This window comes from Roseateles sp. So40a, assembly GCF_048081605.1.
GTDB lineage: Bacteria > Pseudomonadota > Gammaproteobacteria > Burkholderiales > Burkholderiaceae_C > Roseateles.
Map to the genome: position 1 here is coordinate 114,052 of NZ_CP182288.1, position 227,888 is coordinate 341,939.

Below are 227,888 nucleotides of genomic sequence, written 5' to 3' on the forward strand. Positions count from 1 at the left end.
AGGGGCCCTTCGGGTGCCTTCGGGCACGAGGCCGGGAAGGGGGAAGGGCGGGCTCTTCTTACGCCGGTACGAACCGGATCAAGTTCAGCGGGTCCACGGCTTCATCGCCATGTCTCAGCCCGTGCGACCCGACACGCCTCGCGCGTCGAGCCGCCCAGGGCACCCCGGAGCAGGCGCGCAGTATAGGCCCGGGCCCGGGCCCGTGGCGGTCGATCCCGTTCGTGAATTCGTCGACGCAACCCCGATGTCCAGGCACATCGCGGGTACTGTTACAGCTCGATTCCGGGGAAACACCGAGTAAGGGGCCACCCGATGACTTCTTACACTGCGGCGCTCATGCCGGGGCGCGAAAACCAACAGCAACATCAGCAGACAAGACCGGCGTTGTCTCCAAAAGAGAGCAACCAGCGCAATCGAGAGAGGGTGGAGTGATGAGCAGCCGTAGTCTCCTGAGCGTCCGACGCCGTGGCCTGGCCCTGTGCCAGGTCTTGAGCCTGTCCCTGGTCGCGATGGCCGCGCAGGCGCAGACGACGACGTCCGCCGCGCCGGCCGATCCCAAGGCGGCCGCGATGAGCGACGTCGACCGCGCCAAGCGCGATGCCGACAAGGTGTTCCAGTGGATCCGCTTCCACGCCGAGAAGGGCGAGAAGAAGGCGCCCGAGAAGGCCCCCGAGAAACACGAGGCCAAGGTCGAGCCCAAGCCCGCGCTGAAGCAGGTGTCCGCGCCGGCGCCGGCAACGCGCCGGCCGGAACTCGATCCCGCCGCCGAACGAGCGATGGCCGCGCGCAACGCCGCGCAGGACGCGCCCGTGGTGGCCGCCGCGCCGACGACCTCGCCCGCGCCGATCGGCCAGGGCGGTCAAGGCGGTGTCGGCGCGGGCGGCACGCCCTCGACCATCGCCCCGACCGTGGCGCCGCCCACGACGCAGCCCGCTCCGATGTCCGACACCGTGTCGCCGCAGGCGATGGCCGCGCCCGCGACCACCGCGTCCGCCGGCAAGACCCCGCCGCCCGAGCCCGATGACGAGCCCGCGCAACTGCAGCTGCTGCGCAAGGTCGATCCCGAATACCCGCGCGCGCTGCTGCAGCAGCAGCGCGCAGGCTCGGTGCTCGTGCAGTTCATCGTGCAGCCCGACGGCCGCACCGACGCCGTGCAGGCGCTGCGCTCGCCGGACCGCAAGCTCAGCGCCGCGGCCGTGAAGGCCGTCCAGCAATGGAAGTTCGCGCCCATCACCACGGCGCGTCAGGTCAGCGTGGAGATCGGCTTCCAGGTCGATTGACCGAGCGCGCCGGCGACGTGTCGTCCCCGGCGCCTCACATCCCGTACATCGCCGCCTGATCGAAGGGCGAGAGCTCCGCGGCCATCGCGTCCAGGAAGAGCCGCGTGCGCAGCGGCATCAGCCGGCGCTGCGGGAACACCGCCCAGCAGGTCGAGGGCTCCGCGCACCACGCGGGCAGCACCCGCACCAGCTCGCCCCGGTCCACGAAGGCCTGCGCGTACTGGTTGCCGACCCAGGTGATGCCCAGACCCGCGCGCGCCATCTGCAGCAGCATGTCCGGCGCGTTGACCAGCGTGCGGCTCTCCGGCACGCCCACCCATTCCTGACGCTGGTCGGCCTGGCCGTCGACGATGCCGAACAGCCGCCACGGCAGCGGCTCGCCCGCCCGGCTCAGGATCATCAGCCCGTGCATGCTCAGCAGCCCCTCGGGGAGTTGCGGCTCGCCATGGCGCTCCAGATAGGCCGGCGACGCGTACAGGCCGCTGCTGAACATCGCCATGCGCCGCGCCGCGAGCTGGCTGTCCGGCGGCAGCTGGCCCATGCGCACCGCGATGTCGAAACCCTCGGCGATCAGATCCACCCGGCGCGGTGAGAGGTCCAGCTCCAGTTGCACCTCGGGGTAGTCGCCGACGAAGCGGCTCAGCATCGGCGTCAGCATCTGGTGCGCGAAGTCCGCCGGCATGGATACCCGCAAGCGGCCCGTCGGCCGCTGCTGCCGGTGCAGCGCCAGCGCGAGCGCGCCGTCCACTTCGCCCGCCAGCACCCGCGCGTGTTCCAGCACGCCCTGGCCGAACTCGGTCAGCGTCAGCCGCCGCGTGCTGCGCTGGAGCAGCTTCTCGCCCAGACGTTCCTCCAGCGCCGCGATCCGGCGCGACACCGTGGATTTGGGCAACTGCAGGCGCTCCGCGGCGCGGCTGAAGCTGCCGCTTTCGATCACGCGGGCAAAGACCAGCAGGTCGTCGGCGTCAAGACTCATGGCGGGCTCAGCGATTGTTCTTTGAATGGAACAATCTTATCCATTCTTGGGTATTCCGGTGCGCAGGGGCGATCAATACAGTTCATCCCATGCCCTCACACCCCGGCTGATGCAGCCGAACTGTCCCGGAGAAACGCACCATGAACATCCTGCAAATCAACTCCAGCGCCCGCCGTCTGCATGAAGGCCAGGGTTCGGTCTCGACGCTGCTGGCCAACGAGGTCGTGCAGCAACTCGTCGAGCGCAACCCCGGCGCCAAGACCGTGGTCCATGACCTGGCCGTGCGCCCGCTGCCCCCGATGGACGAAGCGACGCTGGGCGCGCTGTTCACGCCGGCCGACAACCGCAACCAGGCGCAAGCCGACCGCGTGGCCTTCAACGACCAGCTGATCGCCGAGCTGCAGGCCGCCGACGTGATCGTGCTGACCGCCCCGATGATCAATTTCGGCGTGCCCTCGCAGCTGAAGAACTGGATCGACGCGGTCGCCCGCGCCGGCGTGACCTTCAGCTACGGCGCCAACGGCCCGGTCGGCCTGGTCACCGGCAAGCAGGTGATCGTGGTGAGCTCGCGCGGTGGCGTGCATCGCGGCCAGCCGACCGACAACATCGTGCCCTACCTGCAGGTGACGCTGGGCTTCCTCGGCATGACCGATGTGAAGTTCGTGCTGGCCGAGGGCCTGAACATGGGCGAGGAAGCCGCGGCCAAGGGCCTGGCCGGCGCCCGTGAGGAAATCGCCGCGCTGTTCGGCGAAACCCAGACTGTCTGAGCAATCAAGAAAGGATCCATCATGACCGCCGCCACCCCTGCCACCCTTCTTCGGACGCCCCGCCAGGTCGAGCGCCTGGTGCAGGGCAGGGCCACCAGCGACGGCGCGGGCGTCAAGTTGACGCGCGTGCTGACGCAGGACCTGCAGCGGCGCCTGGATCCCTTCCTGATGCTGGACGCCTTCGGCACCGACCAGGCCGAGGACTACATCGCCGGTTTCCCCGACCATCCGCACCGCGGTTTCGAGACCGTGACCTACATGCTCGACGGTCAGATGCGCCATCGCGACTCGGCCGGCAATGAAGGCCTGCTCGGTCCCGGCGGCGTGCAGTGGATGACCGCGGGCCGCGGGGTGATCCACTCCGAGCTGCCCGAGCAGCAGGAGGGCCGGATGGAAGGCTTCCAGCTGTGGCTGAACCTGCCGGGCCGCGACAAGATGCGCGACCCCTGGTACCGCGACATCGCCAGCGCCGAGATCCCGGAGCTGACCCTGCCCGGCGCCACGGTGCGTGTCATCGCCGGCGAGAGCCATGGCGTGGCCGGCGCGGTGCAGCGCGAGGCCACGGTGCCGACCTACCTGGACGTGCATCTCGAGCCCGGTGCGAGCTTCGAGCAGGCGCTGCCCGAATCGCACAACGCGTTCGTGTACGTCTATCGCGGCGCGTTGCGCTTCGACACCGGTTGCCTGGTGCCGACCGGCCGCATGGCGATCCTGGCCAACACGGCGGGATCGGATGGCGTGCGGCTGACCGCGTCGGAGGACGGCGCCCGCGTGATCCTGATCGCCGGGCAACCGCTGGGCGAGCCGATCGCGCAGTACGGACCGTTCGTGATGAACACGGAAGGTGAGCTGCTCCAGGCGGTGCGCGACTTCCAGGCCGGCAAGTTCGCTTGAGGCCGGCGGCTGGCTGAAGTCCGCCAGCGTTTCCCCGGGGAGCGCTGGCGGCGCCCCCGCAGGGCACGGAAATGCGCCATGCCGCGCGCACGGGCGCGGCGCAACCAAGCGGACTTCGCTCCCGGGTCCGCCGCATGCCGTCCTTCCGCCCTGCTCCCGCACCCCTCGCCCCGGGCGGTGACCCCGGCTTCGATCCGCATTTCGGCTTCTCGCCGGGGGCGGATCCGATCGGGCGCTCCCCCGACGGCGAGGCGTTCACGCAGGCGGCCGCGAACGGCGGCGCGGCGGGGCTCGCGGACACCTGCGCGGCGCTGGCCCGGGCGATCGGCACGCTGGGCGTGCCGGAGGCGCGGATCCTCGGCGAACTCGCGTCGCGAACGCGGGATGCGAATGACCCGCTCTCGGACGTCGATCGCCGGACCTTCCTGGGCGGCGAGGGCGCGACCTTGCTGGACCAACTGGTGCGGCTCGTGTCCGGTGAAGGCATCGACGCCCGTCTGCGTCGCGACGCGCTGAGACAGGCCGCGCAGGCCATGGACCTGTGCGTCACAGGCTGCCGCGCGGGTCTGCGCGAGGCGGTGCATGTGCTGTGCTGCTCGAACGGTGGCGCGACGCGGTCCGCCACGCGACGACGCGCCGAGCTGACCCGTCAGGTGCTGCAGGACGTGGCGCGGGCCACGATCGGCCGAGACCCGGCGGAGGACGGCCGCCGGCTGGTGTCCTTCGAGGCGCATTACGTCACCGCGCTCGAGCAGCGACTGGGACTGCCGGCCGCGCAGGCCTCGCCGCCCGATCGATTCTTCGACGCTGGCCGACTGGAGGCGCCCATCGTGGCCCGTGCCGAGGCGGACTTGCGCGCTCACGTGACGCCAGCCGCGGTGGCGCTCTCGCTCGCCGAGGAAGCCCTGGAGCGCCTGCGTGATTGGCTGTCGGCGCAGGGCGTGGACCCCGCGCGCTTGTCGCGGATGACGCCGGACCAGCGAAGCGCCATGGACACGGAGATCGAGTCCATCGAGCGATCGCTGGGTCCGGTGGATCGCTGGACGCTTTTCGAGACCCAGGACGACGGGGCCGCGCTCGATGACTTCGGCTTGATCGCGCATCCGATGCGCCTGGCCGTGCAGGTGATGCTGAACCTGATGCGCGACGGCGCGGTGCCGTCGGGCGAGATCGGCGTGCTGATGCGCTGGCCCGGCGTGGTGGGCGAACGGGACGCGTGCCGGCTCTGCCACCTGACGGAGGGGCTCTGGTGGCTCCAGACCGGGGACCGCCCCGGGTTCGATGCCGGCGAGATGACGCCGGTCGGCGCGCGCCAGTTGCGGGACCTGGACCAGCTTGCCTCCCGCGTGCCGCTCAACGGGGCGCAGCGCGCGGGACTGGCGCGGATGGCCCTCCTGCAGGGCGACGACTCGGCCCTGTTCTGGGTGACGCCGCGCTGGCTGGAGACGCCGGAGCTGACCCGCTGCTGGTGGCGGCGCATGGGATCGGATCGTTGCCACGCGTGGCTCGGCGCCCATCGGGTCAGCCGGTTGCCGGATGCGCTACGACATCGGCTGATCGACGCCGCCGACGAGGCGGATGACTCGCACGCGTTCGCCCGCCTGCTGCCGACGTCCGACGGCGCGGCGGCCTCGGCGTGGATCGCCTGCGACGGCACCGAGGCCGTCATGGCCGCGGCGCGCGGCGGCGATCTCCGTCGGTTGCGCCGATGGGGCAGCCTGCTGATCGTGGCCGCGCCCGCGATGACGGCCCGCCAGCGCGGGCAAGCGCTGATGGCGCGCGACGACGACGGGTGCGCGGCGATGACCGCGGCCATGGGCGCGCCCGGCGGCGCGGAGGTCGTGCGAGAGCTCCTGTCGACGGCGCTCGTCGTGCACCGCCAGGGCGGACCGGTGCATCCGCCGCTGGTGAAGATCCTCGCCAAGGGTCGGAACGCCGCGTTCAGCGCGATCGGCAGCGCGCTCGCCCATGGACGGAGCGATGCCTTGATGGCCTTTTTCTCGCTCGTCAAGGACGCCCATCAGCGTGGGGCGTTGGACGCGCGGGACCTGCGCGAGCTGCTCCTGAACGCCAATGGCGAAGAAGGAGACCGGGCGGACGACGGGTTCACCCTGGCCATGCGCGACGACCTGCACGAGGTGGTGCGGGTCTGGACGGGCGCGCTCCTCGAGATGGCGCGCAGGCAGGTGCTGACCGCCGACGAACTGATCGATGGCCTGAAGGTGCATCGCCAGGACGGGTCCGGCGTCTATCACGAGGCGATGCGACAGGGTTCAGCGCAGGCGGCCGCGGTCTATCGGGGGGCCCTACGCGATGCGCGGCGAGCCCGCCTGTTGTCTCGCGAGCAGGTCGGCCTGCTCCTGCTCGGGCGTGGGGGCGAGCCGCATGCGCTCTCGCTGGCGGCGGCCGCCGGCCACACCCGCTGCGTCCGGGAGCACCTCGAGGAGGAGCTGGACATGCTGGATCCCGCTGGCGCCCGCGACGCCGAGGCCGAGGAACTCCGGCTGTGGTGCCGGCGCGGCGGTCATGCCGCGATCGGCGCGGCGATGCGCGCGGGGCAGATCGAAGCGGTGCGCGTCCTGACCTTGGAGGCGCTCGACCTGCAGCGCCTGGGCTGGAAGAAGGCCCTGTTCCCGTCGTTCGAGGGTCTGCTGGCCGAGGAGCCTGCGATCCGCGCCGCGGTGACGGCCGGTCATCGCGAGGCCGCGGGGATCTGGATGGCCGCGCTGGCGACCGCGGTGAGGGAAGGCCTGGTGAATCGGCGGGACATGCTGTCCCTGCTCGCCGCGAAACTCGGCGGGGGCGCGCGCCTGCTCGACACCGCGGTGTTGACGGTGGATCCGGAGGCATTGGGCCCGTTGCTCGCCGGCATCGGCGGCGCGGTCCGGCACGCCGGCCTGGGTTCGGCCGACCTCATGCGGCTTCTGGGGCCGCGCCGGCGTTGGTGCTCGCCGCTGGTCGCGGCGCTGCGAGCCGACAGGGCCGAGGCGGTGCGCCACTTCGGAACGGGCCTGCTGCGCCTGCATGACGACGGCACGCTGGCCGCAGCTGATCTGCACCGGCTGCTGGCCTTGCGCGGCGGGACCCGATGGCCCTGGTCCAGCGGTCCTCGCCTGACGCCCGAGGCCGGAGCGCCGCGACCCGAGGCCGCGATCACCGCCTACCTCGAGCTGCTCGAGGAGGCGGTCCGCCGGGGCGCGGTGCCAGCCGCCGAGTCCCGCCGCTGGGCGCAGGCGTGGGAAGGGGCGAGGCCTAACGGGGCGTCTTGAGCGGCGGCACCACCGGTGCCAGCAGGCGCGGCCCATCGAACCCCGACACCGCGCCGAATCGTCCGCCGTCCTCGCGGCTGTTCCACTCCTCGGCGTAGGTCTGCATCTCCTCGCGGTTGCGGCCCACGAAGTTCCAGAACAGCAGCACCGGCTCGCCGAAGGGCGGGCCGCCCAGCAGCAGCGCGCGGCTCTTGCCGCCGCCCGAGAGCAGCTTCAGCGACTGCGCGCCCGGCGCGATGTAGAGCAGCTCGCCGGGCTGGCTCGCGCCGGTGGACTCGCCGTCCAGCGTCACCGACAACTCGCCCTCCAGGACCATCAGCCCGTACTCGTGATCGGGATGCAGTGCCAGCGTCGCCTCGGCCGCGCGCGCGGCGCTGAGGTCCACGCCCAGCAGCGGCGTGTGGCTGGGCACGGGCGAGCGATGTCCGTTGAACTCGCCGACCAGCAGCGTGGTGTCGAAGCCGCCGGTGGTGAAGGTCGGCAGGTCCGGGAAGTGCTCGAAGGCCGGCTCGCGATGGCGCACCGCATCGGGCAACGCGATCCACAGCTGCGCGAGCTGGATCCGGTCGGACTGCGATTCCTCGGTGTGGCTGATGCCGCGGCCCGCGGTCATGAGGTTGACCTGGCCGGGACGCAGCATCTGCACCGAGCCCAGGCTGTCGCGGTGCAGCACCTCGCCCTCGATCATCCAGCTGAAGGTCTGCAGCCCGGTGTGCGGATGCGGGCCGACGCGCATGGCGGTCTGGGGCGTCAGGTCGGCCGGGCCGGCGTGGTCGAGGAAGCACCACGCGCCGATCATGCGGCGCTTGGGGGTCGGCACCGCGCGACGGATCGTCAGACCGCCGACGTCACCGAGGTGCGCCGCGATGCGCTCCCAGCGGGCGGGAACGGGATCGGTGTGAAGGCCATTGGCGCCGTTCGGGCCGGCGGGATCGTGGGGAAGGCTCATGGCGTGGCTCCTTGCGAGAGGTCGTCGAGGATGGGGCAGTCGGGCCGATCATCGCCGTGGCAGCAGCGGGCGAGCTCGGCCAGCGCGCGGCGCATGGCCTGCATCTCGGCCATGCGGCGGTCGAGGTCGGCGATGTGGGACTCGGCGATGCGCTTGACCTGGCCGCTGGCCCGGCGGCGGTTCTGCCAGAGCTTGAGCAGCTCGGCGATCTCCGCCATCGAGAAGCCCAGGTCGCGCGCGCGGCGGATGAAGCGCAGCGTGTGCACCTCCTTCTCGCCGTAGAGCCGGTAGCCGGACTCGGTGCGCGGCACCGGCGGCAGCAGGCCCAGCGATTCGTAATGGCGCAGCATCTTGGGCGACACGCCCGAGCGCTCGGCCGCCTGGCCGATGGTCAGCGGCGCCGCGGCCACGGCGCTGTCGTTCATCGCGGTCATCGCGGTCCCTTCCAGCGTTTGAGCAGCAGCGCGTTGCCCAGCACCGAGACGCTGGACAGCGCCATCGCCGCGCCCGCGATCACCGGGCTGAGCAGCCCCATCGCCGCGAGCGGCACGCCCAGCAGGTTGTAGATGAAGGCCCAGAACAGGTTCTGACGGATCTTGGCGACCGTCGCGCGCGACAGCGCGATCGCCTGCGCGACCAGCCGCGGATCGCCGCGCATCAGCGTGATGCCGGCGGCCTCCATCGCCACGTCCGTGCCGCCGCCCATGGCCAGGCCGACGTCGGCGGCGGCGAGCGCGGGCGCGTCGTTGATGCCGTCGCCGACCATCGCCACGTGCGTGCCCGCGGCGCGGAGCTCGGCGACGATGCGCGCCTTGTCCTCGGGCAGCAGCTCGGCGCGGACCTCGTCCAGGCCGAGCGCGTCAGCGGCCGCGCGCGCGGCCGCGGCGTTGTCGCCGCTGAGCATCAGCGTGCGCAGTCCCAGCGCCTTCAGCTCGGCGATGGCCGCCGCCGAGGTCGCCTTCGCGCGATCGCCGAAGGCCAGCATCGCCAGCAGCACGGGCGGGGCGGTGCCTGGGGCATCGTCGGCGACGAGCCACGACAACGTGCGGCCTTGGGCCATCGCGGCCTCCGCGTCAGCGCGCAGCGGCGTGAGGTCCACGCCGAGTTCTTCCATCCATCGCTGACTGCCGAGCCGCAGCGAGCGGGCCTGGACCTGGCCCTCGATGCCTCGGCCCGCCACGGCGCGCACGCCGGTGGCTGCCACCGAGGGGCGCCACGAGCCCTCACCCCCCGCCCTCTTCCGCTCCGCGGGCGAGGGGGCTTCCTGGCGCTTCAGTTCGTGCTGGGTGGCGGCGTCGCGCACGGCGCGCGCCAGCGGGTGTTCGCTGTTCTGCTGCAGCGCGGCCGCGAGTGCCAGCCCCTCGGCCTCGTCCTGTCCCGGCGCGGCGATGAAATCGGTCAGCCGCGGCTTGCCCTCGGTCAGCGTGCCGGTCTTGTCGAAGACGACGAGCTCGACGCGCCGCGCCTGTTCCAGCGCCTGCGCGTCCTTGATCAGCAGCCCGTGGCGCGCGGCCACGCCGGTGCCCACCATGATCGCGGCCGGTGTCGCCAGGCCCAGCGCACAGGGGCAGGCGATGACGAGCACCGCCACCGCGTGGATCACCGCGCGTTCCCAGTCGCCCGAGGACAGGCCCCAGCCCAGCAGCGTGATCGCCGCGATCACCAGCACCGCCGGCACGAACACCGCGCTGACCTGATCGACCAGGCGCTGGATCGGCGCCTTGTGCGCCTGCGCGGACTCGACCAGCCGCACGATGCGCGACAGCGTGGATTCCGCGCCGAGCGCGGTGACCTCCACCAGCAGCAGGCCGTCCCCGTTGACCGCGCCGCCGATGACGCGGTCGCCCGCAGCCTTGTCGACGGGCAGGCTCTCGCCGCTGATCAGCGATTCATCGACCTGGCTGCGGCCCTCGCGGATGCGGCCGTCGGCGGGCACGCGCTCACCGGGGCTAATGACCATCAGGTCGCGCAGCCGCAGCTGGGCCAGCGGCAGCTCGAGCTCCGCCTGCTGCCCGGGCGGGCCGCGGCGCACGCGCGCCCGTTCGGGCCGCAGCTCCTTGAGCGCCGCGATCGCGCTCAGCGTCTGGCGCTTGGCGCGGCCTTCGAGCCACTTGCCCAGCAGCACCAGCGTGATCACCGCGGCGGAGGACTCGAAGTAGAGCGCGTGGCTCATCGGCCCCTGGCGCCAGAGCTCGTAGACGCTCAAGCCGTAGGCGGCGCTGGTGCCCAGCGCGACGAGCAGGTCCATGTTGCCGGCCCGGTCGCGCAGCGCGGCCCAGCCGGCCCGATAGAAGCGCGCGCCCAGCCAGAACTGGACCGGCGTGGCCAACGCGAGCTGCCACCACCCCGACAACATCCCGTGCGCGCCCCAGAGCAGGCCGATCATCGGCGCGACCAGCGGCAAGGTCAGCAACGCGGCGGTCAGCACGGGCCAGCCGGTGGCGGACCAGGGCGGTGGCGGGGGCGGCGTGTCGTCCTCGGCCACCAGCGCGCGGGCCTCGTAGCCGGCCTTGGTGATCGCGGCGATCAGCGCCTGCGCGTCAACGCCGGGTTGCATCCGCACGGTCGCCGTTTCCAGCGCGAGGTTGACCTCGGCCTCGTCGACGCCGGGCACCTTGCGCAAGGCGCGCTCGACGCGGTTGACGCAGCTCGCGCAGGTCATGCCGGTGACGGCGAGTTGCAGCTCATCGGACGCGGAGGCGGACGCGAGCGCGGACGGGGAGGCTGGAGCGGTGGTGGTGTTCATGGCCGAAGTCTCAAGCTTGCCATGATGGGAAGGTCAAGGCCATGCCCCTGATGGGAGAAGTCCGATCCCCGCGCTTGACCCTGCCACCGTGGGAAGGTTTACGCTCGCGGCCATTGATTGTTCGATCAGGAGCCCGAGATGCATGAATTCAAGCTGCCCGACATGAGCTGCGGCCATTGCCTGGCCGCCGTCACCGAAGCGGTCAAGGAGGCCGACGCGAAGGCCGAGGTCAATGTCGACCTGCCGGAGAAGACGGTCAGGGTCGAGAGCGCGCTGAGCCGCGAGCAGCTCGCCAGCGTGCTCAGCGAGGCGGGCTACCCGCCCGCCGCCTGAGCCCTCGCGTACTCCCTCTCCCGCTTGCGGGAGAGCAACCGTGGCAATTGGTGCGCATTGGGCCCCCTCGCCCGCGAAGCGGGAGAGGGCGGGGGGTGAGGGCTCGGGGCAGGGCTCGCTGTCGATCACGAGCCCTCACCCCTCCCTCTCCCGCTTCGCGGGCGAGGGTGATCGGTCGGCGCCCTGCGCGCTCAAGCCTGCTTGAGCGCCTCGCCGTCAAAGGGCAGCGCGCGCAGCCGCTTGCCGGTGGCCGCGAAGATCGCGTTGGCCACGGCCGGCGCGATCGGCGGCGTGCCCGGCTCGCCGATGCCGCCAGGCGCTTCCGCGCTCTGCACGATGTGCACGTCGACCTTGGGCATCTCGCTCAGGCGCAACACCGGGTAGTCGTGGAAGTTGCCCTGCTCGACCTTCCCGTCCTTGAACGTGATGCGGCCGTACAGCGCGGCTGACAGCCCGTACACGATGGCGCCCTCGATCTGGCGCGAGATGGTCTGCGGATTGACCGTCTGGCCGCAGTCGACCGCCGCCGTGACCCGGTGCACGCGGATCGCGCCGTCCTTGCCGACCGAGACCTCCGCCACTTCCGCGACCCAGGTGCCGAAGCTCTCGGCCACCGCGATGCCGCGATGCCGGCCCTTGGGCAGCGGCCGGCTCCAGCCCGCCTTCTCCGCGGCCAGCAGCAGCACGCCGCGGGCGCGCGGGTGTTTCTCCAGCAGCGCCAGGCGGTACTTCAACGGATCCGTCTTGGCCGCGTGCGCGAGTTCGTCGATGAAGCTCTCGATGAAGAACGCGTTCTGCGAATGCCCCACCGAGCGCCAGAACCAGACCTGCGGCCCGGGTTCCGCGCGGCCGTAGGCGATGCGCTGGTGCGGGATCTCGTAGGGATGGTCGGCCAGGCCCTCGACGGCCATCGCGTCGACGCCGTTCTCGGGGATCTTCATGAAGCCCGAGGCCGCCATGATCGACGGGCTGGCCACGTCCGCGCGCAGCATCAGCGGGCGGCCCTGATCATCGAGACCGGCGTCGAAGCGCACGCGCGAGGTGGGCCGGTAGAACCCGGCGGCCATGTCGTCCTCCCGCGCGTAGATCAGCTTGACCGGGCTGCCGCTCAGCTTGGAGAGCAGCGTCGCGTCGATGGTGAAGTCCGGCGCGAAGCGGCGCCCGAATCCGCCGCCCAGCAGCAGCGTGTTCACCTTCACCTTGGCCGGCGTGACCTGCGCGACCTGCGACAGGATGCCCTGCGCGGGCCCCTGGCTCTGCGTGCCGGCCCAGATGGTGACCTCGTCGCCGCGCACCCAGGCCAGGCAGTTCAAGGGCTCCATGCAGGCATGGGCGAGATAGGGCACGTCGTACTGCGCGCTGAGCGAGCGGGCCGAGTTGGCGCTGCCGTCCTTGACGTTGCCCGTCTCCAGCGCGATCGCCGTGGCGTTCTGCAAGCCCTCGTCCAGCGTCGACGAGACCTTGTCCGAGGACAGGTCCGCATGCGCGCCCAGGTCCCATTCGATGCCCAGCGCGTCGCGGCCCTGCCGGGCCGCCCAATAGCCATCGGCCAGCACGGCCACGCCCGAAGGCAGCGCGATGACCTTGCGCACGCCCTTGATCGCCTTGGCCTTGCCTTCGTCGAAGGCCTTGGGCTTGGCGCCCGCGATCGGCGCGCGCGCCATCACCGCGACCAGCATGCCGTCGACGCGCGCGTCGATGCCGAACTTGGCCGTGCCGTTGATCTTGGCCGCGCTGTCCAGCCGCCGCGTGGGCTTGCCCATGATGCGGAAGTCCTTGCGGTCCTTGAGCGCGGGCTTGTCGGGCACGGGCTGCTTCGCGGCGGCGGCGACCAGCGAGCCGTAACTCGCCTTGCGGCCGTTGGGGCCGATCACCTGGCCGCGCTCGGTGCGCAGCGACGCGGCGTCGAGCTGCCACTGCTGCGCCGCGGCGGCCACCAGCATCTGGCGCGCGGCGGCGCCGGCCTGGCGGACCGGCGTCCAGTGCGCGCGCACCGTCGTGCTGCCGCCGGTGGCCTGCATGCCGAACATCGGGTTGTTGTAGGCCGCGTCCACCGGGGCCTGCTCGACCGAGACCAGCGCCCAGTCGGCGTCCAGTTCCTCGGCCACCATCATCGGGATGGCGGTCAGCACGCCCTGGCCCATCTCGGCCGAGCCGCAGACGACGGTGACCTTGTTGTCGGGCGTGATGCGCAGCCAGGCGTTGGGAGCGAAGGTGTTGCTGGGGCCGCCGGACGCGCCCGGCTCGGCGGCCTGCGCCAGCGCCGCGCGCGTGCCGGCCAGCGGCAGCGCGAAGGACACGGTCAGCGCCGCGCCGGTCTTGAGCAGGCCGCGCCGGCTCGGGGATTCAATCGCGATGCCCATGATCAGCCTCCCTTCACCAGCGTGGCCGAGGCGTCGTGGATCGCCGCCCGGATCTGGTTGTAGGTGCCGCAGCGGCAGATGTTGCCGCTCATGGCGCCGTCGATGTCGGCGTCCGTGGGCTTCTTCTTGCCGGCCAGCAGCGCGCACGCGCTCATGATCTGGCCGCTCTGGCAGTAACCGCACTGCGGCACGTCGAGCTTGAGCCAGGCCCGCTGCACCGCGCGCCCCGTGGCGGAGGCGCCCACGCCCTCGATCGTCGTGATCTTCTTGCCCGCGGCCGCCTCCAGCGGCGTCTGGCAGGACCGGATCGGCTGGCCGTCCAGGTGCACGGTGCAGGCGCCGCACAGCGCCATGCCGCATCCGAACTTGGTGCCGGTCAGCTGGAGTTCCTCGCGCAGCGCCCACAGCAGGGGCATCTGCGGATCGGCGTCGAGCGTCACCGCCCGACCGTTCACGGTCATCGATAGGGACATGGGGGATTCCTCCTGGGGGACGCCTGGGCGGATCCGCCGCGCCTGGTCCTTCCTGCAGGGGCCGGGTCTTGCGGCGGGGGTGCGCAAGCGTAGCGCTTTCATCCCCGCGAGGTGCGGGGTCAGGGCTTGTCCCGACCCCCGATGCGCACCGGCCGGAGGCGGCGCAATCGCCCCTTCGGGTTGTGCCTGAGCGGGTTATCACCAACGAAAGGGCGAATGACGCACCGTCGTGGTGCCAATTTGCATCGAAAGGGTTTTCCCTCGATTTGGGTGAAGCAACGACCCGGAATCGGGGCTGTTCTGCTGCATTTGCGCGCATTCGGGCGATTGCCGCCCGTCATTGCGAGGGGCGGCTTCTGCGTCGTGAAGCAATGTTGCTGATTTGCAATGGGTGACGACGGACAGGGGGTGGTGGGCTGCCCAGAATCCGCCCCCTCGCGCCCTCCGGGTGACCCTCGATGGTGCGTGACCCGGTTGCCGATCCTGGCCGCCGGTCCCTCGGCCGGTGCGATCCATTCGGCCCTTCATCAAATCGCAAGTGGAAGTATGAGAAAGAACACCCAGCTCTCCCTGTCCCTGAGCGCCGCCGCCGCGCTGCTGTGCTGCGCGCAGATCGCGCAGGCCCAGGCTCAGGACACGACCCAGCTCCAGCGCGTCGAGGTGACCGGCTCCAACATCAAGCGCCTGGCGTCCGAGACCGCCTCGCCGGTGCAGGTCTACAACCGCGACGAGATCCGTCGCACCGGTGCCAACACGGTCCGTCAGGTGCTGGACACGCTGACCTCGACCTCGAGCTCCGAACTCCGTGATGACGGCAACACCTCGAGCTTCGCCTCGGGCGCCTCGGGCGTGTCGATGCGCGGTCTGGGCAAGGGCGCGACGCTGGTGCTGCTGAACGGCCGCCGCGTGGCCAACTTCGGCCTGGCCGACGGCGCCAAGGACACCTTCGTCAACGTCGACGCGATCCCCGCTGACGCGGTCGAGCGCGTGGAAATCCTGAAGGACGGCGCGTCCGCCATCTACGGTTCCGACGCGATGGCCGGCGTGATCAACATCATCACGCGCCGCAGCTACAACGGCGTGGGCGCCTCGGCGAGCTACACCTTCAACGAGAACCCCAGCGTCGGCGCGCAGCGCCAGGCCAGCATCGTGGCCGGCTTCGGCGACCTGGAGAAGGACCGCTTCAACGTCTTCGCCAACATCGAGGCGTACCGCCGCGAGGGCTACACCGTGGCCGACGTGAAGGACGACTACCCGTCGTGGCACAAGTCCTACTTCCTGGGCACCTTCGGTGATCCCAGCCTGAGCTCCTTCCCGGGCAACCTGCGCGTGGGCACCAACCGCGTGCCGGTGGCGGGCTGCACGACGCTGAACGCGGCGGGCCAGTGCGTGACCGACATCAACTCGCTCAACGCGGTGTCCGACCCGGCCAAGCGCGTGAACCTGTTCAGCGCCGCTCGCATGAAGGTCACCGAGGACATCCAGGCCTTCGCCGAGGTGTCGTATTCCAAGACGACCACCGAGTACAAGGTGGTGCCGATGACCATCGCCGCTGGCGGCACCTCGCGCTGGTACGACGGCTACAACAAGGTCGCCCAGTCGGTGCCGCACCCGGTGCTGTCCGCCACGAACCCGGCCAATCCGACCGGCGCGGCGCGCGGCATCGACTACCGGTTCATGGACGACCCCAACCTGTTCAACTACGACGGTACCGGCAAGCAGTACCGCGTGCTGACCGGCCTGCAGGGCACGTTCCGCGACATGGATTGGGAAGTCTCGGTTGGCCGCAACGCCGCCGAGGCCGACAAGCTGGCCCGTTGGGGCTCGCGTGATCTGTACGCCGCCGTGGAATCGGGCGAGTACAAGATCGGTGGCGGCAATAGCCAGGAGCTGCTGGAGCGCCTGTTCCCGATCAACGGCTCGCAGGGCAAGAACCACCAGACGTGGGTCGATGCCAAGCTGAGCGGCGAGCTGATGCAGCTGCCGGGCGGCCCGCTGGCCTTCGCCATCGGTGCTGAACACCGTCAGGAAGGCGTGCGCATCAAGTCGACCGACAACGTGCTGAAGGCGCAGATCGTCGGCCGCGGCTCGGTGCTGATCGACGGCCAACGCGACCTCGAGGCCGCCTTCCTGGAGCTGAACGCGCCGGTGTGGAAGGGGCTGGAGCTCAACGGCGCGCTGCGTTTCGACAAGGCCTCGGGCTTTGACGGCCGCGTGTCGCCGAAGTTCGGCGTCCGCTACGAGGTGTCGCCGCAGCTGCTGCTGCGCGGCACGGTCGCCGGCGGTTTCCGCGCGCCCAACATCCCCGAGACGCTGGGCCAGGTCGGCGTGACCGGCTTCTACAACCAGATGGTCGACCCGCGCCGCTGCGCGACCGCCACGGCGATCAACGACGTCCTGAAGAACGGCACCGCCGCGGACAAGGCGGACGGCACGCTGGCGCTGAACAGCGGCTGCCGCGCCTCGCTGCCGGTGATGATCTCGGCCAACCCCAACCTGAAGCCGGAAACGTCCAAGAGCGTGACGCTGGGCTTCGTGTTCGAGCCGACCAAGAACGCGTCGATCGCCGTCGACTACTTCAAGATCGAGCGCAAGAACGAGATCTCCTCGCGTGATCCGGACTACGTGCTGGCCCGTGAAGGCACGGCGGGTTACGAGTCGGTGATCAGCCGCGGCGCGCTGACGGCGCAGGAACTCGCCTGGGCGGCTCGCGCCAACCAGCTGTCGGGTCAGTCGATCTCGTGGACGGCCGGTCAGGTCACGTCGCTGCTGCTGCAGTACGAGAACTTCGGCAAGACCGAGACCTCGGGTGTGGACATCGACCTGAAGGGCCGCGTCGCTTCGGGTTCGTTCGGCACGCTGAACCTGGGCCTGGCCGCGACCTACGCGCTGAGCTACAAGCAGTGGGACATCGGGTCCAACCAGTGGCGTCCCAACCAGGTCGGCATGTACGAGAACCCGCGCCTGAAGTCGGTGCTGTCGGCCTACTGGAACAAGGGCGACTGGACCACCGGCCTGCGCTTCAACTACACGTCGCGCACCTCGCTGAACCGCAGCGAGGCCGACCAGGCCACCTGGGGCGAGGCCGCCTGCCAGTCCAGCCTGAAGCCGGGCTCGCTGCCGTGCTTCATCGACGAGGACCTGCGCACGGACTTCAGCCTGGGCTACACCGGCATCAAGAACCTGCGCCTGTCGCTGAACATCATCAACCTGATGGGTGACGAGCGTCCGGTCAACCTGCGTGACGGCTACAAGCTGCGTCCGCGCAGCTACAAGGTCGGCGCTTCGTACGACTTCTGATCGCTCTCTGATCGATCTCCTTGATCGATCATGCAGCCCGGCTTCGGCCGGGCTTTTTCTTTTCCGAAGCCCGGGAGGGCTTGGCGATCACGGGCGCGCGCACCCGGGCCTGATCGGCGGAGTTCTGGAACTTCGCGACCAGCGCCTCGATGAACAGCCGCGTGCGCGCCGGCAGCTGGCGCCGCGACGGGAACACAAGCTGCAGCGGCCCGAGTTCGCCGGCCCATTCGGGCAGCACCTCCACGAGCCGGCCGTCGTCGAGCTCGGCCACCACGTCCCACACCGAGCGCCGCGCCAGGCCCAGGCCCGCGAGCGTCCAGTCATGGGCCTGCTCGCCGTTGTCGGTGACCAGGCGGCCGTGGACGATGACGGCGCGCGGTGACGCGCTGACCGACGGATCGGCGGGCATGAAGACCCACTCGGACTGCCGCGTGGCGACGCGCTCCTGCAGGATGCAGTCGTGGCCAGCGAGGTCCTCCAGCGTGCGTGGCGTGCCGTGGCGGCGCAGGTAGTCAGGCGTGGCGCACAGCACGCGCCGGTTGGGACCGAGGCGGCGCGCGACGAGTCGCGAGTCGGGCGAACCGCCGATGCGCACGCCGCAGTCGAAACCTTCCTCGATCAGGTCGACGATGGTGTCCGACAGCGAGACCTGCACGGTGACCTCCGGATGGGCCTGCATGAACTCGGCGGCCAGCGGTCCGATGCAGCGCCGTCCCAGCGCGACGGTCGACGTGATGCGCAGCAGGCCGCGAGCGTGCTGGCGGCCCTGGGCGAGTTCGGCCTCGGCGTCGTCGATGTCGGTCAGGATGGACTGGCAGCGTTCGAGGTAGATGGCGCCCTCGTCGGTCAGCGACAGCCGGCGCGAGCTGCGCTGCAGCAGGCGCACGCCCAGGCGGGCTTCCAGCCGCGCCAGTCGCTTGCTGCCGACGGCGGGCGACACGCCCAGCTCGCGTCCGGCGGCGGAGAGGCTGCCGGCGGCCACGGCGCGCACGAACAGGCGCATGTCGTCGAGTTCATTCATCGGGGCGCTCCAGGTCGATCACGCAGGACAAGTCGATCACGCAGGACAGGTTGATCAGGTGGGCCGCATCTTGCGGCGGTCATCTTTTCCATTCTGGAACAGATGCATATGTCTTTCGATGGATTCTCAATCAGGAAGGCAAAGATCACAGTGCGGGTCATCGAATCAACCAGGAGTCAGCTCGTGAGCTCCGTGCCTTCCTCGATCGGCGCCTCAGGCGCCACACCTGCCGGCGGTGCCGTGGCCTCGCGCGGTTTCCCGTTGCCCATCCTGGCGCTGGCGCTGGCCGCCTTCGCCATCGGCACGACGGAGTTCGTGATCATGGGTCTGCTGCCGGCGATGGCGCAGGACCTGGCGGTGAGCCTGCCGAGCGCGGGTCTGCTGGTGACTGGCTACGCGCTGGGCGTGGCGCTGGGCGCGCCGCCGCTCGCGGCGCTGAGCGCGGGATGGCCGCGCAAGCGCGCGCTGCTGGTGCTGATCGCGCTGTTCATCGTGGGCAATGCGATGTCGGCGATGGGTGAGGGGTACTGGACAGTGATGGCGGGCCGCATCGTGGCGGCGCTGGCGCACGGGTCGTTCTTCGGCATCGGGGCTGTGCTGGCGAGCGAGCTGGTCGCGCCGGACCGCAAGGCCGGTGCGATCGCGCTGATGTTCACCGGGCTGACGCTGGCCAATGTGCTGGGGGTGCCGCTGGGCAACCTGATCGGTCAGCAATGGGGATGGCGCGCGAGCTTCGCGGCGGTCGCCGGGCTCGGCGTGGTGGCGGCGGTGGCGCTGGTGGTCTTGTTGCCCAAGGCGCGGTCGGCGTCGGAAGAGGGCGGTCAGGGCAATGAGTGGTCGGTGCTGCGGCGTCCGCAGGTGCTGATCGCGCTGGCGCTGACGGCGGTCGGTTTCGGCGGCGTCTTCACGGCGTTCACCTTCATCGCGCCGATGCTGGAGGATGTGACGGGCTTGTCGCCGAGCGCGGTGACCGGCGTGCTGTTCCTGTTCGGGCTGGGCCTGACGATCGGCAACACGGTGGGCGGGAAGCTCGCGGACTGGAAGCTGATGCCATCGCTGATGGGCGTGCTGGTGGCGCTGGCGGTGGTGCAGGCGCTGCTGGCGGTGGTGCTGGACTGGCAGTGGCTGACGATCGTGTCGGTCTTCCTGTGGGGCGTGGCCGCGTTCGCGACGGTGCCGGGTCTGCAGATGCGGATGATGCAGCAGGCGCCGGATGCCCCGGCGCTGGTGTCGACGCTCAACATCGCGGCGTTCAACCTGGGCAACGCGGGTGGCGCGTGGCTGGGCGGCTGGATGCTGACGCACGGCGCGTCGCTGCGCGCGCTGCCGGTGGCCGGCGCGGCGCTGGCAGTGGTCGGCCTGGGCCTGGCAGCGCTGAGCGTGGCGATGGAAAAGCGCTCGCGCTGATCAATAGACGCGCTCTTCGAGCGCGTGGAGTGTGGAAGGGCGACCGCTTGGGTTCAATGAGCGGACATTCAAGCGTCGCTGGAATGAGTCTGGCAGTGCTTCATTTCTCGGAGCTTGCGATCGATCCACTCCATGACAACCTCGTGCGGGATGTTGGGCCGCGGGTCCTCGATCGACAGGCGGATCTGCTCTCGATACCAATCGTCCCAAGCGTCCTGATCGAAGTTGTCCTCGCTGATGTGGGGCACGTACTCGCCCGGCGCGGGTGTGGGGATCTGCACCGGCATCGGCACGGTGCCCAGCAGTTCTTCGTGATCAAGGGTCGGCATGTTCAGCTCCAGGAAGTGACTCGAACGTCGGAGCCGCCATCGTTCTCGAACGCAGGCGATCGCGCCATGACCTCAACTGCTGCGCTTTTGACTTGTCCGAGTCGTGCGCGTCGGCGTGTCGCATCACGAATGAAGAAGGGCGACCGCTTGCGGTCGCCCTGGTCGTCGGCCGGCGCTCCGCGGCGGTTCAGTGAATGGGCTCCGGAGGGTTGGGCCAGTTTCGCCGCGCGTGCACGATGTCCAGAACCTCCACGGCGGTCTCCGTGATGCGATAGGGCACCAGATAGTTGGCCGTGACGACGAGTTCACGGATGCCCTCGACGCGCTGAGATGCACGGTAGAGCATTGGATTCCTCATGGCCAAACGAAGGCTCTGGAAGATCTTCCGTCCGAGCTCCTCGGCTGCAAGGATGTTGTGCCTGCGGATCTCCGCCATGATCGCGTCGTAGCGAAGTGAGGCGCGAGGTCGCCATTCAAGAGCCGTTCGAGCATCCATGCGTGCTCCTGTAGGCGCGACAGGTTGCCCAGAAGTTCCTCTCAATCTCCTCATGAGGAATGTTGGGGCGCGGGTCCTCGATGGAAAGACGAATCTGCTCTCGATACCAGGCGTCCCAAGCTTCTTGATTGAAGTTGTCCTCGGAGATCAGAGGCGGGTGTTCCTCAGGGCGGTGCGACGGAAATCGGGGTGATGTGAGCGGCTCGTCGGGAGGTGCAAGCGCGTTGGACTGAAGGTCGTGATCCACGATGTTGGGCTCCAGGAAGTGACTCGAAAGTCGGAGCCGCCATCGTTCTCGAACGCAGTCGAACGCGCCATGACCTCAACTGCTGCGCTTTTGACTTTCCCAAGTCTTGCGCTCACGTGCGGAATGCGCTGAGGGTCAGGGCTTGCCGTCGTCCTCGAGCGCCTGCGCCATGCGCGCCTTCAGCCGCCGCAGCGCCTTGAGCTCCTGGTCCGGCGCTTGCAGCGCCGGCCACAGCAGCGCCACCAGGTCGCGCGCCGCGGCATCCACCTGGATCTGCCGGCCCGCGATGATCACTTCCCAGAGCATGTGCTCCATCGGCCCGAACACCAGCGACCTCAGCAGCCGCAGCGGAATGTCCTGCCGCACCTCACCCTGCGCCTGCCCGCGCGCCAGCAGGTCCATCAGCGGCGCCGTGTAGCGCCGCTGCAGATCGACGAACGCCGCGCCGAAGTCCTGGCCCTCGCCGCGCGTCACCGGCGCCTCGCGCTTGCGGCCCTCCGACAGCACCAGCTCGCACAGCCCCGTGCCCTGGATCAGGAACAGCCGCAGATGCGTGTGCACGACGAATTCCAGCTGGTCCCGGATCGGCCGCCCGCGCGGCAGCCCCGTCTCGATCGCCTCGATGATCTCGTCGTACCAGTCCCCGATCACCCGCATGCACAGCTCACGCTTGCCACGGAAATACGTGAAGACCGTCGCCTCGGAGATCCCCAGCCGCTGCGCGATCTCGGTCGTCGTCGCGCGCTCGTAACCGCGTTCGGCGAACACCGCGCGGCTCACGCGCAGGATGTCGCGCACGCGCTGCTCCGCCTTCGCGCCCACCGGCGAGCGGCGCTGCGCGGGCAGCGCGGCGGCGGACGTCGGCACGGGACCGGCGTCGGGGCGGGCGGGGGGCAGGGCGCTCATGAGGGGCGGATTCTCCCGATTTCTTGAGCCGGGCTCAAGTGCTCGGTCCCCGCATCCGGACATCTGGAAAAACCGGTGCCTTCTCGCGTATGCTTCGCGCCTTGCGCCGGCCCGGCGATCCCGGGCCGCAGCGCCCCACCTCGCGCTCAGCATCGAATTGAGCGCGGCTCATGTGGTCGGTCCAGCCGTTTCATCGACGATGGCCGCCGTTGAGCGCAGAAGCCCGGAGACACCAGACCATGCCCCAGTTGCCCACCAAGCTCAACGCCCGCTCGGCCGAGTTCAAGGCCAACGCGGACGCGATGCGCGGCCTGCTTGACGACCTGAACGCCCGGCTGGCGAAGATCGCCGAGGGCGGCGGCGAGGCCGCGCGCGCCAAGCACGTCGCCCGCGGCAAGCTGCTGCCGCGCGACCGCGTCGAGATGCTGCTCGATCCGGGCACGCCCTTCCTGGAACTGGCGCCGCTGGCGGGCCTGGACATGTATGACAACGCCGCCCCGGGCGGCGGCGTGATCGCGGGCATCGGCCGGGTGTCCGGCGTCGAGTGCGTGATCGTCTGCAACGACGCCACCGTCAAGGGCGGCACCTACTACCCGATCACCGTCAAGAAGCACCTGCGCGCGCAGGAGATCGCCGATCAGAACCGCCTGCCCTGCATCTACCTCGTGGACAGCGGCGGCGCCAACCTGCCCAACCAGGACGAGGTCTTCCCGGACCGCGACCACTTCGGCCGCATCTTCTTCAACCAGGCCAATCTCTCCGCCCAGGGCATCCCGCAGATCGCGGTGGTGATGGGCTCGTGCACCGCCGGCGGCGCCTACGTGCCGGCGATGAGCGACGAGACGGTCATCGTCAAGAACCAGGGCACGATCTTCCTGGGCGGCCCGCCGCTGGTGAAGGCCGCGACCGGCGAGGTCGTCAGCGCCGAGGACCTGGGCGGCGGCGACGTCCACACCCGGCTGTCCGGCGTGGCCGACCACCTGGCCGAGAACGACACCCACGCGCTGGCGATCGCGCGCCAGTCGGTCGCGCGGCTGAACTGGCGCAAGCGCGGCGAGCTGCTGACGCAGACGCCCAAGCCGCCCGCCTTCGATCCCGCCGAGCTGCACGGCGTGATCCCGACCGACACGCGCAAGCCCTTCGACGTGCGCGAGGTCATCGCCCGCATCGTCGACGACAGCGCCTTCGACGAGTTCAAGGCCCGCTACGGCAACACGCTGGTCTGCGGCTTCGCCCACATCGAGGGCATGCCCGTGGGCATCGTCGCCAACAACGGCATCCTCTTCGCGGAAAGCGCCAACAAGGGCGCGCACTTCATCGAGCTGTGCTGCCAGCGCAAGATCCCGCTGGTCTTCCTGCAGAACATCACCGGCTTCATGGTCGGCCGCAAGTACGAGAACGAGGGCATCGCCCGCGCCGGCGCCAAGATGGTGACCGCGGTCGCGTGCGCGCAGGTGCCCAAGTTCACCGTGATCATCGGCGGCAGCTTCGGCGCGGGGAACTATGGCATGTGCGGCCGCGCCTACTCGCCGCGTTTCCTGTGGATGTGGCCCAACGCCCGCATCTCGGTGATGGGCGGCGAGCAGGCCGCGTCGGTGCTGGCCACGGTCAAGCGCGACGGCATCGAGGGCAAGGGCGGCCAGTGGTCCGCGCAGGAGGAAGAAGCCTTCAAGGCCCCGATCCGCCAGCAGTACGAGGACCAGGGCCATCCGTACTACGCCAGCGCCCGCTTGTGGGACGACGGCGTGATCGACCCCGCCGACACGCGCCGCGTGCTGGCGCTGGGCCTGTCCGCCGCGCTCAACGCCGAGATCCCCGAGACGAAGTTCGGCGTGTTCCGGATGTAAGGTCCGGCCCTCCCGTCCGTCCGTTCGCCCGCTCCTCCGCCCCACGATGACCGCCATCACCCTGCGACCGCTCGCCACCGACGATTCCATCGAGGCGCTGACCGCGCTGCTGCACGCGTCCTACGCGTCGCTGGCGGCGCAGGGCTGGAACTTCACGGCCGTCGACCAGAGCGTGCAGACGACGCGCGAGCGCGTGGAGAGCGGTCAGGCCTTCGTCGCGCTGACCGCGACTGGCGAGCTCGTGGGCACGGTCACCGTCGCGCCGCCGAAGCGGCCCGACGGCCGCTACCTCGGCGACCCGGTGCCCGATTGCTACACGCAGGCCGATACGGCCATCCTGGCCCAGCTCGCCGTGCATCCGTCGTGCCGCGGGCAGGGCGTCGGCGAGCTGCTGATGGACACCGCCGAGGCCTGGGCGCTGGCGCAGGGCTACGCCCATGTCGCGCTGGACACGGCCGTGCCCGCCGAGGCGTTGCGGCGTCGTTATGAGCGCCGCGGTTACGCGCTGATCGGCGACGTGCAATGGGCTGGCAAGACCTATCGCAGCGTGTTGATGCGCAAGGCGCTTGGCGAGGCGCTCGGCAGCGCGTCGGCGGAGACGCGCGCATGACGTCGCGCCTTCTCGGAGCACTGGGCATCGCCGCGGCATTGGCAGGCGCGATGCTCGCCGGCGCGGCCCACGCGCAGGACACGACGGTGGGCGAGACCGTGAACGCCGCGCCCGCGCGCCTGGCCCTGGACATCCGCGAGGCCATCGTGCGGGTGCCGGTGTCCGTCGAGAACCACATCGGCCGCACGCTGCAGGCCGAGCTGATCGTCACCACCTTCCGCCCGGCGGGCTCGGGTCCGTTCCCGCTGGTCGTGCTGAATCACGGCCGCCCCGTCGACGAGCACGCCCGCGCCGCGATGCCGCGTCAGCGGCTCGAGGGCGCGGCGCGTTTCTTCGTGCGCAAGGGATTCGCCGTCGCGGTGCCGACGCGCCTCGGTTACGGCGAGCTGGCCGCGGTGGGCGACCCCGAGGCCAGCGTGCGTTGCGACGCGCCGCGCTACGAGACCGCCGGCGCGGCGGCCGCGGCGCAGGTCGCGGCGGTTGTGCGTTTCATGCAGTCCGCCGCGGACATCGACGCCCAGCGCGTCGTGCTCGCCGGACAGTCGCTGGGTGGCTTCGCGACGATCGCCGCGACCGGCGAGCGGCTGCCCGGTGTCGTTGCCGCGATCGACTTCGCCGGCGGCCACGGCGGCAATCCCGACACGCACACCGGCGAGCCCTGCCGTCCCGACGAGCTGGCCCGCCGCTTCGCCGATTTCGGCCGGCGCGCCGCGCAGGACGGCCATCCGGTGCCCACGCTGTGGGTCTACACCGAGAACGATCGCTTCATCGCGCCGCGTCATCAGGAGCGCTGGTCCGCGGCCTACCGCGAGGCGGGCGGCCTGGCGCAGGTCCATCCGATGCCGGCCTTCGGCAGCGACGGCCACCAGCTCTTCGCCAAGGGCAATGACGTCTGGCAGCCGATCGTCGACGACTTCCTGCGCCCGCTGGGCTTCCCGATTCCGGGCGCCTTGCTGGTCGCGCGCGGCGGGGCCGTCGCGGTGGAGGACACCCGCTCGCTGCCGGCCGACGGCCGCGTCGTCAATGGCTATCGGCAGTTCCTCGCGGCCCGGGAGCCGCGCGCCTTCGCCACCAACGGCAACCACTGGGGCCTGGCCGTCGGCGACGACGCCGCCTCGCGCGCGCTGGCCCTGTGTGATCGCCACACCGAGGGCGAGGAGCGCTGCCGCCTCTACGCCATCAACCGGACCGTCGTCTGGAGCACCCCATGACTTCTCTTCAACCGACCACGCTGCGCGTCGAGCGCAGCGGCCCGAACGGCGCCGTGGCCCGCGTCACGCTGAACCGCCCCGACGTGCGCAACGCCTTCAACGACACCGTCATCGGCGAGCTGACCGCGGTCTTCGAGGCGCTGGGCCGCGACGACGCGCTGCGCGCGATCGTGCTGGCCGCCGAGGGCAAGGCCTTCTGCGCCGGCGCCGACCTGAACTGGATGAAGGCGATGGCCGGCTACAGCTGGGACGAGAACCACGCCGACGCCGGCCGCCTCGCCCACATGCTGTGGACGCTCTACCGCTGCCCGGTGCCCGTCATCGCGCGCGTGCAGGGCGACGTCTACGCCGGTGGCGTCGGGCTGGTGTCGGTGTGCGACATCGTCGTGGCCACCGAGGCCGCCGGCTTCTGCCTGTCCGAGGCCAAGCTCGGTCTGCTGCCCGCGACCATCGGTCCCTACGTCGTGCGCGCGCTGGGCGAGCAGGCCTCGCGCCGCTACTTCGTGACGGCCGAGCGCTTCGCCGCCGCCGAGGCGCATCGCCTGGGACTGGTCCATGAACTGGCGGCCGATGCCGAGGCGCTCGACGCGAAGGTCGACGCGCTGGTGGCCTCGCTGCTGGCCAACGGCCCGGCGGCCGTGCGCGCGTGCAAGCGCCTCGTGCAGGACGTGGCCCACGCGCCGATCACCGAGACGCTGCGCGACGACACCGCGCGGCGCATCGCCGACATCCGCGCCAGCGCCGAGGGGCGCGACGGCGTGCAGAGTTTCCTGTCCAAGGCCAAGCCCTCGTGGCTGGCTTGAAAGTTCCTTCCTGAATGTCTGAAGCAGTACGACAAGACTGGCAGCGCCGCAGCCTCGCGGCGGTCTGGCACCCGTGCACGCAGATGGCGCGCGCGCAGGACGCGCCGCCGCTGCCCATCGCCCGCGGCGAGGGCCCCTGGCTGATCGACCACGAGGGCCGGCGCTATTTCGACGCCAACAGCTCGTGGTGGGTCAACCTGTTCGGCCATGCCGACCGGGGCCTGAACGACGCGATCAAGCATCAGCTCGACACCTTGCCGCACGTGATGCTGGCCGGCTGCACGCACGAACCCGCGGTGCGCCTGGCCGAGCGCCTGTCCGCGCGCACCGGCGGCGCGCTGGGCCATCTGTTCTTCGGCAGCGACGGCGCGTCGGCCGTGGAGATCGCGCTCAAGCAGAGCTTCCATTCGTGGCGCAACCGCGGCCTCACCGACAAGCGCGAGTTCGTCTGCCTGCGCAACGGCTATCACGGCGAGACGATCGGCGCGCTGGCCGTCACCGACGTGGCGATCTTCCGCGATGCCTACGACCCGCTGCTGATGCGCAGCCATATCGTGGCTTCGCCCGATCAACGCCTGGGCAACGAGGTGCAGGCGATCGACGAGATGCGCTCGCTGCTGGCGGATCGCCACGATCACATCGCCGCCGTCATCGTCGAGCCGCTGGTGCAGGGCGCGGCCGGCATGTCGATGTATGCGCCGAGCTACCTGCAGGCGCTGCGCGCGCTGTGCACCGAGTTCAACGTGCACCTGATCGCCGACGAGATCGCCGTGGGCTGCGGCCGCACCGGCACCTTCTTCGCGTGGGAGCAGACCGCGCCGGCGTCCCGGGCGGACTGGCCCGACTTCCTGCTGCTGTCCAAGGGCATCACCGGCGGCACGATGGCGCTGTCGCTGGTGCTGACCACCGACGCCGTCTACGAGGCCTTCTGGTCGCAGGACGTGACGCGGGGGTTCCTGCACTCGCACAGCTACACCGGCAACGCGCTGGCCTGCGCCGCGGCCAACGCCGTGCTGGACCGCTTCGACGCGGGCCAGCTCGCGCGCAACCAGCAGCAGGCGGCGTGGCTGACCGAGGCCTTCGCGCCGCTGGCGGCGGATCCGCGCGTGATGCACCTGCGCCAGCGCGGGATGATCCTCGCGTTCGACATCAACCCTGCCACGACCGCGCCGGTCGAGCGCTTCGCCGAGACCTTCCACCTCGCCGCGCGCCGGCATGAATTGCTGATCCGCCCGATCGGCCAGACCGTGTACCTGATGCCGCCCTATCTGATCGATGAAGCCACCGCGAAGTTCCTGGCGGCGGCCGTGACGGCGACGCTCGAGGAGGTGGTCCATGCTGCTTGAGCATCTGAAGACCAAGCTGGACGCGATCCGCGCCCAGGACCTGACGCGCTTCACGCGCATCGCCGAGACCGGCACCGCGCCGCACCAGACGGTGCGTGGCGCCGACGGCATCGCGCGCGAGCTGACGATGTTCTGCAGCAACGACTACCTCGGCTTGGCCGCGCACCCGGCGGTGACCGCCGCGCTGGTCGAGGGCGCGCAGGTCTATGGCGGCGGCTCGGGCGCATCGCCGCTGGTCAGCGGCCATTCGCGCGCGCACCACGATGTCGAGGCGCTGCTGGGCCGCTGGTTCGAACCGCACATCCCCAGCGCCAAGGCGATCGGCTTCTGCACCGGCTACATGGCCAACCTCGCGGTGGTGACCGCGCTGGGCGACGCCGACGCGGAGATCTTCAGCGAGACGCTGAACCACGCGTCGCTGATCGACGGCACCCGGCTGGCGAAGGCCAAGGTCTCGCGCTACGCGCATTGCGATGTCGAGGACCTGCGCGCGCAACTGGCCGCGAGCACGGCCAAGGTCAAGCTGATCGTCACCGACGCGGTGTTCAGCATGGACGGCGACATCGCCCCGCTGCCCGGCCTGCTGGCCGCGGCGGAGGAGTTCGATGCCTGGCTGATCGTCGACGATGCCCATGGCCTGGGCGTGCTCGGCGAGACCGGCGTGGGCACGCTGGAGCACTTCGACCTGCGCAGCGAGCGCCTGATCCTCGTGGGCACGCTGGGCAAGGCGGCGGGACTGGCGGGCGCCTTCGTCGTCGCCCACGCCACCGTCACCGACTACCTGCTGCAGGCCGCGCGCAACTACATCTTCTCGACGGCCTCGCCGCCGGCGGTGGAGCATGCGCTGCTCACGAGCCTCGAGCTGATCCGTGGCCCGGTGGGCGAGTCGCGCCGCGAGTCGCTGCGCGCGCTGCAGGCGCGGCTGCGCGCGGGCATCGCCGCGCTGCTGGACCGGCATCCGACGCTGAACTGGAAGCTCGCCGAGTCGCAGACCCCGATCCAGCCGCTGATCGTCGGCGGCAACGCCGAGGTGATGGCGCTGGCCGCCGCGCTCGAACGCGAGGGCCTGCGCGTGCCCGGCATCCGTCCGCCGACGGTGCCCAAGGGCGAGGCGCGGCTGCGCATCACGCTGTGCGCGACGCACACCGAGGCCGATGTCGACCGGCTGGTCGCCGCGCTGGAGGCCTGCGCATGAACGTTCTCAAGAACAGCGCGCCGAATCCGGCGACCACGCCGCGACCCTTGCACGGCTTCTTCATCACGGGCACCGACACCGAGATCGGCAAGACCTGCATCACCGCCGGCCTGACGCGCGCGTTCGATGACCTGGGCCGCTACGTCACGCCGATCAAGTCGCTGGCCGCGGGTCAGGCGCGGGATGCCGATGGCGTCTGGGTCAACGAGGACGTCGCGCTGCTGCATGCTGCGCAGCGCCAGGGCATGACGATGGACGAGGTCGGCCCGCTGCAGTTCCGCGAGCCCTGCGCGCCGCACATCGCCGCCAAGCTCGAGGGCCGCGGCATCGACCGCCTGGCCCTGCTGACGTCGATCCGGCGCGCCGCCTCCAAGGGCGATTTCGCGCTGATCGAGGGCGTGGGCGGCTTCCGCGTCCCGCTGACCGACGACTGGGACACGGCCGACCTGGCCGTCGACCTGGCGATGCCGGTGGTACTGGTCGTCGGACTGCGGCTGGGCTGCATCAACCATGCGCTGCTGACCGCCGAGGCCGTGCTGGCGCGCGGGCTGCGGCTCGCGGGTTGGGTGGCCAACACCGCCGACCCCCATCAACCCCATGTGGCGGACAATCTGGCCGCCTTGCACGCCCGTCTCGACCAGGGCCTGAGCGTGCCGTGCTGGGGCCATGTGCCCCGACTCCAAGATCCCTCTCCCGCGGCCGTGGCCGCGCACCTGCAGCAGCCGCTGCTGCTGAACGCCTTGAAAGCATGACGATGAAGCAGACCGTCAACCAGATCCAGACGCTGACGCCCACCACCGACGAGCAGCGCCGCAACGCCACCCCGTGGACCGTCAACGAGATCGCTGCGCTGTTCGAGCTGCCCTTCAACGACCTGCTGTTCCGGGCGCAGCAGGTGCACCGCGAGCATTTCGATCCGAACGCGGTGCAGCTCTCGACGCTGCTGTCGATCAAGACCGGCGGCTGCGAGGAGGACTGCAAGTACTGCCCGCAGTCGGCGCACTTCGACACCGGCCTCAAGGCCGAGAAGCTGATCCCGCTCGAGGAAGTGATGGAGGCCGCCCGCGCCGCCAAGGCCAACGGCGCCACGCGCTTCTGCATGGGCGCGGCGTGGCGCTCGCCCAAGGAGCGTCACCTGGAGGCCATCGGCGAGATGATCACCGAGGTCAAGGCGATGGGCCTGGAGACCTGCCTGACCGCCGGCATGCTGGGCGACGGCCAGGCCGAGCAGCTGCGCGACGCGGGGCTGGACTACTACAACCACAACCTGGACACCTCACCGGAGTTCTACGGCCAGATCATCACGACGCGCACCTACCAGGACCGCCTGGACACGCTGGAGCGCGTGCGCGGCGTGGGCCTGAAGGTGTGCTCGGGCGGCATCGTCGGCATGGGTGAGACGCGCCGTCAGCGCGCCGGCCTGATCGCGCAGCTGGCCAACCTGGATCCGTATCCGGAGTCGGTGCCCATCAACAACCTGGTGCAGGTCGAGGGCACGCCGCTGGCGGGCACGCAGGCGCTGGACCCGTTCGAGTTCATCCGCACGATCGCGGTGGCCCGCATCACGATGCCGCGCGCGATGGTGCGTCTGTCCGCGGGCCGCGAGGAGATGCCCGAGACCATGCAGTCGCTGTGCTTCCTGGCCGGCGCCAACAGCATGTTCTACGGCGACAAGCTGCTCACGACGAGCAACCCGCAGGCCGAGAAGGACCGCAACCTGATCGCGCGCCTGGGCATGCACTGCGCGACCGAGGCCGAGCTGAGCGCCGACGCCGAGAGTGGCTGCGCGCCGGCCGGCGAGGGCGCGTCCTGCGGCCATCGTCATTGATCGGCGCCTGAGGCGCATCTGATCTGCGCCTGATCCGCGCCTGAAGAGCGCACCCGGCGCGCGGCGGTCACGAGCTGCCCCGCGCCGAGGACCTGAAGCATGAGGAGACACCCGTGTTCAAGAAGATCCTGATCGCCAACCGAGGCGAAATCGCCTGCCGCGTCGCGGCCACCGCGCGCCGCCTCGGCGTGAAGACCGTCGCCGTCTATTCGGACGCGGATGCGCGCTCGCGTCACGTCCACGCCTGCGACGAGGCCGTGCGCATCGGCGGCCCCGCGCCGCGCGACAGCTACCTGCAATGGCAGCGCATCCTCGAGGCGGCCAAGGCCACCGGCGCGGAAGCGGTGCATCCTGGCTACGGCTTCCTCAGCGAGAACGAGGAGTTCGCGCAGGCCTGCGCCGACGCGGGCCTCGTGTTCATCGGACCGCCGCCCTCGGCCATCCAGGCGATGGGTCTGAAGGCCGAATCCAAGCGGCTGATGGAGCAGGCCGGCGTGCCGCTGGTGCCGGGTTATCACGGCGCCGATCAGGATCCCGTGCTGCTGCGCCGCGAGGCCCAGCGCATCGGGTATCCGGTGCTGATCAAGGCCAGCGCCGGCGGTGGCGGCAAGGGCATGCGGGCGGTGCTCGCGGATGAGGACTTCGATGCCGCGCTCGCGTCGTGCAAGCGCGAGGCGATCAACAGCTTCGGCGATGACGCGGTGCTGATCGAGCGCTACGTGCAGCGTCCGCGTCACATCGAGATCCAGGTCTTCGGCGACAGCCACGGCGAGTGCGTCTATCTCTTCGAGCGCGACTGCTCGGTGCAGCGTCGCCATCAGAAGGTCCTCGAGGAAGCGCCCGCGCCGGGCATGAGCGCGGAGCGTCGCGCCGAGATGGGGGCTGCCGCGGTGGCCGCGGCCAAGGCGGTCGGCTACCAGGGCGCCGGCACGGTGGAGTTCATCGCCGAGCAGGACGGGCGTTTCTACTTCATGGAGATGAACACGCGGCTGCAGGTCGAGCATCCGGTGACCGAGGCGATCACCGGGCAGGACCTGGTCGAGTGGCAGCTGCGCGTGGCCGCCGGCGAGCCGCTGCCGCTGAAGCAGCACGAGCTGCGCATGCACGGGCATGCGATCGAGGCGCGCATCTGCGCCGAGAACCCTGAGGGTGGCTTCCTGCCCGCGACGGGCACGTTGTCAGTGGCGCGGTGGCCCGCGCATGAAGCTTTCGAGCGTGCGGCCGTGCGCATCGATTCGGGCGTGGGCGAGGGCGATGCGATCAGCCCGTTCTACGACTCGATGATTGCCAAGCTGATCGTCTGGGGCGAGACCCGCGAGCAGGCGCTGGCGCTGCTGGACGCCTCGCTGCGCGACACGCACATCGTGGGGCTGCACACCAACGTCGCGTTCCTGCGCCGGTGCGCCGCGACGGCCTCGTTCGCCAACGCCGATCTGGACACCGCGCTGATCGAGCGCGAGAAGGACGCGCTGTTCGGTCAACCGGGCCTGCCGCTGGCGGACGCCGCCGCGGCGGTGGTCGCGCACACGCTGGCCGAGGAATCGGCGACCGAGTCGACCGATCCCTGGAGCCGACGCGACGGCTGGCGCCTGTTCGGCGCGGCGCAGCGCCGTTTCGAGCTGGACATCGATGGCACGCATCACCAGGTGCTGCTGGCGCGTCACCACCACGGCAGCCTGTCGCTGACGGTGGGCGGTGAAGCGATCGCGCTGGCGCTGCGGTCGGCGGGGCCTGAGCGGCATGAGCTGTACCTGGGCGAGCGCCGCGTGGCGGTCTCGACCTACAAGGTCGGCGAGCAGGTCGCGGTGTTTGGCGCGTCGGGCTCGGCGCTGGTGACGGAGGTCGATGTCATCGCCCATGCCGGCGAGGGGGGATCGGAAGCCGGCCGGCTGACCGCGCCGATGCCCGGCAAACTGGTGGCGTTCCTGGCGCAGGCCGGCGACACGGTCAGCAAGGGCCAGCCGCTGGCGGTGATGGAGGCGATGAAGATGGAGCACACGATCACCGCCCCGCGCGACGGTGTCGTGGCCGAGCTGCTCTTCGCGATCGGCGATCAGGTCGGTGACGGCGCCGAGCTGCTGCGCCTGCAAGCGAGCTGACGCTCTCCTTCCCCCTCTCCCGCTTGCGGGAGAGGGAGGGGTGAGGGCCAGCAGCGTTGGAAGTACCACAAAGAGGATTCCCCATGACCACCTTGCCCACCCGAGTGACGCTCGTTGACGTCGGCCCGCGCGACGGCCTGCAGAACGAGAAGGAGACGGTCAGCACCGCCGACAAGGCGCGGCTCGTGAGCTTGCTGCAGGACGCCGGCCTGAAGGAAATCGAGGTCACGAGTTTCGTCTCGCCGAAGTGGGTGCCGCAGATGGCGGACAACACGGCGGTGATGGCGGCGATCGAGCGCCGGCCTGGCGTGCGGCACAGCGTGCTGGTGCCCAACATGAAGGGGCTGGAGGGCGCGCTCCCGACGAAGCCTGACGAGGTGGTTGTCTTCGCCGCGGCGTCGGAAGCCTTCTCGAAGAAGAACATCAACTGCTCGATCGCCGAGAGCATCGAGCGTTTCGCGCCGGTGGTGGCGGCGGCGCACGAGGCCGGCATGAAGGTGCGCGGCGCGTTGTCCTGCGCGGTGGGCTGCCCGTACCAGGGCGAGGTCTCGCCCGACGAGGTCGAGCGCGTGGTGAAGTTGATGAAGGCGATCGGCGTCGATCACCTGGGCGTGGCGGACACGATCGGCGTGGGCACGCCGCGCCAGGTGCAGGCGGCGATGGAACGGGCGCTGCGGCATTACCCGCTGGTCGAGGTCAGCGGGCATTTCCACGACACCTACGGTCAGGCGCTGACCAACATCTACGCGTGCCTGGAGATGGGCGTGCACACCTTCGACGCGAGCGTGGCGGGCCTGGGCGGCTGCCCGTACGCCAAGGGCGCGACGGGCAATGTCGCGACCGAGGACGTGGTGTTCCTGCTCAACGGGCTGGGCATCGAGACCGGCATCGACCTGGTCAAGCTGGTGGATGCGGGCGCGTTCATCTCCGGCGTGCTGGGCCGCCCGCCGGTGTCGCGCGTCGGACGGGCGATCCTGGCCAAGCGCAAGGGGTGAGGCCCTCGCGGGGCGGGCCCGATCAGCTCAACCCCGCACCCGCTCCACAAACCACCACAGGTGCCCGTCGAGGTCGAGCACGCCGTAGCTCTTGTCGGCCCAGTACTGCGGGCCGTAGTCCTCGACCTTGGGTTCGTACACGATCGTCGCGCCGGCCTGACGCGCGCGCTCGCAGTGCGCGACCGCATCGTCCACGTAGACCATCAGGCTCTGCGTGTTGGCGCCACCCACCCCCTTGGGGCTGCGCAGCGGAATGCCGAAACGCTGAGAGCGTTCCCCCTCGCCGCCCTCGCTGACCATGATCAGCGCCTCCCCGTAGATCAACTGGCTGTGGACGACCGATCCGTCGTCTCCATCCACCCGCAGCTGCACCTCGAACCCGAAGGCCTCGCACAGCCACGGGATCGCCTTCGCGGCGCTTTCGTAGAACACGGCACTGGACAGACGCGGCCATCCGGCAGGCGTGGGTTTCATGGCGACTCCCTGATCGTGGAGCAGCCAGCATAACCAGTGCACCTCGAACTGTTCGTTCGACCCTCCAACCAAGACGCCTTTCCACCCGCGAAAGGCGTTCCCATGAAGGTGTCCCTGCGACAGATCGACGGCCCCTGGACGACCGGTTTCGTGCTCGACAAGCACATGCTGCGCAGCGTCTATCTCGGTGACGACGCCGACGGCCATCCCCAGTTCGAGAACACGCGCACCGAGGTCGGCGAGGCCGTCTTCCGGCTCAAGTACCGCGAGGACAAGCTCCAGGCCGAGCCGCTCGCCCGCGCGCTGCGCACGCACATCGTCCCGCGACTCGGGCCGCTCGGTTTCATCGTGCCGATGCCCGCCTCGCGCCTGCGCGCCGTCCAGCCGGTGTCGCTCGTCGCGCGCGAACTCGCGCTGCAACTGCGCGTGCCGGTCTTCGAGCGGCTGCTGCTGAAGACGCCGCTGACCCGCGCCCTCAAGGACCTGCCCTCGCGCGAGGAGAAAATGCTGGCCCTCGCGGGCAGCTTCTCGCTGCATGACGAGATCCGCAACCAGGGCCTGTGGAACGCACTGCTCATCGACGACCTGTACGACAGCGGCGCCACCATGGAGACGGCCAGCCTGCTGCTGCGCAAGTACCGCAAGATCAACCACCTCTACGTGGCCGCCCTGACCTGGAAGTGAGACCCCCGACCCGATGACCACCGTCTTCATCGCCGGATCGATCGGCATCAAGCGCCTGGACCTGCGCGTCAAGGCGCGCATCGAGCGCATGGTCGAGCAGTCGCTCGACATCGTCGTGGGCGACGCCGACGGCGTGGACACCGCCGCGCAGCACCACCTGCACACGCTGGGCGCCACGCGCGTCACCGTCTACTGCGCCGGCGAGACGCCGCGCAACAACCTCGGCGACTGGCCCGTCGGGCCGGTCGAGTCGCCCCACGCGCCGGGCACGCGTGCCTTCTTCGCCGCCAAGGACCGGCGCATGGCCGAGCTCGCCGACTACGGGCTGATGGTGTGGGACTCGCGCAGCACCGGCACCTTGTCCAACGTGCTGGAACTGCTGGGCCGCCGCAAGAAGACCGTCGTCTTCGTGCACAAGCTCAAGGCCTTCCGGACCGTGGGCGATGTCGACCAGCTCGAGGCGCTCGTCGCGTCCATGTCCGAGGCCGCGCGGCGCCAGGCGCAGGACAAGATCAAGCTGACCGAGCGGCTGCTGGGCCTGCGCCATGAGCAGCAGCGGATGTTCCCGTGAGCGGGGAGGCGGTCGCCGCGCGGCGCTCCGCCTCCCCAGCTTGTGCATTGCGGTGTCGCGCGGCGCTGCCTACGATCAAGGATTGCCCGGCATCCGGTCCGGGCTCTCGGCGAAATGAAGGGGAGGGCGCTCACATGGACAAGCTGGTCATCACGCACCGCGCGGCGTTGCGCGCGAAGTACGGCGCCGCGGCGCTCGTCAAGATCGACGCGGCGCTCAAGGCGCTGATCACCGCCGACAAGCGACGCGGCGTGGACACGCAGGTCCTCGCCGTCGATCTCGCCTCGGCGATGAAACCCTTCAGCGCGGCGGCCGTGCCGGCGCGACCCGATGCGAAATCGCTGAAGACGGCCATCGACGCGATCGCCCGTGCCCGCCAGCCCCATTACTTCGTCCTGCTGGGCGGTCCGGACCTGCTGCCGATGGTCCCGCTGAAGAACCCGGCGCACGGCGGGGAGCTGGGAGATGCGGACGCTGTCGTGCCCAGCGATCTGCCCTATGCCTGCGAGGGTGCTTATTCCACCGACCCCAACCGCTTCCTCGGCCCGACGCGCGTGGTCGGGCGGCTGCCGGACCTGCCCGGGGCCACCAAACCCGACCTGCTGCTGCAGCTGATCCGCGCCGCGGCGCGTCACCAGGGGTTGCCGCGCGATGCCTTCGCCGACAGCTTCGGGTTGTCCGCCGAGGTCTGGCAGGCCTCCACGCGGCTGAGCCTCACCAACACCTTCGGCCACGCGGACCGCATGCACCTGTCCCCGCCAGAGGGCCCCCGCTGGACCAAGGCCGACCTGGCGCCGCGCATGCACTTCATCAACTGCCACGGCGCCGAGGACATGCCCGAGTACTACGGCCAGCGCGGCGAGGACTATCCGGTGTCGCTGCGCTCGACGCTGCTGCGCGACCGGGTCACCGCGGGCACCGTGGTCGCGGCGGAATGCTGCTACGGCGCCCAGCTCTTCGATCCTGACCAGGCCGACGGCGCCTGGCCGATGGCGCTGCGCTACCTGGCCGACGGCGCCTGCGCCTTCCTGGGCAGCACCACCATCGCCTACGGTCCCAGCGAGGGCAACGGCTCGGCGGACCTGCTCTGCCAGTACTTCCTGCAGCGCGTGCTGGCGGGCGCGTCGCTGGGCCGGGCGCTGCTCGAGGCCCGGCAGAAATTCGCCGGAGAACGCACCCACCTCGACCCGATGGACCTCAAGACCCTGGCCCAGTTCTACCTGCTGGGCGATCCGTCGCTGCAGCCGGTGGCGGGCGCGGCGCATGCGCTGGCCCGGACCAAGGCGTTCAAGAAGGCGTTCGCGAGCATCGAGGACCGCGGCGTGCGCGGCCTGCGCCGCGAGCGCCTGGAACGCGAGGGGCGCAACCTGGCGCGGTCCTTGCCTCGCCTCTTGCCCACCGAGGAGGCACCGGCCAAGGCGGTCGTCGACGCGGTGAAGCCGATGCTCAAGGACTCGGGCATCGACCCGGCCCGCTGCGAACCGATCAGCTACCGCATCGCCGGTGCGCCGGGCCACCGCACGATCCATCTGTACAAGGGCTGGGTCGAGCGCAAGCTGCTGGCGCTGATCGCCACCGAGCAGGACGGCCGCCTGCTTCATGTGAGACGCATGCATGCCCGATGAATCCTCTCCCGAACGCCTGCGCGGCCGCCTCTGCCGCGAACGGGTTGACGTCGGCAGCAAGAGCGAGCGCGTGGCGCTGCTGCTGGCGCTGGACGGCGAGGAGGCGGACCTCGTCGGCAGCGCGCGCGTCGTCCTGCGCCGCGCCGGCGCCAATCCCTTCAGCGATCCGACGCTGGAAGCGCTGGAGGGTCAGGTGTTGATCGTCGAAGGAGAGCAGCGCACCAGCTATTTCCTGGTGCGTCGCTACACCGTTTGCGGCGAGGATGACGAGGCCTCGCACTGAGCCGCGCCGCGTCGCTGCCTGGGCCGGGAGCGCCACATGCCCGTCAGGCGCTCATGGCTCGTGCATCGGTAAACCCGCGCGCCGCGGTCGGACACCCGTCGGGGCGACTTGCCCCAGGCTGCTCGACAGACGTACAACCGAGCTTCGTTCGGCGCCGATGCGCATTTTGTTGAATCCCACAATCCGACCAAAAGGAGTTCCGCTCATGGCCAAGACCTCTCCCTCCGATCGCCTGCTGACCGACCTGCATCAGGTCGTGACCGACGCGGAATCGCTGCTGCGCGCCACCGCCGACCAGACCAGCGCCGGAGCCTCCGAGCTGCGCGCCCGGGTGCAGTCGACGCTGGATCGCGCCAAGACCAGCCTGGGCGAGTTCCAGACCGCCGCGGTCGATCGCGCCAAGGCCGCCGGCAAGGCGACCGACGACTACGTGCACGACAACCCCTGGCAATCGATCGGCGTCGCCGCCGGTGTGGGCCTGCTGCTGGGCCTGCTGCTGACCCGCCGTTGATCTTCCGCCCGGCCTGTCGATCAGGCCGGTGGCCCCGGTCTTCGGACTGGGGCTTTGGATCTAACGGCCGCCGCTCACCGGGGTGGCAGCCGGGGCCTGGGCCGGAGGCACCGCCGTGGCGGTGGTCTCCCAGGGCTTGGGCGCCGCCAGCCAGCGCTCGAGCTCGTCGGCCGGCATCGGCCGCGCGAAGAGCCAGCCCTGGCCCTCGTGACAGCCCAGCGCCAGCAGGTGCTGGCGTTGTTCCTCGGTCTCGATGCCCTCGGCGACGACGCGCATCCCGAGGCTGCATCCGAGATTCACCACCATCTGCGCGATCGTCGCGCCGGCAGCCGAGCTCTGCGCCTCGCGCACGAACGCGCGGTCGATCTTGAGCCGCTCCACGTCCAGCCGGCGCAGCTGGCTCAGCGACGAGAACCCGGTGCCGAAGTCGTCGATCGCGACCGACGCGCCCGTGCCGCGGATCTCCGCCAGCACGCGCAGCACCGCCGACACCTCCTCCATCGCCATCGACTCGGTGATCTCCAGCTCCAGCGCGTCGCCCGGCACGTCGGCATCGGCCAGCGCGCGGCGCACCGTGTCGATGAAGGACGGATGTCGGAACTGCGCCAGCGAGATGTTCACGGCGATGCGGAACTCGGTGTAGCCGGCGTCGCGCAACTGGCGCACCTGCCGGCAGGCGGTCCTGAGCACGAATTCGCCGATCGGGACGATCAGCCCGGACTGCTCGGCCAGCGGGATGAACTGGTCGGGCGGCACGTACTTGCCCTCGTCGGTGCGCCAGCGCAGCAGCGCCTCGGCGGCGACCACGCGCTGCGTGGTGAGCTCGACCTGCGGCTGGTAGACGACGAACAGGCGCCGTTCCTCGAAGCTCGCCCGCAGACCCTTGAGCAGCTTGAAGCGCTCGCGCGCGTCGATGCCCATCTCGGGCGAGAAGTACTGCGACGCGCCGCGGTTGCCCGCCTTGGCGCGCTTGAGCGCGATCTGCGCGTCCAGCAGCAGCTCCGAGCCCAGCGCCCGCGACTGCGCGAGCCGCACCAGCCCGGTCGTGGCCGAGAGCTGCAGGCGCTCGCCCGCGACGGTGAACGGGTCGTCGAAGACGGTGCCGATGCGATGGCCGTTGACCATCTCGTCGGGGCCGAGCAGCCCGAACGCATTGGACGAGATCCGCGCCATCGCGGTGTTGAAGCCCAGCCGCTGCGCCAGGCGCTGCGAGACGGCCTGCAGCACCTGGTCGCCGAAGCGGTGACCGAAGGCGTCGTTGACGTCGGCGAAGTCGTCCAGGTCGATCAGCGCGAGCGTGATGCCCTCGGGCGACTTGAGGTTGTGCTCCAGCAGCTCGATGAACCGCGTGCGGTTGGGCAGCTGCAGCAGCGGGTCGTTGTAGGCCTGGTCCGTCAGCTGCGTGTAGAGCATGACGTTCTCGAAGCCGACCGCGATGTTGGAGCAGAACGCGCGCAGCAGCTGGCGGTCGAGCTCGTCGAGCTCGCGCTGGACTTCCACCAGCGCCGCCATCGCGCGCCCGCTGGGCAGCCCGAAGAACAGCACGGTGCAGCCCGCTTCATACAGGTTGTGGCCGACGCTCAGGCAACGCGCGAGCAGGTCGCGGATCTTGCCCACCGGCACCGCGTGCAGCGGCCGGTTGATCAGCGAGCTGTACTGGCCGGCGGCGGCGATCACGCGGGCGTCGCCGCTCGGATCTCCCTGCGCGTAGCCGGGCGCCTGCACGCACACGAGGCCCTCGGGCAGCGTGCCCAGCAGCGCGCACAGCTGCGTCACCACGCCCTCGGCGAAACGGTGCAGTCCGTGCTGGCGGCCAAGCTCGGTGCTGGCCTCCACGATCATCTCCAGGCCCTGCCGGTTGGCTTCCAGTGCGCGGATCTGCCGGTACGAGCGGATCGCCGCCGTCAGCACCGTGTAGAGCCGCGTGCGGGTCAGCTCCGACTTGGTCTTGTAGTCGTTGATGTCGTAGGCCTGGACGGTCTCGATCTCCGGCGCGTAGCCGGGCTGACCGGTGCGCAGCACGATGCGCACGGCGCGCTGGCGCAGCTCCTCGCGGATGTGGCGCACCAGCTGCAGGCCGGCGTCGTCGGACTCCATGACGACGTCCAGCAGCACGACGGCGATGTCGGACTCGTGACCGAGCAGCGAGCGCGCCTCGGCGGCGGATTTGGCGTGCAGGAAGGCCAGCGGCTGGCCTTCGACCAGCAAGCCCTGCATGGCGAGCTCGGTGGCCTTGTGGACGTCGGTGTCGTCGTCGACGATCAGCACCCGCCAGGGCTTGCGCGGGGGATGTTCCTCGACGTCGGCATGCTCGTGGTCGTCCAGGAACTGCAGCAGGTCGTCGTCGTCGTCGACGGCAGAGTGCGGCGTGGGCTGGCGATCAGGCATTGAATGGACCTTGAAAGGCCGGCAGCGCGGGGGGCGCGCAACCAAGCGTTACCGCACTGTAGCCCAATGACTTGGGGCCCAATGGACAAAGAACGCCCTCGTTTCCCCCGATTCAGTGATAGCTTCCGCAGTTCGGAGGGAAGGACACAGAGGAGCGACATTCGATGGAATCACGCGATCCGGGGCTGACGGAGCGGCTGCGGCGCATGGCCGAGCGGACGCTGGAACTGGCCCGTGTACGCCTGGAGCTGCTGGGCGTGGAATTGCAGGCGGAGCTGCTCCGGCTGTTCGGCGCGCTGACGGCCTTGCTGCTGGCGCTGCTGCTGGGCGTGGCGGCGCTGCTGATGATGGTGTTCTCGCTGCTGCTGTGGGTGCCCGATCCGTGGCGGGCCCCCCTGGGTGCGGGGATGGGCGCGGCCTTCCTGATCGGCGCGCTGGGCGCCTGGTACTGGGCGAAGCGGCAGCTGAGCCTGGGCCGCCCGTTCTCGGCGAGCGTCGCGGAACTCGCGCGCGATCAGCGTGCGGTGTCCGACGAGGACGGCCCCGACGCCGCGCGCGGAGCCCGGCCATGATGTGGCGCGACGCGCGTCAGCGGCTCAAGCTCCGCCAGCTGGAGCTGCAGTTGCGCAGCGCGGAGCTGCGCCTGGGTCTCGTGCATGACGCGCAGGGCCTGGCCGGTCCGATGCAGTGGGCGGAGCGCGGGCATGCGCTCTATCGCCTGGCGGGCAGCGTCCCGCGCCTGTGGCGCACGGTCGTCGCGATGGCCGCGGCCGGCGGGCTCGCCGGGCTGATGCGCATGTTTCGAAAGCGCGACCCCGACGCGGCGGACAGCCCGCCGGGCCGGCTGGCCCGGCTGTGGGCCTGGGTCAGCCTGGGATGGAAGGTCTGGCAGTGGGTGAAGCCGGCGCCGGCTTCACCGCCCGACGATCAGCGCTGACCGCGCTTGGGCGCTGGTTTGCCGCGCGGAGCGGGCTTCGCGCCCGTGGCGCGCGGAGGCAGCCCGGTGTGCTGCGTCAGGATCTGGCCGGCGCGCGGCTTGTTCGGCGCGACCTTCTGACCCGCGTTCGTCGAGTTCTTCCGGCGCGCCGATTCATACCCGCCGTCCGTGCCCGTGGGCTGGAAGGTCGGGATCAGGTGGTGCTTGCCGTTGCCGATCAGGTCGGCGCGACCCATGTCCTTGAGCGCCTCGCGCAGCAGCGGCCAGTTGTTGGGGTCGTGGTAGCGCAGGAAGGCCTTGTGCAGGCGCCGGCGGCGCTCGCCCTTCACGATGTCCACCGGCTCGCTGTCGCGGGTGACCTTCTTCAGCGGGTTCTTGCCCGAGTGGTACATCGCCGTGGCCGTGGCCATCGGGCTCGGATAGAAGGTCTGCACCTGGTCGGCGCGGAAGCCGTTGCGCTTGAGCCAGAGCGCGAGGTTCATCATGTCCTCGTCCGCCGTGCCCGGATGCGCCGCGATGAAGTAGGGGATCAGGAACTGTTTCTTGCCCGCGGCCGCGCTGGCCTGCTCGAACAGCTGCTTGAAGCGGTCGTACGTGCCGATGCCGGGCTTCATCATCTTGGACAGCGGGCCGCCCTCGGTGTGCTCCGGCGCGATCTTCAGATAGCCGCCGACGTGATGCGTCACCAGCTCCTGGATGTACTCGGGCGACTCGATCGCAAGGTCGTAACGCAGGCCCGAGCCGATCAGGATTTTCTTGACGCCGCGCAGCGCGCGGGCGCGCCGGTACAGCTTGATCAGCGGACCGTGGTCGGTGTGCAGGTTCGGGCAGATGCCCGGATAGACGCAGCTGGGCTTGCGGCAGGCCGCCTCGATCTCGGGGCTCTTGCAGCCGATGTGCCACATGTTGGCGGTCGGGCCGCCGAGGTCCGAGATGATCCCGGTGAAGCCCTTCACCTTGTCGCGGATGTCCTCGATCTCGCGAATGATCGAGTCCTCGCTGCGGCTCTGGATCACGCGGCCCTCGTGCTCGGTGATCGAGCAGAAGGTGCAGCCGCCGAAGCAACCGCGCATGATGTTCACGCTGAAGCGGATCATCTCCCACGCGGGGATCTTGGTGCCGTGGTCGTGGCTGCCGTCCTGGTCGGCGTAGACCGGATGCGGGCTGCGCGCGTAGGGCAGGTCGAAGACGTGGTCCATCTCCACCGTCGTCAGCGGGATCGGCGGCGGGTTGAGCCAGACATCGCGATCGACGCCGCCCGACGAATGCCGCTGCACCAGCGCGCGCGCGTTGCCCGGGTTGGTCTCCAGGTGCAGCACGCGGTTGGCGTGGGCGTAGAGGACCGGGTCGCTCTTGACCTGCTCGTAGGCGGGCAGGCGGATGACGGTGCGGTCGCGCGGCGTGACCAGCGCGCGGCCGTCGCTGCCGTGGCGGGCTAGCGTCTGGCGCACGATCTTGATCGGCTTGATCTCGGGCATGCCCGGCTGCGCCGCCGCGCTCGTCGAAGGCGATCCCGGCGCGCCGGCGGCCTGCGCCTGTTCCTGCTGCTTCGAGCAATCGGTGCCCTGATCGGCGGCCGCTTCCTCGGTGGTCATGTAGGGGCTGAGCAGCGCGTCGATCTTGCCCGGCGCGTCGACCTCGGTGGAGTCGATCTCGAACCAGCCGTCCAGCGACGCGTCGTCGGGCTTGCGCATGAACGCGGTGCCGCGCACGTCGGTGATCGATTCGATCGGCTTCTTCTGCGACAGGCGGTGCGCGATCTCGATGATGGCGCGCTCGGCATTGCCGTAGACGAGCAGGTCGGCCTTGGAGTCGACCAGCACCGAGCGGCGTACCTTGTCCTGCCAGTAGTCGTAATGCGCGATGCGGCGCAGCGAGGCCTCGATGCCGCCGATCACGACCGGCACGTCCTTGAAGGCTTCCTTGCAGCGCTGCGTGTACACGAGCGTGGCGCGGTCCGGCCGCTTGCCCGACGCGCCGCCCGGCGTGTAGGCGTCGTCCGAACGGATCTTCCGATCCGCCGTGTAATGGTTGATCATCGAGTCCATGTTGCCGGCCGCCACGCCGAAGAACAGGTTGGGCTTGCCCAGCGCCCGGAACGCGTCCGCGGAGTTCCAGTCCGGCTGCGCGATGATCCCCACCCGGAAGCCCTGCGCCTCCAGCGTCCGCCCGATCACAGCCATGCCGAAGCTCGGGTGGTCCACGTACGCGTCCCCGCTGACGATGATGATGTCGCAGCTGTCCCAGCCCAGTTGCGTCATCTCCTCCCGCGACATGGGCAGGAAGGGCGCGGGGCCGAAACGTTTCGCCCAGAACGGGCGGTACGAGGTCAGCGCCTTCTGGCCGGTCTTCTTCAGATCGGACAGCGGACGGGTGGGCGGGGGTGCGATGGACACGGCGGCGGCTCGGGCTTGGGCAACCGGGTATTGTCGCCGCACCCTGGGGTTTCCCTCAGGGGACCCTGCACAAATGCGGGGCTTTCCAACGGAAAAGCGATTATTCCTGGGGATCGGCTGGTCGATCGCATACCGGCTGGCGGCCCAGCGCGGCGCGCTCCGCGGCGTTCAGCGGCGGGAAACGGTTGGGGACATCGACCGTCAGGCTGGACAGGTAATGCTCCAGCCGCGCCTGCCCGACGGCGATCAGGTCGAAGGCCTCGGGATCCAGGATCCAGTGGTGCAGCAGGCCGCCCACCAGCGCCATCAGCCCGATCGCGGCCTGCTGGGTGTCGACGTCCTTGGGCAACTGGCCCAGCTCGATGGCACGGTCGAAGGCGGCGCGGTTGTGGCCCGTCCACTCCCGGTGCGCGGCCACCTTGCGGCCCCGGATCGAGGCCATTTCCCCGACGAACTCCACCCGCAGGTTGGCGATCTCGAAGGCGCGACGCGTGCGAGCGTTGAACACGGCGCAGTGCATGACGTTCATCAAACGCAGCCGCAGGTCGTCCAATGGCCGCTCCGGACCGGGCGACACGGACGCCTGGAAGTCCTCCTCCAGCGGCATGGTGGCGCGTTCCATCATCGCGTTGAAGAGCTGGACCTTGTCCTCGAAATGCCAGTAGACGGCGCCGCGCGTCACGCCGGCGGCCTGGGCGATGTCCTGCAGCGAGGTGCGCGACACGCCCCGCTCATGGAAGAGCTGCTCCGCGGCGTCGAGCAGACGGGCGCGGGTCTCCTGGGCTTCTTGTTTGGTTCTGCGGGCCATGGGCGCGATTGTAGAAGCACGGAACGGAAACATACATGCATGAATGTATGTATATACTGCGCGACTTTGGTCGAACCGCGCCGGCGCTGGGCGTCGTGGCGGGGAGAACCGCGGCTTGCCGGACCGGGCGGCCGATCCAGCGCCCCGCCGACCTGGCCGGGCCGCCCATTCGAACTGTGATCTGTACTGCGAGAGGAATCCCATCGTGATGTCTACCCCTCTGACAAAAGCAACGCCGGGGTCGGAGCGCCCGGGCCTGAAGGCCGGCGCGCGCATGCTTTACCTGGTGCCGCTGGTGATCGCCATCGCGTCGGTGCTGACCGCCTGCGGCAAGGACGAGGCGAAGGGCCAGGGCCAGGGCGGCGGCATGCCGCCGGCCAACGTCGGCGTCGTCACGGTGGGCCAGCAGGCGGTGGCGCTGCAGACGGAATTGCCGGGCCGCGTCGAGGCGCTGCGCACCGCGCAGGTCCGCGCCCGCGTCAACGGCGTGATCCTCAAGCGCCTGTTCACCGAAGGCTCCGAGGTCAAGGCCGGCCAGGCGCTGTTCCTGATCGATCCGGCCCCGTACCAGGCGGCGCTGGACAGCGCCAACGCCAACGTCGCCAAGGCGCAGGCCAATGAGGCGCAGGCCGCCGCGCAGGCCGCGCGCAACAAGCCGCTGGCTGACGCCAAGGCGATCAGCCAGCAGGAATACATCACCTCGGTGGCCACGGCCAAGGCCGCCGCCGCCGACGTGGCCGCCGCCAAGGCCGCCGCGGTGCAGGCCAAGCTGAGCCTGGACTACGCCCATGTCTACGCGCCGATCTCGGGCCGCATCGGCCGCGCGCTGGTGACCGAGGGCGCGCTGGTGGGCGCTTCCGACGCCACCCAGCTCGCGCTGATCCAGCAGGTCAGCAGCGTGTACGTGAACTTCACGCAGTCGGCCAATGAAGTGCAGGCGATGCGCCGCGCGCTGGCCGCCGGCCAGCTGCGCAGCGCCGGCAGCAACGCCGCGGCGGTGGAGATCGTCGGCGACGACGGCGCCGTGCTGCCCCGCACCGGCAAGCTGCTGTTCACGGACCTGACCGTGGACCCGACCTCCGGCCAGGTCACGCTGCGCGCCGAGGTGCCCAACCCCGACAACGCGCTGCTGCCCGGCCAGTACGTGCGCGTGCGTGTCGCGCAGGCGGAACTGCCCTCGGCGGTGCTGCTGCCGCAGCAGGCCGTGACCCGCGGCTCCAACGGCGACACCGTGCTGGTGGTCGGCCCGGACAACAAGCCCGCCCCGCGCAAGGTGAAGATCGGCAATGCGATCGGCAACCAGTGGGTGGTGCTCGACGGCCTGAAGGCCGGCGAGAAGGTCATCGCCGACGGCTTCCAGAAGATGTTCGTGCCGGGCGCGCCGGTCAATCCGGTGCCGTTCAACCCGGCGAGTGCCGCATCCGGCGCGGCCTCCGGCGCCGCGCCTGCCGCCTCGGCGGCCAGCCACTGAGCGCCTGACGCTCAGGAAGGACCCAAGACATGGCACGTTTCTTCATTGATCGCCCCATCTTCGCGTGGGTGATCGCCTTGTTCATCCTGGTCTTCGGCGGCGTCGCGGTCACGCAGCTGCCGGTGGCCCAGTACCCGACCGTGGCGCCCCCGTCGCTGTCGATCAACGTCGCCTACCCGGGCGCATCCGCCAAGACCCTGGACGAGGCGGTGATCTCCGTCATCGAGCAGGAGCTCAACGGCGCGCCGGGGCTGGCCTACATGGAGTCGGTCAGCCAGGCCAACGGCACGGGCGCGATCACGGTGACCTTCGAGTCGGGCACCAACATCGACCTGGCCCAGGTGGAAGTCCAGAACCGGCTCTCGCGCGCCACGCCCCGGCTGCCCGCCGCGGTGACGCAGCAGGGCGTGCGCGTCGACAAGGCGCGCTCCAACTTCCTGCTGTTCGTGACGCTGTCGTCCAAGGACGGCTCGATGGACCCGATCGCGCTGGGCGACTACGCCGCCCGCAACGTCGTGCCTGAGATCCAGCGGATCGCCGGCGTCGGCCAGGCGCAGCTGTTCGGTTCGGAGCAGGCGATGCGCATCTGGCTGGATCCGGCCAAGATGGAGTCGTTCAAGCTCAGCCCCGCCGAGGTCAACGCCGCCATCACCGCGCAGAACGCGCTGGTGCCGGCCGGCGTGCTGGGCGACCGCCCCAACACGAGCTCGCAGACAATGTCCGCGACGATCGTGGTCAAGGGCCAGCTCGAGAACAAGGAGCAGTTCGGCAACATCGTGCTGCGCGCCAACACCGACGGCTCCACCGTGAAGCTCAAGGACGTCGCGCGCATCGAGATGGGCGGCCAGAGCTACAGCACCTACGCCCGCCTGAACGGCCAGCCGTCCACCGGCGTGGGCGTGCAGCTCTCGCCGTCGGGCAACGCGCTGGGCACCGCCAAGGCGGTCAAGGCGCGCATGGAGGAACTCAAGAAGTACTTCCCCGCGGGCGTCGAATACAAGGTGCCGTACGACTCGTCCAAGTTCGTGCAGATCTCCATCGCGCAGGTGGTGGAGACGCTGATCGAGGCGATCGTGCTGGTGTTCCTGGTGATGTACCTGTTCCTGCAGGACTGGCGCTACACGCTGATCCCCACGCTGGTGGTGCCGGTGGCGCTGCTGGGCACCTTCGGGATCATGCTGGCGATGGGTTTCTCGATCAACGTGCTGACGCTGTTCGGCATGGTGCTCGCGATCGGCATCCTGGTCGACGATGCGATCGTCGTCGTCGAGAACGTCGAGCGCATCATGAGCGAGGAGGGCCTGTCCCCCCGCGAGGCGACCAAGAAGGCCATGGGCCAGATCTCGGGCGCCATCATCGGCATCACCACGGTGCTGATCGCTGTGTTCATCCCGATGGCGTTCTTCGCGGGCTCGGTGGGCAACATCTATCGCCAGTTCTCGCTGGCGATGGTGGCGTCCATGGCGCTGTCGGCGCTGATGGCGCTGTCGCTGACGCCCGCGCTCTGCGCGACGCTGCTCAAGCCGGTCGACGCCGGTCACCACCACGAGAAGCGCGGCTTCTTCGGCTGGTTCAACCGCGGCTTCTCGCGCACCGCCAAGGGCTACGAGGGCTGGGTCGCCAAGCTGCTCAAGCGCGCCGGTCCGATGATGGTCGCGTTCGTCGCCGTGGTCGCGCTGGTGGGCTGGCTGTACCGCTCGCTGCCGACGTCCTTCCTGCCCAATGAGGACCAGGGTTACCTGATCGTCAACGTGCAGCTGCCCCCGGGCGCGACGTCCAATCGGACGGAAGCCGCCGTGGCCGCCGTCGAGCAGTTCCTGCACAAGCAGCCGGAAGTGGCCGACACCATCGGCGTGATCGGCTTCTCGTTCTCGGGCCAGGGCCAGAACGCGGCGCTGGTGTTCGTGCCGCTCAAGCCCTGGGACGAGCGCAAGGGCGCGGAGCACTCGGCCTCGGCGCTGGCCGGCCGGGTGATGGGCGCGATGATGGTGGGCGTGCGTGACGCGTTCATCTTCCCGCTGTCGCCGCCTCCGATCCAGGAACTGGGCAACGCGACCGGCTTCGCGCTGCGCCTGCAGGATCGCGCCGGCCTGGGCCATGAGGCCCTGCTCAACGCGCGCAACCAGCTGATGGGCATGGCGCAGAAGAGCAAGCTGATCGGCACCATCCGTCCGGACGGCCTGGAGGACGCGCCGCAGCTGCAGATCGACATCGACCGCGCCAAGGCGCAGGCGCTGGGCGTCTCGTTCGACACCATCACCCGCGTGCTCGGCACGCAGCTGGGCTCGGCCTACATCAACGACTTCCCGAGCGCCGGCCGCATGCAGCGCGTCGTGGTGCAGGCCGACGCGGCGCGCCGCTCGACCCCGGAAGACGTGCTCAAGCTCAACGTGACGAACGCGTCGGGCGGGAACGTGCCGGTCTCGGCCTTCGCGACCAGCCGCTGGATCACGGGCCAGATGCAGGCCGCGCGCTACAACGGCTATCCGGCGATGCGCCTGGCCGGCGATCCGGCCGCGGGCGTGTCCTCGGGCGAGGCGATGAAGGAACTGGAGAACATGGTCGCCCAGCTGCCCGCGGGCATCGGCTTCGAGTGGACCGGCCTGTCCCGCGAGGAACAGCTGTCGGGCTCGCAGGCAAGCATCCTGCTGGCGTTCTCGCTGCTGGCGGTGTTCCTCTGCCTGGCCGCGCTGTATGAGAGCTGGTCGATTCCGCTGTCGGTGATGCTGGTGGTGCCGCTGGGCCTGTTCGGCGCGCTGCTGGGCGCGACGCTGCGCGGCATGCCCAACGACGTGTACTTCAAGGTGGGCCTGATCACGATCATCGGCCTGTCGGCGAAGAACGCGATCCTGATCATCGAGTTCGCCAAGGACCTGCAGGCGCAGGGCAAGGGGCTCGTGGAGTCGATCCTGGAGGCGGCGCACCTGCGCTTCCGTCCGATCATCATGACCTCGATGGCCTTCATCCTGGGCGTGACGCCGCTGTTCTTCGCGAGCGGCGCCGGCTCGGCGAGCCAGCGCGCGATCGGCACCGGTGTGCTGTCGGGCATGGTGAGCGCGACGGTGCTGGCGGTGGTGTTCGTGCCGGTGTTCTTCCTGGTGGTGCGCCGCTTCTTCAAGGGCAGCGAGCGCCAGCGCAAGATGTACGCGCATGAGCTCGATGGCCCCAATGCCGCGACTGCCGCAGCGACGGCCCGCAACGCGGACGGAGTCTGACGATGATGACGAGAAAACTTTCTGTGATGGCCGCCGCGGCCGCGACCGTGGCGCTGCTGGCGGGTTGCGTGAACCTGGCCCCCGAGCACCAGCGCCCCGAGGCGCCGGTGTCGCCGCAGTGGCCGCAGGGCCCGGGCGCGGAGGCGTCGGACGCCAAGGCGGCCACCGAGCTGCAATGGCAGCAGTTCTTCCGCGATGAGCGGCTGAAGCAGCTGATCGAGCTGGCGCTGAAGAACAACCGCGACCTGCGGGTCGCGCTGCTCAACGTCGACGTGGCGCAGGCGCAGGCCAACGTCACGGCGGCCAGCCGCTGGCCGACGGTCAACGTGGGGCTGTCGGCCTCGCGCGGGCCGCAGACGACGTCCAACGGCGACAGCAAGGTCGTCAGCGCCTATCAGGCGGGTCTGCAGATCACCTCGTATGAGATCGACCTGTTCAGCCGCGTGAAGAACCAGAGCGCCGCGGCGTTCGCGCAGTACCTGGCCACCGGCGAGGCGGCGCGCACGGCGCAGATCAGCCTGATCGCGGGTGTGGCGCAGGCCTATCTCGCGGTGCAGGCCGACGAGGAGCTGCTCGCGCTGACCCGCCAGACGCTGACCACGCGCGAGGACAGCCTGAAGCTGATGCAGCTGAAGTTCGACAACGGCGCGGCGTCCAACCTGGACCTGAGCACGTCGAAGTCCTCGTATGAATCGGCGCGCGCGACGCTGGCGCAGGCCGAGCGCACGCGCCAGCAGGACGTGAACGCGCTGACGCTGCTGGTGGGGCAGCCGCTGCCGGAGTCGCTGACGGCCGCGCAGCCGCTGAGCGATCAGACGATGGGCGCGCTGCTGGCGGGCTTGCCGTCGCAGGTGCTGGTGACCCGTCCGGACGTGCGTCAGGCCGAGCAGCAGCTGGTGGCGGCGGAAGCCAACATCGGCGTGGCGCGGGCCGCGTACTTCCCGAGCATCTCGCTGACGAGCAGCGTGGGCACGGCGAGCAGCGCGTTGAAGGACCTGTTCAGCCAGACGGCGTGGAACATCGCGGGGTCGGCGCTGATGCCGATCTTCGATGCGGGCCGGGTGCGCAACAACGTGGCGGCGGCGCGGGCCAACCGCGAGATCGCGGTCGCCCAGTACGAGAAGACCGTGCAGACGGCCTTCAAGGAAGTGGCGGACGCGTTGGCGGGCCGGGCGACGCTGGATGAGCAGCTGCGCGCGCAGGAAGCGCAGGCCACGGCCGAGGCCACGCGGCTGGAGCTGGTGGATCTGAGCTATCGCAATGGCGCGGCGTCCAGCCTGGACCTGCTGGATGCGCAGCGCGCGAGCTTCGCCGCGCGCCAGGCCGCGCTGCAGGTGCGGCTGGCGCAGCTGCAGAACCAGGTGCAGCTCTACAAGGTGCTGGGCGGCGGTCAGCCGGGTTGATCGGCTTCTCCCCAACGACAAACGGCGCCTCCCTCGCGGGTGGCGCCGTTTTTCTTTAGCCCCTCGCCCGCGGAGCGGGAGAGGGGTTGGGGTGAGGGCTCGTGTGCGGGCACGGTGCCCTTCGCCGAGCCCTCACCCCTCCCTCTCCCGCTTCGCGGGCGAGGGCGATCGATTGGCGGTCTGCGTACTTCCAGACCTCAGTTCTTCAGCGCAGGCGCTTGATCAGGCTCGACGTGTCGAAGCGATTGCCGCCCATCTCCTGCACGTCCGCGTAGAACTGATCCACCAGCGCCGTCAGCGGCAGCCGGGCGCCATTGCGCCGCGCTTCATCGAGCACCAGCCCCAGGTCCTTGCGCATCCAGTCCACGGCGAAGCCGAAGTCGAACTTGTCCTCGACCATGGTCTTGCCGCGGTTGTCCATCTGCCAGCTCTGCGCGGCGCCCTTGCCGATGACGTCGAGCACCAGCGGCATCGGCAGGCCGCTCTTCTGACCGAAAGCGATGGCCTCGGACAGTCCCTGGACGATGCCCGCGATGCAGATCTGGTTGACCATCTTGGCGAGCTGGCCCGCGCCGGCCTCGCCCACCCGCGTCACGGCCTTGGCCATGTGCATCGCCACCGGCTGGACACGGGCGAAGACCGCCTCGTCGCCGCCGCACATCACGGTGAGCGCGCCATTGACCGCGCCGGCCTGTCCGCCGGACACCGGCGCGTCGATGAAATGCAACCCGCGCTTCGCCGCCTCGGCGGCCAACTCGCGCGCGACCTCGGCGGACGCGGTCGTGTGATCGACGAAGACCGCACCCGGCTTCATCCCGGCGAAGGCGCCGTCGTCGCCCAGCACGACCGAGCGCAGGTCGGCGTCATTGCCGACGCAGCAGAAGACGATGTCGGCGCCCTGGGCCGCTTCACGCGGCGTCGGGGCGGAGGCGCCGCCGAACTCGGCGGTCCAGGCCTGCGCCTTGGCGGCGGAGCGGTTGTAGACGGTGACCTGCTGCCCGGCCTTGGCCAGGTGGCCGGCCATCGGGAATCCCATCACGCCCAGTCCCAGGAAGGACACGCGCTGGGAAGGGGTCGATTCGTAGGAACGCTGGCCGATGCTGCTCATGGAGGGACCTGTCGGAGGGTATTGAATACCCACCAATTGTGGCCCTATCGCAGCCCCGATTTGGGATGCACCGCTAGGCGTGAACCACAGCCATAGCAGCGCTATGGCGAGGATTCACAACGACGCGGAGCGCCCAAAGCGGGGTTGTGATCAGACGATCGTGAGGTGTTCCGTCCCCGACGACAGATCGCCGCTGCGCGCCCGCTCGCTGTTGAGCTTGATCTGCAGGCGCAGGTCGTTCACCGAGTCGGCGTTGCGCAGCGCGTCCTCGTAGGTCACCTTGCCGAACTCGTAGAGGTCGAACAGCGCCTGGTCGAAGGTCTGCATGCCGAGCTCGCGCGAGCGCTTCATGATTTCCTTGATCTCGCCCACCTCGCCCTTGAAGATCAGGTCGCTGATCAGCGGCGTGTTCAGCAGGATCTCCACCGCGGCGATCCGGCCCTTGCCCTCCTGGCGCGGCAGCAGCCGCTGCGACACCAGCGCCTTCAGGTTCAGCGACAGGTCCATCAGCAGCTGCGCGCGGCGTTCTTCCGGGAAGAAGTTGATGATCCGGTCCAGCGCCTGGTTGGCGCTGTTGGCGTGCAGCGTGGCCATGCACAGGTGACCCGTCTCGGCGAAGGCCACCGCGTGCTCCATCGTCTCGCGATCGCGGATCTCACCCATCAGGATCACGTCCGGCGCCTGACGCAGCGTGTTCTTCAGCGCCTGCTCCCAGCCTTCGGTGTCGAGGCCGACTTCGCGCTGGCTGACGATGCAGTTCTTGTGCGGGTGCACGAACTCGACCGGATCCTCGATCGTGATGATGTGGCCGTAGGTCGTCTCGTTGCGGTGGTCCACCATCGCCGCCAGCGAGGTGCTCTTGCCCGAGCCCGTCGCGCCGACCAGGATCACCAGGCCGCGCTTGGTCTGCACCACGTCCTTCAGGATCGGCGGCAGCTCCAGCGACTCCACCGTGGGCAGCGTCTGCGGAATCGTCCGCAGCACCAGCGCCACGTGGCCCTGCTGGATGTAGGCGTTGACGCGGAAGCGGCCGATGCCCTGCGGCGAGATCGCGAAGTTGCATTCCTTCGTGCGCTCGAAGTCCGCGGCCTGCTTGTCGTTCATGATCGCCCGCGCCAGCTGCAGCGTGTGCTGGCCGGTCAGCGGCTGAGGCGACACCTTGGTCACCTTGCCGTCGACCTTCACCGCGGGCGGGAACTCGGCCGTCAGGAACAGGTCGGAGCCCTTGCGCGACACCATCAGGCGAAGCAGATCGTTGATGAACTTGGTGGCCTGATCGCGCTCCATGGCGGGGTCCCTTCCTGGTCGCCGGCCGCCCGGCGCTCAGCCGTCCGGACTCCGGTCGATGTTGTCGTTGTGGTGGTGGTCCGGCCGCGCGCGTTCAGCCGGGGAAGTTCTCGGGCATCTTCGCCTTGGCGCGCGCCTCGGCGGGGCTGATGACGTTGCGGCGGACCAGGTCGGTCAGGCACTGGTCCAGCGTCTGCATGCCCAGGTTGTTGCCCGTCTGGATCGACGAGTACATCTGCGCGATCTTGTTCTCGCGGATCAGGTTCCGGATCGCCGCGGTGCCCAGCATGATCTCGTGCGCCGCCACGCGGCCGCTGCCGTCCTTGGTCTTGCACAGCGTCTGCGAGATCACCGCCTGCAGCGATTCCGACAGCATCGCGCGGACCATGTCCTTCTCGGCCGCGGGGAACACGTCGACGATCCGGTCCACCGTCTTGGCGGCCGAGGACGTGTGCAGCGTGCCGAAGACCAGGTGACCCGTTTCCGCCGCGGTCAGCGCCAGGCGGATGGTCTCCAGGTCCCGCATTTCACCGACCAGGATGCAGTCAGGGTCCTCGCGCAGCGCCGAGCGCAGCGCGTTGGCGAAGCTCATCGTGTGCGGGCCGACCTCGCGCTGGTTGACCAGGCACTTCTTGGACTCGTGCACGAACTCGATCGGGTCCTCGACGGTCAGAATGTGGCCGTACTCGTTCTCGTTGAGGTGGTTGACCATCGCCGCCAGCGTGGTCGACTTGCCCGAGCCCGTCGGCCCCGTGACCAGCACGATGCCGCGCGGCTTCATCGCCAGCTCGGTGAACACCTTGGGGCAGTTCAGCTGCTCCAGCGTCAGGATCTTGCTCGGAATGGTCCGGAACACGGCGCCCGCGCCGCGGTTCTGGTTGTAGGCGTTGACGCGGAAGCGCGCCAGGCCCTGGATCTCGAACGAGAAGTCGACTTCCAGCGTCTCCTCGTAGGTCTTGCGCTGGGCGTCGCTCATGATGTCGTAGACCATGTCGTGCACCTGGCGGTGCTCGAGGGCCTCGACGTTGATGCGCCGCACGTCGCCATGGACGCGGATCATGGGGGGCAGTCCCGCGGACAAGTGAAGGTCGGAGGCCTTGTTCTTGACCGAGAATGCCAGCAGTTGGGTGATGTCCATGGGATGAAGAAAAGCGTTGGCGATTATGGCGACGATCTCCGAGAACATACAACAGCTCCATGGCCGCATTGAGAGGGCTTGCCTGCAGGCGTCGCGGTCTGTGGACACCGTCACGCTGCTGGTGGTAACAAAGACTTTCCCGGCCGCGGATGTGAGAGAAGCCTTCCTCGCGGGCGAGCGCCGCTTCGGGGAGAACTACGTCCAGGAGGGCGTGGACAAGATCGAGGCGCTGGCCGACCTGCGCGATCAGGTCGAATGGCACCTGATCGGGCCCCTGCAGAGCAACAAGACCCGGGTCGTCGCGGAGCGCTTCGACTGGGTGCACAGCGTCGACCGCCTCAAGATCGCGCAGCGCCTGGCCGAGCAGCGTCCGCCCGGGCTGGCCCCGCTCAACGTCTGCCTGCAGGTCAACATCAGCGGCGAGGACTCCAAGAGCGGCCTGGCCCCGGCCGAGGTGGCCGAGGTCGCGCGGGCCGTGGCCGCGCTGACGGGCCTGCGCCTGCGCGGGCTGATGGCCATTCCCGAGCCCGCCGACACGCTGGACGCCCAGCGCGTGCCGCACCGGGCGCTGGCGGCGCTGCTGGCCGAGCTCAACACCGCGCTGGGCCTGGCCATGGACACGCTCAGCATGGGCATGAGCGCCGACATGGACGCCGCCATCCTGGAAGGCGCGACGATGGTGCGCGTGGGGTCGGCGATCTTCGGCTCGCGGCCCCGTCCTGCGGCGCAAACGCCCCCTCCCACGGTGACCTGATGGACCCGCTCCAACGCCCAGGCGACCTGGTGCCCGAGACCCCGGGCGACCTGTCGATCCGGGCGTTGTGGCGCCACGGCCGGCCCGCGGAGCGGGCCTGGGTACTGGGCGGATGGCTGGCGACGATCCTGGCCTGCATCGGGCTGGGGCTGGCCACCGTGCGCGAGGGCTGGTCGGGCATTCCGGTGGACCTGGGCGGCGCCAACGCCTTCCTGACCTTCTACCCGCCCATCCCGCTGTGCCTGTGGTGGACGCTGACGATGGGCTGGCGCTGGGGCGCCGTGCCGGCCTGGCTGGCGACCTTCGTCCTGGCGCTGGACGCGCACCTGGCGCCGCTGTGGGCGGCGGTCTTCGCCTGCGCCAATCCGCTGGGGCTGGGCGTGCTGGCGCTGGGTTACCGCGCCGTCGGCGCGCCGCGCGGGCTGCGCAGCCTGCGCGCCTGGCTCTTCTTCGTGCCGCTGTGTTTCGTCGCGGCGGTGTTCAGCTCCGCCGGCGCGCTGATCTGGAACTTCAGCCATGACCTCGCCGCCGAGCGCCAGCTCCCGATCTGGCAGGGCTGGTGGCTGGGCGCCTTCCTGCAGAGCGCGCTGCTGGGCGGACCGCTGATGGCGCTGACCTGGCCGCGGCTGTCGCGCTGGATCCTGGCCCGGCCCGCGCTCTTCACGCCGCCGCCCAGCGGGCGCCGCGCGATGGGCCTGGGCCTGCTGTTCGTGATCGTGCTGGCGGTGCTGGGCTATGGGCTGGTCAGCCTGGGCCTGGGCTCGCTGCAGCTGCGCGCGGCGCTGGCCAGTCAGGACTGGAGCCGGCTGGAAGAGGCCTCCCGCCTGATGCTCAGCACGGCGTGGGTGTTCTTCTGGGTCTTCACGCTCATCGTGCTGTTCGTGGCGCAGTTCGGTTACCAGGCGCTGTCGCGCTGGCTGCGCTCGACCGAGGCCCTGGTCGCGCAGCTGGCCCGGGTCAACGCGGAACTGGAACAACGCTCGCGCACCGACGGTCTGACCGGCCTGGCCAACCGCATGGCCACGGAGGAGGGTCTGCGTGCGCTGCTGCGCACGGTGCGCCGCTACCGGACGCCGTCCGCCTTGCTGATGCTGGACATCGACCACTTCAAGCAGGTCAACGACCGCCACGGCCACGCCGCCGGCGACGCCGTGATCCGCGCGCTGGCCGAGGTGCTCAAGTCGTCCTCGCGCGACGTGGACCTGCCCGGGCGTGTCGGCGGCGAGGAGTTCGTCGTCGGACTGGCCCACACCGACCTGCCCGGCGCGCGGCGTTTCACCGAGCGGCTGCGCGAGCGCGTCGCCGCCTCGCCGGTGACCGTGGACGGCAACGCGATCGCGTACACCGTCAGCATCGGCGTGACGCTGCTGCGCCAGGACGACGCGGCCATCGAGGACCCGCTGCGCCGCGCCGATGCGGCGATGTACCGCGCCAAGCAGGGTGGGCGCAATCGCGTCGAACTGGACGCCGGGGACGCGGGCAAGGCCTGACCCCTCGCGGGACGCCGTCGCGACGGGCTGCGCGGTTACGGTGCGGGTACGCGCCGCATGCACGCGGAACGCGCACGAATGTGCAGGAATGGTGAAACCGCGACGAGCGGCTTATTAGGGCTTCTACCAAGAGGGCCACACGCCCGTTTTCATTCAGTTGCAAGTGCCGCGTCAGAATTCACGGGCCCTTGGAACCGGCATGAATTACCCGAATCAAGTGCAACGATGATCGCGCCGAAGCCGATGGTCGGATCCGCCCCACAAGCGTCAACAGCGCTTGCGAGGAGAGGGCGGACCGGCCATTCAACAACTCATCCGTTGCGAGGGAATCGATGTCGTTTCTGTCCCGCCTGCGTATCGGCCAGCGCCTGACGCTGAGCTACGCGCTGCTGATCCTGCTGCTGGTCGTGATCGGTGCCTTCGGCGCCCACAACGCCAGCCGCCTGTCCCATGACCTGAGCACGACGGCCGATTCCAGCCTGGTGAAGATCAAGCTCGCCAACGCCCTGGAGAGCGACGTCAACGTCATCGCCCGCGCGTCCCGCGACCTGCTGCTGCTCGACACCGCCAACGCGATCAAGCGCCAGAAGGCCGACATCGCGCAAGCGCTGGAAGACGGCCAGAAGCAGCTGACCGAGCTCGAGGGCAAGGTCGGCGACGTCAAGGAAGACAAGGACGCCGTGGCCAAGGTCCGCGAGCAGCAGTCCAGGTTCGCCGCGTCCGTCGCCAAGTTCCTGACCGTGCAGCAGGACGGCAGCCCGGACGAGGCCCGTGAGACCCTGATCAAGGAAGTGCGCCCGGTCCAGAAGGACTACCAGGACGCGCTCAAGAGCCTGGTGGACCTGCAGTTCACCGCCGGCCGTGACCTGGCCGAAGGCGGCGCCAAGCTGGCCAACCAGTCGATCCTGATCACCGGCGTGCTGGTCGTGATCGCCGTGATCATCGGCGGCGTGGGCGGCCTGACGATCGCGCGCTCGATCATCGTGCCGGCCCGCAAGGCCAAGGACGCCGCCCAGGCGATCAGCTCGGGCGACCTGTCGCAGCACATCGACGTGCAGGGCTCCGACGAGCTGGCGCAGATGCTGGGCGCGATGCGCGACATGCAGACCGCGCTGTCGGGCGTGGTGGCCAGCGTGAGCGCCGCTGCGGGCGAGGTCGCGCAGAACTCCAACGAGATCGCCGGCTCCAACGTGGATCTGTCGGACCGCACCGCGCGTTCCGCCGAGAGCCTGCAGAACACGGCCGCATCGGTCGAGCAGATCGCCTCCAACCTGAACGGTGCCAGCGAGCTGACCCGCAAGGCCGCGGGCATCGCCACCAAGGCGCGCCAGTCGGCCTCGGCCGGCGGCACGGTGGTGAGCCAGGTCGTGTCGACGATGGAAGAGATCAGCGCGAGCTCGCGCAAGATCGGCGACATCATCGGCGTGATCGACGGCATCGCCTTCCAGACCAACATCCTGGCGCTGAACGCCGCCGTGGAAGCCGCGCGTGCCGGCGAGCACGGCAAGGGCTTCGCGGTGGTGGCGTCGGAAGTGCGCGCGCTGGCCTCGCGCTCGGCGCAGGCCGCCAAGGAGATCAAGGTGCTGATCCAGGAATCGTCCGTGAAGGTCGAGAACGGCACGGCCCTGGTCAACAACGCCGGCGCGACGATCCGTTCCGTCGTGGACGAGGTCAACAACATGGGCCAGCTGATCGAGGAGATCTCGCACTCGGCCCAGGAGCAGGCGGCTGGTGTCGGCGTCGTGAACAACGCGATGAACGAGCTGGACCGCGCGACGCAGCAGAACACCACGCTGGTCGACGAGCTGACCCGTTCCACCGATTCGCTGCGTGACAGCAGCTCCCGCCTGGTCGAAGCCGTCGGCTTCTTCAACACCGCGCGGGCCGCGAGCTGATCGCGTCCCCAGTTCCTACCGGAAACCCGATTTCCTCACCCCAAGACGTACGAGGTCCCAAAGATGAGCAAGCAACTGACCAAGACTGTTTCCCGCACCCTGCTGGGCCTGGCCGCCGCGCTGACCCTGGCCGCCGGCGCCGCCCACGCCACCCCGAAGATCGTCAAGAAGGTGCCGCCGGAGTTCCCGGCCGAAGCCGCCCGCCAGTCGATCTCGCAAGGCTCCGTGCGCGCCAAGATGAACATCGAGCCCGATGGCAAGGTGTCCGGCGTGGAGATCCTGGAAGCCGAGCCGCGCAAGGTCTTCGACAAGGCCGTCACCCGCGCGCTGATGGACTGGAAGTTCGAGCCGAGCGGCCAGAAGGAAACGCACGAGGTCAAGCTCGTGTTCAAGAACGAGGACTGAGCGCGCAGGCGTTCACCTCCGCGATCCGCGAGGATCGTCTTGCCAGAAGAGGGCCGCGCGAGCGGCCCTTTCTCATGGTGCGTCCGCGCGCGCTTCAGGGTGACCTAAGACGGGCGGGGCGGGCTCGCCTACACTCGGCGCCCATGTCGCATCCGCAGCACCTCGGCCCGCGCCGGCTCCTCTGGAGCCGCTGGCTGGTGCTCGCCGTGCTGGCGCTGACCTTGCCACTGCAAGGCGCGCTGGCCGCGACGATGGGCATCGGCATGGCGCTGATGGGCGCATCCGGCGGGCAGGGCGGCGATGTCGTCACGACAATGCCGACCGATTGCCACGAGATGGCCGCCATGGACATGAGCGCCATCGGCCACGACATGACCGGGATGGATCACGCCGTCGCGCAGGATGCCCACGATGGTCATGACGCTCCATCCGACGCGTCGATGGACCACGCTTCCGATCACCACTGCGGCATCTGCCTGCAGTGCTGCGTCGGCGCCGCGATGCTGATCGCGCCGCTGTCGCTGGCCGCGCAGGACCTGCGCGACGCCGCCCCCACGCTCCGCGCGCTCGACGCGCCCGAGCCCGCGCCGCAGCCCTTCGAGCGGCCGCCCAAATCCTTCCTCGCCTGAACGCCGGCGCTCGTCTTCGACGAGCCGCCGCTTGCGTTGCCGCCGGGCCCCGACCGCAGCCCTCACCCCTCCCTCTCCCGCAAGCGGGAGAGGGGGCGCATGCCACCACTCGTTGACCCCCTCTCCCGCTTGCGGGAGAGGGCAGGGGTGAGGGCCAGAGGCGGTGGCACTGCTCCGAATTCTTGCGAGGAAGCCATGTCTTCTCGATTGCCTTGCCTGCTGGCGCTGACGCTGACCTTGGGGTCGGCCCTGGCTGCGCCCCCTGATCCCGCTGACGCACGGATCACTTCACCCGCGCCGCGCGTCCAGGCACCTATCGCGGCCTCCGCGGCCGCAGTCACCGACCCTGGCGTTGGCGACTGGCGTCAAGCCAACCGTCGTGTCGCCGAAGCCGGCGGCTGGCGCGCGCTGCTGCGCGAGAGCCAAGCCGCGAACGCGCCGCCCAAGCCCGCGAGCGCCGCGTCCGCGCCCGCCCGCGGCCATCACCACCATTGAGGAGCCCGAGATGTCCTCGACGACTCCTTCCTTCGGCCTGACCCGGACGCCGTGGCTGGCGCTGCTCGCGCTGAGCCTCACTGGCTGCGCCTCGCTCGCGCCGGAACAGGCCGCCGCGCCGATCCAGCAGCACAGCCGCGACTGGCTGCAGGCCGACCTGCCGCTGCAGCGCACCGATGACCAGCGCGCCGCCGCCCGGGCACGCACCGAGGCGCTGCTCGCGCGTCCGCTCGACGCGCCGGGCGCGGTGCAGCTCGCGTTGCTCAATCACCGCGGCCTGCAGGCCAGCCTGTACGGCCTGGGCATCGCCGACGCGGAACGCGTGCAGACGCTGCTCTGGCCCAACCCGGTGCTCAACATCGGCCGCATGGTCCGCGGCGACGAACGCGAGATCGAACGCGGACTCGAGTTCAACCTGCTGAGCCTGCTCGGCCGCGGCGCGCGACAGGACGCCAGCGCTCGCGCCCTGGCCGCCGAGCAGGCCCGCGTCGCGCAGCAGCTGCTGGACGTGGCCTCGCAGGCGCGTCGCGCGTGGGTGCAGGCAGTCGCCTCGCAGGAGCAACTCCAACACGCGCACACCGTGCTCGACTCCGCCTCGGCCGGTGCCGAGCTCGCGCTGCGCATGCGCCAGGCCGGCAACGTGAGCGCGCTGCGGCTGGCGCGCGAACGCGCCGTGCTGGCCGAATCGCAACTCGCGCTGGAGCAGGCGCAGCTCCAGGCCGCGCGCGACCGCGAGTCGCTGGTGCGCGCGATCGGCCTCTGGGGCAACGACCTCGCCGTGCTGACGCTGCCCGAGCGCCTGCCCGAGGTGCCGGCCGACTTCCGCGCCGCGGACGACCTCGAGCGGCAGGCGGTCGCGCAGCGGCTGGACATCCTCGCGGCGAAACGCGCGTCCGAGCAGCTCGCCGCGCAGCTCGGCCTGACGCGCCAGACCGGCCGCGTGAACGTGCTGCAGCTCGGTGTGCAGCGCAACAGCAGCAACGAGGCCCCGACGCAACGCGGCATCGACCTCACCGTCGAGCTGCCGCTGTTCGACTTCGGCCAGGCCCGCGTGGCCGGCGCGCGCGAAGCCTATGGACAATCGCTCGAACGCACCGCGCAGGTCGCGATCGACGCGCGCTCCGAGGTCCGCGTCGCCCGCGCGCAGGCCGAGACCGCGTGGCGCATCGCGCGGCGTCATCGCGAGGAGCTGCTGCCGCTGGCGCGCCAGGTCTCGGACGAGACGCTGCTGCGCTACAACGGCATGCTGGTGGGCGTGATGGACCTGCTCGCCGATGCGCGCGCGCAGGCTCGCGCCGTCTCCGCCGCGCTCAACGCGCAACGCGATTTCTGGCTGGCCGAGTCCGAGCTCTCGCAAAGCCTGCTGGGCCCGGTGCGCGACACCGGCACCAGCGGCACCGGCACCGCTTCCGCTGCTTCCTCCGCTTCCCCCGCCGCCGCGCCCCAGGCCGGCGGCGCCGCGCATTGAGCGCGGCCCGCAAGGAGTCCCCATGATTTCCCGACGAAACCTGTTCGCCGCCGGTGCCGCGCTCGGCGCCGCCGGCGCGGTGAACGCGCAAGGCGTCTCTCGCGTGGCACTGGCCGCGCTGCCCGAGCCCGCGCAGCGCGACACGCCCGACACCGCCCCGCCGCTCACACCGCCCGATGGCCGGCCCTACAACCCCGTGGTCACGCTCAACGGCTGGACGCTGCCCTGGCGCATGCGCGACGGCGTCAAGGAGTTCCACCTCGTCGCCGAGCCCGTGCTGCGCGAACTCGCCCCGGGCTGCACCGCGCACCTGTGGGGTTACAACGGGCAGTCGCCGGGCCCCACGATCGAGGTCGTCGAGGGCGACCGCGTGCGCATCTACGTCACCAACAAGCTGCCCGAGCACACCAGCGTGCATTGGCACGGCCAGCGCCTGCCCAACGGCATGGACGGCGTGTCCGGCCTGACGCAGCCGGCCATCCGGCCGGGCCAGACCTTCGTCTACGAGTTCGTCGCGCGCCGGCCCGGCACCTTCATGTATCACCCGCATGCCGATGAGATGACGCAGATGGCCATGGGCATGATGGGCTTCTGGGTCACGCATCCGAAGACGCGGCATCCGCAGATCGCCGAGGTGCAGCGCGATTTCTGCTTCCTGCTGTCGAGCTACGACATCGATCCCGGCAGCTACACGCCGCGCACGATGACGATGACCGACTTCAACCTGTGGACCTGGAACAGCCGCGTGTTCCCCGGCATCGACACGCTCAACGTGCGCCAGGGCGACCGTGTGCGGATCCGCGTGGGCAACCTCACGATGACCAATCACCCGATCCACCTGCACGGCCACGAGTTCGAGGTCACCGGCACCGACGGCGGCCCCGTGCCCAGGTCGGCGCGCTGGCCCGAGGTTACGACCGATGTCGCGGTGGGGCAGATGCGGCAGATCGAGTTCCTCGCCGACGAGCCCGGCGACTGGGCGATCCATTGCCACAAGAGCCATCACACGATGAACGCGATGGGCCATGAGGTCGACACGCTGATCGGCGTCGATCACCGCGGACTCGCCGCGCGCATCAACAAGGTGATCCCGGACTACATGGCGATGGGCGAGCGCGGCATGGCCGACATGGCCGAGATGGAGATGCCGCTGCCCGAGAACACCGTGCCCATGATGGCCGGCCGCGGCCCGCATGGCTCGCTGGAGATGGGCGGCATGTTCAGCGTGATCAAGGTGCGCAAGGACCAGAAGCCCGGCGACTACCGCGATCCGGGCTGGTACGCCGCGCCTCGGGGCAGCGTCGCCCACGCGGTCGATGCGCCGACCTCCGCTCCCCAGGCGCCCGCCGCGCCCGTCGCTCCCGCTTCATCCTCGCCCGCCGCCGAGCCGCTGCGCGTGCGCAAGCCCGATGGGCACGGCCATCAAGGGCATTGAGCCCATCCGCGCCCACCAGGCCATCGACATCATTCAGACGATCAACAGGAATCCACCATGAACCGCATCCTCTTCACCGCCGCGCTCAGCCTCGCCCTCGCCGCCACCCTGAGCGCACCCGAAGCCCGCGCGCAGGCCCATGACCACTCGGGTCACGAGCAGCATGCGCAGGCTGGTGCGTCCGCCGACGCGGCCGCGCCGTCCTCGCAGGACTGGATCCCCGCCGAGGTCCGCCGCGTGGACGCCGCGCAGCAGAAACTCACGCTCAAGCACGGCGACATCCGCCATCTCGACATGCCCGGCATGACCATGCCCTTCAAGCTCGCGCCCGGCTTGCTCAGCGCCGCGCAGCTCTCCGACATGAAGGCCGGCGACAGGATCGAGGTCCGCATCGAGTCGCGCGACGGCGCGCCCACCATCGTCGAATGGCGCCCGGCGCCGGCCTCGAACTGAGGTCGCGAGCAGATCGGGGACAATCGCGCCCCATGGCGATTCAATGGTTTCCCGGGCACATGCACAAGACCCGGGGCGCGATCCGCGAGCGCATGAAAAGCGGGATCGACGTGGTCATCGAGATGCTCGATGCCCGCGTGCCCGCGAGCAGTGCCAATCCGCTGATCGCGCAACTCACTGCCGGCCGGCCGGCGCTCAAGCTGATCAACAAGCAGGATCTGGCGGATCCCGCGCGCACGGCGCAATGGCTGGCGTTCTATCGCGCCCAGCCCAACACGCACGCCGTGGCGATCCACCAGGGCCAGCCCGGCCTGGCCAAGCTGATGGCCGCGGAATGCCGCGCCCTGGCACCCAACCGCGGCGGGCTCGACAAGCCGCTGCGCGTGCTGATCTGCGGCATCCCCAACGTGGGCAAATCCACGCTGATCAACACGATCGTGGGCAAGCGCGCCGCCGCCACCGGCGATGAGCCCGGCATCACCAAGATCGAGCAGAAGATCCTGCTCGACAAGGGCGTCTACCTCTTCGACACGCCCGGCATGCTCTGGCCGAAGATCCGTGTCCCCGAAGCCGGCATCAACCTCGCCGCCAGCGGCGCCGTCGGCCGCAACGCCTTCGAGGAAGAAGTCGTCGCGCTGGACCTGCTCGGCTACCTGCGCCGCCACTATCCGCAAGCGCTCAAGACCCGCTATCAGCTCGAGCCCGACGCCTCGCTGCTCGACGGCGAAGTCCTCGCCATGATCGGCAAGCGCCGCGGCGCCGTGCTCTCCGGCGGCCGGATCAACACGCAGAAAGCCGCCGAGATCCTCCTCTACGACCTCCGCCAGGGACAGCTCGGCCGCATCACCCTCGAGACCCCCGAGGAATTCGACGAGTGGACCGCCGCCGCCGAGGCCGCCGAAGCCGCCAAGCTCGCCGAGAAGGAAGCCCGCGCCGCCGAGGCCAAGCGCGGCACGCGCGATGTCGATGGATTCGCGCTCGCCGAGGATGACGACGAAGACGAAGACGAAGACGAGGAAGAAGAAGGTCAGTGAACCTGCAACATGCCCAGCGCCGGTAGTTGCCAACCGAAGTACAGCGCCGCCAGGCGCAAGGTCGCCACGCTGACCATGCCCAGCACGAAGGCCCACCGCATCGGCATGCCCATCGCCTTCAACACAAAGTAGATCGCGATGCCGCCGATCGCGGCCGTCGCATAGATGTCCTTGCGCAGCAGCAGGGGCGCCTGGCCGCTCAGCACATCCCGCAACACGCCCCCGCCGCAGGCCGTCAACATGCCCATCAGCAGCGCGGGCATCGGCTTCACGCCATGCTCCTCGGCGATCTCGGTGCCGCACAGCGCGAACAGCGCCAGCCCCAACGCGTCCGCCACCTTGAGGATCGCGATCGCATGCTCCGGGAACGGGCCGACCATCAACGCCGCCAGGGCGCTGGCGATGATCACCAGCAGGTAGCGCGTGTCCTTCATCCAGAACACCGGATGACGGTTCAGCAGCACGTCGCGCAAGGTGCCACCCCCCACCGCCGTCATCGCCGCGATGACCAGCAACCCGAACAGGTCCAGCCCCGCCTGCATCGCGGCCAGCGCCCCGCTGACGGCAAACACCGCCACACCCAGCAAATCGAACCAATAGATCATCGGCATAGGGCGGGGAGTGTAGAGGTCCCTTGAAATCGGTCCGGACCGGGCCCATCTGCCGCCGCGATAATCCAGCCCCCATCGGGGCTCTCCCGTTGCTCTCACTTGATTCAAGAACGATGGACAAGCAAACCCACTCCTTCCAGGCCGAAGTCAAGCAGATCCTGCATCTGGTGACGCACTCGCTCTACTCCAACAAGGAGATCTTCCTGCGCGAGCTGGTCAGCAACGCCTCCGACGCCTGCGACAAGCTGCGTTTCGAGGCGCTGGACCATCCCCAGTTCCTGGAGGACCAGCCCGACCTGGAAGTCCGCGTGTCCTTCGACACCGAGGCCCGCACCGTCACCATCAGCGACAACGGCATCGGCCTGTCCGCGGAAGAGGCCATCGCCCACCTCGGCACCATCGCCAAGAGCGGCACCCGCGAGTTCATGGCCAAGCTCGAGGGCGACCAGAAGAAGGACGCCCACCTGATCGGCCAGTTCGGCGTGGGCTTCTACTCGGGCTTCATCGTCGCCGACCGCATCACCGTCGAATCGCGCCGCGCCGGACTGCCCGCCGACCAGGGCGTGCGCTGGACCTCCGAGGGCACCGGCGACTTCGAGGTCGAGACCATCACCAAGCCCGGCCGCGGCACCGACGTGATCCTCCACCTGCGCGAGGGCGAGGAGGAGTTCCTCAAGACCTGGCGCCTGAAGTCGACGATCGCCAAGTACTCCGACCACATCTCGCTGCCCATCCTGATGCGCAAGGAAGAGTGGGACGCGGACAACGCCACGCAAGTCCTCAAGGACGAGTGGGAGCCGGTGAACAAGGCCTCCGCGCTGTGGACCCGCGCCAAGAGCGACATCACGCAGGCCGAGTACGACGCCTTCTACCAGCAGATCAGCTACGACACCGAAGCCCCGCTGGCCTTCACGCACAACCGCGTCGAGGGCCGCAGCGAGTACACGCAGCTGCTCTACATCCCCGCCAAGGCACCCTTCGACCTGTGGAACCGCGACAAGCGCGGCGGCGTGAAGCTGTACGTCAAGCGCGTGTTCATCATGGATGACGCCGAGGCGCTGATGCCGGTCTACCTGCGCTTCGTGAAGGGCGTGATCGACTCGGCCGACCTGCCGCTGAACGTCAGCCGCGAGCTGCTGCAGGAAAGCCGCGACGTGAAGGCGATCCGCGAAGGCTCGACCAAGCGCGTGCTGTCGATGCTGGAGTCGCTGGCCAACAGCGAGGACGCCGGCGAGCGCGACAAGTACGCCCGCTTCTGGACCGACTTCGGCCAGGTGCTCAAGGAAGGCGTCGGCGAGGACCACACCAACCAGGAACGCCTGGTGAAGCTGCTGCGCTTCGCGTCGACCCACGCCGAGACCGGCGTGTCCTTCGCCGACTACGTGTCGCGCATGAAGGAAGGCCAGGAGGTCATCTACTACATCACCGCCGACAACCTGTCCGCCGCGAAGAACAGCCCGCAGCTCGAGATCTTCCGCAAGAAGGGTATCGAGGTGCTGCTGCTGACCGAGCGCGTGGACGAGTGGATGCTGTCCCACCTGTACGAGTTCGAGGGCAAGTCGCTGCAGTCCGTCGCCAAGGGCGCGGTCGATCTGGGCCAGCTCCAGGACGAGGAAGAGAAGAAGCAGGCCGAGGCCGCCGCCGAGCAGTTCAAGCCGGTACTGGAGCGCCTGAAGGCCGCGCTGGAAGGCCGCGCCAAGGACGTGCGCGTGACCACGCGCCTGGTGGACTCGCCGGCCTGCGTGGTCGTCGAGGAAGGCGACATCAGCGGCCACCTGGCCCGCATGCTCAAGCAGGCCGGCCAGGCCGCGCCGGTGTCGCTGCCCACGCTGGAGATCAACCCCGAGCACGCGCTCGTGCGCAAGCTCGGTTCGATCGACGCCGATGACGCCGGCCAGGCCCGCTTCGGCGACCTCGCCCAGGTGCTCTTCGACCAGGCCCTGCTCGCCGAGGGCGGCGTGCTCGAGGACCCGGCCGCCTACGTGAAGCGCGTGAACGCGCTGTTGCTGGGCTGAGGGCTGGGCGGAGGACCGGCGCTGCCGTGCTCAGGTCGGCAGCGTCGCCTCGGGGCGGGACACGTCCCACCCGCTGATCGGCGTGTTCGTCGGGAACACGCCGGTCGCGGGCGCCCAGCGCGGCGACAAGTCGAGTTGCCCCGCCGGGACGATCGATGCCATCGCTTCGGACAGCTTCGCGCTGGCCAAGGCCCACCGCTGTCGGGGCGCCTCGGCCTCTCCCGGCGACAAGCTCGTCGAGTGCTCAGGCTGGAGATCACCCAGCCGTCCGTCGCCGCCCGGCACCAGTCGCCAGCGCTGCGGCGTGCTCGCGCCGGCGGCCATCGCCGAGATGAGTGGTGCCGACAGGCGCGCCAGCTGCCATCGTCCGTCCGGCCTCTGGAGGCGCAACAGGGCTTCGTCGTCGCCGGTCGGCGTGGTGCCGATGACGCCGTTCTCGAACGCGAAGACGTCCGGGACACGCATCTGGGACCAGCCATCGGCGTCGCCGATCCGCAGGTCCGTACCGTCGCGGGCGACGTCGAGCAGGGCACCGTACAGCGTGAGCATCGGCAGACGCAGCGAGCGGTCCATGCCCGGCCACGCCAGGCGGCGCGCGCCCCCCCGGTCCGTCACCTTCACGCTCGTCGTCCATTCGTCGTCGAAGGGCAGGTCCGTGGCCGGCTCGAGCGCGCGGCGGATGCGGATCAGCTGGCCGGTGCCGGCGCGATGGATCACCAGATCACGGCCTTCATAGAACGCTTCGTCGCCCTGCGTGGCCTCGTCGTCCAGATCGATGGCCCGGGGCGAGCCGTCGACTTCGTCGAGGATCACGACTTCCGGGAAGCCCAGCGCCGCGGCCCCGTCCAGGTCCACGCTCCGGCCATTGCCCTGGATCAGCAGCCATCTCGGCGCTTCGCGGCCGGCCAGGAACTGGACGCTGCAAGGCCTTGAACTCGGGGTCGTCGCCGAGCCGGAAGACGGTCGCGTCGTTGTCGTCGAGCTCGACGCACAGGCTGCCGTCCGCTCGCAGCCGGAAGAGGGTGCCGCCCCAGGTCGTCGCCTGGAAGGAGTCGGGCTCCATGCGGAAATTGCGATAGCTGCTGCCGCCCGGGATCAGGCGGTCGGCCCACCATTCCAGCAGGCCGAGCGAGAAGGCCTCCGGCGCGAGCGCTGATGGGCGATTCGCCAGCTCCCCGAGTTCCGCCTCGTTCAGCGACTCGGTGTTGCCGAGGTAGAACCAGTCGGCGTTGCTGGCGCCGTCCGTGGGGAAGTAGCCGTAGGCGCCCGCCTTGGCGCGGCGCCGTTCGTCCAGGCGGCGCAGACGGAAGAGTTCCTCATGGCCGTTGAACGGGTTCTGATAGAGGTACACCCCGCCGAGCACGGGCGCCTTGTCGTTCCAGCTCCACGCGTGGTAGGCGCCGGGATCGAGGACAGGCGGGCCGTCCGGCTCGGATGACAGGCGCGGCCGCAGGTCCTGGCCCAGGTCGTCCACGCTCCCGAGGTAGGCCCAGTACGGGTTGCCCGCCATCGCGCCCGGATCCCGCGGCAGGTGCAGGAGATTGGTGTCGACCTGCCGCATCAACGCATAGTGGCCAGCGCCCTGGCCGTCGACGAAGCGCAGGACGTCGCCCGGGCGGACCGTGTCCCGGCCCGCGACCTTGACAACGCCTGCCGGCGGCAGCAGCCGCTGCAGGACGGCGAACAGCTGCCGGTTCAAGGTGGCATCCGCATGCAGGGCCAGCGCCGACACCCCGGACTGATCGCCGTGCTCCCGCAGACGGATCAGCCGGTCGCGCAGCGCCTCCGCGGCGGCTTCCCGCAGGCTGACTTCCATCGGCGTGTCCAGCACGGCGTGGCGCGCATACCAGGCGTCCAGCCGCAATCCCTGGGTGGCGGCCTGATCCCGCCACAAGCGCAAGGTCGCATCATCGATGGTGCCGCCCTCCGGTGTGAGCTGGACGCTGCCCAGCGTGGCAGGGGGCCGCCAGACCGTGGGCAGCGCGCCCGCTCCAACTCCCGCACCTGAGCCTGAGCCTGAATCGATCGACGGAGTCGGCGGAATCACGGGCGGACGCGAGAACGTCAGACCGGCTCGGCGCACCTGCTCCAGCAGACGCGGCGGAACGGGCGGCACCGGCCGGTTGAGCTTGCGGGCTTCGTCGCGCGCGTCGGCCAGCCGGGTCAGCGCCTCCTGCAGGGGAATGTCCGACGGCTCGACCGGTCTCACCTGTCGAAGTCGCTTGAAGACCGCTGCATCGCGATCCAGATGGTCGCTGAGGTCGTGCATGAACAGGCGCAGGGACGGCACCTGCACGTCGTAGAAGTCGGTCGGTCCCCATCGGTCGGTCGCGCGCGAGGTCGGCGACAAGTCGGAGGCGTCGATGCGGATGTCCACCCCGGCGTCCCGCAGTTCGTGCGCGAAGGTCACCGAGGCCTCGGGCGTGTCCCCCAGCTTGATCCAACTCGATCCGCCGGACGCGGACAGATGCTTGTCCAGCAGCTGCTGGAGCCGCTGCAGCAGCCCGGCCTTGCGGGTGCGTTCGTTCAGGGTGAGCGGCTGCAGTTCCGGGAGCAGATCCGACCAGTGGCCATAGGCGTTGGTGGCCTGCGCATGCCGCAGCATCAACCATTGCCGGGCCCGCGCGACCTCGGCGGCGGGAATCTCCCGGGCCTGCAGGGGCTGCTGGCCCGGAACGCCCTGGGCCGCGTCGCCCAGCACCGTTTCGTACTGGCGGAAACCGGCGAGACCCGCCAGGACGAGGTCGTGCGCCAGGTGGGGGTCGCTCTCCACCTGGACGTGCGAACTGCCCGGCGCGTTCTGTGCCAGCCGGTCCAGCCGTGCCCAGAGCGCCAGCCACAAGGTGCCCTCGGTCGGGCGGTTGCTCTCGGCGCCGCGATAGTAGAAGTCGACCTCGTCCACGGGTTTGGGCGGCCCGCCCTCGGGCCCCGCGAGTTCGACGCCGGCCGCCAGGACGTCCGTCATGAAGCGGAACAGCTCCGCGGAGGTCCAGGCCGGGTGATCGCGCAGCCATCCCATCAGCGCCCGCTCGCCCGCACCGGACATCGCCAGGCGGTCGCGCACGAGGCGCCGCTCCTCCTCCGAGTAGGTGAAGCTGATGGGGCCGAAATGGTGGCCGCCGTCGTAACGGACGGTCGGCCGCCGCTGCTCGTCGAGACTGACCTCACCGCTTTTGAGCTCGTAGCGCTTCCACGTGGGCGGGGGTTCGCCCGCACGGGGGCTCTCCAGCAGGAACAGGTACTTGGCACCGTAGAGCATCGACGCTCCGGTGGCGGGATCGAGCAGCCCGGACAGGAGTTCGCCGCTGTCCAGCGCGCTCGACAGTTGCACCGGTTCCTGGTGCTGCCCGGAGGGCTGCGGCCGGAAGGTCGCGTCCATGAGCTCGAGGACGGCCTCGGAGGACGGCGAGAGCAGGTTCACGGCCTCGGACCACGCGCGGCCGGGCCGCAGCGATTCGGTCCAGTTCGGCAAGGTCAGGACCAGCGAGGCGCCTTGCCGCGCCATGTTCAGCACCAGCCGGACGCCGGGAACCAGCGGGTCCGCGATCTGCACGACCGCGTCATGCAGCGCCTCGAAGCGGATTTCCTGACCGGCGATGCGCACGCCCGCCACGCTGCGATCGAGAAAGACCACCGGCTTTCCTCCGTTGATGAGGCCGCCCTTGAGCATCAGGGTCCAGGTCTCCCGCACGGTGCCCGAAGGCAGGATGTACACCGGATTGCGCACCATGCCGTCGGGTGGGATCGCGAGCGTGTAGGCGCCGCCGCCGCCCAGGAGCCGGATCCACACCTTCGATTGATCCAGCGGCATGAAGCCGCGGCTGGCGACCGGCCGTTCGTCCATGAAGAGGAAGCTGTCGGTGTCGGTCTTCGAGCGGACCGGCAAGGCCAGGGTCCTGGGCTGATCGTCCAGCACCACCTCGAGCCAGGTCGTCTTCTGGTCGACATGCCAGTGGTCCGCGGACTTGGCGAAGCTGCTGGAGGTCACGTAGTCGGCGGCGAAGTCGGCGGCGCTGTTCCGCTGCATCCGTTCGATCAGGGCGTTGTGCAGCAGCGAGAAGTCCCCGCCGATCCGCGATGTCGAGTAGGCCTCGAAGTGCAGGGCCAGGTTCGGCGCGGTCATCAGGCCCAGGACCAGCGCGGGGTCGCGCAGCGGCGTCGGCAGCGTTACCTGCGGGATCGCCGCACGGCCCTTGTGGCGCATGAGGGTCCAGAGATCCAGCTTCTTGTCGTTGCGGCTGTGGCTGAACTGCTTGTCCGAATCGTCGTTGACCCAGTAGTCGTGCAGTCGGTTGCTGCCGACCTGCCAGTACAGCTGGTTCTTGTGCAGGACCGAATCGCCGACGGTGGCGTCCGCGAAGGTCACCGTGTTGGTCACGAAATCGATGCGCTTCATGGGCGCCCATCCGTTGACCAGGAGCGCCCGGTGCTCCGGCTGCGCGGGGTCCATGCTCACCCGCTTCAGGGGCTCGTCGTAGCCGAGATTGATCTGCCGCAGCGGATCGACGTTGTGTTCGATCCGGTCGATCTCGTTGCTCACCTCTCTCGCCAGGGCCGCGATGCCGATGGACAGGCCCGCCAGCGGGACCGCGAGCCCTTCCGCCGCCGCGGCGAGCATCGCCGCGCCGGCCAGGTCGGCGACGGCGGCCAGACCCACCAGCACCAACCCGGCCGCGTCCAGCCCGACCTGCACCGCGGCCTGGGACACCGCGCCGCGGTCTTCACGGCGCAGCGCGTCGACAAGCCGCGCCACGTCGATCGCGATCGATCCCGCCTGGGCCATCCGGCTCACCGTCGACAGGCCGCTGGACAGCATGCTGGTGGTGCGCACCAGGGTGGCCATCGACCCGGCCCCCTCCCGGGTCGTCGCGCTGCGCAGGACGGCGGCCATCGCCGCGGCGTCCGCGCCCGCCTGGAATCCGCCTTGGGTGAGGCCCATGTACCAGAGCGCCTCCTGGTACTTGTCGCCACCGGGCACGTCGCCGGCGAGATCCGACAGCATGAGGGCCATCAGACCGAGGTTGAGCAGGTCCATGCGCGCCGCGGGCGTGCCGGGGTCGAGGAGCCCGTCCCGGAAATTGTCGAGCCCCTCCCGGATCGCGGTCATCCCCGCGCGCAGGACCCGCACGTCCGCGGAAGCGACGACGTCCCGCGTCTGCACCGCGCCCGTGTTCAGTCGCAGGTAGGTCAGCGTGGCCAGTCCGTCGTCCCGCAGGCCCAGATGGGGGAGCAGATGCGCGCCGGGCGGGCGATGCAGGTTGACCACCTCGCGGAAGCGCTGGCGCAGGCGGTCGCGATCCCAGGCGTCCGCGAGGGCCAGGGCCTGCGAGCGCGTCGACGGTGCGCCGCCCTCGCCCAGGATGGCGCAGCACGCAACGGGCAGGTCGACCCCTTCGTTGCCGTTGGGGAACTTGTCGCGGACGGTCGTGACGCCGGTGACGGGGTCGGAGCGAAAGACCCAGGTCGTCCCGGCGGCGCCCTGGCGCACCGGTGCCCCCTCGTGCAGTTGCGTGGCCTTGCGCAGGTGGCTCGAATGCGAATCGACGACCAGTGTCTGTCCGTAGACGGTGGTCTCCATGTCCGCTGCCCCCAGGTCGCGTGCGGCGATCGCGAACTCCCGGCCGAAGCTGCGTTGCACGACGGGGGTTTCAAGCGCGCAGCCCAACAGGCTGATGCGATCCATCCTCGGCAGCGGCTGCGCCCGCAGGCGGGGGATCAGCGCTTTCAGTTCCTCGGCCAGCCCCCGGGCCGTCCGGCCGCTGAGCAGGCGCTCCCGCGTCAGCAGGCTGGTGTGACCGTGACCGGAGGCGATCAGCTTGATCCGGGCATCGGCGGGCGCGTTGTCCAGCAGGGACTGCCCACGGAGCACGCGGAACGGTCCGTTCTTCTCGGCCTGCACCCAGACGACTTCGTCCGGATGGTTCCGGGTCAGCGCCAGTCCGACGCCATGCATGACCTCGTCGTCCTCCAGCTGGACGTAGAGGCGCAGATGCTCGCTGCGAGCGCCCGCGGCGGTATCACGCAGTCGGCCCGCGCGCGGTGTCTCCCAGTCGGACAGCGGGTCGTCGCTGGGACGCATGGTGCCGTCGGCGCCGTGGATCTCGCGCACGAGCGCGACAGCACCCGCATCGAAGGTCCATCTGCCGTCGGGCTGACGTTCCACCACGGGGCGCTTCCCGACCAGCAGCTGGTCGTCCGTCAACGTGATCCGCGGCGGCAGCAGCTGGCGCGACATCGGGGCCGTGTCCATCAGGACCGCCACCGTGAAGATGTCCAGGATCGACAGGTCGGCGTCCTGCCGACGGGCCTGCTCCGCATTCGATGGCGACGCGAGCGCGGGCACGCTCAGCACGAGGGGCAGCAGCGCGGTGCTGGACGTCAGGGTGACCACGCCGGTCTCTCGGTCGATCTGCTGCCTCACCTCCGGCATCAACGAGTGGAGCACGGGCAGCGGCGTCGCCGGATCCTGGACGGCCACCGTTGCCGTTGCCGTTGCCGGGAGCGCGGCGCCCGGCGGGTCGGATGTCGCCGGCGCCGGCACGAACCCGATCAGCTGGACGAAGGGAGCCGGGTCGTCGGTGCGCAGCGGCCGGCCGCCGGTCGGATGCCAGTTCGCGTTCTCACGCGCCTTGCTTGACAGGAAGTTCGGCGGCCCGGCGATGCCCAGGGCGGCCAGGCGCGACTGTGTCGTCCAGAGGTCGCGCGTCGCGGCGAGATGTCCTTGCGCCGAGGCGTCGGAGCGCGCCGCGAGACGATCCAGGCGGTCGAGGTCGAACAGCAGCGGCCGGCCCGCCAGTCCGGACTCCAGCGTGTAGGCGGCCTGGCGCGCCACGCCGACATGGTGCGCGAGCGGCCGGGGCGTCGGCGACTGGTCGAGCAGGCGCTCGGCGTGATAGGCCGCGGCCAGCAGGCCTTCCACGAGCAGCGCGCTGCCGCGATGGACGGCCACCTTCTTTCCGCGGAGCAAGGGTGGCGCCGCCTCGACGCCGTTGTCGCTGAGATCGCCGATGCCCCAGGGGCGCAGCAGCACGGCCTCGTGCAGGCGCTGCGGGTCCAGGATGACTTGCCGGATCGTGTCCCGGCGGCCGCCGTCGCCCGCCAGGCCCGCGTAATCGCCGTCGAGCACGGCCGACACCAGTCGCCCCGCGAATCGATCCAGGAAGACCTCGTCGGCGGGGTCGAGAAAGGCATCTGTCAGCTGTCGCTCGAGGTGCTCGAGCACGGCCCGCCGCAGCTGGACGCGTTGCTCGGGCGACACCTGCACGGGCGCGGCCTTCAAGGAGGCCATGGTCGTGTGCATCGCGTAGAGGATCACCCGCAGCCGGCCCTCCTCGGGGTGGACAGGTCCGAGGTCGAGGCTGCGGCGGAGCTGGAGGAAGGACCCGATGCGCGAGGGCGTCGACGTGGGCGCGTGCTGCGAGGGGCCGGTCGCGGTAGAGGTCGAGGTCGAGGTCGCAGCACCGTCTTGCGTGGCATCCGGCGGTGTGGGCGCCGGCAACTCGACGTGCAGGACGTGGCCGGGGTCGGGGTCGGGATCGGTGTCGGGCATGGTGCGTCTCCAGTGCGAGAGGAGCCGCATCAGTCGCACCGATGGAGAGGCCGGGCCGCGGGGAGCTGCCTGCCCGAGACGACGCAACGCCGGGCCGCGTCTGGCTCGGATGCGAGGTCCGGGCCCTGAAGACGGTCAGCGCTGCGCTGCGCGTCCGACACCGCGCAGTGATCGCACGGCTCAGGCGTGCCAGCCGTGTCAGCCGTCGACCGGTCGCGCCTGGGTCTGCATCGCGTCGAGCTGGTCGTGCAGCTTGACCACCTGGTCGCTCCAGTAGTTGGGCGTGCCGAACCAGGGGAAGGCCAGCGGGAAGGCCGGATCGTCCCAGCGGCGCGCCAGCCACGCGCTGTGGTGGATCATGCGTTGCGTGCGCAGCGCCTCCACGAGCCGCCACTCGCGCCAGTCAAACTCGCGCACGCTCTCATAGCCGTCCATCAGCGCGTCGCGCTGACGCCGTGCCGCTTCCGGATCGCCCGACAGCAGCATCCACAGGTCCTGCACCGCCGGGCCCTGCATCGCGTCGTCCAGGTCGACGAAGTGCGGGCCCTTGTCGGGCGTCCACAGGATGTTGCCGGGATGGCAGTCGCCGTGCAGGCGCAGCGTGACGCGGTCGGGCAGCGCGTCGAAGGCAGCGTCGATCTCGTCGATGCAGCGCGCGGCCGCGTCGTGCCACTTGGCGGACAGCTCCGGGGGCAGCGTGTCGTGCGCGCGCAGCCAGTCGCGCGCGTCGCGCGCCGGCGCGGCGCTGTTCCAGCCGAGCCGCTCACGGAACGGCGCGCGCTGGCCGACCTCATGCATCCGCGCGAGGAACCGCCCGATCCAGCGCAGCACCTCGGGGTCCTCGAGCTCGGGCGCGCGGCCGCCCTGGCGCGGCGTGACCGCGAAGCGCTGGCCTTGGAAATGGCCCAGCGTGCTCGCGCCGCCGTCCAGGTCCAGCGTCAGCGGCGCGACCACGGGCACCTCGGCCTCGGCCAGGTCCCGCGCGAACGCGTGTTCCTCCAGGATCTGCGCGTCGCTCCAGCGCCCCGGCCGGTAGAACTTCGCCACCACCGCGCTGCCGTCCTCCAGGTGGGCGAGCAACACGCGGTTCTCGTAGGAATTCAGCTGCAGCAGGCGGCCGTCGGGGCGCAGGCCGGCGTGCTCGAGCGCGTCGAGCATCAGTTCGGGGGTGAGGAGGCCGAAACCGGCCGGCGCGTCATTCATGGGGGCAGCGACAACAAAAACGGCGCCGAGGCGCCGTCGTGTCGTCGAGGAAGCGGATCAGGGCCGTAGCTTAGCGCCGTGATCAGGCGCGGCCATCAACGCTGGCCATCAACGACGTCCGTAGCGCGGGGAGTCGACCACCACGCCCCCGATGTCGGGCTCGCCGATCTCGCCGGGCAGGGTCGGGAAGTCGCGGCTGAACTGGGAATCGCGGAACGCGGTGTCGCGTGGTTCGCGCGGGTCGCGCGGATCGCGCAGTTGCGAGTCCCGGAAGCCCGCCGGCGCCTCGGCGGCGCCGGCGCGGGGCCGGTAGCCGCGGGCGCGGGGCTCAGCGGAGGATGAGGCGGCCGGCGACAGCGGCGCGAGCCCCGCCTGCATCGTCTCGCCGCTGAAGGCATCGAAACGACTGTCCGGCGCGAAGAAGGAATCGCTGAAGACCGGCGAGTCGTTCCACAGCGTGTTGCGCGAGGACGCGGTGGCCGGCGCGGCGCGGCGCGGTGCGGGCGCGGGCACCGGCGGCTGCGCTGCGCGCGGCATCGGCGCCATGCTGGCGCGGCTGCCCTGGTTGCTGTAGGGCACAAGCAGTTGCAATTCGGTCGCGCTGGGGAGGTTGTCCACCGAGCTGCGCAGGTAGCGGATGCGGCACGCGGCCAGCACCGCCTGCTTGATCTGCAGGCTGCGGCTGGAGCCGGGGCGCTCGGTCTCGATGTCAATGGCGGCCAGCACGCGGCCGTTGGGGCTGCAGATGGCGAAGTTGACGCTGATGCCGCCCAGCAGCTCATACCAGTAGCGGACGTCGCGGGCCTCGCTCGGCTGGCAGAAACGCACCACCGGCAGCTTGCACATGACGACGTGATGCGGGAGCGCCTCGCGCAGCAGGCGGAACACGCGGCGCTCGTCGGCGCTGAACACGGGGCGCGGGTTCAGCGACCACTCGGTGGGCAGCGGCTTGCGCTCGCGCCGGGGCCGGCGCAGCAGCAACGCGGCCGCCAGCCCGATGACGGCCAACGCCGACAGGCCCGCGATGATCCACGGAAGCAGGTTCTGCATATCCCAACGATGCGGACGAGGCCAGCGAGCTGACGGACCGGACAATGGCGCGCGACGGCACCAGGCGGACGCGCGGGATCGGAAGACAACAGGCACCGTACCGGGCGATCCGCGCGAATGTAGCGGAAAGCCGTTACAAAATGCATCCGGAGTCCCCCCTGGAATCGGGTGGGGCCCGGGCGAATAAGGCCGGGAAGTTCGCTCAGCGGGCGGGTGGATCCTGGTCGGACGCGCGTTCGCGGACCTTGCGGATGCGCGATTTCACCTCGGCCACGCCGTCAAGGAAGTCGCCGACGGTGCGCATGTGGCGCTTGAACTGGAAGTCCCATTCGGCCATGTGGCGCTCCAGGGCCTCGTCCACGTGGGAGGAGACCGAGTCGGGCGGCAGGCGCAGCCAGGCTTCGGATTCCCCGCCGTCGCGCTCCACCGTGGCGCCGGCGTTGCGCGCGATCTTGAGCATCGGGGCGTTCTCGCTGAGCGCGTGGATGAAGAGCGTGTCGATGCCGCGGTTGCGCGCGTGCAGCGCCGCGCGTTCAAACAGGCGCCCGCCGAAGCCCTTGCCGCGCGCGGTGGTGGCCACCGAGACGCCGAACTCGGCCATCGCCGGCCGGCCCTTGATCTGCGGCGCCGGCGCGTAGGCCAGGTGGGCCACCGCGATCAGCTGCAGCCGGCGGTTGAAGATGCCCAGGACCTCGTCCCGGGCGAAGTCCAGGCCGGTGACGTATTTCTCGATCTGCGGGTCGCGGGCCGGATAGCCGAAGCGCAGGTAGCGGTCGCGCTCGCCCAGTGCCAGCAGGTGGGCCAGGATGCGCTTGCGGTGGCGCTTGCCCAGCGAGCGGATCGGCACCCAGCCCGTCCAGCGCGCCAGCATCGCCTTGGGGTTCCAGCGCGAGCGGGCGCGGTCCTCCGTCCCGGGCTGCGGAGCGCCGGTGGCGGGGGTGTCCGGGGTGGAGCTGGGATCGGGCGAGGTGGACATGGCGGGGCGGCTGATGGGCGTGGATGCTAGCGGCGTTCAGAGGGAAAGCGGCGTCGGTTCGGTCGCGCGAGGGCCTGGATTTGGCCTTTCCAGGGGTTTCTGCTAGACTCGCCGGCTTTCCCGTTCCCAAGGCAGCGGGAGGAACGTCCGTGAGAGGCCGCGCGATTTCGATCGCCTACAAGCGTGCACCGAGCGTACGGGGGCAGATCGCCCGAAGTTCAGCCTTTTGAAAGAATCTCATGAAGACCTTCAGCGCCAAGCCGGCCGAAGTGACGCACGAGTGGTTTGTGATTGACGCCACCGACAAGGTGCTCGGACGTGTTGCCAGCGAAGTGGCACTCCGTTTGCGCGGCAAGCACAAGGCCATCTACACGCCTCACGTCGACACCGGTGACTTCATCGTCATCATCAACGCCGAGAAGCTGCGTGTCACGGGCAACAAGGCCACGGACAAGGTGTATTACCGTCACTCGGGCTTCCCGGGCGGCATCTACGCCACGAAGTTCAAGGACATGCAAGCCAAGCATCCGGGCCGTGCCCTGGAAAAGGCCGTCAAGGGCATGCTGCCCAAGGGTCCGCTGGGCTACGCGATGATCAAGAAGCTGAAGGTGTACGCGGGCGACACGCATCCGCACACCGCCCAGCAGCCCAAGGCGCTGGAAATCTAAGGAGCGGTGATGATCGGAAACTGGAATTACGGTACCGGCCGTCGCAAGTCGTCGGTGGCGCGCGTCTTCATCAAGAAGGGCACGGGCCAGATCACGGTGAATGGCCGCTCGATCGAGCAGTACTTCGGCCGTCAGACCTCCATCATGATTTCGCGTCAGCCCCTGCTGCTCACGAACAATGGTGAGGCCTTCGACATCAAGATCAACGTGCACGGTGGCGGCGAGTCCGGCCAGGCCGGCGCGGTGCGCCTGGGTATCACCCGCGCGCTGATCGACTACGACGCGGCCCTGAAGCCCGAACTGAGCCGCGCCGGCTTCGTCACGCGTGACGCGCGTGAAGTCGAGCGTAAGAAGGTCGGTCTGCACGGCGCCCGTCGCCGGAAGCAGTTCAGCAAGCGCTGATCGACTTCCGTTCGCTGGTGGAATTCCTCTGGGGATTCTGCTGGCGACGCAAGCTCAAGAACAAGGCCGCTGTTTCAGCGGCCTTGTTTTTTGGGCGTCCGCCCTGCAAGTGGCGAACACGCGCATGGGCGTAGGGGATTTGTCCGAGTGGTTCGGCACTGCCGGCGAAGGCTTTGAGATAATCCCGACATTCCTCCGATACAACAGGATCCACGATGAGCGCAGTCCTCGAAACCCAAAGCACCGACCTGGGCGGCATGCCGGCTCCGCTGGTCTTCACCGACAGCGCGGCGGAGAAGGTGCGCGAGCTGGTGCTCGAAGAAGGCAATCCTGAACTGAAGCTGCGCGTGTTCGTGCAGGGTGGCGGATGCTCCGGCTTCCAGTACGGCTTCACCTTTGACGAGGCCGTCAACGACGACGACACGCAGATGGCCAAGAACGGCGTCACGCTGCTGATCGACGCGATGAGCCTGCAATACCTGGTCGGCGCCGAGATCGACTACAAGGAAGACCTGCAAGGCGCCCAGTTCGTCATCAAGAACCCGAACGCGCAAACCACCTGCGGCTGCGGCTCGAGCTTCTCGGTCTGATCGACCAGCGTCTCCGCGCCAATGCAAAGACCGCCCTCGGGCGGTCTTGTCGTTTGTGCCGTCGATTTCAGGCGGGCGTGTAGCTGCCCAGCACACGGAGGCCGGAGGCGCCCGTCGCCGCGGGCAGGTTGCCCGGCAGCCCGCGCACATGCCGCATCGCGAGCCATGCAAAGGCGGCGCCCTCGACCTGCATCGGCGGCAGGCCCTGCGTGTCGGTGGTGGAGACGATCACGCCCGGCAGCAAGGCGCGCAGGCGGTCCAGCAGCGTGTCGTTGAACGCGCCGCCGCCGCAGACCAGCAGCTCCTGCCACGCGCCGGGCGCGAAGGCGCTCAGGCTGTCGGCGACACAGCGGGCGCTGAGCTCCAGCAGCGTGGCCTGCACGTCGACCGGAGAGACGCCTGGCGCGGACGCGGCGATCTGCTCGTCCAGCCAGCCAAGATGGAAGAGGTCGCGGCCAGTGCTGCGCGGAGGCGTCTGGCGGAAGTAGGGCGTGGACACCAGGCGCTCAAGCAGGACGGCATGCGCCTGACCCTGTGCCGCCCAGGCACCGCCGGCGTCATAGGCCGTGCCTTGATGTCGATGGATCCAGCCGTCCATCAGGCAGTTGCCCGGGCCGCAGTCGAAGCCGCCGCTGCGGCCATTGGCCCAGAGCAGGCTCACATTGCTGATGCCGCCGACGTTGAGCACGACCACATCCGCGCTGCCGCGCGCCAGCACCGCGCGGTGGAAGGCCGGCACCAGCGGCGCGCCCTGGCCGCCCACGGCCAGATCGCGGCTGCGCAGGTCGTGGACGACGGCGATGCCGGTGAGTTCCGCCAGCAGCGGCGCATTCAGCAGCTGCAGCGTGAAGCCGGTGCCGTCGAACTCGCCGGGGCGATGGCGCACGGTCTGGCCGTGCGCGCCGAGCGCGCGGATCTGCTGCGGGACCAGGCGTTGCTCGCGCAGCAGGGCCTGGCAGGCCGAGGCGTACACCCGCGCGATCGCGTTGCCGGCGAGCGCGGCGCGCTGGAGTTCGTTGTCACCCGGGCTGTTCAGCGCCAGCAGTTCGGCGCGCAGCGTGTCGTCGAAGGCCTCGTAGGCGTGGGCGAGGGCACGCACGCGCCCGTCCTGGTCGGCGCGCATCAACACCGCGTCGACGCCGTCCAGCGAGGTGCCGGACATCAATCCGAGGTAGAGCTCCGAGCCGGTCATGGGCGGGGCCGGCCTGGGGTGCCGGCGGGTGTCGAATTACTCGCCGACGACGCCGTCGTGGATCGACGACGCGGCGTCGAGCGCGCTCTTGGCGCTGGCGACCTGTGCCTTGAACGCCGCCTTGGCGGTCGCGGGCAGCGTGACGGCTTCCGAGGCGCGCGCGATGACGCGCGGATCCTGCTGCTTGCCGTTGACGCGGAACTCGAAATGCAGGTGCGGGCCGGTGGCCCAGCCGGTCGAGCCGACGGCGCCGATCTTCTGGCCCTGGTCGATCTTCTGGCCCTTCTTGACGTCGATGCGGCTCAGGTGCGCGTAGACCGTCATGCGGTTGCCGCTGTGCTTGAGCTGGATGACGTTGCCGAAGCCGTTTTGCCAGCCGGCGAACTCGACGTTGCCGTCACCGACGCTGCGCACCGCCGTGCCCGTGGGCGCGCCCAGGTCCACGCCCTGGTGTTGACGCCAGGTCTGCAGGATCGGGTGGAAGCGCATCGCGAAACCGGAGGTCACGCGGGAGAACTCCAGCGGGCTGGCCAGGAACGAGCGGCGCTTGGATTCGCCGTCAAAGCCGTAGTAGTTGCTCTTGCCGCTGGCCGGGTCGCGGAAAAAGACCGATTGGTAGCTCTTGCCGGCGTTGACGAACTCGGCGGCCAGCAGGCGGCCCGAGCGGTTGCCCCAGGTGATGGGTTCGCCGTCGGCGGTCAGGGTTTCGTAGACCAGCGAGAAGCGGTCGCCCTTGCGCAGTTCGCGATGGAAATCGATGTCGCCGGAGAACATGTCCGCCAGCTGCGTGGCGATCGCGTCGGGCACGTTGGCCTCGTCGGTCGCGGCGAACAGCGAGGACTGGATCGTGCCGCTGCCCAGACGGGTCTGGGTCTCGTACGGGACGGTCTCGATCCTGGACACGAACTTGTCGCCGTCGCGGGTGATGCTCAGGCGGGTGAAATGGGTGTCGAGCTGGTCGTTGGACTCGGCGGCGTAGCGGGCCACGACGCTCTGGACCTGGCCGCTGGCGGTGGCCACGACCTGCACGCGCTTGCCGACCCGGCCGGTCAGCAGCTTCTTGGCGGTGTCGTCGGCGCGCAGGAAGGCGGCGGCGGTGGCGTCGAAGGCGCCCATGCGCTTGAGCAGCGAATCGGCGGTGTCGGCCGCGCGGGTCACGTCGCTGCGCGACAGGCCCGGGTCGTAGGCGGCCAGCGCGGCGAGCTGCTCATCGAGCGACTGCAGCGGGATGGATTCGGAGACGACGCGTTGGGGCAGGTCGGCCGCGTCAGGGGCCAGGGGGGCGACGCCGAAGGCGGTCACGGCGAAGCAGCTCAACACACCGACCACGGTGCCGGTGAGGGCGCGGGGGTGTTTGGCCGCGAAGGATTCGGCGCGAGCGAGGGTGCGCTGCACGCGCTGCCATTCGTCAGTCCAATTCATCACGCGCCAAAGACCTTCTTTCCGGAGCCAGGGGAGGTGCGGTCCGGGAGCCGGGAGTACCGGGCGTCCTGACCGCTGCGAGAGCGTCCACTAGAATCGCCGTCTTGCGTTGCAGCGTCCGGTCAGGCATGTGAATTGCCCTCTTGGCGCCCCGCAAAAACAGCCGGCAGTATACCGGCGTGACCGGGTTACGAATGCTAGAAAACCCGACAAATCAAGACTTTACGTAAGCCCGTGCGGGCACCGAAGCACCATGTCTGACATCCGAACCCCGGCCACGTCGGCCCCCGAATTTCCGATCACCGACCGGGTCCGTCATGCGATGCAGCAATCGCTGCGAGGCTGCGAGGAGCTGCTGCCTCAGGACGAGTGGCTGAGGAAGCTGGCGCGGTCGGAGGCCACCGGCACGCCGTTGCGCATCAAGCTGGGCCTGGATCCGACGGCGCCGGACATCCACGTCGGCCACACGGTGGTGCTCAACAAGATGCGCCAGCTGCAGGACCTGGGCCACCAGGTGATCTTCCTGATCGGCGACTTCACCTCGATGATCGGCGACCCGTCGGGCCGCAACGCGACGCGTCCGCCGCTGACGCCCGAGCAGATCAAGCACAACGCCGAGACCTATTACAAGCAGGCCAGCCTGGTGCTGGACCCGGCGCGTACCGAGATCCGCTACAACAGCGAGTGGTCGGACCCGCTGGGCGCCCGCGGCCTGATCCAGCTGGCGGCCAAGTACACGGTGGCGCGCATGATGGAGCGCGACGACTTCACCAAGCGCTACGCGGCGGGCACGCCGATCTCGGTGCACGAGTTCCTGTATCCGCTGATGCAGGGGTACGACTCGGTGGCGCTGAAGGCCGACATCGAGCTCGGCGGCACGGACCAGAAGTTCAACCTGCTGATGGGCCGCCACCTGCAGGCCGAGTACGGCCAGGAGCCGCAGTGCATCCTGACGATGCCGCTGCTGGAGGGCCTGGACGGCGTGGACAAGATGTCCAAGTCGAAGAACAACTACGTCGGCATCACCGAGCCGGCCAACAGCATGTTCGCCAAGATCCTGTCGATCAGCGACGTGCAGATGTGGAAGTGGTTCGACCTGCTGAGCTTCAAGTCCATCGAGGAGATCGCGGCGCTCAAGCGCGAGATCGAGGGCGGGCGCAATCCGAAGGAAGTGAAGGTGATGCTCGCCAAGGAGATCACCGCGCGTTTCCACAGCGCGCAGGCGGCCGAGGAGGCCGAGGCCGACTTCAACAACCGCGCCAAGGGCGGCATCCCGGACGACATCCCCGAGCTGACGCTGAGCGGCGCGCCCATGGGCATCGCCGCGCTGCTGAAGGCGGCCAACCTGGTGCCGTCGACCAGCGAGGGCAACCGCAAGATCGAGCAGAACGGCGTCAAGATCGACGGCGTCACGATCAGCGACAAGGGCCTGAAGGTCGAGGCCGGCACGATGGTGCTGCAGGTCGGCAAGCGCCAGTTCGCGCGCGTGACCTTGAGCTGACACCCCACGCTCAATGAAGAACGGGAGGCCGAGGCCTCCCGTTTTCATTGGTCCGAAGACTTGGCTTACTGCTTGATGGGCCGCAGGTACGGACCGGGCTTGGGCGCCTTGATCGGATCCTTGGCGATCGCGTCCTTGAGCCAGGAGATCGCCGCGTCCAGCTGCGCGTCCTGGCCGTTGGCGGTGGCGCGCGGCGGGTTGTCCACGGTGATGTCGGGTGTCACGCCCTTGCCCTCGACGAGGAACTGGCCGTCGACGGTGATCTGGCCGTTCTCGGCGGCGCGCATCAGGCCGTTGTCCATCAGCCGGTTCTGGTCGGACAGCCACACGCCGGCGCCGGAGGTCGTCACGCCGATGACCGGACCCAGGCCCAGGCGCTTGAAGCCTTCGGAGAAGGTCTCGCCGTCGGAGTAGGTTTCCTCGTTGGCCAGCACGACGACCTTGCCGCGGAACACCTGCTGCATGTTCGGATAGGCCTTGGAGCCATGCGGCGAGCGCGGTTGCCAGAAGGCCCAGGCGCGGCGCAGCAGCGTCTGCAGGATCCAGCTGTCGATGTTGCCGCCGTTGTTGTGGCGGACGTCGATGATCAGGCCCTCGCGCTCGCTCTGCGCGTAGAACTCGCGGACGAAGTCGCCGATGTCGTCGCGGGTCATCGCGCGCAGGTGCAGGTAGCCGATCTTGCCGCTGCTGGCGGTGTCGACGATCTTCGCGCGGCCGTAGCGCCAGTCGTTGACGCGCAGCTGGCCTTCGCGGCGCAGGTCGACCGGGGTGACGACGACGGGGCGTTCCTTGCCCGAGGGCTCGCGCACCTGCAGCAGCACCTGCTTGCCGGCCTGACCGCGCATCAGCTCGCTGGGGTCGGGCGCCTGGGCGGCGTCGCGGCCGTTGATCTGCGTGATGACGGCGCCCACCGGGATGTTGAGTCCCGGTGCGGCCAGCGGGCCGGCCTCGGACGGCAGTTCCGGATCGCCGCTGAAGATGCGGGTGACCTTCCAGCCCTTGGCGTCGCGCTCGAGCTGCGCGCCCAGGCCGGCGAAGCCCGGTTCCTCGACGCCCTTGCGGATGTCGCCCGGTGCGACCTGGCTGTGCAGCAGGCTCAGCTCGCCGACCATCTGCGCCATCACCTCGGCGAGTTCATTGCGCTCGGTGACGCGCTCGACCAGCGGGGCGTACTTGGCGCGCATGGCGTTCCAGTCCACGCCGTGCATGTCCTTGTCGTAGAAGAAATCGCGCTGCATGCGCCAGGCGTCGCTGAACATCTGACGCCATTCGGCCTTGGGATCGACGGCGATCTGCCAGTCGGTCCAGCGCACGCGGGCCTTGTCGAGGTCGCCCGGGATGCGCGGGCCGGCGTCGACGATCAGGATGTCGGGCGCGGCGCCGGGGGCGGCCGGGCGGCGGATCATGAGCTTCTTGCCGTCGGCGCTGAGGTCGAAGCCGGCGACCTGCTCGGCGAAGGTCTCGACCTTGGTCTCGCCCGGGCCGATCGGCAGCTGGCGCAGCGTGCCGGCCTCATGCAGGTACAGGCGTTTGGAGTCGACAGCCAGGCCGTTGTAGTTGGCCGCGGCGATGGGCACCTCGTACAGGCGCAGCGACAGCCCCGGGATCTGGATGTCCGGTTTTCCCTTGGCGGCGGGCTTCTCTTCCTTGACCGCGGCGGCCTTGGCCTGATCGACCTTCTGCTTCGATTCCTTGTTGTCGGGCTTGTCCTTCTCCTGCTCGCGGACCTCGGCCTCTTCCTTGGCCTTCAGGCCTTGCAGCTCGTCGGGTTGCGCGAACGGGAAACGCAGACCCGGCTGCAGCGCCAGCGCGTAGACCTTCCATCCCTTGTCGAAGAACGGGCCCATGTTGCGGTCGCCCCAGGGGCCGGGGTTGCCGGTCACGTTGAAGGTGCGGCGCGAGAGGAAGTACAGCCACTGGCCATCGGGGCTGAAGGCGGGCGCGGTGGCGGCGTAGCGGTCGCTGCCGAGCTGGTGGACCTTGCCGTCGGCGACGGTCAGCAGCATCAGTTGCTCGCGATACGGGTTGCTGGTCGAGCGCGTGAACGCGAGCGACTTGCCGTCGGAGGACCAGGTGATGGCCGAGGCGCCGTCGCCGGAGGGATCGTGGTCGACCTCGCGGGTGGCGGCGGCGCGGCTGGGATTCTTCAGATCGGTGAGGTAGAGCTTGCCTTCCTTGTCCGTGTGCGCGATCCAGCGGCCATCGGGCGAAGGCACCAGCGAGCGCCGCATCGCGGTGGCGCCCTCGGTGATCTGCTTGGGCTGACCGGACCCGTTGGCGGCGAAGCGCCAGATCTCGATCTCGCCGCTGTAGTCGCACAGCGCGAAGACGTCGCGGCTGTCGGCGCTGAAGGCGGCGTCGCGGCAGCGGCCGGCGTCGCCGAGCGCGGCGGGAACGGGCAGCTCGGCGCGGCGCAGCGGGCCCACGCCCTGCGTGGCGAGGCGGCCGCGGGCGGTCAGCACGACCTGCTCGCCGTTGGGCGACAGCGAGACGCCGGTCAGGAAGTCCTGCGGGCGGCTGATCCAGCGCTTGCGCTGCTGGTCGAAGTCACCGCCCAGCGCGATGGTGAGCTTCTGCTCGGGCGCGTTGGCGGCGAGGTCCAGGCGATAGAGGTCGGCGCCGATGGCCAGGACCGCTTGCGTGCCGCCAGCACCATCCATGCTGGCGTGGCGCACGTCCCAACCCTTGAGGCGGGTGTGCTGGCGCAGGTCGGAGCCGTCGGCCTTCACGGACCAGACGTTGAAGGTGCCGTCGCGGTCGGAGAGGAAGGCGACGCGGGCCGAGCCGGATGCGTCGGTGTAGGGCATCGGGCGGCGGTCGTTGGCGCCTTCGGCGACGAGGGGCTTGGCCTCGGCGGTGCCCGCGAGGTCCATCACCCAGAGCCGGGCGAGGGCGCCGCCGCGGTACTGGCGGGCGTTGTCGCCGCGCAGGCCGTTGCGGGTGAAGTAGAGGGTCTTGCCATCGGCGCTGAGCGCGCCATCGCTGGCCTGGCCGACGGGCAGCGCGCGGTGCGTGCCGGTGGCGATGTCGACGAGGTGGAGCTGGGTGCCGGGTTCGCCGCGCTCGGTGTTGCCGCTGTAGAGGATCTCGTTGCGGGCGGTGATGCCCCAGACGCGCACGGCGCCGGTGTCCCAGGTCAGGCGGCGGGGCACGCCGCCGGCGGCGGGCATGACGTAGACGTCGCTGGCGCCTTCCTGCTGGCCGGTGAAGGCGATCCAGCGGCCGTCGGGCGAGACGGCGGGGAAGGTCTCGGTGCCGCCGTGGGTGGTCAGGCGTTGGGCGGCGCCGCCGGCGAGCGAGGTCGACCAGAGATCGCCCTCGGCGACGAAGACGACGCGGTCACCGCGCAGCGCGGGCAGGCGGTAGAAGCCCAGCGAGGGGTCGACGGCGGCGGGCTTGGCGGCGGCGGTGCGGGCGGCAGCGTCGGCGGTACCGGCGGCACCGGAGATGGCGACCGAGGTCGAGACGCTGGAGGAGGCCTCGGCGGCGATGGCGAGGGTGGCCATCGAGCAGGCCGTGGCGATGGCCAGGCGGCGGAACGAGATGCGCATTGCGGGTCTTCCTTGTGGGGAGTCCGGGACCGGAGCGGGTGGAGAAAGAGGACCGGCGATACGGCTGCCGGAAGTCATGCGGCGGGGATTCTGGCGCCGCGGGAGACGTCAGCGGTTCGTCACCCCCATGGCCACGTGACCGGCGGGCACGTGGGGGACGGCGTTCTGGATGTGGCCGTGCTGGTCGTCGAAGAAGAAGTCGGGTTCGAACTCGCGGAGGAACTCGCCCTTGGGGAGTCCGCCGAGGAACATTGCCTCGTCGACCTCGACGTCCCAGTCCATGAGGGTGCGGATGGCGCGTTCGTGGGCGGGGGCGGAGCGGGCGGTGACGAGAGCGGTGCGCAGGCGCATCGGCACGGCGGGCGCGTCCTGCAGGCGCTGGAGCTCATGGAGGACCTGCTTGAACGGGCCTGCGGGCAGGGGAGTCAGCTTGCGGGCGATCTCGTGTTCCTGGAAGGCGTCGAGGCCGTCGCGCTGGTAGATCTGCTCGGCCTCGTCGGAGAAGAGGACGGCGTCGCCGTCGAAGGCGATGCGGAGCTCGTCGGGATAGGCGGCGGAGGCGCGGGCGGACTGCGGGAAAACACGGGCCGCGGCCACGCCCGCGACGAGCGCGGATCGCACATCGTCCTCGTTGGTGGAGAGGAAGAGCTGGGCCTTGAGCGGTTTGAGATAGCGCCAGGGGGAGTGGCCGCGGGTGAAGACGCCGCGCTCGATGGTGAGGCCGTAATGCTGCGCGGAGCGGAAGACGCGCATGCCGGAGATGGGGTCGTTGCGGGAGAGGACGACGACCTCGACGCGCGGGGTCTGGCCGGGGGTGTTGAAGGCGAGGAGCTTGCGCGCGAGGGAGAAGGCGGTGCCGGGCTTGGCGGGCTCGTCCAGGCGCTGCTGCTGGAGCCGCATGTAGGCGCGGTCGTCGCTGTTCTCGAAGAGCTGGTTCTCCTCTTCGAAGTCGAAGAGCGCGCGGGAGGAAAGGGCCACCACCAGGCGGCCGTCGAGTGAGGCGGGCATGGGTGGGGATGATAGGCGCGCGAGCTGGCGGATAGGCGCGGGAGCCCGCGACAGGCTCGGTCGGACACCCTCGCCCGCGAAGCGGGAGAGGGAGGGGTGAGGGCTGGGGGAGGTGGCAGGGCGGAGGGGTCTCGCGGGATTCCTCGCAAGGAAGAGTTGCGCCGGGCCTTTAGCATCCGGCGCTGGGGAGTGAGAACAGAAGATGAATGAGATATCGGAACAAGCCAAGCTGCTTGCGAAGGCGGTCTATGAGATCCGGTTGCTATTGAGCGGCTACGTCGGGTCTCAGGCCTCGGGGGATCCTGAGGTTCGCGCAGCCGCAGCCATTGCATACGCACTTCACAACTTCGCGCTGTCGACCATCGAGGGTCAGTCGTTCGACGTGTCCGAGGCCATGGGTCGTATCCAGGCGACCCATGAGGCTTTCGGAATCGAGCTCAGCGCGGCGTTCAAGAGCTGAATGCGGGTGCCATGTCAACGTCACCCCTCACGACACTGCTCATTGCCTTTCTGGCCATTGCGATCAACACCTGGACGAGCTTTCGATTCAAGCGTTTGAGTCGCGACATCGCGATCCATCTGGGTCGGGAGCGACAGCTCGACGATCCCGGCGACGAGGGGTTGAGCCCGTTCGAGGAAAACCTCCGCCAGCAAATGAAATCGGGCGTCGGCTTGCCTGTGCTCGACGGCGAGCTCGCGCGTCGCGCGCAAGCGATGGGTAGGCAGATCCGAATCACCTTCCGGGTGACTGCGGCGCTGGCGGCGCTTGTGATGATCGAGGCGGTTGTGTGGTGGTTCTCGCTGCTGTAGGACTCGAGATGAAGAAGGCCCTGAACCCATGAGCCAGATGCGCGCCACGGTTTGGTCTGCGATGACAGGGCTGCTCGTCGCAGTCGCGGCGTTGCTGCTTGTCTGGGGCGTGGACACCCTCGCGCATGGCGCCGGATGGGCCGACTGGTTGATGCTTCTCAGCGGCGCGCTGACACCGTCTTGGGTGCTCGGCTGGTACTTCGTGAGTGAAGCTCCGGCGCCCCTGTTCAAACAGATCCTGGAGGTGTCGAGCATCCTGGTGGCCAACGCATCGGTTTACGCCCCGCTCGGTCTGGTCGTCCACGCGACCGCATCACGGGCGACGATGGTTCGCTGGATGTGGCGCTTGGCCGCAGGCATCGTGTGGATCGGGCTGGTGCATCTCGCCATCTGGCGAGGCCATGCGTTCATCTGAGCGCATCAGACGATGGAAAAGAAGCACCGATGCTGATCTCACCCAAAGGCGTGTTCCTGCTCGTGACCGTGCTGGCCTTCGCCATCAATGGCTGGACGATGGTGCGGTTCAGACGTCTCAGCCGGGACATCGCATTCCACCTCGGGAGAGAGCGAGAGCTCGACGAGCCAGGAGCCGAGGGCTTGAGCGTCTTCGAGGAGAAGCTCTTCAAGCAGCTCCGGTCGGGCGTCGGATTGCCCTCGCTCGACGACGAACTCGCGCATCGGGCACGAGTGGTCGGCAAGGAGATCCGCTTCACATACTGGGCGACTGCCACCCTCGTGTTGATCGCGGCGGTCGTGGGGTGGGTCGCCGAATCGTCCAAGCTGTGATGAACGCCATGCGCTTGACTCTTCAACCACAGCGAGCATTCATCGCGTGGATGATCGAACGGCGCATCTCCTGCGCGATGTCATCGCTCGCCTGCGCTCACAGGTGAATCGATGAACTTTGTCACCGAGTACGAAGCGTGGCTGAGGCCGGGACGTGTGGTGTCCCGCGATCACGGCAAGGAGATCCAGGCCGACGTGTGGGCCTGCGGTATTCCTCGGGATGTCTTCATCGGGACCAGCAACATCCCGGATGAATCTGATGTGGTCACCTTGGCGAGGCTTCTGGAGAAAGCACCAGAGCGCCTGGCCGAATTCAACTCGTTCTGCGAGCAACAGGGCCTTGTGCCGGACATTGCGGACGAGCGCGCCGCATGCCAGTTTCTCGAGTACCTCAACGGCGCCTGCGTGGCCTGGATCCATCTGCCTGTAGGGCCCGACCAGGATGCGCTGTTGGCACGCATCCGAGAGGTCGCGGATCAACTCGAACTCGATGTGCGAGGTCCGGTATGAGCTCCTCGGGCGGATGTGAGCTCATGAACAAGTCGACCATCGACCATGGCTATGGTGAAGCGTTTGAAGGGGTGCTCGCCGAAGCCGAGTCCTTCGAAAGTTCCGGTGATTACGGGCAAGCGGAGGGCATCTACGCATCCATCATCGATCGCAACCCCAGCTTGCCCTATGCATTCGCGAGGAGAGGCTATGCGCGCGAGAAGCAGCGGAACTTCCAAGGTGCGGCGGAGGATTACTCGGTCGCCATTGCGATGAAGCCGATGTCGCCCGTCACCACGTGGCGTCGCGCCATCGTCTTCGAGCACCTCGACATGCTTGAAGAAGCGAAGGCGGACTACTTAAGGTACCTCGACATGAAGGGCCCTGATGCCGACACGTTCTTCAATCTCAGCATGATCTATTCCTATCAAGGAGAAGCGGCCCTCGCGTTCGAGTACTGCCAACGCGCTGTCGCGGCTTCGCCAGACAACGAGCAGTTCTCCGGACGCCTTGAGGTGCTGCTGGCACGCGACTGACGATGAGCAAACCGCTGTGATGAACTTCGGCCCCCCTGAACACGTCTACGTCGAGAACGATTGGCATGACGGGCCATTGACCGGTGTTGCGGATGTGGCTGGCGTCCCGCATCGATTCGCGCGTCGCTGGGTCGAAGCGGACGATGACTACGCGACGGACTTTCTCATCTGGCCGATCTCGCCCGAGGAGCTCCTGTTGGAGCAAGAGCGCTGGCGCATCTTCGTCGCGTGGCATAGAAGGTACGACGCTAGGGAAGTCGACACGTCGACGCACCCTGGACGAGGCGGCATCGACGCGCGTTGGGATTACCTGGACACCAGCTTGCACAACCGCTACTTGCCCCCGCCGGAGGGCGCGCGGCGCGCCGCGTTGGCGTTGGTGCGATTCGATCGAGTCGAGCGCTTCGCCGATTCGGGCCCTGACTACGCTTTGCGATGGTCGATCAACCAACAGGAAGACTGAGCATGTTGATCGTCCAACTGCAGATGCGACACGACGATGCGAATGAGCGCGTTGCTGCGTTCTTGCGTGAAGCGCTTGAGCGCGTGTTTCCTGCTTTCGCGGAGCAATCCGATGAACAAGCGCAATGGATCAACTTCGAGATCGCGACCGAAGACATCGATCCTGTATGGACCGCGCTCCTCGTTGATTTGAGAGGTGATGCCGCGAGTTTCGCGAAGCTTCAGCAGCGCTGGGTCGTCGTGGCTGAAGGCGATCACGGATGGGATGACTATCGGATGCTTGCGCATTTCGACCCGAGCGTTCGGGTCGATTAGCGAGAGCCTCGGGGAGGGGATGAATGGCCAAGAGTCAACACAAGGAATTCGTGCGCGCGCTGGCTCAGCGCTTGCCGGGAGCGCGTGTCGCCAAGCGCAACACGGTGGTTTTCCCCATCCAGGGCGACCTGCTCTTCGGCTTCCTGCTGGAGCACACGTCTGTGAAGAACCAGGCCTATCTGTGGAAGCTCTGTCTCCCACTCTGCGTGCCTCATCCCAACGTCAACCTGACGTTCTCGGATCGGCTCGATCGGTTGCAGGGATCCGTGGATCTCGCGCAGGAAGGTCTCGTCGAGAACGTCCTCTCGCAGCCCGATGTGAAGCGGTGGTGTGAGGTTCACGGCACCGGTGCCGGAGATTGGCCTCAGCTCTTCGTTGAGCATCGCATCCAGGGCGCATTCCGTCGGCCATGGATCCGGATGACCGCAGGCGTGATGTTCTATCTCGAGGGAGACCAGGCTCGAGGATTGAAATGCATCGAGATCGCGGCAGAGGAGATTCCACCCACGAATCCGCACATGGCGTACCAAGCGCAGATGTGCTCCCAACTCCTGGCGCAGCATGCGGCGGGGACGATGCGGCAATTCGCGGATGAGGCAAAGGTGCTGAATCTCAAGGAGCTATTCGGGTTGGATGTCCCGCCTCGTCTCGACAGCGGGGGAGTCTCCGCGCTCTCCCGGGAATTTTCGTGAGATCGAATCCAAGAAGGGTGGTCAGCCGTCTTCGATCTGGCGTGGCGCGCTCGCTGGCTACAGCCTTGCTGGGAGGGCTCGTCGCCACTGTCGGATTGGCCGGCGACAGCCATGTCGATCATGCGGCAGCAGCCAGGCACTCGCTGTCGCTGCCGCCGGAGCAATGCGTCGCGGCAGGCGGACGGATGCTGCCTGTCTGCATTCAAATGAGGCCGGCTTGCGTCGTCGCCTTCCCGGACGCCGGGAAGCCGTGTGCCAATACCGCCGACTGCAAAGGCGGTTGCTATATCGACTTCGAGAAGTTCTGCGCAGGCAAGGAGAAGTGCTTCAGCCCGAACGGACCACCGAGCGTGGGTGATCAGGCGGTCGGACACTGCCGCGCCAGCAACAACCCCTGCGGAAGCTTCTGGCAAGTCGATGGCGGCAAGGTGATCGAGGCGTACATGGCTGACTAGCAGCAAGATGCTTGAGGAAGGAAGACATGGATCAGCGGGATACCAATGACTCGGCGCGGTGGCGTCCCATATCCAACAAGGAGTTGGAGGACCTCATCAAGGAGCAGTTGAGCGAGTGCACGCCTGAAATGAAGCGGGTATTTGCCACCTGCTGCGAGCCTCTAAGACGAGTTCCCATTGAACGAGGCTGTGGCGTCGAGGAAGTCTTCGTTGTGGCGACGCTGCCGAACGGTGCGATGTATTACGACGACGTCGAAGAAGGCTTCGAGGTCTCGCCATTGCGCCCGGACGGCGGCATCGCAACGCCAGGTTGCAGCCAGTTGAGGCTGATGCATGTGCTGCATGGCATGACCCACGAGAAGAGCGGTACGCCGAGTCAGGACCGGATTACGCAATCCGGTGGCTGATCATTGGCTGATTGAGTAGGAGCCTCGCACAGGCGACCAGCCCTCACCCCCCGCCCTCTCCCGCTTCGCGGGCGAGGGGGCCAGGAGCGACCGAGCATTCCTGCTATGCGGGCGGGGGGCAGGAGCGACCGAGCGCTCAAACGCCCGACAGCTTCAACTCCATCGCCGGTTTCGCCTCCAGATCCAGCGGCCCATACATGCGCTGAATCGGCATGCCGAACTGCGTCATCACGCCAAGGTAATGGCAGCTCCGCGAAGCATCGGCGTCGCAAGGCACCGTGTAGATCAGGTAGTTGTTCGCGATCGCCGCGCGGCCCTCGGTCGGATAGACGACCAGCGTGATCTTCCTGCTCGCCGATACGCGCTCGGCCACACCGCCCGTCACTTCGGCGAAGGGGATGGCGCCAAAGCCGTTGAGCTTGCCCAGGTCCGGGAAGCGCTCGACGAAAAGCGCCGACAGCTCCAATCCCGCCGCCTGCGGCGACGCTTGAGCGCTCATCGCCACCGCGGCGATCGCCACGACCGCGAGGCCCATTCGCTTCATCCGACTTCCGCTCATCCCGCTTCTCCCTCGTGATGACCCGGTGCTCGCGGCCGCCTTACTGCGCCGCCAACTTGTTCATATCAATGATCGGCAGCAGCACCGACAGCACGATCAGCATGACCACGCCGCCCATCGCCACGATCAACAGCGGCTCCAGCAAGGTCGCCAGCGTCATCGCGCGGCGCTTGACCTCGTTGCCCAGCTGACGCGCGGCCCGCTGCAGCATGTCGGGCAACTGACCCGTCTGCTCGCCCAGTCGCGCGAACATCGACAGCAGCCCCGGGAAGCGCTTCTTGCCCGCCAGCGCCGCGCCCAGCGGCGCGCCCTCGCGCACCTGCGCCAGCGCATCCAGCGCATCCGCGCGCATTGCCCGGTTCGACAGCGTCTCCGCCGCCGCCTGCAGCGCCTTCAGGATCGGCACTCCCGCGCCCGCCAGCATCGCCAGCGTCCCCGAGAACCGCGCCGCGTTATAGCCGCGCGAGAGCCGGCCCAGCAGCGGCAGGTTCAGCCACGCCGCGTCAAAACGCTGCCGAGGCCCCTCGCGCTTGAGGACCTGACGCGCGCCGAAGAATGCGCCCACCCCCAGCACGATGATCACCAGGCCCCACTGCCGGAGCACGTCCGACAGCCCCATCATGATCCGCGTCAGCAAGGGCAGCGTCTGCCGCGTCTGCGTGAACACCGCCGCGATCTGCGGCACCACGTACGTCAGCAGGAACCCCACCGCCAGCACCGCGATGATGCAGACGATCACCGGATACGCCAGCGCGCCGAACAGCTCCGCCCGCAGCCGCTGCTGCTCCTCCAGGTCGTCCGCCAGGCTCTCCAGCACCGGCCCCAGCGCGCCGCTCTGCTCGCCCGCGGCCACCACCGCGCGGTACACCTCGTCGAACTCGCGCGGCGCCGTCGCCAGCGCCCGCGCGAACGACGAGCCCGCGTTGACCTCCGCCTTCAGCTGCGACATCAGCTCGCGCTGCTTCGGATCCTCGGCCTCATCGGCCAACGCGGCCAGCGAGCGCTCCAGCGGCAGACCCGCCGACACCAGACCCGCCAGCTGTCGCGTCCACACCGTCAGCGTCGCCGGCTTGAACGCGCGCCGCGCGAAGCGCGACTGCTTGCCCGCAGGCGCGGCCACCGGCTTCACCTCCATCGGCACCAGCCCCTGCGCCCGCAACTGCGTGCGCGCGGCTTTCGCGGAGTCCGCCTCCAGCAGCCCCTGCTGGGCTTTGCCGGACGCGTCGAGGGCGTCGTACTTGAAGGCGGGCATCGCTCGGAACCTTGTCGTCTACTGCTTGTGCGTGCGTGTCTGCGAGGTCGCCGCGATCACTCGCGCGTCACCCGCAGCACTTCCTCTTCGGACGTCACGCCCGAGGCCACCAGCCGGTCGCCGTCCTCGCGCATCGAGCGCAACCCGTTCGCGCGCGCCGCCGCGAGCAGCTCCGACTCCGCCGCCTGGTTGTGGATCAGGCCGCGGATCGTGTCGTCGCACACCATCAGCTCGTACACCCCCGTGCGGCCCTTGTAGCCGGTGCTCGAGCACGCCGGGCAGCCCACCGGGTGATACCGCTTGTGCCCATCGGGCAGCGGTTCCTCCGACTTGCACACCGGGCACAGCTTGCGCACCAGCCGCTGCGCCAGCACGCCCAGCAGCGACGAGCTCAGCAGGAAGGGCTCCACGCCCATGTCCGTCAGACGCGTCACCGCGCTCACCGCGTCGTTCGTGTGCAGCGTCGCCAGCACCAGGTGACCCGTCAGCGACGCCTGGATCGCGATCTGCGCCGTCTCGTAATCGCGGATCTCGCCGATCATGATCACGTCCGGGTCCTGCCGCAGGATCGCCCGCAACGCCTTCGCGAAGGTCAGGTCGATCCGCGCGTTCACCTGCGTCTGCCCGATGCCCGGCAGCTCGTATTCGATCGGATCCTCGACGGTCAGCACGTTCGTCGTCGACGTGTCCACCGTCTGCAGCGCCGCGTACAGCGTCGTCGTCTTGCCCGAACCCGTCGGCCCCGTCACCAGCACGATGCCGTGCGGCTGCTGCGCCAGGCGCTGGAATCGCTCCAGCCGCTCGCCGTCCATGCCCAGCGCCGACAGCGTGAAGCGCGATTCCGACTTGTCCAGCAGACGCAGCACCGCGCGCTCGCCGTGCGCCGACGGCAGCGTGCTCACCCGCACGTCGATCGCGCGGCCGCCGATGCGCAGCGAGATCCGGCCGTCCTGCGGCAGCCGCTTCTCGGCGATGTCCAGTTCCGCCATGATCTTCAGCCGCGAGATCAGCGCCGCATGCAGCGCCCGATTCGGCCGCACCACCTCGCGCAGCGTGCCGTCCACGCGGAAGCGCACCGAGCTCTCGCGCTCGTAGGGCTCGATGTGGATGTCGCTCGCGCCGTTGTTGGCGGCCTGCGTCAGCAGCGCGTTGAGCATGCGGATGATCGGCGCGTCATCGGCCGCTTCCAGCAGGTCCTCGACCGCCGGCAGGTCCTGCATCAGGCGCGACAGGTCCACGGCGCTCTCGACCTCGCCGACCACCAGCGCCGCGCTGTCCTCGCCGCCCGCATAGGCGGCCTGGATGCGCTGCGACAGCTCGGCCACGCTCAGGCATTCGATCCGCGTGGGCGCGTACACGCGCTGCAGCTCCGACAGCACCGGCAGCGACAGCGCCGGCGAGGCCCACAGCGTGCGCTGCTGACCGTCGTCCTCCAGCAGCAGCTGCTGCGACCTGGCGACGGCGTAGGGAAGGGGATGACGGCTGCCCATGATCGTCCCTCTCGCGCTCAGCGGCCCTGCGGCGCGCTGGCCGGGGAGGCCGGACCCGGCACCGGCGACGACGCCGGATACACCGGCAGCGGCAGCTGGCTCGGATTGCGCGTGCCCGGCGCCGACGCCGGCTTCTCCGGCAGCAGCGGCGCGCCCGTGTCCGGCAGCACCAGCGTGGACTTCGGCTGCACCTCCTGCTGATACGCGCGGATCGCGTCGTACCGGTCCGAGGTGATCGCGTTGCCGCTCTCCGGCGTGCGCAGCACCACCGGGCGCAGGAAGATCATCAGGTTGGACTTCACCCGCTTGCGGCTCTGGCTCTTGAACAGGTTGCCCAGCAGCGGGATGTCCCCCAGGCCCGGCACCTTGTCCTCGCCGTCGGTGTACTCGTCCTTCATCATCCCGCCGAGCACCAGCACCTGGCCGTCCTCCAGCGTCACGCTCGTCTCCACGGCGCTCTTGTCGAAGGTCGGGCCCTGCGTCGACGAGTTCGCCGACGACACCACGCTCGAGTTCTCCTGATAGACCTTCATCCGCACCGTGCCGTTCTCACCGACCGTCGTGCGGACCTTCAGCCGCAGACCGACGTCGCGGCGGTCAAAGGTCTGGAACGGGCTCGTCGTCGTGCCCGAGGTCGTCGTCGAGTTGCCAGTGATCACCGGCACGTTGGAGCCGATCAGCAGGTCGGCCTCCTCGTTGTCCTGCACGACCAGCGACGGCGTGGACAGCACGTTCGTGCCGCTGATCGAGCCCAGCGCGCTGGCCACCGCGCCCAGCGTGTAGAAGTCGCCGACCTTCTTCAGGAAGCCCAGGTTCAGACCCGCCGGGATGTCGCCCGAGGCCAGCGCCGTCGCCGCGGTCGTCTTGCCGCCGGCGATCGCGCCGCTCAGGTTCAGGATGTTGCTGTAGCCGGTGCCGAAGTTGGTGCCGAAGCCCGACACCGTGGAATCGCCCTTGTTGCCGAACAGCTGCGTGAACTGCACGCCGAACTCGCCGAGCTTGCTGGCGTCGACCTTCACGATCAGCGCCTCGACATAGACCTGCGCGCGACGCGTGTCGAGCTGCTCGACCACCGCGCGGATCTGGCGGTACATCGGCTCGGGCGCCGTGATGATCAGCGAGTTCGTCGCCGGATCGGCCTGCACGAAACCGCCGGTGTTGACCTGCGCGGTCTGGCTGACCTGCGTCGACGCGCCGCCGCTGCTGGAGCCGCTGCTGCCGCTGGAGCTCGACGAGCCGCTGCCGAACGAATTGCTGTTGCCCGCGAAGCCGCCGCTGGTGCCCGCGCTGCCCGTCTGCGCGCTGGCGAAGTTGCCGGTGCCGCCCGAGCTGCTGTTGCCGCTGCCGCCCGCGCCAGGGCCGGCGTTGCTGGTGTACGCCGCGCGCAGCACCGTGGCCAGGCGCACCGCGTCGGCGTTCTTCAGGTAGATCACGCGGATGCTGCCGCCGGTGTCGCTGCTCGGTTGATCGAGCTTGGCGATCATCGCGCGCAGCTGCATCAGCTTGGCCGGGTTGGACGCGCGCACGATCAGCGCGTTGCTGCGCGGATCGGCCATCACGCTGCCGCTGCCGCCCGCCGCACCGCCCTGCGCGGTCACCACGCCCGGCGTGCCCGAGCCGCCCTCGGACAGGCGCTGCACCAGCTGCACGATGTCCGAGGCCACCGCGTTGCGCAGCGGGATCACCTCGATGTCGGTGTTGGAGGGCTGATCCAGCGCCGACACGATGCGGCTGATGCGCTGCAGGTTGTCGGCGTAATCGGTGATCACCAGGCTGTTGTTGCCCGGGTTGGCGTTGATCGTGTTGTTGGGCGTGATCAGCGGACGCAGCACCGCCACCAGGTTGTTGGCGTTCTCGTGGTTGAGCTTGAAGATCTGCGTCACGACCTGGTCGCCGCGCGCGCGCGTCTCGCCGGCGATCGTCACCGCGCCGGTCTGCAGCTTGGCTTCCGCCTCGGGCACCAGCTTGAGCAGGCCGCCCGTCTCGACCATCGCGAAGCCCATGCCGCGCAGCGCGGCCAGGTAGCTGAGATACGCCTCCTGCACCGGCACCGGCTGCTCGGCGGTCAGCGTCATCGTGCCCTTGACCCGCGGGTCGACGAGGATGGGCTTGCCCAGCGCCGCGGACATCGCGCGCGACACCGCCTCGATGTCGGTGTTGACGAAGTTCAGCGTGACCGGCGTGCTCGCGCGCACGGCCGGTTGTCGGCGGGGCTGATTGTTCTGCGCGCCGGCCTGCAGCGGCAGGCTGCCCGCGATCAGGCTGATCGCCAGGGCCAGCGCCGTCGGACGCGTCGTGTGCTTGTTCATGCTCATCCCACCGAGATGATCGAGCGCGCACCGTCGCGCCGCCCGATGATGTTCAACAAATTGGCCAGTGCGGCCTCGCTGCCCGGCGCCGGCGATGCCTCGCCCCGGAACTGCGGCCGCGCGCCCAGGTTGCCCTGGCCGCTCAATTGCAAGGGACCCTGCATCGTCGACAGCACCAGCTGCGGCTCCTTGCCGCCGCCGATCAGCGCCATCCGATAGCTGCCCAGCGGCGCCACCTGCGCCAGCCGCGACGAGAAGTCACGCAGCTCCAGCTGCGCCAGGCCCGTGACCGTCACCGTCTTGCCACGGCCCTCGAAGACGAAGCCCTGCGCGCTCACCGCCAGCAAGCCGTCCGGCGCCAGCGTGTTCCACGGCGTGCCCAGGCCGCTCAACCAGCCCGCGGGCCAGCGGATCCACGGCTGATCGGGCGAGGCGTCGGGCAGTCGCACTGTCAGGCGGTCCATGCCGAAGCTCGCCGTCACCGGCGCGGCCGGCTTGATGCAGCAGGCCTGGTCCAGCGTCAGGCGCACGCCCAGGCCGCCGTCGATCCAGGTCGGACGCAGCGTCCAGCCCAGGCGCTGCGGCAGCTCGCTCGCGTCGCGGCTGCCCGCGCCGGGGCTCAGGATCACACGCGCGCTGCCATTCCAGATGCTGCCGCGTGTGTCGGCCAGGATCAGACGCTGGTTGGACATGTTCGCCACCGCGGACGCCACCCACGCGGCCGGCGCCCAGACGACGACCGCCGTCACCAGGCCCAGCACCGCGCCGAGCTCGGCCCAGCGGAAGGACCGGACGAAGCCGGTCGTGGCGGTGGCGCTCGCGGAGGAGGTCGCCAGGACGGTACGCGCGCGGCGGACCATCGCTCAGTTCCCCGCCGCGGCGGGCAGCAGCAGCGTCATGCGCCCGCTGTAGCCCTGCGGACCCGATTGCAGCTCGGCCTCTTGCGGACGCGCGCGCGCGCCCTGGCGCGCCTCGCCGATCCACATCGCCAGCGCCGAGCCCGGCACCCCGCGCAGCCGCAACTGCGCCTGCGTGCCGGCGATCGTCAATTCGGCGGCCGGGCCCAGCCGGGCGGTGGCCGCGCGCAGCGCGCTCACCGACTGCTCGGCCGACACCGGCACCGCCTGGCGCAAGGCCTGCGTCTGCTGCGCCATCGCGCGCATCTGCTGGAGCTCGCGGTCCAGCCGGTCGATCTCGCCCGGCGCCTTGCGCAGCGTGCCCCAGGCCGGCGCCAGCGCGATCAGCCACAGCAGCAGCAGGCCGATGAAGGCGGCGGTCACGCGCGCGATCAGGCGCTCGCGCGGCGCCGCGGCCAGCCAGCGGGCCTCGAGGTCCCGGCGCATCGTCGTGAAGCTGTTCATCGGTTGTCCGGTCGCAGGCTGAGTTGAAGCGCCTCGCCGTCCTCGGCGACGCGCAGCGCGGGATCCTGGCCCAGGCGCTGGCGCAATTGGTCGCGCTGCGGCGCCGCGAGGCCCGAGACCAGCAGCCGGCCCTGCTCGAAGCGCAGGCCCGACAGCGGCGGCTGGTCCGGCGGCAGCGCGCGCGCCACCGCGGTCAGCAGGTCCTCCAGGTCACCCGGACCGACCTGGCCCGCGCCACCGCGCAGCGCCTCGGTCTCGCGCACCATCTGCGCGCGGGCATCGCGGATCACGCGGACCTGCGGGAAGCTCTGACGCAGCAGCGCCTCCTGCTCGGCCTTGCGCGCGTCGATCGCGCGGTTCTGCTGCCAGGCCATCGCGTTCAGGCCGATCACCTGCACCACGACCAGCCCCACCACGCCCCAGCGGAACGGGCGCCAGGCCGGCGTCTGCAGCGTCTGCCACGCCTGATGGATGCGCTGCCAGCCGCGCTGACGCGGCGTCAGGTCGAACTGCAGCAGGTTGACCGGCGCCTGGCGCGCGGCCCAGGCCCGGTCGGTGTCGTTGATCACGCGCACCGTGCGGCCCAGCCATTGCTCGGCCTCCGCGGCGGCGCCGGGGCTGGCCGTGACCGGGGCGTTCGCCCACCAGTCCTCGCCCAGCCAGCCGCGCAGCCCGGTGCTGTCCAGCGGGAAGGTCGCCACGCCATCGGCGCGCGCCACGCGCAGCCGCGCGCGGTCGTCCGGACCGGTGTCGACATGGCCCTGGTCGGTCTCGCCCGAGACCGCCTGCGGCCACGACAGCGGCAGCAGCGACTCGACCAGCAGCCCGGCGGCCTCGATGGCCTGCAGGTGCGCGCGCAGCGGTTCGCGCGACATCACCGCGACCCAGTGCGTGCGGCCTTCCGCGTCGGGACTGTCCAGCACGGCGAAGTGCAGCCGGTCGGGATCCTCGAGCAGCTGATCCTCCATCACGCCGACGACGGCGCCACGCAGCTTGGCGCCCTTGACCTTGGGCAACTGCGCGGGCAACCAGCTGATCTGGCCGTCGCCGATCAGCGCCATCACGCGGTCCGCGCGCGGCATCGCCGCCAGCGTGCCGCGCTGGCCATGCCCGCGCGCATGCGCCGGCGCCTGCGCGTCGTGGCTGAACCAGTATTCGTATTCGTGCGCGGGGCCGCTCTGGGGCGGAGTCGCCGGCAACAGGATGAGCAAGGTACTCATGAGATCGCGGATTCTAGGAGCGCTTGCATGACGGAACGGCGCCGCGCGCCCCCGAAGAAGCCCGTAGTCGCGCCTTTACAAGTCCGTGCATCCCGTCCCTCTTGTTTCCAGTCGTGTCATTGTCGTCACCCGCGCGGTGATCGCGTGGGTGTCGAGGGTCAACGCGTGGCCCCATCGCCGCCGTAGCCCGCCGTGCCGGGGATAACCGCCTGCTTCTGCAGGCGCTGCCGATCCAGCACGATCATCTCCAGCGCCTTGCGCTGCACCAGCGAGCGCTGCGCCAGCACGCGGTCGTCCATGCGCAACTGGCCCTCGACGAAGAAGTAGTCGCTCGTGAAGGCGCCGCGTTCGATGGTGGCCTCCACGCCCTGCGGCAGGTAGGCCTTGAGTTCGTCGATCGTGCGGAAGGGCTTGGTCTGGCGCGCGCGCACGATGCGATCGGCGCTGCCGGTGTCCATGCCGTCGTACAGCGCGGCGAGGACCTCGCGCGGCGCGGTGTTCACGTTCACCGGTGTGGCCACCGGCAGGATCACCACCAGCGTGGACAGCCGCGCGATCTGCTCATCGTTGATGCCCAGCCAGCGCAGCTGGTCCAGCCGCGTGGGCAGCAGCGGCACCTCGCCCTGCGGCGCGCTGGCCGGCACGGCGGCGTAGTTGAGCTTGTCGCGCAGCTGCTCGGCCAGCGACCCGCTCAGCCCGGCGGCCTGGAACAGGCGCGCCGCGGTGCGCAGGTCCTCGGCCTTGTAGTTGATCAGGTTGCGCAGGTTGAAGCGCGATTGCGCGTCCTCGATGCGGCCCGACAGGAAGGCGTCGGGCCCGGCGTCGGCCGAGTTGTTCTCGTCCGCGGACAGGAAGCTCGACAGCCGCGCCTCGGCCAGCGGCACGGCCCAGACCTCGCCGAGGTGATCGACGTTGTCCTTGCTGTTGTTGCGCTTGTCCTCGCGCAGGATCAGCCGCGCCCAGTCCAGCGCGCCCTGCAGCACCCAGTCGGCCTGGGCACGGCCGCGGTCGGCGGCCTCGATCTGGATGCTGCGCGCCTGGCGCCACAGCATCGCCGCGGCCAGCGTGGTGACCAGCACCACGATCAGCAGCGCGGTCAGCAGCGCGGCGCCGACGCTGCGAGCGCGTGGGGAGCGGGTAGGGCGGAAAGCCGGATGCCGGATCGCGCTCATGAGGTTGGGGCCTCCACGGCGACCTCGCGCACGAGCTCGCCGGAGTACCCGCTGCCCTCGCCGAACTGCAGCTGCATGCGCACGCCCGAGGGCACCGCGATGCGTTGCTTGGCGCTGCCGGTGGTCTGACCGGGGCTCGAGGCCGCGGCGTCCGACGAGTCCACGACATCGCCGCTGGACTGCGCGTTGCTCCAGCTGTTGCCGCGGAAGAAGAACATCTGCCAGCCGGTGACGCCCTCCAGGCCGGGCATCGCGCGCAGCTCCTCCGCGCTGAGCTGCTGGCTGCGGAACCATGCGTCCTGCAGCGCGTCGCGCTGCGTCACCGGGCCCGATTCCCAGCGGCTGAGCCGGCCATCGCGCAGCTGCCACATCACGAGCTGCAGGCCCGACTCGCGCCGGCGCGTGAGCCGCAGCGCGTTGCCGTCGAAGGACAGCGCCGCGGGCAGCACCGCGCTGTCCTGCACCTCGCGCAGGTCCAGCTCCCATTGACGCATCAGCGTCTGCAGCGTCTCGGCGCGTTCCATCGCGGCCTCGTTGCGCTCACGGCTGGTGCTCAGCGCCGACACCGCGCGCCACGCCATCACCGACATCACCGCCATCACGACCAGCGCGACGACGACCTCGATCAGCGTGAACCCGCGCGCCGCGCGCCGGGAGGGAAGGGCCGCGCGCCGCATCAGTAGCGCCCCACGATCGTGGTGATGGTCAGCAGCGGGCGCTCGCGGTCGTCGAAGACCTGGGCCTCGACGCGTCTGAAATTGGGGTTCGGCGTGTTGCGCACGGCCAGCTTGCCGGTGAACGCGCGGCCCAGCTGCGTGCAGCTGAAGCTGTTGTCGCCGGTGCCGGGGAAGACCTTGGTCAGGCGCATCTCGGTGAGCTGGTTCTCGGCGCACCACTGCGCCAGCGCGTTGACCCCGAGCCGGTCGGCGTTGGAGGTCATCGCGCCGGCCGCGCGCAGACCGGCGGCGAGGCACAGCGCGACGATGGTCAGCGCCACCAGCACCTCCACCAGCGTGAAGCCGCCGTCGCGCGCCTGCAGGCGCGGCGTCATGCATCGTGTGGTGAATCGTGTCGAGTGCCGTGTGGGGAGCCGCTTCATGCGCCGTCCTTCGCGATCGCGAACGGCCGCAGGCCGTCGGTGACCAGGCTGATGCGGTGCTCGCCGCGGACGAGCGTCACCCGTTGCGCGCCGATCAGCGGTTCGGGGCCCAGCCGCAGGGTGCGGCCATTGGCGCTGGCGCCCTGGATCTCGACGACCGGCGCGTCGCCCAGCCAGGGGCGGTCCAGCGCGAGCCGGCTGACCAATGCCGGCGGCAGGCCGGTGAACCGGTAACGCCCGTCGGCGCCGTCGGGCAGCCAGCGCACGTCCAGCGACGCGGCGCGGGCCTCGGCGCGCGCGGTCTCCAGCACGGAGGCGAGGTGCAGCGCCTCACGTTCGAGCTGCACATCCGCGCGGTCACGCATCGCCACGGCGACGGTCGCGCTGGCGATCGCCACGATGGTGATCGCCACGATCAGCTCGATCAGCGTGAAGCCGCGCTGGAGCGAGCGGCGGAACGGACGCGCGCGCACGGCTCGCTGCGATCGGTGGGGCGGGGGACGCGAGACGCGCGGCGGACCGCGCGCTTATTCCCAGGACCCGATGTCGGCGTCGTTGCCTTCGCCGCCGGGCTTGCCGTCGGCGCCCAGGCTGTACACATCGACCTCGCCCTTCAGGCCGGGGTTGTCGTATTGGTACGGATTGCCCCACGGATCCTTGGGCAGCTTCTCGATGTAGACCTTCCAGTTCGGCGCGGCCGGACCGCTGGCCGGCTTGTTCACCAGCGCGGCCAGGCCCTGCTCGCCGTTGGGATAACGGCCGTTGTCCATCTTGTAGAGCTTGAGCGCCTGCATCAGCGTGGCGACGTCGGACTTGGCCGCGGTGCGGCGGGCCTCGGACACGTGGTTCATCACCGCGGGCACGACCACCGCGCCCATGACGGCGACGATGGTGATGGCGACGATCAGTTCGATCAGCGTGAAGCCGCGCGCGCGGCGCGGGAAGTCAGGTCGGCGCATGGTGTTGCAATCCTCGCGGAGCCACCAGCGGCGGCCCATCGCGCTGCATCATAATCGTCGGATGCATGCACGATGGTTAAGCTTCGTGGTCTGGTCGCTGCTCGCGGCCAGCCTCGCGTACTGGGCGCTGGTGCTCATGGTCAAGGGCCCTCAAGCCCCGGCGATGACGCGTCCCGCGACCGCCGATGGCGCCCCGGCTGACTGGACTCGGCTACTCGCCGCCGCGAAAGCGGCAGAGATGCCGGTCGAAGCTGCATCTTCTCGTTACCAGTTGCTGGGCGTCGTGGCGCCCACGGCGGCCGGTCGTCATCCCGGCGAAGGCGTCGCGCTGATCGCCGTGTCCGGCATGCCGCCCAAGCCGGTGCGCGTCGGGCAGGTCGTCGACGGTGACCTGAGATTGATCGAGATCAATCGCCGTGACGTCGGACTGGGGACCGGCGATGCCGTCAGCGTGCGTCTGAGCCTCGCGCCGGGTGCCGGCGGTGTGGATCCGATGCCGGGTCAGCCGCAGCTCGCGCCGGGTGGCGGTGTCGCGCCGCCGAACTTCGTTCCTGGCCAGGGCATGCCACCCCCGGGCATGGCGCCCGGACAGGACGGCATCGTGCCGCCGACCGCCGTGGGCGGTTCGCTGCCGCAACCCACGGGCGACGGCAGCGCCCATCCGATCAAGTAATCCGGCTTCGAGCTTGACGTCGGCGTCGGCGCCGGCGCCGGCGTCGGTGCCGATCCCGGCATCGGCGCGGGGGTCAGTACTTGCTGCCCAGCGTCGACCGCCCGGATCCGGACGGCAGACCGCCGTCCTGCGGTGAACCGGTCTCGCGCAGATCGGACGGCCGGCTGTGGATGGGCCCATCGGGCAGATCCTGGACTTCCGTCAGCAGCGCAGCGGCGCAGCGCACCAGCGGCCAGGCCAGCGTCGCGCCCGTGCCGTCGCCGCATTCCATGCCGAGTTCCAGCAGCGCCGCCGCGTGGAAGAGCTGCAAGGCCTCGTCCAGGCCGCGGTGCGTGGTGCTGCGGCAGAACACGGCGTAATCGGTGACCGGTGGCGCGATCATCGACGCCACCTTCAGCGCCGCGCAGGCCGGCATGCCGTCCACCAGGATCAGCTGACGCTTGGACGCGGCCACCAGCATCGCGCCGACCATCACGGCCAGCTCGAACCCGCCGAACGCGGCAAGCACCGCCATCGGCTCATGCACGTCGCGGTGCCGCGACTGCGCGCCCTGCAGCACCAGCATCAGGTGCGACAGCTCGTCATGCGGCATGTCGGGGCCCGAGGTGATGAAGTCCTGCACCGGCATGTCCATCAGCCGCGACAGCACCAGGGCCGACGACTCCAGCGAGCCCTGACCCAGTCCGGCGCAGGCGATCACGTTGCCCGCCAGGTTGTCGGAGATCTCCATGCCGACGCGCACCCCGGCGTGCGCCTGGTCCAGGGTCATCGCCGGACCGGCGCGCGAGTTGCGCGTGCCGTGCGCGATCTTGCGCGCCAGCAGGCGCTGCTGCGGGCTGAGCGGCTCGGCGATGCCGCAGTCCACGACCGTCACATGCATGCCCTGGCTGCGCGCGAACACGGTCGACGGCAGCCGGTGCTGAAGCGCGAGCAAGGCCTGTTCGCGCGTGCTGCGTCCGTTGGGCAGCGCGATGCCGTCCACCGCCAGCCCGTGGTCGGCGGCGAACAGCACCAGCGTCGGATCGCGGAACCGGGGCGTCTGCGTCGCCTGGATCAGGCCCAGCCGGACCGCCAGCGGCTCCAGTTCACCCAGGCGACCGGCGAGCGTGCAGCGACGCTCCAGGCGCTGGCGCAGGGCGCGCTCCAGCTCCGGATTGGCGGTCGGCGAGATGAGGGACTGATGGATGGACATGGGGATCGCCATTCTCGGTCCGCGCCGCGCCGCCACCATTGGCAATTGCCCCCTCGCCCGATCACTGCCCCATGTCCCGGGGGCAGCCGTTGGTGTCAAGGCGTAACGGTGCCGGCGGACCGGCTCGTGAGGCTCAGCGCAGGAAGAGCCGGTACACCGGGTTCTCGGTCTCTTCGGTGTACGGATAGTTCAGCTGGTCGAGGAAGGTCTTGAACGCCTTGCCATCGCCCTTGGGCACCTGCAGCCCGACAAGGATGCGGCCGTAGTCCGCGCCCTGGTTGCGGTAATGGAACAGGCTGATGTTCCAGTCGGGGCTCATGCTCGAGAGGAAGCGCATCAGCGCGCCGGGCCGCTCGGGGAAGATGAATCGGAACAGCCGTTCGTTCTCGGCCAGCTCCGTGCGTCCGCCCACCATGTGCCGCACGTGCTGCTTGGCGAGTTCGTCGTCGGTCAGGTCGACGGTCGGGAAGCGATGCTTCTCGAAGCCGCGGGCGAGCTTGTCGGCTTCCTCGCGCTTGCTGATCGACACGCCGACGAAGACGTGCGCCTCGTTGCGGTCGGAGATGCGGTAGTTGAACTCCGTCACGCTGCGGCCGCCGACCAGCTCGCAGAAGCGGCGGAAGCTGCCGCGCTCCTCGGGGATGGTCACGGCGTAGAGCGCCTCGCGTTCCTCGCCGACCTCGGCGCGCTCGGCCACGAAGCGCAGCCGGTCGAAGTTCATGTTGGCGCCGCAGGTGATGGCGATGTAGGTCTGGCCCTTGGTCCCGTGCTGCGCGGCGTACTGCTTGATCGCGGCCACGCCCAGCCCGCCGGCGGGTTCCAGGATGCTGCGCGTGTCGACGAACACGTCCTTGATCGCGGCGCAGACGGCGTCCGTGTCCACGAGGATGTAGTCGTCGACCAGTTCGCGGCAGATGCGGAAGGTCTCCTCGCCGACCAGCTTGACCGCGGTGCCGTCGGAGAACAGCCCCACGTCGCTGAGCGCGACGCGCTTGCCCGCGCGCACCGAACGCACCATCGCGTCGGAGTCCCGGGTCTGCACGCCGATGATCTTGATCTCCGGCCGCACGGCCTTGATGTAGGCCGCCACGCCCGAGATCAGCCCCCCGCCGCCGATGGCCACGAAGATGGCGTCGATGGAGCCGGGGTGCTGCCGCAGGAGTTCCATGGCGATCGTGCCCTGGCCGGCGATGACGTCGGGGTCGTCGAACGGATGGACAAAGCTCAGGCCGTGCTCGCGTTCGAGCGTCAGCGCGTGTTCGTAGGCGTCGGTGAACGATTCGCCCGACAGCACGACCTCGCCGCCCAGGGCCTGGACGGCGTCGATCTTGACCTTGGGCGTGGTCACCGGCATCACGATGACGGCCCGGCATCCCAGTTTCTTCGCCGATAGCGCCACGCCTTGGGCGTGATTACCCGCTGACGCGCAAATCACCCCCCGCGCCAATTGCTCGGGCGCGAGATTTGCCATCTTGTTATAGGCACCCCGCAGTTTGAAGCTGAATACCGGCTGCTGATCCTCGCGTTTCAGCCAGACTTTGTTGCCGATGCGCTTGGAGAGATTGCGGGCCGCATCCAGCGAGGTTTCCTGTGCGACCTCATACACCTTCGCGTTAAGAATCCGTTGGAGATAACTCTGATCTGCCGGGAGTAACGCGGGATGGGGCGCCGGCCCTTGGGAGGATTTGGCTGGCCTCGCCGATGCGGTCGATCGGGCCGATCTGGCCGATTTGGCTGGCGGTCTCGCCTGATTGGCCGCCGAACCCGGCGAGGTGGTCTTGCGCGCTGCGCGGCGGGTGCCGGCCATGGAAATCCCTCCAGTTCCCCCTGCCACGCGGGACGCGTCGGAAGTCGGGCGGATGATGATAGCCAGGGACAGCCATGGCGCGGGTCGGCGCCGGACGCCTTGCGGTCACGGGCTTTCGCCGTTGGAGGAGCGAGGCTTGCGTCGGGCGCTCTCGCGCGGACGAAAAAAAGCCCGAGGCTTGTGGCCTCGGGCTGAATCCACCATGGAGGCGGTGGAGGAGACAATCGGTGCGAGGCTGACCCCACAAGCTGGGGTAGCGCTATCGCATGCCTAGAATTCTAGGGCGATGCATGTTGCGCTGCAATATTTTTCAGGGTGTCCGGCTGTGGAGTCGGGTCTCTAAATGCGCAAAATCACCGCCAGAGTCGGCCATCGTGCCGAACTGCGGGATGAAAAATGGGGACAGGATGGTCCCGCCGAGGCCGATGGCCGCTCGATTGGAAGGAACGACGATGGAATGCACGATCAACTGGATGGGCGCGGACGGCATGAGCTTCGTCGCCGAGACCGGCAGCGGTCACATGATCAACATGGACGGCGCGCCGGGCGGCGGCGGCCGCAACCTGGCGCCGCGGCCGATGGAGACGGTGCTGGCCGGCACCGGTGGTTGCACCGCGTACGACGTGGTGCTGATCCTGCAGCGCGGCCGGCACGACGTCCGTGGCTGCCAGGTCAAGATGAATGCCGAACGCGCGGAGACCGATCCGAAGGTCTTCACCAAGATCCACATGCATTTCGTGGTGACCGGCAAGGGCCTCCCCCAGGTGGCCGTCGAGCGGGCGGTGCAGCTGTCCCACGAGAAGTACTGCTCGGCCAGCATCATGCTGGCGAAGACGGCGGAGATCACCACCTCCGTGGAGATCGTCGAGGCCTGAGCCCTGGCGCGGTGACTGGGCGGCCCGGGATCTCGTGCCGGGCTCCCGGGCGTTCTCCGCTTTCTATATACGGTGGGCCGTCCGGGTCATGACCTTGGCGGCCATCCGCATCAGGCCGCGGACCGGCGCCGGCAGCTCGATGCCGCCCAGCGCGCGGGCCTCGCCGGCGTGGCGGGCTTCCTCTTCCTTCATCTGGGCCACGATCGCCCGCGAGCTCCGGTCGCCCTCGGGCAGCCGCTCGAGGTGGCTGGCCAGATGGGCCTCCACCTGGTGTTCCGTCTCGATGACGAAACCCAGGCTGACCTTGTCGCCGATCAATCCGGCCACCGTCCCGATGGCGAAGGCGCCGCCGTACCACAACGGATTGAGCAGGCTGGGGCGGTCGTTGAGCTCGCGCAGCCGTCCTGCGCACCAGGCGAGATGGTCGATCTCTTCCTGCGCCGCGTGTTCCAGGTGTTGTCGCAGCCCGTCATCCCGGGTGCTGAGCGCCTGCGCGCGATAGAGCGCCTGGGCGCAGATCTCCCCGACGTGGTTCACGCGCATCAGCGCGGCGGCCTCGCGGCGCTGCGATTCGTCCAGCGTGTCGTCGGGGGTGGGGGGCTCCGGGGCAGGGCGTGCCATCGGCGCCACACCGGCCAGCGTCTTCAGGCTGTGGTCGATCGTGGAAATCCACGCGTCCGTTCGGGAGAGTATTCGCGCGGGGCTCGTGGACTTGAATTGCATCGTGATCGCTGCTTGACGGGGACTTGACGCCGGAGTTTAGGAGCCGCGCGTCAAGCGGATCGGGCTCTACGGTCGGTCCTTTGTGCGAATGCCTGATGACACATTTCTTTAACCTCATACGCGTTGCTTTGATCCAACGAAATCAGGACTTTTACGGGGTGGCTGCTGGTCAGGCGTGATCGGACCTGTTGCAATACACCACAGCTTCATTGCAGGAGCTTGGTTTGCGGGCGATCTACCGACCGCAGCCTCATTGAAGATCTAGGAGTCTCTAATGAAGAAATCTCTCGTCGCGCTGGCTGTGCTGGCTGGTTTCGCCGGTGCCGCTTCCGCTCAATCGTCCGTCACCCTGTTCGGCGTGATCGACGTGGCCGCCCGTTACACGAAGGCCAACGGCAACGACACGAAGCAACTGACGAACGACGGCAGCTCCTCGAGCCGCATCGGCGTCCGTGGCGTTGAAGACCTGGGTGGCGGCCTGAAGGCTGGCTTCTGGCTGGAAGGCGCCCTGGCTGCCGACACCGGCACGGCTGACGCCACCCGCTTCTGGGGCCGTCGCGCTTCCGTGAGCCTGATGGGCGACTTCGGTGAAGTCCGCCTGGGCCGTGGCAAGACCTCGACCCGCCTGGTCGTTGACGACTTCGACGTGTACAGCACGACCGGTCTGGGCGACGTGACCCGCACCTACAGCCTGCTGGGTTCGAACATCGACACGATCAACCGTGCCGACAACCTGGTCCAGTACTTCCTGCCGGCCGACCTGGGCGGTGTGTACGGCTCGTTCGACATCGCCGCTGGCGAAGGCACCGACGGCAAGAAGTCGTACGGCGGCCGTCTGGGCTACAAGGCTGGCGACCTGAACGTCGCTGGTGGCTACCAGACCACGGACTCGCTGGGCTCGAAGTTCAAGCAGTTCTCGCTGGGCGGCAGCTACGACTTCAAGGTTGTGAAGGTCAGCGGCCTGTACAGCCAACTGAAGTTCGGTTCGCGCAAGCAGAACCTGTACACGATCGGCGCCGTGGTGCCGGTGACGGCCGCCGGTTCGGTGACCGCTCAGTACACCAAGGCTGAGACCAACGGTTCCGCTGACGCGGGCCCGCAGGCAGCTCGTGGCGACGCGCAAGCGTTCTCGATCGGCTACCAGCACAACCTGTCGAAGCGCACCGCGCTGTACACGACGGCTTCGATCATCGACAACGACAACTCCAACTTCCGCGTGCAGAACAACGCCGTGGCGTCGGCTGTTGGCGGCAAGTCGGGTGGTATCGACGTCGGCATCAAGCACAGCTTCTGATTCCCTTCGGGATCAGCGCTACGAAAGCCGCCCCTCGGGGCGGCTTTTTTTCGTCTGTGCGATGCCGCTGGCGTGGGCGGCGAAGGCGCGTGCGAACACCGGTTTCGTGTCCGTAACGGCCCGACGCACCGCTGGGGTGCCGGGTCTTGCCTGGCGGATCAAGCAGTGTCGCCGCAACGCACTCTTGTGGATTTTGTAGAGAGTGATCGCGGGTTTTCCCTCTGTGGCGTCGTCACAAACTTGACAGGGTTTGTGCGCGTGGGCGATGTGCAACACAACGCGTCTCCATCTGGGGCGTTCGCTGAGAATCGATCACGGCGACCAAACCAATCTAAGGAGACACCACATGAAGAAAGCCGCCTTGGCGCTGACCATCCTGGCAGGCAGCACCACCGCCGCCTGGGCCCAATCGAGCGTCACGCTCTACGGCATCGTTGATGCCGCCGTGCGCTACACCAGCAACGCCAGCGTCGGCTCGTCGAAGAAGACGGTCGCCCCCGGCGGCATGTCGCAGAGCCGCCTCGGCGTGAACGTGACTGAGGACATGGGTGGTGGCCTGAAGGCGATCGCCAACCTCGAGCACCGTCTGAACTCCGACACCGGCACCGTGGCGGCCGCGGACTTCTGGCGTCAGTCGTGGGTCGGCATCCAGTCGGCCGACTTCGGTCGCATCACGATCGGTCGTCAGTACAACATCCTGTTCGACATCTACACCTCGACCTACGCGTCGTTCAAGTACTCGCCCTACATCGAGGCTTACAAGCCCGAGATCGGCCTGTCCATGGGCGCTCGCCAGGACAACATGGTGAAGTACCTGTTCGAGACCGGCCCCGTGCGCGGTGAGCTGCAGGTCTCGGCTGGCGAAGGCAACTCGCAGAACAAGTCCTTCGGCGGTCTGCTGCGTTACTCGCAAGGACCGATCGCCTTCGGCGGTGCCTACCTGCAGGTCGAGGACACCCTGGGCAAGAAGGTCAAGGGCTACACCCTCGGTGGTGCCTACACCGACGGCCCGTGGTACCTGAACCTGTCCTGGGCGCAGAACAAGTTCGACCAGGGCGGCCTGCTGGGCGCGGCCTACACGGCCGGCCTGCTGGGCAACGTGCTGAACGCCGCGGCCAACGACGTGAAGAAGCGCGACATGATCTCGACTGGCGTCGCCTATCAGCTCACGCCGCAGCTGAACCTGGGCGCGCACTACTGGTACGCCACGCAGACGCACTACAGCGCCGCGCTGGCCAACACCAAGAGCAAGGGTCACTACTTCGCGGTCGTGGCGGACTACGCCTTCTCCAAGCGCACCGACGCCTACGTGGAACTGGACTACACCAAGCACAACGGCGCGGTCCTCTTCTCCAACGGCGCCGAGAAGCGCGGCGGCGCGATGGTCGGTCTGCGTCACCGCTTCTGATCCCGCGCAGCGTCGGATCCCTCGTGGATCCGATCGACCGGCTTCCCTGCCAAACCGCCTTCGGGCGGTTTTTTCGTTGGTGGGCGTCGGCGCGGGCGACGTCTCGTTCATGCCGCGTTAAGGAGTAACCCACTTGCCGGGGGGCGAACGCTCCTTGATGATGGGTCCCTTCTGAAGCGTCTTCGCCTCCGGGGTCAGGTCGTGCCAGGGCAGGCCACGAGCCGTGCGCCCAAGCCGTCGCCGGAGGCCCTCGTCCATGCTGGTTTTCATTCTTCGCCGTCTGGCGCAGGCCATCGTCGTCATGCTGACGGTGGCTTTCATCGCTTTCATGCTGTTCCAGTACGTCGGGGACCCGGTGAACAACCTGCTCGGACAGGACGCGACCCCGGAGCAGCGCGAGCAGCTGCGCAAGGACCTGGGGCTGGACCAATCCTTCATCGTGCAGTTCGCGCACTTCGCCGGCAATGCGGCGCAGGGCGAGTTCGGCGTGAGCCTGAAGCAGGGCCGCAAGGTCTCCGCGCTGATCGCCGAGCGCTTCCCCGCCACGCTGGAGCTGTCCGCCACGGCGGCCGTCATCGCGCTGGTGTTCGGCATCCCGCTGGGCGTCTATGCCGCGCTCAGACGCGGCACCTTCGGCTCCCAGCTGCTGATGACGCTGTCGCTGCTCGGTGTGGCGCTGCCGACCTTCCTGATCGGCATCCTGCTGATCCTGATCTTCGCGGTGCAACTCGCGTGGCTGCCGAGCTACGGCCGGGGCGAGGTGGTGATGATCGGGGCGTGGAGCACGGGCCTGCTGACTGGCGACGGCCTGCGTCATCTGCTGCTGCCGGGCATCACGCTGGCCGTGTTCCAGCTGACGCTGATCATGCGCATCGTGCGCGCCGAGATGCTCGAGGTGCTGCGTGCCGACTACATCAAGTTCGCCCGGGCCCGCGGGCTGAGCGACCGGACGATCTACTTCGGCCACGCGCTCAAGAACACGCTGGTGCCGGTGATCACGATCACCGGATTGCAGCTGGGATCGCTGATTGCCTTTGCGATCATCACCGAGACCGTGTTTCAATGGCCCGGCATGGGGCTGCTGTTCATCCAGGCGGTGCAGTTCGCCGATATTCCGGTGATGGCGGCCTACTTGTGCTTGATCTCGCTGATCTTCGTCGTGATCAACCTCGTCGTCGATCTGCTGTACTTCGCCGTCGATCCGCGCTTGCGCGTGAGCGGCGGCGCGCATTGACATGAACGCTCCGGAGCACCTGACCGCCCCCGCGGCGGGCACCTACCAGCGGCTGTTCGAGGCACGCGGGGAGCTCGTCGCGCTGCGGCGTGAGCTGCACACGATGCCGGAACTCGGCTTCGAGGAACACCGCACGGGCGCCCGGATCGTCCAGGCGCTCAAGGCCTGCGGCGTCGACGAGATCCACCAGGGGCTGGGCCGCACCGGCATCGTGGCGACCATCCACGGCCAGCGCCTGCCGGGCGAGGATCCGAACGCCAAGCCGCGGCTCATCGGCCTGCGCGCGGACATGGACGCGCTGCCGCTGCGCGAGCAGAACGATGTGCCGTGGCGCTCGTCGACGCCCGGCCTCATGCATGCGTGCGGGCACGATGGCCACTGCGCGATGCTGGTGGGAACGGCCCGTCATCTGGCGCAGACCCGGCGCTTCGCGGGCACCGCGGTGCTCGTTTTTCAGCCTGGCGAGGAAGGGTATGGCGGCGCGCGCGAGATGATCGCCGACGGCCTGTTCGACCGATTCCCGGTCGAATCGATCTACGCGATGCACAACTGGCCGCACCTGCCGCCGGGCAAGATCGGGCTGAACCGCGGCGCGATGATGGCCGCGGCGGATCGCGTGAACATCACGATCCAGGGACGCGGCGGCCACGGCGCGCATCCGCACCTGAGCGTCGATCCGGTGCTGATCGCGGGTCACATCATCACGGCGGTTCAGAGCCTGGTCTCGCGCAACATCGCGCCGATCGATCAGGCGGTGGTGAGCCTGTGCTCGATGCAGGCCGGCGAACCCAGCGCTTTCAGCGTGATCCCGGAGATGGCCCAGCTGACCGGCACCGTGCGCAGCTTCAAGCCCGAGGTGCAGCAGCTGCTCGAGGAGCGCATGAGCCGCCTGGTCGAATCGGTCGCGCTGGGCTTCGGCGCGAGCGCCAAGGTCGATTACCAACGCCTGTACCCGGCCACGGTCAACAGCGCGCGCGAGGCCGACTTCGCGGTGCGCGTCGCGCAGTCGCTGGTCGGCGTCGAGAACGTCGACGACAAGCTCGTGCCCAGCATGGGCTCCGAGGACTTCGCCTTCATGCTGCAGGCCCGGCCCGGCGCCTATCTGCGGCTCGGGCAGGGCGGCCCGTGCGGACTGCACCAGCCGCGCTACGACTTCAATGACGAGATCCTGCCGCTCGGCTCCGCGCTGTTCGCGGCGATCGTCGAGCAGGGCCTGCCGCTTCCTGCTTCCACCGCTTCTCCCGCCCCCATCCCCGCATGACCGCTTCCCTCCCGCCGTCGCCGGCCGCGACTCCCGTGGCCAAGGCGCCCAACGCGCTGCGCCGCTTCCTGGATGGCGACGTCTGGCACTCGTTCACCCGATCGCCCACCGCGATGGTGGCGGCCTTCGTCGCGCTGGTCTGCCTCGTGTGCGCGCTCTTCGCGAACTGGATCGCGCCGCATGACCCGTTCGATCTCTCCGCGCTGGAGCTGATGGACTCGCGGCTGCCGCCGGCGTGGATCGAAGGTGGCTCCACCAAGTACCTGCTCGGCACCGACGACCAGGGCCGCGACCTGCTGTCGGCCATCATGTACGGCGCGCGCATCTCGCTGCTGGTGGGCGTGGCGTCGGTGATCCTGTCGATGATCATCGGCGTGGGGCTGGGCCTGATGGCGGGTTTCCTCGGCGGCAAGGTTGACGCCTTCATCATGCGCATCTGCGATGTGATGCTGTCCTTCCCGTCCATCCTGATCGCGCTGCTGATCGACGGCATCGGGCGGGTGGTGTTCAAGGATGCGCACGACACGCTGGCCTTCGCCGTCCTGATCCTCGCCATCGCGCTGACCGGCTGGGTGCAGTACGCGCGCACGGTGCGCGGCTCCACGCTGGTGGAGCGCAACAAGGAATACGTGCAGGCGGCGCGCGTGATCGGCGTGAAGCCGCTGGCGATCATGTGGCGCCATGTGCTGCCCAATGTCACCGGGCCGGTGCTGGTGCTGGCGACGCTGCAGGTGGCCTCGGCCATCCTGACCGAGGCCACCTTGTCCTTCCTGGGCGTGGGCGTGCCGCCGACGAGTCCGTCGCTGGGCACGCTGATCCGCATCGGCAACGACTTCCTGTTCTCCGGCGAGTGGTGGATCACGATCTGGCCGAGCGCGATGCTCGTGCTCATCGCGCTGTCCGTGAACCTGCTGGGCGATTGGTTGCGCGACGCGCTCAATCCCCGTCTGCGCTGATGTCTTCGATGGACGGCCTCATGACCGCACCGCTGCTTCAAGTCCGCCACCTTCGCGTGGAATTCCCCACCCGCCGCGGCACGCTGCTCGCGCTGGACGATGTGTCCTTCGACATTGCCCCGGGCGAGGTGCTCGGTGTGGTCGGCGAATCCGGCGCCGGCAAGTCGCTGACCGGCGCGGCCATCATCGGCCTGCTGGAGCCGCCCGGGCGCATCGCCGGCGGCGAGATCCTGCTCGACGGCAAGCGCATCGACAACCTGCCGGCAGACCAGATGCGCCGCATCCGCGGCCGCCAGATCGGCGCGATCTTCCAGGACCCGCTGACCTCGCTGAATCCGCTCTACACGGTGGGCCGTCAGTTGATGGAGACCATCACGACGCACCTGGGCCTGAGCGCGAAGCAGGCCCGGGCGCGCGCGATCGAGCTGCTGGCCGCGACCGGCATCCCGGCGCCCGAGGCGCGCGTGGACCAGTACCCGCACCAGTTCTCCGGCGGCATGCGGCAGCGCGTGGTCATCGCGCTGGCGCTCGCCGCCGACCCCAAGCTGATCGTCGCGGACGAGCCGACGACCGCGCTGGACGTGTCGATCCAGGCGCAGATCATTGCCTTGCTCAAGCGCGTGTGCCGCGAGCAGGGCGCCGCGGTGATGCTGGTCACGCACGACATGGGCGTGATCGCCGAGACCTGCGATCGCGTGGCGGTGATGTACGCGGGGCGGGTCGCCGAGATCGGTCCGGTGCAGGAGGTCATCCACCGCCCCGGGCATCCCTACACCTCCGGCCTGATGGGCTCGATCCCCGCGATGGACGAGGATCGCGAGCGTCTCGTGCAGATCGACGGTGCGATGCCGCGCCTGAACGCGATCCCGACCGGCTGCGCGTTCCATCCGCGCTGCCCCAAGGCGTTCGACCGTTGCCACGAGCAGCGTCCTGAATTGATGCGAGCGCCCGCCACCGATGCGGCGTGCTGGCTGCATGCGGCCGATGTCGCCGCCGTGCACGGAGGTGTGGCATGACAGTGGCGAGCGACGTGATCCATCCGGCGACCTCGACGATGACGTCGTCCGCGCCGGGCGAGGTGTTGGTCGAGGTGCGCGACCTGGCCAAGACCTTCGATGTCTCGGCCCCCTGGCTCAACCGGGTGGTGGAGCGCAAGCCCAAGCAGTTCGTCCATGCGGTGGATGGCGTCAGCTTCTCGATCGAGAAGGGCAAGACGCTGGCGCTGGTGGGGGAATCGGGTTGCGGCAAGAGCACGGTGGCGCGCCTGCTGGTGGGCCTCTACACGCCGACCCACGGCGAGGTGCGTTTCGATGACGAGGACATCGCCACGACGCTGAAGGGTCCGAAGGCGCTGGCCTTGCGCCGACGCATGCAGATGATCTTCCAGGACCCCTATGCCAGCCTGAATCCGCGCTGGAAGGTCCAGGACATCGTCGCCGAGCCCTTGCGCGAGCACGGCCTGGTGCGCGATGCCGAGGGGCTCAAGCGCCGGGTCGGCGAGCTGCTGCAATCGGTGGGGCTCTCGCCGGCGGACGCGGAGAAGTTCCCGCATCAGTTCTCCGGCGGACAGCGGCAGCGGATCTCGATCGCGCGCGCGCTGGCCACGCAACCCGAGTTCCTCGTCTGCGACGAGCCGACCTCCGCGTTGGATGTGTCGGTGCAGGCGCAGGTCCTGAACATCATGAAGGACCTGCAACGCAAGCAGGGCCTGACGTATCTGTTCATCTCCCACAACCTGGCGGTGGTCCGCCATGTCGCGGATCAGGTGGGCGTGATGTATCTGGGGCGGCTCGTCGAGCAGGCGGACAAGCGCACGCTGTTCGCCACGCCGAGGCATCCGTACACCCGCATGCTGCTGGATGCGATTCCGGACATCCACATGACGGGCCGTTCAAGAACCCCCGTTCAGGGTGAGGTGCCCAATCCGCTGAATCCCCCGAGCGGGTGCAGCTTCCACCCGCGTTGCCCGCATGCGAACGCGCGTTGCAGCGCTGAGCGACCGCAGCTGCTGGAGCTCAAGGGGGTGCGTGTGGCGTGCCACGCGGTGGAGGAGGGACGGATCTGAGGATCCGACCTGAGGATCCCACCTGAGGATTCGCCCTGAGGATTTGTCGGGCTCAGTTGGGAACGCTGGCGGCGGACGCCGCGGGCTGGGCGGCGGCGGGGCGCTTGGTGTGCTCGGGGAGTTGGAGCGGGCGTTTCTGACCGCAGGCGGCGAGGGCGAGGGTGGCGGCGCACAACATCAGGGTCGTCATGGCCTTGGCGCTGGGGCGGCGGGTGGGGGTGGAGGCAAGGCCTACACTTCGCGTCTTCGTGTTCTTCATGGGCTCGCAGTCTAGCGAGTCCGCTTTCCACTGCCCATGACTCCGACCCCGCTGACCGATGCCGATTACGACGCCCGCACTGATGCCGTGCTGGCGAGTATTGAATCGACGATCGATGCCTGGCTGGATGACGACACCATCGACATCGACCAGCATCGCACGGGCGGCTTGCTGGAGCTGGCCTTCCCGGACCGCAGCAAGATCGTGGTGAACACGCAGCCGCCGCTGCATGAGCTGTGGCTGGCGTCGCGTCGAGGAGGCTACCACTTCAAGTTCGTGGATGGCCGATGGCTGGACACGAAGGATGGAAAGGAGTTCTTCGCCCGGCTGTCTGAAGAGGCATCGCATCACGGTGGCAAGCCGTTGACGCTGTCCGCTGCCTGACGGGCGGACCTCGGTCGTCCGGGACGGACCCGACCGGGCCCCCTCTTCGGAAGTATTGGGGGGAATTGGGTACCCGGGGAGGGTACCCAAGGAGGACATGACGAGGAGGGGGCCCGGTTGGGTCCGTCCGCGCTCTGCCCGCCAAGAACGACAGTCAGCGCTTGAAGAGATCGAGGATGCTCTTCTTCTCTTCCTCGGTGCCATTGGCTGGCACGTGTTCCTCGTTGCCGAGCGCCTTCACGCCGTTGTTGTTGGCGAACTCGTCGTAGTACCACTCGCCGTTGATGTTGACGACGCCCTCGGGTGGCTGGATTTCCTGCACGGGCGTGTTTCTCAACGCGTATTGCATGAACTCGATCCAGACGGGGAGGGCGAGGCCGCCGCCGGTTTCGCGGTCGCCGAGTTTGCGCGGCTGGTCATAGCCGATCCACACCACGGAGACGAGCTCGGGCTGGAACCCGGCGAACCAGGCGTCCATGGAGTCGTTGGTGGTGCCGGTCTTGCCGTAGATGTCGGGTCGTTTGAGGGTGGCCTGGGTGCGGGCGGCGGTGCCGCTGCGGGCGACTTCCTGAAGGAGGCTGTCCATGAGGAAGGCGTTGCGCGGTTCGATGGCGCGCTGCGAGTCCTCGAAGGGTTTGGGTTGCTGTTGGTAGAGCAGGCGGCCCGAGTGGTCCGTGATGCGCTGAACGAGCTGGGGGGCGATCCGGTAGCCGCCGTTGGCGAAGACCGAGTAGGCCTGAGCCATCTGCATCGGAGTGACGGATCCGGCGCCCAGGGCCATGGTCAGGTAGGCGGGGTGCTTGTCGGCGTCGAAGCCGAAGCGGGTGATCCAGTCTTGCGCGTACTTCACGCCGACGGATTGCAGCACGCGGATGGAGACCATGTTCTTGGACTTGGCCAGCGCGCGGCGCAGGGGCATGGGGCCTTCGAACTGGCCGTCGTAGTTCTTGGGTTCCCAGGGCTGGCTGCCGGTGGTGGTCGCGTCGAAGAACAGGGGCCCGTCGTTGACGACGGTGGCGCCGTTGAAGCCCTTTTCCAGTGCGGATGAATAGATGAAGGGCTTGAAGCTGGAGCCGGGTTGGCGCCATGCCTGGGTGACGTGGTTGAACTTGTTCTTGTTGTAGTCGAAGCCGCCGACGAGCGCCCGCACGCTGCCGTCCTTCGGGTTGATGGCCACCATCGCGCCCTCGACCTCGGGCAACTGGGTGATGGTCCACTCGTCCTTGGTGTTCTTGACCAACTTGATGACGCGGATCACCGCACCGCGGCGGATGCGCGTTTTCGGGTTGCCTTTTTCAGACAGGCCTGAGGTGGCCGGTTTCAGTCCGTCGCCGGTGATCGTCACCGATTCGCCGCTCTGCAGCGCCGCGACGACTTGCTTGGGGCTGGCCTCCAGCACCACGGCGGCCAGCAGCTCGTCGTTGGCGGGGTGGTCGGAGAGCGCTTCCGCGATGCGGGTATCCAGTTCCTTGGGATCGGCGGGCAGGTCCACGTAGGCCTCGGGCCCCCGGTACACCTGACGGCGCTCGTAATCCATGATGCCGCGGCGCAACGCCCGATAGGCGCGCTCCTGCTCATCGGCGTGCAGCGTCAGATAGACGTTCAGGCCGCGCGTGTAGGCCTCGTCGCCGTACTGGCTGAAGATCAGCTGGCGGGCCAGTTCGGCCACGTACTCGGCGTGGCTGGCCGCTTCCTGGGGTGGTCGGATGCGCAGCTTCTCGGCCTTGGCCTGGGCGTGCTGCTCGGGCGTGATGAAGCCCATCTCGAGCATCCGGTCGATGATGTATTGCTGACGCAACACTGCCCGGCGCGGATTGTTGATCGGGTTGTAAGCAGATGGTGCTTTCGGCAACCCGGCCAGCATCGCGGCCTCGGCGACGCTCAGATCCTTGAGCGGCTTGCCGAAGTAGACCTCGCTCGCGGCCGCGAAGCCGTAGGCGCGGTGCCCCAGGAAGATCTGGTTCATGTAGATCTCGAGGATCTTCTCCTTGGGCAGCGCGCTCTCGATCTTCAGCGCCAGCAGGATCTCGTAGATCTTGCGGGTGAAGGTCTTCTCGGTGGACAGGTAGAAGTTGCGCGCCACCTGCATGGTGATCGTCGACGCGCCCTGGCTCTTGGACTCGCTGACGTTGGCCATGCCGGCGCGGATCACGCCCAGGTAGTCCACGCCGCCATGCTGATAGAAGCGGGCGTCCTCGATGGCGAGGATGGCGTCCTGCATCAGCTTGGGAATCTCGCGGATGTCGGAGTAGCTGCGGCGCTCCTCGCCGTACTCGGCCAGCAGCTGGCCCTCGCTGGACATCACGCGCAGCGGCAGCTTGGGCCGGTAATCGGTGAGCCCGCTGATGTCGGGCAGCTGCGGATAGGCGATCGCCAGGGCCATGCCCACCAGCAGCACGACGCCGGCCACGCCCGCCAGGATCAGGCCGAAGAACCAGCCCAACAGCCGGACGAACCAGGGGCGGCGCGGACCGTCGCCCCGGCCGGCCTTCCCGGACTTGCCGGCCTTGGCCGACTTGCGCGGCGTGTCGCCGTCGTCGTTCTTGGATCGGCCGCCCTTGCCCGAGTCGGACGGGGCGTCGAAGGAGGGTTCGCTGGGCTCAGGGGTTTTCTTCGAGGGCATGGGCCGGAGTGTGCAATCTTGCGTGCCTGGCCGTCCCCTATCAGGGCCTGTACGGGTGCCGACGTGGGCCGCGAGCGGCGATTATAGGAAGGGCCCCGCTCATGGGCCCTGGCCAGCCGGATCGACGTCCGAGGCTGTTACAGGAGTTGACGAGGCTTTCGTGGACACTCCGCGGCGGCCATTTCCTCACAACGAGACATCCCTCACGAAGGTGTCCGATGGGGGATTCGGGATTGCGTGAATCTGACGCGAAACCGTCGGGAAAGGGGCATCGGAGGGATGTTTTTCGCTGCATTAGCACCCTCCGGTGGCGTGTATGTTACGCAACGCAGCGTTACTTGCAGTGACCTCTTTGCCTTGGGCTGACAAAGGCTTTGCTGATAGCATTCAAGTAACTTATTAACAAACCGGCGCATGAGCGGCGCGTTGGGGGAACGCATCATGGGGCTGTTGGACCTACTGCGCGGACGTGCGCATCCACCCATGATTGGCCTGGACATTTCATCGTCCAGCGTCAAGCTTGTGGAATTGAGTCAAAACTCGTCTGGCGAATACGTTCTTGAACGTTTCGCGACCGAGCCATTTGAAAAGGGTTGGATCACCGACGGCCAGATCGAGAAATTCGATGAGGTCGCCGATGCCGTGCGCCGGGTCGTGACCCGCAGCGGCAGCCGGACCCGGCAGGCCTCGCTGGCCATGCCGCAGAGCTCGGTGATCACCAAGAAGATCATGTTGCCGGCGGGCCTGCGCGAGGAAGAACTCGAGCTGCAGGTCGAGGCGGAAGCCAACCAGTACATCCCGTTCTCGCTGGACGAGGTGTCGCTGGACTTCTGCGTCATCGGCCCGAGCCCGACCTCGGTCGGCGACGTCGAGGTGCTGATCGCCGCATCCCGCAAGGATCGCGTGCAGGATCGCCAGGCGCTGGCCGAAGCCGCGGGTCTGAAGCCCGTCGTGCTCGACATCGAATCGCATGCCTCGCGGATGGCCGTCGGCCGTCTGGTCGAGACCCTGCCCAATGAGGGCAAGGATGCGCTGGTCGCGCTGTTCGAGATCGGCGCCGACACCACCTCGCTGAAGGTGCTGCGCGACGACGAGATGCTCTACGACCGCGATCAGGCCTTCGGCGGCTCGCAGCTGACACAGCTGATCTCGCGACAGTACGGGTTCTCGTTCGAGGAAGCCGAGCTCAAGAAGCTCAGCGGCGAACTGCCCGACGACTACGAGACCCAGGTGCTGAATCCGTTCGTGGACTCGCTCTCCCAGGAGATCGGCCGGGCGCTGCAGTATTTCTTCACCAGCACCCCGCACCACAAGGTCCATTACGTGATGCTGGCGGGCGGCACGGCCACCCTGCCGGGCCTCAAGGAACGTGTGACGGAGCTCACCGGCTTCGCCTGCATGGTGGTGAATCCGTTCGAGAACATGGTGCTCGGCTCGGCGGTGCGCGAATCCAAGCTGCGCCGTGAAGCCCCTGCGTATCTGACGGCGTGCGGCCTCGCCATGCGGAGGTTCTTTCAGTGATTCTGATCAACCTGCTCCCGCACCGCGAGGAGAAACGCAAGCGCCGCAAGGCCGCGTTCTTCGTCGGGCTGGGAATGTCCTTCGCCGTCGGCGTGCTGATCGCCGGCTTCATCTACCTGCTGCTGCAGCAGCTGACCGCCGCGCAAGCGGAGCGCAACGATTACCTGAAGGCGGAGATCACCAAGCTCGACGCCCAGATCAAGGACATCGCCACGCTGCGCGCCGAGATCGACGCGCTGCGCGCCCGTCAGCGCGCGGTCGAGAACCTGCAGAGCGACCGCAACACGCCGGTGCACCTGCTCAACGAGCTGACCAAGTTCACGCCTGAAGGCGTGTACCTGGCGGGCGTGAAGCAGTCCGGCAAGTCCGTGATGATCACGGGCGTGGCGGCGTCCAACGAGCGGGTGTCGGAGCTGCTGCGCAATCTCAGCCGCGCCGAATGGATCGAGGTCCCGGACCTCGTGGAAATCAAGGCGGCCGCCGTCAACCCGCGCGATCCGCGCCGGCTGTTCGATTTCGCCCTGCGTGTCGGCATCAAGAGCCCGACCCCGGAAGCCGGTGCCGATGGCGCCAGCGCTCCGGCGAAGAAGTCGTGAGGACCCCATGGCATCGCTGAAAAACCTGGACCTCAACGCCTGGTTCGCTGACTTCTCTGGCCAGTTCCAGAACCTGAACATGCAGGAGCCCGGCCAATGGCCGCCGGCGCCCCGCTACGCGACCTTCATCATCGTGGCGCTGATCACGGTCGGACTGGGCTGGTTCGCCGTGCTCTCGGACGAGCAATCGGTGCTCGACGCCGAGCACGAGAAGGAACCGCGGCTGAAGGAAGACTTCAACAACAAGCTGACGCAGGCCGTCAACCTGCCCGAGCTGCGCAAGCAGAAGAGCCAGGTCGAGGAATACGTGCTGCAGCTCGAGAAGCAGCTCCCCGGCAAGGCCGAGATGGACGCGCTGCTGTCGGACATCAACCAGGCGGGCCTGGGTCGCGGTCTGCAGTTCGAGCTGTTCCGTCCGGGGCAGATCGTCATGCGTGACTACTACGCCGAGCAGCCGATCTCGATCCGGGTGACCGGTCGATATCACGAGATCGGCGCCTTCACGGCGGACGTGTCCAACCTCTCGCGCATCGTGACGCTGCACGACCTGTCGATCGCCGCGCCGGTGGTGAACACCGCGACCGGGACCCGCGTCGACGGCACGCAGCCGCTGGTGATGGAAGCGGTGGCTCGCACCTACCGCTACCTGGATCCGGCCGAGGTCGAGGAACAGAAGAAGGCCGCCGCGGCCGCGGAGAAGAAGAAATGAGGCAACTCCTTCGCTCCCGCGCGGTGGCGCCGCGCAAGGCCCTGGGATGGCTGGGGCTGGCGCTGGTGGGCGTCACGCTGACCGGCTGCACCGGTGGCACCGACGAGCTCCAGCAATGGATGGAAGAGCAGCGTCAGCAGACGCGCCCGACGGTCAAGCCGCTCACGCCGCCCAAGTCCTTCGAGCCGCAGCCGTATGACACGCAGGCGCTGGTCGATCCGTTCAGCGTCCAGAAGCTGACGGTGGCGTTGCGGCGCGAGGCGTCGCAACCCAGTTCGTTGCTGGCCGCGGAGATGAAGCGCAAGCGCGAGCCGCTGGAAGCTTTCCCGTTGGACACCATGACGATGGTGGGCAGCGTGTCCCGGGACAACCGTCCCTACGCGCTGCTGAGGGTGGACAACCTGTTGTACCAGGCTCGGGTGGGGGACTACCTGGGTCAGAACTTCGGCCGCATCACCAAGATCAGCGAAACCGAGATCACGTTGCGAGAAGTCGTCCAGGATGCTGCGGGCGAATGGATCGAGCGCACCAGTACTCTCCAGCTTCAGGAGCAGGGACGATGAAGAACACTGTTGTGGAGAACGCCGCGATGAGCGTCCGTCAGAGGGAACAACGCACGCACCGCGCCCGGCACTGGAAGGTGCTGGCCTGCGCGATCGGTGCGGCCGTGCTCATGCCTGTGCAGGCCTGGGCGCAGAACATGATCCGTTCGATCAATGCGACGCAGCAGGCCGGCGCGGACATCGTCCGCATCGAGCTGGCTCAGCCGCTGACCGAAGTGCCGCGCGGCTTCGCCGTGCAGGCGCCGCCGCGCATCGCGCTGGACCTGCCGGGCGTGTCCAACGGCATGGGCCGCAACGCGATCGAGGTCAACTCGGGCAACATGCGCTCGGCCAATGTCGCGCAAGCCGGTGACCGGACGCGCGTGGTGCTGAACCTGCGCCAGGCGAGCACCTATCGCGCGCAGCTGCAGGGCAACGCGCTGCTGATCTTCCTGGACTCGGCGGCCTCGTCCGCGACGGCGGCGGCTGCCGCGTCGCCGGCGGCCTCCGAGCCGCTGCACTTCGCGCCGAGCCAGAACGCCGCTCCGCAAGGTCTGCAGGACATCGACTTCCGCCGCGGCAGCGATGGCGCGGGCCGCGTCGTCGTGAACCTGCCGAGCAGCCAGGTGGGCGTGGACATCCAGCAGCAGGGTCAGAACCTGGTGGTGGAGTTCCTGCGCAGCACGCTGCCGGAGCGCCTGCGCCGCCGCCTGGACGTGACCGACTTCGGCACGCCGGTGCAGTCGGTGACCGCGACCCAGCAGGGTGATCGCGTGCGCATGGTCGTCACGCCCAAGGGCGCGTGGGAGCACAGCGCCTACCAGAGCGACAACCAGTTCGTGCTGGAAGTGCGTCCGCAGAAGGTCGACCCGAACAAGCTGACGCAAGGTCCGGGCTTCGCCGGCGACAAGCTCAGCCTGAACTTCCAGAACATCGATGTCCGCGCGCTGCTGCAGGTCATCGCCGACTTCACCAACTTCAACGTCGTCACCAGCGACACCGTCACCGGCAACGTGACGCTGCGCCTGAAGGACGTGCCTTGGGATCAGGCGCTGGACATCATCCTGCAGGCCAAGGGCCTGGGGCTGCGCAAGTCCGGCAACGTGCTGTGGATCGCGCCCAAGGAAGAGCTGGCCAACAAGGAAAAGGCCGACCTGGAAGCCAAGGCTGCCGTGGCCCAGCTGGAGCCGCTGCGCACGCAGTCGTTCCAGATGAACTACACGAAGGCGGAGGAAGTGGCCAAGGGCCTGACGGGTCAGAACAACTCGCAGGGCGGCGCGCCGGGTCAGAACAACTCGCGCATCCTGACGCCGCGCGGCAGCGTGATCTGGGAGACGCGCACGAACCAGCTGTTCGTGAGCGACATCCCGTCCAAGCTGGAAGAGATCCAGGCGCTGATCGCCAAGATCGACGTGCCGGTGCGTCAGGTGCTGATCGAGGCCCGCATCGTCGAGGCTGACGACAAGTTCGGCCGCGCGCTGGGCGTGAAGCTCGGTGCGACGGACCTGCGCGGCCGTCAGGGCGGCATCCCGGGCTACAACGTCGGTGGCAGCAACTACGTGACGGTCGGCGGCAACTACGCCGCGGTGGGTGGCCAGACGAATCAGACGGGCACGCTGAACTACAGCGACTCGCAGTTCGTGAGCCTGCCGGCCAACGTGTCGGGCGACGCCTTCGGCGGCGCGACGGCGGCCAACTTCGCGCTGTCGCTGTTCAGCGCCACGGCCAACCGCTTCCTGAACCTGGAGATCTCCGCGCTGGAGGCCGATGGTCGAGGCAAGGTGGTGTCGAGCCCGCGCGTCGTGACGGCGGATCAGACGAAGGCGCTGATCGAGCAGGGCGAGGAAATCCCGTATCAGCAGGCGAGCTCGAGCGGCGCGACGTCGATCCAGTTCAAGAAGGCTGTGCTGAAGCTGGAAGTGACGCCGCAGATCACGCCGGAAGGCAACGTGATCCTGACCGTGGACGTCAACAAGGACAGCCGCGGCACGCTGACGCCGCAGGGTTACGCGATCAACAACAAGCACGTGCAGACGCTGGTGCTGGTGGACAACGGCGGCACGGTGGTGATCGGCGGCATCTACACGCAGGAAGACCTGGAGACGGAGAACAAGGTGCCGTACCTGGGCGACATTCCGCTGCTGGGCAACCTGTTCAAGAACAAGTCGCGGAGCTCGGCCAAGACGGAGCTGTTGATCTTCATCACCCCGAAGGTGGTGAGCGACCGAGTGAGCGCCACGCGCTGAACGCGCCGCGGCATCCATAGGGAGTAACCGCTCGGGACATAGGGCGGAGCAGGAGTTGAGTACATGACGTTCCTTCAGAAATGGGCGCGGCTGCTTCAGGCAGCGACGCTGACGGCCTTCGTGGCCGGTGGCCTGGCCGCTTGCGGCGGTGGTGGCGGCACATCCGGCACGCCAGTCAATGGCGGTAGCGGCGGCTCGGGCAGCGGCCCGGCCGTGGCGGACATCTCCGTCGTGCTGAGCAAGACCACGATGGCCAATGACGGCTCCGAGACGCTGACGCTGACCGCGACGGCGCTGGACGCCAATCGTGGCGGCATCGAGGCCGCCAAGCTGACGGTTGGCATCACCGACCCGAACAACTCGGTGTTCTCGTCCGCCTCGACGCTGACGACCGACAGCAGTGGCAAGGGCACGGCGACCATCTCGCTGGGTTCGGACCGCTCGATCCGCACGGTGACCGTCAACGTCGCCAATGGCTCGATCACGAAGAGCGCGACGTTCAACGTGGTTCAGACGACGCAGCCCACGACCGAAGCGGCGGAGATCACGCTGGCGCTGGACAAGTACACGGCGTCCAACTCCGGCACCGACACTGTTGTTGCCACGGTGACCGCTGTCGATGCCAATCGCAACGTGCTCGCGGGCGTGCCGGTTGCGTTCTCGATCAACAACAATGCGACCGTCGCGGTCGTCAACGGCACGACGAACTCTGCCGGCAAGGCGATCGCCAACGCGCAGATCGGCTCCGACAAGGCCAACCGCATCGTCACCATCACCGCATCGAGCGGCACGCTGACCAAGACGGCCAGCTTCCAGGTGAGCGGTGCGAAGCTGACTGCCTCCGCGGTGCCGTCGATCCCGGCTGCGGGATCAACCGGCAATGCCGTGCAGTACCGTCTTTCGGACACCAACGACAACGCGATCCCCGGCCAGACGATCACCGTCAGCGCCCCGGGACTGGCTGCCGTGACCGGCACGACCGACAACAGCGGTGCCTACACCTACACCTACACGGCCCCCACGACGCCCGGTGCCTATGCGATCACGGCTGTCGGTGGCGGTGTGACGACGGTGACGACGGTGACGATCCCGACGGGGTCCTCCACGATTCCCGCAGTGACCACGACGGTCTCGTCGGCAACCTTCACGGCCAACCCGTCTGTCGTGACCGTCAACACTTCCGGCTCGACCGCCAATCGCGCTGAACTGCGCGCCCTGTTCCAGGCGGCCGACAACTCGCCGATCAAGAACATCCGCGTGCGCTTCGACATGAATGGCGACACGACCACCGGTGGCACGATCGGCTCGGGCACCTCGCTGGTGTACAGCGACGAGTCGGGCTACGCCACGACCAGTTACTACCCTGGCACCCGCTCCACCGGTACCAACGGTCTGGTGCTGCGTGCATGCTGGGATTACGCGGACTTCGCCTCCACCGCATGCCCGAACTCCAAGACCGTGGCGTTGACGCTGGTGTCGAATCCGCTGGCCATCTCGATCGGCACGGACGCCACGCTGAGCGAAGGTCCCGACCTGTTGACCTACATCAAGCGTTTCGTGGTGCTGGTGGTGGATGCCTCGGGCGCTCCGGTGTCGGGCGTGGACATCGTCCCGTCGATCGACCTGGTCAACTACTACAAGGGCTTCTATAGCGCCGGCACGTCCGCCTGGACCTCCTTCCACTACGTGAACACGACCAACACGACCGCCGCTGGTCGCGTCGCCTGCCTGAACGAGGACCTGGACCGCGATGGCTTGCTGGACACCGGCGAGGACCGCAACGGCAACGGCACGCTGGAGCCGCGCAAGTCTGATGTGGCCATCAAGATCACGTCGAGCTCTTCGAAGACGGATGCTTCCGGTCAGGTGGTTCTGCAGATCGAGTACGCGAAGAGTTTCTCCACGTGGCTCGACTACCGCATCAGCGTGTCCGCCACCGGCGTTGTCAGTCCGCCCGCGACGTACTTCGGCAACCTGACCGCGTTCGCAACGGACTTCTCGACGGTGTCGACGTCGCCTGCGTTCCAGTTCAGCCCGTACGGCCGGGTCCAGTTGTCGACCGACACGGTGGGTGGCTTCTGCACGAGCCCGAACTGATCGTGCGAATCACGTCGTGAGCGGGACCCTGTCCCTGGTCGGCATGCCTGGCGGTGGCAAATCCACCGTCGGGAAGTTGCTGGCCAGACAGCTGAACGTTCCCTTCGTCGACTCCGACGCCGAGATCGAAAAGGATCTCGGCGGCGAGTCGATCAAGGACTACTTCGCCCGTCAGGGCGAAGCGTCGTTTCGGGACCTCGAATCCCGCGTCATCGCGCGACTGCTCGACGGCGCGCGCACCGGCCATGAGATGGTCCTGGCCACCGGCGGTGGCGCCGTCCTCCGCGAGATCAACCGCGACCGCCTCAAGGCGGATTCGACAGTCGTGTACCTTCGCTCGTCGCCTGAAGAACTCTTCCGCCGACTGCGCCACGACACCCAACGCCCCCTGCTGCAGGTCAGCAACCCGCTGGCCAAGCTGCGCGAGCTCTACGGCCAGCGCGATCCCCTGTATCGACGCTGCGCGCACTTCGTGCTCGAGTCCAGCCGCCCCTCGGTCCACGGCCTCGCCAACATGATCCTGATGCAGCTCGAACTGGCCGGTCTCATCGACCCCGCCCGGGTCGCGGCCACCGTGGGGGCGAGCGAGGCCCCGTACACTTCCGGGAATGACCGCTCCGGCTCCTGACTCCACGTCCACCGTCGCCATCGACCTCGGCGACCGCCGCTACGACATCCTCATCGGCCCCGGCCTGTTTGACGCCGCGTCGACCTGGTCCGGCCTGCCGCGCGCCGCGGCCGCGTTGATCGTCACCAATGACGTCGTCGCCCCCATCTACCTCGACCGCCTGAAGCGCCAGCTCGCGCCACATTACGCGCGCGTCGAGGCCGTGGTGCTGCCCGACGGCGAGCAGCACAAGTCCTGGGAATCGCTGGACGTCGTCATCGACCACCTGCTCGCCGGCGCCGCCGACCGCAAGACGGTCCTGTTCGCGCTCGGCGGCGGCGTCATCGGCGACCTGACCGGCTTCGCCGCGGCGATCTACATGCGCGGCGTGCCCTTCGTGCAGGTGCCCACCACGCTGCTGGCGCAGGTCGATTCGTCGGTCGGCGGCAAGACCGCCATCAACCACCCGCGCGGCAAGAACATGGTCGGCGCGTTCTACCAGCCGGTGCGCGTCATCGCCGACCTCGACACGCTGGACACGCTGCCCGAACGCGAGCTCTCCGCCGGCCTGGCCGAGATCATCAAGTACGGCCCGATCGCCGACGCCGACTTCCTCGACTGGATCGAGGCCAACCTGGACGCACTGCTCGCCCGCGACAAGTCAGCGCTGGCTTACGCGGTCAAGCGCAGCTGCGAGATCAAGGCCTGGGTCGTGAGCCAGGATGAGCGCGAGTCCGGCCTGCGCGCGATCCTCAACTACGGCCACACCTTCGGCCATGCGATCGAGACCGGCCTGGGTTACGGCGCGTGGCTGCATGGCGAGGGCGTCGGCTGCGGCATGGTGCTCGCGTCGGAACTGTCCGCGCGGCTGGGCCTGATGCCCGCCAGCTTCGTGGACCGGATGACCCGTCTGATCGAACGCGCCCGACTGCCCATCCAGGCGCCGCCGATGCCGCTGGAGCGCTGGCTCGAGCTGATGCGGGTCGACAAGAAGAACGAGGGCGGCGAGATCCGGTTCGTCGTCATCGAGGGCCTCGGCAAGGCCGGCATGCGGGGCGCTCCCGATGCGCTGGTGGCCGAGGTGATCGCGGCGCACACCGCCGCCCAGCCCGATCCCGCCGGACAACGCTGAAGGCCTCCCCCGACGATGACCATGCTGCGCGCGCCCTATGCCTCCGATCCCGCGCGCAGCCGCGGTCGCCGTCATCCCGAGGCGCCGGCGCCCACGCGCAGCGAGTTCCAGCGCGATCGCGACCGCATCGTCCACAGCACCGCCTTCCGGCGCCTGGTCTACAAGACGCAGGTCTTCCTCAACCATGAGGGTGATCTCTTCCGTACCCGGCTCACGCACTCGCTGGAGGTCGCGCAGCTGGGGCGCTCCATCGGCCGCAGCCTCGGCCTGGACGAGGACCTGATCGAGACCATCGCGCTCGCCCACGACCTGGGCCACACGCCCTTCGGTCACGCGGGGCAGGACGTGCTGGACGATTGCATGAAGGCGCATGGCGGCTTCGAGCACAACCTGCAGTCGCTGCGCGTGGTGGACAAGCTCGAGCAGCGATATCCCGCCTTCGACGGCCTGAACCTGAGCTTCGAAAGCCGTGAGGGCATCCTCAAGCACTGCAGCCGGCGCGACGCGCAACGGATCGAGGATCGCGAGCCGGGCGGCGTCGCCACGCGTTTCCTGGCGGGCGGCCAGCCCAGCCTGGAGGCGCAGCTGTGCAACCTGGCCGATGAGGTCGCCTACAACGCCCATGACGTCGATGACGGCGTGCGCTCCGGACTGGTGACGCTGGAGCAACTCGAGCAGGTGCCGCTGGTCGACCGTTTCCTGCGCGAGACGCTCGCGGCCTACCCGCGCCTGACCGGCAAGCGGCTGCTGGCGGAGACCATCCGCCGCATGCTGTCGCAGCAGGTCTACGACATCATCGATGCGACCCGTGCCGCGCTCGCCGACGCCGCGCCCGCCGACGCTGACGAGGCGCGCGGGAAGGGGCCGCTGGTGCGTTTCAGCCCCGACATGCGCCAGGCGAGCACCGCGCTCAAGCGTTTCCTGTTCGCCAACCTGTACCGCCACCCGGTCGTGCAGCAGCAGCGCGACCGCGCCGAGGTGGTCCTGCGCGAGTTGTTCCAGCTCTACATGACCGAGCCGGGTCAGTTGCCGGCCGACTTCCCCGGCGACGAGGACCATGCCCGCGCCTGCGCGGACTACATCGCCGGCATGACCGATCGCTACGCGCTCCGCGAGCATGAGCGTCTGACCGGCCAGCGACTCTTTGCGATATAGCAAGCATCCCCGCAATATAGGGGTGCAACGGGTCAAACCTACTTGACCTTGTTATTGCCCATCAAAACTCGATCGACACAATGGTCAGCTTTTGCTGCCATATATAGGTCGTTCCATGAGTTTGATTCTGAAAAGCGGGGTGTCAGCCCTGTTCGTTGCCGCCGCCCTGTCACTGTCCGCTTGTGGCGGGAGTGATGCCGACAGCAACTCCAACGGCGCCGACGGCGCCAATCAACCCGACAAACCGGCGGGTGTCGATGACAGCGTGCGAGAGGATCTCGCGTATTCCTCCTTCGAAATAGATCTCCCGGAGAATCTCCGCCCCTTGGCCTCGGATGCCTACGCCATCTACGCGGTCAAGCCGAGTATTCGGTTCTCGGTCAGCGAGGACAACATGCTGGATACCTACTGGGAGGGTGAGTTGTCTCCCAGCGCCGATGGGCATCGGCATCTGAGCCGAATCTCCCTCGCCAGCAAATCCATCGTGTCCGACATTCCCATTCCGCAGCAGGTCAATCTGGGTAACACCTCATTCCTGGGTTACGAATATCTAGGGAATGGCCGTTACATCATGGGGGTTTCCGATGTCAATGCCAGCGACATCGACCGCAAGCATCCCGTCTATTACGCGTTCGATCGCACGGGCAAGCTCAACTATGCGCTCGATCTCTGGAAGGACACGCCGGACGCCTACGCGGCGGCGCGATCCGGCCAGGGTCTGATCGTCTACAACAAGCAGATCGACAACTTCGGCATCTACCTCGCCCGCCGTGGCGATGGCGGCCATCAGGCGGCCTGGTTGAGTTTCCATGAGGCCGCGACGGGCCGCCAGACCTTCTCGCGGCCCTGGTACATCTCCCACAACTTCGACCACCGCCTCCTTCCTCTGAAGGATGGCCGTTATCTGGCGTCTGCGCATGCGGACTCGCTCCCCGCACGCGGCCTGCTGATTGAAGCCTGGAAGTTCAATGACGACCCGTTTGCCCGTACCTGGTCCAGCGCCTTTCAGTTTCCACCTTCGGCCACGGGCAATTACAACATCACGAACTCGGCCACCGGTGACGTCCTCGAACTTTCCGACGGCAAGGTCGCGGTTCTCTTCACGACACAACATCAATTCGGTGCCAATGACCTGACGCGGGATATTCGACTGTCCACCTTCTCCAATGTCGGGGCCTCGAAGAATTCCGCAGTCCTTGCCAAGGATGCTTGGCTGAGCAGTTACACGCCAACGTCGACCGCGGGGTGGGGTGCGCAGATGGCTCATTATTCGCCGGGCAAGATCTTCGCCGTATGGAACGTTTTCGACGCAGGGAACCCGTCCAATCTCTTGAAAGCCACGATGGCGATCGTCGACGAGAATGGCGCCGTGTCCTCGCAGAAGGATATTGTGCTGCCCACTGGCAAACGAGCAACCGCCGGGGCCGTGCAGCCCAGTCAAACCATCCGAACCACAGCGGATGGCAAGTATCTGGTGTTCATGTCGGAGGGCTCGGCGCCAAACAAGCTTCGTGTAAACTTGGTGGCTATTAATAAATAATATGAGGTAGCCGATCCCTTGTCGGGGAAGCTGCCCTCATGGCCGAGCGCTCATGGCACGACTTCCTCGACTCGCCTTGGGTGGTCATCTGCACCACCTGATCCACCGCGGCCACAACCTGCAGCCCATCGTCGTCGACGACGAGGACCGCAAGACGCTTCTCGCCGCGCTGCAGGACAGCGCGGCCACCCACAAGGTCGCGATCCACGCCTACGTGGTGATGCCCAACCACCTGCACCTGCTCGCCACGCCCGCCGCGGACGATGGCCTGAGCCGCATGATGCAGGCACTGGGCCGCCGCTATGTCAGCGCCTTCAACCTCCGCCATGGCCGCGTGGGCACCTTGTGGGAGGGCCGCTTCCGGGCAGCGCCGCTGGAAGCCGAGTCGCACCTCCTGACCGTCATGCGCAGCATCGAGCTCAACCCGCAGCGCGCGGGCCTGAGCGCCGAACCCGGCGACTTTCCCTGGTCGTCCGCCGCGCACCACCTTGGCCGCCGGCGTGACCCGCTGGTCAGCGATCCGCCCGGATTCTGGGCGCTGGGCAACACGCCTTTCGAACGGGAACTCGCCTGGCGCCGCTGGCTGGAGGAGGGCGAGTCCGAGTCAGAGCGGCAGCGGCTGATCGATTCGGCGCTCAAGGGCTGGCCCTTGGGATCGGCACGTTTCCTGCAGCTGTTGGGCGAGCTCAGCGAGCGCCCCCTGGTGCCCCGCCCACGAGGCCGTCCTCGCAAGCCCAAACCGCCAAAGCCGGACGTCTCCTGATCTGTCCCCATTTAATTGAGATCGCCCGGCCACACCTGCATTAATTCGATACTGACCCCATTTAGTTGTGCTTGTGCCGTCGCGGCACGGGGCTTAACCTGCGCGGGTTTCGTTTTCGAGAGTCCAGGAGGCCACCGATGTCGGCAGCTCAAGATCCGCGCCAAGCGCAATCGTCGTCCCCCGCCGTGGCCGAGGCCACGATGCCGGCTGGCCCGTCCACGACCGAGATCCGCGAGCTCGCCGCCCACGGCCTGTACAACGGCGCCAATGAGAAGGACGCCTGCGGCCTGGGCTTCGTCGCCCACATCAAGGGCCAGAAGGCGCATCACATCGTCCAGCAGGGTCTGAAGATCCTGGAGAACCTGGACCACCGCGGCGCGGTCGGCGCGGACAAGCTGATGGGCGACGGCGCCGGCATCCTGATCCAGATCCCCGACGAGTTTTATCGCGCCGAGATGGCGCGGCAGGGCGTCACGCTGCCCCCGCCCGGCGAATACGGCGTGGGCATGATCTTCCTGCCCAAGGAACACGCGTCCCGCCTGGCCTGCGAGCAGGAACTCGCCCGGGCCATCAAGGCCGAGGGCCAGGTGCTGCTGGGCTGGCGCGACGTGCCGGTGGACCGCGACATGCCGATGTCGCCGACGGTGCGCGAGAAGGAGCCGATCATCCGGCAGATCTTCATCGGCCGCGGCCCGGACATCATCGTCCCCGACGCGCTCGAGCGGAAGCTGTACGTGATCCGCAAGACCGCCTCCAGCGCCATCCAGGCGCTCAAGCTGACGCACAGCCGCGAGTACTACGTGCCCTCGATGAGCTGCCGGACCGTCATCTACAAGGGCCTGCTGCTGGCCGACCAGGTCGGCAAGTACTACAAGGACCTCGGCGATCCGAGCGTGGTCAGCGCCATCGCGCTGGTGCACCAGCGCTTCTCGACCAACACCTTCCCCGAGTGGCCGCTGGCCCACCCGTACCGGATGGTCGCGCACAACGGCGAGATCAACACCGTCAAGGGCAACTTCAACTGGATGCGCGCCCGCGAGGGCGTCATGAAGTCCCCGGTGCTGGGCGACGACCTGAAGAAGCTGTATCCGATCAGCTTCGAGCACCAGTCCGACACGGCCACCTTCGACAACGCCATCGAGCTGCTGACGATGTCGGGTTATCCGCTCGCGCACGCTGCGATGATGATGATCCCCGAGGCCTGGGAACAGCACGAGTGGATGGACGAACGCCGCCGTGCGTTCTACGAGTATCACGCCGCGATGATGGAGCCGTGGGACGGCCCCGCCGCGATGGTCTTCACCGACGGCCGCCAGGTCTGCGCGGCGCTGGACCGCAACGGCCTGCGTCCCGCCCGCTACTGGGTCACCGATGACGACCTCGTCGTGCTGGCCTCGGAGTCCGGCGTGCTGCCGATCCCCGAGTCGCGCGTGGTCCAGAAGTGGCGCCTGCAGCCCGGCAAGATGTTCCTGATCGACCTCGAGCAGGGCCGCATCATCGACGACGAGGAACTCAAGACCCAGTACGCCAACGCCCGGCCGTACCGCCAGTGGATCGAGAACGTGCGGGTCAAGCTCGACGAGATCCCCGCGCCGGAGCTGGTCGCGCCCGTGTTCCCGGCCTCGCTGCTGGACCGCCAGCAGGCCTTCGGCTTCACGCAGGAGGACATCAAGTTCCTGCTCGCGCCGATGGCCGCCAATGGCGAGGAAGGCATCGGCTCGATGGGCAACGACAGCCCGCTGGCCGTGCTGTCCGACAAGAACAAGCCGCTCTACAACTACTTCAAGCAGCTGTTCGCGCAGGTCACCAACCCGCCGATCGACCCGATCCGCGAGGCCATCGTGATGTCGCTCAACAGCTTCATCGGGCCCAAGCCCAACCTGCTGGACATCAACGCGATCAACCCGCCGATGCGTCTCGAGGTCAACCAGCCCGTGCTGGACTTCGAGTCGATGGCGCGCCTGCGCGCGATCGAGCATCACACCAACGGCAAGTTCAAGCCGTACGAGCTCGACATCACCTACCCGCTGGACTGGGGCCGCGAGGGCGTCGAGGCGCAACTCGCCTCGCTGTGCGCGGAGACCGTGGACGCGATCAAGAGCGGTCACAACATCCTGATCATCTCGGACCGCCACCTGAGCGCGCAACGCGTGGCCATCCCGGCGCTGCTGGCGCTGTCGGCGGTCCACCACCACCTGGTGCGCGAGGGCCTGCGCACGACCTGCGGCCTGGTCGTCGAGACCGGCACCGCGCGCGAGGTCCATCACTTCGCCGTGCTGGCCGGTTACGGCGCGGAGGCGGTCCACCCGTACCTCGCGCTCGAGACGCTGCAGGCGATGAACGCCGAGCTGCCCGATGCGCTGTCGGCCGACAAGGCGGTCTACAACTACATCAAGGCCGTGGGCAAGGGCCTGTCGAAGATCATGTCCAAGATGGGCATCTCGACCTACATGTCCTACTGCGGCGCGCAGATCTTCGAGGCCATCGGCCTGAAGTCCGACTTCGTCGCCAAGTACTTCCGCGGCACCGCCACGCAGGTCGGCGGCATCGGCGTGTTCGAGGTCGCCGAGGAAGCGCTGCGCCTGCATCGCGCCGCCTTCGGTGACGACCCGGTGCTGGAGCACATGCTGGACGCCGGTGGCGAATACGCGTGGCGCACCCGCGGCGAGGAACACATGTGGACCCCGGACGCGATCGCCAAGCTGCAGCACAGCACGCGCTCGGGCAAGTTCGACACGTACAAGGAATACGCCCAGCTGATCAACGACCAGAGCCGCCGTCACATGACGCTGCGCGGTCTGTTCGAGTTCAAGTTCGATCCCAGCAAGGCCATCCCGGTCGAGGAAGTCGAGCCGGCCGCGGACATCGTCAAGCGCTTCGCCACGGGCGCGATGTCGCTGGGCTCGATCTCCACCGAGGCCCATGCCACGCTGGCCGTCGCGATGAATCGCATCGGCGGCAAGAGCAACACCGGCGAGGGCGGTGAGGATCCCGCGCGTTATCGCAACGAGCTCAAGGGCATCAAGATCACCGCCGGCACGACGATGGCGGATGTCGTCGGCCGCAAGGTCGTCGAGGTCGACTACGAGCTGAAGGACGGCGACTCGATGCGCTCGCGCATCAAGCAGGTTGCGTCGGGCCGCTTCGGCGTGACGACCGAGTACCTGGTCAGCGCCGACCAGATCCAGATCAAGATGGCGCAGGGCGCCAAGCCGGGCGAGGGCGGTCAGCTGCCGGGCGGCAAGGTCACCGACTACATCGGCTTCCTGCGTCACTCCGTGCCGGGCGTGGGCCTGATCTCGCCGCCGCCGCACCACGACATCTACTCGATCGAGGATCTGGCGCAGCTGATCCATGACCTGAAGAACGTCAACCAGCGTGCCGACATCTCGGTCAAGCTGGTGTCGGAAGTGGGCGTGGGCACGATCGCCACCGGTGTCGCGAAGGCCAAGGCCGACCACATCGTCATCGCCGGCCATGACGGCGGCACGGGCGCCTCGCCGTGGAGCTCGATCAAGCACTGCGGCACGCCGTGGGAGCTGGGCCTGGCCGAGACGCAGCAGACGCTGGTGCTGAACCGCCTGCGCGGTCGCGTGCGGGTGCAGGCTGACGGTCAGATGAAGACCGGCCGCGACGTCGTCATCGGCGCGCTGCTGGGCGCCGACGAGTTCGGCTTCGCGACCGCGCCGCTGGTTGTCGAGGGCTGCATCATGATGCGCAAGTGCCATCTGAACACCTGCCCGGTCGGCGTCGCGACGCAGGATCCGGTGCTGCGCAAGAAGTTCAGCGGCAAGCCCGAGCACGTCGTCAACTACTTCTTCTTCGTCGCCGAGGAAGCGCGCCAGATCATGGCGCAGCTGGGCATCCGCAAGTTCGACGAGCTGATCGGCCGCGCCGACCTGCTCGACACCCGCAAGGGCATCAGCCACTGGAAGGCCAAGGGACTGGACTTCACCCGCGTCTTCCATCGCCCCGAGCTGGCCGCCGACGTGGCGCGCCTGCACAACGACCATCAGGACCACGGCCTGGACCGCGCGCTGGACGTCAAGCTGATCGAGAAGTGCCTGCCCGCCTTCGACAAGGGCGAGAAGGTCCGCTTCATGCAGGAAGTGACCAACGTGCGCCGCACGGTGGGCGCGATGCTGTCGGGCGAGCTGATCCGTCGCCATCCGGAAGGGCTGGAGGACCAGACCATCTTCATCCAGATGGAGGGCACGGGCGGTCAGAGCTTCGGTGCCTTCCTGGCCCCGGGCATCACCTTCTATTTGATCGGCGATGCCAACGACTACACCGGCAAGGGCCTGTCGGGCGGCCGCGTGGTGGTGCGTCCGTCGATCGATTTCCGCGGCGACGCGACGCGGAACATCATCGTCGGCAACACCGTGCTGTACGGCGCGACCAAGGGCGAGGCCTTCTTCCGTGGTGTCGCTGGCGAGCGATTCGCGGTGCGCCTCTCCGGCGCGACGGCGGTCGTCGAGGGCACCGGCGACCACGGCTGCGAGTACATGACCGGCGGGACCGCCGTCGTGCTGGGCAAGACGGGTCGCAACTTCGCGGCCGGCATGAGCGGCGGCATCGCGTACGTCTTCGACGAGGACGGCCAGTTCGCCAAGCGCTGCAACACCAGCATGGTGTCGCTGGACAGGCTGCTGCCCGCGCACGAGCAGGAAGCCACGATGGACAAGGCCATCTGGCACAAGCTCGGCGACGGCGAGGCGCGCACCGACGAGGCGCTGCTGCGCAAGCTGATCGAGGACCACCATCGCTGGACCGGCAGCCAACGCGCGCGGGACATCCTGGACCACTGGGCCGAGTCGCGCGCCAAGTTCGTCAAGGTCTTCCCCAACGAGTACCGCCGCGCGCTGAGCGAGATGGGTGCCGCCAAGGAAACCGCCGCCACGATCGCCCAGGCCAAGGCGCCCGCCGCCAAGGCCAAGGTCTGATCCGTCCGCATCGAAGAATCAGGAATTCAGGAGCAAGCCGCCATGGGAAAAGTCACCGGCTTCATGGAGTACGAACGACTGGAAGAGGGCTATCAACCCGTCGAGTCGCGTCTCAAGAACTACAAGGAATTCGTCATCGGCCTGAACGTCGAGCAGGCGAAGCAGCAGGGCGCCAGATGCATGGACTGCGGCACGCCGTTCTGCAACAGCGGCTGCCCGGTCAACAACATCATTCCGGACTTCAACGACCTTGTGTACCGAGGCGGCGACACGGACTGGAAGAGCGCCATCGCGGTGCTGCACTCGACCAACAACTTCCCCGAGTTCACCGGCCGCATCTGCCCCGCTCCCTGCGAGGCGGCCTGCACGCTCAACGTCAATGACGACGCGGTGGGCATCAAGTCCATCGAGCACGCCATCATCGACCGCGCCTGGGAAGAAGGCTGGGTGACGCCGCGTCCGGCGCACGTGAAGACCGGCAAGACCGTCGCGATCGTCGGCTCCGGTCCGGCCGGCCTGGCGGCGGCGCAGCAGCTCGCACGCGCGGGCCATGCGGTCACGGTGTTCGAGAAGAACGATCGCGTCGGCGGCCTGCTCAGATATGGCATCCCCGACTTCAAGATGGAGAAGAGCCACATCGATCGGCGCGTCCAGCAGATGGAAGCCGAAGGCGTGATCTTCCGCACCGGCGTGATGGTGGCGCATCTGCCGGAAGGCTCCAAGGTCACCAACTGGGCCAAGGACGTCGTCACCGCCGAGGAGCTGACCACGAAGTTCGACGCCGTGCTGCTGGCCGGCGGCGCGGAGCAGTCGCGGGACCTGCCGGTGCCGGGTCGTGACCTGGCGGGCGTGCACTTCGCGATGGAGTTCCTGCCCCAGCAGAACAAGATCAATGCCGGCGACAAGCTCAAGAGCCAGCTGCGCGCCGACGGCAAGCATGTGATCGTGATCGGCGGCGGTGACACCGGCAGCGACTGCGTCGGCACCAGCAACCGCCACGGCGCCAAGAGCGTCGTGCAGTTCGAGCTGATGCCGCAGCCGCCGGAGGTCGAGGACCGCCCGATGACCTGGCCCTACTGGCCGATCAAGCTGCGCACCTCGTCCAGCCACGAGGAAGGCTGCGAGCGCGAATTCGCGATCGCGACCAAGGAGTTCATCGGCGAGAAGGGCAAGGTCACCGGCGTGAAGACGGTGCGCGTCGAGTGGGCCAACGGCAAGATGGTCGAGGTCCCGGGCAGCGAGCAGGTCCTCAAGGCTGACCTCGTGCTGCTGGCGATGGGCTTCACGGCGCCCGTCGCGTCCATCGTCGAGGCGTTCGGCGTGATCAAGGACGCGCGCGGCAACGCCAAGGCGACGACCGAGTTCAATGGCGGTTATCAGACCAGCGCGGCCAAGGTCTTCGCCGCCGGCGACATGCGCCGCGGTCAGTCGCTGGTCGTGTGGGCCATCCGCGAAGGCCGTCAGGCCGCTCGCTCGATCGACGAGTTCCTGATGGGCGACAGCGCGCTGCCGCGCTGATCGCCAGGCCTGGCCGCGCGCCAGGCACTGCAAGAAGACAAGGCCCGCCGGTGCGAATCGGCGGGCCTTGTTGTTTGTCGTTCGTCGCTTGTCGTTGGTCGTTGGTCGTTGATGGCTCCCGCGGCCATGAAAAAACCCGCCGTCTCGCGAGGGCGGGTTTTGCGTGGGGCCGAGGCCGCGTCAGTTGCGCAGCGGGATCTCGCGCCAGTTGATCAGCTTCTTGTTCGTCGTGCCCGAACCGCCCATGTTGCCGGTGTAGTCACCGTCCTTGGTGCCGCCGCCCGGCGTCGAGGTCGAGGGCTTGCCGGACACGAGGTAGGTCAGGCCCGTGCCCGTGCTGGGGCCGATGAAGCGGACGTTGTCGACCGCGAACAGCGGACGGTCGATCGACATCGCGCCGCTGTTCAGATCCATCAGGAACACCAGGCTCGTGCCGCCCGGGCTGCAGGCGTTGGTCGAGGACGGCTTGGTGGCCGAGATGATCACGCTGCTGTCGATGGCATCGCCCTCGTTGACGACCTCGTAGCCGATGCCCCCGCCGACCGTGGGCAGGTCGATGAAGTAGCCGATCTTGTTGCTGGCCAGCGGGGTGGAGCTCGTGGTCGTCACTTCCTGGAAGTCATGGCGCGACGCGTTTTCCGAATAGGGCATCGAGATGCCGGCGGGCAGGTCCGTCGAGATGGCGGGACGGGCCTGGAAGCCGTCCAGCATCGCGTAGATGCGGTTGGCGCGGGTGCTGACCAGGTCATCGGTGCTCAACAGCTGACCGGTGCCCACCACGATCCAGCGGCGGTTGCCGCTGGAGTTGATGACCGGGGTCGGCGTCGAGGTGATCGGCAGTCCCACGCCCGCGGCGTTGGTCAGTTTGGCCAGCTTGGTCGGCGCGGGATAGGCGCCGGTCGTCGCGGTCAGGTCCAGGCGCCACAGGTTGCCCTTGAGGTCGCCGGCATAGATCGATTCGACGGTGTAGTCGCTGGTGTCGGTGTAGTAGGTCTGCAGGTAGGTCAGGCCGGTCGGGCTGGACGGTGAGCCTTCGCTGCTCGCATTGGGCAGCGCGATCTTCTGCAGGAGCGCGCCGGTGCGGGCGTTGAGGATGCTGAAGAAGCCGGTGCCGGTGCCGTTGTTGTAGCCCGAGCCGATGACCACCACCCAGCCGTACTGGGCCGTCTTGGTGATGACCGGTGTGCCGAAGGTGTAGCCCTGGTCGGTCTCGGTGTACTCCCACATGACGCGGGAGGCGGCGCTGTTCTCGGACGCCGTCGTGCCGGCGGTCGTCAGCGCGTCGGCGTTGGTCAGGTCCAGTGCGTAGATGCTCTTGCCACCCTTGCCCAGGCCGCCAACCACGATGGTGCGCCAGTCCGGCGCGCCGGAGGCGCCGGCGGTGCGGTTGAAGTCGATGTCGGCGGTGTTGGGCCGCGCGTCGACCATGTAGCGGTGCGTGAAGTCGGGGTTGCCGGTGGCAGCGATGCCGTCGACGCTGGGCGTGGAGCCCGCGCCGGTGATGACGGCGTTGGGGATGAAGGCGAAGAGCTCGCGTCCGCCGTTGGTCGCGTCGGTCGTGGAGCCGTTGATCACGTGCACCAGGCCGCTGTTGGCGCCGGCCACCAGGATGTTGGGACGGGTGCTCTTGGCGGTGACGTAGGCGGCGTAGCCGGGGTTGGACGCCTCGCTCAGGATGCCCGCGATGGGCGGGCCCACCACGACGACCTGGCTGTTGATGATGTCGGCCACCAGACCGCCGCGCACGCGGTAGGCCTTCGTGCTGCCGCTGGTCAACGAGTTTTCCTCGTTGCTGCGATCGCCTCGCACGTAGTTGAGGAAGTTCTGCGAGTCGTCGCCGGACACGTAGGTCGTGTTCAGCGCGTTCTTCTGCGTGGTGGTCAGGTTGTTCAGGCGGAACGCGACGCCGGTGCCGGTGTTGGCGCCGGTGGGCTTGTAGGTCACGATGTTGCGGGCGGTGTCCCAGCCGGTGCCAGATGTGCCCAGTTGCGCGTTGAGCTTGTCGGTGAAGCGCCAGGCCAGCGTGTAGCCGACCGGGACCGACAGCAGGTTGATCGTGTTGGCCTCGATCTGGCCGGTCCATGCCGCGGAGTCATACGATGAGCCGTAGGCCTCGGTGCCCACGCCCACGATGTTGGACGCGGTGTTGGCCGACGAGGTGTAGGCCTGGATGCTCGAGGCGATGCTGGCGAAGGCGCTCGCCAGGCCGCTGACCATCAGGTCGGCCTTGGAGGCGGTGTAGTAGGTGTCCGGACGCAACTGACCGCCGCCGGCGATCGTGGTGTCGGTATTGGGGCCGGTGTGCCACCAGCTCTGCGTGAGGTCCGTCGTGCCCGACGCATCCCAGTTGGCCGGCAGGTTGGCACCGCCGTAGCGGGTAGCCAGGAAGAACTGGTTGTTGTTCTTGTAGACCTGGCCTTCCTGCACGTCCAGCCAGTAGGTCTTGACCGTCTGCTTGCCGTCCATCGTCGGGCGGATGTCCTGGCTGTTGGCCCAGTAGGCCATGCCTGCCATCAGCGCGCCGTTGTTGGAGCAGCAGCCGCCGTAGCCCTGCGTGTTGCCGATGTTGGCGCCGGCGCCGCTCAACGCACCGACCTTGTTGGTCCAGGCGACGGCATCGAAGGCGGTGTCGTTGGCGACCAGGGCCGGCATCGTCGGCTCGGAGTTGCCACCGCCGCCCGGGACGTTGCGGTCCGCGTGGGTGTTGACGTCGCCGATGCCCAGGATGAAGTTCTTCTGGCAGGAATACAGGATGGGGTCACCCCAGTTCGTGATCACCGGGAAGCCGTCAGCCAGCGTCTTGCGCGTGGGCACGTCGGCGGTGTTGGGGTTGGTCCACTCCGGCACGTTGCCGAGGTTGCGGTAGTAGCGCAGCGCCGCGTAGTACAGCTCGCCCACCGGGTCATAGGTCTTGTACGAACCGGACGCGCCGAACTTGTTCAGGTAGTTCATGACCCCGCTGTTGTCGACGAGGAACCCGTACTCGGTGTTCATGTCGAGCACGTCCTGCGGATTCGGGCTGACGTTCATGATGCCCGTGGTGCCGCTCCACTCCGCCAGGGGGTTGGCGGTGGGGTCGGAGCCCGGAACCGGCTGGGTCGGGCCGATGAACTTCTGGCGCGCGCGCAGCACGCCGCCGTCCCGGCTCAGCGCGCCGTCGTTGAGGTAGCCGAACGCGCTGAAGCGGATCTTCTGCGAGTACTTCTGCATCAGCCCTTCGGGCTTGTAGTTGTCGCCGTAGGCGGTGCAGTTGGACTCCAGGCCCCCCGCGGCGGTGCTCGGGTCGCAGACCTTCACCCGCACGCTGACTTCCCAGACCTTGGAGTCGTCCCACGGGTCCTGGTTGTTGCGGAAGGCGCTTGGTGTCCCGGAGTTGTAGTTGCCGGAGTTCGTGAAGCGCATCTTGTTGCCCAGGCCCTGGACGCGCATGTTCATGTTGGACCAGCCCAGCGGGGTTGCGCGGCTGATGGTGTTGTTGTCGCCCAGCGACCGATTGGGGAAGTTGCTGGTGCCACCCTGGCCGCTGGCCCAGGCCTTCTCGATGATGGTCGAGGTGGTGGTGTCGATGACGCGCTGGCCGCCGGTCAGCGCCCATCGGAACGGGTCGACGGTCTGCATCGTCGCCCAGTTCATGAAATTGCCGCTCCATTTCCCGTTGCAGGTGCGCGTGGTCGTCGCGCCGGCGGGCTGGAAGTAGCGGTCCGCTTCCGTGTTCGAGTAGACGTAGTCGTAGCACTTGCCCGGGTCGAAGTAGCCCAGGTAGGTGTTGGCCGCCGAGTACGTGTTGCCCAGGTGGGCCGTGCTGACCGCGGTCGGGAATTCCACCGACAGCGCCAGCGCCAGGTTGCCCGGCACGGCGACCGACGAGAAGATCGGCTGGTTGGCCAGCGTGGTCTGGGCCTGCGACGTCAGCGCCGGTGCCAGCGCGCCCATCGCGAGCGCGACCGCGGCGCACAGCCGGCGGTTCGGGAAGAGGGACTTGTTCATCGGAAACCTCAATTGCTGAACGTCGCCTGGTAGAAGGACTGCGAGTCGCGGGGGCCGTCGACACGCACCGTCACGCGGAACAGCGGCTTGGGCGGGACCTTCGGATCCCTGTTGCCCTTGCCGCCCTGCACCTGGGCCGAGGCCGTCTGGCAGGTGTCGCTGCTGACCGCGCCGGTATAGAGGCACATGCGGTCGATGACGTAATAGATCTTGAGCTGCGGAATGTTGGTGGTGCTCTCGCCGCTCTGCGCGCTGGTCAGGTCGATGACGTTGCCCGCGGTGCCGTAGCCGCCGACGGCGGCCGGGTTGCTCGTGTCGAGCAGCACGGTGGGGATGCCTTCGGCCGTGGAGGTGAGCATCGTGGCGCTGTAGTTGAGCGCCGTGTTGTTGGTGTCCAGGGCGTTGGTGCCGCTCAGCGCGTCCAGCGCCCTGCGCATCGCGCGGTCGGCCTGGTTGGTCATGTCGCGCTTGAAACCGAAGTTGCCGACGCTGGTCAGCGAGGCATTCATCGACCGGATCGTCGCGATGGCGCCGATCATCAGGATCACCAGCGTGATCAACGCGATCACCATGATCACGCCGCGTTGGCGGTGGATGGGTGAGGGGCTCATGCGGGGGCGGAGGTGGGAGCGGTGACTCATGGGTATTCCCGGCTCAGCGGACGTTGGCCAGCGTGTTGCGCAGCGGGATGGTGAACTCGAGGACGCGATGGCGGCGCGAGCGGTCGGTCACCGTGTAATTGACCTGCAGCGAGGTCGGCAGGCTGGGGAACATCGTCATCGTGGCCGGCGCGACCGTGACGTCCGTGGCGTCCTTGGTCTCGCGGAACTCCGATCGCAGCACCAGGCTGACCTTGACCGCGAGGATGCGGCCCATGGTCGCCGTCGCTGCGGTCGTGCCGGCATTCAGCGCGGCGCTGCCGTAGGTGCCGCCGGTGGGCGCGACCCACGCGTCGAGAATGCCGTCGGGCGTGCCAGTGGTGTCCACGCCGTAACGCACGCGCATGTCGACCACGCCGTCGCTCAGCGGCACCGGGGCCTCGCTGTCGCCGTTGGTGAAGCGCAGCAGGTCGTAGCGCACCAGCTGGTTCGCGTCGCTCACGCCCAGCAGCATCAGCTTGGGCGGGTTGCCGTTGGTGGCGTTGCCCAGCACGGCCGCGTTGGCGGTGGCGCCGGTGGAGCGGTCGGTGATCGACTCCGTGCCGATGGCGCTTGCGTAATACGACCCGGCCAGGTCGACCTGCTGCGAGAGGCCGCCGGTGTAGGTCGAGGTGACCTGCTCGAGCATGCAGGGCCGGCCGTTCTCGGTGACGAGCAGCAGGTCGTCGCCGCGGATGCCCACGGTGGTGGTCAGGCGGAAGTTGGCGGCGGTGGCGCTGCGCAGGCGCATCTGCGAGGACGTCTCGCCGACGCCGCCGGTGCCCGTCATGACCTGCAGGACGTCGGAGCCGCCGCTGCCCGCGCCGGCGAAGGCCAGCACCGGCAGCATGCGCACCGTGGTGTCCACGGTGGCGAAGGGCGCGGGGAAGGCGCTCGGGGCGGGCAGGATGCGCGCGTTGGCCTTGGAGGCGTACAGCGCGCAGCCGAAGATCTCGGCGCGGTTCACCGCGGTGAAGCCCGAGCCCGCGCTGCGCAGCTGACGGTCGAAGTCGTAGGCCAGGTAGCCGGAGTTGGTCGCCAGGTCGGACGTCGTCGCGTCCTGGCGCTTGCTGGTCTCGAAACGGGCCGAGACCATGGTCATCGCGACGATCACCGTCAAGGCGATGACCATCGAGACCATCAGCTCGATCAGCGAGAAGCCGCGTGCGGCGACCCGGGCGGGGGTGGGGTGCAGCGTCATGTCAGTAGGTCAGCCGGACGTCGGTGAAGTAGCGGTGCGGCGTGCCGTCAGGCGGCGTCCAGGTGATGGTGATGCGCGCGACGTTGTTGGCGGTGGTGATCGCACCGACGCCCCCGGGCAGGCCCATGCCGGTCGGATCGGCCACGCGGGCGTTCCAGGCGGTGACCGTGGCCGAGGGCAGCGATACCGTGCGCTGCAGCCACATCTCGCTGGCGATCTCGTTGGCGAGCGTGGCCGCGCGCTGGTTGTCGTCGGTGGAGCCGGTGGCCTGCGAGGCGCGGGCCATCAGCGTCATCAGGCCCAGCAGGCCAACGGTCATGATGACGATGGCGCACAGCACCTCGATCAGCGTCATGCCGCGCGCGCGGCGCCGCCCGAGGCGGCGTTCGGAAGTCGTGGTCATGAGGTGGGCGCCAGGTTGATTTCGGGGCAGCCGTCGAGCACGGTGTCCGACAGCTGGCGGGTCTTCTCGCAGGTGCGGACCGAGCCGCCCAGCGTCAGCCACACCTGCAGCTGCTTGAGGTTGGCGGTCGTCACGGTCGGCGCCAGGCCGTAGATGATCCGGCCGTTGGTGCCGCTGGAGCAGGCCGCGCCGACGCCGGTCTGGCTCGTCGTGAGCTGCAGCGGGCGGCCGTTGGCGCCGAAGCACACGGCGGTGGGGCCGGTGACGGTGAAGTTCTCGGCGTTGTCCAGCATCACGCCGCATTGCGTGGCCAAGGCCGTGCCGCCGGTCGTCAGCGGCAGGACCTTGACGATCCAGCGCGCGCCGGCCGCGTCTGCCGTGGCGTTGGGGGAGCAGGTCGTGTCCGACGTCCGGAAGAAGACGACCTGGCGGAAGCTGCGCACCGCCTCGGACTGCGCCAGCTTGAGCGAGGCCTGCAGCGCCGTCGCGCTGGAACGCATCTGCGCGTTGGCGGTCCAGGTGCGCAGGCCCGGCAGCGCCAGGGCGGTGCCCAGCGCGATGACCGCCACGACGATCATCAGCTCGATCAGCGTCAGGCCGCGCGTGCCTGGCCGGAGGTGGGTCAGCATGTGTCGCCCTTGCGCGTGATCCACTTCGTCGTGCAGGTCCAGCCGGTGCCGGGACCCACGGTGGACTTCGCGTCGGCCTGGTTCACGGTGAACGTGAAGCCGGCCGTGTTGCCGGAGCCCGTCGCCGTGACCACGTAGGTATTGGCGGTCAGCGTCGTGCACGACAGCGTGAACGTGCCCACGGGGCTGAGCGAGCTGCAGGGGCTGGTGCCCACGCCCGTCACCGTCTGGTAGGTGCGGAAGTCCTGGTAGTAGCGCTCCAGGTTGGCCCGCGTGAGGGTCAGGCCGGAGACCGCGTCGGTCAGCTGACCCCGGATCACGTAGCTGCGGTAGGCCGGCAGCGCGATCGCCGCGAGGATGCCGATGATGGCCACGACCACCATCACCTCGATCAGCGTGAAGCCGCGGCGGGCGGCGGAGAAGGTGGTCCGAGAAGTCCCAAGGTTCCCAAGCATGTAGCGCTCCTTTTTGCGGAAATTATCGATATCAGGCGCCAAAACGCGAGGCCGCTCGTCGTGCCTCGCATTCCGCCCGTCTCTCGGCGAACCTGGGTCGTGACGTGTGTCACGGTCGGGATGTCGACCACTTGTCACATTTACAACCCCCGCCCCAGGTGTCCTCCGGCATCAATTCGGGCTTTACCCTATGATCCCGGCTCCCGGACGCCTGCCGCCCGGCATCGTCCGGATCGATCCCTAGGAAATGGCATTCACTGATCCCAATTCATCCAATAACGTCCGCCCACTGATTGAAGTGAAGGGTGTGACCGTCGGTTATGGCGACCGGGTCATCCTCAAGGACGTGAACGTCAGCCTGCCGCGCGGCAAGGTCTTGGCGCTGATCGGTTCGTCGGGCGGCGGCAAGACCACGCTGCTACGGCTGCTGACCCGGCAACTGCGCCCGCAGACCGGTCAGGTGCTGTTCGACGGACAGGACCTGGCGCCGATGGACCAGACCGCGTTGTACGCGCAACGTCGCCGCATGGGCATGCTGTTCCAGTTCGGCGCGCTGTTCACCGACCTGAGCGTCTTCGAGAACGTCGCCTTCCCGCTGCGCGAGCACACCCGGCTGTCCGAACCGATGATCCGCGACCTGGTCCTGATGAAGCTCAATGCCGTCGGCCTGCGCGGCGCCCGCGACCTGATGCCCAACGAGGTGTCGGGCGGCATGGCGCGCCGCGTGGCGCTGGCGCGCGCCATCGCGCTGGACCCCGACCTGGTGCTCTACGACGAGCCCTTCGCGGGCCTGGACCCGATCTCGCTGGGCGTGACGGCCCGGCTGATCCGCGACCTCAACGACGCGCTCGGCCTGACCAGCGTGATCGTCTCTCACGACATCCATGAAACCTTCGGCATCGCCGACCACGTCGTGATGGTGGCCAACGGCGGCGTCGTGGCCCAGGGCACGCCCGACGAGCTGCGCAACAGTCAGGATCCGCTGGTGCACCAGTTCGTCAACGCGCAGTCCGACGGTCCGGTGCGTTTCCACCAGCCCGCCAAGCCGGTCCGCGAGGACTTCGGCCTGCCGCAGGAGACCGCCGCATGATCGGCCTGGCGACTTCCATCGGCCGCGGCCTGCGCGGCAAGCTCGGCGACTGGGGCTGGTCGGCGCGGCTGCTCGGCGCGCTGCTGCTGCACCTGGGCGCCTGCCTGCGCCGCTTCGTGCTGGTGCGCGAGCAGATCTTCTTCCTGGGCAACCGCTCGCTGTCGCTGATCGGCGTGTCGGGCCTGTTCGTGGGCTTCGTGCTGGCGCTGCAGGGCTATTACACGCTGCAGCGCTACGGCTCGGCCGAGGCGGTGGGCCTGCTGGTCGCGCTGAGCCTGGTGCGGGAGCTGGGCCCGGTCGTCGCGGCGCTGCTGTTCGCCGGACGCGCCGGCACCTCGCTGACCGCCGAGATCGGCCTGATGAAGGCCGGCGAGCAGCTCAGCGCCATGGAGATGATGGCCGTCGACCCGGTGCAGCGCGTGCTCGCGCCGCGCTTCTGGGCCGGCGTGATCGCGATGCCGCTGCTGGCGGCGGTGTTCTCGGCGGTGGGCATCATCGGCGGATGGCTGGTGGCCGTGCCGCTGATCGGCATCGACGCCGGCTCGTTCTGGTCGCAGATGCAAGGCGGCGTGGACGTGTTCAAGGACGTCGGCAACGGTTTCGTGAAGAGCGTGGTGTTCGGCATCACCGTCAGCTTCGTCGCGCTGCTGCAGGGGTATGCCTGCAAACCCACGCCCGAAGGCGTGTCGCAGGCGACGACGCGCACCGTGGTGTTGTCCTCGCTGGCCGTGCTGGGCCTGGACTTCATCCTCACCGCCATGATGTTCTCGATCTGACCCGCGCTCTCGCGATCGATCGCTCCCATCCGGATTCAAGAATTCAAGAGATCTTTGGAGTTGCCTGATGCAATCCTCTCGTTATGACGCGCTGGTCGGCTTCTTCGTGCTGCTCGGTGGCGCCGCCCTGCTGTTCCTGGCCCTGAAGGCCGGCAACCTGCTCACGCTGAACTTCCAGGACACCTACACCGTCACCGCCAAGTTCGACAACATCGGCGGTCTGAAACCCGGCGCGGCGGTCAAGAGCGCCGGCGTCGTGGTGGGTCGGGTCGGAGCGATCAGCTTCGACGACAAGACCTTCCAGGCCCGCGTGATCCTGAACATGACGCAGGGACCGGTGTTCCCCAAGGACAGCTCGGCCAAGATCCTGACCTCGGGTCTGCTGGGCGAGCAATACATCGGACTGGAACCGGGCGCGGCCGAGAAGAACCTCGCCGCGGGCGACATCATCACGCAGACGCAGTCGGCGGTGGTGCTGGAGAACCTGATCGGCCAGTTCCTCTATAACAAGGCGGCCGATGCCTCCGCGGCACCGGCCTCGGGAGAGAAACAATGACCACCACCCCCATGGCCGCACGCGCGCGCGGCGCCGCACGGACCGAGCTCGCCGCGGCGCTGCTGAGCGCGGCCCTGCTGGGCGCGGCCGCGCCCGCGATGGCGCAGTCCGCCGCCGATCCCCTGATCGCACCGCCGCTGGATCTCGCGCTGGCCGCACCGATCGGGCTGGCCGCCCAGGACGCGCTGCGCGCCGCGGTGCCGACCGGCGCCGACCAAGCCGCCGAGGACGCGAAGGACGCGCCCGAGGCGAAGGAATCCAAGGACGCCTCGGCCGATGCCGAGGACCAGGCCACGCCGCCGGCCAATGCCGCCTCGGCGGCTGACACCGCGGCCGCGGGTCAGGCCGGGGCCGCTGCTGCCGCGTCCGCCTCGGACGCCGCGCCCGGACCGCGCGTGCGCAACCGCTACGACCCGTGGGAGAACTGGAACCGCAAGGTCTTCAACTTCAACGAGAAGCTCGACGAGAACGTGCTGCGTCCGGTCGCCACGGCGTATTCGGACCTCGTGCCGCAGCCCGCGCGCCAGGCCGTGGACAACTTCTTCGGCAACTTCTCGGACGCCTGGTCGGCGGTCAACCTGTTCCTGCAGGGCCGCTTCAAGAACGGCGCGACGCAGACCATGCGCGTGGCGGTCAACTCGGTGTTCGGCCTGGCCGGCCTGATCGACATCGCCACGCCCGCCGGCCTGGAGAAGACCTCCGAGGACCTGGGCCGCACGCTGGGCTACTGGGGCGTGAAGACCGGACCGTACATCGTGTGGCCGCTGCTGGGTCCGTCGTCGCTGCGCGACTCGGTGACGCTGCCGGTCAACATCTATTACTCGCCGGCCTACCTGGTCGACGACGGCGAATACAAGTTCGCGATCTCCGCGCTGCAGATCATCAACACGCGGGCCAACCTGCTGCGTGTGACCGACATGCTCGACGGCATCGCGCTGGACAAGTACACCTTCGTGCGCGACGCCTACATGCAGCGCCGCAACATCAAGACGCGCAAGGAACAGGAAGAGGATGACGACGATTACGAAGTCATCTCGCCGGACGAGAAGCCGGTCAACCCGCAGAGCGATCGCTGAGCTCGAATTCAGCGTCGCAACAACCGGTAACGCCCGCGGGGGCGGCCGGTGAACCGGTATGGGACTTGCCACGTTGTGGCCGGGTCCCTGTCATGAAGAGAGAGAAAGGACACCCATGATTGCCACCAAACGACTGCTGCTGAACGCGATCGTGTCGATCGCCGCGCTGAGCCCGCTGGCCTCGTTCGCCGCGGATGCCTCCGCGCCGGACCAACTGATCCGTCAGCTGTCGATCGAGACGCTGGACGCGGTCAAGAGCGACAAGGCCATCCAGGGCGGTGACGTCAACAAGGTCATGGAGCTGGTCAACCAGAAGGTGATGCCGCATGTGGACTTCCAGCGCATCACGTCGTCGGCCGTGGGCCGCTTCTGGCGCCAGGCCACGCCCGAGCAGAAGCAGCGCCTGCAGGACGAGTTCAAGACCCTGCTGGTGCGCACCTATGCCGGCGCGCTGACGCAGGTGAAGGACCAGACCATCGCGATGAAGCCGATGCGCGCCGCGCCCGAGGACACCGAAGTCGTCGTGCGCACCGAGATCCGCGGCAAGGGCGACCCGATCCAGCTCGACTACCGCGTCGAGAAGACGGATGCCGGCTGGAAGATCTACGACGTGAACGTGCTGGGCATCTGGCTGGCGGACCAGTACCGCAACAGCTTCGCGCAGGAGATCAACGCCAAGGGCATCGACGGCCTGATCAAGTCGCTGGCCGAGCGCAACGCGCGTCCGGCGCCGGCTCCGGCCAAGAAGGGCTGAGCTCATGTTGAAGCTGCCGTCGCGGCTGCGCCTGGACAACGCGCCTGACGAATGGGCGCGTCTGGAGGCCGCGCTGCGGGCCGAGCTGGCGCAGGTCGGCAATGCCGCCGGGCGCGGCATCAGCCTGGATGCGAGCGGGTTGAATGACTTCGACTCCGCGGCGCTGAGCCTGCTGCTGAGCGCGCTGCGGCTGTGCGGCCAGGATGGCTGGCAGCTGACGCTGCTCAACGCGCCGCGTGAGCTGCGCGAGCTGGCCCGCGTGTACGCGCTGGAACACCTGTTCTGGGCGGACGCGGCGGTGCCGGCGGAGACGGTCGACGCCAAGGCGGCCTGAGCGTTCTTCCGCGCTCTCCACAAGCAACGACGGGCCGCATCAGCGGCCCGTTGGTCTTTCCGGCCGCGAGCGCGCTACTGCGCGTAGCGCTTCGTGCGCAGGTTGCGCTTGATCTCCTGCAGCATCGGGCGCAGGTTCTCGCCCAGGCGCAGCGCCACGCCGGTCGTGAGCACGTCCACGACGATCAGGTGCAGCAGGCGCGACACCATCGGGCTGTAGCGGTCGTAGTCCTCGGGGTGGTCAACGGCGAGCAGCACCTGGCCGGGCAGTTGCCCCAGCTGTGCCAGCGGTGAGCCGCTGGCGGTGATGATGATCGTCGTCGCGCCCTTCTTGCGGGCGATCTCGGCGGCGTCCATCAGGTCGCGGCTGCGGCCCGAGTTGGAGATGATCACCGCGCAGTCGCCCGGGCCCAGCATGGTGGCACTCATCAGCTGCACATGGCCGTCGGCGCAGGCGAAGGTGTTGGCGCCGAGCCGGAAGAACTTGTGCTGCGCGTCCTGCGCGACGATGCCCGAGTTGCCCACGCCGTAGAACTCGATGCGCTGGCGTTGCCGCGCGGTCTCGGACAACGCGGCGATGGCGCGCTCGAACGCATGGCTCGCGGCGTCGTTGCGGTAATGGAGCAGCGCGGCGACCGCGTTGTCGACCACCTTGACGATCAGGTCGCCCGGCTTGTCGTCCTCGTCCACGGCGCGGTGCACGAAGGGCACGCCCTCGTTGACGCTGCCGGCCAGCTTCAGCTTGAAGTCGGCGAGTCCGTCGTAACCGACGCTGCGGCAGAAGCGCACGACCGTGGGCTTGCTGACATGGGAGCGATCCGCGAGCTCGCTCACGGGCAGGCTCGCGAACGAGCGGGGATCGGCGAGCAGCAGCTTGGCCACACGCTGCTCGGCGGGCGGCAGCGCGGGCAGCGCGGCCTTGACGCGTTCCAGCATGCTCACGTCAGCATTCCTCGATCCAGGAGTGCCCGTCGCGCGCCACCAGCGCGCTGGACGCCGGCGGACCCCAGCTGCCCGCGACATAGGTGCGCGGGCCGGTGCTGTCCTGCTTCCAGAAATTCAGGATGGGCTCGACCCAGCGCCAGGCCTGTTCTTGCTCGTCGCTGCGCACGAACAGGTTCAGGCGTCCGGCGATGGCGTCCAGCAGCAGGCGCTCGTAGGCGCCCACGCGGGTGTGGGCGAAGGCCTTGTCGAAGTCCAGGTCCAGCGACACGGGGCTCAGCGCCTCGGTGCTGGAGCCGCCCTTGTTGGCCATCAGCTGCAGCTCCAGGCCGTCCTCGGGCTGCAGCTTGATGATCAGCCGGTTGGGGCAGCTGCTGCCCGGGAAGATCGGGTGCGGTACCGGACGGAAGTTGATGACGATCTGCGCGTCGCGCGCGGCCAGGCGCTTGCCGGTGCGCAGGTAGAAGGGCACGCCGGCCCAGCGCCAGTTCTGGATCTCGGTCTTGAGCGCGACGAAGGTCTCGGTGTGGCTGTCCGCGGGGATCTTGCCCTCGTCGAGATAGCCCGGCACCGGCTTGCCGTCGACATTTCCGGCGCGGTACTGGCCGCGCACCACGTCGCGCGCGACGCTCTCGGCGGTGAAGGGCTTGAGCGCGCGCAGCACCTTGAGCTTCTCGTCGCGGATCGCGTCGGCGTCGTTGGACGAGGGCGCTTCCATCGCGATCATCGTCAGCAGCTGCAGCGCGTGGTTCTGGATCATGTCGCGCAGCGCGCCGGTGCCGTCGTAGAACGGACCGCGCGTGCCCACGCCCAGGCCCTCGGCCAGCGTGATCTGGATGTTGGCGATGCTCTCGCGGCGCCACAGCGGCTCGAACAGCGCGTTGCCGAAGCGCAGCGCCATCAGGTTCTGCACCGAGGGCTTGCCCAGGTAATGGTCGATGCGGAAGGCCTGCGTCTCGGCGAACACCGAGCGCACGACACGGTTGATCTCCTGCGCGCTGGCCAGGTCGTGGCCCAGCGGTTTCTCCAGCACCACGCGCACGTTGTCACCGTTCAGGCCGGCGGCGCCGAGCTGCTGGCAGATCTGCGTGAACAGGTGAGGGCTGGTGGCCAGGTAGAACACGACCGTGTCGGCGTTGCGCTCGCCCAGCCATTCCTTGAGCCGCGCGTAATGGTCGGGCTGCGACAGGTCCATCCGGCGGTAATGCACCAGCTCGGAGAAACGCGCGAACTCCTCGTCGTTGGGCCGCTTGCCGGCCTCGACTTCCTGGAAGCGCTCCTTGAGCCACTCGCGATAACGCTCGTCGGTCTGCTCGTCGCGGGCGACGGCCAGGATGCGGCCGCCCTCGGGCAGCTTGCCGTGGCGGAAGGCCTGGAAGAGCGCGGGCATCAGCTTGCGCCAGGTCAGGTCACCAGTGCCACCAAAGAAGACGAGATCGAAGGACATGGGCGCGGCGCCCGCATCCGGGCGTAAGAGTTGTTGGCGATGTCTTGATGTAACGGAGTTACCGGAATTATGATGCCCCAGTTTCTTGGGCCGGTCAACGTGCGGCGCACCAGCGAGGGGAGTCCCCGCGAGCAGTTCTAATACGGGGTTTCCCCGTCCGCGTCGAGGGCTCCTGCACGGGCAAGGCCCGTTCCCCGATGCGTTCCGTCCGTTCCCGACCGCCCCTGGCGCCCACGCTCATGAACCAGCTCGAACAACTCAAGGCCTTCACCACCGTCGTCGCCGACACCGGCAACTTCAAGCAGCTGGCGCAGTTCACGCCGCGCGATGCGACGACCAACCCGTCGCTGATCCTCAAGGCCGTGCAGTCGCCCGACTACGCCCACCTGCTCGAGGACACCGTCGCGGCCAACAAGACCGACGCGCTGGACCTGATCGTGGACAAGGTGCTGGTGGCCTTCGGCCTGGAGATCCTGAAGGTCGTGCCGGGCCGCGTGTCCACCGAGGTCGACGCGCGTCTGAGCTTCGACACCGTCGCCACGCTGGCGCGCGCGCGCCGCCTGATCCAGATGTACGAAGCCGCCGGCATCGGCCGCGAGCGCGTGCTGATCAAGATCGCCTCGACCTGGGAGGGCATCCAGGCCGCGCGCGAGCTGGAGCTCGAGGGCATCCACACCAACCTGACGCTGCTGTTCTCGTTCTGCCAGGCGGTGGCCTGCGGCGAGAACGGCATCCAGCTGATCTCGCCCTTCGTCGGCCGGATCTACGACTGGTACAAGAAGTCCGCCGGCGCGAACTGGGACGAGGCCGCCAACGCTGGCGTCAACGACCCGGGCGTGAAGTCGGTGACGGCGATCTTCAACTACTTCAAGAAGCAGGGCATCAAGACCGAGGTCATGGGCGCGAGCTTCCGCAACATCGGCCAGATCCAGGCCCTGGCCGGCAGCGACCTGCTGACGATCAGCCCCGACCTGCTGGCCCAGCTGCAGGCCAGCGAGGCCCCGCTGACGCTGGCGCTCGATGCCGATGCCGCCAAGGCCCTGGACTTGCCCAAGGTCTCCTTCAACGAGGCGGCCTTCCGCTTCGCCCTCAACCAGGACGCCATGGCCACCGAGAAGCTGGCCGAAGGCATCCGCCTGTTTGCCGCCGATGCCGGCAAGCTGGATCAGATGATCGAAAGCCTGCGATGACCGAGTTCCCGCGTTGCGACCGCAGCCCGACCTGGGCGGCCCTGCAAAGCCATTTCCAGCAATCCGGCCGCGCGTTCGACGTGCGCCAGGCCTTCGCGGCTGACGCGGACCGCTTCGCGGCCTGGTCGCTGCAGGCGCCGGAGGTGTTCGCGGATCTGTCGAAGAACCGCATCGACACCCGCACGCTGGAGCTGCTGCTGCAGCTGGCCCGGGACGTGCAGCTCGAGTCGCAACGCGAGGCGCTCTTCGACGGCGATCCGATCAACGCGACCGAAGGCCGCGCGGTGCTGCACACGGCGCTGCGCGCGCCGGCCGGGCAGGGGCCGTTCTCGGACGAGGTGCAGGCCTCGCTGGACCGCATGCTGGCCTTCGCGGACGGCGTGCGCGATCGGGCCGCGAGCGGCATCACCGACGTCGTGCACATCGGCATCGGCGGCTCGGATCTGGGCCCCGCGATGGTCGTGCAGGCGCTGCAGTCCTACGTGCCGGCCGGTCTGAAGCTGCACTTCGTGTCCAACGTCGACGGGCACGACCTGGCCCCGGTGCTGCGCGACCTGAACCCGGCGACGACGCAGTTCATCGTCGCCTCCAAGACCTTCACGACGCAGGAGACTCTGGCCAACGCGCGCGCCGCCAAGGCCTGGTTCCTGCAGAACGGCGGCACCGACATCGCCCGCCACTTCGCCGCCACCACGAGCAACGCGGCCGCGGCGGCCGAGTTCGGCATCGACACCACCTTCGGCTTCTGGGACTGGGTCGGCGGTCGCTATTCGTTGTGGTCGGTGATCGGGCTGCCCATCGCGATCGCGATCGGCTCGGCGCAGTTCCGCGCGCTGCTGGCCGGCGCGCATGCGATGGACCAGCACTTCCGCACCGCGCCGCTGAACCGGAACCTGCCGGTCCTGCTGGGTCTGCTGGACGTCTGGTACCGCAACTTCCACGGCTTCACCAGCCGTTCGGTGGCGCCGTATCACCAGGGCCTGCGCCGGCTGCCGGCCTACCTGCAGCAGCTGGAGATGGAAAGCAACGGCAAGGGCGTGGACCGCGCCGGCGACCCGTTGAGCTTCGCCACCAGCCCGGTGGTCTGGGGCGAGGCCGGGACGAACGGCCAGCACGCCTATTTCCAGATGCTGCACCAGGGCACCGATGTGATCCCGGTGGAGTTCATCGCGGTGAAGACGCCCAACTTCGGCGCGCACATCGGCGGTGAGTTGCTGGACAAGCTCCAGGACCAGCACGTGAAGCTGCTCGCCAACTGCCTGGCGCAGTCGCAGGCGCTGATGCAGGGCAAGACGGCCGAGGCCGCGCGAGCGGAGTCCGCTCCGACCGCGTCCAAGGACCTCGATCCCGACGTGCTCGCGCGCCATCGCAGCTTCACCGGCAACCGGCCCAGCACCACGCTGCTGCTGGACGCGCTGACCCCGTCGTCGCTGGGCGCGCTGATCGCGCTCTATGAGCACCGCGTGTTCGTCAGCGGCGCCGTGTGGAACATCAACAGCTTCGACCAGTGGGGCGTGGAGCTCGGCAAGGCCCTGTGCAACAGCCTGCTGCCCCGTCTGGGCAGCGGCGACGCCTCGGGCCTGGACGGCTCCACCGCCGGCCTGCTGGCCAAGGTGCGGGGCTGAAGCTCTCCGGTCGCCCGATGATCGCCTTCTCCCTGATCGCCTTCTCCGATTCCAAGCAGTAGAGAACCTCACCGATGAAAATCGTGTTCGACTTCGGCGCCGTGCTGTTCCGCTGGCACCCGCCCAGCTTCCTCGCCCGCGTCTGGGGCCATCGCGCCGCCGATGAGATCCAGGGCGCCGCCCTCGCCAAGGACCTGTTCCAGGACTACAGCGGCGACTGGGGCGCCTTCGATCAGGGCCTGATCGACGCCGCCACCACTGCCGATCGCATCCACGCCCGCACGGGCTGGCCCCGCGAGGAGATCGTCGCCGTCATGGACGCCGTGCCTACGGAGCTCCAGCTCATCGAGGGCACCGCGACGCTGATCCAGGAATTGAAGGCGCAGGGCCACACGCTGCACTTCCTGTCCAACATGCCGGAGCCCTACGCGGACTACCTCGAGCAGACCTTCCCGCTCAAGGACTGGTTCGTGTCGGGCGTGTTCTCGGGACGCGTCAAGCAGTCCAAGCCCTCGCAGGCGATCTTCGACCTCGCGCTTGCGCAGTTCGACGCGAAGGCCGAGGACGTGCTCTTCCTCGACGACCATCCGGCCAACATCGCCGCCGCCAAGGCACTCGGCTGGCAGGCGCACCTGTTCACCACGCCGGAACTGGCGCGTCAGGATCTCGTGCGTCGGGAACTGCTGCCGGCCTGATTACTTCGAGGCGTCGTCTTCGTCGACCGTTGTCGGCGGAGCGGCCATCCGGAACGATTCGTCGGACCAGTGGCCCAGGTCGATCTGCCTGCAGCGCTCGCTGCAGAACGGACGCCAGACGTTGCTCGGCGAGAACAGGCTGTCACCCCCGCAGGTGGGGCAGGGAACGATGCGCGGCGCCGGCGTGGCGGGAATGAATCTCTCGGTCATGACCTACAGCTGTCAGGAACACAAAGTCAGTTCGAACGTGGCGTCCACCGGCGCCGGTTTCAAGCGCCCGTCCTCGTCCTGTCTCATCAATCGGATCGACACCATCAGCCGGTGTCCGCTGATCTCGGGCACCAGGCCCAGGCTCGGATCGATCCGCATGCGCAGCAACTGGAAACTCCGCCCCGGCGGCAGGCTCTGCTGATACTGCCCGCCATGCGCCGCCACCTTGTGCGGCGAACCGCTGTCGCGCAGCAGGCCCAGCAGCACGTTCAGCGCCTCGGCCATCGGCATCAGGGTCTGCGCCCACTGCATCAGGTCATTGCGACGCCGCACCGGCAGCAGCTGCTGCCACGCGTAATACGCCGGCAGGTCGAATTCGCAGGTGCCGCCCGGGATGGAGATCCGGCTGCGGATGCTCATCAGCCATTCATTGGTCGTGAGCGTGTGCCCGGCCTTGCCCGGCAACTGGTTGAGCTTGTCGAAGGCCGCATCGATCCGCCCCACGACCTCGTCCAGCACCGCCTCGGACACCGCCGGATTGCCGCGGTAGCCGTTGAACTGCGTGCGATGACGCTCGAGGTCCTTCAGCAGGTCCGCCTTGAGGTCCGCCCGCGACGCGACATCCATCACCTCGAAGATGGTGGCCAGCGCGTAGTGGTGATCCAGCGCGGTGTCCCGCGCCATCAGCTGTCCCAGCCGATCGAACAGGTGTTCCAGCCTGAGCATCGTGCGGATGCTCTCGTTGAACGGGTATTCGTAGAGGACCAAGTCGACATCCCTTTGCGGCAAGGGGCCATTGTTCCACAGTGCGTCGCCGCATCACCCCGACCGGGTGAGGGGTGGTCAGAACATGGGACGGGTCAGCAGTTGCCGGACCTCTTCGCGCAGTTGCGCCAGGCTCAATCCTTCGTTGTGGATCACCGCGTCCGCCGTGGCCCGCCGCTGAGCCCGCGTCGCCTGCTGTGCCACGATCGCGCGCACCGCCGCCTCCTCCAGGCCCGATCGCGCCATCACGCGCGCCACCTGCGTGTCTTCCGGACAGTCCACTACCAGCACGCGGTCCACCTGCTGTCGCCAGCGGCCGGATTCCACCAGCAGCGGGACATCGAACACGATCCGCTGTCCCGCCGCGGCGAGCCCCGCCTGACGCGCGGTCTCCGCGCCGATCATCGGATGGAGGATGGCTTCCAGCGCCCGCTTGGCCTGTGGATCGCGGAACGCCAGCTCGCGCATCGCCGCGCGATCCAGCGCGCCCTCCGCCGTCACGAATGCCGGACCGAAGCGCGCTTCGATCGTCGGCATCGCCGCGCCGCCGGGCAAGGTCAGCGCGCGCGAGATGGCGTCGGTGTCCACGAGCAACGCGCCGCCGAACTCCACCAGCGCCGCTGCGACCGTGCTCTTGCCGCTGCCGATGCCGCCGGTCAGACCGATGCGCATGGAAACCGCTCCCGCCCGCTCAGAGGGCGGTCAGCCCCAGCCAGCGCGAGACCTCGCCGGTCCCGATCAGCAGCACCGTCAGGCCGCCGCCCGCGAGGAAGGGACCGAAGGGCACATAGCGGCCTTCGCGCAGTCCGCCGCTGAACTTCAGGCCCAGCCCGACGATCGCGCCGATGACCGAGGCGATCAGCGCCACCGGGATCAGCATCTGCCAGCCCAGCCACACGCCCAGCGCGGCTAGCAGCTTGAAGTCGCCGTAACCCATGCCCTCCTTGTTGAAGAGCAGCTTGTAGGCCCAGTAGATCGTCCACAGCGACAGGTAACCTGCCACCGCGCCCAGCATCGCGCTGGACAGGCTCACCGGGATCCAGCCCATCCACGCGGCGACCAGGCCGAACCACAGCAGCGGTCCGTTGAGCTGATCGGGCAGCAGCGTGGTGTCCCAGTCGATGCCCGCGAGCGCGACCAGCGTCGCCGCGAAACCGCAGTACAGCAGCACCGCCGGCTGCGGACCCAGTCGCCAGGCGATGCCCGCGAACAGCAGGCCGGTCAGCAGCTCGACGAAGGGATAACGCGGCGAGATCGGCGCCTGGCACGACGCGCACTTGCCGCGCAGCCGCAGCCAGCCGATCAGCGGCAGGTTCTCATGCCAACGCAGCTGATGGCCGCAGTGCGGGCAGCGCGAACGCGGCCGCACGAGAGAGAAGGGGCCCTGGCGCTCGAGTGCCTCGCCCATCGGCTTCGCGGCTTGCGCCAGACGCTCGGTCGCCGCGGCATCCAGGCCGGTGTACTGGCGCACCTCGTCCTGACGCCCCAGTTGCTCGGCGCATTCGCCCAGCCACTCGTGGTGCAGGATCACCGGCGTCCGGTAGATCACGACGTTGAGGAAGCTGCCCACGCACAGGCCGATCAGGCCCAGGTACAGCGGCGACAGGACCAGACCCAGCACCGCTGGGTCCGTCAGGAACTCCCACATCGTTCAGACCACCGCGCCGAGCTTGAAGATCGGCAGGTACATCGACACGACGATGCCCCCGATCAATCCGCCCAGGAACACGATGATCAGCGGTTCCATCAGGCTGGACAGCGCCTTCACGGCGTCATCCACCTCTTCTTCGTAGAAGTCGGCGGCCTTGCCCAGCATGTGGTCCAGCGAGCCCGATTCCTCGCCGATCGACGCCATCTGCAGCACCATCACCGGGAAGATGCCGGTCGTCTGCATCGAGGTCGTCAGCGACGCGCCAGTCGACACGTCACGCTGGATCTTCTCCGTCGCCTCGACGAAGACGGCGTTGCCCGAGGCACCGCCGACCGAGTCCAGCGCTTCCACCAGCGGCACGCCCGCGGCGAACATCGTCGCCAGCGTGCGCGTCCAGCGCGCGACGGCGGACTTGTAGATCAGCTGGCCGAAGATGGGCACCTTCAGCAGCAGGCGGTCCATGAACTTCTGCATCTTCTCGGAGCGTTTCCAGCTCTGAAAGAAGAAGTACAGCCCGCCGAAGATGGCGCCGAAGATGATGTACCAGTAGGAGACGAAGATCTCCGACATCGCCATCACGAACAGCGTGGGGGCCGGCAGGTCGGCGCCGAAGGACTTGAACACGTCCTTGAAGGCCGGGATCACGAAGATCATGATCACCGCGGTCACGACGAAGGCCACGACCATCACCGCGATCGGGTAGGTCATCGCCGACTTGATCTTGCCCTTCAGCGCGACGGTCTTTTCCTGGTAGATCGCCAGCCGGTCCAGCAGCGCTTCCAGGATACCGCCCTGCTCGCCGGCCTCGACCAGGTTGCAGTACAGCGCGTCGAAGTAGAGCGGATGCTTGCGGAACGCCGTCGACAGCGACGTGCCGGTCTCGACGTCCTGGCGGATGTCGTTCAGCAGCTTGGTCAGGCGGGGGTTCGGACTGCCTCGCGCCACGATGTCGAAGGCCTGCAGCAGCGGGACGCCCGCGCGCATCATCGTCGCCAGCTGGCGCGTGAACACGGCGATGTCCTTCTGCTTGATGCTCTTGCCGCCGGAGCTGCGGCGCTTCTTGACCTTGGTGACCAGGATGCCCTGGCGGCGCAGCGACGCGCTGATCACCGCCTCGCCGCCGGCGCGCATCTCCCCGCGAACGATCTTGCCGTTGCGGTCCTTGCCTTCCCATTCGAAGACGAATTCCTTGATGCCCTTGTTGGCCGCGCTTTTCGCGCCCGCGGTGGTCGTTGCCATATCACCTCCTGCCGTCGCGCCAGCGGGCTGGCGCTCCCAATCTTTGAATCGTTCGAACCGATCCGGTGGCCGGACGCCAGACGCGCGAACGCGGCGCCTTCAAGCGCCGCGCTGTGCTCCCGGTGTCACTCGTTCGTGGCCGCCAGCACCTCTTCCAGTGTCGTGACGCCCGCCCGGACCTTCACCAGCCCCGACTGCCGCAGGTCACGCACGTTGTCCGCGCGCGCCTGCTCGGCGATGTCCATGGCCGTTCCCTCGGACAGGATGATCCGCTGGATTGCCTCGCTGATGGGCATCACTTGGTAAAGACCGACACGTCCACGATAACCATTGTTGCAATTCGAGCAGCCCACGGCCTTGTACGGCTTCCAGCTGCCATCCAGGTCCGCCTCCACGAAACCCGCGCGCAGCAGTGCGTCGCGAGGATATTCCGCCGGCGCCTTGCAGTTCTCGCACAGGCGCCGCGCCAGACGCTGCGCGGTGATCAGCAGCACGCTGGAGGCGATGTTGAACGGCGCCACGCCCATGTTCAGCAGACGCGTCAGCGTCGTCGGCGCGTCGTTGGTGTGCAGCGTCGACATCACCATGTGGCCGGTCTGCGCGGCCTTGATGGCGATGTCGGCGGTCTCCAGGTCCCGGATCTCACCGACCATGATGATGTCCGGATCCTGACGGAGGAAGGCCTTCAGCGCGGCGGAGAAGGTCAGCCCCGCCTTGTCGTTGACGTTGACCTGGTTGATGCCGGGCAGGTTGATTTCCGCGGGGTCCTCGACCGTCGAGATGTTCGTGCCGGGCTGGTTCAGGATGTTCAGGCAGGTGTACAGCGACACCGTCTTGCCCGAGCCCGTCGGTCCCGTGACCAGGATCATCCCGTAGGGGCGGTGGATGCAGTGCAGCAGCCGTTCCTTCTCGATCTTCTCGTAACCCAGCGCCTCGATCCCCAGCTTGGCCGAGGACGGGTCCAGGATCCGGATCACGATCTTCTCGCCGAAGAGCGTCGGCAGCGTCGAGACCCGGAAGTCGATCGCCTTGGAGCCGAACTTCAGCTTCATGCGGCCGTCCTGCGGCACGCGGCGCTCGGAGATGTCCAGCCGCGAGATCACCTTGATCCGCGAGGACAGCTTGTCCTTGATCGCGATGGGCGGCTGCGTGATCTCGCGCAACTCGCCGTCGACGCGGAAGCGGACGCGGTAGTGGTACTCGAAGGGCTCGAAGTGGAGGTCGGACGCCCGCATGTTGATCGCGTCCACCAGCATCTTCTGCAGGAAGCGCACGACCGGCGCGTCCTCGACGTCGGTGACCTCCTGCGTCTCTTCCTGTGGCGCCGACTCTTCCTCGGCGATGTCGAAGTCGAAGTCCTCGCCGGCGATCGCCTCGAGCGCCTCCGCGGCCGAGGCCGCCGTGATGCCCAGCAGCTTCGCGAGCTTGTCGTGCTCGACGATGATCCATTCCGGCGTCAGCTGGGTCGCGAACTTGATGCGCTCGACGACTTCCTGCTCGGTCGGGTCCGCCCCGCCGATGAACAGCCGGTTGCCGCGGCGCGCCAGCACCACGACCTGGTACTGCGCGGCCAGCTTGGCGTCGATGATGTTCTGCGGGAGCTTGTGCGCGTCGACCGCGTTGAGGTCCATCAGCGGCAGCGCGAGCGCGTGCGACAGCGTGTGCGCCAGGTCCGTGGGCGTGACCGTGCCGGAGGCCATCACCGCGTTGACGAAGCTGGTCTTCTTCTCCCGCGCGAGCTTGACCAGATCCTCGGCCGCCTGCGGCTTCAGCTTGCCCGCGTGCACGAGCACGCGCGCCACGCCGGAGAGCGCGGACTGAGGAGGTTCGGCCAATGTGGTGTCCACGGGTATCGCCATCGGTTGGGTCTTGCCGGATGCCGGCGCGGGCGCCGGAACTGCCCCTCACTTTACCCCCATGAACGCAGGGCCGGCGCCAGGGGTGCTCCCGGCATTCGCCGAAGTCAGACGCTTCGTGCAACTTCCTGCAATATCGGCCTTGGTCACTGGAAATTGAGACCGAAATGTGCGAGACCCCACGTTGGCGCCTCGAGCGCTGCCGCAAGTCCTGACCCCGCGTCACGCGCTCCTGCTGGCTGCGTGTTTGCAGCGCGCAATGAAAAACGCCGCGAACCTTACGATTCGCGGCGTTTGTCGATGTCCTGGTCGGGGTGAGAGGATTCGAACCTCCGGCCTCTACGTCCCGAACGTAGCGCTCTACCAGGCTAAGCTACACCCCGTTTTGGTCACTCGATCGAGGGTTGTTCTTAAGAACTTCTCTCCACCGACTGAGCCGCAAATTCTAGCAGGCTTTCTTTCCACTTGGAAAGAGGGAGCGACGACAAATGTTGTATCGCCTGTGCGACCTCCGCGCGGGCGGCCTCACGCGTTGCCTCCAGCGCGCCGGTGCGTCGCACGATCTGCACGATGTCCTGCAGGCGCTCGACCTCGCCGTGCTCGATCGCGTGACGGATCAGCGCGCGGTCCTCGTCGGTGCCGCGCTCCATCGCGATCAGCAGCGGCAGCGTGGGCTTGCCCTCGCGCAGGTCGTCGCCGACGTTCTTGCCCAGCGATTCGCTGGTGCCTTCGTAGTCGAGCGCGTCGTCGATCAGCTGGAAGGCCGTGCCCAGCGCGCGGCCGTAGCCGGCGCACGCGTCTTCCAGGTCCTGTGGCGCGTCGGCCAGCACCGCGCCCAGGCGGGCGCTGGCCTCGAAGAGCTTGGCGGTCTTGTAGCGGATCACGCGCAGGTAGCTGTCCACCGCGACATCCGGGTCGTGCATGTTCATCAACTGCAGGACCTCGCCCTCGGCGATCACGTTGGTCGCGTCGGCCAGCACTTCCAGCACGCGCATCCGGTTGACCGACACCATCATCTGGAAGGCGCGCGAATACAGGAAGTCGCCGACCAGCACGCTGGCCGCGTTGCCGAACAGTGCATTGGCCGTCTGCTTGCCGCGGCGCAGCGCCGACTCGTCGACGACGTCGTCGTGCAGCAGCGTGGCGGTGTGGATGAATTCGACCACCGCCGCGAGCTCGCGGCTGGCGGGGGAGTCCGCGCCCAGCGCGTTGGCGAACATCAGCACCAGCTTCGGGCGCATCCGCTTGCCGCCGGCATGAATGATGTACGCGGAAATCTGATTGATCAGCGCCACGTCCGAGCGAAGCCGCTGCGCGATCACGGCGTCGACTTCGTTCATCTGCGCATTCAGCGCCTCGAGGACCTCGGCAACTGGGGTAGAGGCCATGGGCTGCACTCTGAACTCACGGTGAGGGGAAGCGCGGATTATAGGAAGGCCCGCGCGAGGGTCGGACCGCGCCGTGACCTCCTGCGCACGCCGATGCTCGGGAAGCCCGTGGCTGCGGGCTTCGCGGCCTCTCAGGGTTTGCATGAATGCGGGTGGCTGTGCTACATTATCGGGCTCCGCATCTTTATGCGGTGTTTTTTCTTGGGCGATCAACGGGCCCTCTCGTGGGTCGCTCGCATGTGAAAGGGCTGATATGTACGCGGTCATAAAAACCGGTGGCAAGCAATACAAGGTTGCTGCTGGCGAAAAGATCAAGGTAGAACAGATTGCTGCGGAAGTTGGCCAAGAGATCGTGATCGAAGAGGTGCTGGCAGTCGGAAACGGCGCTGACCTCAAGATCGGGACTCCCTTGGTTGCTGGCGCCAGCGTCAAGGCCACCGTGGTGGCTCATGGCAAGCACGACAAGGTGCGCATCTTCAAGCTGCGTCGTCGCAAGCACTACAAGAAGAGCCAAGGCCATCGCCAGACGTTCACCGAGCTGGAAATCAGCGCGGTCAACGGCTGATCCGGTCTCTCTCGTAATCTGATCAAGGAGTAATCCATGGCACAGAAAAAGGGCGGCGGCTCAACGCGAAACGGCCGCGACTCGAAGCCGAAGATGCTGGGCGTCAAGGTGTTCGGCGGCCAGACCATCTCGGCTGGCTCGATCATCGTGCGTCAACGCGGCACGAAGTTCCACGCTGGTACCAACGTGGGCATGGGCAAGGACCACACGCTGTTCGCACTGGTCGACGGCACGGTGTCCTTCACCGTCAAGGGCGAGAACAGCCGCTCCACGGTCGTCGTCACGGCGATCTGAGCGACTTGATGTCCTGACGCCGCGACGCGGAGGCCCCGGCTTCCGCGTTCGGCGGACCCAGAGCCCCGGCTTCGTCCGGGGCTTTGCTTTTTCGGCGTTCGACACCTCGAGCGCCGCGCCGACCGCGAGTTCCGGCGAACCCTGACTCGCTCCGATTCAAAGCATGTCCATGCGCGGGAGCGCCGGGGCGTGAATTACGATAGCCCCGCTCCGGGACTGAAGGCCATCCATGAAGTTCGTTGACGAAGCCACCATCGATATCGCCGCCGGCAACGGCGGTGCGGGTTGCGCCAGCTTCCGCCGGGAGAAGTTCATCCCCTTCGGCGGACCGGATGGCGGCGACGGCGGCAAGGGCGGCAGCGTCTTCGCGATGGCCGACCGCAACCTCAATACGCTGATCGACTATCGCTACGCCCGCCGCCACGAGGCGCGCAACGGCGAGGCCGGCCGCGGTTCGGACCAGTTCGGCGCCGCTGCCGAGGACATCACGCTGAAGGTGCCCATCGGCACCATCGTGCGCGACCTGGAGACCGACGAGATCATCGCCGAGCTGCTCGAGCCCGATGTGCCGGTGCTGCTGGCCAAGGGCGGCGACGGCGGCTTCGGCAACCTGCACTTCAAGACCTCCACGAACCGCGCGCCGCGTCAGAAGACGCCCGGCTGGCCCGGCGAGGTCAAGAAGGTCAAGATGGAACTGCGCGTACTGGCCGACGTGGGCCTGCTCGGCCAGCCCAACGCGGGCAAGTCCACGCTGATCGCGGCCGTGTCCAACGCGCGTCCGAAGATCGCCGACTACCCGTTCACGACGCTGTATCCGAACCTGGGCGTCGTGCGCGTGGGTCCGGAGAAAAGCTTCGTCATCGCCGATATCCCCGGTCTGATCGAGGGCGCCGCCGAGGGCGCGGGCCTGGGTCATCAGTTCCTGCGCCATCTGCAGCGCACGCGCGTGCTGCTGCACGTGGTCGACCTCGCGCCGTTCAATCCGGATGTCGATCCGGTCGCCGAGGCCAAGGCCATCGTCAAGGAACTGAAGAAGTACGACCAGGACCTGCACGACAAGCCCCGGTGGCTGGTGCTCAACAAGCTGGACATGGTGCCGGCCGAGGAGCGCGCCGCCCGCGTCAAGGACTTCGTGAAGCGCTACAAGTGGAAGGGTCCGGTGTTCGAGATCTCCGCGCTGACGCGCGAGGGCTGCGAGCCGCTGATCCGCGCGATCTACGACCACGTGGCCGCGCTGCAGGCGCCGCCGGTGGAAGACCCGGACGCGCGTTTCGACGAGCCGACCATCGATCCGCCCAAGGCCTTCCAGGAAACGCGCAAGACGCGCGCCACCAAGGCCAAGGCGATCAAGGCGGCCAAGTCCGCCAAGGAAGACAAGGCGGAGAAGCCGCCCGAACGCGATCCGCGTTTCGATCCGCTGCCCTGACTTCCGGCAGCAGCCCTCGACTCCCTGATCCTCTGCACGCATGAGCAACGGCACGCTGAACGACGGTATGGATGGTGTCCTGAAGGACGCGCGACGCATCGTCGTGAAGGTGGGCTCGAGCCTGGTCACCAACGAGGGGCGCGGCGTGGACGCCGAGGCCATCGGCAACTGGTGCCGGCAACTGGCGGAACTCGCGCGGCAGGGTCGGGAGCTCGTGATGGTGTCCAGCGGCGCGATCGCCGAGGGCATGAAGCGGCTGGGCTGGGCCTCGCGTCCCAAGGAGCTGCATGAGCTGCAGGCCGCGGCGGCCGTCGGGCAGATGGGCCTGGCGCAGATGTACGAGACCAAGCTGCGCGAGCAGGGCCTGACCAGCGCGCAGGTGCTGCTGACCCATGCCGACCTCGCCGATCGTGAGCGCTACCTGAATGCGCGCTCCACGCTGCTGGCGCTGCTGCAGCACCGCGTGCTGCCCGTCATCAACGAAAACGACACCGTCGTCAACGACGAGATCAAGTTCGGCGACAACGACACGCTCGGTGCGCTGGTGGCCAACCTGGTCGAGGCGGACGCGCTGGTGATCCTGACCGATCAGAAGGGGCTGTACTCGGCCGATCCTCGCAAGGATCCCGAGGCGCGCTTCATCGATCGCGCCACGGCGGGCAAGCCTGAGCTCGAGGAAATGGCCGGTGGCGCCGGCACGAGCATCGGCCGCGGCGGCATGATCACCAAGATCCTGGCGGCCAAGCGCGCCGCCAGCAGCGGCGCCAACACCGTCATCGCCTGGGGCCGCGAGCCCGACGTGCTGCTGCGGCTCGCGCAAGGCGAGGCGATCGGCACGGCGCTGCTGGCCTCGACGGCCAAGCTCGCGGCGCGCAAGCAATGGATGGTCGACCACCTGCAGCTGCGGGGTCGGGTCGTCGTGGACGCGGGCGCGGCGATCAAGTTGCGCGACGAGGGCAAGAGCCTGCTGCCGATCGGCGTGCAGGAGGTCACCGGGGAATTCCATCGCGGCGACGTGATCGCGGTGATGGACCTCGCTGGCAAGGAGCTCGCTCGCGGGCTGACCAACTATGGCAGCGCGGAAGCGCGGCTGATCGCGCGCAAGCCGTCGTTCGACATCGAGCGCGTGCTCGGCTATGCCGCCGAGCCGGAGCTGATCCACCGCGACAACCTCGTGCTGCGCTGAGCGCGGCACGTCGCGGCGGGCGGATCAGTCCTTGGCGGGTTCCGCCGGGAGCTCCCCTTCGGCATCGTGATGCGGACGATGATCGCCATGGTCATGCCGATGATGATCGTCGCCCGGGCCGCCATGGCGGTCGCCGCGCGGAGGCGGGCGCATGCCCGCGCGCAGGTAGCGGTTGTGATGGTTCAGCCGCGGCAGGAAACGGGCGAGCTCCGTCAGCGCCATCTGGTAGACACCGCGCTTGAACTCGATGACGGCCTCCAGCGGCACCCAGTACTCGTTCCAACGCCAGGCGTCGAACTCGGGGTGATCGGTGGCGCGCAGGTTCATGTCGCTGTCGCGACCCATCATCTGCAACAGGAACCAGATCTGCTTCTGACCACGGTAATGGCCACGCGCGTCGCGCCGGATGAAGTGATCCGGGACTTCATAGCGCAGCCAGTCCCGCGTGCGCGCGATGATGCGCACATGGTCTGCGGTGAGGCCCACTTCCTCATGCAGCTCTCGAAACATCGCCTGCTCGGGCGTCTCTCCATGCTTGATGCCCCCTTGGGGGAACTGCCAAGAATGGGTGCGTATGCGCTTGCCCCAGAACACCTCGTTCTTGTGGTTGAGCAGGATGATGCCGACGTTGGGCCGGAAGCCTTCACGGTCGAGCATAATCAACCTCAAATCATTCGTTGGATTGATTATTGCACCGGGCCCGACGCCCGACGCGATCATCGCTAACCCTCGGTGATGTACGGTTTCTCCGCGGCGGCCCGGCTGACCGCGGACTTTTATTTTTTGCGCCCATGAAAGCCTCCCAGTTCTTCATCTCCACGCTCAAGGAAGCCCCTGCCGACGCGGAAGTCGTCAGTCACAAGCTCATGATGCGCGCCGGCATGATCAAGCGCCTGGGCGCCGGCATCTACAACTACATGCCGATGGGCCTGCGCGTGATCCGCAAGGTCGAGCACATCATTCGCACGGAGATGAACCGCGCCGGTGCGGTCGAGCTGCTGATGCCGGTCGTGCAGCCGGCCGAGCTGTGGCAGGAGACCGGCCGCTTCGACAAGATGGGCCCGGAGCTGCTGCGCGTGAAGGATCGCCATGGCCGCGACTTCATCATCCAGCCGACGTCCGAGGAGGTCGTGACCGACATCGCGCGCCAGGAGCTGCGCAGCTACAAGCAGCTGCCCAAGAACTTCTTCCACATCCAGACGAAGTTCCGCGACGAGCGCCGCCCCCGCTTCGGCATCATGCGCGGCCGCGAGTTCACGATGAAGGACGCGTACTCGTTCGACCGTGACAAGGACGCGGCCGGCCGCAGCTACGACGCGATGTACGCCGCCTACGGCCGCATCTTCGATCGCCTGGGTCTGCAGTACCGCGCGGTGGCCGCGGACACCGGCGCCATCGGCGGCGACCGCTCGCATGAGTTCCAGGTCATCGCCGACACCGGCGAGGACGCGATCATCTATTGCCCGACCAGCGACTACGCCGCCAATATCGAGCTGGCGGAAGCGCTGTCGCTGATCGCCACGCGCGGCGCGGCCACGCAGTCGCTGACCAAGACCGCCACGCCCGGCAAGGCGACCTGCGCCGACGTGGCCGAGCTGCTGAAGCTGCCGCTGTCGCAGACGGTCAAGTCGCTGGTGCTGGCCACCGACGAGCTCGACGACCACGGCACCATCGTCAAGTCGCAGGTCTGGCTGCTGCTGGTGCGCGGCGATCACGACCTGAACGAGGTCAAGGCCGGCAAGATCGAAGGCCTGAAGGGCGGTTTCCGCTTCGCGACGGCCGCCGAGATCGACGCGCACTTCGGCTGCAAGCCCGGCTACCTCGGTCCGATCGGCTTGAAGCAACCCGTGAAGGTCATCGCCGACCGCACGGTGGCGAACATGGCCGACTTCGTCTGCGGCGCCAACGAGGCGGACTTCCACTTCACCGGTGCCAACTGGGGCCGTGACCTGCCCGAACCCGATCTGGTCGCCGACATCCGCAACGTCGTCGAGGGCGATCCCTCGCCCGACGGCAAGGGCGTGCTGGCGATCCAGCGCGGCATCGAAGTCGGTCACGTCTTCTATCTCGGCACGAAGTACTCGGCCGCGATGAACGCGACCTACCTCGACGAGACCGGCAAGCCGCAGCTGATGGAGATGGGCTGCTACGGCATCGGCGTGACCCGCATCCTGGGCGCGGCGATCGAGCAGAACCACGACGAGCGCGGCATCATCTGGCCGGATTCGATCGCACCGTTCACGGTCGTGATCTGCCCGATCGGCATGGACCGCAACGAGGACGTCAAGGCCGCCGCGACGAAGCTCCATGACGAGCTGCTGGACCTGGGCGTGGACGTGCTGCTGGACGACCGCGGCGAGCGCCCCGGCGCGATGTTCGCCGACTGGGAACTGGTCGGTGTGCCGCACCGCGTGGTGATCTCCGATCGCGGGCTGAAGGAAGGCCAGGTCGAGTACCAGGGCCGTCGCGACGCCGCGGCGACCAAGCTGGCGCTGGCCGATGTGGTCGCGCATCTGAAGCAACGCCTGGTGTGAGCCCGGCTCGTCCGCCGCAGCGCGTCGCGGCGGTGGACGCGCTCCGCGCGCTGGCGCTGCTGCCGGTCGTCGCGGTCAACTGGGTCGGTTATCCGTCGCTGCCGGCCGGCGGGCCGATGAGTCCGCCGTCGCCGGCCGACAGCCTGTTCGCGCAAGTCCTGTCCTGGGCATTGCACGCGCTGATCGCGGGCAAGGGCATCACGCTGCTCGCGTTCCTGTTCGGCTACAGCCAGGGCCTGTCGCAGTCCCGTGGCGCGGAGGCGCTGGTCAAGCGCCGGCGCCGTCTGGGCAAGATGCTGGTGCTGGGGCTGTTGCACGGCACCTTGCTCTACATGGGCGACATCCTCACGATCTACGCGGTAGCGGGCTCGATCCTGGCGATCTGGGGCGGCCACACGATGGCTCGCCTGCGCGTGCGATTGCGCGTGCTGGTCGCGCTGGACCTGGCCGTGATCGCGCTGACCGTCGTGCTGTCGACCGTGGCGCTGGATCAGGAGGCCGCCGTGCCGCTCACCGCGAGCGCGGACTGGGTGACCTGGACCGCGCGCAACGGGGCCAACTTCCTCGTCACGACCTTCTTCTTCGTGCTGCTCGGGCTGCCGGGGCCGCTGTTCCTGATGACCACGGGCCTGATGGCGGCGCGGCTGCGGCTGTTCTCGCATCCGAGGTGGGACGGCGCGCTGGCGCGCTGGTCCCGGCGCTGGTGGTGGCCGGCGCTCGCGCTGAACCTCGTGTTCACCACGGCGCTGTGGCCGGGGCTGAGCACCGGCGATGGCGCGGCCGCGAGCCGCTTCGCGATCTTCTATCTCTATCCGACGATGCTGCTGCTGAGCGCGGCCGTGCCCGCCGTGGTGCTGCGTCTGAAGCGCGACGAGCGCCTGCTGGGCTGGCTGGCGCCGCTCGGCCGGCACACGCTGACGCTCTACCTGTTGAGCTCGGTGGTGAGCTTCCTGCTGTTCAGCGGTTTCGGGCTGGGGTGGATGCCCGGCACGGTGACGGTCGCGGCGCTGGCGCTGGCCTATTGGGTGGGCGGGCTCGTTGTCGCCCGGGGGCTCGGGGCGCGACGCCTGCCGCTCGAGCGCTGGTTGTCCAGCTGAAGATCCGCCTGATACGCTGCCTGCCCACGCCGCTGGCCCTCACCCCTCCCTCTCCCGCAAGCGGGCGAGGGGGAATTCCTGGCGCCAGGGGTGGCGGTGGCCTTGACTTGATTCTGACTTCTGCTGTGTCCGTGACTGTTCCCGCTTCCAAGACGATCTCCCCGACCTCGCGCCGTGCGCTGCTGCTGGCCGGCGCGGCCGCCTGCCTGCCGCGTCCCGCGCTCGCCGGCGCCCAGGTGGAGGAGCCGCTGGCGGATCAGGTGCGGTCGGCGCTGTCGGCGGCGATCGCGTCGGATGCGCCGCCCAAGCCGAACTTCGCGTCGATCGAGCCGCGGCTGGCCTATCTGCGCTGGCTGGGCGAGATGAGCGAGCGCATGAAGCGCAAGAAGAGCGAGGCGCAGACCCGCATCGAGTTCCTCGAGACGATCTGGTACGAGAGCGCGCGCGCCGGCCTGGAGACCTCGCTGGTGCTGGGGCTGGTGCAGGTGGAGAGCGGCTTCCGCAAGTACGCGATCAGCGTGGCGGGCGCGCGGGGCTACATGCAGGTGATGCCGTTCTGGACGCGCTCGATCGGCGATGGGCAGGTCTCGCGGCTGTTCCACATGCAGACCAACCTGCGCTTCGGCTGCGTGATCCTGCGCCACTACCTCGACATCGAAAAGGGCAACCTGTTCCTCGCGCTGGGCCGCTACAACGGCAGCCGCGGCCGGGCGGAGTATCCGAACCTCGTGATGGGCGCGCGCAAGGCCTGGCTGATGCCCGGTCAGACCTGAGCGAGTACGCCAAGGCCAGGGCCCAGGCCCTGGCGCGTGTTCAGGCCCGGAAGTTCAGGCCCGGAAGGTCAGGCCCGGAAGTTCAGGCCCGGAAGGTCAGAATCAAGTCGACGCGGGAGCGTTCGGCCGCAATCCCATCCACGCCTGCGGCGTGGCGCCGGGCAGCTGCGCGAGCTCGAGCACACGCTCGACGGTCTCGGCGACCATCTCGTCGATGGTCTTGGGCTTGAGGTACAGCGCGGGCAGCGGCGGGAAGACGATGCCGCCCATCTCGGTCACCGCGGTCATGTTGCGCAGGTGGGCGAGGTTGAGCGGCGTCTCGCGCACCATCAGGATCAGCCGGCGACGCTCCTTGAGCGTGACATCGGCGGCGCGCGACATCAGGTTGTCCGACAGGCCGTGCGCCACCGCGGCGAGCGTGCGCATCGAGCAGGGCGCGATGATCATCGCCGCGGTCGGGAAGCTGCCGCTGGCCACGCAGGCGCCGATGTCGCCAGGGGCGTAGGCGACGTCGGCCTCGCGCTCGAGCGCGTCGCGCGCCAGGCCGAGTTCATGGTGGGCGTTCAGCACGCCCGCGGGGCTGAGCACCAGGTGGGTCTCGGCGCCGAGCGCGCGGGCGCGGCGCAGCAGTTGCAGCCCGTAGGCGGCGCCGGTCGCGCCGGTGATGCCGACGATCAGGCGCGGACGCTGCGCCGCCGGGGCCGTCATCAGGCCTTGGCCAGCAACTGCTGCAGCTCGCCGCTCTCGTACATCTCCATCATGATGTCGGAGCCGCCGACGAACTCGCCGTCGATGTAGAGCTGCGGGATGGTCGGCCAGTTGGCGTATTCCTTGATGCCCTGGCGGACCGCCTCGTCCTCGAGGACGTTGAAGGTCTTGAGCTCGCTGGCGCCGCTGGCCTTCAGGATCTGGATGGCACGGCCGGAGAAGCCGCACATCGGGAACTGGGCGGTGCCCTTCATGAAAAGGACGATGCGGTTGCCTTTGACCAGGTCGTCGATGCGTTGCTGAACGTCGCTCATGGCGGAATCCTCTGAAAGCTGATGCGGGGGTGGCGTAGCAATAGCGCGGCAAACGGCAGACCGGCCGCGCGATCCGGCGATTATCGGCCAGCGCGCAAGCCCTCGCTCGGACGAGCCCAAGGGCCAGGCGGGAGGGGAGCCGGGTAGCGCTGCACCCGGCGCACCCGGCGCACCCGGCGCGTCCGGCGAGCCCGACACAAGCGATGCGCCGGGCTCGGGGCGCTTATTGATCGTCAGAAGGTCAGAAGCTGTAGCTGACGCCCAGCTGCACGACCGGCTTGTAGCGGAGGTCGGGCGCGAGGTCTGCCTGCGGGGCGCTGTTGCCCAGGCGCAGGCCGGAGTAGCCGCCGCCGATCACGCCCACGTCGGCGCTGAAACCCCAGCCGCCGCGCAGCGAGTAGCTCGTATAGCCGACGCCGACGTAGGACACCGACAGGTTGGGCTCGCGCTCCGGACCCGTCAGCAGGCTCAGGCTGCGCCGCCCGGCCGACAGCGACGGCGTGATCGTCGACGCGCGGCCCAGCGCCAGGCCGGAGCTGCTCTGCAGCAGCGACATCGGACCGAGCATCAGCCCGCCGGTGGCCCGCAGGCCGCCGCGCGTGCCGGCGCCCAGGCCGGATCCGGTGAGGTAATAGTCCGCCAGCAGGTTCGCGCTCAGCACGCGGCTGCCGCGGCGGGCGTCGAAGGAGAGGCTGTCGTCGTCCTGGCTCTGGCTGACCTGCAGCCGCGCCTGCCAGCTGGTGAAGGCGTGGCGATCGGTCTTCAGTTGCAGGCCCTGCTGGGCCCACGCCGCGCCGGCCATGCAGACACTGCCGGCCAGGACCACGGCAAGGCGCAGGAGCGAGGGGGCGGCGCGCATGACAGGTCTCCCAGACTGACGACAACACCCGTTTCGAAATGGATCAAAACGGGCACCAAGTCAGACCATGCTACGCCCCGGCGAGTTACGGCGCCAGATCGAGTTGAGGGGGATTTTGGTCACTGTTGCGGATTCCCGGCGCGGGTTCTCGCAGTGTGGAAACAGCGTGTGACCCAGCGCTCAAAAGGTTGGCCAGCGCCCACCCGTGGTGCGCGGCTGGCCGCCCAAGTCCCGCCGGGTCTCGATGTCGACGAAGCCGCGCGCCCGCAACATCGCCGACACCGCGCCCGCCTGGTCGTAACCGTGTTCCAGCAGCAGCCACCCGTTCGGGCGCAGCCAGTCGGGCGCCCCCTCGACCAGGTGGTGGAGGTCCGCGAGCCCGTCCCCCTCCGGGGTGAGCGCGCTGCGCGGTTCATGCGTCAGGGCATCCAGATGGTGGTCGTCGCCCGCCACGTAAGGGGGGTTGCTGACGATCAGGTCGAACGCTGCCTGACCGGCCAGCGCCTGGTACCAGCTGCCCAGATGCCCCTCGACCGGCAGGCCCAGCCGAGCCGCGTTGTCACGGGCGACGGCAAGCGCGCCCGGGCTGAAGTCGACCATGTGCACGTCCGCGTCCGGCCGCCGGGAGCGGATCGCCAGCGCGATCGCGCCGGTGCCGGTGCCCAGGTCGACGACGCGCGGCGCAGGAAGGGCCGCCAGCCGCTCGAGCGCCCACTCGACGAGCACCTCGGTGTCCGGGCGCGGGATCAGCGTGTCGGGTGTGACGCGCAGCGTCAGGCCGAAGAATTCCTTGTGGCCGACCAGGTAGGCGAGCGGCTCCCCGGCCAGCCGGCGCGCGAGCCAGTCGTGGAAGCGCGCGCTGATCTCGGGACCGTTGGCGGGATCGGCCGCCAGCGCGTCCGTGTCGTGCGTGATCAGCCAGGCCCGCGATACCCCCAGCAGCGCCTGCAGCAGGTACTGCGCCTCGGCGCGCGGCAGGCCGGCGGCGATCGCGGCGCGCTGGGCGCCGGCCACGGTCAGCACGGCGTCCTGATTCCCGCCGGCGCTCATGCGATGCCGCCTTCCAGCGCGGCGAGCTGCTCCGCGGCCTGGGCCTGTTGCAGACCCTGCAGCACGTCGTCGAGATCGCCATCCATGATCGCGCCCAGCTTGTACAGCGTCAGGTTGATCCGGTGGTCGGTCAGGCGGCCCTGCGGGAAGTTGTAGGTGCGGATGCGATCGCTGCGGTCGCCGCTGCCGATCAGGCTCTTGCGCTGCGCCGCTTCCTTGGCGGCGCGCTCGCTGCGGTCCTTCTCGCGCAGCCGGGCCGCGAGCACCGCCAGCGCCTTGGCCTTGTTGCGGTGCTGGCTGCGGTCGTCCTGGCATTCGGCGACCAGTCCCGTGGGCAGGTGGGTGATGCGGATCGCGCTGTCGGTCTTGTTGACGTGCTGGCCGCCCGCGCCGCTGGCGCGGAAGGTGTCGATGCGCAGCTCGGCGGGATTGAGCTGGATCTCCTCGGCCTCGTCGGGCTCGGGCATCACGGCGACGGTGCAGGCGCTGGTGTGGATGCGTCCCTGCGACTCGGTCGCCGGCACGCGCTGCACGCGGTGGCCGCCCGACTCGAACTTCATCTGCCCGTAGACGCTGTCGCCATCGAGCCGCAGCACGATCTCCTTGTAGCCGCCCAGGTCCGATTCATTGGCTGACAGCACCTCGCAGCGCCAGCCGCGGGCTTCCGCGAAGCGGGTGTACATGCGGGTGAGGTCGCCGGCGAAGAGCGCCGATTCGTCGCCGCCGGTGCCGGCGCGGATCTCGAGGAAGGCGGGCCGCTCGTCGTCCGGATCCTTGGGGATCAGCGCGAGCTGCAGGTCCTGGTCCAGCTGGGCCAGGTCCGCCTGCGCCGAGGCGATCTCCTCGCGCGCCATGTCGATCATGTCGGCGTCGCCGCTGTCGAGCAGCTCGCGCGCGGCGAGCAGGTCCTGCTCGCGCTGCAGGTAGCGCCGGTAGCGCTCGACCAGCGAGGACACCTCGGCCTGCTCGCGCGTGAGCGCCCGATAGCGCTTCATGTCCGCGGCGACGCTGCCGTCGGCGAGGATGGTGTCGAGTTCCGTCAGCCGATAGCCGAGGCGGTCGAACTGCTGGCGCAGGGCGTCTTTCATGGGGAATCCGGGAACGGGGAGGGCCGCGCCACCCCCAAGGGGTGGGCCGAGGGCGCGGCGCATCGCACCGCGGAGGGATCGCCGCTAGGAGTCGGCGGCCTCGCCGTGGGAGTGATCCGGGGCCGGCGACTTCGCGCTGCCGCGCAGGAAGAGCCGCGACACCGTCTGCGCCATCTGCAGGCGCTGTTCGCCATCGCTGCCGTTGAGCTCGGCCATCGCGCCGTGCAGCATCTTCTGCGTCAGGCCGCGCGAGAGCGCGTCCAGCACGCTGTCGATGTCCTCGCCCCGGGCCAGCAGCTTGCGGGCGCGCTGGATCTCGGCCTGGCGCCAGCTGTCGGCCTGCTGGTGCAGCGCCTGGATCAGCGGCACCGTGTGGCGTTGGCCCAGCCAGTGCACGAAGCTCTGGACGCCGGTCTCGATGATGGCCTCGGCCTGCTGGACCGCCGCCTGGCGCTTCTCGCCGGCGGTCTGCACCAGCTGCGAGAGGTCGTCCACCGTGTACAGGTAGACGTCGTCGAGCTGGGCGACTTCCTGCTCGATGTCGCGCGGCACGGCCAGGTCGACCATGAACATCGGCTTGTGGCGGCGCTTCTTCAACGCGCGCTCGACGGCGCCCAGGCCGATCAGCGGCAGGCTGGACGCGGTGCAGGAGATCACCGCGTCGAATTCATGCAGGCGGTCGGGCAGGTCGGCCAGCCGGAAGGCCTCGGCGCCGAGATGGGTGGCGAGCTTCTCGCCGCGCTCGAGCGTGCGGTTGGCCACCGCGATCGAGCGCGGGCCCTTGGCGGCGAAATGCGTGCCGACCAGCTCGATCATCTCGCCCGCGCCGACCAGCAGCACGCGGATGTCGGCCAGGTTCTCGAACAGCTGCGAGGCCAGCCGGACCGACGCCGCGGCCATGCTGATCGAGTGGCTGCCGATCTCGGTGGAGCTGCGGACTTCCTTGGCCACCGAGAAGCTGCGCTGGAACAGCTGGTGCAGCGTGGTGCCAAGCGTGCCGGCGGCATCGGCCTCGCGCACCGCCTGCTTGAGCTGGCCCAGGATCTGAGGCTCGCCCAGCACCATCGAATCCAGCCCGCTGGCCACCCGGAACGCGTGACGCGCGGCCGCGCCGCCCTCGACGACGTAGGCGTGGTCCATCAGCGTGGCGCTGCCGACGCCGCCGACCTGCGCCAGCCAGTCCACAGCGGGGCGGACCATCTCGGGCTCGCCAGCCACGTACAGCTCGGTGCGGTTGCAGGTGGACAAGATGGCCGCTTCGGCGGCCGCCGCGGTCGAGGTGCTCGGACGGCGTCGCGTCGTGCCCATCTGGTCCTGGAAACGCAGCAGCGTCGGGGCCAGTTGCTCGAGCGTGAACGCGAAACGTCCGCGCAGATCGAGCGGCGCGGACGTGTGGTTCAGACCGAGGGTGAAGACGGACATGCGGCGATTATAAAATTCCGCCCCGATCCGTGCGCCGCACGGGTCTTGCCGGCGCGCTCATCGCCCGGGGATGCGTCAAGAAAGATGCATTCGACACCGACACTACCTCCAAATATCCTCGCCTGGAGCGAACCGACTCGTGGATCCACTCGACGCCGTCTGGCATCTCGGCAACCTTTTCCTGCCCGCCTGGGGCGTGGCCGCGCTCATGGCGGTGGCGCTCAAGATGATCTTCCGCGAGACCGTCGCCGGCATGCGCTGGCGCACGCTGGCCATCTGGGGCGGCATCGGCGGGACGATGGGCATCGCCGCCGCGCTGATGCTGCTGGGCGCGGACGGCACCATGGCCGGGTACGGCCTGATGCTGCTGGGCATCACCGCGGCGCAGTGGGGTGTGAGCTACAAGCGCTGAGGCGACAGGCGCCCCAAAGGGGCGCCGCCGCTCAGGCCGGCAGGTCCTCGGTGACCGGCACCTCGCCGCGCAGCGAGTGCGCGTAGGCCTCGGTGATGCGGATCGGGACGATCTGGTGCATCAGCCGCTCGTGGCCCTTGAAGTTGACGATGCGGTTGCACTCGGTGCGGCCCATCAGCTCGGTGCTGTCGCGCCGCGCGTGGCCGGAGACCAGCACCGGCACCGTCTTGCCGACCAGGCTGTGGTTGTGGCGGATCGACGTGGCCTCGATCTCGGCCTGCAGCTCCTGCAGCCGGCGGACCTTCTCCTCATGCGAGGTGTCGTCGGCGAGCGTGGCCGCGGGCGTGCCGGGGCGCGGGCTGAAGATGAAGCTGAACGAGGCGTCGAAGCCGATGTCGCGCACCAGCTGCATCGTCTTGGCGTGGTCCTCGGCGGTCTCGCCGGGGAAACCGACGATGAAGTCCGACGCGATGCGGATGTCGGGCCGCACGGCGCGCAGCTTGCGCACGATGCTCTTGAACTGCAGCGTCGTGTAGCCGCGCTTCATCGCCATCAGGATGCGGTCCGAGCCGTGCTGCACCGGCAGGTGCACATGGTCCACCAGCTGCGGGATCTTGGCGTAGGCGTCGATCAGGCGCTGGCTGAACTCGTTGGGATGGCTGGTCGTGTAGCGGATGCGCTCGATGCCGGGAATCTCCGCGACGTACTCGAGCAGCAGCGCGAAGTCGGCGATCTCGTCGGTGCCGCCCATCGTGCCGCGATAGGCGTTCACGTTCTGCCCCAGCAGCGTCACTTCCTTGACGCCCTGGTCGGCCAGTCCGGCGACTTCCTCGAGCACGTCCTCGAAGGGGCGGCTGACTTCCTCGCCGCGGGTGTAGGGCACCACGCAGTAGGAGCAGTACTTGGAGCAGCCCTCCATGATGGAGACGAACGCCGACGCGCCCTCGACCTTGGCCGGCGGCAGGTTGTCGAACTTCTCGATCTCGGGGAAGGAGATGTCCACCTGCGGCTTGAGCAGTTGCTGGCGCTGGGCGAGCATCTGGGGCAGGCGGTGCAGCGTCTGCGGGCCGAAGACGACGTCCACGTAGGGCGCGCGCTCGATGATGGCCGCGCCTTCCTGGCTGGCGACGCAGCCGCCGACGCCGATCATGACGCCCTTGGCCTTGAGGTGCTTGATGCGGCCCAGGTCGGAGAACACCTTCTCCTGGGCCTTCTCGCGGACCGAGCAGGTGTTGAACAGCACCAGGTCGGCCTCGTCGACATCGGTCGTGGGCTCGTAGCCCTCGGCGGCGCGCAGCACGTCGGCCATCTTGTCCGAGTCGTACTCGTTCATCTGGCAGCCGAAGGTCTTGATGAAGACTTTCTTGCTCATCGCATCACCCGCCTCAAGGCTTGCGCCAGACCTGGCTGGGCTGGTCGAAGACGAGCTTGGCGGCCTGCTCGGCGCTGGTCGGCCAGGTCTTGTTGGCGAGCTCGACGTCGTTGAGCACCCAGACATCCATGATCAGACCGTGCATGTCGGTCGTGTAGAGCACGGTGAGCTTCTGGTTGAACACCTCGCCGGGCGTGGTGAGCATGTCCACGGCGTTGCGGATCCGCGATCCGGGGGCGAGGCGTGCGTCCTTGCCGTTGAGCTTGACGTCGGGCGCGACGCCCACGATCAGTTCGCCGCGCAGCGCGCGCTGCGGGAAATAGCGATGGCCGGGGACGATCTGGGCCTGGGCGTCCAGCGGGGTCGCGATCGTGGCGACGAGTCCCAGCAGCGGGGCGCTGAGGGCGAGGCTGGCGGCCAGGGCCATCAACGGACGGCGGGGCAGGGCGGGCTGGGCACAGCGGTACATGGTGTAGATCCAGTGGCTGCGGAAGTTTCGCAAGGGCGCGAGTTTACCGGGACACCCCCAGCGCCAGCGGCGCGGGCGCCGGTTCAGGCAGCACGTACACCACACCGGCACCGTGTCCCAGCACCGGCGCGACGACCCGATCGAAGAACTCGCCCGTCACGACCACGCAGCCCAGCGAGATGCGGTTGTCGTCCGGGGACGGCGACGCCAGGCGCTCGGCGCGGCGCTCGTGCGCGGGGCTGGGGCGCAGCCGATGGATCGCGAAGGCGGCGTCGTAGTCGACCCAGATGACGGTCTCGCCCTTGAGGTTGGGACCGGGCTGGCTGTCGTAACGGCCCGCCGGCGTGGTGCGCAGCGCGGCCGGGATGCCGGTGGCGACCATCTCGCCGACGCCGGCCGCGACGCGGTCGCCCCGCGCCAGGCCCAGCAGTGCCGGGGCGGCGCCGGCCAGGCGGCCGTCGGCGGTGAAGATGTAGAGCTTGGCGTCCTTCTTGTCGACGACGGCGAAGGGCAGTCCCTTCGCGTCGGCGCGCTCGAAGGCGTTGCGCGCCATGGCGCGGGCTTCGGGTGAGGCGGGCTCACCCCGGAAATCCACCAGCGGGGAGGTCGTCCCGGTCGCCACGGTCGCGCCGGCGACAACGCGAGGCACGGCTGCCTCGGGGCTCTGGAACCCCGGTTCCGCGTGCGCCATCGAGGCGCCCAGCGCGAGCGCACCCATCCACCATCCCAACGACCCGATCGACTTCATGAACTGCCCGATGTCTTTCTGGCGGACTGTTTCCGGGCGCCGGCCGCGGGGCCGGGCTGTCCGCTGGGGCCGCATATTACGGAGCAACGGGACGTTTCAAGTGTTGAGCAATCGCCGGAAACGCCCGGACTTTCCCGAGAATTTGTAAACCGGGCGGATAGCGGCAGGAGTTGGCGAACCGACTTGGCGCGGGCGGGCCCGGCGCCTACCATGCTGCGGCGCAACAAACGCGGGGGGACGTGCATGGGGCTGCTCGGCATCCTGGTGGGACTGGCCTTGCTGGTCGGGTTCTCGTACCGCGGCTGGACGGTGCTGCTGCTGGCGCCACTGGCGGCGCTCGTGGCGGCGGCGCTGTCGGGCCAGCCGCTGCTGGCGCACTGGACGCAGGTCTTCATGCCGGCCGCGGCGGGTTTCCTCGCGCAGTTCTTCCCGCTGTTCCTGATGGGGGCCATCTTCGGCAAGCTGATGGAGGACAGCGGCTCGGTCCGGGCGATCGCCGCGTTCATGACCGGCTGGCTGGGACCGCGCCGGGCGCTGCTGGCAGTGGTGCTGGCCGGCGCGGCGGTGACGTATGGCGGGGTGAGCCTGTTCGTCGCGTTCTTCGTGCTGGCGCCGATGGCGCATGCGATGTTCCGCGCGGCGGACCTGCCGCCCCGGCTGATGCCCGCGGCGATCGCGCTCGGGACCTCGACCTTCACGATGTCCGCGCTTCCCGGCTCTCCGGCGATCCAGAACGCGATCCCGATGCCCTTCTTCGGCACGACGGCCTTCGCCGCGCCGGGGCTGGGCGCGATCGCCGCGGCGATCATGCTGGGCTTCGGCCTGTGGTGGCTGTCCGTGATCGAAGGGCGCGCCCGCCGGGCCGGCGAGGGTTACCGCGCGGCCGGTGCCGCGCGCGACGCCTCCACCGATCCGCTGCTGCGCGAGCGCGGCAACATGGCCGGGCATTTCGATCCGGCGGAGCTGACGCCGCGCGAAGCGGCCCGGACGGCCACGTCAGCCGCGTCGTCGGCATCGGCCGGATCTCCGTCCTCTCCATCGGCCCCCGGCATCGTGGCGGCGGCGCTGCCGTTGGGCGTGGTCGTCCTGGTGAACCTGGTGGCCAGCCTCGTCGTGCTGCCCCGGCTGGACACGTCCTATCTGGCGCAGGCGCGATTCGGCGCCACCTCGCTGACGGCGGTCGCGGGCGTGTGGGCGGTGCTGATCGCGCTGTTCGCTGCCAACGTGGTGCTGGTGGTCTTGCACCGCGCGCGGCTGCCGGACCTGAAGCGCAGCATCGACGCCGGCGCCAACGCGGCGGTGCTGCCGGTGCTGTCGGTGGCGAGCCTGGTGGGTTTCGGCGCGGTAGTGGCCTCGCTGCCAGCCTTCGCGGACGTGCAGGCCTGGGTGCTGGGCCTGGAGGGCGGGCCGCTGGTGTCGCTGGCGGTGTCGACCAACCTGCTGGCGGCGCTGACGGGGTCGGCCTCGGGCGGTCTGACGATCGCGCTGGAGGCGCTCGGGCCGTCCTACCTGCAACTGGCGCAGGCAACCGGGATGGACCCCGCGCTGCTGCACCGGGTGGCGGTCATCGGCGCCGGGACGCTGGACAGCCTCCCGCACAACGGGGCGGTGGTGTCGCTGCTGGCGGTGTGCGGCTGCACGCACCGCGAGAGCTACCGCGACATCGTGATGGTGGGCATCGTCGGGGCGCTGCTCGCGCTGGTGGCGGTGATCGCGCTGGGCGGGATGTTCGGGAGCTTCTGAGCGGCGCCTTGCGCGCGAAGCCTAATCGCCCGTACGCGTACGGTCATTACCGGCCAGCAATACAGCGTCGCGCGCCGACACACAAAATCCGCGCATTACAGGACCGGGCGCGGCTCGGCAAGCAGAGAGCGACGATGACAACGATCGTGGGAACCTCGCCATGTTGATGGCTGCCGTGCGCGTCGCGCTGCGACGCCCTTACACCTTCTTCGTGCTGGCGCTGCTGCTGCTGATCATCGGCCCGCTCGCGGCGATGCGCACCCCCACCGACATCTTCCCGGAGATCAAGGTCCCCGTGATCGCGGTCGCCTGGCAGTACACCGGGCTGCCGCCGGACCAGATGGCCGGGCGGATCTCGACGCTGTTCCAGCGCACGCTGACCACCACCGTCAACGACATCGAGCACATCGAGGCCAACACCTATCCCGGCGTCTCGGTGGTGAAGATCTTCTTCCAGCCGGGCGTGAACATCTCGGTGGCCAACGCGCAGGTGACCGCCATCGCGCAGGTCGCCGTGCGGCAGATGCCTGCAGGCACGACCCCGCCGCTGATCCTGAACTACAACGCCGCCACGGTGCCCATCCTGCAGCTCGCGCTGTCGGGGCAGGGGCTGTCGGAGCAGCAGCTCTTCGACCTCGGCTTCAACACCATCCGCACGCCGCTGGTGACCGTGCCCGGCGCCGCGATCCCGTTGCCGTACGGCGGCAAGCAGCGCCAGGTGCAGATCGACGTCAACCCCGCCGCGCTGCAGGCGCGCGGGCTCTCGGCGCAGGACGTGGCCACGGCGCTGGCCGCGCAGAACGTGCTGACGCCGATCGGCACGCAGAAGATCGGCGAGCTCGAGTACACGCTGCAGCTCAACAGCGCGCCCGCCGCGATCGAGGACCTGGGCCGGCTGCCGGTGAAGGTCGTCAACGGCTCGACGATCTACCTGCGCGACGTCGCCGACGTCCACGACGGCAACGCGCCGCAGACCAACATCGTGCATGTGGATGGCGGTCGCTCGGTGCTGATGTCGGTGCTGAAGAACGGCGCCGCCTCCACGCTCGCCATCGTCGACGGCGTGCGCGCCAAGCTCGCGGAGCTGCGGCCCTCGCTGCCCGACGCGCTCGAGGTCAAGCCCATCAACGACCAGTCCGTCTTCGTGCGCGCGGCCATCAAGGGCGTGGCGATTGAAGGCGCCATCGCCGCGGCGCTCACGAGCGCCATGATCCTGCTGTTCCTCGGGAGCTGGCGATCGACGGTGATCATCGCGGTGTCGATCCCGCTGTCGATCCTGGGCTCGATCATCGGCCTGGCGGCGATCGGCGAGACGCTCAACCTGATGACGCTGGGCGGCCTGGCGCTCGCGGTGGGCATCCTGGTCGACGACGCGACGGTGACCATCGAGAACATCAACTGGCACCTGGAGCACGGCAAGGGCGTCGAGGAATCGATCATGGACGGCGCGCGTCAGATCGTGACGCCGGCCTTCGTGTCGCTGCTGTGCATCTGCATCGTGTTCATCCCGATGTTCTTCCTCGAGGGCGTGTCGCGCTTCCTGTTCGTGCCGATGGCCGAGGCGGTGATCTTCGCGATGGTGTGCTCGTTCATCCTGTCGCGCACGCTGGTGCCGACGATGGCCAAGTACCTGCTGCGCCCGCACGCGCCGCTCACCGATGGCCACGGTCATCTGTCACAGCCGCCGTCGCGCAATCCGCTGGTGCGCTTCCAGCGCAACTTCGAGGCCCGCTTCGAGCGCGTGCGCGAGGGCTACCGCGGCCTGCTCGAGTCCGCGCTCGGACGGCGCAAGCCGTTCATCGTCGGCTTCGCCGCGGTGGTGGCGCTGTCCTTCGTGCTGGTGCCCTTCATCGGCAGCAACTTCTTCCCGCAGGTGGACTCGGGCCAGATCCTGATGCACGCCCGCGTGCCGGTGGGCACGCGCGTCGAGGAGACCGCCGCGCGCTTCGCGAGGATCGAGCAGGCGATCCGCCGCGTGATCCCGTCCGACAAGATCGAGACGATGGTCGACAACATCGGCCTGCCGCCGTCGTCGATCAACCTGACCTACAACAACACCGGGGTGCTGGGCACGTCCGACGGCGACTTCCAGATCGCGCTGAAGGAGGGCCACGCGCCCACCGCCGACTACGTGCGCACGCTGCGCGAGGTGCTGCCGCGCGAGTTCCCCGACACGACCTTCTCCTTCCCGCCGGCCGACATCGTCAGCCAGATCCTGAACTTCGGCGCGCCCGCGCCGATCGACGTGCAGGTGCGGGGTCGAGACATCGAGGCCAACTTCGCCTACGCGCAGCAGCTGCTCAAGCGCATCAAGGCGATTCCGGGCGTGGCGGACGCGCGCATCCAGCAGTCCAACAAGGCGCCGGTGTTCAACGTCGACGTCGACCGCACGCAGGCCCAGCTGCTGGGCCTGACCACGCGCGACGTGGCCAACAGCCTGGTGGTGAACCTCGCCGGCAGCAGCCAGGTGGCGCCGACCTTCTGGCTGAATCCGCAGAACGGGGTCAGCTATTCGATCGTGATGCAGACGCCGCAGCACCAGCTCGATTCGCTGGCCGCGCTGGGCAACCTGCCGATCGGGAATGGCAGTGGCAGTGGCGGTGGCAGCGGCACCGCGGGCAGCTCGACGCTCGGGGGGCTGGCGAGCTTCCAGCGCGCGACGGGGCCGGCGCTGATCAGCCAGTACGACGTCCAGACGATGGTGCAGATCCACGCGACGACGCAGGATCGGGATCTCGGCGCCGTGGCGCGCGACATCCGCCACGTGCTCGCCGACACCCAGGCCGCAGTGCCCAAGGGCTCCAACGTGCAGCTGCTGGGCCAGGTGCGGACGATGGACCGCGCGTTCTCGGGCCTGCTGTTCGGGCTGCTGGGCGCGGTGGTGCTGATCTACCTGCTGATCGTCGTGAACTTCCAGTCGTGGCTGGATCCGGCGGTGATCGTGTCGGCGCTGCCGGCCGCGCTGGCGGGCATCGTGTGGATGCTCTTCGCCACGGGCACGACGCTGTCGGTGCCCGCGTTGACCGGCGCGATCATGTGCATGGGCGTGGCCACGGCCAACAGCGTGCTGGTGATCAGCTTCGCGCGCGAGCGGCTGGAGGAACTCGGCGACGCGACCGCCGCGGCGCTGGAGGCCGGCTTCGTGCGCTTCCGTCCGGTGCTGATGACCGCCTTGGCCATGGTGATCGGCATGTTGCCGATGGCGCTGGGCCTGGGCGAGGGCGGCGAGCAGAACGCACCGCTGGGCCGTGCGGTGATCGGCGGGCTGGTCTTCGCGACCTTCGCCACGCTGGTCTTCGTGCCGGTGGTGTTCAGCCTCGTGCACCGACACCACCGCCGTCCCGTCGCCGAGACGGGCTCGCCTTCTTCCGAATCGACTGACTTGACCGCCGGCGGCCGCGACGCGCTGCCCGGGGCCGGAGATCCCTCCCATGCGAACTGATGCATCCACCGCCGCGGTGTCCGCCAAACCGCCGGCGCGTTTCGGCCGCACGGCCCTTGTCCTCGCGCTGATCGCCGTCGCGGTCGTGGCCGCGGGGCTGTGGTCGCGCAAGTCCAATGCCGAGCAGCTGCGCGCGTCCGCCGACGATCGCGGTCAGCCCAGCGTCGCGCTGATCGCGCCGCAGCCGCTGGTCGAGTCCGGCCTCGAGCTGCCCGCGCGCATCGAGGCCTGGTCGCGCGCGCCGATCTACGCGCGGGTGAGCGGCTATCTGAAGCGCTGGAACGTGGACATCGGCGGCAAGGTCAAGGCCGGGCAGCAACTGGCCGAGATCGAGACGCCCGATCTGGACCAGCAATTGATGCAGGCCAAGGCCGAGCTGGCCACGGCGCGCAGCAATGCGGCGCTGGCCGCGAGCACGGCCAAGCGCTGGCAGGGCCTGCTGGCCTCGGACTCGGTGTCCAAGCAGGAAGTGGACGAGCGCACCGGCGACATGGCCGCCAAGCAGTCCCAGGTCACGGCGCTGCAGGCCAACGTCGATCGCATCGAGGCGCTCAAGCGCTTCACGCAGCTGACAGCGCCGTTCGACGGCGTCGTGACCGCGCGCAACACCGATGTCGGCGCGCTGATCAACATCGGCGGCGCGCCGGGCAGCGAGCTCTTCGTCGTGTCGGACATGCGCAAGCTGCGGGTCTACGTGAACGTGCCGCAACGCCAGGTCGCGCAGGTGCGCGCTGGCGACAAGGCGGTGCTGACGGTGCCGGAGCGGCCCGGCCAGCGCTTCGCCGCGACCGTGCAATCGACCTCGCAGGCGATCAACACGGCCAGCGGCGCGATGCTCGTGCAACTGGCCGTGGACAACGACCGGGATGAGCTGCTGCCGGGTGGATTCGCCACGGTGCGGTTCGAGGGCGCGAGCGGGGCCGGAGCGAAGGGTGCGAATGCAGTGAACGCCGCGAACGTCGCGACGAACGCGGGTGTGTCGCTGCCGCCGGGTGCCGTGATCATCGGCAAGGATGGCGTGCAGGTCGCGACGGTCGACGCGGGCAACCGCGTGCGGCTGCGCAAGGTGACGATCGCGCGCGACATGGGCACGCGCATCGAGCTCGGCGCCGGGCTGACCGCCGCCGATCGCGTGATCGCCAATCCGCCGGACGGCATCGCCGAAGGCGACCTGGTGCGCGTGGCGCAACCGGCGAGCCAGCCGACGGCCTCGTCGGCGTCGGCCGCGCCCAAGGGCCGCACATGAGTTCGATCATGAAGAGCGCGCTCGCGGTCTCGATGGCCACGGCGATCGCCGCGCTGGTCGCCGGTTGCGCGCAGCCGCCGCGCACGCAGCTGCCCGAGGTGCCGATGGCGCCGGCGTTCAAGGAAGCGCGCGGGCCGTGGGTCGAGGCGGGCACGACCGCGCCGATCGCGTTCGATCACTGGTGGCAGGCGTACGGGGATCCGGAGCTCGACGCGCTGCAGCAGCGGCTGATCGACAACAGCCCGGACCTGGCCTCGGCGCTGGCGCGCTATCAGCAGGCGAGGGCGGCGACCGACACGCTGCGCGCTGCGCAGGCGCCGACCTTGAACTCGTCGCTCAACGCGCAGCGCGACCGGCAATCGGAGAAGCGGCCGTTGCGCGTGCTGGGGCCGACCTCACCCGATTGGTACAACAGCGCGACGCTGGGCCTGGACCTGAGCTACGAGGTCGACCTGTGGGGACGCGTGTCGCGGCAGGTGGCTGCGGGCGTTGCGTCGGAGCGCGCGGCGTCGGCGGACCTCGCGGCAGCGCGGCTCGCGCTGCAGGCGCAGCTCGCCGATGCGATGCTGCAATTGCGCGGTCTGGACCGCGACAACGCGTTGCTGGCTGATGCCGAGGAGGCCTACACGCGGGCCTTCGATCTGATCTCGCGGCGGCACCAGGCCGGCATCGCGTCGGGCCTGGATGAGGCGCGGGCGGAGAGTCAGCTGGAATCGGCGCGTTCGCAGCGGCGGCAGTCGCAGGCGCAGCGCGCGGTGCTGGAGCACGCGATCGCGGCGCTGGTCGGGGCGAATGCGTCGACCTTCCGGATCGAGCCGATGGATACGGTGACGCTGGCGATGCCGGTGGTGCCGCCGGGGCTGCCGTCGACGCTGCTGGAGCGCCGGCCGGACATCGCCGCGGCGCGCCAGCGCGTGGTGGCGGCGACGGCGACCTTGGGCATCGCGCAGACGGCGTTCTTCCCGTCGGTGGTGCTGAGCGCGCAGGGCGGATTCCAGAGCAGCGACTTCGGCCGTTTCCTGGAGGCGCCTAATCTGTTCTGGGCGATCGGCCCGACGCTGGCGTTCAACCTGTTCGACGGCGGCCGGCGAAAGGCGGAAGAAGCGCGCGCCACCGCGGCGCTGGACGAGTCGGCGCAGCGTTATCGCTCGACGGTGCTGGGCGCGTTCCAGCAGGTCGAGGATCAACTGGTGCTGCTGGACCGTTACGGCGAGGCGCTGGCATCGGAGCGCAAGTCGGTGGACGCGGCGGAGCGATCGCTGTCGCTGGCGACGAACCGCTATCGCGCGGGCGCGGCGGCCTATCTCGAGGTGGTGACCTCGCAGACGGCCGGCCTGCAGGCGCGCCGGAGCGCAGTGGATCTGGAGACGCGCCAGCGGCGCGCGACGGTGGCGTTGGTCAAGGCGCTGGGTGGAGGCTGGACTTCATCGCCGGACATGCAGGTCGGGACGACCCGCTGATCCGGCAGAACCGCTGGCAGATCCGCAGGCGGATCGCTCGGCTGACTCGCTCCGCGGACGCCCCTGGGGAGGGCGTCCATGCACGTGTTTCGGACGTCTTCCCAGAGGGCGATCGCACCAGGATCGGGAAGTGAAAGAATTTCCGTAACGCCAGCCTGGTAAATGTAAAACGCCTTTCCGAAAACGGACGAGGTCCGTTAGTCTGCGCCCCGTTGTCGACGTGGCCGCGCCTGCGCGCTGGCGTGTCGACACATGGCCGCTGCCCAGGGCCACCGTTCCCGACGCGGATCCTGCTGATCCGGGTCGCGCGAGGCGGAGGACAGGGCGTGGCGAACCTGAAGCATTTTTTCAATTCACCGATGGCCGGTGAGGGCGGAGCCATGCCCGTTGTTTCCGGCCGCACCAACGACTCTGGGAGACATTCGATGAAGACGATCCAAATCGACGAGTCCGCCGCGCTGATCGCGCCTCAACCGCCGCACGCGTCTGTCGCGCTGCGCGCTCCCCGGCCGCCCGTGGCGCGCCAGACCTTCGCGGCGCTGGCCGTGGCCGTCGGCGCCGTCGCGCCGTTGGGCATGGCTCATGCGGCCGATTGGCCCTCGGGCTTCTCCAAGTGCGCCGACGAAGGCGAGAGCTGCAAGGTCGGCACCACCGCGCGTCAGGTGTCCTTCGGCGTGAAGGACAAGTGGGTCATCAAGACGCTGACGGGCACGATCGCGTGCACGTCGGCGACCTTCGGCGGCGCGGATCCCAATCCGGGCAAGGCCGAGAAATGCGCGGTCGGTCCGGCCGGCTCGCCCGCACCGGCCCCCGCGCCGACGCCGGCTCCCTCGCCCTCGCCGGCACCTTCGCCCGCGCCGTCACCGGCGCCGGCCGGACACAGCGGCGGCTACGCGGGGCAGGTGACGGGTGGTGGCTCGGCCACGCCCGTGACGGTCACGACGGCGGCGCAGATGCAGGCCGCGATCGATGCCTACAGCGGCACCGGCGGCCTGGTGATCCGCTACGCGGGTACGTTCGACTTCGGCACGATCCCCGATCCCTGCACGCAGTGGAAGAAGGCCGCGGGCGCGGTGGTCGAGGTCAAGAACAAGAGCAACGTGACGATCGAGGGCCTGAACGGCTCGGCGGCCAACTTCGGCCTGGCGGTGAAGGGTGGCGCGACGAACGTGATCATCCGCAACATGACGATCGGTCTGCTGCCCGGATCCATCGATGCGATCGGCATCGAGGGGCAGAGCGGCAAGTATCCGGGCTACATCTGGATCGACCACAACACGCTGTTCAGCTCGACGGCGGAGTGCTCGGGCGCGGGCGACCTGGAGTTCGATGGCCTGATCGACAGCAAGGCGGGCGCGCATCACATCACCTACTCGTACAACTACCTGCACGATCACCACAAGGTGGGTCTGATCGGCTCGAGCGACAGCGATGCCAGCGATCGCTTCATCACCTTCCACCACAACGTGTACAGCAACGTGGGCTCGCGCCTGCCGCTGCAGCGCGGGGGCTACACGCACCTGTACAACAACCTGTACTCGGGCGTGCTGACGTCGGGGGCCAACATCCGGATGGGCGGGTACGCGCTGATCGAGGGCAACTACTTCGAGAACGCGCAGAACCCGGTGACGTCGCGGGACAGCTCGTCGATCGGGTATTGGGATCTGAGGAACAACAACATCCGGACGCCGGCGGACTTCGCGACCTATGGGATCAAGTGGGTGGCGAGCGGCTCCAGCCCGTCGCGCGATGCGAGCGATTGGGTGACGACGTCGAACTACCCGGTGGGCATCCCGTATGCGTACACGGTGCACGCGCCGGCTTGCGTGAAGCAGAAGCTGCTCGGCGTGGCCGGGGCAGGGAAGAACTACGCGACCTTGAGCTGCAGTTGAGCGGCGAGTGAGCCGCAAGTGAGCGGGCGCGTCGGCGAGAGCCGGCGCTCTTTCCACGCTGTACGAAAGCGAAGAAGGCTCCCGAGGGAGCCTTCTTCGTTTGGTGACGTTGCTGCCTACAGCAGCTTCTCCAGGGGGAAGCCGATCTCGGCTTCCTGGTTCCTGTATTCCTTCTTCAGGAACTCGAAGAACTCGGTGAGGTAGACGTAATGCTCCTCGTGTTCGGAGCGGTCGCGAATGGTCTCGCTTCGAAGCAGCCCCTCCTGGTAGATCACAGCGTCGCGGACCGCGGAGATCAGCAGTGCGGCGTAGGGGTTGGGGATGGAGATCATGGTTTGGCCCTTCGGCCTGCCCACCGGAAACCGACCACGCCCCCGGCAATCAAGCAGATGAGCATGAAGGCAAGGGCGGTCATGAAGGCGTCGCCGATGTCGGAGTCCGACTTGATATGGCGAGGGCCATACCAAAGGGCGAAGAGCTCGACGAGCCCGTAGGACGCGAGGGCAAGAACGATCGCTCCAGTGATGGCGAACAGGAGGCGTTGCATGTTGATTGCTTGTTGACCGAGCATTCTGCAAATGGCGCTAGGTCGGTTCACGTGACAAAGGTCAGGCAGGAACGCGGTGGTCCTGGTCGGATCAGCATGCATGGAACCCCAAACGGAAAACCCCGCAAGCCTTGCGACTTGCGGGGTTTCGTATTTGGTGGCGCTTCAGGGATTCGAACCCCGGACCTGCGGATTATGATTCCGTCGCTCTAACCGGCTGAGCTAAAGCGCCTTGCGAAGAACGCGACTATAGCAAAGTTTTCGAAGACAATGCAAGTCCCCGCCGATCTCGGCGAAAAAAGTTCGGCGCGCGAGTCCCACTCGACCTCTCCATGTTCAGCTTCCTCAAGAAAAAACTCGGCTTCGGCTCCTCCGAACCCGCGCCCCCTCCGGCCCCAGAGACCGCCCCCGCCGTCGAGCCCGTCCAGGCTCCGGCTCCAGCGGCTCCCGCGCCTCAGATCCCGATCCCGGCCACCGTCGCCGCGCCCGCGCCGGTTTACGTTCCAGCACCCACCCCCGCGCCCGCTCCGGTCGTGGCTCCGGCTCCCGCGCCCGTCGCGCCACCCGCACCGATTCCCGTCGCCGCGCCGGAACCCGAACCCGCGCCGCGTAAGAGCTGGATGGACAAGCTCCGCCAGGGCCTGCGCAAGACCGGCTCCAGCATCTCGCAGGTCTTCACCGGCACGCAGATCGACGACGCCCTTTATGAAGAGCTCGAGGCCGCGCTGCTGATGGCCGACGCCGGCGTGAAGGCCACCGAGTTCCTGCTCGAGGACCTCAAGCGCCGCGTCAAGGACGCCAAGGTCACCGACCCGCGCGCCGTCCGACAACTGCTCGTGGACGCGCTCGCCGAGCTGCTCCAGCCGCTGCAGCGCCAGCTCGTGATCGGCGAGCAGTCGCCGATGGTCATGATGGTCGTGGGCGTGAACGGCGCCGGCAAGACCACCAGCATCGGCAAGCTCACCCGCCATCTCGCCGACGCGGAAGCCAACGTGCTGCTCGCCGCCGCCGACACCTTCCGCGCCGCCGCGCGCGAGCAGCTCGCCGTCTGGGCCGATCGCAACCGTGTGCAGATCGTCAGCCAGGAAGGCGGCGACCCGTCCGCCGTCACCTTCGATGCCGTCGTCGCCGGCAAGGCGCGCGGCTGCGATGTCGTCATCGCCGACACCGCCGGGCGCCTGCCCACGCAGCTCCACCTGATGGAGGAGCTCAAGAAGATCAAGCGCGTGATCGGCAAGGCGCAGGAGACCGCGCCGCATGAGGTGCTGCTCGTCGTCGACGGCAACACCGGCCAGAACGCGCTGATGCAGGTGAAGTCCTTCGATGACGCGCTCGGCCTCACCGGCCTGATCGTCACGAAGCTCGACGGCACCGCCAAGGGCGGCGTGCTCGCGGCCATCGCGCGCGAGCGCCCCATCCCCGTCTACTTCATCGGCGTGGGCGAGAAGCTCGAGGACCTGCAGACCTTCGACGCGCGCGAGTTCGCGCAGGCGCTGCTCGAGTGAGCCACGAGGTCCTCGGTCGCAAAACCGTCGAAGGGCGGTGGTGGTCGGGGACGGTGAGGTATGAGGTTTCGGCGCTGGCCGCCGGGGCCTCATACCTCGGCGGCCAACGCACCGAACGGTGAAGGCAACAAACGAAAAGGGCTCCCGCGGGAGCCCTTCGTCTTACATCGGGAAGCCGCCGCCTCCGCCTCCGCCCATCAGGTTCTTCAACCCGCCCATCTTCTTCATCATCTTCATCAGGCCGCCGCCCTTCATCTTCTTCATCATCCCCTGCATCTGGTCGAACTGATTCAGCAGGCGGTTGACCTCCTGGATCTGGACCCCGGCGCCGGCGGCGATGCGGCGCTTGCGGCTGGCCTTGGACTTGCCGTCCATCAGCAGCGAGGGTTGACGGCGTTCCTTCGCGGTCATCGCGTTGAGGATGCCTTCCATGCGCTTCATGTCGCGCTCGGCCTTGTCCATGTCCGCCGCGCCGGCCTTGGCCGTCATCTGCGTGGGCAGCTTGTCCATCAGGCCCGACAACCCGCCCATCTTCTTCATCTGCGAGATCTGCGCGAGGAAGTCGTTCAGGTCGAAGCCGTCACCGGACTTGAGCTTCTCGGCGAGCTTCTGCGCCGCCTCGACGTCCACGCCCTTCTGGACTTCCTCCACCAGCGCGACGATGTCGCCCATGCCCAGCACGCGGCCTGCGTGACGATCCGCGTCGAAGACCTCCAGCCCGTCGATCTTCTCGGACACGCCCGCGAACTTGATCGGCGCGCCGGTGATCTGGCGCACCGACAGCGCCGCGCCGCCGCGCGAGTCGCCGTCCAGCTTGGTCAGCACGATGCCGGTCAGCGGCAGCGCCTCCTTGAAGGCCTTGGCCGTGTTGATCGCGTCCTGGCCCTGCATCGCGTCGACGACGAACAGCGTCTCCACCGGCTTGAGCGTGGCGTGCAGGTCGCGGATCTCGGCCATCAGGGCCTCGTCGATCGCGAGCCGGCCGGCCGTGTCGACCAGCAGCACGTCGAAGAAGTGCCGCTTGGCATGGTCCAGCGCCGCCAGCGCGATGTCATGCGGCTTCTGGTCAGGCGCGGACGGGAACCATTCGGCGCCCGCCTGCTTCGTCACCGTCTTCAGCTGCTCGATGGCGGCCGGCCGGTACACGTCCGCGGACACCGTCAGCACCTTCTTCTTGCGCTTCTCGGTCAGGTGCTTGGCCAGCTTGGCGGTCGTCGTCGTCTTGCCGGCGCCCTGCAGGCCGGCCATCAGGATGATGGCGGGCGGCTGCGCGGCGAGGTTGATGTCGGCGATGCCCTCGCCCATCGTCGCGGCCAGTTCCTTGTGGACCACCGACACCAGCACCTGGCCGGGGTTCAGCGAGCCCACCACCTCCTGGCCCAGCGCCTTGTCCTTCACGCGGGCGATGAAGTCGCGCACCACAGGCAGCGCGACGTCGGCCTCCAGCAGCGCCATGCGCACCTCGCGCAGCATGTCCTGCACGTTGGACTCGGTGATGCGGGCCTGGCCGCGCATCGTCTTCACGAGCCGGCTCAGTCGATCGGTCAGGTTGGAAGCCATCGTATTGGCGCCCGCGGAAGCAGGCGCTCGTCATTACACTTTGAGGATGATTTTATCGTCCGCCTCCGCCGAGCCCAGCGGCCTGCTCCTGGCTGCCCTCAGCGCCGCCGGCGCGGTGGCCTATGCCGTCGCCGCCGCGCTCGCGCATCTGCGGCCCCGCACCTGGCGTTCGGTGCTCGTGCTGGCCTGGCTGCTGCACCTCGCCGCGCTCATCGTGGACATCGGCGGCATCGGCGCCGCGCCGGTCAACGGCGGCCATGCGGCGCGGTTCGGATTCGCCCCTTCGCTGTCGATGACGATCTGGCTGGTGACCGGCGTCTACCTCGTCGAGAGCCGCTTCCTGCCGCTGCCCTCCGCGCAACGGCTGCTCAGCGTGCTGGGCCTGCTGGTGATGCTGGTGGCCTGGGTATTCCCGGGCGAATACCGGCCGCAGGCGGGTTCCCCCTTGGCGCCGCTGCACTGGGCGATGGGTCTGGCGTCGTACGGCCTGTGCGGCGTGGCGGTGATGCACGCGGTGATGCTCAATCGCGCGGAGCGCCAGATGCGCGCGCAGAAGGGGCAGGGCGCGCCGGCGTTCGGCACGCCGCTGCTGCGCCTGGAGCGCCTGACCTTCCAGTTCGTGACCGCCGGCGTGGTGGTGCTGTCGCTGGCGCTGCTGCTGGGCGTGGCCTTCACGCCGCAATGGCGCTGGGATCACAAGACGCTGTTCTCCGTGATGGGCTGGGTGGTGCTGACCGGACTGCTGACCGGCCGGCACGTCTTCGGATGGCGCGGCAAGCGCGCCACGCGCTGGTTGTACTTCGGCGCGGCGCTGCTGCTGCTGTCCTATGCCGGCTCGCGTTTCGTGCTCGAGGTCGTGCTGCAGCGTCCGCCGGTCTGAGACGCCAGATGCCGCCGATCCCGTCTTCGACCCCGATCCCAATCCCAATCCCGACTGACCTGACCTCACCGACCCTCGCATCGTGATCAAGCTCCTTTTCTGGATCGTCCTGTTGGCGGTGGTCGCCTTCATGTTCGGCTTCAAGCGCGGCCGGCCGGTGGAGCGCGACCGCGCCGCAGCCACGCCGCCCGCACCCCCGGCCGCACCGCCCGCGCGCACGCTCGAGGACATGGTCAGCTGCGCCGAGTGCGGCACGCACCTGCCCGCCAGCGAGGCCCTGCCGGGCCGCGGCGGCCAGTTCTGCAGCGCGGCGCACCGAGGCGCGCACGAGGCCCGCCTGGCCGCCTCCGAGCGCGACCGCGCCTCGGGCCCCTCGGGCACACCGGGCGGATGATCTCCGGATTCCGCATGTCCAGCCCCGGCACGCCCGGCGCCATCAGCGCCAGCACCATCCAGCGCTTGTTCCGCGCGTTCATGGGCGCGCGTGCCGCGCTCGGTCTCGCGTTGCTGGCCACGCAGTCGCTCGCGGGGCTGATGGGCTCCCGGCCCACCGGCTGGGTGGCGCTGATCTCGTTGATCTACGGCGTGCAGACGGTGCTCGCCTGGCTGCTGCCGCGCTGGTTCGGCGGCGGCGACGTGCCCGCGAAGGGCCGCACCGGCCTCACGCCGCGCCAGTTCCTGGTCAGCATCGGCGTGGACGTCGCGCTGTTCACGCTGCTGCAGGTGCGCGACCCCGGTGGCACCTACGGCGCGCTGTTCTTCATGCCCGCGCTGATGGCCGGCGCGCTGCTGCCGCGCCTGCGCGCGCTGGGCTGCGCGGCGGTGCCCAGCCTGGTGCTGCTCGCGATCTCGGGCTGGGCGGTGTTCTCCGAGCACGACGGCGCGCTGCGCATCAGCCAGGCCGGGTTGATCGGCTGCGGCCTGTTCGTCGTCACGCTGCTGGCCAATGAGATCGCCAGCCGCCTCGCCCGCGAGGAACGCGCCGCGCGCGGCAGCCTGGAATACGCCCGCCAGCAGGCCGACCTGAACCGCCTCGTCATCGAGGAGATGGAGGAGGGCGTGGCCGTCGTCGACCGCCGCGGCCTCGTGCGCACGGCCAACCCGGCGGCGCGCGTGCTGCTCGCCGAGGGCGCGTCGCTGCGGCCGGGTTCGTTCCGGCTGGACGCGACACCGGCCTGGAAGCCGCTGCTGCGCGCGATCGAGAAGGCCTTCGCCGGCGAGCACTGGCCCGAGGCCGGGCGCGACCTGGTGCTGGAATTCGGCCGAGGGTCGCGGCGCTCGCTGCGCGTGCGCATGCGCTTCACGCTGCGGCCGCTGGACGGCGATGACCTGTGCGTGCTGTTCCTCGAGGACAACAGGCTGCTGGAGGCGCGCAACCGCCAGGAGAAGCTCGCGGCGATGGGGCGCGTGTCGGCCGGCATCGCGCACGAGATCCGCAACCCGCTCACCGCGATCGCGCAGGCCAACGCGCTGATGGCCGAGGACCTGGCCAGCGACCCGCGCCTGGAGCCGCTGACCCGCATGGTGGCGTCCAACGTGGAACGGCTCAAGCGCCTGGTCGACGACGTGATGGAGGTCGCGCCGGGCATCGCGCCGGTGGCGCTGACGCTGGCCGCCGCGCCGCTGGTGCGCGAGTACTGCGCCGACTGGGCCGCCACGCAACGCCTGCCCGTCGACGAGACCGGCCCGCTGCGCCTGGACATCGCGCAGGTCGCGCGCGACGGCTCGCTCGTGAGCTTCGAGCCTGAGCACCTGCGCCGCGTGCTGATCAACTTGCTGGACAACGGCCTGCGTCACGCCCGGCCTGGCCCCGGCTCGCTGCGCGTGCAGCTGGCCGACGAGGGCGAGTGGGTGCGGCTGTCCGTCTTCAGCCGCGCCGACGCCATCCCGCCGGAGGTGGAGCGACACTTGTTCGAACCATTTTTCTCGACGCGCAGCCGGGGATCGGGCCTCGGCCTGTACATTTGCCGCGAGCTGTGCGAGCGCTACGGCGCGCGCATCGAGTACCACCGCGTGAGCGCGGCCACGGAGGAGGGGGCGGATCTGTCGGCCAACGAGTTCCGCGTGCTGCTGCCGCGCGCGGTGTCGCCGTCGGCGGCGCTCGCCTCGATCCCGTCCGCGGCACCGGATTCCCATTTCCCCGATACCGAACTTCATGAGCGCTGATCCCCGCCTGCTGGTCATCGACGATGAGCCCGACCTGCGCACCCTGTACGAGATGACGCTGCTGCGCGAGGGCTTCGCGCTGGACAGCGCCGGGACCGTCGAGGACGCGCTGGAGCTGCTGGGCTCGCGCCGTTACGACGCGGTCATCACCGACATGCGGCTGCCCGACGGCAGCGGGCTGGACATCCTGCGTTGGCTCGAGCAGCAGGGCCGCAGCGAGCGCGCGCTGGTCATCACCGCCTACGGCTCGGCGGAGAACGCCGTCGAGGCGCTCAAGGCCGGCGCCTACGACTACCTGACCAAGCCCGTGGACCTGCGCCAGTTCCGCATGGTCGTGGCCTCGGCGCTGGGCCGCGCGCCCAAGGCCGAGGGGACCGTGCCCCGGCCGTTCTCGTCCGCCCCGGCGGCGTCGAGCGCCGCGGCCAGCTCCGCCAGCTTGGTGGCGCCCGTCTCGGCCACGGCCTACGCGCCGACCACGCCGGGCGCCTTCGATCCGCTGGCGTCGCGCGCGGTCGCGGCGCCCGCCGGGCCGCCCGCGCATGAGCGCCGCAAGACGCCGCGCACCCCGCCGCTGACCGGGTCGACCTCGGCGCTGGACCGGCTGGTGGGCGATTCCGCGCCGATGCGCCAGGTGCGCGAGTTGATCGAGAAGGTCGCGCGCAGCATGGCGCCGGTGCTGCTCAACGGCGAGTCGGGCACCGGCAAGGAGCTGGTCGCCCGCGCGATCCACGATGTCAGCGCGCGCCGCCCGCAGCCCTTCATCGCGGTGAACTGCGGCGCGATCCCGGAGCAGCTGCTCGAGGCCGAGTTCTTCGGTTATCGCAAGGGCGCCTTCACCGGCGCCAGCGAGGACCGCGAGGGCTTCTTCCAGGCCGCGCAGGGCGGCACGCTGTTCCTGGACGAGATCGGCGACCTGCCCATCGCGATGCAGTCCAAGCTGCTGCGCGCGCTGCAGGAGCGCTCGGTGCGGCCGGTGGGCGCGGTCGCGGAAATGCCGGTCAACGTGCGGCTGCTCAGCGCGACGCACAAGGACCTCGCGGCCGAGGTCGGCGCCGGGCGCTTCCGCCAGGACTTGTATTACCGGCTCAACGTGATCCAGATCCGCGTGCCGCCGCTGCGCGAGCGCATGGAGGACCTGCCCGCCATCAGCACCCGCATCCTGCAGCGGATCGCCGCGGATGCGGGCGTCGCGCCGGTGCCGGGGCTGACGGCGGCGGCCTTGGCCACGCTGTCGCGCTACAGCTTCCCGGGCAATGTGCGCGAGCTGGAGAACCTGCTGCATCGCGCGCTGGCCTTGTCCAGCAACGACGGCATCGACCTGGCCGATCTGGGCCTGCCCGACAGCGTGCTGGGCCTGGACGACGCGCCGGCCGAGACGAACGACTCGGCCGCGGAACCGCTGGGCGCGGCGCTGCCGGCGGAGGCCCGCGGCGATGCGGCGCTGCCGCCTGACCTGGCAATCTATCTGGACGAGGTCGAGAAGCAGATCCTGCTGCGGGCGCTGGAGCAGCACCGCAACAACCGCACCGCGGCCGGCGCGAGCCTGGGCCTGTCGCTGCGCCAGATGCGCTACCGCATGGCGCGCCTGGCGATCTCGGTGGGCGGCGACGAGGCCTGATCCTGGTCCCCGCGCATCGCCCGTTCGGGTGGCGGTTGCCGTTCGCTCACCAGCCCCATTGCGCGCATTGCGACCCATGACCCCACCCCCGGTGGCGACTCCGGGAAGGTCCTAGGGCGGGGTTGTCCTAGGCGGCGGGGACAGGGGATCGGGCTGTCATCTTCCTGCCATCGCCGAGGGCTCAGCAGTCATCGGCTTTCGCGCGCGTTTCCGGCCTGCAGGCCGCGCCAATCCTCACCCTCCGGACACGATGCGCGAATCCATCGGGGATGCGCGGGGTCAGGTCTCCCGGCTAGCCCAGCGCCTGTCCGACGTCAAGGGCAGTGACGCTACCGCTAGTTCCTTGAAGGTCCACCGACCACTAGATATAGTGTTTTGCATGCTATCCTGCTGACCTTCGCAAACACGGCGATGAATGCTCCATCAGAAGTCTTGCCCGCGCTGCCGACCCTCCGGTCGGACGCCCGGAATCACCAAGCCCCGGCGCATCAGCAGCATCGCGAACACCACCTGACCCCCTGATCGTTTGGCCCTTCGGAACCACCGGGCCGGGCGAAGCTTTCTTTGATTTCCAGACACCAGAACAGACGAGGATCCCATGCAGACAGTCGCCGCCACACCGACCGCTGAAACGGGCCTGGCCCAGGCTCCGCGCGAGTCAGCCGCCGCTTCGGCCAGCTTCCCGCAGCACCAGATCATCCGCCGCAACGGCGCGGTGGTGCACTTCGAGCCGAGCAAGGTGGCCGTGGCGATGATGAAGGCCTTCCTCGCGGTGCACGGCACCAGCGGCGCGGCCTCCGCCAGCGTGCGCGAGACCGTCGACGCGCTGACCGACTCCGTGACCCGCGGCCTGCTGCGCTCGCGTCCGGCCGGCGGCACCTTCCACATCGAGGACGTGCAGGACCACGTCGAGCTGGCGCTGATGCGCGGCGGTCACCACGAAGTGGCCCGCGCCTACGTGCTGTACCGCGAGCGCCGCACGCAGGAGCGCGCGCGCCAGGGCGAGCAGCAGCAGGCCGCCGTGCTGGAGTCCGGCATCTCGGTGACCGAGAACGGCGTGCGCGTGCCGCTGGACCTGAACAAGCTGGCCGCGCTGATCGCGTCGAGCTGCGAGAACCTGGGCGTGGACGTCAAGCCCGAGCCCATCCTGGCCGAGACCAAGCGCAACCTGTATGACGGCGTGCCGATCGACGAGGTCTACAAGGCCGCCATCCTGGCCGCGCGCACGCTGATCGAGAAGGACCCGGGCTACACCCGTGCCACCGCCCGCCTGCTGCTGCACACGATCCGCAAGGAGATCCTGGGCCAGGAGTACACGCAGGCCGACATGGCCACCAAGTACGCCGACTACTTCCCGGGCTTCATCAAGAAGGGCGTGCAGGCCGAGCTGCTCGACGAGAAGCTGGCGCAGTACGACCTGGCCAAGCTGGGCGCCGCGCTGAAGGCCGATCGCGACCTGCAGTTCGACTACCTGGGCCTGCAGACCCTGTTCGACCGCTATTTCCTGCACGTCGACGGCACCCGCATCGAGATGCCGCAGGCGTTCTTCATGCGCGTCGCGATGGGCCTGGCCCTGGGCGAGATCGACCGCGAAGCGCGCGCCATCGAGTTCTATGAAGTCCTGTCGACCTTCGACTTCATGAGCTCCACGCCGACGCTGTTCAACTCGGGCACGCGCCGCTCGCAGCTGTCGAGCTGCTACCTGACGACCGTGGCCGACGACCTCGACGGCATCTACGAGGCGCTGAAGGAAAACGCGCTGCTGTCGAAGTTCGCCGGCGGCCTGGGCAACGACTGGACGCCGGTGCGTGCGCTGGGTTCGCACATCAAGGGCACGAACGGCAAGTCGCAAGGCGTCGTCCCGTTCCTGAAGGTGGTCAACGACACGGCCGTCGCCGTGAACCAGGGCGGCAAGCGCAAGGGCGCCGTCTGCGCCTACCTGGAGACGTGGCACCTGGACATCGAGGAATTCCTCGAGCTGCGCAAGAACACCGGTGACGACCGTCGCCGCACGCACGACATGAACACGGCGAACTGGATTCCCGACCTGTTCATGAAGCGCGTCATCGAAGGCGGCGAGTGGACGCTGTTCAGCCCGTCGACCTGCCCGGACCTGCACGACCTGTTCGGCAAGGCCTTCCAGACCGCCTACGAGGCGTACGAGGCCAAGGTCGACCGCGGCGAGCTCAAGCTCTACAAGCGCATGCCGGCCCGTGACCTGTGGCGCAAGATGCTGACGATGCTGTTCGAGACCGGCCATCCCTGGATCACGTTCAAGGACGCCTGCAACGTGCGCTCGCCGCAGCAGCACGTCGGTGTCGTGCACTCGTCCAACCTGTGCACCGAGATCACGCTGAACACCAACGACAACGAGATCGCGGTTTGCAACCTGGGCTCGGTCAACCTGTCGCAGCATCTGAAGGACGGCGAGATCGATCAGGAGAAGCTGAAGAAGACCGTGGCGACGGCGATGCGCATGCTCGACAACGTCATCGACATCAACTACTACGCGGTCAAGAAGGCGCGCGACTCCAACCTGCGTCACCGTCCGGTGGGCCTGGGCATCATGGGCTTCCAGGACGCGCTGTACCAGCTGCGCGTGCCTTACGCCTCGGACGCCGCCGTGGCCTTCGCCGACCGCTCGATGGAAGCCGTCTGCTACCACGCCTACTGGGCATCGACCGAGCTGGCCGCCGAGCGGGGCCGCTACAGCAGCTACCGCGGCTCGCTGTGGGACCGCGGCATCCTGCCGATCGACTCGCTGGACCTGCTGGCCGAGGCCCGCGGCGGCTACGTCGATGTGGACCGCTCGTCGACGCTGGACTGGGACGCGCTGCGCGCCAAGATCGCCCGTGACGGCATGCGCAACAGCAACTGCGTGGCGATCGCGCCGACCGCGACGATCTCCAACATCATCGGCGTGGACGCCTCGATCGAGCCGTGCTTCGGCAACCTGTCGGTGAAGTCCAACCTGTCGGGCGAGTTCACCGTGGTGAACGAGCACCTGGTCCGCGACCTCAAGAAGCTGGGCCTGTGGGACGACGTGATGGTCATGGACCTCAAGCACTTCGACGGTTCGCTGCGCCGCATCGACCGCGTGCCCGAGGACCTGAAGCAGCTGTACGCGACGGCCTTCGAGGTCGACACCGTGTGGCTGGTCGAAGCCGCCGCGCGTCGCCAGAAGTGGATCGACCAGGCGCAGAGCCTGAACATCTACATGGCCGGCGCATCGGGCAAGCGCCTGGACGACACCTACAAGCTGGCGTGGCAGCGCGGTCTGAAGACCACCTACTACCTCCGCACGATGGGTGCGACGCACGCCGAGAAGAGCACCGTGCAGAACGCCGGTCAGCTCAACGCGGTGAGCAGCGGCGGCGGCGGTTTGAGCGCTGCGCCGGTCGCGGCGACGCCGATCGCGGCGGCGAGTGTTGCGTCGATGTCGACGTCGGTCGCGCCGGATCTCGGCGACGCGACGCCGGCCACCGACGTCACGTTCTGCGCCATCGACGACCCCGGTTGCGAGGCCTGCCAGTAATCGAAACAGGAGGTGTCCGCGCTCGATGCGCCGACACCTCCGACGCTCGCGATGCGAGTGTTCATCGATGTTCGCGGCGATCGGCGATTTTTCCGCCGGTCCTTGCGAGCGATCGATGAACGCTTGAGACGACGTCTTCTTCCGCTCCCGCCGCGTGCCATCGAAGCACGCGATCGCACGCTTCAAACGGCGCGCGACACACGGTCCCACGCGTCGAATGCGATGCGGACCAGCAACAGCGAAGCGGCGTCAAAGTCAAGAAGTCCTTTGTGTTTGAACACAACACTCCGATAATCCGCGACCATAGGAAGACCACCATGCTGGTTTGGGAAGAAGACCGTAAGCCTTCGAGCAACGCGCCGCAGTCGGGCGCATCGATCCACGCAGCGACGCACGCCGTCGCGCGTGATGCCGCCGCCTCCGCGGCTGGCTCGGTGTCCTCTCCTGCTGCCGTGAACTCGTCGATCGACAGCGCTGCTGAGCGCCGCGTGAACGTCGCCGACAAGCGCATCATCAACGGCCAGACCGACGTCAACCAGCTGGTGCCGTTCAAGTACAAGTGGGCGTGGGAGAAGTACCTCGCCACCTGCGCGAATCACTGGATGCCGCAGGAAGTGAACATGTCCCGCGACATCGCGCTGTGGAAGGACCCGAACGGTCTGACCGAGGACGAGCGCCGCATCATCAAGCGCAACCTCGGCTTCTTCGTGACCGCCGACTCGCTGGCCGCCAACAACATCGTGCTGGGCACCTACCGGCACATCACCGCGCCCGAAGCCCGCCAGTTCCTGCTGCGCCAGGCCTTCGAGGAAGCGATCCACACGCACGCGTACCAGTACATCGTCGAGTCGCTGGGTCTGGACGAGAGCGAGATCTTCAACGCCTATCACGAGGTGAAGTCGATCCGCGACAAGGACGAATTCCTGATCCCGTTCATCGACGCGATCATGGATCCGAACTTCGTGACGGGCACGCCGGCCAATGACCAGACGCTGCTGAAGTCGCTGATCGTCTTCGCGTGCCTGATGGAAGGTCTGTTCTTCTACGTCGGCTTCACGCAGATCCTGGCGCTGGGTCGCCAGAACAAGATGACCGGCGCGGCCGAGCAGTACCAGTACATCCTGCGCGACGAGTCGATGCACTGCAACTTCGGCATCGACCTGATCAACCAGATCAAGCTCGAGAATCCGCATCTGTGGACGCCCGAGTTCCGCGCCGAGATCAAGGCGCTGTTCCAGCAGGCCGTCGAGCTGGAATACCGCTACGCCGAGGACACCATGCCGCGCGGCGTGCTGGGTCTGAACGCGGCCATGTTCAAGGGCTACCTGCGCTACATCGCGAATCGTCGCGCGACGCAGATCGGCCTCGAGGCGCTCTTCCCGAACGAGGAAAACCCGTTCCCGTGGATGAGCGAGATGATTGACCTGAAGAAGGAACGCAACTTCTTCGAGACGCGAGTGATCGAATACCAATCGGGTGGCGCGCTGTCCTGGGACTGATGAAGTCCGAGGCGGAGCGACCCTCGAGCATTGTTTGTTGAAGAAGAGATCAAGCTTGGCGAATGCGCCGACCGACCGACATAGAAGCGGCGGAGACGCATCGCAACCCGATTCACCGCACCGCGGATCGCAACTCCCGCGAGTCGTGGGCGGTGAATACCTGCACCGGCATCAACCGGTTGATGACGGGCAGGGCTATTTCCACTTGATCAAGGAGAACTGAAATGGCAACTGCGAAGAAGGCCGCTCCGGCCAAGAAGGCTCCGGCCAAGAAGGCCGCTGCGAAGAAGGCTCCGGCCGCGAAGAAGGCCGCTCCGGCCAAGAAGGCTCCGGCCGCCAAGAAGGCCGCTCCGGCCAAGAAGGCTGCTCCGGCGAAGAAGGTCGCTGCCAAGAAGGCCGCACCGGCGAAGAAGGCCGCTCCGGCCAAGAAGGCTGCTGCCGCGAAGAAGGCTGCTGCTCCGGCGAAGAAGGTTGCTGCCAAGAAGGCCGCACCGGTCAAGAAGGTCGCCGCCAAGAAGGCCGCTCCGGCCAAGAAGGCTGCTGCCCCGAAGAAGGCCGCCGTCGCCAAGAAGCCGCCCATCAAGTCCGCTGCCAAGGCTGCGAAGCCCGCCGCGAAGCCGGCTGCCAAGAAGGCCGCTGCGCCCAAGAAGGCTGCTGCTCCGAAGAAGGCTGCCCCGAAGGCCGCTGCCAAGCCCGCTGCGAAGCCGGCCGCCAAGAAGGCTGCTGCTCCGAAGAAGGCTGCCGCCAAGCCTGCCGCTGCGCCTGCTGCCAAGCCTGCCGCTGCTCCGGCGCCTGCCGCGAAGACCGCGCTGAGCCCGCAAGCCGCGTGGCCCTTCCCGACCGGCAACAAGCCCTGAGCTTGAACGATGACCGGGCCCTCGGGTCCGGTCCATCGATGCCCTCGAAACCCGGCGCAAGCCGGGTTTTTTCTTTGGCGCGCCGCCAACGAGAGCAACGGGCAACGAGCAACGGGCAACGGGCAACGGGCAAGCAGCAACGAGAAGGGCGCCCGAAGGCGCCCTTGAGCGTGACGTCGAGACCGGTCTCCCGGCCCGGCATCAGGGATAGAAGAGCTCGACCGAGTAGCCGCTGATCTTCTGCGCGCCGCTGTCGAAGACGAGCTGCAGCTGCTGATCGGCGCCGGCGGCCAGCGCGCCGGGGCTGGCCTGCATCTCCGCGGGCGACAGCATGCGGCGCACGACCAGCGCGCCGCTCGCGTCCGTCAGGCTCAGATCGACCCACGGTTGCGCCACGTCCCAGCCGCTGCGGTTGCGCAGGCTGATGCTGAAGCGGTAATGGTTGGCCGCGCCGGCGGGATTGAGGCTGCTGCTCTCGACGCTGAGCGCCTCGATGTGCTGCCAGGGCTTGAGCTCCTGACCCATAGCCTGGGCGACGGCGCTGAGCGCCGGCTTGGCGGCGGGGTACTGCGCGGCGATGGCCTCGCGCGCATGCCACAGCAACTGGCCCATCAGACCCAGCGCCAGCACGGTCGTGCCGGTGCCCAGCGCCAGGCGCACGATCGGCCGGTTCCAGCGCTGCTGGGACTCGGCCTGCCGCATGAAGCTCGGCAGGTGCTCCGGCATCACGCTGGGCGAGCCGGCCGCGGCGGCAGCGTCCACGCTGCCCGCCTCCGCCATCGCGGCGCGCGCGGCCAGCAACTCGGACTCGGCGGCCAGCACCGTCATCGTCGTCTCGGGGCTCTCGGTCGCCGGGCGTTCCTTCTTCTTGCGGCGGAACGGATTCCACGACCGGCGAGGCTTGGCGGCCTTCGCGGCGCGGCGAGCCTCGGCGATCGAGTCCTCGTCGGGCGCCATCATCGAGGACGTCGGCTCCAGCGCGGACTGGAAGGCCGCCTGGAACGACGGCTCCACCGGCTCATCGGCCGGATCGTTGCCGCGCAGTTGCGCCGCGGTGGCGGGGCTCAGCGCGAAGGTGACGTCGGGCCGCTCGTCGTCGTCGATCATCGGCGGCGGCAGCTCGTCTTCCTCGAAGCGCATGCCCTTGGGTTCAGGCAGATGTGCGCGCGGATCCTCGACCGGCGGCGGCGCGTCGAGGAAGGGCTCGCGGCGTTCCTCATACGGATGCTCGTCGAGCGCTGCCGGCGCCTGGAAGCGCGCGTCGATCACGTCGTCGATCTCCTCATCGGAGACGCGGCGTGGCGGCGCGAACGGATTCAGCGATTCATCGTCCGCCGCGATCCAGCCGCTGTCGCGCGGCGCCTGGTGGTGATGCGGCGGCTCGGGGGCGCGGAGGGGCGCCGGCGTGAACATGGCCGGGGCGCTCACCGGCATGGGCGCGGCGATCGGCGTGGACTGCGGCGCCGGTGGCATCGGTGCGGGCTGGCTCGGCTGGAAGTCCGACTGGTAGCGCTCGTAGGCCGGCGCGGGGGAGGGCTGCTGCGGCGGCGCGGCGACCGACGTCGGCGCGGCGACCGGGGCCGGCGAAGGCTCCGGACGACGCTCGACCGGCGCTTCCGGCGGCGTGCTCATCGGCGGCCATGGCGGCGGGCTGTCGCGTTCCAGGTCGAAGAGCTGCTCGCGCGCATCGAAGACCTCGGCGCATCGGCCGCAGCGCACCCAGCCCTCGGAGACGCGCAGCTGGTCCTGCACCACCCGGAAGATGGTGCCGCAGGTCGTGCAGCGGGTCGCGAGATTCATGGGCGCGATGATGCCACGAAGCAGGGTCAGTCCTTGACGCGAACACCCCCAGGTTGACACTCGGTCACCACCGCCGCGTGGCTCGCGATGCGGCTGTTCATCGAGTCAGCCGGGCATCGAGGTCCGGCGCGGCGCCGGGGCGGGGCTCGTTCCGATCAGGCGGCGCGTTGCGCCGTCATCAGGATCCAGCCGTCCTCGGTGTCGGCGACCTCGAGCTGCACGTAGGGCGCGTAGGCGGCCTTGAGCTCGTCGGCCTGGCGTTCCAGGATGCCGGCCAGCACGAGGTGGGCGCCCGGGCGCAGGTGCTGGCACAGCAGCGGCGCCAGCAGCTTCAGCGGCGTGGCCAGGATGTTGGCCAGCACGACGGGGTACTCGCCCTGCGCGGCATCGGGCATCGCGGCGTTCAGCGTGACGCCGTTGTCCTTGGCGTTCTGCGTCGAGGCGATCAGCGCGGCCGGATCGATGTCCACGGCGTCGATGGCCTTCGCGCCGAACAGGCCGGCGGCGATGGCGAGGATGCCGGAGCCGCAGCCGTAGTCCAGCGCGCGGTCCCAGCCGGCGGCCTCGGCGCCGTGGCGCGCGATCCAGCGCAGGCACATGCGCGTCGTCGGATGCGTGCCGGTGCCGAAGGCCAGGCCCGGGTCCAGGCGCATCACCTGCCTGGCCTGCGCGGGCGCCTCGTGCCAGGACGGAACGATCCAGAACTCGGGCGTGATCTCGACCGGCGCGAACTGCGATTGCGTCAGCCGGACCCAGTCCTGCTGCGCGACGGTCTGGATGGCCTGCACATGGACGTCGACCGCCCAGTCCTGCGCCAGGATCAGCGTCGCGGCCTCGGTGGCCTCGGCCTCCTCGGCGAACAGCGCCTTCACCACCGAGCGCTCCCAGCCGGCGCGCGGCGCCGGCATGCCGGGTTCGCCGAACAGCGCGCGCTCAGCGGGCGTGTCGGCATCGGCGTCCTCGACGGACACGGCCAGCGCCTCGACCTCCATCAGCGCGTCGCTGACGATCTCGACATCCTCCTCGCGGCAGATCAGCACGAGCTCGTGCAGCAGGGGATCGTTGGCGTGGTCTTCGCTCATGGTGCTCATCGCTTGTGCGCTGCCATCCACTGCTCGAGGTAATGGATGTCGGTGCCGCCTTCGATGAACTTGGCGTCAGCCATCAGCTCGCGGTGCAGCGGGATGTTGGTCTGGATGCCTTCGACGACGGTCTCCGACAGCGCGATGCGCATGCGAGCCAGGGCCTGCTCCCGGGTGTCGCCGTGCACGATGATCTTGCCGATCATCGAGTCGTAGTTCGGCGGCACGAAGTAGTTGGTGTACGCATGCGAATCCACGCGCACGCCAGGACCGCCCGGCGGGTGCCACATCGTGATGCGGCCCGGCGACGGGATGAACTTGACCGGATCCTCGGCGTTGATGCGGCACTCGATCGAGTGGCCGCGCATCGTGATGTTGCGCTGGGTGAAGGGCAGCTTCTCGCCGGCGGCGATGCGGATCTGCATCTGCACGATGTCGATGCCGGTGACCAGCTCCGTCACCGGATGCTCCACCTGCACGCGGGTGTTCATCTCGATGAAGTAGAACTCGCCGTTCTCGTACAAGAACTCGAAGGTGCCCGCGCCGCGGTAGCCCATCTTCTTGCAGGCCGCGGCGCAACGGTCGCCCACGCGCTCGATCAGGCGGCGGGGAATGCCGGGCGCCGGCGCTTCCTCGATGATCTTCTGGTGGCGGCGCTGCATCGAGCAGTCGCGCTCGCCCAGCCAGACGGCGTTCTTGTGGCCGTCGGCCAGCACCTGGATCTCCACGTGACGCGGATGCTCCAGGAACTTCTCCATGTAGACCTGCGGATTGCCGAAGGCCGCGGCCGCTTCGGCCTTGGTCATCTGCACCGCGTTGACCAGGGCCGCCTCGGTGTGGACGACGCGCATGCCGCGACCGCCACCGCCGCCCGCGGCCTTGATGATCACCGGGTAGCCGACCGCGCGGGCGATGCGCACGATCTCCTTCGGATCGTCGGGCAGGGCGCCTTCGGAGCCGGGCACGCAGGGCACGCCGGCCTTGATCATGGCCTGCTTGGCCGACACCTTGTCGCCCATGGTCCGGATGTTCTCCGGGGTCGGGCCGATGAAGGTGAAGCCGCTGCGCTCGACGCGCTCGGCGAAGTCGGCGTTCTCGGACAGGAAGCCGTAACCGGGGTGGATGGCCTCGGCGTCGGTGACTTCAGCCGTCGCGATGATGGCCGGCATCGACAGGTAGCTCTGCGCGGAGGGCGCGGGGCCGATGCAGACGGCCTCGTCGGCCAGCTTCACGTACTTCGCGTCGCGGTCCGCCTCCGAATACACGACGACCGACTTGACGCCCAGCTCGCGGCACGCGCGCTGGATACGCAAGGCGATCTCGCCGCGATTCGCGATGAGGATCTTCTTGAACATCTCGGACCGCCTTACTCGATGACGATCAGCGATTGGCCGAATTCGACCGGCTGGCCGTTCTCGATCAGGATCTTCGTGATCGTGCCGGTCTTGTCGGCCTCGATCTCGTTCATGATCTTCATGGCCTCGATGATGCAGATCGCATCGCCTTCCTTGACCTGCTGGCCGATCTCGGCGAACGGCTTGGCGTTCGGGCTGGACGCGCGATAGAAGGTGCCGACCATCGGCGACTTGACGATGTGGCCGGTCTCGGCGGCCGGCGCGGGCGCGGCGGCGGGGGCCGGCGCGGCGGCGGCCGGGGCGGCTTGCGCCACCGGCTGCGCGGCCATCTGCGGCGCGGCCTGCATCATCGGCATGGCGGCCACGAGGGGCTGGCCATCGGACTTGACGATGCGCACCTTGCCATCGGCTTCGGTGATCTCAAGTTCAGAGATGTTCGACTCGGACACGAGGTCGATCAGGGTCTTGAGCTTGCGCAAATCCATGAGAGTTCTCCAACGGGGATTGGTGTTGATCTTCGGTGATGTCTTCCGGTCCGCGACGGAGGTCGACGGACCCCGGCGTCAGGCGGACGAGGCTGGCCGGCTCAACTGTTCGATCGCGAACTGCAGCGCCATCCGGTAGCCGGATGGTCCCAGCCCGCAGATCACGCCTTGCGCGAGGGCAGAGACGTAGCTGTGGTGGCGGAATGGCTCGCGTTGGTGGATGTTGGACAGGTGCACCTCGACAAACGGCAGCGCCACCGCCGCCAGCGCATCGCGGATCGCGACGCTGGTGTGGGTGTAGGCCGCCGGATTGATGACGATGAAGCGCGTTCCATCCCGACCCGCCGCCTGAATGCGGTCCACCAGGCCACCTTCGTGGTTGCTCTGATAGCTCTCCAGAGCTACGCCGGCTTTCTGCGCGATCTCGCGAAGATCTGCATCGATCTGCGCCAAAGTGGTCGCGCCATACACCCCAGGCTCGCGGGTGCCGAGCAGGTTGAGGTTGGGGCCGTGTAGTACCAGGACTTGCATTCAGCGACTGGTTCCGCCAATTAGAGCGAAGACACTAGAAGCGTAAAAGGCTGGACTTTACGCCTTTTGGGCGGAGATCCCGGCAGCATCCCAAAAATAAAAGGCTTGACCGGTCTGGGACCCCCGGCTATGGCCGAGGCCCCTCATCCCTAGGGGTTGACCCGCGTTCAGACCTTGACCGCAGACGCCATCGCGCGCAGTTCTTCCAGGTGGGTCGCGCCCAATTTCCGCCAGATCGGCTCACCTTGGACGCCGAACGCGACGGTAAACGGCAGGCCGCCCTTGCTGTTTCCCAACTGCTTCGAGAGGTCGGTGCCGGTCAGGCCCGCCAGGGCCACCGGGAATTTCAGCGGGAGCTTCTCCAGGAAACCGCGTACCGGCGTCGGCGCATCCACCGCCAGGCCCAGCACTTGCCAGCCCTTGGAGGCGAACTCGTCGTGGAACTGGTTGATCTCCGGCAGCTCCTTGACGCAGGGCGCACACCAGGTGGCCCAGAAGTTCAGCAGCAGCGGCTTGCCGCGCAGATGGGCGGCGGGCTGGTAGGTCTGCTGATCGAGCGTGTCGAAGCTGGCGTTCCAGAAGGCCGCGGCCCCCGGCGAGAGCGGACCCGTCGCGGCCGGGGCGGCCCCGCGCTGCTCATGCTGCAGCGCGAGGTAGGCCCCGCCGCCCGCCGCCAGCACGCCGGCGGCGCCCAATCCGAGAACAGCGCGTCGTTGCATTCAATCGTCCTTCGAGTTCATCAGGGTGCGCAGCGCGGCGAGGTCACCCCGCTCGGTGCGGCCGCGGGCGTCGGGCTTGAGCGCGCCCCGCAGGTCGTCATGGTCCAGGATGGTCAGCGCGATGGCCACCCGCTCGCCGAGCGCGCGGCAGGGCGCGTCCAGCACCAGCTGATCCACCGTCTCACCCTTGGCGTTGCGCGACTGGCCGACGTCGTAATCGACGCCCTGGTTCAGCAGCGCGATCTCCGCCGATTTGCTGTCATCGCAATACAACTGCAGATGGATGTGCGACATCCGCGTCGCGGTGCCACGCCAGACCGCGCCGCTCAGGTGAGGGCGGAACTCGACCAGGCGCTCCATCCAGACGGCGGCGAGCTCGCGCAGAGCCTGCAGCTCGGCGGGCTGGGTGTCGGCGCAGAAGATGTCCAGGTACTCGCGCACCTGGTCCTCGAGTTCGTCGTTGCTGGGCAGCGCGGTGCGGGGCGGCAGGCCCAGCACCTTCAGCGCGCGGGACTTGGCGGGGCCGTATTCCAGGCCTTCCTCCACCACCAGGCGGGCGGCGGCGGCGGCGATCTCGGTGGTCAGTTCGGGTGTCATCGCAGTCTCCCGGTCCGCGTCAGGCGGACGGGGAGGACGCTCAGGGTACCTCGACCGCGCCCATCCGGGCTTCGATGGTGCCAGCGCGGCCGCTCACATAGGGCGAACCTGGGCGTTTCTCGAACCGTTTGGGCGCTGGCAGCATCACCGCCAGCCGCGCCGCCTGGTTGGCGCCCAGCCGCGAGGCGTCGACGCCGTAATAGTGGCGCGCCGCGGCCTGCGCCCCGAACACGCCCTCGCCCCACTCGACGTTGTTCAAGTAGATCTCGAGGATGCGGCGCTTGCTGAGCATCGCCTCGAGCATCAGCGTCAGCACGAATTCCTGGCCCTTGCGGACCAGCGAGCGCTCCGAGTTCAGGAACAGGTTCTTGGCCAGTTGCTGCGAGATCGTCGAGCCACCGATGACCTTGGGGACCGGCGGCGGGCGCGTCGAGTTGGTCTTGGCCAGCCGCGCGGCGCGCTTGTCGGCCTGTTCCTGCGCGCGCTGGTTCTTGTCCCAGGCCTTTTCCAGGGCCTCCCAGTCGACGCCGCCGTGCTCGGTGAAACCGGCGTCCTCGCTGGCGATGACGGCGCGCTTGAGGTTCTTGTGGATCAGGTCGTCATCGACCCATTGCTGCGCCCAGAGGATGCGGTGCTTCTCGCGCAGCAGGCGCAGCGCCTCGGAGCGCTGGAAGGTCGTGGACTGCGGCGACACCACCGCCATCAGCGCGATGCGGGCGGCGAAGAAGAGCTGCAGGCAGACGATGCCGACGAGCAGCATGCCGATGAAGCGCCAGAACTGTTTCATCGCGGGGACCTCAGCCGGCAGCCGGCGGCGTCGCCAGCGGGGCGGACAACTGTCGGCGCAGGTCCGACAGCACGGTCGCGCTGTCCGGACGCACGCCGCGCCAGACGAGGAAGGCCTCGGCGGCCTGCTCGACAAGCATGCCCAGTCCGTCGCGTGTGGCGCCCCCGGTCCCGGCCTGAGCCGCGGCCCAGTCCAGGAAGGGTCTCGCGTCGGCGCCGTACATCATGTCCACGGCCAGGCCGCCGGGGGCCAGCACCGGCAGGTCGGGATCGGGCAAGGGCAGGCCGGCGCCGCTGAGCGAGGCGCTCGTCCCGTTGATCAGCACGTCGTGCAGGCCGTCGGGTGCAGGCGCGTCCAGGCCGCCTGCGCTCAGGCGCACGCCATGTTCGTCGGCGAACGCGCGGTGGCTGTCGATGAGCGCCAGCGCCTTGTCGGCGCTGCGATTGACGACGCGGATCGTGGCCGGCCGGCCGGCGATCAGGCTGCCCAGCACACCGGCCGACGCCCCGCCCGCGCCGATCAGCAGCACGCGCTGGCCGCGCAGCGGGCGAGCCGCGTTGCGTTCGATGTCGGCGACCAGGCCGGCGCCGTCGGTGTTGTCGCCCAGCCAGCCGCCGTGGGACTCGTCGTCAAAGCGCAGCGTGTTGACCGCGCCGGCCAGTTGCGCGCGCGGCGTGCAGCGCGCCGCGAGCCGGAAAGCCTCGAACTTGAAGGGCACCGTGACGTTGCAGCCGCGGCCGCCGGCGGCGACGAAGCCGCGGATCGTCGCCTCGAAGGCATCCAGCGGGCACAGCAGCCGCTCATAGACCAGCGACTGGCCGGTCTCGCGGGCGAACCTTGCATGGATCTCCGGCGAGCGGCTGTGCGCGACGGGGTTGCCGGCGACGGCGTAGCGGTCGAGCACGTCGGAGGGGAGGGAAGTGGCCGTCGGGGCGCTCATGGCAGCTCTCTCTACGCGCTATATAGGAAGAAGAAGCCAGCGGGCTCAGGACGGCTGGCCGCTCAGCGTGGTCTCGAGGTTCTCGTCGCGCGTGAATCGGAAGCGCGAGGTGATCACCAGCAGCTCCGCGCCCTGGCGCATCTGGCTGGTGAAGTTGCCGAAGGGCGCGCTCGCGCGGACGATCGCGACGGCCCGGCGGTCCAGCACCGCGTTGCCCGAGCTCTGGACGATGTCGGTCTCGATCACCCGGCCGCGCGAGTCGACGTGGATGTTCATCGTCAGCTCGCCGTAGAGCTTGCGGCCCTGATAGGTCGGGAAGTCGCGCGTGCCGCGGGTCTCGATGCGGCGGCGGAGCTGGTCGTAGTACTGGGCGTAGACGACCTCGCGCGTGGCCGGGCTCACGTAGCGCTTCTTCGGACGCGCGTTCTCGTCGTTGACCCGCTTCTCGATCTCGGCCAGCAGCTGCACCAGCTGGCGGCGGCGCTCGGCCTGCTCGCGCGCCTCAGGCGTGCCCTTGTCGCGTTGCGGGTCGGGCGGCGGCAAGAGCGCCAGCTCGCGCCGCACCTGCGTCAGCAGCTGTTCCTGGGCCACCTGCAGTTGCTGGATCTGGCTGTGCTGGACCTCGGTGCTGTCGCCGGACTCCACCTTGGGCGAGGGCGGCAGCGGCGAGGTCGCCCGGACGTCGGCGGCCATGTCGCCGCCGCCGGCCAGATTGGCCTGCGCCAGCGCCTGGGCCTTCACCGGGGCGTCCTGGCCGCGCGCGTTGACGAGGATCACCTCGAGCGGCGTGTCCTGGAAGAGCCGGTCGAACTGGTCAGGCGCGACGATCTTGAGCGTCCCCAGGCCCAGGTGCACCCCGACCGAGACGATCAGCGCGTACTGCAGGGGGCTGAGCTTGGGCATCTTGATTCAGCGGATCAGGAAGCGCTCGGGGCGGGCGACACCGCGCCGTCCGAGGCCTTGGAAGCGTCGGCGCCGTCGGCGCCTTCCTCGTTGACGTCGATCGCCAGCGTGAGCACGCCCGCCGGTTCCTCGTCGTCCTCGGACTCGGCGTCATCGGCCGGGGCGGCCTCGGCATCCAGGCGCTCGACGAGGCTGGCGTGGAGGTCCAGCGTCAGCTCGTCGATGCCGGTGATGCGCACCTTGACGTGGCTGTTGCGCGGCAGGCCCTCGCAGCCCAGCGCGCGGAACACCAGCGGCAGCGTGTCGGCGCGGACCAGTCCGTCCTTCAGCACGGCGGCGGTCAGCTCGGTGATGCCCTGCTGCTGCAGGTAGCGCAGCGTCCAGTAGCGCTCGATGCCGGACTGGAAGCCGTTGTAGGCGCTGTAGGCGGCGTCGAAGCCCGAGATGATCGAGAACAGCGCCGCGTCCTTGGGCTTGAACGGCGCGGCGAGCGCGGCGGTCTTGCCGTGGCGGGCGCAGGCGATGATCTGCCACTGGTTGACCAGGTCCACGTAGCGGCGCAGCGGCGAGGTGGCCCAGGTGTACTGCGCCACACCCATGCCGGCGTGCGGCGCGGGCTTGGTGCCCATGCGCACCTTCATGCCGGGCGCCAGGCTGGCCTGGCTGCGGTAGATGCCGGGCACGCCGCACTCGGCGAGGATCGCGCCCCAGCTCGAGTTGGCCAGGATCATCGCCTCGGCGACGATCAGGTCCAGCGCCGCGCCGCGCTGACGCACGGTGATGCTGACCTGCTCCGCGCCCATCGGTTCGTGCGCGCCGTCGTTGTCCAGGCGGAAGTTGTAGTCCGGCCGATTGAAGGTCTCTGGCTTGCCGCGCACGACCTCGCGCTTGGCCTTGAGGTCCTTGGCCAGCCGGTAGGCGAAGGCCAGTTCCGGGGCGAAGTCGTAATCCGCCGGCGCCGCGCCGCTCAGCGTGGCGTCGGTGATCACATGGTCCAGCTTGTCGTGGCGCAGGTTGGCGGCGATGGGCACGCGCTCGAGCTTCGTCTGGCGCCCGGTGATCTCCAGCGTCGCCTCGTCCATGGTCAGGTAGATGCTGACGGCGGGGCAGTCGCGCCCCTCGATCAGCGTGTAGGCCTGGACCACGTCGTCGGGCAGCATGGTCAGCTTCCAGCCCGGCATGTAGACGGTGGAGAAGCGGTCGCGGGCGACCTTGTCGACCGGCGAGTCCGGCTGGATCGCCAGGCCCGGGGCGGCGATGTGCACGCCGAAGACCACCGTGCCGGTGCCCAGGCCCTGCACGGACAGCGCGTCGTCGATCTCGGTGGTGGCCGAATCGTCGATCGAGAAGGCGCGCACGGCGGCCAGCGGCAGCTCGTCCTTGATCTCGGGCGCGGACAGCGCCGGGAAGTTCGTGCCCTTGGGGAAGTGCTCGAAGAGGAAACGCTTCCAGTGGAACTGGTAGGGGCTGGCGATGGCGCCGGCGTCCTTGAGCAGGTCCAGCGGCGCCTTGTGGCTGCGCTTGGCGGCCTCGACGACGGCCTTGTACTCGGGGCCGTTCTTGTCGGGGCGGAACAGGATCTTGTAGATCTGGTCACCGATCGGCGCGGGGCAGCCGCCCTCGGCGAGCTCCGTCGCCCACTGCTCGATCTGGGCGGCGATCTGCTTCTTGCGCTCGATGCCCAGCAGCGCGGCCTTGACCACGTCGGCCGGCGCCTTCTTGAACAGGCCCTTGCCCATGCGGCGGAAGTAATGCGGCGCCTCGAACAGCCGGAACAGCGCGCCGGCCTGCTGGCCGAGCGTCGCCTTGGCGTCGAAATAGTCGCGGGCGAGGTCGGCGAAACCGAACTCGCCCTCGGGCGCGAACTCCCAGGCCAGGTCGAGGTCGATCTCCTGGGACAGGCGTTGACCGTCCGCGATCAGTTCGGCCGGGGACGGCTTGTCGAACTTGATCAGGACATGGGCGGTCTTCACTTTGACGCGCTTGCCCGACTCGAGCTCGATCTGCATCGAGGTATCGGCGTCGGACAGGATGCGGCCGGCGAGGAATTTTCCGGCGTCTTCGAACAGGGCAAACATAGCGGCGGGATTGTCGCTGATCGTGGAGGGGGTGCCGGGTGGGTGCGTGGCAGGCGCGTGTCAATTCGTTGTCAACACGCCGTCACGGCGTCTTCGCACACTCGCGCGTCACCCGCCGACCCGATGCCACCGCGTTTCCACACCCTCATCGCCGCGCAGTTCTGTTCCGCGCTGGCCGACAACGCGCTCCTGATCGTCGGCATCGCGCTGCTGCGGGAGATGGGGCTGCCGCTGTGGTGGGCGCCGCTGCTCAAGCTGTGCTTCACCGTGGCCTACGTCGCGCTGGCGCCGGTGGTGGGGCTGATCGCCGACGCCTGGCCCAAGGTGGCGCTGATGAGCGGCATGAACGCGCTCAAGGCGGTGGGGGTCGGCGCGATGGCGCTGGGGCTGGATCCGCTGATCGCCTTCGGCATCGTGGGCACGGCGGCGGCCTGCTACGCGCCGGCCAAGTACGGCCTGATCACCGAGATCGTGCCGCCGACGAAGCTGGTCGCGGCCAATGGCTGGATCGAGGTGTCGGTCGTGTGCTCGGTGCTGCTGGGCACGCTGGTGGGCGGGTTGCTCGTGAGTCCGTGGTGGATGGGGGCGGTCGCCGGACTGGGCCTGGCGCAGCCGCTGAAGGCGTCGCTGGTGGCGCTGCTGGGTCTGTACGGCGTGGCGGCGATGCTGCAGTTGCGCGTGCCGGAGAGCGGCATCGTCTATCCCCGGCCGCCGAATCGGCTGCTCGACATCGTGCGGGACTTCCGTTTGTCCAACCGCGCGCTGTGGCGCGACCGGCTGGGTGGCCGGCTGTCCTTGTCGATGACGACGCTGTTCTGGGGCGCGGGCGCGACGCTGCAGCTCGCGGTGCTGCAGTGGGCGCAGGACGTGCTGGGCCTGCGGCTGAACCAGGGCGCCTACCTGCAGGCGACGGTGGCCATCGGCGTCGTGGCCGGCGCGGCGCTGGCGGGCCGGTGGATCGCGTTGCATCACAGCGTGCGGGTCATGCCGCTCGGGGTGATGCTGGGCGCGTTGATGCTGGCGACGCCCTGGGTGAGCTCGCTGGGCTGGGCGCTGCCGGCGATGGTGCTGGTCGGCGCCGTGGGCGGCGCGATGGTCGTGCCGATGAACGCGCTGCTGCAGCACCGCGGCGTGCAGATCCTGAGCGCGGGCCGCTCGATCGCGGTCCAGGGATTCAACGAGAACCTGAGCATCCTGGTGATGCTCGGCGGCTACGCGACGCTGCAGGCGATGGGCGTGCCGCTCGTGTGGCTGATGAGCGGGCTGGGCGCGTTCGTGATGCTCAGCGTGCTGGTGTTGATGGCGCGACGCCGCTTGCGCAGCAGTGCCCTGCAGACTCCCTCGCCCGCTTGCGGGAGAGGGCAGGGGTGAGGGCCAGCGGCGTGAGCAGTCAAAGGGGCGTTGTCGCCATGCGCGAGAGCTGCGATCCCGCGCGTAGCGCGACGGACGTGCCGTCGATGGCCGACGCGTAGACCTGCTCGATGCCCTGCACGATGCCGTCCCAGTCCAGCGATTCGGCGCTGTCGCGGGCGCGCTCGCGCATGGCGGCCAGACGCGGCAGGTCGTCAAGCAGCGCGATCGTGCGCGCCTGGAAGCTCGCCGCGTCGTTGAACGGCGCGAGTCCGCCGTTCACGCCGTCGCGCACCAGCAGCGCCGCCGCTGCATATTGATAGGCCATCACCGGCAGCCCACTGGCGAGCGCCTCGGGCGTGACATTGCCGTAGGTCTCGGTGATGCTGGGGAAGACGAACAGGTCGCCGCTGGCGTAGCAGGCCGCGAGATCCTGACCGTGGCGCATGCCGGCGAACACGACATTGGCGGACGGCGGCAGCTGCTGCTCGAGCTCCGCGCGCGCGGGTCCGTCGCCCACGAGCACGAGCCGGGCACGCGGATGGCGCTGGCGCAACGCGGGCCACAGGTCCGCAAGCAGCTGGAGGTTCTTCTCCGCGGCGAGCCGCCCCACATGGATCAGCACCGGGTCGCCGGGCGCGGCGCCCCAGCTGTCGCGCAAGGCCTCGCTGCGGCGGGCTGGCTGGAAGAGCTGGGTGTCCACGCCGCGCGCGATCACGCTGACGTGACGGAAACCCTGCGCCATCAGCTCGCCGGCCAGCGCCGCGTTGGGCACCATCGTCGCGTGGCAGCGGTTGTGGAACTTGCGCAGGTAGGCCAGCAGCGGCCGGCGCAACCAGCCGATGCCGTAATGCTGGGCATAGGCGTGGAAATTGGTGCGGAACTCCGACACCACCGGCAGCTTGAGCTGGCGCGCGGCCTGCAGCGCGGACCAGCCCATCGGGCCCTCGGTGGCGATGTGCACGACATCGGGGCGCTTGCTGGCCCACAGGTTGACCAGCGTGCGCTTGGAGACGACGCCCATGCGCAGGTGCGGATACCGCGGCACGGGCAGGCCGCGCATCAGGACCTCATCGACCGGGGGCTCGGCCGCCGCGGGCGTTCCGGCCGGCGCCTGGCGCGGGCGCAGCAGCTGCACCGCGTGGTCGCGCGCCTGCAGGCCCTGCACGACGCAGGCGATGCTGCGCGCCACGCCGTTGACCTCGGGGGGATAGGTCTCGGTGACCACGGCGACGCGGAAATGCCGCTGGCGCGTGGGCAGCTCGTCGACTTCGAGTTCGATGGGCTGGGTCGTCATGGCGCGGATGATGGTCGGCCAACGCAACAGTTCTGTGACGGTGTGGACCGTCACGCGCCTGAAACAGCCGCTGATCACAGTCGCCACGTGCTTGTCATCGCGGCATCACCGGACCATCACGGCGTTGCCATCGAAGGCGGTCACGCTTCCCGCTCATCTCAAGGACGAGGCCCGCATGAAGGACTTTCTGGCTCTTCTGAACGAACAGCGCTGGGACGACCACCGCTATTACCACCACTGCCGCATCAACCAGTCGCTGCACCTGCTGAGCGCGTGCTGCTTCGTGGTGGCCTACGGCCTGCTGCTGGTCGATCCGGCCTGGGCCGCGCTGCTGGCCTGGGGCGTGTCGATGACCAGCCGCCAGGCGGGGCATTTCTTCTTCGAGCCCAAGGGGTACGACCACGTGAACCAGGCGACCCACGAGCACAAGGAAGAGATCAAGATCGGCTACAACCTGCGCCGCAAGATCGTGCTGATGGGCCTGTGGGCCGCGTCGCCGATCGCGTTGTGGCTGCAGCCCGGGCTGTTCGGCGTGTTCGAGCCGGCCGCGAGCTTCATGGCCTACCTGCATCAGCTGGGTCTGATGTGGTTCTGGCTGGGGGTGGCGGGGCTGGTGTTCCGCGTGCTGCAGCTGTGGGTGATCAAGGACCTGCGCACCGGCGTGGCCTGGGCGACGAAGATCATCACCGACCCGTTCCACGACATCCAGCTCTACCACCGCGCGCCGTTGCAACTGTTGCGCGGAGAGCGCCTGGATCCGGCACTGTGGCCGCGCGGCGATGGGCACAATGCCGCCAGCGGCGAGCAGACGGCCTGATCCCAGGGGGCGGATGCGGCCGCCCAGCCGATGGAGTACCGCATGTCCGTTCTCGAACGGCGCCTTCGGGCGTCGACGTCCCGGCCGAGTGTCGGGGCGAGATTCACCGCGAGCCTGACGATGCTCGGCGCCTTGGTGCTGGGCGGCTGTGCCAGCACCATGCCCAACACGGGCAACCAGCGCGTCACCGGCGGCCCGATCGTGTTCACGCAGGTGGGGCACGGCGCGCCGACGGTGGTGCTGCAGTCGGGCCTGGGCGATGGACGCGATCCCTGGTCGCCGGTGCTGCAGGCGCTGCGCAATGACTACAGCGTGTTCGCCTACGACCGGCCCGGTTATGGCGACAGCACCGCCACGCCGCCCACGCCGCGCAACCCCTGCGGCATCGCCACCGAGCTGCATGGCCTGCTGCAGAGCGCCGGCATAAAGCCGCCGTATGTGCTGGTGGGGCACTCGATCGGCGGCCTCTACCAATACGCGTTCTCGCGGCTGTATCCGGACGAGGTCGCGGGCATCGTGCTCGTCGACGCGACGCATCCGCTGCATCTGAGAAAGATGCAGGTCGAGGTGCCGGTGATGGCCAACATGCTGGACAGCATGAGCCGGCGGGTGTTCCGCGGAATGATGCAGGCGGAGTTCATGCAGCAGCAGGACTGCATCGACACGCTGTGGGCGAAGCCCCGGCCCGATGTGCCGGTGCGGGTGCTGACGCGCACGGTGTATTCGCCGATGGAGATGGCCAGCGGTTTCGAGACCATGGTGCATGGGCTGGAGCCGAACTGGCTGCCGCTGGTGGGTGGCAAGGCGCTGCAGCCGGTGGCGGGCGCGGGGCATTACATCCAGCGCGACCAGCCGAAGGTGGTGGTCGAGGCGATCGAGGCGGTGGTCAGGGAGGCGCGGGAACGGGCTCGTCCTTCCCCGGAAACAGCCCTCGGATCACCCCCAGGAACGCCGCCAGCACGCTGACGGTCACGCCGGTCGTCACGGCGATGAGGACCTGGTCGGACCACAGTTCAATGCCGGTGAGGGTCGGACGACTGGCGTCACGCAACTGATCCCAATCGCCATCTTGGTAGGTCATGGTCAGATCGTCGGGTCAGACCGGATGGTGTCGTTCAGGATCGCTTGACCATCAGCGCGACCTTGCGACCATGCCGAATTCGGAGCATGGGTCAGATCCGACAGGGCAAGGCCAGACAGATTCCCGTAGCGGCCAATGATGGCGTCGATCAGGTCACAGGTGGACTGGTCGTCGGGCTGGATGCACGGGACTCGCCAGACCTCTCGATCGTCATCGCCGTCCAGGATCCGGATCGTCTGTGTGATGTTCCGGGTGTCGTAGGCCTTGACTTGATGGTGAATCGAAGGGAGCACCGGGCCGTGGTCGCCGCGGGTGAACGTGTCGTCGATGACGGGCGTCCCCTTCACCTTCAGATGCCAGGCTTGGGTGAAGTACATCAGCTTCTGCAGCTTCATCGAGTTCAACCCATGAAGCTTGCCAGCGAGCGATCGGCCAATGAAGGCATTGGCCACGGCAAACGATGAATACATGCGACATCTCCTCACGGCACGCACGACATCGCATGCCAAGGCGGAGCAGTCTAGGAACCGCGACGCGCGAAGAACAGCGGGGCGCTTCGACATTCATCAATGAACATCGAGGCGCCCCGCCTTCGGGGGAGATCGTCAGCTTCGGATCAGCTCTCGAAATTCCCGCTCAGCCGCGCAGGCCCAGCGTCTCCATCAGCATGCGGCGCTTGATGGCTTTGTTGCTCGGCAATGCCGGGCTGCTCCACCAGCCGCCATCGCGCATCGCGCGCGCCGCGGCGAGCACGCGACGCTGCACGTCGTCGAAGTCCGCGTCGCTGAAGTCCAGGCTGAAGATCAGCCGCCCCGTGCCCACCCAGCTCAACGCCAGGCCTTGCTCTCGAAGGAAGTACTGCAGCATCCAGTTGTAGCGCGAGGGCTCCGTGTAATAGAGCGTCCAGATCGAGGACATGTTGGCCGCGCGCAGCGGCAACTGCTCCGCCTCCAGCGCCGCGTTCAGGCGCGCGCGCCGCGCGTCCTGCTGCTCGTCCTGTCCGTCGAGCTGACGCAGGCGCTCGGGATCCTCGAGCGCATCGAGGAACACCGACATCGCGCCCATCACATGCGGATGCGTGTTGAAGGTGCCCCGCGCGAAGCAGATGTCAGCCGGGCGCTCCTCGCGGTAGCGCTTCATCCACGCCGCGCGGCCGCACACCACGCCCACCGGCAGTCCGCCGCCCAGTGTCTTGCCGTAGGTGACGAGATCCGCCTGCACGCCGAAGTAGGCCTGCGCGCCGCCCGCGCCCAGGCGGAAGCCCATGAAGACCTCGTCGAAGATCAGCGCGATGCCGCGCTCGGTGCAGACCTGGCGCAGCTCGCGCAGCCACGCGGCGTAGGCCTCGCGGTCGTAGGACGCGCGCCGCGAGCTGTCCACCAGCGAGCCGTCGCCCGGCGCGGGCTTGTTGGGATGCAGCGCCTGCAGCGGATTCACGAGCACGCAGGCGATGTCGCGCCGCGTGCGCAGCACCTGCAGGCTGCGCGCGTGCATGTCCCGCAGCGTGTAGGTGCGCTCGGCGGGCAGCGGATTGCCGGGACCGGGCTGGGCCTCGTCCCACCAGCCGTGGTACGCGCCGCAGAAGCGCACCAGGTGCGTCTTGCCCGTGTGGTACCGCGCCAGCCGCACCGCCTGCATCACCGCCTCGGTGCCCGACATGTGGAAGGACAGCTGATCCATGCGCGCATGGCCCAGGATGCGCCGCACGTTGTCCTCGACGAGCGGGTGGTAGACGCCCAGCACCGGCCCGAGCGCCTCCACGCGGCGCGCGCCCTCGGCGATGCAGCGTTGATAGAAGGCGTAGCCGAAGAGGTTGACGCCGTAGCTGCCGGCCAGGTCGATGAAGCGCTCGCCATCGAGGTCAGTCAGCCAGTGGCCGTCGCTGGCCACCATCACCGGACCCAGCGGCAGCTCGCGCTGCACGACGGGGCTGAAAGAGGGCGGCACGCGGTAGCTGCTGGTGAATTGCAGGTCGGGCAGGGACGGCTTCATCGACTGCGTCGCGGCGATGCTGCGGGCATGGCGCGTGCGCAGCGTGCGTGACAGCGCGGCGAAGCTGGCGCGGCGCCGGGCGATGATCTCGCCGCTGGCATCGTCGGCGTTGAAGAAGCGCGCGTCGTCGAAGCGCCGCGAGGGCATCAGCCGCGCCAGCCGCACGGCCATGCGCGAATGGCCTGCCAGCGACGGATGCTTGGCGCGCGATAGCTGCAGCCGCCGCCAGCCCGTGGGCGCGTAGTACAGCGCGGCCAGCGCCGCGGCGGCCGCCACGACGGGCAGGACGTCGAAGGTGAAGAGGGCGTTCATCAGGGGCGTGGACATCGTCGACATGGTCATGGACCTCCGGAGCCTCGTTCTGCTGTCACACAGCATTGGCAGATTACGGAGATATGTATCCGACGGAATTGACATGTCCATGAAATCGGCGCGCTGGATCGATCGGCTGACACAGCAGGAAGACCTCAACTTCCTGCTGACCAACCGGGTGCCGCGCTTGGCGGCGACGCGCTTCATGGGCTGGTACAGCCTCATCGAGCGCCCGTGGCTGACGCGCTTCAGCGTGGCGGTGTGGCGCGTGTTCACCGACCTCGACCTGAGCGAGGCCGAGACGCCGCCCCAGGGCTACCGCTCGCTGCGCGACGTCTTCACGCGGCGGCTCAAGCCGGGCCGGCGCCCGATCGACCCGGCGCCCGCGACGATCGTCAGCCCCTGCGACGCGATCGTCGGCGCCTTCGGTCCGGTGACGCGCGGCATGGCGCTGCAGGCCAAGGGCATGGACTACCGCATCGCCGAGCTCTTCGGCGACGCCACGCGCGCCGCGCCGTATCTGAACGGCAGCTACGTCACGCTGCGGCTGACCTCGGCGATGTACCACCGCTTCCACGCGCCGGCCGACCTCACGCTGCGGCGCGTGACGCACCTGGCCGGCGACACATGGAACGTCAATCCGATCGCGCTCAAGCGGGTGGAGCGGCTGTTCTGCCGCAACGTGCGCGCGGCCCTCGAATGCACGCTGCCCGACGGCACGCCGATCGCGCTCGTGCCGGTCGCGGCGATCCTCGTGGCGAGCCTGCGCCTGCACGCGCTGGACCTGACGCTGCGGCCGGACCATCCGGGGCCGCATCGCTTCGACGTCGAGCACGCGCATGCGCGCGGCGAGGAGATGGGCTGGTTCGAGCAGGGCTCGACGATCATCGTCTTCCTGCCGCCGGGCGTTGCACTGATCGACGGGCTGGCGGCCGGACAGCGCGTGCGCATGGGCGAGGCCTTGGCGCGTCTACCATCGGCCGATGATGAATGACACGACGGCGCTGGGACTGGCGGCGCCTTACGGGGGCGATGAGCACGGGCTGATCTGCGGTTTCTGGATCCATCCGGAGCGCGAGACCGAGGCCTTGCCCACGCTGGCGCTGGCGCAGGCGAGGCTCGCGCGACCCGACGGCGGATTCCTGTGGCTGCATCTGAACCTGTCGCACGCGGGCGCGCTGCCCTGGCTGCGGCGCAACGCCGCGTTGGCCGAGAGCTTCGACGAGGCGCAGCAGCAGGGGTCGCGCTCGTCGCGCATCGAGCGCGTCGGGGACCACCTGTTCGCGCTGCTCAACGACGTGACCTTCGATTTCGCGTTCGACGTGGGCGATGTGTCCTCGTTGTGGATGCAGGTCAGCGAGCACCTGGTGCTGAGCGTGCGGCGCGCGCCGCTGCGCTCGGTGGACCGATTGCGCATGGCGATCAAGCGTGGCGACCGGCCGCGATCCAGCGTGGCGATGCTGGACCACCTGCTGCGCGATCAGGCCGACGAGCTGCAGCGCATCGTGCGCCAGGCCACCGAGCGCGTGGACGACATCGAGGATGCGCTGCTCGCGGGGCGGCACGCGGCGCATGAATCGGAGGTCGCCGCGCTGCGCCGGCTGATGGTGCGCCTGCAGCGGCTGCTCGCGCCGGAACCGAGCGCGCTGCTGCGCATGCTGTCGAATCCGCCGGACTGGGTGGCGGTCGAGGATCGCCAGCAGCTGCAGCAGGCGAGCGAGGAATTCGCGCTGGTGCTGCGCGACATCCAGGCGTTGCAGGAACGCATCCGCGCGGTGCAGGACGAGACTTCGGCGCGGGTGGCGCAGGAAAACAACCAGACCCTGTACGTGCTGACGATGGTCACCGTGCTGGCGCTGCCGATCAACCTGATCAGCGGCCTGTTCGGGATGAATGTCGGTGGCTTGCCGCTGCTGGAGCACAAGCACGGCTTCTGGGTCGTGGTCGGGCTGATCGTCGTGTTGACGGGCCTCGTGACCGTGCTGCTGCTGAGAGCGACCGGCCGGCGCAAGTAATTGCATGACTCCCTCGCCCGCTTGCGGGAGAGGGCAGGGGTGAGGGCCAGAGGCGGCGGCAGGACCGGAGCGTTTGCTTATGGTCAATGAGGCTCGACCACTCTCGCAGCGGCATGTCGCGGGCACGCCTATGAACCGGTTGCGCACCGGTAGCGCCCGCGCCTAGGATCCGAGCTGCGATAGATCTCACCTCAATTGTCAGTGCGCGAGCGTGCTGCTGTGGCTGAAGTCGTTGGGGCCGAGCTCCTCTAGCGCCCTGACGCCCTAGCGCGCGAGGAGTCGAGGACGATGCAAGATTGACGACGCGAGGGCGGTGGCTTCCGGACAAATGCAAGGTGCTCGTCCGAGACTGCCACCTACGAGCCCTCCATGTCGAAACTCTCGGGCGTCTGCGTCTCAATGAAGGGGCTCAACTGATCTTCCTGAAGAAGCCAGTGATCTGCCGACCATGAAGTCCGTTTGCTGTGAGCATTTGGGTCACCGTCGTCGAATCGTTGAAGAGCGCCCCATCGAAGGAGAGTCCCAGGATGATCTTCTTCAAACGTTCCACGATGTCAAAGAGAGCAGCTTGGTTCAATAGGACCGGTCCGAAGCTCACATCTTCATGACGATCACAGGTGGTGGTGTCGGTCACGAAGACAGGGAGCACGTCAATGTTGGCTGCATCGATATGCTCCTTTGCCCATTCAAGGCTGAGGCTCAATTGAGCAGCATCGTTCTTGTGAATGGGCGCCTTCTTCTCGCTCTTCGCTTCCAGACATAGCGCGAAATCTTCGAATAGCCAAAGGTTGTCTGGACCTCGATTGGTCTCGCGCTCAGGTCGACTGGACGAGGCGCCGATAGCCTTTCCCAACTCAAGAAGGCCTTGTTCCACAATATCAGCAGGCATTCCGAACGCCAACTTTGCCGCGATTTCATCGACACGCGCGATCGCGGCATTCGCCTGAGAGAACGGCGCAAAGTAGTCTCTCACTGCGATCGCCTGCCCAGACGCGCGTGCAAACTTCTTGGGGACAAATTGAGCGGGGCGGGGGAAGTCGGAGTTGAGCGAGAACACGGCCCTGAAGGCATCCGCGGCGGCAGTAACGTCGATGTGATTGAGATAGCTCGCCATGCGATAGAGCACTTCAGCCTTCTGAGCAGGATGAATGGGCAGTCCATTTGCCGCTGTGCGCAAGAGATTGACAGCGGCAGGGAAGCTTCGAGCCTTGGCCAGTTCCCAGCCTTCTCTCATCACTGCGGCCAGACTCTCGTGGGCAGTAAGACCCTGTCCCGTGCGAGTGACTCGCGCTGCATCTTTCACGCGAGTACGGTGCGCATCTTTCCAGCCTTCATTTCGGCTCAGCAGTGCTTGCACCATTCCGGGAACAACGTCGGCAATGTCCTGACCGGGCGCAAGCTTAGTGAGGTCCTTGCCGAGGTCAACCTGAACTCTGGTCCGCGCCTCCATTAGATCGCGGACCGATCGCCGTCCGATGAATGCGGCGATATCGGGTCCAACAAGAAGGACAGCCGCAAAGTCGGCGCTGGACCGAACTGCACGACCGAGGGCTTGCTCAAATCGGTTGACGGCTCTGACGTCGTACTCGGGTGAGTCCTTCTGGCGAAGAGCGTCAACTTTGTCGCAAAGACGATCTCCCATTGGCACTCCGTCGATGACAAGCACTCGACACGCGTCGTCTGGGAGATCCACTCCATCGAACCTCTGAGCAAACACGACATAGTTCTGTGAACTGGAGCGCAAGGTCTCGATCGCTGCATCCACCTCTTTTCCCTGCCGTAGTTTCGCGCCGGCGGCAACCCATTCGGCTGCTTGAGCGGCCGAGCTAGTCAGAACCACGACGTTTGTTTGCTTGGCGAGAAGGGCGCAGGCAGCGGCCAGTTGGGTCTTCGATGCTTGGGGGCTGATGAGCGATGTGACCAGCATCATCCGTTCGCCCGCCCCCTCATCTTCTGGTGGCTCCACGATTCGCTCGAATGCTTTCGGATCACAGTTGAGTTCAGTGATGAACGCCGAGCCATCTTTGATGCTGGCAGACATGAACAGGCGATGCTTGGCCGAGGAGAAGGACTTCAGTTCTTCGACGGCCGAAACCGGCAGGGAGATCTCTGCGGAAGTACCGGAGATGCAGATACGGGCCAGGTCGAGATAGCGACTGATGTTGCCCCATCGGAAGAGGATTTCTTGATCTTCAGGTTGGGCCTCGAGCAACTGTGCCACCTGCCCGTGAACGTTCTGCCAAACCCAAAACGGAACTTCATATCTGGCGTCCGCAGATCCGGAGTCAATTCC

Annotated in this window: 199 protein-coding genes, 2 tRNA genes and 1 riboswitch (1 of these 202 running past the window's edge); of the genes, 111 read left to right on the forward strand and 90 right to left on the reverse strand. The window is 68.6% G+C overall.

The features are described 5' to 3' along the window. Positions 1-38: 38 nt before the first annotated feature. Positions 39-177: riboswitch (TPP riboswitch) on the reverse strand. Positions 178-488: 311 nt separating this feature from the next. Beyond that, entirely contained in the window at positions 489-1,280 is a 792-nt protein-coding gene (locus ACNI65_RS00520) for a TonB family protein (protein ID WP_416760604.1), read from the forward strand. 34 nt (positions 1,281-1,314) lie between these two features. Here ACNI65_RS00520 and ACNI65_RS00525 read toward each other — a convergent pair whose 3' ends face one another. After that, positions 1,315-2,256 (reverse strand): LysR family transcriptional regulator, encoded by a 942-nt coding sequence (locus ACNI65_RS00525; RefSeq protein WP_416760605.1) that lies wholly within the window; start codon positions 2,254-2,256, stop codon positions 1,315-1,317. Between the two features lie 140 nt (positions 2,257-2,396). Here ACNI65_RS00525 and ACNI65_RS00530 point away from each other — a divergent pair, with 140 nt between their 5' ends. The 3 genes from ACNI65_RS00530 (at position 2,397) to ACNI65_RS00540 (ending at position 7,186) form a co-directional block, all read left to right on the forward strand. Further along, on the forward strand, positions 2,397-3,023 hold the full coding sequence (locus ACNI65_RS00530; RefSeq protein WP_416760606.1) for an FMN-dependent NADH-azoreductase: 627 nt from the start codon (positions 2,397-2,399) through the stop codon (positions 3,021-3,023). Positions 3,024-3,044: 21 nt separating this feature from the next. Beyond that, a complete protein-coding gene (locus ACNI65_RS00535; protein WP_416760607.1) occupies positions 3,045-3,917 on the forward strand; it encodes a pirin family protein in 873 nt (290 codons plus the stop codon). 134 nt (positions 3,918-4,051) lie between these two features. Next, entirely contained in the window at positions 4,052-7,186 is a 3,135-nt protein-coding gene (locus ACNI65_RS00540) for a hypothetical protein (RefSeq protein ID WP_416760608.1), read from the forward strand. Here ACNI65_RS00540 and ACNI65_RS00545 read toward each other — a convergent pair. Genes ACNI65_RS00545 through ACNI65_RS00555 form a run of 3 tightly spaced genes read right to left on the reverse strand, consistent with a single transcriptional unit; the run spans position 7,170 to position 10,881 of the window. Further along, positions 7,170-8,135 (reverse strand): pirin family protein, encoded by a 966-nt coding sequence (locus ACNI65_RS00545; RefSeq protein WP_416760609.1) that lies wholly within the window; start codon positions 8,133-8,135, stop codon positions 7,170-7,172. The genes ACNI65_RS00540 and ACNI65_RS00545 overlap by 17 nt on opposite strands. Next, positions 8,132-8,569, reverse strand: a complete 438-nt coding sequence (cueR, locus tag ACNI65_RS00550) for a Cu(I)-responsive transcriptional regulator (RefSeq protein ID WP_416760610.1) — start codon at positions 8,567-8,569, stop codon at positions 8,132-8,134. The genes ACNI65_RS00545 and cueR overlap by 4 nt, the downstream gene beginning before the upstream one ends. Further along, positions 8,566-10,881, reverse strand: a complete 2,316-nt coding sequence (locus ACNI65_RS00555) for a heavy metal translocating P-type ATPase (protein WP_416760611.1) — start codon at positions 10,879-10,881, stop codon at positions 8,566-8,568. Before ACNI65_RS00555 ends, cueR begins: the two co-directional genes overlap by 4 nt. A 138-nt stretch (positions 10,882-11,019) precedes the next feature. Between ACNI65_RS00555 and ACNI65_RS00560 the strand changes: the two genes are divergently transcribed. Continuing rightward, positions 11,020-11,214 (forward strand): heavy-metal-associated domain-containing protein, encoded by a 195-nt coding sequence (locus ACNI65_RS00560; RefSeq protein ID WP_416760612.1) that lies wholly within the window; start codon positions 11,020-11,022, stop codon positions 11,212-11,214. Positions 11,215-11,405: 191 nt separating this feature from the next. Here ACNI65_RS00560 and ACNI65_RS00565 read toward each other — a convergent pair whose 3' ends face one another. After that, on the reverse strand, positions 11,406-13,577 hold the full coding sequence (locus tag ACNI65_RS00565) for a molybdopterin cofactor-binding domain-containing protein (protein WP_416760613.1): 2,172 nt from the start codon (positions 13,575-13,577) through the stop codon (positions 11,406-11,408). Between the two features lie 2 nt (positions 13,578-13,579). Continuing rightward, a complete protein-coding gene (locus ACNI65_RS00570; RefSeq protein WP_416760614.1) occupies positions 13,580-14,050 on the reverse strand; it encodes a (2Fe-2S)-binding protein in 471 nt (156 codons plus the stop codon). Between the two features lie 546 nt (positions 14,051-14,596). Here ACNI65_RS00570 and ACNI65_RS00575 point away from each other — a divergent pair. Further along, positions 14,597-17,350 carry a TonB-dependent receptor plug domain-containing protein gene (locus ACNI65_RS00575; protein ID WP_416760615.1) on the forward strand — a complete coding sequence of 918 codons (2,754 nt, stop codon included), beginning with the start codon at positions 14,597-14,599 and terminating at the stop codon, positions 17,348-17,350. 28 nt (positions 17,351-17,378) lie between these two features. Here ACNI65_RS00575 and ACNI65_RS00580 read toward each other — a convergent pair whose 3' ends face one another. After that, on the reverse strand, positions 17,379-18,371 hold the full coding sequence (locus tag ACNI65_RS00580) for a LysR family transcriptional regulator (protein WP_416760616.1): 993 nt from the start codon (positions 18,369-18,371) through the stop codon (positions 17,379-17,381). A gap of 240 nt (positions 18,372-18,611) precedes the next feature. Here ACNI65_RS00580 and ACNI65_RS00585 point away from each other — a divergent pair, with 240 nt between their 5' ends. Next, on the forward strand, positions 18,612-19,778 hold the full coding sequence (locus tag ACNI65_RS00585; protein WP_416763532.1) for an MFS transporter: 1,167 nt from the start codon (positions 18,612-18,614) through the stop codon (positions 19,776-19,778). A gap of 68 nt (positions 19,779-19,846) precedes the next feature. Here ACNI65_RS00585 and ACNI65_RS00590 read toward each other — a convergent pair whose 3' ends face one another. The 4 genes from ACNI65_RS00590 to ACNI65_RS00605 all read right to left on the reverse strand — a co-directional run bounded on the left by ACNI65_RS00590 (position 19,847) and on the right by ACNI65_RS00605 (position 21,756). Next, the gene (locus tag ACNI65_RS00590) at positions 19,847-20,107 is read right to left on the reverse strand and encodes a hypothetical protein (protein WP_416760617.1); all 261 of its coding nucleotides are present in this window, start codon (positions 20,105-20,107) and stop codon (positions 19,847-19,849) included. A gap of 187 nt (positions 20,108-20,294) precedes the next feature. Further along, positions 20,295-20,603 (reverse strand): type II toxin-antitoxin system RelE/ParE family toxin, encoded by a 309-nt coding sequence (locus ACNI65_RS00595; RefSeq protein ID WP_416760618.1) that lies wholly within the window; start codon positions 20,601-20,603, stop codon positions 20,295-20,297. Further along, a complete protein-coding gene (locus ACNI65_RS00600) occupies positions 20,581-20,850 on the reverse strand; it encodes a hypothetical protein (RefSeq protein WP_416760619.1) in 270 nt (89 codons plus the stop codon). Before ACNI65_RS00600 ends, ACNI65_RS00595 begins: the two co-directional genes overlap by 23 nt. A 135-nt stretch (positions 20,851-20,985) precedes the next feature. Then, a complete protein-coding gene (locus ACNI65_RS00605; protein ID WP_416760620.1) occupies positions 20,986-21,756 on the reverse strand; it encodes a TetR/AcrR family transcriptional regulator in 771 nt (256 codons plus the stop codon). Between the two features lie 239 nt (positions 21,757-21,995). Here ACNI65_RS00605 and ACNI65_RS00610 point away from each other — a divergent pair, with 239 nt between their 5' ends. The 10 genes from ACNI65_RS00610 to ACNI65_RS00655 all read left to right on the forward strand — a co-directional run bounded on the left by ACNI65_RS00610 (position 21,996) and on the right by ACNI65_RS00655 (position 33,690). Continuing rightward, positions 21,996-23,603, forward strand: coding sequence for a carboxyl transferase domain-containing protein (locus ACNI65_RS00610; RefSeq protein ID WP_416760621.1), 1,608 nt, complete (start codon positions 21,996-21,998; stop codon positions 23,601-23,603). A gap of 46 nt (positions 23,604-23,649) precedes the next feature. Continuing rightward, positions 23,650-24,213: a GNAT family N-acetyltransferase gene (locus tag ACNI65_RS00615; protein WP_416760622.1), complete on the forward strand. Its 564-nt coding sequence runs from the start codon at positions 23,650-23,652 to the stop codon at positions 24,211-24,213. After that, the gene (locus ACNI65_RS00620) at positions 24,210-25,424 is read left to right on the forward strand and encodes an alpha/beta hydrolase family protein (protein WP_416760623.1); all 1,215 of its coding nucleotides are present in this window, start codon (positions 24,210-24,212) and stop codon (positions 25,422-25,424) included. Before ACNI65_RS00615 ends, ACNI65_RS00620 begins: the two co-directional genes overlap by 4 nt. Then, positions 25,421-26,227 carry an enoyl-CoA hydratase/isomerase family protein gene (locus tag ACNI65_RS00625; protein ID WP_416760624.1) on the forward strand — a complete coding sequence of 269 codons (807 nt, stop codon included), beginning with the start codon at positions 25,421-25,423 and terminating at the stop codon, positions 26,225-26,227. Before ACNI65_RS00620 ends, ACNI65_RS00625 begins: the two co-directional genes overlap by 4 nt. Positions 26,228-26,241: 14 nt before the next feature. After that, the gene (bioA, locus tag ACNI65_RS00630; RefSeq protein WP_416760625.1) at positions 26,242-27,573 is read left to right on the forward strand and encodes an adenosylmethionine--8-amino-7-oxononanoate transaminase; all 1,332 of its coding nucleotides are present in this window, start codon (positions 26,242-26,244) and stop codon (positions 27,571-27,573) included. Further along, on the forward strand, positions 27,563-28,768 hold the full coding sequence (bioF, locus tag ACNI65_RS00635; protein ID WP_416760626.1) for an 8-amino-7-oxononanoate synthase: 1,206 nt from the start codon (positions 27,563-27,565) through the stop codon (positions 28,766-28,768). The genes bioA and bioF overlap by 11 nt, the downstream gene beginning before the upstream one ends. Beyond that, positions 28,765-29,520: a dethiobiotin synthase gene (gene bioD / locus ACNI65_RS00640; protein ID WP_416760627.1), complete on the forward strand. Its 756-nt coding sequence runs from the start codon at positions 28,765-28,767 to the stop codon at positions 29,518-29,520. Before bioF ends, bioD begins: the two co-directional genes overlap by 4 nt. Further along, on the forward strand, positions 29,517-30,596 hold the full coding sequence (gene bioB / locus ACNI65_RS00645; RefSeq protein ID WP_416760628.1) for a biotin synthase BioB: 1,080 nt from the start codon (positions 29,517-29,519) through the stop codon (positions 30,594-30,596). The genes bioD and bioB overlap by 4 nt, the downstream gene beginning before the upstream one ends. A 113-nt stretch (positions 30,597-30,709) precedes the next feature. Then, positions 30,710-32,695, forward strand: coding sequence for an acetyl/propionyl/methylcrotonyl-CoA carboxylase subunit alpha (locus ACNI65_RS00650; RefSeq protein WP_416760629.1), 1,986 nt, complete (start codon positions 30,710-30,712; stop codon positions 32,693-32,695). Positions 32,696-32,778: 83 nt separating this feature from the next. Continuing rightward, positions 32,779-33,690: a hydroxymethylglutaryl-CoA lyase gene (locus ACNI65_RS00655; RefSeq protein WP_416760630.1), complete on the forward strand. Its 912-nt coding sequence runs from the start codon at positions 32,779-32,781 to the stop codon at positions 33,688-33,690. Between the two features lie 27 nt (positions 33,691-33,717). On the opposite strand, the gene ACNI65_RS00660 is transcribed toward ACNI65_RS00655, so the two are convergent. After that, the gene (locus tag ACNI65_RS00660; protein WP_416760631.1) at positions 33,718-34,164 is read right to left on the reverse strand and encodes a VOC family protein; all 447 of its coding nucleotides are present in this window, start codon (positions 34,162-34,164) and stop codon (positions 33,718-33,720) included. Between the two features lie 102 nt (positions 34,165-34,266). Here ACNI65_RS00660 and ACNI65_RS00665 point away from each other — a divergent pair, with 102 nt between their 5' ends. From ACNI65_RS00665 to ACNI65_RS00685, 5 genes are all read left to right on the forward strand, one after another. Beyond that, positions 34,267-34,848, forward strand: a complete 582-nt coding sequence (locus tag ACNI65_RS00665) for a ComF family protein (protein WP_416760632.1) — start codon at positions 34,267-34,269, stop codon at positions 34,846-34,848. Positions 34,849-34,861: 13 nt separating this feature from the next. Further along, positions 34,862-35,419, forward strand: coding sequence for a hypothetical protein (locus ACNI65_RS00670; RefSeq protein WP_416760633.1), 558 nt, complete (start codon positions 34,862-34,864; stop codon positions 35,417-35,419). A gap of 134 nt (positions 35,420-35,553) precedes the next feature. Next, a complete protein-coding gene (locus tag ACNI65_RS00675) occupies positions 35,554-37,044 on the forward strand; it encodes a C25 family cysteine peptidase (RefSeq protein ID WP_416760634.1) in 1,491 nt (496 codons plus the stop codon). Then, complete coding sequence (locus tag ACNI65_RS00680) at positions 37,034-37,327, forward strand: hypothetical protein (RefSeq protein WP_416760635.1); 294 nt, start codon at positions 37,034-37,036, stop codon at positions 37,325-37,327. Before ACNI65_RS00675 ends, ACNI65_RS00680 begins: the two co-directional genes overlap by 11 nt. A 205-nt stretch (positions 37,328-37,532) precedes the next feature. Further along, positions 37,533-37,838, forward strand: a complete 306-nt coding sequence (locus ACNI65_RS00685; RefSeq protein ID WP_416760636.1) for a DUF883 family protein — start codon at positions 37,533-37,535, stop codon at positions 37,836-37,838. Between the two features lie 60 nt (positions 37,839-37,898). On the opposite strand, the gene ACNI65_RS00690 is transcribed toward ACNI65_RS00685, so the two are convergent. Further along, positions 37,899-40,226: a putative bifunctional diguanylate cyclase/phosphodiesterase gene (locus ACNI65_RS00690; protein WP_416760637.1), complete on the reverse strand. Its 2,328-nt coding sequence runs from the start codon at positions 40,224-40,226 to the stop codon at positions 37,899-37,901. Between the two features lie 164 nt (positions 40,227-40,390). Between ACNI65_RS00690 and ACNI65_RS00695 the strand changes: the two genes are divergently transcribed. Both ACNI65_RS00695 and ACNI65_RS00700 read left to right on the forward strand, forming a co-directional pair. Further along, positions 40,391-40,798: a phage holin family protein gene (locus ACNI65_RS00695; protein WP_416760638.1), complete on the forward strand. Its 408-nt coding sequence runs from the start codon at positions 40,391-40,393 to the stop codon at positions 40,796-40,798. Beyond that, positions 40,795-41,163 (forward strand): hypothetical protein, encoded by a 369-nt coding sequence (locus tag ACNI65_RS00700; RefSeq protein ID WP_416760639.1) that lies wholly within the window; start codon positions 40,795-40,797, stop codon positions 41,161-41,163. Before ACNI65_RS00695 ends, ACNI65_RS00700 begins: the two co-directional genes overlap by 4 nt. Here the strand turns inward: ACNI65_RS00700 and ACNI65_RS00705 are convergent. Together ACNI65_RS00705 and ACNI65_RS00710 are read right to left on the reverse strand one after the other, a co-directional pair. Then, a complete protein-coding gene (locus ACNI65_RS00705; RefSeq protein WP_416760640.1) occupies positions 41,154-43,559 on the reverse strand; it encodes a YgiQ family radical SAM protein in 2,406 nt (801 codons plus the stop codon). The two genes, ACNI65_RS00700 and ACNI65_RS00705, sit on opposite strands and share 10 nt — an antisense overlap. A gap of 100 nt (positions 43,560-43,659) precedes the next feature. Beyond that, a complete protein-coding gene (locus tag ACNI65_RS00710; protein WP_416760641.1) occupies positions 43,660-44,367 on the reverse strand; it encodes a TetR family transcriptional regulator in 708 nt (235 codons plus the stop codon). 208 nt (positions 44,368-44,575) lie between these two features. Here ACNI65_RS00710 and ACNI65_RS00715 point away from each other — a divergent pair, with 208 nt between their 5' ends. From ACNI65_RS00715 to ACNI65_RS00725, 3 genes are read left to right on the forward strand one after another with little or no spacing between them, the layout of a single operon-like run. Continuing rightward, positions 44,576-45,838, forward strand: a complete 1,263-nt coding sequence (locus ACNI65_RS00715) for an efflux RND transporter periplasmic adaptor subunit (protein ID WP_416760642.1) — start codon at positions 44,576-44,578, stop codon at positions 45,836-45,838. A 29-nt stretch (positions 45,839-45,867) separates the two neighbouring features. Then, the gene (locus ACNI65_RS00720; RefSeq protein WP_416760643.1) at positions 45,868-49,053 is read left to right on the forward strand and encodes an efflux RND transporter permease subunit; all 3,186 of its coding nucleotides are present in this window, start codon (positions 45,868-45,870) and stop codon (positions 49,051-49,053) included. Positions 49,054-49,055: 2 nt separating this feature from the next. Further along, on the forward strand, positions 49,056-50,456 hold the full coding sequence (locus ACNI65_RS00725) for an efflux transporter outer membrane subunit (protein ID WP_416760644.1): 1,401 nt from the start codon (positions 49,056-49,058) through the stop codon (positions 50,454-50,456). 205 nt (positions 50,457-50,661) lie between these two features. Here the strand turns inward: ACNI65_RS00725 and ACNI65_RS00730 are convergent, their stop codons facing one another. The 3 genes from ACNI65_RS00730 to ACNI65_RS00740 all read right to left on the reverse strand — a co-directional run bounded on the left by ACNI65_RS00730 (position 50,662) and on the right by ACNI65_RS00740 (position 53,989). Beyond that, positions 50,662-51,564 carry an NAD(P)-dependent oxidoreductase gene (locus ACNI65_RS00730; RefSeq protein WP_416760645.1) on the reverse strand — a complete coding sequence of 301 codons (903 nt, stop codon included), beginning with the start codon at positions 51,562-51,564 and terminating at the stop codon, positions 50,662-50,664. Positions 51,565-51,714: 150 nt separating this feature from the next. After that, the gene (locus ACNI65_RS00735; RefSeq protein WP_416760646.1) at positions 51,715-52,851 is read right to left on the reverse strand and encodes a PilT/PilU family type 4a pilus ATPase; all 1,137 of its coding nucleotides are present in this window, start codon (positions 52,849-52,851) and stop codon (positions 51,715-51,717) included. Between the two features lie 94 nt (positions 52,852-52,945). Next, entirely contained in the window at positions 52,946-53,989 is a 1,044-nt protein-coding gene (locus tag ACNI65_RS00740) for a type IV pilus twitching motility protein PilT (RefSeq protein ID WP_416760647.1), read from the reverse strand. 25 nt (positions 53,990-54,014) lie between these two features. Here ACNI65_RS00740 and ACNI65_RS00745 point away from each other — a divergent pair, with 25 nt between their 5' ends. The 10 genes from ACNI65_RS00745 to ylqF all read left to right on the forward strand — a co-directional run bounded on the left by ACNI65_RS00745 (position 54,015) and on the right by ylqF (position 64,047). Further along, entirely contained in the window at positions 54,015-54,743 is a 729-nt protein-coding gene (locus tag ACNI65_RS00745) for a YggS family pyridoxal phosphate-dependent enzyme (RefSeq protein ID WP_416760648.1), read from the forward strand. After that, positions 54,743-56,233, forward strand: a complete 1,491-nt coding sequence (locus tag ACNI65_RS00750; protein ID WP_416760649.1) for a diguanylate cyclase — start codon at positions 54,743-54,745, stop codon at positions 56,231-56,233. The genes ACNI65_RS00745 and ACNI65_RS00750 overlap by 1 nt, the downstream gene beginning before the upstream one ends. A gap of 332 nt (positions 56,234-56,565) precedes the next feature. Beyond that, entirely contained in the window at positions 56,566-58,128 is a 1,563-nt protein-coding gene (locus tag ACNI65_RS00755; protein WP_416760650.1) for a methyl-accepting chemotaxis protein, read from the forward strand. Positions 58,129-58,191: 63 nt separating this feature from the next. Further along, the gene (locus ACNI65_RS00760; RefSeq protein ID WP_416760651.1) at positions 58,192-58,533 is read left to right on the forward strand and encodes an energy transducer TonB; all 342 of its coding nucleotides are present in this window, start codon (positions 58,192-58,194) and stop codon (positions 58,531-58,533) included. A 143-nt stretch (positions 58,534-58,676) separates the two neighbouring features. Beyond that, on the forward strand, positions 58,677-59,162 hold the full coding sequence (locus ACNI65_RS00765; RefSeq protein WP_416760652.1) for a hypothetical protein: 486 nt from the start codon (positions 58,677-58,679) through the stop codon (positions 59,160-59,162). A 195-nt stretch (positions 59,163-59,357) separates the two neighbouring features. After that, positions 59,358-59,657 (forward strand): hypothetical protein, encoded by a 300-nt coding sequence (locus tag ACNI65_RS00770; RefSeq protein WP_416760653.1) that lies wholly within the window; start codon positions 59,358-59,360, stop codon positions 59,655-59,657. A 10-nt stretch (positions 59,658-59,667) separates the two neighbouring features. Beyond that, positions 59,668-61,125, forward strand: a complete 1,458-nt coding sequence (locus tag ACNI65_RS00775) for a TolC family protein (protein WP_416760654.1) — start codon at positions 59,668-59,670, stop codon at positions 61,123-61,125. A gap of 22 nt (positions 61,126-61,147) precedes the next feature. Continuing rightward, positions 61,148-62,560, forward strand: a complete 1,413-nt coding sequence (locus ACNI65_RS00780) for a multicopper oxidase family protein (protein ID WP_416760655.1) — start codon at positions 61,148-61,150, stop codon at positions 62,558-62,560. 57 nt (positions 62,561-62,617) lie between these two features. Continuing rightward, complete coding sequence (locus ACNI65_RS00785) at positions 62,618-63,013, forward strand: copper-binding protein (RefSeq protein WP_416760656.1); 396 nt, start codon at positions 62,618-62,620, stop codon at positions 63,011-63,013. Between the two features lie 32 nt (positions 63,014-63,045). After that, positions 63,046-64,047 carry a ribosome biogenesis GTPase YlqF gene (gene ylqF / locus ACNI65_RS00790; RefSeq protein WP_416760657.1) on the forward strand — a complete coding sequence of 334 codons (1,002 nt, stop codon included), beginning with the start codon at positions 63,046-63,048 and terminating at the stop codon, positions 64,045-64,047. On the opposite strand, the gene ACNI65_RS00795 is transcribed toward ylqF, so the two are convergent. Further along, positions 64,041-64,658 (reverse strand): trimeric intracellular cation channel family protein, encoded by a 618-nt coding sequence (locus tag ACNI65_RS00795; protein WP_416760658.1) that lies wholly within the window; start codon positions 64,656-64,658, stop codon positions 64,041-64,043. The two genes, ylqF and ACNI65_RS00795, sit on opposite strands and share 7 nt — an antisense overlap. 113 nt (positions 64,659-64,771) lie before the next feature. Here ACNI65_RS00795 and htpG point away from each other — a divergent pair, with 113 nt between their 5' ends. After that, positions 64,772-66,673: a molecular chaperone HtpG gene (gene htpG / locus ACNI65_RS00800; RefSeq protein WP_416760659.1), complete on the forward strand. Its 1,902-nt coding sequence runs from the start codon at positions 64,772-64,774 to the stop codon at positions 66,671-66,673. A gap of 30 nt (positions 66,674-66,703) precedes the next feature. On the opposite strand, the gene ACNI65_RS00805 is transcribed toward htpG, so the two are convergent. From ACNI65_RS00805 to ACNI65_RS00825, 5 genes are all read right to left on the reverse strand, one after another. Continuing rightward, the gene (locus tag ACNI65_RS00805; RefSeq protein ID WP_416760660.1) at positions 66,704-67,486 is read right to left on the reverse strand and encodes a hypothetical protein; all 783 of its coding nucleotides are present in this window, start codon (positions 67,484-67,486) and stop codon (positions 66,704-66,706) included. Further along, positions 67,404-74,222, reverse strand: a complete 6,819-nt coding sequence (locus ACNI65_RS00810) for a C80 family cysteine peptidase (RefSeq protein WP_416760661.1) — start codon at positions 74,220-74,222, stop codon at positions 67,404-67,406. The genes ACNI65_RS00805 and ACNI65_RS00810 overlap by 83 nt, the downstream gene beginning before the upstream one ends. 198 nt (positions 74,223-74,420) lie before the next feature. Then, positions 74,421-75,425 carry a serine/threonine protein kinase gene (locus ACNI65_RS00815; protein WP_416760662.1) on the reverse strand — a complete coding sequence of 335 codons (1,005 nt, stop codon included), beginning with the start codon at positions 75,423-75,425 and terminating at the stop codon, positions 74,421-74,423. Between the two features lie 108 nt (positions 75,426-75,533). After that, positions 75,534-76,475 (reverse strand): DUF2726 domain-containing protein, encoded by a 942-nt coding sequence (locus ACNI65_RS00820; RefSeq protein WP_416760663.1) that lies wholly within the window; start codon positions 76,473-76,475, stop codon positions 75,534-75,536. Between the two features lie 202 nt (positions 76,476-76,677). Then, a complete protein-coding gene (locus ACNI65_RS00825; RefSeq protein WP_416760664.1) occupies positions 76,678-77,451 on the reverse strand; it encodes a GNAT family N-acetyltransferase in 774 nt (257 codons plus the stop codon). Positions 77,452-77,690: 239 nt separating this feature from the next. On the opposite strand from ACNI65_RS00825, the gene rplM reads away from it, so the two are divergent. The 3 genes from rplM (at position 77,691) to erpA (ending at position 79,111) form a co-directional block, all read left to right on the forward strand. Next, the gene (gene rplM / locus ACNI65_RS00830) at positions 77,691-78,119 is read left to right on the forward strand and encodes a 50S ribosomal protein L13 (RefSeq protein ID WP_067065533.1); all 429 of its coding nucleotides are present in this window, start codon (positions 77,691-77,693) and stop codon (positions 78,117-78,119) included. A 9-nt stretch (positions 78,120-78,128) separates the two neighbouring features. Continuing rightward, positions 78,129-78,521, forward strand: a complete 393-nt coding sequence (rpsI, locus tag ACNI65_RS00835) for a 30S ribosomal protein S9 (RefSeq protein WP_091727356.1) — start codon at positions 78,129-78,131, stop codon at positions 78,519-78,521. A 215-nt stretch (positions 78,522-78,736) separates the two neighbouring features. Further along, positions 78,737-79,111: an iron-sulfur cluster insertion protein ErpA gene (gene erpA, locus ACNI65_RS00840; RefSeq protein WP_416760665.1), complete on the forward strand. Its 375-nt coding sequence runs from the start codon at positions 78,737-78,739 to the stop codon at positions 79,109-79,111. Between the two features lie 67 nt (positions 79,112-79,178). Here erpA and ACNI65_RS00845 read toward each other — a convergent pair whose 3' ends face one another. Together ACNI65_RS00845 and ACNI65_RS00850 are read right to left on the reverse strand one after the other, a co-directional pair. Beyond that, positions 79,179-80,303: an anhydro-N-acetylmuramic acid kinase gene (locus ACNI65_RS00845; RefSeq protein WP_416760666.1), complete on the reverse strand. Its 1,125-nt coding sequence runs from the start codon at positions 80,301-80,303 to the stop codon at positions 79,179-79,181. 36 nt (positions 80,304-80,339) lie between these two features. Further along, positions 80,340-81,725: a peptidoglycan DD-metalloendopeptidase family protein gene (locus tag ACNI65_RS00850; RefSeq protein WP_416760667.1), complete on the reverse strand. Its 1,386-nt coding sequence runs from the start codon at positions 81,723-81,725 to the stop codon at positions 80,340-80,342. Positions 81,726-82,047: 322 nt separating this feature from the next. Between ACNI65_RS00850 and tyrS the strand changes: the two genes are divergently transcribed. Next, a complete protein-coding gene (gene tyrS / locus ACNI65_RS00855) occupies positions 82,048-83,226 on the forward strand; it encodes a tyrosine--tRNA ligase (protein ID WP_416763533.1) in 1,179 nt (392 codons plus the stop codon). 65 nt (positions 83,227-83,291) lie between these two features. Here the strand turns inward: tyrS and ACNI65_RS00860 are convergent, their stop codons facing one another. Next, a complete protein-coding gene (locus ACNI65_RS00860) occupies positions 83,292-86,777 on the reverse strand; it encodes a S41 family peptidase (protein ID WP_416760668.1) in 3,486 nt (1,161 codons plus the stop codon). Positions 86,778-86,885: 108 nt separating this feature from the next. Then, entirely contained in the window at positions 86,886-87,785 is a 900-nt protein-coding gene (locus tag ACNI65_RS00865) for a 5'-nucleotidase (RefSeq protein WP_416760669.1), read from the reverse strand. A gap of 202 nt (positions 87,786-87,987) precedes the next feature. Here ACNI65_RS00865 and ACNI65_RS00870 point away from each other — a divergent pair, with 202 nt between their 5' ends. From ACNI65_RS00870 to ACNI65_RS00920, 11 genes are all read left to right on the forward strand, one after another. Next, positions 87,988-88,245, forward strand: a complete 258-nt coding sequence (locus ACNI65_RS00870; RefSeq protein ID WP_416760670.1) for a hypothetical protein — start codon at positions 87,988-87,990, stop codon at positions 88,243-88,245. Between the two features lie 11 nt (positions 88,246-88,256). Further along, on the forward strand, positions 88,257-88,595 hold the full coding sequence (locus ACNI65_RS00875) for a hypothetical protein (RefSeq protein ID WP_416760671.1): 339 nt from the start codon (positions 88,257-88,259) through the stop codon (positions 88,593-88,595). Between the two features lie 28 nt (positions 88,596-88,623). After that, positions 88,624-89,010, forward strand: coding sequence for a hypothetical protein (locus ACNI65_RS00880; protein ID WP_416760672.1), 387 nt, complete (start codon positions 88,624-88,626; stop codon positions 89,008-89,010). A 29-nt stretch (positions 89,011-89,039) separates the two neighbouring features. Then, positions 89,040-89,381: a hypothetical protein gene (locus ACNI65_RS00885; RefSeq protein ID WP_416760673.1), complete on the forward strand. Its 342-nt coding sequence runs from the start codon at positions 89,040-89,042 to the stop codon at positions 89,379-89,381. Positions 89,382-89,492: 111 nt separating this feature from the next. Beyond that, entirely contained in the window at positions 89,493-89,891 is a 399-nt protein-coding gene (locus tag ACNI65_RS00890; protein ID WP_416760674.1) for a hypothetical protein, read from the forward strand. Positions 89,892-89,914: 23 nt separating this feature from the next. Next, positions 89,915-90,406 (forward strand): tetratricopeptide repeat protein, encoded by a 492-nt coding sequence (locus ACNI65_RS00895; protein ID WP_416760675.1) that lies wholly within the window; start codon positions 89,915-89,917, stop codon positions 90,404-90,406. A gap of 19 nt (positions 90,407-90,425) precedes the next feature. Next, positions 90,426-90,869 (forward strand): hypothetical protein, encoded by a 444-nt coding sequence (locus ACNI65_RS00900; RefSeq protein WP_416760676.1) that lies wholly within the window; start codon positions 90,426-90,428, stop codon positions 90,867-90,869. A 2-nt stretch (positions 90,870-90,871) separates the two neighbouring features. Beyond that, complete coding sequence (locus ACNI65_RS00905; RefSeq protein ID WP_416760677.1) at positions 90,872-91,183, forward strand: hypothetical protein; 312 nt, start codon at positions 90,872-90,874, stop codon at positions 91,181-91,183. 23 nt (positions 91,184-91,206) lie between these two features. After that, positions 91,207-91,875 carry a hypothetical protein gene (locus ACNI65_RS00910; protein ID WP_416760678.1) on the forward strand — a complete coding sequence of 223 codons (669 nt, stop codon included), beginning with the start codon at positions 91,207-91,209 and terminating at the stop codon, positions 91,873-91,875. 41 nt (positions 91,876-91,916) lie between these two features. Continuing rightward, positions 91,917-92,330 carry a hypothetical protein gene (locus tag ACNI65_RS00915; protein ID WP_416760679.1) on the forward strand — a complete coding sequence of 138 codons (414 nt, stop codon included), beginning with the start codon at positions 91,917-91,919 and terminating at the stop codon, positions 92,328-92,330. 26 nt (positions 92,331-92,356) lie between these two features. Continuing rightward, a complete protein-coding gene (locus tag ACNI65_RS00920) occupies positions 92,357-92,737 on the forward strand; it encodes a hypothetical protein (RefSeq protein ID WP_416760680.1) in 381 nt (126 codons plus the stop codon). A gap of 136 nt (positions 92,738-92,873) precedes the next feature. Here ACNI65_RS00920 and ACNI65_RS00925 read toward each other — a convergent pair whose 3' ends face one another. The 12 genes from ACNI65_RS00925 to gspG form a co-directional block, all read right to left on the reverse strand. Then, positions 92,874-93,272 carry a hypothetical protein gene (locus tag ACNI65_RS00925; RefSeq protein WP_416760681.1) on the reverse strand — a complete coding sequence of 133 codons (399 nt, stop codon included), beginning with the start codon at positions 93,270-93,272 and terminating at the stop codon, positions 92,874-92,876. A gap of 64 nt (positions 93,273-93,336) precedes the next feature. Beyond that, the gene (gspF, locus tag ACNI65_RS00930) at positions 93,337-94,548 is read right to left on the reverse strand and encodes a type II secretion system inner membrane protein GspF (RefSeq protein ID WP_416760682.1); all 1,212 of its coding nucleotides are present in this window, start codon (positions 94,546-94,548) and stop codon (positions 93,337-93,339) included. A 56-nt stretch (positions 94,549-94,604) separates the two neighbouring features. Then, positions 94,605-96,038: a type II secretion system ATPase GspE gene (gspE, locus tag ACNI65_RS00935; RefSeq protein ID WP_416760683.1), complete on the reverse strand. Its 1,434-nt coding sequence runs from the start codon at positions 96,036-96,038 to the stop codon at positions 94,605-94,607. Positions 96,039-96,055: 17 nt separating this feature from the next. Beyond that, positions 96,056-98,347 (reverse strand): type II secretion system secretin GspD, encoded by a 2,292-nt coding sequence (gene gspD / locus ACNI65_RS00940; protein WP_416760684.1) that lies wholly within the window; start codon positions 98,345-98,347, stop codon positions 96,056-96,058. A gap of 2 nt (positions 98,348-98,349) precedes the next feature. Beyond that, the gene (gene gspN / locus ACNI65_RS00945) at positions 98,350-99,207 is read right to left on the reverse strand and encodes a type II secretion system protein N (RefSeq protein WP_416760685.1); all 858 of its coding nucleotides are present in this window, start codon (positions 99,205-99,207) and stop codon (positions 98,350-98,352) included. Positions 99,208-99,210: 3 nt separating this feature from the next. Then, on the reverse strand, positions 99,211-99,708 hold the full coding sequence (gene gspM / locus ACNI65_RS00950; RefSeq protein ID WP_416760686.1) for a type II secretion system protein GspM: 498 nt from the start codon (positions 99,706-99,708) through the stop codon (positions 99,211-99,213). After that, on the reverse strand, positions 99,705-100,928 hold the full coding sequence (gene gspL / locus ACNI65_RS00955; protein WP_416760687.1) for a type II secretion system protein GspL: 1,224 nt from the start codon (positions 100,926-100,928) through the stop codon (positions 99,705-99,707). Before gspL ends, gspM begins: the two co-directional genes overlap by 4 nt. A 158-nt stretch (positions 100,929-101,086) precedes the next feature. Then, entirely contained in the window at positions 101,087-102,100 is a 1,014-nt protein-coding gene (gene gspK, locus ACNI65_RS00960; RefSeq protein ID WP_416760688.1) for a type II secretion system minor pseudopilin GspK, read from the reverse strand. Then, positions 102,097-102,777 (reverse strand): prepilin-type N-terminal cleavage/methylation domain-containing protein, encoded by a 681-nt coding sequence (locus ACNI65_RS00965; RefSeq protein ID WP_416760689.1) that lies wholly within the window; start codon positions 102,775-102,777, stop codon positions 102,097-102,099. Before ACNI65_RS00965 ends, gspK begins: the two co-directional genes overlap by 4 nt. Continuing rightward, on the reverse strand, positions 102,777-103,151 hold the full coding sequence (gene gspI / locus ACNI65_RS00970) for a type II secretion system minor pseudopilin GspI (protein WP_416760690.1): 375 nt from the start codon (positions 103,149-103,151) through the stop codon (positions 102,777-102,779). The genes ACNI65_RS00965 and gspI overlap by 1 nt, the downstream gene beginning before the upstream one ends. Positions 103,152-103,195: 44 nt before the next feature. Further along, on the reverse strand, positions 103,196-103,672 hold the full coding sequence (locus tag ACNI65_RS00975) for a type II secretion system protein (protein WP_416760691.1): 477 nt from the start codon (positions 103,670-103,672) through the stop codon (positions 103,196-103,198). A 54-nt stretch (positions 103,673-103,726) separates the two neighbouring features. Further along, the gene (gspG, locus tag ACNI65_RS00980) at positions 103,727-104,158 is read right to left on the reverse strand and encodes a type II secretion system major pseudopilin GspG (RefSeq protein ID WP_416760692.1); all 432 of its coding nucleotides are present in this window, start codon (positions 104,156-104,158) and stop codon (positions 103,727-103,729) included. A 61-nt stretch (positions 104,159-104,219) separates the two neighbouring features. Between gspG and ACNI65_RS00985 the strand changes: the two genes are divergently transcribed. Beyond that, complete coding sequence (locus tag ACNI65_RS00985) at positions 104,220-104,831, forward strand: hypothetical protein (RefSeq protein ID WP_416760693.1); 612 nt, start codon at positions 104,220-104,222, stop codon at positions 104,829-104,831. A 73-nt stretch (positions 104,832-104,904) separates the two neighbouring features. On the opposite strand, the gene ACNI65_RS00990 is transcribed toward ACNI65_RS00985, so the two are convergent. Then, entirely contained in the window at positions 104,905-106,023 is a 1,119-nt protein-coding gene (locus ACNI65_RS00990; RefSeq protein ID WP_416760694.1) for a nicotinate-nucleotide--dimethylbenzimidazole phosphoribosyltransferase, read from the reverse strand. Positions 106,024-106,156: 133 nt separating this feature from the next. Next, positions 106,157-107,830, reverse strand: a complete 1,674-nt coding sequence (ilvA, locus tag ACNI65_RS00995; RefSeq protein ID WP_416760695.1) for a threonine ammonia-lyase, biosynthetic — start codon at positions 107,828-107,830, stop codon at positions 106,157-106,159. A gap of 452 nt (positions 107,831-108,282) precedes the next feature. Here ilvA and ACNI65_RS01000 point away from each other — a divergent pair, with 452 nt between their 5' ends. Then, a complete protein-coding gene (locus ACNI65_RS01000; RefSeq protein WP_416760696.1) occupies positions 108,283-108,705 on the forward strand; it encodes an OsmC family protein in 423 nt (140 codons plus the stop codon). A gap of 63 nt (positions 108,706-108,768) precedes the next feature. Here the strand turns inward: ACNI65_RS01000 and coq7 are convergent, their stop codons facing one another. Then, the gene (gene coq7, locus ACNI65_RS01005; protein WP_416760697.1) at positions 108,769-109,428 is read right to left on the reverse strand and encodes a 2-polyprenyl-3-methyl-6-methoxy-1,4-benzoquinone monooxygenase; all 660 of its coding nucleotides are present in this window, start codon (positions 109,426-109,428) and stop codon (positions 108,769-108,771) included. A gap of 274 nt (positions 109,429-109,702) precedes the next feature. Between coq7 and ACNI65_RS01010 the strand changes: the two genes are divergently transcribed. The 7 genes from ACNI65_RS01010 (at position 109,703) to ACNI65_RS01040 (ending at position 117,646) form a co-directional block, all read left to right on the forward strand. Further along, entirely contained in the window at positions 109,703-110,722 is a 1,020-nt protein-coding gene (locus tag ACNI65_RS01010; protein WP_416760698.1) for a porin, read from the forward strand. 346 nt (positions 110,723-111,068) lie between these two features. Next, positions 111,069-112,130, forward strand: coding sequence for a porin (locus ACNI65_RS01015; protein WP_416760699.1), 1,062 nt, complete (start codon positions 111,069-111,071; stop codon positions 112,128-112,130). A 256-nt stretch (positions 112,131-112,386) separates the two neighbouring features. Further along, positions 112,387-113,364 carry an ABC transporter permease gene (locus ACNI65_RS01020; protein WP_416760700.1) on the forward strand — a complete coding sequence of 326 codons (978 nt, stop codon included), beginning with the start codon at positions 112,387-112,389 and terminating at the stop codon, positions 113,362-113,364. A gap of 1 nt (position 113,365) precedes the next feature. Next, positions 113,366-114,625: a M20 aminoacylase family protein gene (locus tag ACNI65_RS01025; protein ID WP_416760701.1), complete on the forward strand. Its 1,260-nt coding sequence runs from the start codon at positions 113,366-113,368 to the stop codon at positions 114,623-114,625. Beyond that, the gene (locus ACNI65_RS01030; protein WP_416760702.1) at positions 114,622-115,581 is read left to right on the forward strand and encodes an ABC transporter permease; all 960 of its coding nucleotides are present in this window, start codon (positions 114,622-114,624) and stop codon (positions 115,579-115,581) included. Before ACNI65_RS01025 ends, ACNI65_RS01030 begins: the two co-directional genes overlap by 4 nt. Before the next feature lie 20 nt (positions 115,582-115,601). Further along, complete coding sequence (locus tag ACNI65_RS01035; RefSeq protein WP_416760703.1) at positions 115,602-116,597, forward strand: ABC transporter ATP-binding protein; 996 nt, start codon at positions 115,602-115,604, stop codon at positions 116,595-116,597. A gap of 38 nt (positions 116,598-116,635) precedes the next feature. Continuing rightward, positions 116,636-117,646: an ABC transporter ATP-binding protein gene (locus ACNI65_RS01040; protein WP_416763534.1), complete on the forward strand. Its 1,011-nt coding sequence runs from the start codon at positions 116,636-116,638 to the stop codon at positions 117,644-117,646. Positions 117,647-117,698: 52 nt separating this feature from the next. Here the strand turns inward: ACNI65_RS01040 and lptM are convergent, their stop codons facing one another. Then, positions 117,699-117,836, reverse strand: a complete 138-nt coding sequence (gene lptM, locus ACNI65_RS01045; protein ID WP_416760704.1) for an LPS translocon maturation chaperone LptM — start codon at positions 117,834-117,836, stop codon at positions 117,699-117,701. 120 nt (positions 117,837-117,956) lie between these two features. Here lptM and cyaY point away from each other — a divergent pair, with 120 nt between their 5' ends. Next, positions 117,957-118,289, forward strand: a complete 333-nt coding sequence (cyaY, locus tag ACNI65_RS01050) for an iron donor protein CyaY (protein WP_416763535.1) — start codon at positions 117,957-117,959, stop codon at positions 118,287-118,289. 154 nt (positions 118,290-118,443) lie between these two features. On the opposite strand, the gene ACNI65_RS01055 is transcribed toward cyaY, so the two are convergent. After that, a complete protein-coding gene (locus tag ACNI65_RS01055) occupies positions 118,444-120,912 on the reverse strand; it encodes a penicillin-binding protein 1A (protein WP_416760705.1) in 2,469 nt (822 codons plus the stop codon). 441 nt (positions 120,913-121,353) lie between these two features. Here ACNI65_RS01055 and ACNI65_RS01060 point away from each other — a divergent pair, with 441 nt between their 5' ends. The 13 genes from ACNI65_RS01060 to ACNI65_RS01120 all read left to right on the forward strand — a co-directional run bounded on the left by ACNI65_RS01060 (position 121,354) and on the right by ACNI65_RS01120 (position 140,281). Next, complete coding sequence (locus ACNI65_RS01060) at positions 121,354-122,433, forward strand: pilus assembly protein PilM (protein WP_416760706.1); 1,080 nt, start codon at positions 121,354-121,356, stop codon at positions 122,431-122,433. Continuing rightward, a complete protein-coding gene (locus tag ACNI65_RS01065) occupies positions 122,430-123,029 on the forward strand; it encodes a PilN domain-containing protein (protein ID WP_416760707.1) in 600 nt (199 codons plus the stop codon). Before ACNI65_RS01060 ends, ACNI65_RS01065 begins: the two co-directional genes overlap by 4 nt. 7 nt (positions 123,030-123,036) lie before the next feature. Next, positions 123,037-123,738 (forward strand): type 4a pilus biogenesis protein PilO, encoded by a 702-nt coding sequence (locus tag ACNI65_RS01070; protein WP_416760708.1) that lies wholly within the window; start codon positions 123,037-123,039, stop codon positions 123,736-123,738. Next, complete coding sequence (locus ACNI65_RS01075) at positions 123,735-124,301, forward strand: pilus assembly protein PilP (protein WP_416760709.1); 567 nt, start codon at positions 123,735-123,737, stop codon at positions 124,299-124,301. The genes ACNI65_RS01070 and ACNI65_RS01075 overlap by 4 nt, the downstream gene beginning before the upstream one ends. A gap of 26 nt (positions 124,302-124,327) precedes the next feature. Continuing rightward, positions 124,328-126,526 (forward strand): type IV pilus secretin PilQ, encoded by a 2,199-nt coding sequence (gene pilQ / locus ACNI65_RS01080; protein ID WP_416763536.1) that lies wholly within the window; start codon positions 124,328-124,330, stop codon positions 126,524-126,526. A 63-nt stretch (positions 126,527-126,589) separates the two neighbouring features. Then, the gene (locus ACNI65_RS01085) at positions 126,590-128,623 is read left to right on the forward strand and encodes an Ig-like domain-containing protein (protein ID WP_416760710.1); all 2,034 of its coding nucleotides are present in this window, start codon (positions 126,590-126,592) and stop codon (positions 128,621-128,623) included. A 43-nt stretch (positions 128,624-128,666) separates the two neighbouring features. Further along, entirely contained in the window at positions 128,667-129,251 is a 585-nt protein-coding gene (locus ACNI65_RS01090) for a shikimate kinase (protein WP_416763537.1), read from the forward strand. After that, positions 129,232-130,362: a 3-dehydroquinate synthase gene (gene aroB, locus ACNI65_RS01095; RefSeq protein WP_416760711.1), complete on the forward strand. Its 1,131-nt coding sequence runs from the start codon at positions 129,232-129,234 to the stop codon at positions 130,360-130,362. The genes ACNI65_RS01090 and aroB overlap by 20 nt, the downstream gene beginning before the upstream one ends. A 21-nt stretch (positions 130,363-130,383) precedes the next feature. Then, positions 130,384-131,517, forward strand: coding sequence for a deoxyguanosinetriphosphate triphosphohydrolase (locus tag ACNI65_RS01100; protein ID WP_416763538.1), 1,134 nt, complete (start codon positions 130,384-130,386; stop codon positions 131,515-131,517). 115 nt (positions 131,518-131,632) lie between these two features. After that, complete coding sequence (locus ACNI65_RS01105; RefSeq protein WP_416760712.1) at positions 131,633-133,057, forward strand: hypothetical protein; 1,425 nt, start codon at positions 131,633-131,635, stop codon at positions 133,055-133,057. 52 nt (positions 133,058-133,109) lie between these two features. Further along, a complete protein-coding gene (locus ACNI65_RS01110) occupies positions 133,110-133,820 on the forward strand; it encodes a transposase (RefSeq protein WP_416760713.1) in 711 nt (236 codons plus the stop codon). Positions 133,821-134,020: 200 nt separating this feature from the next. Further along, a complete protein-coding gene (locus ACNI65_RS01115; protein WP_416763539.1) occupies positions 134,021-138,763 on the forward strand; it encodes a glutamate synthase-related protein in 4,743 nt (1,580 codons plus the stop codon). 42 nt (positions 138,764-138,805) lie between these two features. Then, positions 138,806-140,281, forward strand: a complete 1,476-nt coding sequence (locus tag ACNI65_RS01120) for a glutamate synthase subunit beta (RefSeq protein WP_416760714.1) — start codon at positions 138,806-138,808, stop codon at positions 140,279-140,281. Positions 140,282-140,461: 180 nt separating this feature from the next. Here the strand turns inward: ACNI65_RS01120 and ACNI65_RS01125 are convergent, their stop codons facing one another. From ACNI65_RS01125 to ACNI65_RS01150, 6 genes are read right to left on the reverse strand one after another with little or no spacing between them, the layout of a single operon-like run. Then, positions 140,462-144,268, reverse strand: coding sequence for a pilus assembly protein (locus tag ACNI65_RS01125; RefSeq protein WP_416760715.1), 3,807 nt, complete (start codon positions 144,266-144,268; stop codon positions 140,462-140,464). Between the two features lie 8 nt (positions 144,269-144,276). Beyond that, a complete protein-coding gene (locus ACNI65_RS01130) occupies positions 144,277-144,879 on the reverse strand; it encodes a pilus assembly PilX family protein (protein ID WP_416760716.1) in 603 nt (200 codons plus the stop codon). 43 nt (positions 144,880-144,922) lie between these two features. Further along, complete coding sequence (locus ACNI65_RS01135; protein WP_416760717.1) at positions 144,923-146,107, reverse strand: PilW family protein; 1,185 nt, start codon at positions 146,105-146,107, stop codon at positions 144,923-144,925. Between the two features lies 1 nt (position 146,108). Then, positions 146,109-146,510 carry a type IV pilus modification PilV family protein gene (locus tag ACNI65_RS01140; RefSeq protein WP_416760718.1) on the reverse strand — a complete coding sequence of 134 codons (402 nt, stop codon included), beginning with the start codon at positions 146,508-146,510 and terminating at the stop codon, positions 146,109-146,111. Further along, the gene (locus ACNI65_RS01145; protein ID WP_416760719.1) at positions 146,507-147,139 is read right to left on the reverse strand and encodes a pilus assembly FimT family protein; all 633 of its coding nucleotides are present in this window, start codon (positions 147,137-147,139) and stop codon (positions 146,507-146,509) included. Before ACNI65_RS01145 ends, ACNI65_RS01140 begins: the two co-directional genes overlap by 4 nt. Further along, on the reverse strand, positions 147,133-147,594 hold the full coding sequence (locus ACNI65_RS01150; protein ID WP_416760720.1) for a type IV pilin protein: 462 nt from the start codon (positions 147,592-147,594) through the stop codon (positions 147,133-147,135). Before ACNI65_RS01150 ends, ACNI65_RS01145 begins: the two co-directional genes overlap by 7 nt. A gap of 247 nt (positions 147,595-147,841) precedes the next feature. Here ACNI65_RS01150 and ACNI65_RS01155 point away from each other — a divergent pair, with 247 nt between their 5' ends. From ACNI65_RS01155 to ACNI65_RS01180, 6 genes are all read left to right on the forward strand, one after another. Then, entirely contained in the window at positions 147,842-148,684 is an 843-nt protein-coding gene (locus tag ACNI65_RS01155; protein WP_416760721.1) for an ABC transporter ATP-binding protein, read from the forward strand. Further along, on the forward strand, positions 148,681-149,460 hold the full coding sequence (gene mlaE / locus ACNI65_RS01160; RefSeq protein ID WP_416760722.1) for a lipid asymmetry maintenance ABC transporter permease subunit MlaE: 780 nt from the start codon (positions 148,681-148,683) through the stop codon (positions 149,458-149,460). Before ACNI65_RS01155 ends, mlaE begins: the two co-directional genes overlap by 4 nt. A gap of 67 nt (positions 149,461-149,527) precedes the next feature. Then, a complete protein-coding gene (gene mlaD / locus ACNI65_RS01165) occupies positions 149,528-150,016 on the forward strand; it encodes an outer membrane lipid asymmetry maintenance protein MlaD (RefSeq protein WP_416760723.1) in 489 nt (162 codons plus the stop codon). Next, positions 150,013-151,092, forward strand: a complete 1,080-nt coding sequence (locus ACNI65_RS01170; protein WP_416760724.1) for a VacJ family lipoprotein — start codon at positions 150,013-150,015, stop codon at positions 151,090-151,092. Before mlaD ends, ACNI65_RS01170 begins: the two co-directional genes overlap by 4 nt. 115 nt (positions 151,093-151,207) lie before the next feature. Beyond that, positions 151,208-151,846 (forward strand): MlaC/ttg2D family ABC transporter substrate-binding protein, encoded by a 639-nt coding sequence (locus tag ACNI65_RS01175; protein WP_416760725.1) that lies wholly within the window; start codon positions 151,208-151,210, stop codon positions 151,844-151,846. A 4-nt stretch (positions 151,847-151,850) separates the two neighbouring features. Further along, positions 151,851-152,180: an STAS domain-containing protein gene (locus tag ACNI65_RS01180; RefSeq protein ID WP_416760726.1), complete on the forward strand. Its 330-nt coding sequence runs from the start codon at positions 151,851-151,853 to the stop codon at positions 152,178-152,180. Between the two features lie 74 nt (positions 152,181-152,254). Here the strand turns inward: ACNI65_RS01180 and ACNI65_RS01185 are convergent, their stop codons facing one another. Together ACNI65_RS01185 and zwf are read right to left on the reverse strand one after the other, a co-directional pair. After that, positions 152,255-153,115 (reverse strand): MurR/RpiR family transcriptional regulator, encoded by an 861-nt coding sequence (locus ACNI65_RS01185; protein ID WP_416763540.1) that lies wholly within the window; start codon positions 153,113-153,115, stop codon positions 152,255-152,257. 7 nt (positions 153,116-153,122) lie between these two features. Next, positions 153,123-154,568 (reverse strand): glucose-6-phosphate dehydrogenase, encoded by a 1,446-nt coding sequence (gene zwf, locus ACNI65_RS01190; protein WP_416760727.1) that lies wholly within the window; start codon positions 154,566-154,568, stop codon positions 153,123-153,125. A 239-nt stretch (positions 154,569-154,807) separates the two neighbouring features. On the opposite strand from zwf, the gene tal reads away from it, so the two are divergent. The 3 genes from tal to ACNI65_RS01205 all read left to right on the forward strand — a co-directional run bounded on the left by tal (position 154,808) and on the right by ACNI65_RS01205 (position 158,078). Next, positions 154,808-155,758, forward strand: coding sequence for a transaldolase (gene tal / locus ACNI65_RS01195; protein WP_416760728.1), 951 nt, complete (start codon positions 154,808-154,810; stop codon positions 155,756-155,758). Continuing rightward, entirely contained in the window at positions 155,755-157,383 is a 1,629-nt protein-coding gene (gene pgi, locus ACNI65_RS01200) for a glucose-6-phosphate isomerase (RefSeq protein WP_416760729.1), read from the forward strand. The genes tal and pgi overlap by 4 nt, the downstream gene beginning before the upstream one ends. Positions 157,384-157,457: 74 nt before the next feature. After that, positions 157,458-158,078 carry an HAD family hydrolase gene (locus tag ACNI65_RS01205; RefSeq protein ID WP_416760730.1) on the forward strand — a complete coding sequence of 207 codons (621 nt, stop codon included), beginning with the start codon at positions 157,458-157,460 and terminating at the stop codon, positions 158,076-158,078. Here ACNI65_RS01205 and ACNI65_RS01210 read toward each other — a convergent pair whose 3' ends face one another. The 8 genes from ACNI65_RS01210 to ACNI65_RS01245 all read right to left on the reverse strand — a co-directional run bounded on the left by ACNI65_RS01210 (position 158,079) and on the right by ACNI65_RS01245 (position 165,187). Further along, a complete protein-coding gene (locus tag ACNI65_RS01210) occupies positions 158,079-158,288 on the reverse strand; it encodes a DNA gyrase inhibitor YacG (RefSeq protein ID WP_416760731.1) in 210 nt (69 codons plus the stop codon). It abuts the gene before it with no gap. 12 nt (positions 158,289-158,300) lie between these two features. Then, positions 158,301-159,056, reverse strand: a complete 756-nt coding sequence (zapD, locus tag ACNI65_RS01215; protein ID WP_416760732.1) for a cell division protein ZapD — start codon at positions 159,054-159,056, stop codon at positions 158,301-158,303. 75 nt (positions 159,057-159,131) lie between these two features. After that, a complete protein-coding gene (gene coaE, locus ACNI65_RS01220) occupies positions 159,132-159,725 on the reverse strand; it encodes a dephospho-CoA kinase (protein ID WP_416760733.1) in 594 nt (197 codons plus the stop codon). 19 nt (positions 159,726-159,744) lie between these two features. Further along, on the reverse strand, positions 159,745-160,701 hold the full coding sequence (locus tag ACNI65_RS01225) for a prepilin peptidase (protein WP_416760734.1): 957 nt from the start codon (positions 160,699-160,701) through the stop codon (positions 159,745-159,747). Positions 160,702-160,704: 3 nt separating this feature from the next. Beyond that, positions 160,705-161,943 (reverse strand): type II secretion system F family protein, encoded by a 1,239-nt coding sequence (locus tag ACNI65_RS01230; RefSeq protein ID WP_416760735.1) that lies wholly within the window; start codon positions 161,941-161,943, stop codon positions 160,705-160,707. Between the two features lie 125 nt (positions 161,944-162,068). Further along, positions 162,069-163,802, reverse strand: a complete 1,734-nt coding sequence (pilB, locus tag ACNI65_RS01235; RefSeq protein WP_416760736.1) for a type IV-A pilus assembly ATPase PilB — start codon at positions 163,800-163,802, stop codon at positions 162,069-162,071. Positions 163,803-164,105: 303 nt separating this feature from the next. Continuing rightward, positions 164,106-164,182, reverse strand: a tRNA-Pro gene (locus tag ACNI65_RS01240). A 27-nt stretch (positions 164,183-164,209) separates the two neighbouring features. Further along, positions 164,210-165,187 (reverse strand): polyprenyl synthetase family protein, encoded by a 978-nt coding sequence (locus tag ACNI65_RS01245; RefSeq protein ID WP_416760737.1) that lies wholly within the window; start codon positions 165,185-165,187, stop codon positions 164,210-164,212. A 253-nt stretch (positions 165,188-165,440) separates the two neighbouring features. On the opposite strand from ACNI65_RS01245, the gene rplU reads away from it, so the two are divergent. The 4 genes from rplU (at position 165,441) to proB (ending at position 168,658) form a co-directional block, all read left to right on the forward strand. Then, complete coding sequence (gene rplU / locus ACNI65_RS01250; protein ID WP_416760738.1) at positions 165,441-165,752, forward strand: 50S ribosomal protein L21; 312 nt, start codon at positions 165,441-165,443, stop codon at positions 165,750-165,752. Positions 165,753-165,788: 36 nt separating this feature from the next. Then, positions 165,789-166,046, forward strand: a complete 258-nt coding sequence (gene rpmA, locus ACNI65_RS01255) for a 50S ribosomal protein L27 (RefSeq protein ID WP_416760739.1) — start codon at positions 165,789-165,791, stop codon at positions 166,044-166,046. 229 nt (positions 166,047-166,275) lie between these two features. Beyond that, positions 166,276-167,472, forward strand: coding sequence for an Obg family GTPase CgtA (gene cgtA, locus ACNI65_RS01260; protein ID WP_416760740.1), 1,197 nt, complete (start codon positions 166,276-166,278; stop codon positions 167,470-167,472). 67 nt (positions 167,473-167,539) lie between these two features. Further along, complete coding sequence (proB, locus tag ACNI65_RS01265) at positions 167,540-168,658, forward strand: glutamate 5-kinase (RefSeq protein ID WP_416763541.1); 1,119 nt, start codon at positions 167,540-167,542, stop codon at positions 168,656-168,658. A 24-nt stretch (positions 168,659-168,682) separates the two neighbouring features. On the opposite strand, the gene ACNI65_RS01270 is transcribed toward proB, so the two are convergent. Then, positions 168,683-169,315 (reverse strand): RNA pyrophosphohydrolase, encoded by a 633-nt coding sequence (locus tag ACNI65_RS01270; protein ID WP_416763542.1) that lies wholly within the window; start codon positions 169,313-169,315, stop codon positions 168,683-168,685. A gap of 134 nt (positions 169,316-169,449) precedes the next feature. Between ACNI65_RS01270 and ACNI65_RS01275 the strand changes: the two genes are divergently transcribed. The 3 genes from ACNI65_RS01275 to ACNI65_RS01285 all read left to right on the forward strand — a co-directional run bounded on the left by ACNI65_RS01275 (position 169,450) and on the right by ACNI65_RS01285 (position 173,062). Further along, positions 169,450-171,192, forward strand: a complete 1,743-nt coding sequence (locus ACNI65_RS01275; RefSeq protein ID WP_416760741.1) for a proline--tRNA ligase — start codon at positions 169,450-169,452, stop codon at positions 171,190-171,192. After that, complete coding sequence (locus ACNI65_RS01280; RefSeq protein WP_416760742.1) at positions 171,189-172,289, forward strand: DUF418 domain-containing protein; 1,101 nt, start codon at positions 171,189-171,191, stop codon at positions 172,287-172,289. Before ACNI65_RS01275 ends, ACNI65_RS01280 begins: the two co-directional genes overlap by 4 nt. A gap of 131 nt (positions 172,290-172,420) precedes the next feature. After that, positions 172,421-173,062 (forward strand): lytic transglycosylase domain-containing protein, encoded by a 642-nt coding sequence (locus ACNI65_RS01285; protein WP_416760743.1) that lies wholly within the window; start codon positions 172,421-172,423, stop codon positions 173,060-173,062. Positions 173,063-173,164: 102 nt separating this feature from the next. On the opposite strand, the gene ACNI65_RS01290 is transcribed toward ACNI65_RS01285, so the two are convergent. The 6 genes from ACNI65_RS01290 to hemA all read right to left on the reverse strand — a co-directional run bounded on the left by ACNI65_RS01290 (position 173,165) and on the right by hemA (position 178,503). After that, complete coding sequence (locus ACNI65_RS01290; protein ID WP_416760744.1) at positions 173,165-173,770, reverse strand: UbiX family flavin prenyltransferase; 606 nt, start codon at positions 173,768-173,770, stop codon at positions 173,165-173,167. Beyond that, entirely contained in the window at positions 173,770-174,084 is a 315-nt protein-coding gene (grxD, locus tag ACNI65_RS01295) for a Grx4 family monothiol glutaredoxin (RefSeq protein ID WP_416760745.1), read from the reverse strand. Before grxD ends, ACNI65_RS01290 begins: the two co-directional genes overlap by 1 nt. A gap of 241 nt (positions 174,085-174,325) precedes the next feature. After that, positions 174,326-174,943, reverse strand: coding sequence for a hypothetical protein (locus ACNI65_RS01300; RefSeq protein WP_416760746.1), 618 nt, complete (start codon positions 174,941-174,943; stop codon positions 174,326-174,328). A gap of 180 nt (positions 174,944-175,123) precedes the next feature. Beyond that, on the reverse strand, positions 175,124-175,993 hold the full coding sequence (prmC, locus tag ACNI65_RS01305; protein ID WP_416760747.1) for a peptide chain release factor N(5)-glutamine methyltransferase: 870 nt from the start codon (positions 175,991-175,993) through the stop codon (positions 175,124-175,126). Then, complete coding sequence (gene prfA / locus ACNI65_RS01310; protein WP_416760748.1) at positions 175,990-177,081, reverse strand: peptide chain release factor 1; 1,092 nt, start codon at positions 177,079-177,081, stop codon at positions 175,990-175,992. Before prfA ends, prmC begins: the two co-directional genes overlap by 4 nt. 84 nt (positions 177,082-177,165) lie before the next feature. Further along, entirely contained in the window at positions 177,166-178,503 is a 1,338-nt protein-coding gene (gene hemA, locus ACNI65_RS01315; protein ID WP_416760749.1) for a glutamyl-tRNA reductase, read from the reverse strand. A gap of 139 nt (positions 178,504-178,642) precedes the next feature. Between hemA and ACNI65_RS01320 the strand changes: the two genes are divergently transcribed. After that, positions 178,643-178,915 carry a hypothetical protein gene (locus ACNI65_RS01320; protein WP_416760750.1) on the forward strand — a complete coding sequence of 91 codons (273 nt, stop codon included), beginning with the start codon at positions 178,643-178,645 and terminating at the stop codon, positions 178,913-178,915. A 31-nt stretch (positions 178,916-178,946) separates the two neighbouring features. Here the strand turns inward: ACNI65_RS01320 and miaB are convergent, their stop codons facing one another. Genes miaB through ACNI65_RS01335 form a run of 3 tightly spaced genes read right to left on the reverse strand, consistent with a single transcriptional unit; the run spans position 178,947 to position 181,504 of the window. Continuing rightward, entirely contained in the window at positions 178,947-180,287 is a 1,341-nt protein-coding gene (gene miaB, locus ACNI65_RS01325) for a tRNA (N6-isopentenyl adenosine(37)-C2)-methylthiotransferase MiaB (RefSeq protein WP_416760751.1), read from the reverse strand. 13 nt (positions 180,288-180,300) lie between these two features. Further along, positions 180,301-180,756 carry a hypothetical protein gene (locus ACNI65_RS01330; RefSeq protein WP_416760752.1) on the reverse strand — a complete coding sequence of 152 codons (456 nt, stop codon included), beginning with the start codon at positions 180,754-180,756 and terminating at the stop codon, positions 180,301-180,303. 43 nt (positions 180,757-180,799) lie between these two features. After that, entirely contained in the window at positions 180,800-181,504 is a 705-nt protein-coding gene (locus ACNI65_RS01335) for a hypothetical protein (RefSeq protein WP_416760753.1), read from the reverse strand. A gap of 243 nt (positions 181,505-181,747) precedes the next feature. Between ACNI65_RS01335 and ACNI65_RS01340 the strand changes: the two genes are divergently transcribed. The 5 genes from ACNI65_RS01340 (at position 181,748) to ACNI65_RS01360 (ending at position 191,287) form a co-directional block, all read left to right on the forward strand. Continuing rightward, entirely contained in the window at positions 181,748-183,247 is a 1,500-nt protein-coding gene (locus ACNI65_RS01340) for a GntP family permease (protein ID WP_416760754.1), read from the forward strand. Between the two features lie 163 nt (positions 183,248-183,410). Further along, positions 183,411-186,689, forward strand: coding sequence for an efflux RND transporter permease subunit (locus ACNI65_RS01345; RefSeq protein ID WP_416763543.1), 3,279 nt, complete (start codon positions 183,411-183,413; stop codon positions 186,687-186,689). Continuing rightward, positions 186,679-187,935 (forward strand): efflux RND transporter periplasmic adaptor subunit, encoded by a 1,257-nt coding sequence (locus ACNI65_RS01350; RefSeq protein ID WP_416760755.1) that lies wholly within the window; start codon positions 186,679-186,681, stop codon positions 187,933-187,935. The genes ACNI65_RS01345 and ACNI65_RS01350 overlap by 11 nt, the downstream gene beginning before the upstream one ends. Continuing rightward, positions 187,932-189,395: an efflux transporter outer membrane subunit gene (locus ACNI65_RS01355; protein ID WP_416760756.1), complete on the forward strand. Its 1,464-nt coding sequence runs from the start codon at positions 187,932-187,934 to the stop codon at positions 189,393-189,395. The genes ACNI65_RS01350 and ACNI65_RS01355 overlap by 4 nt, the downstream gene beginning before the upstream one ends. A gap of 425 nt (positions 189,396-189,820) precedes the next feature. After that, complete coding sequence (locus tag ACNI65_RS01360) at positions 189,821-191,287, forward strand: pectate lyase family protein (protein WP_416760757.1); 1,467 nt, start codon at positions 189,821-189,823, stop codon at positions 191,285-191,287. A gap of 116 nt (positions 191,288-191,403) precedes the next feature. Here the strand turns inward: ACNI65_RS01360 and ACNI65_RS01365 are convergent, their stop codons facing one another. From ACNI65_RS01365 to ACNI65_RS01375, 3 genes are all read right to left on the reverse strand, one after another. Beyond that, on the reverse strand, positions 191,404-191,619 hold the full coding sequence (locus tag ACNI65_RS01365; protein WP_416760758.1) for a hypothetical protein: 216 nt from the start codon (positions 191,617-191,619) through the stop codon (positions 191,404-191,406). Beyond that, positions 191,616-191,834, reverse strand: coding sequence for a hypothetical protein (locus tag ACNI65_RS01370; RefSeq protein WP_416760759.1), 219 nt, complete (start codon positions 191,832-191,834; stop codon positions 191,616-191,618). Before ACNI65_RS01370 ends, ACNI65_RS01365 begins: the two co-directional genes overlap by 4 nt. 155 nt (positions 191,835-191,989) lie before the next feature. After that, positions 191,990-192,066, reverse strand: a tRNA-Met gene (locus ACNI65_RS01375). A gap of 100 nt (positions 192,067-192,166) precedes the next feature. Between ACNI65_RS01375 and ftsY the strand changes: the two genes are divergently transcribed. Next, the gene (gene ftsY, locus ACNI65_RS01380) at positions 192,167-193,339 is read left to right on the forward strand and encodes a signal recognition particle-docking protein FtsY (protein WP_416760760.1); all 1,173 of its coding nucleotides are present in this window, start codon (positions 192,167-192,169) and stop codon (positions 193,337-193,339) included. A 162-nt stretch (positions 193,340-193,501) separates the two neighbouring features. On the opposite strand, the gene ffh is transcribed toward ftsY, so the two are convergent. Continuing rightward, positions 193,502-194,899 (reverse strand): signal recognition particle protein, encoded by a 1,398-nt coding sequence (gene ffh / locus ACNI65_RS01385; RefSeq protein WP_416760761.1) that lies wholly within the window; start codon positions 194,897-194,899, stop codon positions 193,502-193,504. Between the two features lie 46 nt (positions 194,900-194,945). On the opposite strand from ffh, the gene ACNI65_RS01390 reads away from it, so the two are divergent. From ACNI65_RS01390 to ACNI65_RS01420, 7 genes are all read left to right on the forward strand, one after another. Next, positions 194,946-195,779, forward strand: a complete 834-nt coding sequence (locus ACNI65_RS01390) for a cytochrome C assembly family protein (RefSeq protein ID WP_416760762.1) — start codon at positions 194,946-194,948, stop codon at positions 195,777-195,779. 82 nt (positions 195,780-195,861) lie between these two features. After that, positions 195,862-196,173: a PP0621 family protein gene (locus ACNI65_RS01395; RefSeq protein WP_416760763.1), complete on the forward strand. Its 312-nt coding sequence runs from the start codon at positions 195,862-195,864 to the stop codon at positions 196,171-196,173. A 14-nt stretch (positions 196,174-196,187) separates the two neighbouring features. Then, the gene (locus ACNI65_RS01400; protein WP_416760764.1) at positions 196,188-197,945 is read left to right on the forward strand and encodes a sensor histidine kinase; all 1,758 of its coding nucleotides are present in this window, start codon (positions 196,188-196,190) and stop codon (positions 197,943-197,945) included. Further along, a complete protein-coding gene (locus tag ACNI65_RS01405) occupies positions 197,935-199,563 on the forward strand; it encodes a sigma-54-dependent transcriptional regulator (protein ID WP_416760765.1) in 1,629 nt (542 codons plus the stop codon). The genes ACNI65_RS01400 and ACNI65_RS01405 overlap by 11 nt, the downstream gene beginning before the upstream one ends. A 598-nt stretch (positions 199,564-200,161) precedes the next feature. Further along, entirely contained in the window at positions 200,162-203,098 is a 2,937-nt protein-coding gene (locus ACNI65_RS01410) for a ribonucleoside-diphosphate reductase subunit alpha (RefSeq protein ID WP_416760766.1), read from the forward strand. Positions 203,099-203,415: 317 nt separating this feature from the next. Further along, on the forward strand, positions 203,416-204,597 hold the full coding sequence (locus ACNI65_RS01415; protein ID WP_416760767.1) for a ribonucleotide-diphosphate reductase subunit beta: 1,182 nt from the start codon (positions 203,416-203,418) through the stop codon (positions 204,595-204,597). Between the two features lie 224 nt (positions 204,598-204,821). After that, a complete protein-coding gene (locus ACNI65_RS01420; protein WP_416760768.1) occupies positions 204,822-205,454 on the forward strand; it encodes a histone in 633 nt (210 codons plus the stop codon). A gap of 201 nt (positions 205,455-205,655) precedes the next feature. Here ACNI65_RS01420 and ACNI65_RS01425 read toward each other — a convergent pair whose 3' ends face one another. The 11 genes from ACNI65_RS01425 to ACNI65_RS01475 form a co-directional block, all read right to left on the reverse strand. Beyond that, complete coding sequence (locus tag ACNI65_RS01425) at positions 205,656-207,254, reverse strand: DUF3426 domain-containing protein (RefSeq protein ID WP_416760769.1); 1,599 nt, start codon at positions 207,252-207,254, stop codon at positions 205,656-205,658. A gap of 155 nt (positions 207,255-207,409) precedes the next feature. Further along, entirely contained in the window at positions 207,410-208,306 is an 897-nt protein-coding gene (gene prmA, locus ACNI65_RS01430; protein WP_416763544.1) for a 50S ribosomal protein L11 methyltransferase, read from the reverse strand. Between the two features lie 35 nt (positions 208,307-208,341). Continuing rightward, positions 208,342-209,691: an acetyl-CoA carboxylase biotin carboxylase subunit gene (gene accC, locus ACNI65_RS01435; RefSeq protein WP_067065625.1), complete on the reverse strand. Its 1,350-nt coding sequence runs from the start codon at positions 209,689-209,691 to the stop codon at positions 208,342-208,344. Positions 209,692-209,702: 11 nt separating this feature from the next. After that, positions 209,703-210,176, reverse strand: coding sequence for an acetyl-CoA carboxylase biotin carboxyl carrier protein (gene accB, locus ACNI65_RS01440; RefSeq protein ID WP_416760770.1), 474 nt, complete (start codon positions 210,174-210,176; stop codon positions 209,703-209,705). 78 nt (positions 210,177-210,254) lie between these two features. Next, positions 210,255-210,707, reverse strand: a complete 453-nt coding sequence (gene aroQ, locus ACNI65_RS01445) for a type II 3-dehydroquinate dehydratase (RefSeq protein WP_416760771.1) — start codon at positions 210,705-210,707, stop codon at positions 210,255-210,257. A gap of 167 nt (positions 210,708-210,874) precedes the next feature. After that, the gene (locus ACNI65_RS01450) at positions 210,875-211,426 is read right to left on the reverse strand and encodes a TlpA disulfide reductase family protein (protein WP_416760772.1); all 552 of its coding nucleotides are present in this window, start codon (positions 211,424-211,426) and stop codon (positions 210,875-210,877) included. Continuing rightward, positions 211,427-212,023: a hypothetical protein gene (locus tag ACNI65_RS01455; RefSeq protein WP_416760773.1), complete on the reverse strand. Its 597-nt coding sequence runs from the start codon at positions 212,021-212,023 to the stop codon at positions 211,427-211,429. Positions 212,024-212,063: 40 nt separating this feature from the next. Further along, a complete protein-coding gene (locus ACNI65_RS01460; RefSeq protein WP_416760774.1) occupies positions 212,064-212,810 on the reverse strand; it encodes a transglycosylase domain-containing protein in 747 nt (248 codons plus the stop codon). Positions 212,811-212,820: 10 nt separating this feature from the next. Then, complete coding sequence (aroE, locus tag ACNI65_RS01465) at positions 212,821-213,750, reverse strand: shikimate dehydrogenase (RefSeq protein ID WP_416760775.1); 930 nt, start codon at positions 213,748-213,750, stop codon at positions 212,821-212,823. Positions 213,751-213,795: 45 nt separating this feature from the next. Next, positions 213,796-214,653 carry an energy transducer TonB gene (locus ACNI65_RS01470; protein ID WP_416760776.1) on the reverse strand — a complete coding sequence of 286 codons (858 nt, stop codon included), beginning with the start codon at positions 214,651-214,653 and terminating at the stop codon, positions 213,796-213,798. 14 nt (positions 214,654-214,667) lie between these two features. Then, positions 214,668-216,731 carry a ribonuclease catalytic domain-containing protein gene (locus tag ACNI65_RS01475; RefSeq protein ID WP_416760777.1) on the reverse strand — a complete coding sequence of 688 codons (2,064 nt, stop codon included), beginning with the start codon at positions 216,729-216,731 and terminating at the stop codon, positions 214,668-214,670. 123 nt (positions 216,732-216,854) lie between these two features. Between ACNI65_RS01475 and lplT the strand changes: the two genes are divergently transcribed. Further along, positions 216,855-218,102 (forward strand): lysophospholipid transporter LplT, encoded by a 1,248-nt coding sequence (gene lplT / locus ACNI65_RS01480; RefSeq protein ID WP_416760778.1) that lies wholly within the window; start codon positions 216,855-216,857, stop codon positions 218,100-218,102. A gap of 19 nt (positions 218,103-218,121) precedes the next feature. Here lplT and ACNI65_RS01485 read toward each other — a convergent pair whose 3' ends face one another. Then, complete coding sequence (locus ACNI65_RS01485) at positions 218,122-219,378, reverse strand: glycosyltransferase family 4 protein (RefSeq protein WP_416760779.1); 1,257 nt, start codon at positions 219,376-219,378, stop codon at positions 218,122-218,124. 175 nt (positions 219,379-219,553) lie between these two features. Between ACNI65_RS01485 and ACNI65_RS01490 the strand changes: the two genes are divergently transcribed. Next, positions 219,554-220,195, forward strand: coding sequence for a hypothetical protein (locus ACNI65_RS01490; protein WP_416760780.1), 642 nt, complete (start codon positions 219,554-219,556; stop codon positions 220,193-220,195). A gap of 120 nt (positions 220,196-220,315) precedes the next feature. After that, positions 220,316-221,161, forward strand: a complete 846-nt coding sequence (locus tag ACNI65_RS01495; RefSeq protein ID WP_416760781.1) for an alpha/beta fold hydrolase — start codon at positions 220,316-220,318, stop codon at positions 221,159-221,161. Positions 221,162-221,278: 117 nt separating this feature from the next. On the opposite strand, the gene ACNI65_RS01500 is transcribed toward ACNI65_RS01495, so the two are convergent. After that, positions 221,279-221,746: a Panacea domain-containing protein gene (locus tag ACNI65_RS01500; RefSeq protein ID WP_416760782.1), complete on the reverse strand. Its 468-nt coding sequence runs from the start codon at positions 221,744-221,746 to the stop codon at positions 221,279-221,281. Positions 221,747-221,912: 166 nt separating this feature from the next. Next, entirely contained in the window at positions 221,913-223,604 is a 1,692-nt protein-coding gene (locus ACNI65_RS01505) for an aminotransferase class III-fold pyridoxal phosphate-dependent enzyme (RefSeq protein WP_416760783.1), read from the reverse strand. 79 nt (positions 223,605-223,683) lie between these two features. Between ACNI65_RS01505 and asd the strand changes: the two genes are divergently transcribed. Together asd and ACNI65_RS01515 are read left to right on the forward strand one after the other, a co-directional pair. Further along, positions 223,684-224,574 (forward strand): archaetidylserine decarboxylase, encoded by an 891-nt coding sequence (gene asd, locus ACNI65_RS01510; RefSeq protein WP_416760784.1) that lies wholly within the window; start codon positions 223,684-223,686, stop codon positions 224,572-224,574. Further along, positions 224,564-225,595: a transporter gene (locus tag ACNI65_RS01515; RefSeq protein ID WP_416760785.1), complete on the forward strand. Its 1,032-nt coding sequence runs from the start codon at positions 224,564-224,566 to the stop codon at positions 225,593-225,595. Before asd ends, ACNI65_RS01515 begins: the two co-directional genes overlap by 11 nt. A 409-nt stretch (positions 225,596-226,004) precedes the next feature. Here the strand turns inward: ACNI65_RS01515 and ACNI65_RS01520 are convergent, their stop codons facing one another. Continuing rightward, positions 226,005-227,888, reverse strand: partial view of a DEAD/DEAH box helicase gene (locus ACNI65_RS01520; RefSeq protein ID WP_416760786.1) — the 3' portion only. Its footprint extends 591 nt past the window's final position; the window shows 1,884 of its 2,475 coding nt (coding positions 592-2,475); the start codon falls outside the window, past its right edge — the gene reads right to left on this strand; its stop codon occupies positions 226,005-226,007.

Bases quoted from the DNA above. Each gene is read 5' to 3' on its own strand.
- ACNI65_RS00675 (WP_416760634.1), top strand. From the start codon at position 35,554: ATGGACAAGCTGGTCATCACGCACCGCGCGGCGTTGCGCGCGAAGTAC.
- ACNI65_RS00900 (WP_416760676.1), top strand. From the start codon at position 90,426: ATGAACTTCGGCCCCCCTGAACACGTCTACGTCGAGAACGATTGGCAT.
- ACNI65_RS01075 (WP_416760709.1), top strand. From the start codon at position 123,735: ATGAGGCAACTCCTTCGCTCCCGCGCGGTGGCGCCGCGCAAGGCCCTG.
- ACNI65_RS00570 (WP_416760614.1), bottom strand. From the start codon at position 14,050: ATGTCCCTATCGATGACCGTGAACGGTCGGGCGGTGACGCTCGACGCC.
- ACNI65_RS01370 (WP_416760759.1), bottom strand. From the start codon at position 191,834: ATGCAACGCCTCCTGTTCGCCATCACTGGAGCGATCGTTCTTGCCCTC.
- ACNI65_RS00615 (WP_416760622.1), top strand. From the start codon at position 23,650: ATGACCGCCATCACCCTGCGACCGCTCGCCACCGACGATTCCATCGAG.
- ACNI65_RS00780 (WP_416760655.1), top strand. From the start codon at position 61,148: ATGATTTCCCGACGAAACCTGTTCGCCGCCGGTGCCGCGCTCGGCGCC.
- ACNI65_RS00815 (WP_416760662.1), bottom strand. From the start codon at position 75,425: ATGAATGACGCGCCGGCCGGTTTCGGCCTCCTCACCCCCGAACTGATG.
- ACNI65_RS00655 (WP_416760630.1), top strand. From the start codon at position 32,779: ATGACCACCTTGCCCACCCGAGTGACGCTCGTTGACGTCGGCCCGCGC.
- rplM (WP_067065533.1), top strand. From the start codon at position 77,691: ATGAAGACCTTCAGCGCCAAGCCGGCCGAAGTGACGCACGAGTGGTTT.
- ACNI65_RS00770 (WP_416760653.1), top strand. From the start codon at position 59,358: ATGTCTTCTCGATTGCCTTGCCTGCTGGCGCTGACGCTGACCTTGGGG.
- ACNI65_RS01245 (WP_416760737.1), bottom strand. From the start codon at position 165,187: ATGGCCTCTACCCCAGTTGCCGAGGTCCTCGAGGCGCTGAATGCGCAG.
- ACNI65_RS00765 (WP_416760652.1), top strand. From the start codon at position 58,677: ATGTCGCATCCGCAGCACCTCGGCCCGCGCCGGCTCCTCTGGAGCCGC.
- ACNI65_RS01150 (WP_416760720.1), bottom strand. From the start codon at position 147,594: ATGCTTGGGAACCTTGGGACTTCTCGGACCACCTTCTCCGCCGCCCGC.
- bioD (WP_416760627.1), top strand. From the start codon at position 28,765: ATGAACGTTCTCAAGAACAGCGCGCCGAATCCGGCGACCACGCCGCGA.
- ACNI65_RS00890 (WP_416760674.1), top strand. From the start codon at position 89,493: ATGAACTTTGTCACCGAGTACGAAGCGTGGCTGAGGCCGGGACGTGTG.
- aroE (WP_416760775.1), bottom strand. From the start codon at position 213,750: ATGAGCGCCCCGACGGCCACTTCCCTCCCCTCCGACGTGCTCGACCGC.
- ACNI65_RS01205 (WP_416760730.1), top strand. From the start codon at position 157,458: ATGAAAATCGTGTTCGACTTCGGCGCCGTGCTGTTCCGCTGGCACCCG.
- ACNI65_RS01405 (WP_416760765.1), top strand. From the start codon at position 197,935: ATGAGCGCTGATCCCCGCCTGCTGGTCATCGACGATGAGCCCGACCTG.
- ACNI65_RS00880 (WP_416760672.1), top strand. From the start codon at position 88,624: ATGAGCCAGATGCGCGCCACGGTTTGGTCTGCGATGACAGGGCTGCTC.
- ylqF (WP_416760657.1), top strand. From the start codon at position 63,046: ATGGCGATTCAATGGTTTCCCGGGCACATGCACAAGACCCGGGGCGCG.
- ACNI65_RS00665 (WP_416760632.1), top strand. From the start codon at position 34,267: ATGAAGGTGTCCCTGCGACAGATCGACGGCCCCTGGACGACCGGTTTC.
- tal (WP_416760728.1), top strand. From the start codon at position 154,808: ATGAACCAGCTCGAACAACTCAAGGCCTTCACCACCGTCGTCGCCGAC.
- ACNI65_RS01010 (WP_416760698.1), top strand. From the start codon at position 109,703: ATGAAGAAATCTCTCGTCGCGCTGGCTGTGCTGGCTGGTTTCGCCGGT.
- ACNI65_RS01110 (WP_416760713.1), top strand. From the start codon at position 133,110: ATGGCACGACTTCCTCGACTCGCCTTGGGTGGTCATCTGCACCACCTG.
- ACNI65_RS00905 (WP_416760677.1), top strand. From the start codon at position 90,872: ATGTTGATCGTCCAACTGCAGATGCGACACGACGATGCGAATGAGCGC.
- aroB (WP_416760711.1), top strand. From the start codon at position 129,232: ATGACCGCTCCGGCTCCTGACTCCACGTCCACCGTCGCCATCGACCTC.
- ACNI65_RS01185 (WP_416763540.1), bottom strand. From the start codon at position 153,115: ATGCTGGAACGCGTCAAGGCCGCGCTGCCCGCGCTGCCGCCCGCCGAG.
- ACNI65_RS01275 (WP_416760741.1), top strand. From the start codon at position 169,450: ATGAAAGCCTCCCAGTTCTTCATCTCCACGCTCAAGGAAGCCCCTGCC.
- ACNI65_RS00540 (WP_416760608.1), top strand. From the start codon at position 4,052: ATGCCGTCCTTCCGCCCTGCTCCCGCACCCCTCGCCCCGGGCGGTGAC.
- ACNI65_RS00860 (WP_416760668.1), bottom strand. From the start codon at position 86,777: ATGCGCATCTCGTTCCGCCGCCTGGCCATCGCCACGGCCTGCTCGATG.
- cueR (WP_416760610.1), bottom strand. From the start codon at position 8,569: ATGACCGCGATGAACGACAGCGCCGTGGCCGCGGCGCCGCTGACCATC.
- gspG (WP_416760692.1), bottom strand. From the start codon at position 104,158: ATGCGCCGACCTGACTTCCCGCGCCGCGCGCGCGGCTTCACGCTGATC.
- pilB (WP_416760736.1), bottom strand. From the start codon at position 163,802: ATGGCGATACCCGTGGACACCACATTGGCCGAACCTCCTCAGTCCGCG.
- ACNI65_RS01120 (WP_416760714.1), top strand. From the start codon at position 138,806: ATGGGAAAAGTCACCGGCTTCATGGAGTACGAACGACTGGAAGAGGGC.
- rplU (WP_416760738.1), top strand. From the start codon at position 165,441: ATGTACGCGGTCATAAAAACCGGTGGCAAGCAATACAAGGTTGCTGCT.
- ACNI65_RS00845 (WP_416760666.1), bottom strand. From the start codon at position 80,303: ATGACCGGCTCGGAGCTCTACCTCGGATTGATGTCCGGCACCTCGCTG.
- ACNI65_RS01355 (WP_416760756.1), top strand. From the start codon at position 187,932: ATGAGTTCGATCATGAAGAGCGCGCTCGCGGTCTCGATGGCCACGGCG.
- ACNI65_RS01225 (WP_416760734.1), bottom strand. From the start codon at position 160,701: ATGTGGGAGTTCCTGACGGACCCAGCGGTGCTGGGTCTGGTCCTGTCG.
- ACNI65_RS01500 (WP_416760782.1), bottom strand. From the start codon at position 221,746: ATGTATTCATCGTTTGCCGTGGCCAATGCCTTCATTGGCCGATCGCTC.
- ACNI65_RS00555 (WP_416760611.1), bottom strand. From the start codon at position 10,881: ATGAACACCACCACCGCTCCAGCCTCCCCGTCCGCGCTCGCGTCCGCC.
- ACNI65_RS01060 (WP_416760706.1), top strand. From the start codon at position 121,354: ATGGGGCTGTTGGACCTACTGCGCGGACGTGCGCATCCACCCATGATT.
- ilvA (WP_416760695.1), bottom strand. From the start codon at position 107,830: ATGGCCGGCACCCGCCGCGCAGCGCGCAAGACCACCTCGCCGGGTTCG.
- coaE (WP_416760733.1), bottom strand. From the start codon at position 159,725: ATGCGCATCGGTCTGACCGGCGGCATCGGCAGCGGCAAGAGCACGGTC.
- ACNI65_RS00910 (WP_416760678.1), top strand. From the start codon at position 91,207: ATGGCCAAGAGTCAACACAAGGAATTCGTGCGCGCGCTGGCTCAGCGC.
- ACNI65_RS01180 (WP_416760726.1), top strand. From the start codon at position 151,851: ATGTTGAAGCTGCCGTCGCGGCTGCGCCTGGACAACGCGCCTGACGAA.
- ACNI65_RS00590 (WP_416760617.1), bottom strand. From the start codon at position 20,107: ATGCCGACCCTTGATCACGAAGAACTGCTGGGCACCGTGCCGATGCCG.
- ACNI65_RS00700 (WP_416760639.1), top strand. From the start codon at position 40,795: ATGATGTGGCGCGACGCGCGTCAGCGGCTCAAGCTCCGCCAGCTGGAG.
- ACNI65_RS01335 (WP_416760753.1), bottom strand. From the start codon at position 181,504: ATGAAGTCGATCGGGTCGTTGGGATGGTGGATGGGTGCGCTCGCGCTG.
- ACNI65_RS01270 (WP_416763542.1), bottom strand. From the start codon at position 169,315: ATGCTCGACCGTGAAGGCTTCCGGCCCAACGTCGGCATCATCCTGCTC.
- cgtA (WP_416760740.1), top strand. From the start codon at position 166,276: ATGAAGTTCGTTGACGAAGCCACCATCGATATCGCCGCCGGCAACGGC.
- gspL (WP_416760687.1), bottom strand. From the start codon at position 100,928: ATGAGTACCTTGCTCATCCTGTTGCCGGCGACTCCGCCCCAGAGCGGC.
- ACNI65_RS01415 (WP_416760767.1), top strand. From the start codon at position 203,416: ATGCTGGTTTGGGAAGAAGACCGTAAGCCTTCGAGCAACGCGCCGCAG.
- lptM (WP_416760704.1), bottom strand. From the start codon at position 117,836: ATGACGACCCTGATGTTGTGCGCCGCCACCCTCGCCCTCGCCGCCTGC.
- ACNI65_RS01115 (WP_416763539.1), top strand. From the start codon at position 134,021: ATGCCGGCTGGCCCGTCCACGACCGAGATCCGCGAGCTCGCCGCCCAC.
- bioB (WP_416760628.1), top strand. From the start codon at position 29,517: ATGACGATGAAGCAGACCGTCAACCAGATCCAGACGCTGACGCCCACC.
- gspM (WP_416760686.1), bottom strand. From the start codon at position 99,708: ATGAACAGCTTCACGACGATGCGCCGGGACCTCGAGGCCCGCTGGCTG.
- ACNI65_RS01140 (WP_416760718.1), bottom strand. From the start codon at position 146,510: ATGACCACGACTTCCGAACGCCGCCTCGGGCGGCGCCGCGCGCGCGGC.
- miaB (WP_416760751.1), bottom strand. From the start codon at position 180,287: ATGAGCAAGAAAGTCTTCATCAAGACCTTCGGCTGCCAGATGAACGAG.
- ACNI65_RS01495 (WP_416760781.1), top strand. From the start codon at position 220,316: ATGCTCGGCGCCTTGGTGCTGGGCGGCTGTGCCAGCACCATGCCCAAC.
- ACNI65_RS01070 (WP_416760708.1), top strand. From the start codon at position 123,037: ATGGCATCGCTGAAAAACCTGGACCTCAACGCCTGGTTCGCTGACTTC.
- ACNI65_RS01135 (WP_416760717.1), bottom strand. From the start codon at position 146,107: ATGACGCTGCACCCCACCCCCGCCCGGGTCGCCGCACGCGGCTTCTCG.
- lplT (WP_416760778.1), top strand. From the start codon at position 216,855: ATGCCACCGCGTTTCCACACCCTCATCGCCGCGCAGTTCTGTTCCGCG.
- ACNI65_RS01365 (WP_416760758.1), bottom strand. From the start codon at position 191,619: ATGATCTCCATCCCCAACCCCTACGCCGCACTGCTGATCTCCGCGGTC.
- ACNI65_RS00725 (WP_416760644.1), top strand. From the start codon at position 49,056: ATGATGACGAGAAAACTTTCTGTGATGGCCGCCGCGGCCGCGACCGTG.
- ACNI65_RS01145 (WP_416760719.1), bottom strand. From the start codon at position 147,139: ATGCTGACCCACCTCCGGCCAGGCACGCGCGGCCTGACGCTGATCGAG.
- ACNI65_RS00740 (WP_416760647.1), bottom strand. From the start codon at position 53,989: ATGGACATCACCCAACTGCTGGCATTCTCGGTCAAGAACAAGGCCTCC.
- ACNI65_RS01505 (WP_416760783.1), bottom strand. From the start codon at position 223,604: ATGTCGACGATGTCCACGCCCCTGATGAACGCCCTCTTCACCTTCGAC.
- gspF (WP_416760682.1), bottom strand. From the start codon at position 94,548: ATGCCCGCCTTCAAGTACGACGCCCTCGACGCGTCCGGCAAAGCCCAG.
- ACNI65_RS00810 (WP_416760661.1), bottom strand. From the start codon at position 74,222: ATGCCCGACACCGATCCCGACCCCGACCCCGGCCACGTCCTGCACGTC.
- ACNI65_RS00535 (WP_416760607.1), top strand. From the start codon at position 3,045: ATGACCGCCGCCACCCCTGCCACCCTTCTTCGGACGCCCCGCCAGGTC.
- ACNI65_RS01020 (WP_416760700.1), top strand. From the start codon at position 112,387: ATGCTGGTTTTCATTCTTCGCCGTCTGGCGCAGGCCATCGTCGTCATG.
- ACNI65_RS00685 (WP_416760636.1), top strand. From the start codon at position 37,533: ATGGCCAAGACCTCTCCCTCCGATCGCCTGCTGACCGACCTGCATCAG.
- ACNI65_RS00760 (WP_416760651.1), top strand. From the start codon at position 58,192: ATGAGCAAGCAACTGACCAAGACTGTTTCCCGCACCCTGCTGGGCCTG.
- mlaD (WP_416760723.1), top strand. From the start codon at position 149,528: ATGCAATCCTCTCGTTATGACGCGCTGGTCGGCTTCTTCGTGCTGCTC.
- tyrS (WP_416763533.1), top strand. From the start codon at position 82,048: ATGCAGCAATCGCTGCGAGGCTGCGAGGAGCTGCTGCCTCAGGACGAG.
- ACNI65_RS00695 (WP_416760638.1), top strand. From the start codon at position 40,391: ATGGAATCACGCGATCCGGGGCTGACGGAGCGGCTGCGGCGCATGGCC.
- ftsY (WP_416760760.1), top strand. From the start codon at position 192,167: ATGTTCAGCTTCCTCAAGAAAAAACTCGGCTTCGGCTCCTCCGAACCC.
- ACNI65_RS00895 (WP_416760675.1), top strand. From the start codon at position 89,915: ATGAACAAGTCGACCATCGACCATGGCTATGGTGAAGCGTTTGAAGGG.
- ACNI65_RS01130 (WP_416760716.1), bottom strand. From the start codon at position 144,879: ATGAGCCCCTCACCCATCCACCGCCAACGCGGCGTGATCATGGTGATC.
- ACNI65_RS00690 (WP_416760637.1), bottom strand. From the start codon at position 40,226: ATGCCTGATCGCCAGCCCACGCCGCACTCTGCCGTCGACGACGACGAC.
- ACNI65_RS01030 (WP_416760702.1), top strand. From the start codon at position 114,622: ATGACCGCTTCCCTCCCGCCGTCGCCGGCCGCGACTCCCGTGGCCAAG.
- ACNI65_RS01025 (WP_416760701.1), top strand. From the start codon at position 113,366: ATGAACGCTCCGGAGCACCTGACCGCCCCCGCGGCGGGCACCTACCAG.
- ACNI65_RS00775 (WP_416760654.1), top strand. From the start codon at position 59,668: ATGTCCTCGACGACTCCTTCCTTCGGCCTGACCCGGACGCCGTGGCTG.
- ACNI65_RS01515 (WP_416760785.1), top strand. From the start codon at position 224,564: ATGATGAATGACACGACGGCGCTGGGACTGGCGGCGCCTTACGGGGGC.
- gspI (WP_416760690.1), bottom strand. From the start codon at position 103,151: ATGACGCCGCGCCTGCAGGCGCGCGACGGCGGCTTCACGCTGGTGGAG.
- ACNI65_RS01350 (WP_416760755.1), top strand. From the start codon at position 186,679: ATGCGAACTGATGCATCCACCGCCGCGGTGTCCGCCAAACCGCCGGCG.
- ACNI65_RS01400 (WP_416760764.1), top strand. From the start codon at position 196,188: ATGTCCAGCCCCGGCACGCCCGGCGCCATCAGCGCCAGCACCATCCAG.
- zwf (WP_416760727.1), bottom strand. From the start codon at position 154,568: ATGTCCTTCGATCTCGTCTTCTTTGGTGGCACTGGTGACCTGACCTGG.
- rpsI (WP_091727356.1), top strand. From the start codon at position 78,129: ATGATCGGAAACTGGAATTACGGTACCGGCCGTCGCAAGTCGTCGGTG.
- ACNI65_RS01170 (WP_416760724.1), top strand. From the start codon at position 150,013: ATGACCACCACCCCCATGGCCGCACGCGCGCGCGGCGCCGCACGGACC.
- gspD (WP_416760684.1), bottom strand. From the start codon at position 98,347: ATGAACAAGCACACGACGCGTCCGACGGCGCTGGCCCTGGCGATCAGC.
- ACNI65_RS00545 (WP_416760609.1), bottom strand. From the start codon at position 8,135: ATGAGCCTTCCCCACGATCCCGCCGGCCCGAACGGCGCCAATGGCCTT.
- rpmA (WP_416760739.1), top strand. From the start codon at position 165,789: ATGGCACAGAAAAAGGGCGGCGGCTCAACGCGAAACGGCCGCGACTCG.
- ACNI65_RS01090 (WP_416763537.1), top strand. From the start codon at position 128,667: ATGCCTGGCGGTGGCAAATCCACCGTCGGGAAGTTGCTGGCCAGACAG.
- ACNI65_RS00925 (WP_416760681.1), bottom strand. From the start codon at position 93,272: ATGGGCCTCGCGGTCGTGGCGATCGCCGCGGTGGCGATGAGCGCTCAA.
- accC (WP_067065625.1), bottom strand. From the start codon at position 209,691: ATGTTCAAGAAGATCCTCATCGCGAATCGCGGCGAGATCGCCTTGCGT.
- ACNI65_RS00865 (WP_416760669.1), bottom strand. From the start codon at position 87,785: ATGCCCGCCTCACTCGACGGCCGCCTGGTGGTGGCCCTTTCCTCCCGC.
- pilQ (WP_416763536.1), top strand. From the start codon at position 124,328: ATGAGCGTCCGTCAGAGGGAACAACGCACGCACCGCGCCCGGCACTGG.
- ACNI65_RS00560 (WP_416760612.1), top strand. From the start codon at position 11,020: ATGCATGAATTCAAGCTGCCCGACATGAGCTGCGGCCATTGCCTGGCC.
- ACNI65_RS00820 (WP_416760663.1), bottom strand. From the start codon at position 76,475: ATGCAGAACCTGCTTCCGTGGATCATCGCGGGCCTGTCGGCGTTGGCC.
- accB (WP_416760770.1), bottom strand. From the start codon at position 210,176: ATGGATTTGCGCAAGCTCAAGACCCTGATCGACCTCGTGTCCGAGTCG.
- aroQ (WP_416760771.1), bottom strand. From the start codon at position 210,707: ATGCAAGTCCTGGTACTACACGGCCCCAACCTCAACCTGCTCGGCACC.
- ACNI65_RS01475 (WP_416760777.1), bottom strand. From the start codon at position 216,731: ATGTTTGCCCTGTTCGAAGACGCCGGAAAATTCCTCGCCGGCCGCATC.
- ACNI65_RS00525 (WP_416760605.1), bottom strand. From the start codon at position 2,256: ATGAGTCTTGACGCCGACGACCTGCTGGTCTTTGCCCGCGTGATCGAA.
- ACNI65_RS00620 (WP_416760623.1), top strand. From the start codon at position 24,210: ATGACGTCGCGCCTTCTCGGAGCACTGGGCATCGCCGCGGCATTGGCA.
- ACNI65_RS00750 (WP_416760649.1), top strand. From the start codon at position 54,743: ATGGACCCGCTCCAACGCCCAGGCGACCTGGTGCCCGAGACCCCGGGC.
- erpA (WP_416760665.1), top strand. From the start codon at position 78,737: ATGAGCGCAGTCCTCGAAACCCAAAGCACCGACCTGGGCGGCATGCCG.
- ACNI65_RS00985 (WP_416760693.1), top strand. From the start codon at position 104,220: ATGCATGCACGATGGTTAAGCTTCGTGGTCTGGTCGCTGCTCGCGGCC.
- ACNI65_RS01290 (WP_416760744.1), bottom strand. From the start codon at position 173,770: ATGACGGCCCCGGCGGCGCAGCGTCCGCGCCTGATCGTCGGCATCACC.
- ACNI65_RS00755 (WP_416760650.1), top strand. From the start codon at position 56,566: ATGTCGTTTCTGTCCCGCCTGCGTATCGGCCAGCGCCTGACGCTGAGC.
- ACNI65_RS01055 (WP_416760705.1), bottom strand. From the start codon at position 120,912: ATGCCCTCGAAGAAAACCCCTGAGCCCAGCGAACCCTCCTTCGACGCC.
- ACNI65_RS00565 (WP_416760613.1), bottom strand. From the start codon at position 13,577: ATGGGCATCGCGATTGAATCCCCGAGCCGGCGCGGCCTGCTCAAGACC.
- ACNI65_RS01125 (WP_416760715.1), bottom strand. From the start codon at position 144,268: ATGAACAAGTCCCTCTTCCCGAACCGCCGGCTGTGCGCCGCGGTCGCG.
- prmC (WP_416760747.1), bottom strand. From the start codon at position 175,993: ATGAGCGCCGGCGGGAATCAGGACGCCGTGCTGACCGTGGCCGGCGCC.
- ACNI65_RS01040 (WP_416763534.1), top strand. From the start codon at position 116,636: ATGACGTCGTCCGCGCCGGGCGAGGTGTTGGTCGAGGTGCGCGACCTG.
- ACNI65_RS00875 (WP_416760671.1), top strand. From the start codon at position 88,257: ATGTCAACGTCACCCCTCACGACACTGCTCATTGCCTTTCTGGCCATT.
- ACNI65_RS00745 (WP_416760648.1), top strand. From the start codon at position 54,015: ATGGCGACGATCTCCGAGAACATACAACAGCTCCATGGCCGCATTGAG.
- htpG (WP_416760659.1), top strand. From the start codon at position 64,772: ATGGACAAGCAAACCCACTCCTTCCAGGCCGAAGTCAAGCAGATCCTG.
- ACNI65_RS00625 (WP_416760624.1), top strand. From the start codon at position 25,421: ATGACTTCTCTTCAACCGACCACGCTGCGCGTCGAGCGCAGCGGCCCG.
- ACNI65_RS00670 (WP_416760633.1), top strand. From the start codon at position 34,862: ATGACCACCGTCTTCATCGCCGGATCGATCGGCATCAAGCGCCTGGAC.
- ACNI65_RS01330 (WP_416760752.1), bottom strand. From the start codon at position 180,756: ATGTACCGCTGTGCCCAGCCCGCCCTGCCCCGCCGTCCGTTGATGGCC.
- ACNI65_RS00710 (WP_416760641.1), bottom strand. From the start codon at position 44,367: ATGGCCCGCAGAACCAAACAAGAAGCCCAGGAGACCCGCGCCCGTCTG.
- ACNI65_RS00580 (WP_416760616.1), bottom strand. From the start codon at position 18,371: ATGAATGAACTCGACGACATGCGCCTGTTCGTGCGCGCCGTGGCCGCC.
- ACNI65_RS01390 (WP_416760762.1), top strand. From the start codon at position 194,946: ATGATTTTATCGTCCGCCTCCGCCGAGCCCAGCGGCCTGCTCCTGGCT.
- ACNI65_RS00660 (WP_416760631.1), bottom strand. From the start codon at position 34,164: ATGAAACCCACGCCTGCCGGATGGCCGCGTCTGTCCAGTGCCGTGTTC.
- ACNI65_RS01155 (WP_416760721.1), top strand. From the start codon at position 147,842: ATGGCATTCACTGATCCCAATTCATCCAATAACGTCCGCCCACTGATT.
- ACNI65_RS00575 (WP_416760615.1), top strand. From the start codon at position 14,597: ATGAGAAAGAACACCCAGCTCTCCCTGTCCCTGAGCGCCGCCGCCGCG.
- bioF (WP_416760626.1), top strand. From the start codon at position 27,563: ATGCTGCTTGAGCATCTGAAGACCAAGCTGGACGCGATCCGCGCCCAG.
- ACNI65_RS01100 (WP_416763538.1), top strand. From the start codon at position 130,384: ATGCTGCGCGCGCCCTATGCCTCCGATCCCGCGCGCAGCCGCGGTCGC.
- gspN (WP_416760685.1), bottom strand. From the start codon at position 99,207: ATGGTCCGCCGCGCGCGTACCGTCCTGGCGACCTCCTCCGCGAGCGCC.
- ACNI65_RS00785 (WP_416760656.1), top strand. From the start codon at position 62,618: ATGAACCGCATCCTCTTCACCGCCGCGCTCAGCCTCGCCCTCGCCGCC.
- gspK (WP_416760688.1), bottom strand. From the start codon at position 102,100: ATGAGCGCGATCCGGCATCCGGCTTTCCGCCCTACCCGCTCCCCACGC.
- ACNI65_RS00825 (WP_416760664.1), bottom strand. From the start codon at position 77,451: ATGTCCACCTCGCCCGATCCCAGCTCCACCCCGGACACCCCCGCCACC.
- ACNI65_RS01410 (WP_416760766.1), top strand. From the start codon at position 200,162: ATGCAGACAGTCGCCGCCACACCGACCGCTGAAACGGGCCTGGCCCAG.
- ACNI65_RS00870 (WP_416760670.1), top strand. From the start codon at position 87,988: ATGAATGAGATATCGGAACAAGCCAAGCTGCTTGCGAAGGCGGTCTAT.
- ACNI65_RS01425 (WP_416760769.1), bottom strand. From the start codon at position 207,254: ATGAATCTCGCGACCCGCTGCACGACCTGCGGCACCATCTTCCGGGTG.
- ACNI65_RS00885 (WP_416760673.1), top strand. From the start codon at position 89,040: ATGCTGATCTCACCCAAAGGCGTGTTCCTGCTCGTGACCGTGCTGGCC.
- ACNI65_RS00680 (WP_416760635.1), top strand. From the start codon at position 37,034: ATGCCCGATGAATCCTCTCCCGAACGCCTGCGCGGCCGCCTCTGCCGC.
- ACNI65_RS00965 (WP_416760689.1), bottom strand. From the start codon at position 102,777: ATGCGGCGCGCGGCCCTTCCCTCCCGGCGCGCGGCGCGCGGGTTCACG.
- ACNI65_RS01455 (WP_416760773.1), bottom strand. From the start codon at position 212,023: ATGACACCCGAACTGACCACCGAGATCGCCGCCGCCGCCGCCCGCCTG.
- ACNI65_RS01035 (WP_416760703.1), top strand. From the start codon at position 115,602: ATGACCGCACCGCTGCTTCAAGTCCGCCACCTTCGCGTGGAATTCCCC.
- ACNI65_RS01015 (WP_416760699.1), top strand. From the start codon at position 111,069: ATGAAGAAAGCCGCCTTGGCGCTGACCATCCTGGCAGGCAGCACCACC.
- ACNI65_RS01340 (WP_416760754.1), top strand. From the start codon at position 181,748: ATGGGGCTGCTCGGCATCCTGGTGGGACTGGCCTTGCTGGTCGGGTTC.
- pgi (WP_416760729.1), top strand. From the start codon at position 155,755: ATGACCGAGTTCCCGCGTTGCGACCGCAGCCCGACCTGGGCGGCCCTG.
- ACNI65_RS00850 (WP_416760667.1), bottom strand. From the start codon at position 81,725: ATGAATTGGACTGACGAATGGCAGCGCGTGCAGCGCACCCTCGCTCGC.
- ACNI65_RS01105 (WP_416760712.1), top strand. From the start codon at position 131,633: ATGAGTTTGATTCTGAAAAGCGGGGTGTCAGCCCTGTTCGTTGCCGCC.
- ACNI65_RS01360 (WP_416760757.1), top strand. From the start codon at position 189,821: ATGAAGACGATCCAAATCGACGAGTCCGCCGCGCTGATCGCGCCTCAA.
- ffh (WP_416760761.1), bottom strand. From the start codon at position 194,899: ATGGCTTCCAACCTGACCGATCGACTGAGCCGGCTCGTGAAGACGATG.
- asd (WP_416760784.1), top strand. From the start codon at position 223,684: ATGTCCATGAAATCGGCGCGCTGGATCGATCGGCTGACACAGCAGGAA.
- ACNI65_RS01175 (WP_416760725.1), top strand. From the start codon at position 151,208: ATGATTGCCACCAAACGACTGCTGCTGAACGCGATCGTGTCGATCGCC.
- ACNI65_RS01230 (WP_416760735.1), bottom strand. From the start codon at position 161,943: ATGGCAACGACCACCGCGGGCGCGAAAAGCGCGGCCAACAAGGGCATC.
- ACNI65_RS00720 (WP_416760643.1), top strand. From the start codon at position 45,868: ATGGCACGTTTCTTCATTGATCGCCCCATCTTCGCGTGGGTGATCGCC.
- ACNI65_RS00605 (WP_416760620.1), bottom strand. From the start codon at position 21,756: ATGAGCGCCCTGCCCCCCGCCCGCCCCGACGCCGGTCCCGTGCCGACG.
- ACNI65_RS01485 (WP_416760779.1), bottom strand. From the start codon at position 219,378: ATGACGACCCAGCCCATCGAACTCGAAGTCGACGAGCTGCCCACGCGC.
- ACNI65_RS00715 (WP_416760642.1), top strand. From the start codon at position 44,576: ATGTCTACCCCTCTGACAAAAGCAACGCCGGGGTCGGAGCGCCCGGGC.
- bioA (WP_416760625.1), top strand. From the start codon at position 26,242: ATGTCTGAAGCAGTACGACAAGACTGGCAGCGCCGCAGCCTCGCGGCG.
- ACNI65_RS01300 (WP_416760746.1), bottom strand. From the start codon at position 174,943: ATGCGCGCCGCCCCCTCGCTCCTGCGCCTTGCCGTGGTCCTGGCCGGC.
- ACNI65_RS00530 (WP_416760606.1), top strand. From the start codon at position 2,397: ATGAACATCCTGCAAATCAACTCCAGCGCCCGCCGTCTGCATGAAGGC.
- ACNI65_RS00595 (WP_416760618.1), bottom strand. From the start codon at position 20,603: ATGGATGCTCGAACGGCTCTTGAATGGCGACCTCGCGCCTCACTTCGC.
- hemA (WP_416760749.1), bottom strand. From the start codon at position 178,503: ATGTCCGTCTTCACCCTCGGTCTGAACCACACGTCCGCGCCGCTCGAT.
- mlaE (WP_416760722.1), top strand. From the start codon at position 148,681: ATGATCGGCCTGGCGACTTCCATCGGCCGCGGCCTGCGCGGCAAGCTC.
- prfA (WP_416760748.1), bottom strand. From the start codon at position 177,081: ATGAAAGACGCCCTGCGCCAGCAGTTCGACCGCCTCGGCTATCGGCTG.
- ACNI65_RS00735 (WP_416760646.1), bottom strand. From the start codon at position 52,851: ATGGAGCGCGATCAGGCCACCAAGTTCATCAACGATCTGCTTCGCCTG.
- ACNI65_RS01420 (WP_416760768.1), top strand. From the start codon at position 204,822: ATGGCAACTGCGAAGAAGGCCGCTCCGGCCAAGAAGGCTCCGGCCAAG.
- ACNI65_RS00990 (WP_416760694.1), bottom strand. From the start codon at position 106,023: ATGTCCATCCATCAGTCCCTCATCTCGCCGACCGCCAATCCGGAGCTG.
- ACNI65_RS01470 (WP_416760776.1), bottom strand. From the start codon at position 214,653: ATGCCCAAGCTCAGCCCCCTGCAGTACGCGCTGATCGTCTCGGTCGGG.
- ACNI65_RS01490 (WP_416760780.1), top strand. From the start codon at position 219,554: ATGAAGGACTTTCTGGCTCTTCTGAACGAACAGCGCTGGGACGACCAC.
- ACNI65_RS01085 (WP_416760710.1), top strand. From the start codon at position 126,590: ATGACGTTCCTTCAGAAATGGGCGCGGCTGCTTCAGGCAGCGACGCTG.
- ACNI65_RS01000 (WP_416760696.1), top strand. From the start codon at position 108,283: ATGGAATGCACGATCAACTGGATGGGCGCGGACGGCATGAGCTTCGTC.
- ACNI65_RS00920 (WP_416760680.1), top strand. From the start codon at position 92,357: ATGGATCAGCGGGATACCAATGACTCGGCGCGGTGGCGTCCCATATCC.
- coq7 (WP_416760697.1), bottom strand. From the start codon at position 109,428: ATGCAATTCAAGTCCACGAGCCCCGCGCGAATACTCTCCCGAACGGAC.
- ACNI65_RS00730 (WP_416760645.1), bottom strand. From the start codon at position 51,564: ATGAGCAGCATCGGCCAGCGTTCCTACGAATCGACCCCTTCCCAGCGC.
- gspE (WP_416760683.1), bottom strand. From the start codon at position 96,038: ATGGGCAGCCGTCATCCCCTTCCCTACGCCGTCGCCAGGTCGCAGCAG.
- proB (WP_416763541.1), top strand. From the start codon at position 167,540: ATGGATGGTGTCCTGAAGGACGCGCGACGCATCGTCGTGAAGGTGGGC.
- ACNI65_RS01450 (WP_416760772.1), bottom strand. From the start codon at position 211,426: ATGCAACGACGCGCTGTTCTCGGATTGGGCGCCGCCGGCGTGCTGGCG.
- ACNI65_RS00610 (WP_416760621.1), top strand. From the start codon at position 21,996: ATGCCCCAGTTGCCCACCAAGCTCAACGCCCGCTCGGCCGAGTTCAAG.
- ACNI65_RS01460 (WP_416760774.1), bottom strand. From the start codon at position 212,810: ATGAAACAGTTCTGGCGCTTCATCGGCATGCTGCTCGTCGGCATCGTC.
- ACNI65_RS01210 (WP_416760731.1), bottom strand. From the start codon at position 158,288: ATGACCGAGAGATTCATTCCCGCCACGCCGGCGCCGCGCATCGTTCCC.
- ACNI65_RS00795 (WP_416760658.1), bottom strand. From the start codon at position 64,658: ATGCCGATGATCTATTGGTTCGATTTGCTGGGTGTGGCGGTGTTTGCC.
- grxD (WP_416760745.1), bottom strand. From the start codon at position 174,084: ATGAGCGACGTTCAGCAACGCATCGACGACCTGGTCAAAGGCAACCGC.